213 protein-coding genes, 2 tRNA genes and 2 pseudogenes (1 of these 217 running past the window's edge) are annotated in these 223,701 nt (G+C 66.2%); 125 read left to right on the top strand and 92 right to left on the bottom strand.

Annotated elements, in window-relative coordinates:
- Positions 1–79: 79 nt before the first annotated feature.
- From ilvB to V0Z78_RS11150, 15 genes are all read left to right on the top strand, one after another.
- Complete coding sequence (gene ilvB, locus V0Z78_RS11220; protein ID WP_336344722.1) at positions 80–1,816, top strand: biosynthetic-type acetolactate synthase large subunit; 1,737 nt, start codon at positions 80–82, stop codon at positions 1,814–1,816.
- Positions 1,813–2,508 carry an acetolactate synthase small subunit gene (gene ilvN, locus V0Z78_RS11215; RefSeq protein ID WP_336344721.1) on the top strand — a complete coding sequence of 232 codons (696 nt, stop codon included), beginning with the start codon at positions 1,813–1,815 and terminating at the stop codon, positions 2,506–2,508. Before ilvB ends, ilvN begins: the two co-directional genes overlap by 4 nt.
- Positions 2,501–3,547 carry a ketol-acid reductoisomerase gene (gene ilvC, locus V0Z78_RS11210; RefSeq protein WP_336344720.1) on the top strand — a complete coding sequence of 349 codons (1,047 nt, stop codon included), beginning with the start codon at positions 2,501–2,503 and terminating at the stop codon, positions 3,545–3,547. Before ilvN ends, ilvC begins: the two co-directional genes overlap by 8 nt.
- Complete coding sequence (locus V0Z78_RS11205; protein WP_336344719.1) at positions 3,540–3,821, top strand: hypothetical protein; 282 nt, start codon at positions 3,540–3,542, stop codon at positions 3,819–3,821. Before ilvC ends, V0Z78_RS11205 begins: the two co-directional genes overlap by 8 nt.
- Positions 3,818–5,239: a 3-isopropylmalate dehydratase large subunit gene (gene leuC, locus V0Z78_RS11200; protein ID WP_336344718.1), complete on the top strand. Its 1,422-nt coding sequence runs from the start codon at positions 3,818–3,820 to the stop codon at positions 5,237–5,239. The genes V0Z78_RS11205 and leuC overlap by 4 nt, the downstream gene beginning before the upstream one ends.
- Positions 5,236–5,892, top strand: a complete 657-nt coding sequence (gene leuD, locus V0Z78_RS11195) for a 3-isopropylmalate dehydratase small subunit (protein ID WP_336344717.1) — start codon at positions 5,236–5,238, stop codon at positions 5,890–5,892. The genes leuC and leuD overlap by 4 nt, the downstream gene beginning before the upstream one ends.
- The gene (locus V0Z78_RS11190) at positions 5,885–6,862 is read left to right on the top strand and encodes an isocitrate/isopropylmalate dehydrogenase family protein (protein ID WP_336344716.1); all 978 of its coding nucleotides are present in this window, start codon (positions 5,885–5,887) and stop codon (positions 6,860–6,862) included. Before leuD ends, V0Z78_RS11190 begins: the two co-directional genes overlap by 8 nt.
- 220 nt (positions 6,863–7,082) lie before the next feature.
- Positions 7,083–7,838, top strand: coding sequence for an HTH-type transcriptional regulator GlpR (gene glpR, locus V0Z78_RS11185; protein ID WP_336344715.1), 756 nt, complete (start codon positions 7,083–7,085; stop codon positions 7,836–7,838).
- Positions 7,835–8,743, top strand: coding sequence for a 1-phosphofructokinase (gene pfkB, locus V0Z78_RS11180; RefSeq protein WP_336344714.1), 909 nt, complete (start codon positions 7,835–7,837; stop codon positions 8,741–8,743). Before glpR ends, pfkB begins: the two co-directional genes overlap by 4 nt.
- Before the next feature lie 93 nt (positions 8,744–8,836).
- Positions 8,837–9,958, top strand: coding sequence for a PTS fructose transporter subunit IIC (locus tag V0Z78_RS11175; protein ID WP_336344713.1), 1,122 nt, complete (start codon positions 8,837–8,839; stop codon positions 9,956–9,958).
- A 23-nt stretch (positions 9,959–9,981) separates the two neighbouring features.
- Entirely contained in the window at positions 9,982–10,446 is a 465-nt protein-coding gene (locus V0Z78_RS11170; RefSeq protein WP_336344712.1) for a PTS sugar transporter subunit IIA, read from the top strand.
- A complete protein-coding gene (ptsH1, locus tag V0Z78_RS11165; RefSeq protein ID WP_336344711.1) occupies positions 10,446–10,727 on the top strand; it encodes a phosphocarrier protein HPr in 282 nt (93 codons plus the stop codon). The genes V0Z78_RS11170 and ptsH1 overlap by 1 nt, the downstream gene beginning before the upstream one ends.
- Before the next feature lies 1 nt (position 10,728).
- Positions 10,729–12,408 carry a phosphoenolpyruvate--protein phosphotransferase gene (gene ptsP, locus V0Z78_RS11160; protein WP_336344710.1) on the top strand — a complete coding sequence of 560 codons (1,680 nt, stop codon included), beginning with the start codon at positions 10,729–10,731 and terminating at the stop codon, positions 12,406–12,408.
- Entirely contained in the window at positions 12,405–12,854 is a 450-nt protein-coding gene (locus V0Z78_RS11155; RefSeq protein WP_336344709.1) for a PTS fructose transporter subunit IIB, read from the top strand. The genes ptsP and V0Z78_RS11155 overlap by 4 nt, the downstream gene beginning before the upstream one ends.
- A gap of 276 nt (positions 12,855–13,130) precedes the next feature.
- Positions 13,131–13,316: a hypothetical protein gene (locus V0Z78_RS11150; RefSeq protein ID WP_336344708.1), complete on the top strand. Its 186-nt coding sequence runs from the start codon at positions 13,131–13,133 to the stop codon at positions 13,314–13,316.
- A gap of 16 nt (positions 13,317–13,332) precedes the next feature.
- On the opposite strand, the gene V0Z78_RS11145 is transcribed toward V0Z78_RS11150, so the two are convergent.
- Positions 13,333–14,121, bottom strand: a complete 789-nt coding sequence (locus V0Z78_RS11145; RefSeq protein WP_336344707.1) for an iron-sulfur cluster assembly protein — start codon at positions 14,119–14,121, stop codon at positions 13,333–13,335.
- Between the two features lie 2 nt (positions 14,122–14,123).
- Positions 14,124–15,179, bottom strand: coding sequence for an amidohydrolase family protein (locus V0Z78_RS11140; protein ID WP_336344706.1), 1,056 nt, complete (start codon positions 15,177–15,179; stop codon positions 14,124–14,126).
- Positions 15,180–15,293: 114 nt separating this feature from the next.
- Here V0Z78_RS11140 and V0Z78_RS11135 point away from each other — a divergent pair, with 114 nt between their 5' ends.
- The 5 genes from V0Z78_RS11135 to V0Z78_RS11115 all read left to right on the top strand — a co-directional run bounded on the left by V0Z78_RS11135 (position 15,294) and on the right by V0Z78_RS11115 (position 21,545).
- On the top strand, positions 15,294–16,331 hold the full coding sequence (locus tag V0Z78_RS11135; RefSeq protein ID WP_336344705.1) for an NAD(P)-dependent alcohol dehydrogenase: 1,038 nt from the start codon (positions 15,294–15,296) through the stop codon (positions 16,329–16,331).
- 173 nt (positions 16,332–16,504) lie between these two features.
- A complete protein-coding gene (locus tag V0Z78_RS11130; protein WP_336344704.1) occupies positions 16,505–18,262 on the top strand; it encodes a MutS-related protein in 1,758 nt (585 codons plus the stop codon).
- A 110-nt stretch (positions 18,263–18,372) separates the two neighbouring features.
- Positions 18,373–19,641 carry a Zn-dependent hydrolase gene (locus V0Z78_RS11125; protein WP_336344703.1) on the top strand — a complete coding sequence of 423 codons (1,269 nt, stop codon included), beginning with the start codon at positions 18,373–18,375 and terminating at the stop codon, positions 19,639–19,641.
- Positions 19,642–19,664: 23 nt separating this feature from the next.
- Positions 19,665–20,333: an O-methyltransferase gene (locus tag V0Z78_RS11120; RefSeq protein WP_336344702.1), complete on the top strand. Its 669-nt coding sequence runs from the start codon at positions 19,665–19,667 to the stop codon at positions 20,331–20,333.
- A 66-nt stretch (positions 20,334–20,399) separates the two neighbouring features.
- A complete protein-coding gene (locus V0Z78_RS11115) occupies positions 20,400–21,545 on the top strand; it encodes an acyl-CoA dehydrogenase family protein (protein WP_336344701.1) in 1,146 nt (381 codons plus the stop codon).
- A 39-nt stretch (positions 21,546–21,584) separates the two neighbouring features.
- Here V0Z78_RS11115 and V0Z78_RS11110 read toward each other — a convergent pair whose 3' ends face one another.
- The 3 genes from V0Z78_RS11110 to V0Z78_RS11100 form a co-directional block, all read right to left on the bottom strand.
- Positions 21,585–22,178 (bottom strand): HalX domain-containing protein, encoded by a 594-nt coding sequence (locus tag V0Z78_RS11110; protein ID WP_336344700.1) that lies wholly within the window; start codon positions 22,176–22,178, stop codon positions 21,585–21,587.
- Positions 22,179–22,241: 63 nt separating this feature from the next.
- Positions 22,242–22,682 (bottom strand): hypothetical protein, encoded by a 441-nt coding sequence (locus V0Z78_RS11105; RefSeq protein WP_336344699.1) that lies wholly within the window; start codon positions 22,680–22,682, stop codon positions 22,242–22,244.
- 43 nt (positions 22,683–22,725) lie between these two features.
- Entirely contained in the window at positions 22,726–23,997 is a 1,272-nt protein-coding gene (locus V0Z78_RS11100; RefSeq protein WP_336344698.1) for an MFS transporter, read from the bottom strand.
- 126 nt (positions 23,998–24,123) lie between these two features.
- Between V0Z78_RS11100 and V0Z78_RS11095 the strand changes: the two genes are divergently transcribed.
- Positions 24,124–25,158, top strand: coding sequence for a tyrosine--tRNA ligase (locus tag V0Z78_RS11095; protein WP_336344697.1), 1,035 nt, complete (start codon positions 24,124–24,126; stop codon positions 25,156–25,158).
- Positions 25,159–25,176: 18 nt separating this feature from the next.
- Here V0Z78_RS11095 and V0Z78_RS11090 read toward each other — a convergent pair whose 3' ends face one another.
- Both V0Z78_RS11090 and V0Z78_RS11085 read right to left on the bottom strand, forming a co-directional pair.
- Positions 25,177–25,671 (bottom strand): HTH domain-containing protein, encoded by a 495-nt coding sequence (locus tag V0Z78_RS11090; RefSeq protein WP_336344696.1) that lies wholly within the window; start codon positions 25,669–25,671, stop codon positions 25,177–25,179.
- 84 nt (positions 25,672–25,755) lie between these two features.
- Positions 25,756–26,076, bottom strand: a complete 321-nt coding sequence (locus tag V0Z78_RS11085) for a winged helix-turn-helix transcriptional regulator (RefSeq protein WP_336344695.1) — start codon at positions 26,074–26,076, stop codon at positions 25,756–25,758.
- Positions 26,077–26,264: 188 nt separating this feature from the next.
- Between V0Z78_RS11085 and V0Z78_RS11080 the strand changes: the two genes are divergently transcribed.
- From V0Z78_RS11080 to V0Z78_RS11060, 5 genes are all read left to right on the top strand, one after another.
- Entirely contained in the window at positions 26,265–26,891 is a 627-nt protein-coding gene (locus V0Z78_RS11080; protein WP_336344694.1) for a VOC family protein, read from the top strand.
- A 30-nt stretch (positions 26,892–26,921) separates the two neighbouring features.
- Entirely contained in the window at positions 26,922–27,395 is a 474-nt protein-coding gene (locus tag V0Z78_RS11075; protein WP_336344693.1) for a VOC family protein, read from the top strand.
- 1 nt (position 27,396) lies between these two features.
- Positions 27,397–27,975 (top strand): flavin reductase family protein, encoded by a 579-nt coding sequence (locus V0Z78_RS11070; protein ID WP_336344692.1) that lies wholly within the window; start codon positions 27,397–27,399, stop codon positions 27,973–27,975.
- 35 nt (positions 27,976–28,010) lie between these two features.
- Positions 28,011–29,054 carry an enolase-like domain-containing protein gene (locus V0Z78_RS11065; protein WP_336344691.1) on the top strand — a complete coding sequence of 348 codons (1,044 nt, stop codon included), beginning with the start codon at positions 28,011–28,013 and terminating at the stop codon, positions 29,052–29,054.
- Positions 29,055–29,547: 493 nt separating this feature from the next.
- Positions 29,548–30,834: an LVIVD repeat-containing protein gene (locus V0Z78_RS11060; RefSeq protein ID WP_336344690.1), complete on the top strand. Its 1,287-nt coding sequence runs from the start codon at positions 29,548–29,550 to the stop codon at positions 30,832–30,834.
- A gap of 344 nt (positions 30,835–31,178) precedes the next feature.
- Here V0Z78_RS11060 and V0Z78_RS11055 read toward each other — a convergent pair whose 3' ends face one another.
- A complete protein-coding gene (locus V0Z78_RS11055; RefSeq protein WP_336344689.1) occupies positions 31,179–31,709 on the bottom strand; it encodes a DUF1097 domain-containing protein in 531 nt (176 codons plus the stop codon).
- 633 nt (positions 31,710–32,342) lie between these two features.
- Here V0Z78_RS11055 and V0Z78_RS11050 point away from each other — a divergent pair.
- From V0Z78_RS11050 to V0Z78_RS11040, 3 genes are all read left to right on the top strand, one after another.
- A complete protein-coding gene (locus V0Z78_RS11050) occupies positions 32,343–33,200 on the top strand; it encodes an alpha/beta fold hydrolase (RefSeq protein ID WP_336344688.1) in 858 nt (285 codons plus the stop codon).
- Between the two features lie 857 nt (positions 33,201–34,057).
- The gene (locus V0Z78_RS11045) at positions 34,058–34,489 is read left to right on the top strand and encodes a hypothetical protein (protein WP_336344687.1); all 432 of its coding nucleotides are present in this window, start codon (positions 34,058–34,060) and stop codon (positions 34,487–34,489) included.
- Positions 34,489–35,424, top strand: coding sequence for an alpha/beta fold hydrolase (locus V0Z78_RS11040; RefSeq protein WP_336344686.1), 936 nt, complete (start codon positions 34,489–34,491; stop codon positions 35,422–35,424). Before V0Z78_RS11045 ends, V0Z78_RS11040 begins: the two co-directional genes overlap by 1 nt.
- A gap of 391 nt (positions 35,425–35,815) precedes the next feature.
- Here the strand turns inward: V0Z78_RS11040 and V0Z78_RS11035 are convergent, their stop codons facing one another.
- Positions 35,816–36,877 carry a mechanosensitive ion channel family protein gene (locus V0Z78_RS11035; protein WP_336344685.1) on the bottom strand — a complete coding sequence of 354 codons (1,062 nt, stop codon included), beginning with the start codon at positions 36,875–36,877 and terminating at the stop codon, positions 35,816–35,818.
- 302 nt (positions 36,878–37,179) lie between these two features.
- Positions 37,180–37,581 carry a hypothetical protein gene (locus V0Z78_RS11030; RefSeq protein WP_336344684.1) on the bottom strand — a complete coding sequence of 134 codons (402 nt, stop codon included), beginning with the start codon at positions 37,579–37,581 and terminating at the stop codon, positions 37,180–37,182.
- Between the two features lie 285 nt (positions 37,582–37,866).
- Between V0Z78_RS11030 and V0Z78_RS11025 the strand changes: the two genes are divergently transcribed.
- Positions 37,867–39,738, top strand: a complete 1,872-nt coding sequence (locus V0Z78_RS11025; RefSeq protein ID WP_336344683.1) for a hypothetical protein — start codon at positions 37,867–37,869, stop codon at positions 39,736–39,738.
- Between the two features lie 72 nt (positions 39,739–39,810).
- A complete protein-coding gene (locus V0Z78_RS11020) occupies positions 39,811–39,978 on the top strand; it encodes a hypothetical protein (RefSeq protein ID WP_336344682.1) in 168 nt (55 codons plus the stop codon).
- Positions 39,979–40,076: 98 nt separating this feature from the next.
- Here V0Z78_RS11020 and V0Z78_RS11015 read toward each other — a convergent pair whose 3' ends face one another.
- Both V0Z78_RS11015 and V0Z78_RS11010 read right to left on the bottom strand, forming a co-directional pair.
- The gene (locus V0Z78_RS11015) at positions 40,077–40,895 is read right to left on the bottom strand and encodes a succinylglutamate desuccinylase/aspartoacylase family protein (protein ID WP_336344681.1); all 819 of its coding nucleotides are present in this window, start codon (positions 40,893–40,895) and stop codon (positions 40,077–40,079) included.
- Positions 40,896–40,998: 103 nt separating this feature from the next.
- Complete coding sequence (locus tag V0Z78_RS11010; protein ID WP_336344680.1) at positions 40,999–41,133, bottom strand: hypothetical protein; 135 nt, start codon at positions 41,131–41,133, stop codon at positions 40,999–41,001.
- Between the two features lie 488 nt (positions 41,134–41,621).
- Here V0Z78_RS11010 and V0Z78_RS11005 point away from each other — a divergent pair, with 488 nt between their 5' ends.
- Positions 41,622–41,999 carry a hypothetical protein gene (locus tag V0Z78_RS11005; protein WP_336344679.1) on the top strand — a complete coding sequence of 126 codons (378 nt, stop codon included), beginning with the start codon at positions 41,622–41,624 and terminating at the stop codon, positions 41,997–41,999.
- A 573-nt stretch (positions 42,000–42,572) separates the two neighbouring features.
- On the opposite strand, the gene V0Z78_RS11000 is transcribed toward V0Z78_RS11005, so the two are convergent.
- Positions 42,573–43,049, bottom strand: coding sequence for an NUDIX hydrolase (locus V0Z78_RS11000; protein WP_336344678.1), 477 nt, complete (start codon positions 43,047–43,049; stop codon positions 42,573–42,575).
- A 1,222-nt stretch (positions 43,050–44,271) separates the two neighbouring features.
- On the opposite strand from V0Z78_RS11000, the gene V0Z78_RS10995 reads away from it, so the two are divergent.
- Entirely contained in the window at positions 44,272–46,584 is a 2,313-nt protein-coding gene (locus V0Z78_RS10995) for an ATP-dependent DNA helicase (protein ID WP_336344677.1), read from the top strand.
- A gap of 28 nt (positions 46,585–46,612) precedes the next feature.
- On the top strand, positions 46,613–46,978 hold the full coding sequence (locus V0Z78_RS10990; RefSeq protein WP_336344676.1) for a hypothetical protein: 366 nt from the start codon (positions 46,613–46,615) through the stop codon (positions 46,976–46,978).
- Positions 46,979–47,067: 89 nt separating this feature from the next.
- Here the strand turns inward: V0Z78_RS10990 and V0Z78_RS10985 are convergent, their stop codons facing one another.
- Positions 47,068–47,517 (bottom strand): peroxiredoxin, encoded by a 450-nt coding sequence (locus V0Z78_RS10985; RefSeq protein ID WP_336344675.1) that lies wholly within the window; start codon positions 47,515–47,517, stop codon positions 47,068–47,070.
- Between the two features lie 212 nt (positions 47,518–47,729).
- Between V0Z78_RS10985 and V0Z78_RS10980 the strand changes: the two genes are divergently transcribed.
- Positions 47,730–48,173 (top strand): SPW repeat protein, encoded by a 444-nt coding sequence (locus V0Z78_RS10980; RefSeq protein ID WP_336344674.1) that lies wholly within the window; start codon positions 47,730–47,732, stop codon positions 48,171–48,173.
- Positions 48,174–48,316: 143 nt separating this feature from the next.
- On the opposite strand, the gene V0Z78_RS10975 is transcribed toward V0Z78_RS10980, so the two are convergent.
- Complete coding sequence (locus V0Z78_RS10975) at positions 48,317–48,868, bottom strand: DUF6663 family protein (RefSeq protein ID WP_336344673.1); 552 nt, start codon at positions 48,866–48,868, stop codon at positions 48,317–48,319.
- A gap of 71 nt (positions 48,869–48,939) precedes the next feature.
- On the opposite strand from V0Z78_RS10975, the gene V0Z78_RS10970 reads away from it, so the two are divergent.
- Together V0Z78_RS10970 and V0Z78_RS10965 are read left to right on the top strand one after the other, a co-directional pair.
- The gene (locus V0Z78_RS10970) at positions 48,940–49,167 is read left to right on the top strand and encodes a hypothetical protein (RefSeq protein ID WP_336344672.1); all 228 of its coding nucleotides are present in this window, start codon (positions 48,940–48,942) and stop codon (positions 49,165–49,167) included.
- A gap of 24 nt (positions 49,168–49,191) precedes the next feature.
- The gene (locus V0Z78_RS10965; RefSeq protein WP_336344671.1) at positions 49,192–49,401 is read left to right on the top strand and encodes a hypothetical protein; all 210 of its coding nucleotides are present in this window, start codon (positions 49,192–49,194) and stop codon (positions 49,399–49,401) included.
- Here V0Z78_RS10965 and V0Z78_RS10960 read toward each other — a convergent pair.
- On the bottom strand, positions 49,398–49,766 hold the full coding sequence (locus tag V0Z78_RS10960) for a hypothetical protein (protein ID WP_336344670.1): 369 nt from the start codon (positions 49,764–49,766) through the stop codon (positions 49,398–49,400). The two genes, V0Z78_RS10965 and V0Z78_RS10960, sit on opposite strands and share 4 nt — an antisense overlap.
- 116 nt (positions 49,767–49,882) lie before the next feature.
- On the opposite strand from V0Z78_RS10960, the gene ggt reads away from it, so the two are divergent.
- The 5 genes from ggt (at position 49,883) to V0Z78_RS10935 (ending at position 56,649) form a co-directional block, all read left to right on the top strand.
- Positions 49,883–51,667, top strand: coding sequence for a gamma-glutamyltransferase (gene ggt / locus V0Z78_RS10955; protein ID WP_336344669.1), 1,785 nt, complete (start codon positions 49,883–49,885; stop codon positions 51,665–51,667).
- A gap of 114 nt (positions 51,668–51,781) precedes the next feature.
- On the top strand, positions 51,782–52,846 hold the full coding sequence (locus V0Z78_RS10950) for a TAXI family TRAP transporter solute-binding subunit (RefSeq protein WP_336344668.1): 1,065 nt from the start codon (positions 51,782–51,784) through the stop codon (positions 52,844–52,846).
- 99 nt (positions 52,847–52,945) lie between these two features.
- A complete protein-coding gene (locus V0Z78_RS10945) occupies positions 52,946–53,410 on the top strand; it encodes a DUF1850 domain-containing protein (RefSeq protein ID WP_336344667.1) in 465 nt (154 codons plus the stop codon).
- The gene (locus V0Z78_RS10940) at positions 53,400–56,102 is read left to right on the top strand and encodes a TRAP transporter permease (protein WP_336344666.1); all 2,703 of its coding nucleotides are present in this window, start codon (positions 53,400–53,402) and stop codon (positions 56,100–56,102) included. Before V0Z78_RS10945 ends, V0Z78_RS10940 begins: the two co-directional genes overlap by 11 nt.
- 82 nt (positions 56,103–56,184) lie before the next feature.
- Positions 56,185–56,649 (top strand): CopD family protein, encoded by a 465-nt coding sequence (locus V0Z78_RS10935; RefSeq protein WP_336344665.1) that lies wholly within the window; start codon positions 56,185–56,187, stop codon positions 56,647–56,649.
- Here the strand turns inward: V0Z78_RS10935 and V0Z78_RS10930 are convergent.
- Positions 56,646–56,891: a hypothetical protein gene (locus V0Z78_RS10930; RefSeq protein ID WP_336344664.1), complete on the bottom strand. Its 246-nt coding sequence runs from the start codon at positions 56,889–56,891 to the stop codon at positions 56,646–56,648. The two genes, V0Z78_RS10935 and V0Z78_RS10930, sit on opposite strands and share 4 nt — an antisense overlap.
- Before the next feature lie 130 nt (positions 56,892–57,021).
- Between V0Z78_RS10930 and V0Z78_RS10925 the strand changes: the two genes are divergently transcribed.
- On the top strand, positions 57,022–57,999 hold the full coding sequence (locus V0Z78_RS10925) for an aldo/keto reductase (protein ID WP_336344663.1): 978 nt from the start codon (positions 57,022–57,024) through the stop codon (positions 57,997–57,999).
- An 80-nt stretch (positions 58,000–58,079) separates the two neighbouring features.
- On the opposite strand, the gene V0Z78_RS10920 is transcribed toward V0Z78_RS10925, so the two are convergent.
- Positions 58,080–59,534 carry a TAXI family TRAP transporter solute-binding subunit gene (locus V0Z78_RS10920; RefSeq protein ID WP_336344662.1) on the bottom strand — a complete coding sequence of 485 codons (1,455 nt, stop codon included), beginning with the start codon at positions 59,532–59,534 and terminating at the stop codon, positions 58,080–58,082.
- Between the two features lie 242 nt (positions 59,535–59,776).
- On the opposite strand from V0Z78_RS10920, the gene V0Z78_RS10915 reads away from it, so the two are divergent.
- From V0Z78_RS10915 to V0Z78_RS10895, 5 genes are all read left to right on the top strand, one after another.
- A complete protein-coding gene (locus V0Z78_RS10915) occupies positions 59,777–60,064 on the top strand; it encodes a hypothetical protein (protein WP_336344661.1) in 288 nt (95 codons plus the stop codon).
- Between the two features lie 77 nt (positions 60,065–60,141).
- On the top strand, positions 60,142–60,375 hold the full coding sequence (locus V0Z78_RS10910) for a hypothetical protein (protein WP_336344660.1): 234 nt from the start codon (positions 60,142–60,144) through the stop codon (positions 60,373–60,375).
- Positions 60,376–60,644: 269 nt separating this feature from the next.
- The gene (locus V0Z78_RS10905) at positions 60,645–61,409 is read left to right on the top strand and encodes an MBL fold metallo-hydrolase (protein WP_336344659.1); all 765 of its coding nucleotides are present in this window, start codon (positions 60,645–60,647) and stop codon (positions 61,407–61,409) included.
- Positions 61,410–61,448: 39 nt separating this feature from the next.
- On the top strand, positions 61,449–61,910 hold the full coding sequence (locus V0Z78_RS10900; RefSeq protein WP_336344658.1) for a PH domain-containing protein: 462 nt from the start codon (positions 61,449–61,451) through the stop codon (positions 61,908–61,910).
- Positions 61,907–63,424: a PH domain-containing protein gene (locus tag V0Z78_RS10895; protein WP_336344657.1), complete on the top strand. Its 1,518-nt coding sequence runs from the start codon at positions 61,907–61,909 to the stop codon at positions 63,422–63,424. Before V0Z78_RS10900 ends, V0Z78_RS10895 begins: the two co-directional genes overlap by 4 nt.
- Positions 63,425–63,690: 266 nt before the next feature.
- On the opposite strand, the gene V0Z78_RS10890 is transcribed toward V0Z78_RS10895, so the two are convergent.
- Together V0Z78_RS10890 and V0Z78_RS10885 are read right to left on the bottom strand one after the other, a co-directional pair.
- Complete coding sequence (locus V0Z78_RS10890) at positions 63,691–64,179, bottom strand: hypothetical protein (RefSeq protein WP_336344656.1); 489 nt, start codon at positions 64,177–64,179, stop codon at positions 63,691–63,693.
- A 185-nt stretch (positions 64,180–64,364) separates the two neighbouring features.
- Entirely contained in the window at positions 64,365–64,763 is a 399-nt protein-coding gene (locus V0Z78_RS10885; RefSeq protein WP_336344655.1) for a DUF7522 family protein, read from the bottom strand.
- A gap of 133 nt (positions 64,764–64,896) precedes the next feature.
- Here V0Z78_RS10885 and V0Z78_RS10880 point away from each other — a divergent pair, with 133 nt between their 5' ends.
- Together V0Z78_RS10880 and V0Z78_RS10875 are read left to right on the top strand one after the other, a co-directional pair.
- Positions 64,897–65,715 carry an aldo/keto reductase gene (locus V0Z78_RS10880; RefSeq protein ID WP_336344654.1) on the top strand — a complete coding sequence of 273 codons (819 nt, stop codon included), beginning with the start codon at positions 64,897–64,899 and terminating at the stop codon, positions 65,713–65,715.
- Positions 65,716–65,801: 86 nt separating this feature from the next.
- Positions 65,802–66,584, top strand: coding sequence for an HAD-IIA family hydrolase (locus V0Z78_RS10875; protein ID WP_336344653.1), 783 nt, complete (start codon positions 65,802–65,804; stop codon positions 66,582–66,584).
- Here the strand turns inward: V0Z78_RS10875 and V0Z78_RS10870 are convergent.
- Positions 66,581–67,072, bottom strand: a complete 492-nt coding sequence (locus tag V0Z78_RS10870) for a metal-dependent hydrolase (RefSeq protein WP_336344652.1) — start codon at positions 67,070–67,072, stop codon at positions 66,581–66,583. The genes V0Z78_RS10875 and V0Z78_RS10870 overlap by 4 nt on opposite strands.
- Before the next feature lie 299 nt (positions 67,073–67,371).
- On the opposite strand from V0Z78_RS10870, the gene V0Z78_RS10865 reads away from it, so the two are divergent.
- Positions 67,372–68,043, top strand: coding sequence for a hypothetical protein (locus tag V0Z78_RS10865; RefSeq protein ID WP_336344651.1), 672 nt, complete (start codon positions 67,372–67,374; stop codon positions 68,041–68,043).
- 3 nt (positions 68,044–68,046) lie between these two features.
- Positions 68,047–69,261 carry a hypothetical protein gene (locus V0Z78_RS10860; RefSeq protein ID WP_336344650.1) on the top strand — a complete coding sequence of 405 codons (1,215 nt, stop codon included), beginning with the start codon at positions 68,047–68,049 and terminating at the stop codon, positions 69,259–69,261.
- A 181-nt stretch (positions 69,262–69,442) separates the two neighbouring features.
- On the opposite strand, the gene V0Z78_RS10855 is transcribed toward V0Z78_RS10860, so the two are convergent.
- On the bottom strand, positions 69,443–70,870 hold the full coding sequence (locus V0Z78_RS10855) for an SHOCT domain-containing protein (protein WP_336344649.1): 1,428 nt from the start codon (positions 70,868–70,870) through the stop codon (positions 69,443–69,445).
- 116 nt (positions 70,871–70,986) lie between these two features.
- The gene (locus V0Z78_RS10850) at positions 70,987–71,190 is read right to left on the bottom strand and encodes a heavy-metal-associated domain-containing protein (RefSeq protein ID WP_336344648.1); all 204 of its coding nucleotides are present in this window, start codon (positions 71,188–71,190) and stop codon (positions 70,987–70,989) included.
- Positions 71,191–71,318: 128 nt separating this feature from the next.
- On the opposite strand from V0Z78_RS10850, the gene V0Z78_RS10845 reads away from it, so the two are divergent.
- The 6 genes and pseudogenes from V0Z78_RS10845 to V0Z78_RS10820 all read left to right on the top strand — a co-directional run bounded on the left by V0Z78_RS10845 (position 71,319) and on the right by V0Z78_RS10820 (position 76,994).
- Entirely contained in the window at positions 71,319–71,909 is a 591-nt protein-coding gene (locus V0Z78_RS10845; protein ID WP_336344647.1) for an AsnC family transcriptional regulator, read from the top strand.
- Between the two features lie 84 nt (positions 71,910–71,993).
- A complete protein-coding gene (locus V0Z78_RS10840; protein ID WP_336344646.1) occupies positions 71,994–74,642 on the top strand; it encodes a heavy metal translocating P-type ATPase in 2,649 nt (882 codons plus the stop codon).
- A gap of 273 nt (positions 74,643–74,915) precedes the next feature.
- On the top strand, positions 74,916–75,143 hold the full coding sequence (locus tag V0Z78_RS10835) for a hypothetical protein (RefSeq protein ID WP_336344645.1): 228 nt from the start codon (positions 74,916–74,918) through the stop codon (positions 75,141–75,143).
- 179 nt (positions 75,144–75,322) lie between these two features.
- Positions 75,323–75,566 (top strand): annotated as a pseudogene (locus tag V0Z78_RS10830) (cupin domain-containing protein).
- Between the two features lie 171 nt (positions 75,567–75,737).
- A complete protein-coding gene (locus V0Z78_RS10825; protein ID WP_336344644.1) occupies positions 75,738–76,244 on the top strand; it encodes a halocyanin domain-containing protein in 507 nt (168 codons plus the stop codon).
- Between the two features lie 90 nt (positions 76,245–76,334).
- A complete protein-coding gene (locus V0Z78_RS10820; protein WP_336344643.1) occupies positions 76,335–76,994 on the top strand; it encodes a uracil-DNA glycosylase family protein in 660 nt (219 codons plus the stop codon).
- Between the two features lie 62 nt (positions 76,995–77,056).
- Here the strand turns inward: V0Z78_RS10820 and V0Z78_RS10815 are convergent, their stop codons facing one another.
- Positions 77,057–77,773, bottom strand: a complete 717-nt coding sequence (locus V0Z78_RS10815) for a sugar phosphate isomerase/epimerase family protein (RefSeq protein ID WP_336344642.1) — start codon at positions 77,771–77,773, stop codon at positions 77,057–77,059.
- A gap of 71 nt (positions 77,774–77,844) precedes the next feature.
- Between V0Z78_RS10815 and V0Z78_RS10810 the strand changes: the two genes are divergently transcribed.
- Positions 77,845–78,558 carry a ThuA domain-containing protein gene (locus V0Z78_RS10810; RefSeq protein WP_336344641.1) on the top strand — a complete coding sequence of 238 codons (714 nt, stop codon included), beginning with the start codon at positions 77,845–77,847 and terminating at the stop codon, positions 78,556–78,558.
- Between the two features lie 51 nt (positions 78,559–78,609).
- Here the strand turns inward: V0Z78_RS10810 and V0Z78_RS10805 are convergent, their stop codons facing one another.
- Positions 78,610–78,879 carry a DUF7550 family protein gene (locus V0Z78_RS10805; RefSeq protein ID WP_336344640.1) on the bottom strand — a complete coding sequence of 90 codons (270 nt, stop codon included), beginning with the start codon at positions 78,877–78,879 and terminating at the stop codon, positions 78,610–78,612.
- An 801-nt stretch (positions 78,880–79,680) separates the two neighbouring features.
- On the opposite strand from V0Z78_RS10805, the gene hisF reads away from it, so the two are divergent.
- The gene (gene hisF, locus V0Z78_RS10800; RefSeq protein ID WP_409338737.1) at positions 79,681–80,493 is read left to right on the top strand and encodes an imidazole glycerol phosphate synthase subunit HisF; all 813 of its coding nucleotides are present in this window, start codon (positions 79,681–79,683) and stop codon (positions 80,491–80,493) included.
- Between the two features lie 58 nt (positions 80,494–80,551).
- Here the strand turns inward: hisF and V0Z78_RS10795 are convergent, their stop codons facing one another.
- Entirely contained in the window at positions 80,552–80,845 is a 294-nt protein-coding gene (locus tag V0Z78_RS10795) for a DNA-directed RNA polymerase subunit L (RefSeq protein WP_336344638.1), read from the bottom strand.
- A gap of 254 nt (positions 80,846–81,099) precedes the next feature.
- On the opposite strand from V0Z78_RS10795, the gene V0Z78_RS10790 reads away from it, so the two are divergent.
- Positions 81,100–82,758, top strand: coding sequence for a rhomboid family intramembrane serine protease (locus tag V0Z78_RS10790; protein ID WP_336344637.1), 1,659 nt, complete (start codon positions 81,100–81,102; stop codon positions 82,756–82,758).
- Here the strand turns inward: V0Z78_RS10790 and V0Z78_RS10785 are convergent.
- The 4 genes from V0Z78_RS10785 to V0Z78_RS10770 form a co-directional block, all read right to left on the bottom strand.
- Positions 82,731–83,354 carry an METTL5 family protein gene (locus tag V0Z78_RS10785; protein WP_336344636.1) on the bottom strand — a complete coding sequence of 208 codons (624 nt, stop codon included), beginning with the start codon at positions 83,352–83,354 and terminating at the stop codon, positions 82,731–82,733. The genes V0Z78_RS10790 and V0Z78_RS10785 overlap by 28 nt on opposite strands.
- 21 nt (positions 83,355–83,375) lie before the next feature.
- Positions 83,376–83,765, bottom strand: a complete 390-nt coding sequence (locus tag V0Z78_RS10780) for a hypothetical protein (RefSeq protein ID WP_336344635.1) — start codon at positions 83,763–83,765, stop codon at positions 83,376–83,378.
- Positions 83,766–83,939: 174 nt separating this feature from the next.
- Positions 83,940–84,998: a cell division protein FtsA gene (locus tag V0Z78_RS10775; protein WP_336344634.1), complete on the bottom strand. Its 1,059-nt coding sequence runs from the start codon at positions 84,996–84,998 to the stop codon at positions 83,940–83,942.
- Positions 84,999–85,049: 51 nt separating this feature from the next.
- Positions 85,050–85,946: a DUF7139 domain-containing protein gene (locus V0Z78_RS10770; protein WP_336344633.1), complete on the bottom strand. Its 897-nt coding sequence runs from the start codon at positions 85,944–85,946 to the stop codon at positions 85,050–85,052.
- A gap of 97 nt (positions 85,947–86,043) precedes the next feature.
- Between V0Z78_RS10770 and V0Z78_RS10765 the strand changes: the two genes are divergently transcribed.
- Positions 86,044–86,973, top strand: coding sequence for an alpha/beta hydrolase (locus V0Z78_RS10765; protein WP_336344632.1), 930 nt, complete (start codon positions 86,044–86,046; stop codon positions 86,971–86,973).
- A gap of 86 nt (positions 86,974–87,059) precedes the next feature.
- On the opposite strand, the gene V0Z78_RS10760 is transcribed toward V0Z78_RS10765, so the two are convergent.
- The 3 genes from V0Z78_RS10760 to dph2 all read right to left on the bottom strand — a co-directional run bounded on the left by V0Z78_RS10760 (position 87,060) and on the right by dph2 (position 89,569).
- Complete coding sequence (locus V0Z78_RS10760) at positions 87,060–87,767, bottom strand: SDR family NAD(P)-dependent oxidoreductase (protein WP_336344631.1); 708 nt, start codon at positions 87,765–87,767, stop codon at positions 87,060–87,062.
- Positions 87,768–87,887: 120 nt separating this feature from the next.
- The gene (locus V0Z78_RS10755) at positions 87,888–88,187 is read right to left on the bottom strand and encodes a HalOD1 output domain-containing protein (protein ID WP_336344630.1); all 300 of its coding nucleotides are present in this window, start codon (positions 88,185–88,187) and stop codon (positions 87,888–87,890) included.
- Positions 88,188–88,513: 326 nt separating this feature from the next.
- Positions 88,514–89,569: a diphthamide biosynthesis enzyme Dph2 gene (dph2, locus tag V0Z78_RS10750; protein WP_336344629.1), complete on the bottom strand. Its 1,056-nt coding sequence runs from the start codon at positions 89,567–89,569 to the stop codon at positions 88,514–88,516.
- A 309-nt stretch (positions 89,570–89,878) separates the two neighbouring features.
- Here dph2 and V0Z78_RS10745 point away from each other — a divergent pair, with 309 nt between their 5' ends.
- From V0Z78_RS10745 to V0Z78_RS10735, 3 genes are all read left to right on the top strand, one after another.
- Positions 89,879–90,280, top strand: a complete 402-nt coding sequence (locus V0Z78_RS10745) for a YlbF family regulator (protein WP_336344628.1) — start codon at positions 89,879–89,881, stop codon at positions 90,278–90,280.
- 139 nt (positions 90,281–90,419) lie between these two features.
- The gene (locus tag V0Z78_RS10740) at positions 90,420–91,250 is read left to right on the top strand and encodes an MBL fold metallo-hydrolase (RefSeq protein WP_336344627.1); all 831 of its coding nucleotides are present in this window, start codon (positions 90,420–90,422) and stop codon (positions 91,248–91,250) included.
- Positions 91,251–91,308: 58 nt separating this feature from the next.
- Positions 91,309–92,202, top strand: coding sequence for a hypothetical protein (locus tag V0Z78_RS10735; protein WP_336344626.1), 894 nt, complete (start codon positions 91,309–91,311; stop codon positions 92,200–92,202).
- A gap of 184 nt (positions 92,203–92,386) precedes the next feature.
- On the opposite strand, the gene V0Z78_RS10730 is transcribed toward V0Z78_RS10735, so the two are convergent.
- The 7 genes from V0Z78_RS10730 to V0Z78_RS10700 form a co-directional block, all read right to left on the bottom strand.
- Positions 92,387–92,752 (bottom strand): tautomerase family protein, encoded by a 366-nt coding sequence (locus tag V0Z78_RS10730; protein ID WP_336344625.1) that lies wholly within the window; start codon positions 92,750–92,752, stop codon positions 92,387–92,389.
- Positions 92,752–95,748, bottom strand: coding sequence for an FAD-binding and (Fe-S)-binding domain-containing protein (locus tag V0Z78_RS10725; RefSeq protein ID WP_336344624.1), 2,997 nt, complete (start codon positions 95,746–95,748; stop codon positions 92,752–92,754). Before V0Z78_RS10725 ends, V0Z78_RS10730 begins: the two co-directional genes overlap by 1 nt.
- 50 nt (positions 95,749–95,798) lie before the next feature.
- On the bottom strand, positions 95,799–96,206 hold the full coding sequence (locus tag V0Z78_RS10720) for a cupin domain-containing protein (protein ID WP_336344623.1): 408 nt from the start codon (positions 96,204–96,206) through the stop codon (positions 95,799–95,801).
- A gap of 131 nt (positions 96,207–96,337) precedes the next feature.
- Positions 96,338–97,837 (bottom strand): tripartite tricarboxylate transporter permease, encoded by a 1,500-nt coding sequence (locus tag V0Z78_RS10715; protein ID WP_336344622.1) that lies wholly within the window; start codon positions 97,835–97,837, stop codon positions 96,338–96,340.
- Positions 97,838–98,464, bottom strand: coding sequence for a hypothetical protein (locus tag V0Z78_RS10710; protein WP_336344621.1), 627 nt, complete (start codon positions 98,462–98,464; stop codon positions 97,838–97,840).
- A gap of 38 nt (positions 98,465–98,502) precedes the next feature.
- On the bottom strand, positions 98,503–99,612 hold the full coding sequence (locus tag V0Z78_RS10705) for a Bug family tripartite tricarboxylate transporter substrate binding protein (RefSeq protein WP_336344620.1): 1,110 nt from the start codon (positions 99,610–99,612) through the stop codon (positions 98,503–98,505).
- 223 nt (positions 99,613–99,835) lie between these two features.
- Complete coding sequence (locus V0Z78_RS10700; protein WP_336344619.1) at positions 99,836–100,975, bottom strand: mandelate racemase/muconate lactonizing enzyme family protein; 1,140 nt, start codon at positions 100,973–100,975, stop codon at positions 99,836–99,838.
- A gap of 75 nt (positions 100,976–101,050) precedes the next feature.
- On the opposite strand from V0Z78_RS10700, the gene V0Z78_RS10695 reads away from it, so the two are divergent.
- Positions 101,051–101,485 carry a universal stress protein gene (locus V0Z78_RS10695; RefSeq protein ID WP_336344618.1) on the top strand — a complete coding sequence of 145 codons (435 nt, stop codon included), beginning with the start codon at positions 101,051–101,053 and terminating at the stop codon, positions 101,483–101,485.
- A gap of 10 nt (positions 101,486–101,495) precedes the next feature.
- On the opposite strand, the gene V0Z78_RS10690 is transcribed toward V0Z78_RS10695, so the two are convergent.
- Positions 101,496–102,551 carry an isocitrate/isopropylmalate dehydrogenase family protein gene (locus tag V0Z78_RS10690; protein ID WP_336344617.1) on the bottom strand — a complete coding sequence of 352 codons (1,056 nt, stop codon included), beginning with the start codon at positions 102,549–102,551 and terminating at the stop codon, positions 101,496–101,498.
- A gap of 100 nt (positions 102,552–102,651) precedes the next feature.
- Between V0Z78_RS10690 and V0Z78_RS10685 the strand changes: the two genes are divergently transcribed.
- Genes V0Z78_RS10685 through V0Z78_RS10675 form a run of 3 tightly spaced genes read left to right on the top strand, consistent with a single transcriptional unit; the run spans position 102,652 to position 105,734 of the window.
- Complete coding sequence (locus V0Z78_RS10685) at positions 102,652–103,434, top strand: enoyl-CoA hydratase/isomerase family protein (protein ID WP_336344616.1); 783 nt, start codon at positions 102,652–102,654, stop codon at positions 103,432–103,434.
- Positions 103,435–103,436: 2 nt separating this feature from the next.
- Positions 103,437–104,642 (top strand): CaiB/BaiF CoA transferase family protein, encoded by a 1,206-nt coding sequence (locus V0Z78_RS10680; RefSeq protein WP_336344615.1) that lies wholly within the window; start codon positions 103,437–103,439, stop codon positions 104,640–104,642.
- A gap of 45 nt (positions 104,643–104,687) precedes the next feature.
- Positions 104,688–105,734 (top strand): TatD family hydrolase, encoded by a 1,047-nt coding sequence (locus V0Z78_RS10675; protein ID WP_336344614.1) that lies wholly within the window; start codon positions 104,688–104,690, stop codon positions 105,732–105,734.
- Positions 105,735–105,763: 29 nt separating this feature from the next.
- Here the strand turns inward: V0Z78_RS10675 and V0Z78_RS10670 are convergent, their stop codons facing one another.
- Genes V0Z78_RS10670 through V0Z78_RS10660 form a run of 3 tightly spaced genes read right to left on the bottom strand, consistent with a single transcriptional unit; the run spans position 105,764 to position 111,737 of the window.
- Complete coding sequence (locus V0Z78_RS10670) at positions 105,764–108,745, bottom strand: FAD-binding and (Fe-S)-binding domain-containing protein (protein WP_336344613.1); 2,982 nt, start codon at positions 108,743–108,745, stop codon at positions 105,764–105,766.
- 59 nt (positions 108,746–108,804) lie between these two features.
- On the bottom strand, positions 108,805–110,064 hold the full coding sequence (locus V0Z78_RS10665; RefSeq protein WP_336344612.1) for a CaiB/BaiF CoA transferase family protein: 1,260 nt from the start codon (positions 110,062–110,064) through the stop codon (positions 108,805–108,807).
- A 56-nt stretch (positions 110,065–110,120) separates the two neighbouring features.
- Complete coding sequence (locus tag V0Z78_RS10660; protein ID WP_336344611.1) at positions 110,121–111,737, bottom strand: thiamine pyrophosphate-requiring protein; 1,617 nt, start codon at positions 111,735–111,737, stop codon at positions 110,121–110,123.
- 164 nt (positions 111,738–111,901) lie between these two features.
- Between V0Z78_RS10660 and ddh the strand changes: the two genes are divergently transcribed.
- Positions 111,902–112,840 carry a D-2-hydroxyacid dehydrogenase gene (ddh, locus tag V0Z78_RS10655; RefSeq protein ID WP_336344610.1) on the top strand — a complete coding sequence of 313 codons (939 nt, stop codon included), beginning with the start codon at positions 111,902–111,904 and terminating at the stop codon, positions 112,838–112,840.
- Positions 112,841–112,863: 23 nt separating this feature from the next.
- On the opposite strand, the gene V0Z78_RS10650 is transcribed toward ddh, so the two are convergent.
- The 3 genes from V0Z78_RS10650 to V0Z78_RS10640 all read right to left on the bottom strand — a co-directional run bounded on the left by V0Z78_RS10650 (position 112,864) and on the right by V0Z78_RS10640 (position 119,275).
- Positions 112,864–114,108, bottom strand: coding sequence for an MFS transporter (locus tag V0Z78_RS10650; protein ID WP_336344609.1), 1,245 nt, complete (start codon positions 114,106–114,108; stop codon positions 112,864–112,866).
- A gap of 319 nt (positions 114,109–114,427) precedes the next feature.
- On the bottom strand, positions 114,428–116,677 hold the full coding sequence (locus tag V0Z78_RS10645) for an NADP-dependent malic enzyme (protein WP_336344608.1): 2,250 nt from the start codon (positions 116,675–116,677) through the stop codon (positions 114,428–114,430).
- 348 nt (positions 116,678–117,025) lie between these two features.
- Positions 117,026–119,275: an NADP-dependent malic enzyme gene (locus V0Z78_RS10640; protein WP_336344607.1), complete on the bottom strand. Its 2,250-nt coding sequence runs from the start codon at positions 119,273–119,275 to the stop codon at positions 117,026–117,028.
- Between the two features lie 116 nt (positions 119,276–119,391).
- On the opposite strand from V0Z78_RS10640, the gene V0Z78_RS10635 reads away from it, so the two are divergent.
- Positions 119,392–119,892, top strand: a complete 501-nt coding sequence (locus tag V0Z78_RS10635) for an LUD domain-containing protein (protein ID WP_336344606.1) — start codon at positions 119,392–119,394, stop codon at positions 119,890–119,892.
- On the top strand, positions 119,889–122,090 hold the full coding sequence (locus V0Z78_RS10630) for an LUD domain-containing protein (RefSeq protein WP_336344605.1): 2,202 nt from the start codon (positions 119,889–119,891) through the stop codon (positions 122,088–122,090). The genes V0Z78_RS10635 and V0Z78_RS10630 overlap by 4 nt, the downstream gene beginning before the upstream one ends.
- A gap of 9 nt (positions 122,091–122,099) precedes the next feature.
- On the opposite strand, the gene V0Z78_RS10625 is transcribed toward V0Z78_RS10630, so the two are convergent.
- Together V0Z78_RS10625 and V0Z78_RS10620 are read right to left on the bottom strand one after the other, a co-directional pair.
- The gene (locus V0Z78_RS10625) at positions 122,100–123,845 is read right to left on the bottom strand and encodes an L-lactate permease (protein ID WP_336344604.1); all 1,746 of its coding nucleotides are present in this window, start codon (positions 123,843–123,845) and stop codon (positions 122,100–122,102) included.
- A 162-nt stretch (positions 123,846–124,007) separates the two neighbouring features.
- Positions 124,008–126,983 carry an FAD-binding and (Fe-S)-binding domain-containing protein gene (locus V0Z78_RS10620; RefSeq protein WP_336345180.1) on the bottom strand — a complete coding sequence of 992 codons (2,976 nt, stop codon included), beginning with the start codon at positions 126,981–126,983 and terminating at the stop codon, positions 124,008–124,010.
- Between the two features lie 249 nt (positions 126,984–127,232).
- On the opposite strand from V0Z78_RS10620, the gene V0Z78_RS10615 reads away from it, so the two are divergent.
- Positions 127,233–127,601, top strand: coding sequence for a VOC family protein (locus V0Z78_RS10615; RefSeq protein WP_336344603.1), 369 nt, complete (start codon positions 127,233–127,235; stop codon positions 127,599–127,601).
- A 23-nt stretch (positions 127,602–127,624) separates the two neighbouring features.
- On the opposite strand, the gene V0Z78_RS10610 is transcribed toward V0Z78_RS10615, so the two are convergent.
- Entirely contained in the window at positions 127,625–128,536 is a 912-nt protein-coding gene (locus V0Z78_RS10610; protein ID WP_336344602.1) for an HpcH/HpaI aldolase/citrate lyase family protein, read from the bottom strand.
- Positions 128,537–128,994: 458 nt separating this feature from the next.
- Between V0Z78_RS10610 and V0Z78_RS10605 the strand changes: the two genes are divergently transcribed.
- Positions 128,995–129,756 carry an IclR family transcriptional regulator gene (locus V0Z78_RS10605; RefSeq protein WP_336344601.1) on the top strand — a complete coding sequence of 254 codons (762 nt, stop codon included), beginning with the start codon at positions 128,995–128,997 and terminating at the stop codon, positions 129,754–129,756.
- A 142-nt stretch (positions 129,757–129,898) separates the two neighbouring features.
- Here V0Z78_RS10605 and V0Z78_RS10600 read toward each other — a convergent pair whose 3' ends face one another.
- The 6 genes from V0Z78_RS10600 to V0Z78_RS10575 form a co-directional block, all read right to left on the bottom strand.
- Positions 129,899–130,561, bottom strand: coding sequence for a DUF5828 family protein (locus V0Z78_RS10600; RefSeq protein WP_336344600.1), 663 nt, complete (start codon positions 130,559–130,561; stop codon positions 129,899–129,901).
- A gap of 461 nt (positions 130,562–131,022) precedes the next feature.
- Entirely contained in the window at positions 131,023–132,054 is a 1,032-nt protein-coding gene (locus V0Z78_RS10595; protein WP_336344599.1) for a tyrosine-type recombinase/integrase, read from the bottom strand.
- Complete coding sequence (locus V0Z78_RS10590; RefSeq protein WP_336344598.1) at positions 132,051–132,455, bottom strand: DUF5805 domain-containing protein; 405 nt, start codon at positions 132,453–132,455, stop codon at positions 132,051–132,053. The genes V0Z78_RS10595 and V0Z78_RS10590 overlap by 4 nt, the downstream gene beginning before the upstream one ends.
- A gap of 1,739 nt (positions 132,456–134,194) precedes the next feature.
- Positions 134,195–135,004, bottom strand: a complete 810-nt coding sequence (locus V0Z78_RS10585) for an SDR family NAD(P)-dependent oxidoreductase (protein ID WP_336344597.1) — start codon at positions 135,002–135,004, stop codon at positions 134,195–134,197.
- A gap of 103 nt (positions 135,005–135,107) precedes the next feature.
- The gene (locus V0Z78_RS10580; protein WP_336344596.1) at positions 135,108–135,482 is read right to left on the bottom strand and encodes a hypothetical protein; all 375 of its coding nucleotides are present in this window, start codon (positions 135,480–135,482) and stop codon (positions 135,108–135,110) included.
- A 3-nt stretch (positions 135,483–135,485) separates the two neighbouring features.
- A complete protein-coding gene (locus V0Z78_RS10575) occupies positions 135,486–136,622 on the bottom strand; it encodes an aromatic ring-hydroxylating oxygenase subunit alpha (protein WP_336344595.1) in 1,137 nt (378 codons plus the stop codon).
- A gap of 404 nt (positions 136,623–137,026) precedes the next feature.
- On the opposite strand from V0Z78_RS10575, the gene V0Z78_RS10570 reads away from it, so the two are divergent.
- From V0Z78_RS10570 to V0Z78_RS10555, 4 genes are all read left to right on the top strand, one after another.
- The gene (locus V0Z78_RS10570) at positions 137,027–137,842 is read left to right on the top strand and encodes an IclR family transcriptional regulator (RefSeq protein WP_336344594.1); all 816 of its coding nucleotides are present in this window, start codon (positions 137,027–137,029) and stop codon (positions 137,840–137,842) included.
- A 54-nt stretch (positions 137,843–137,896) separates the two neighbouring features.
- Positions 137,897–140,398 (top strand): GcvT family protein, encoded by a 2,502-nt coding sequence (locus V0Z78_RS10565; protein ID WP_336344593.1) that lies wholly within the window; start codon positions 137,897–137,899, stop codon positions 140,396–140,398.
- Between the two features lie 2 nt (positions 140,399–140,400).
- Positions 140,401–141,624: a threonine ammonia-lyase gene (ilvA, locus tag V0Z78_RS10560; protein ID WP_336344592.1), complete on the top strand. Its 1,224-nt coding sequence runs from the start codon at positions 140,401–140,403 to the stop codon at positions 141,622–141,624.
- A gap of 188 nt (positions 141,625–141,812) precedes the next feature.
- Positions 141,813–143,423: a BCCT family transporter gene (locus tag V0Z78_RS10555; RefSeq protein WP_336344591.1), complete on the top strand. Its 1,611-nt coding sequence runs from the start codon at positions 141,813–141,815 to the stop codon at positions 143,421–143,423.
- Between the two features lie 120 nt (positions 143,424–143,543).
- Here the strand turns inward: V0Z78_RS10555 and V0Z78_RS10550 are convergent, their stop codons facing one another.
- Positions 143,544–144,794 carry a serine hydroxymethyltransferase gene (locus V0Z78_RS10550; protein WP_336344590.1) on the bottom strand — a complete coding sequence of 417 codons (1,251 nt, stop codon included), beginning with the start codon at positions 144,792–144,794 and terminating at the stop codon, positions 143,544–143,546.
- A gap of 119 nt (positions 144,795–144,913) precedes the next feature.
- On the opposite strand from V0Z78_RS10550, the gene V0Z78_RS10545 reads away from it, so the two are divergent.
- The 3 genes from V0Z78_RS10545 to V0Z78_RS10535 all read left to right on the top strand — a co-directional run bounded on the left by V0Z78_RS10545 (position 144,914) and on the right by V0Z78_RS10535 (position 147,631).
- Positions 144,914–145,294 (top strand): Rid family detoxifying hydrolase, encoded by a 381-nt coding sequence (locus V0Z78_RS10545; RefSeq protein ID WP_336344589.1) that lies wholly within the window; start codon positions 144,914–144,916, stop codon positions 145,292–145,294.
- 69 nt (positions 145,295–145,363) lie between these two features.
- Positions 145,364–146,497, top strand: coding sequence for an N-methyl-L-tryptophan oxidase (solA, locus tag V0Z78_RS10540; RefSeq protein ID WP_336344588.1), 1,134 nt, complete (start codon positions 145,364–145,366; stop codon positions 146,495–146,497).
- 75 nt (positions 146,498–146,572) lie between these two features.
- The gene (locus V0Z78_RS10535) at positions 146,573–147,631 is read left to right on the top strand and encodes a Gfo/Idh/MocA family protein (protein WP_336344587.1); all 1,059 of its coding nucleotides are present in this window, start codon (positions 146,573–146,575) and stop codon (positions 147,629–147,631) included.
- Positions 147,632–147,647: 16 nt separating this feature from the next.
- On the opposite strand, the gene V0Z78_RS10530 is transcribed toward V0Z78_RS10535, so the two are convergent.
- The 6 genes from V0Z78_RS10530 to V0Z78_RS10505 form a co-directional block, all read right to left on the bottom strand.
- A complete protein-coding gene (locus V0Z78_RS10530; RefSeq protein ID WP_336344586.1) occupies positions 147,648–148,103 on the bottom strand; it encodes a hypothetical protein in 456 nt (151 codons plus the stop codon).
- The gene (locus V0Z78_RS10525) at positions 148,100–148,750 is read right to left on the bottom strand and encodes a hypothetical protein (RefSeq protein WP_336344585.1); all 651 of its coding nucleotides are present in this window, start codon (positions 148,748–148,750) and stop codon (positions 148,100–148,102) included. The genes V0Z78_RS10530 and V0Z78_RS10525 overlap by 4 nt, the downstream gene beginning before the upstream one ends.
- A gap of 3 nt (positions 148,751–148,753) precedes the next feature.
- Complete coding sequence (locus V0Z78_RS10520; RefSeq protein ID WP_336344584.1) at positions 148,754–149,614, bottom strand: carbohydrate ABC transporter permease; 861 nt, start codon at positions 149,612–149,614, stop codon at positions 148,754–148,756.
- Positions 149,614–150,588, bottom strand: a complete 975-nt coding sequence (locus V0Z78_RS10515; RefSeq protein WP_336344583.1) for a carbohydrate ABC transporter permease — start codon at positions 150,586–150,588, stop codon at positions 149,614–149,616. Before V0Z78_RS10515 ends, V0Z78_RS10520 begins: the two co-directional genes overlap by 1 nt.
- 21 nt (positions 150,589–150,609) lie before the next feature.
- On the bottom strand, positions 150,610–151,917 hold the full coding sequence (locus V0Z78_RS10510; protein WP_336344582.1) for an extracellular solute-binding protein: 1,308 nt from the start codon (positions 151,915–151,917) through the stop codon (positions 150,610–150,612).
- A 147-nt stretch (positions 151,918–152,064) separates the two neighbouring features.
- Positions 152,065–153,195 (bottom strand): ABC transporter ATP-binding protein, encoded by a 1,131-nt coding sequence (locus V0Z78_RS10505; RefSeq protein WP_336344581.1) that lies wholly within the window; start codon positions 153,193–153,195, stop codon positions 152,065–152,067.
- Positions 153,196–153,577: 382 nt separating this feature from the next.
- Here V0Z78_RS10505 and melA point away from each other — a divergent pair, with 382 nt between their 5' ends.
- Positions 153,578–154,885, top strand: coding sequence for an alpha-glucosidase/alpha-galactosidase (melA, locus tag V0Z78_RS10500; protein WP_336344580.1), 1,308 nt, complete (start codon positions 153,578–153,580; stop codon positions 154,883–154,885).
- 57 nt (positions 154,886–154,942) lie between these two features.
- Here melA and dgoD read toward each other — a convergent pair whose 3' ends face one another.
- Positions 154,943–156,094 carry a galactonate dehydratase gene (gene dgoD, locus V0Z78_RS10495; RefSeq protein WP_336344579.1) on the bottom strand — a complete coding sequence of 384 codons (1,152 nt, stop codon included), beginning with the start codon at positions 156,092–156,094 and terminating at the stop codon, positions 154,943–154,945.
- 300 nt (positions 156,095–156,394) lie between these two features.
- On the opposite strand from dgoD, the gene rdfA reads away from it, so the two are divergent.
- Together rdfA and V0Z78_RS10485 are read left to right on the top strand one after the other, a co-directional pair.
- Entirely contained in the window at positions 156,395–157,036 is a 642-nt protein-coding gene (gene rdfA / locus V0Z78_RS10490; RefSeq protein ID WP_336344578.1) for a rod-determining factor RdfA, read from the top strand.
- Between the two features lie 73 nt (positions 157,037–157,109).
- On the top strand, positions 157,110–159,008 hold the full coding sequence (locus V0Z78_RS10485) for an archaea-specific SMC-related protein (protein WP_336344577.1): 1,899 nt from the start codon (positions 157,110–157,112) through the stop codon (positions 159,006–159,008).
- 9 nt (positions 159,009–159,017) lie between these two features.
- Here V0Z78_RS10485 and V0Z78_RS10480 read toward each other — a convergent pair whose 3' ends face one another.
- From V0Z78_RS10480 to V0Z78_RS10460, 5 genes are all read right to left on the bottom strand, one after another.
- Positions 159,018–159,446: a helix-turn-helix domain-containing protein gene (locus tag V0Z78_RS10480; protein ID WP_336344576.1), complete on the bottom strand. Its 429-nt coding sequence runs from the start codon at positions 159,444–159,446 to the stop codon at positions 159,018–159,020.
- A 53-nt stretch (positions 159,447–159,499) separates the two neighbouring features.
- Positions 159,500–160,384, bottom strand: coding sequence for a 3-hydroxyacyl-CoA dehydrogenase family protein (locus tag V0Z78_RS10475; protein ID WP_336344575.1), 885 nt, complete (start codon positions 160,382–160,384; stop codon positions 159,500–159,502).
- A 339-nt stretch (positions 160,385–160,723) separates the two neighbouring features.
- On the bottom strand, positions 160,724–161,407 hold the full coding sequence (locus tag V0Z78_RS10470) for a haloacid dehalogenase type II (protein ID WP_336344574.1): 684 nt from the start codon (positions 161,405–161,407) through the stop codon (positions 160,724–160,726).
- Between the two features lie 211 nt (positions 161,408–161,618).
- Positions 161,619–161,834 (bottom strand): hypothetical protein, encoded by a 216-nt coding sequence (locus V0Z78_RS10465; protein WP_336344573.1) that lies wholly within the window; start codon positions 161,832–161,834, stop codon positions 161,619–161,621.
- 70 nt (positions 161,835–161,904) lie between these two features.
- Positions 161,905–162,957, bottom strand: a complete 1,053-nt coding sequence (locus tag V0Z78_RS10460; RefSeq protein ID WP_336344572.1) for a zinc-dependent alcohol dehydrogenase family protein — start codon at positions 162,955–162,957, stop codon at positions 161,905–161,907.
- A 379-nt stretch (positions 162,958–163,336) separates the two neighbouring features.
- Here V0Z78_RS10460 and V0Z78_RS10455 point away from each other — a divergent pair, with 379 nt between their 5' ends.
- Positions 163,337–164,608: an MFS transporter gene (locus V0Z78_RS10455; protein WP_336344571.1), complete on the top strand. Its 1,272-nt coding sequence runs from the start codon at positions 163,337–163,339 to the stop codon at positions 164,606–164,608.
- 229 nt (positions 164,609–164,837) lie between these two features.
- Complete coding sequence (locus V0Z78_RS10450; protein WP_336344570.1) at positions 164,838–165,254, top strand: hypothetical protein; 417 nt, start codon at positions 164,838–164,840, stop codon at positions 165,252–165,254.
- Positions 165,255–165,322: 68 nt separating this feature from the next.
- Here the strand turns inward: V0Z78_RS10450 and V0Z78_RS10445 are convergent, their stop codons facing one another.
- A complete protein-coding gene (locus V0Z78_RS10445; protein ID WP_336344569.1) occupies positions 165,323–165,745 on the bottom strand; it encodes a universal stress protein in 423 nt (140 codons plus the stop codon).
- Positions 165,746–165,867: 122 nt separating this feature from the next.
- Between V0Z78_RS10445 and V0Z78_RS10440 the strand changes: the two genes are divergently transcribed.
- A complete protein-coding gene (locus tag V0Z78_RS10440) occupies positions 165,868–166,191 on the top strand; it encodes a 2Fe-2S iron-sulfur cluster-binding protein (RefSeq protein WP_336344568.1) in 324 nt (107 codons plus the stop codon).
- A gap of 13 nt (positions 166,192–166,204) precedes the next feature.
- On the opposite strand, the gene V0Z78_RS10435 is transcribed toward V0Z78_RS10440, so the two are convergent.
- The gene (locus V0Z78_RS10435; RefSeq protein WP_409338697.1) at positions 166,205–167,353 is read right to left on the bottom strand and encodes an ABC transporter ATP-binding protein; all 1,149 of its coding nucleotides are present in this window, start codon (positions 167,351–167,353) and stop codon (positions 166,205–166,207) included.
- 280 nt (positions 167,354–167,633) lie between these two features.
- Here V0Z78_RS10435 and V0Z78_RS10430 point away from each other — a divergent pair, with 280 nt between their 5' ends.
- The 4 genes from V0Z78_RS10430 (at position 167,634) to V0Z78_RS10415 (ending at position 173,371) form a co-directional block, all read left to right on the top strand.
- Positions 167,634–168,728 carry a lysylphosphatidylglycerol synthase transmembrane domain-containing protein gene (locus tag V0Z78_RS10430; RefSeq protein ID WP_336344566.1) on the top strand — a complete coding sequence of 365 codons (1,095 nt, stop codon included), beginning with the start codon at positions 167,634–167,636 and terminating at the stop codon, positions 168,726–168,728.
- 78 nt (positions 168,729–168,806) lie between these two features.
- A complete protein-coding gene (locus tag V0Z78_RS10425) occupies positions 168,807–170,009 on the top strand; it encodes an alpha-1 4-glucan-protein synthase (RefSeq protein WP_336344565.1) in 1,203 nt (400 codons plus the stop codon).
- Positions 170,010–170,048: 39 nt separating this feature from the next.
- A complete protein-coding gene (locus V0Z78_RS10420; RefSeq protein WP_336344564.1) occupies positions 170,049–171,197 on the top strand; it encodes an extracellular solute-binding protein in 1,149 nt (382 codons plus the stop codon).
- A gap of 11 nt (positions 171,198–171,208) precedes the next feature.
- Entirely contained in the window at positions 171,209–173,371 is a 2,163-nt protein-coding gene (locus V0Z78_RS10415) for a DUF7846 domain-containing protein (protein ID WP_336344563.1), read from the top strand.
- A gap of 78 nt (positions 173,372–173,449) precedes the next feature.
- On the opposite strand, the gene V0Z78_RS10410 is transcribed toward V0Z78_RS10415, so the two are convergent.
- The 3 genes from V0Z78_RS10410 to V0Z78_RS10400 are packed head-to-tail and all read right to left on the bottom strand — an operon-like array spanning position 173,450 to position 176,358.
- Positions 173,450–174,181: a dolichyl-phosphate hexose transferase gene (locus V0Z78_RS10410; RefSeq protein WP_336344562.1), complete on the bottom strand. Its 732-nt coding sequence runs from the start codon at positions 174,179–174,181 to the stop codon at positions 173,450–173,452.
- A 57-nt stretch (positions 174,182–174,238) separates the two neighbouring features.
- Positions 174,239–175,822, bottom strand: a complete 1,584-nt coding sequence (locus V0Z78_RS10405) for a GMC family oxidoreductase (RefSeq protein WP_336344561.1) — start codon at positions 175,820–175,822, stop codon at positions 174,239–174,241.
- Positions 175,819–176,358, bottom strand: a complete 540-nt coding sequence (locus V0Z78_RS10400) for a gluconate 2-dehydrogenase subunit 3 family protein (RefSeq protein WP_336344560.1) — start codon at positions 176,356–176,358, stop codon at positions 175,819–175,821. The genes V0Z78_RS10405 and V0Z78_RS10400 overlap by 4 nt, the downstream gene beginning before the upstream one ends.
- A gap of 125 nt (positions 176,359–176,483) precedes the next feature.
- Here V0Z78_RS10400 and V0Z78_RS10395 point away from each other — a divergent pair, with 125 nt between their 5' ends.
- From V0Z78_RS10395 to fabG, 6 genes are all read left to right on the top strand, one after another.
- Positions 176,484–178,085 carry an ABC transporter permease gene (locus V0Z78_RS10395; RefSeq protein ID WP_336344559.1) on the top strand — a complete coding sequence of 534 codons (1,602 nt, stop codon included), beginning with the start codon at positions 176,484–176,486 and terminating at the stop codon, positions 178,083–178,085.
- 102 nt (positions 178,086–178,187) lie between these two features.
- Positions 178,188–178,529 (top strand): AbrB/MazE/SpoVT family DNA-binding domain-containing protein, encoded by a 342-nt coding sequence (locus tag V0Z78_RS10390; protein ID WP_336344558.1) that lies wholly within the window; start codon positions 178,188–178,190, stop codon positions 178,527–178,529.
- Positions 178,522–178,968, top strand: coding sequence for a hypothetical protein (locus V0Z78_RS10385; protein WP_336344557.1), 447 nt, complete (start codon positions 178,522–178,524; stop codon positions 178,966–178,968). The genes V0Z78_RS10390 and V0Z78_RS10385 overlap by 8 nt, the downstream gene beginning before the upstream one ends.
- A gap of 61 nt (positions 178,969–179,029) precedes the next feature.
- Positions 179,030–179,566, top strand: a complete 537-nt coding sequence (locus tag V0Z78_RS10380; RefSeq protein ID WP_336344556.1) for a poly(R)-hydroxyalkanoic acid synthase subunit PhaE — start codon at positions 179,030–179,032, stop codon at positions 179,564–179,566.
- Positions 179,563–181,254: a class III poly(R)-hydroxyalkanoic acid synthase subunit PhaC gene (gene phaC / locus V0Z78_RS10375; protein WP_409338695.1), complete on the top strand. Its 1,692-nt coding sequence runs from the start codon at positions 179,563–179,565 to the stop codon at positions 181,252–181,254. Before V0Z78_RS10380 ends, phaC begins: the two co-directional genes overlap by 4 nt.
- Before the next feature lie 90 nt (positions 181,255–181,344).
- Positions 181,345–182,088 (top strand): 3-oxoacyl-ACP reductase FabG, encoded by a 744-nt coding sequence (gene fabG / locus V0Z78_RS10365; RefSeq protein ID WP_336344555.1) that lies wholly within the window; start codon positions 181,345–181,347, stop codon positions 182,086–182,088.
- Between the two features lie 12 nt (positions 182,089–182,100).
- Here the strand turns inward: fabG and V0Z78_RS10360 are convergent, their stop codons facing one another.
- Positions 182,101–182,346: a DUF2071 domain-containing protein gene (locus V0Z78_RS10360; protein ID WP_336344554.1), complete on the bottom strand. Its 246-nt coding sequence runs from the start codon at positions 182,344–182,346 to the stop codon at positions 182,101–182,103.
- A gap of 80 nt (positions 182,347–182,426) precedes the next feature.
- Between V0Z78_RS10360 and V0Z78_RS10355 the strand changes: the two genes are divergently transcribed.
- Both V0Z78_RS10355 and V0Z78_RS10350 read left to right on the top strand, forming a co-directional pair.
- A complete protein-coding gene (locus tag V0Z78_RS10355; protein WP_336344553.1) occupies positions 182,427–183,581 on the top strand; it encodes a thiolase family protein in 1,155 nt (384 codons plus the stop codon).
- Complete coding sequence (locus tag V0Z78_RS10350) at positions 183,578–183,937, top strand: OB-fold domain-containing protein (RefSeq protein ID WP_336344552.1); 360 nt, start codon at positions 183,578–183,580, stop codon at positions 183,935–183,937. Before V0Z78_RS10355 ends, V0Z78_RS10350 begins: the two co-directional genes overlap by 4 nt.
- A gap of 78 nt (positions 183,938–184,015) precedes the next feature.
- Here V0Z78_RS10350 and V0Z78_RS10345 read toward each other — a convergent pair whose 3' ends face one another.
- Genes V0Z78_RS10345 through V0Z78_RS10335 form a run of 3 tightly spaced genes read right to left on the bottom strand, consistent with a single transcriptional unit; the run spans position 184,016 to position 187,002 of the window.
- A complete protein-coding gene (locus tag V0Z78_RS10345; protein ID WP_336344551.1) occupies positions 184,016–184,663 on the bottom strand; it encodes a DUF7547 family protein in 648 nt (215 codons plus the stop codon).
- 37 nt (positions 184,664–184,700) lie between these two features.
- Positions 184,701–185,867 carry a GNAT family N-acetyltransferase gene (locus tag V0Z78_RS10340; protein WP_336344550.1) on the bottom strand — a complete coding sequence of 389 codons (1,167 nt, stop codon included), beginning with the start codon at positions 185,865–185,867 and terminating at the stop codon, positions 184,701–184,703.
- Positions 185,868–185,904: 37 nt separating this feature from the next.
- The gene (locus V0Z78_RS10335) at positions 185,905–187,002 is read right to left on the bottom strand and encodes an NADH:flavin oxidoreductase/NADH oxidase (RefSeq protein ID WP_336344549.1); all 1,098 of its coding nucleotides are present in this window, start codon (positions 187,000–187,002) and stop codon (positions 185,905–185,907) included.
- A 116-nt stretch (positions 187,003–187,118) separates the two neighbouring features.
- On the opposite strand from V0Z78_RS10335, the gene V0Z78_RS10330 reads away from it, so the two are divergent.
- The 4 genes from V0Z78_RS10330 to V0Z78_RS10315 all read left to right on the top strand — a co-directional run bounded on the left by V0Z78_RS10330 (position 187,119) and on the right by V0Z78_RS10315 (position 189,660).
- Positions 187,119–187,754 carry a DUF502 domain-containing protein gene (locus V0Z78_RS10330; RefSeq protein WP_336344548.1) on the top strand — a complete coding sequence of 212 codons (636 nt, stop codon included), beginning with the start codon at positions 187,119–187,121 and terminating at the stop codon, positions 187,752–187,754.
- A gap of 85 nt (positions 187,755–187,839) precedes the next feature.
- Entirely contained in the window at positions 187,840–188,508 is a 669-nt protein-coding gene (locus V0Z78_RS10325; RefSeq protein ID WP_336344547.1) for a helix-turn-helix domain-containing protein, read from the top strand.
- Between the two features lie 106 nt (positions 188,509–188,614).
- On the top strand, positions 188,615–189,451 hold the full coding sequence (locus tag V0Z78_RS10320) for a hypothetical protein (protein WP_336344546.1): 837 nt from the start codon (positions 188,615–188,617) through the stop codon (positions 189,449–189,451).
- Between the two features lie 44 nt (positions 189,452–189,495).
- Positions 189,496–189,660, top strand: a complete 165-nt coding sequence (locus V0Z78_RS10315) for a hypothetical protein (protein ID WP_336344545.1) — start codon at positions 189,496–189,498, stop codon at positions 189,658–189,660.
- Between the two features lie 4 nt (positions 189,661–189,664).
- Here V0Z78_RS10315 and V0Z78_RS10310 read toward each other — a convergent pair whose 3' ends face one another.
- The 3 genes from V0Z78_RS10310 to V0Z78_RS10300 form a co-directional block, all read right to left on the bottom strand.
- The gene (locus V0Z78_RS10310) at positions 189,665–190,351 is read right to left on the bottom strand and encodes a haloacid dehalogenase type II (protein ID WP_336344544.1); all 687 of its coding nucleotides are present in this window, start codon (positions 190,349–190,351) and stop codon (positions 189,665–189,667) included.
- 92 nt (positions 190,352–190,443) lie between these two features.
- The gene (gene dpsA, locus V0Z78_RS10305) at positions 190,444–190,992 is read right to left on the bottom strand and encodes a DNA starvation/stationary phase protection protein DpsA (RefSeq protein WP_336344543.1); all 549 of its coding nucleotides are present in this window, start codon (positions 190,990–190,992) and stop codon (positions 190,444–190,446) included.
- Between the two features lie 83 nt (positions 190,993–191,075).
- Positions 191,076–191,855 (bottom strand): carbon-nitrogen hydrolase family protein, encoded by a 780-nt coding sequence (locus V0Z78_RS10300; RefSeq protein WP_336344542.1) that lies wholly within the window; start codon positions 191,853–191,855, stop codon positions 191,076–191,078.
- A gap of 78 nt (positions 191,856–191,933) precedes the next feature.
- Between V0Z78_RS10300 and V0Z78_RS10295 the strand changes: the two genes are divergently transcribed.
- The 7 genes from V0Z78_RS10295 to V0Z78_RS10265 all read left to right on the top strand — a co-directional run bounded on the left by V0Z78_RS10295 (position 191,934) and on the right by V0Z78_RS10265 (position 198,098).
- On the top strand, positions 191,934–192,914 hold the full coding sequence (locus V0Z78_RS10295; RefSeq protein WP_336344541.1) for a carbohydrate kinase family protein: 981 nt from the start codon (positions 191,934–191,936) through the stop codon (positions 192,912–192,914).
- A gap of 30 nt (positions 192,915–192,944) precedes the next feature.
- Positions 192,945–193,520, top strand: coding sequence for a YbaK/EbsC family protein (locus V0Z78_RS10290; RefSeq protein WP_336344540.1), 576 nt, complete (start codon positions 192,945–192,947; stop codon positions 193,518–193,520).
- Between the two features lie 85 nt (positions 193,521–193,605).
- Positions 193,606–194,688 carry a metal ABC transporter substrate-binding protein gene (locus V0Z78_RS10285; protein WP_336344539.1) on the top strand — a complete coding sequence of 361 codons (1,083 nt, stop codon included), beginning with the start codon at positions 193,606–193,608 and terminating at the stop codon, positions 194,686–194,688.
- A complete protein-coding gene (locus tag V0Z78_RS10280) occupies positions 194,688–195,431 on the top strand; it encodes a metal ABC transporter ATP-binding protein (protein ID WP_336344538.1) in 744 nt (247 codons plus the stop codon). Before V0Z78_RS10285 ends, V0Z78_RS10280 begins: the two co-directional genes overlap by 1 nt.
- Positions 195,431–196,408 carry a metal ABC transporter permease gene (locus tag V0Z78_RS10275; protein ID WP_336344537.1) on the top strand — a complete coding sequence of 326 codons (978 nt, stop codon included), beginning with the start codon at positions 195,431–195,433 and terminating at the stop codon, positions 196,406–196,408. Before V0Z78_RS10280 ends, V0Z78_RS10275 begins: the two co-directional genes overlap by 1 nt.
- 40 nt (positions 196,409–196,448) lie before the next feature.
- Positions 196,449–197,381 (top strand): DUF7544 domain-containing protein, encoded by a 933-nt coding sequence (locus tag V0Z78_RS10270; RefSeq protein ID WP_336344536.1) that lies wholly within the window; start codon positions 196,449–196,451, stop codon positions 197,379–197,381.
- Positions 197,382–197,798: 417 nt separating this feature from the next.
- The gene (locus tag V0Z78_RS10265) at positions 197,799–198,098 is read left to right on the top strand and encodes a PRC-barrel domain-containing protein (RefSeq protein ID WP_336344535.1); all 300 of its coding nucleotides are present in this window, start codon (positions 197,799–197,801) and stop codon (positions 198,096–198,098) included.
- A 1-nt stretch (position 198,099) separates the two neighbouring features.
- On the opposite strand, the gene V0Z78_RS10260 is transcribed toward V0Z78_RS10265, so the two are convergent.
- Together V0Z78_RS10260 and V0Z78_RS10255 are read right to left on the bottom strand one after the other, a co-directional pair.
- On the bottom strand, positions 198,100–199,566 hold the full coding sequence (locus tag V0Z78_RS10260) for a DHH family phosphoesterase (protein ID WP_336344534.1): 1,467 nt from the start codon (positions 199,564–199,566) through the stop codon (positions 198,100–198,102).
- A 104-nt stretch (positions 199,567–199,670) separates the two neighbouring features.
- Positions 199,671–199,937: a hypothetical protein gene (locus tag V0Z78_RS10255; protein ID WP_336344533.1), complete on the bottom strand. Its 267-nt coding sequence runs from the start codon at positions 199,935–199,937 to the stop codon at positions 199,671–199,673.
- Between the two features lie 114 nt (positions 199,938–200,051).
- Here V0Z78_RS10255 and V0Z78_RS10250 point away from each other — a divergent pair.
- Positions 200,052–200,125: transfer RNA gene (locus V0Z78_RS10250), tRNA-Lys, on the top strand.
- A 237-nt stretch (positions 200,126–200,362) separates the two neighbouring features.
- On the opposite strand, the gene V0Z78_RS10245 is transcribed toward V0Z78_RS10250, so the two are convergent.
- Positions 200,363–200,746 carry a pyridoxamine 5'-phosphate oxidase family protein gene (locus V0Z78_RS10245; RefSeq protein WP_336344532.1) on the bottom strand — a complete coding sequence of 128 codons (384 nt, stop codon included), beginning with the start codon at positions 200,744–200,746 and terminating at the stop codon, positions 200,363–200,365.
- 101 nt (positions 200,747–200,847) lie between these two features.
- On the opposite strand from V0Z78_RS10245, the gene V0Z78_RS10240 reads away from it, so the two are divergent.
- Positions 200,848–202,002: a hypothetical protein gene (locus tag V0Z78_RS10240; protein ID WP_336344531.1), complete on the top strand. Its 1,155-nt coding sequence runs from the start codon at positions 200,848–200,850 to the stop codon at positions 202,000–202,002.
- A 28-nt stretch (positions 202,003–202,030) separates the two neighbouring features.
- Here V0Z78_RS10240 and guaB read toward each other — a convergent pair whose 3' ends face one another.
- Positions 202,031–203,530 (bottom strand): IMP dehydrogenase, encoded by a 1,500-nt coding sequence (guaB, locus tag V0Z78_RS10235; protein ID WP_336344530.1) that lies wholly within the window; start codon positions 203,528–203,530, stop codon positions 202,031–202,033.
- A 379-nt stretch (positions 203,531–203,909) separates the two neighbouring features.
- On the opposite strand from guaB, the gene V0Z78_RS10230 reads away from it, so the two are divergent.
- The 5 genes from V0Z78_RS10230 (at position 203,910) to V0Z78_RS19050 (ending at position 206,359) form a co-directional block, all read left to right on the top strand.
- Positions 203,910–204,788, top strand: coding sequence for a DUF5794 domain-containing protein (locus V0Z78_RS10230; protein WP_336344529.1), 879 nt, complete (start codon positions 203,910–203,912; stop codon positions 204,786–204,788).
- Positions 204,789–204,824: 36 nt separating this feature from the next.
- Complete coding sequence (locus V0Z78_RS10225; RefSeq protein WP_336344528.1) at positions 204,825–205,070, top strand: DUF5795 family protein; 246 nt, start codon at positions 204,825–204,827, stop codon at positions 205,068–205,070.
- A 46-nt stretch (positions 205,071–205,116) separates the two neighbouring features.
- Positions 205,117–205,371: transfer RNA gene (locus tag V0Z78_RS10220), tRNA-Trp, on the top strand.
- 129 nt (positions 205,372–205,500) lie between these two features.
- Positions 205,501–205,836, top strand: a complete 336-nt coding sequence (locus tag V0Z78_RS10215) for a hypothetical protein (protein ID WP_336344527.1) — start codon at positions 205,501–205,503, stop codon at positions 205,834–205,836.
- A 133-nt stretch (positions 205,837–205,969) separates the two neighbouring features.
- On the top strand, positions 205,970–206,359 hold the full coding sequence (locus V0Z78_RS19050) for a DUF6326 family protein (RefSeq protein ID WP_409338694.1): 390 nt from the start codon (positions 205,970–205,972) through the stop codon (positions 206,357–206,359).
- 345 nt (positions 206,360–206,704) lie between these two features.
- On the opposite strand, the gene V0Z78_RS10210 is transcribed toward V0Z78_RS19050, so the two are convergent.
- Both V0Z78_RS10210 and V0Z78_RS10205 read right to left on the bottom strand, forming a co-directional pair.
- A complete protein-coding gene (locus V0Z78_RS10210) occupies positions 206,705–207,496 on the bottom strand; it encodes an alpha/beta fold hydrolase (RefSeq protein ID WP_409338693.1) in 792 nt (263 codons plus the stop codon).
- Positions 207,497–207,585: 89 nt separating this feature from the next.
- A complete protein-coding gene (locus V0Z78_RS10205) occupies positions 207,586–208,419 on the bottom strand; it encodes an alpha/beta fold hydrolase (protein ID WP_336344525.1) in 834 nt (277 codons plus the stop codon).
- A 1,090-nt stretch (positions 208,420–209,509) separates the two neighbouring features.
- Between V0Z78_RS10205 and V0Z78_RS19045 the strand changes: the two are divergent.
- A pseudogene (locus tag V0Z78_RS19045) lies at positions 209,510–209,926 on the top strand (ADP-ribosylglycohydrolase family protein); the annotation flags it as partial.
- A 73-nt stretch (positions 209,927–209,999) separates the two neighbouring features.
- On the opposite strand, the gene V0Z78_RS10195 reads toward V0Z78_RS19045, so the two are convergent.
- Positions 210,000–210,824 (bottom strand): M14 family metallopeptidase, encoded by an 825-nt coding sequence (locus V0Z78_RS10195; RefSeq protein WP_336344523.1) that lies wholly within the window; start codon positions 210,822–210,824, stop codon positions 210,000–210,002.
- Positions 210,825–211,285: 461 nt separating this feature from the next.
- On the opposite strand from V0Z78_RS10195, the gene V0Z78_RS10190 reads away from it, so the two are divergent.
- Positions 211,286–212,020 carry a competence/damage-inducible protein A gene (locus tag V0Z78_RS10190; RefSeq protein ID WP_336344522.1) on the top strand — a complete coding sequence of 245 codons (735 nt, stop codon included), beginning with the start codon at positions 211,286–211,288 and terminating at the stop codon, positions 212,018–212,020.
- 444 nt (positions 212,021–212,464) lie between these two features.
- On the opposite strand, the gene V0Z78_RS10185 is transcribed toward V0Z78_RS10190, so the two are convergent.
- Positions 212,465–212,656, bottom strand: a complete 192-nt coding sequence (locus V0Z78_RS10185; protein WP_336344521.1) for a hypothetical protein — start codon at positions 212,654–212,656, stop codon at positions 212,465–212,467.
- A 177-nt stretch (positions 212,657–212,833) separates the two neighbouring features.
- On the opposite strand from V0Z78_RS10185, the gene V0Z78_RS10180 reads away from it, so the two are divergent.
- Positions 212,834–213,073 (top strand): hypothetical protein, encoded by a 240-nt coding sequence (locus tag V0Z78_RS10180; RefSeq protein WP_336344520.1) that lies wholly within the window; start codon positions 212,834–212,836, stop codon positions 213,071–213,073.
- Positions 213,074–213,148: 75 nt separating this feature from the next.
- On the opposite strand, the gene V0Z78_RS10175 is transcribed toward V0Z78_RS10180, so the two are convergent.
- On the bottom strand, positions 213,149–213,811 hold the full coding sequence (locus V0Z78_RS10175) for a 2,5-diamino-6-(ribosylamino)-4(3H)-pyrimidinone 5'-phosphate reductase (protein ID WP_336344519.1): 663 nt from the start codon (positions 213,809–213,811) through the stop codon (positions 213,149–213,151).
- An 81-nt stretch (positions 213,812–213,892) separates the two neighbouring features.
- Here V0Z78_RS10175 and V0Z78_RS10170 point away from each other — a divergent pair, with 81 nt between their 5' ends.
- Genes V0Z78_RS10170 through V0Z78_RS10160 form a run of 3 tightly spaced genes read left to right on the top strand, consistent with a single transcriptional unit; the run spans position 213,893 to position 217,534 of the window.
- A complete protein-coding gene (locus V0Z78_RS10170) occupies positions 213,893–215,164 on the top strand; it encodes a Single-stranded DNA binding protein (protein WP_336344518.1) in 1,272 nt (423 codons plus the stop codon).
- Positions 215,161–216,756 carry a hypothetical protein gene (locus V0Z78_RS10165; protein ID WP_336344517.1) on the top strand — a complete coding sequence of 532 codons (1,596 nt, stop codon included), beginning with the start codon at positions 215,161–215,163 and terminating at the stop codon, positions 216,754–216,756. Before V0Z78_RS10170 ends, V0Z78_RS10165 begins: the two co-directional genes overlap by 4 nt.
- A gap of 4 nt (positions 216,757–216,760) precedes the next feature.
- Entirely contained in the window at positions 216,761–217,534 is a 774-nt protein-coding gene (locus V0Z78_RS10160; protein WP_336344516.1) for a metallophosphoesterase, read from the top strand.
- 33 nt (positions 217,535–217,567) lie between these two features.
- Here V0Z78_RS10160 and V0Z78_RS10155 read toward each other — a convergent pair whose 3' ends face one another.
- Positions 217,568–219,100, bottom strand: a complete 1,533-nt coding sequence (locus V0Z78_RS10155; RefSeq protein WP_336344515.1) for a TrkH family potassium uptake protein — start codon at positions 219,098–219,100, stop codon at positions 217,568–217,570.
- Between the two features lie 283 nt (positions 219,101–219,383).
- Between V0Z78_RS10155 and V0Z78_RS10150 the strand changes: the two genes are divergently transcribed.
- Entirely contained in the window at positions 219,384–222,227 is a 2,844-nt protein-coding gene (locus V0Z78_RS10150; protein WP_336344514.1) for a DEAD/DEAH box helicase, read from the top strand.
- A 107-nt stretch (positions 222,228–222,334) separates the two neighbouring features.
- Here the strand turns inward: V0Z78_RS10150 and V0Z78_RS10145 are convergent, their stop codons facing one another.
- Positions 222,335–223,591 (bottom strand): cation:proton antiporter, encoded by a 1,257-nt coding sequence (locus V0Z78_RS10145; RefSeq protein ID WP_336344513.1) that lies wholly within the window; start codon positions 223,589–223,591, stop codon positions 222,335–222,337.
- Between the two features lie 106 nt (positions 223,592–223,697).
- On the opposite strand from V0Z78_RS10145, the gene V0Z78_RS10140 reads away from it, so the two are divergent.
- Positions 223,698–223,701, top strand: partial view of a protein sorting system archaetidylserine decarboxylase gene (locus V0Z78_RS10140; protein WP_336344512.1) — the start only. Its footprint extends 617 nt past the window's final position; only the first 4 of its 621 coding nucleotides appear in the window; its start codon is at positions 223,698–223,700; its stop codon lies beyond the right edge, outside the window.

The following is a 223,701-nucleotide window of genomic DNA, read 5'->3' as shown; positions in this document are numbered from 1 at the left end:
CGCTACCCATGTACGTTCCCGATTACACCCCGAACCGACCGCAGCATCGCACGCAAACCAACCACGGAGCGACCCAACGATGAGCGAGAGAGTCACCGCCCCGGTCGAGGAGACCGACGACGCGGAGCGAACCGTCGAGACCGGCGCCGAGTCGGTCATCGCCGCGCTCGAGGGCGCCGGCGTCGAGACGTGTTTCGGCGTCCAGGGCGGGGCGATCATGCCCGTCTACGACGCGCTCTACGACTCCGACATCCACCACGTGACGATGGCCCACGAACAGGGCGCGGCCCACGCGGCCGACGCCTACGGGATCGTCAGCGGCGAGCCGGGCGTCTGCTTTGCGACCTCCGGACCGGGCGCGACGAACCTCGTTACCGGCATCGCCGACGCCTCGATGGACTCCGATCCGATGATCGCGCTCACTGGCCAGGTGCCGACGGCGTTCGTCGGCAACGACGCGTTCCAGGAGACCGATACGACGGGGATCACCGCGCCGATCACGAAGACGAACTACTTCGCGACCGACTCCGACACCGTCGGCGACACCGTCGGCGAGGCGTTCGCGCTCTCAGGAACCGGTCGGCCGGGACCGACGGTCGTGGACCTGCCGAAGGACGTCACCAACGGCGCAACCGACCGCGCCCCGGGTGAAGCACGAACGCCCGACACGTACGACCCGCAGATGGAGGCCGACGACGAGGCGATCGAGGCCGCCGCGCGAACGCTCGAGGCCGCGGAGAAGCCCGTCATCCTCGCCGGCGGCGGCGTGATCAAGGGCGATGCAACCGAGCAGCTTCGGGCGTTCGCGACCGAGTACGAGATCCCCGTCGTGACGACGATGCCCGCGCTCGGGTCGTTCCCCGAGGACCACGAGCTGGCGATGGAGATGGCCGGCATGCACGGTACCGGCTACGCCAACATGGCGATCACGCACTGCGATACGATGCTCGCGGTGGGCTGTCGGTTCGACGACCGCCTGACCGGCGGCGTCGAGACGTTCGCGCCCGACGCACAGATCCTCCACGTCGACATCGACCCCGCGGAGATCTCGAAGAACATCACCGCGGACGTCGCCGCGATCGGCGACGCCGCGACGGTGCTCGAGCAGCTCGACGCGGAGCTGCAGCACGCGCCCGACGCACGCGAGTGGCGCGAGCAGTGTCAGACGTGGAAGGAGGAGTACCCGATGGACTACGCCGCGCCCGAGGACGAACTGCTGCGTCCGGAGTTCGTCGTCGAGACGATGGACGAGGCGACGCCCGACGAGACGATCGTCACGACGGGCGTCGGCCAGCACCAGATGTGGGCGTGTCAGTACTGGACCTACCGCCACCCCCGGACGTGGGTCTCCTCCCACGGGCTGGGGACGATGGGCTACGGCCTGCCGTCGGCGATCGGCGCGAAGCTCGCGGCGCCCGACCGCGACGTCGTCTGCTTCGAGGGCGACGGCTCCTTCCTGATGACGTGTCAGGAGCTGGCCGTCGCGGTCCACGAGAACCTCGACATCACGGTCGCCGTGTTGAACAACTCCTCGGTCGGGATGGTGCGCCAGTGGCAGGACGCCTTCTTCGAGGGCCGTCACTCCGCCTCGCAGTACCCGTGGGTGCCGGCGTTCGACAAGCTGGCCGAGGCGTTCGGCGCATGCGGTTTCTCGGTGACCGAGTACAACGAGGTCGCGGAGACGGTCGAGGCCGCCCTCGAGTACGACGGACCCTCGGTGATCGACTTCCACATCGACCCCGAGTCGAACGTCTACCCGATGGTGCCGAGCGGCGGGGACAACGGCCAGTTCGCCCTCTCGGAGGACCAGCTATGAGCCAGGAGACCGAGACCGAGATCGAGGGCGAGTACGAGCGAACCAACGGACTTCGAGGACCGCCGCCGGAGGCGCGTCCCCGTCCGAGCGGGCGTCGAAACAGCCAGGGGACGCGGATCGACCCCGAGGTCGAGGCCGAACGACACCCGCGGCGAACGGTGATCTCGGCGCTGGTGAAGAACGAGCCCGGGGTGCTCGCGCGGGCCTCCGGGCTGGTGAGCCGACGCCAGTTCAACATCGAGAGCCTGACGGTCGGAGAGACGACCAACCCCGAGACCTCGCGCATCACGCTGGTGATCGAGGAGCCCGAGCCGGGCATCCGACAGGTCGAGAAACAGCTCGAGAAGCTGGTGCCCGTCATCTCGGTCCAGGAGCTCGGACGCGACGCCGTCCGACGCGAGCTGGTGATCGTGAAGGTCCACGGCAGCGACCCCGACAAGGTCCACGCCGTCACGGAGATGTACGACGGCACGACCCTCGACGCCGGCCCGCAGACCATCACCGTCGAGATCACGGGCGACGAGCAGAAGATCGACGACGCGATCGACGCGTTCCAGCAGTTCGGCATCCGCGAGCTCTCGCGCACCGGCCAGACCGCGATGGCCCGGGGCGACGAGTGGACGACCGATGTCGAGGAGGAACGCTACGAACGAATGCACGAACGCTGGCAGACCCCGACGAACAATGACTGAAGACGCATCCATCTACTACGACGAAGACGCACAGCGAAGCCAGATCGAGGACAAGACCGTAGCCGTGCTCGGCTACGGCAGCCAGGGCCACGCCCACGCACAGAACCTCGCCGACAGCGGGATCGACGTCGTGGTCGGGCTGCGCGAGGACTCCTCCTCGCGCGAGGCCGTCCGGGAGGACGGTCTCGAGGTGACCACGCCGAAGGAGGCCGCCGCCCGCGCGCAGATCGTGAGCGTGCTGGTGCCAGACACCGTCCAGCCCGCAGTCTACGAGGAGATCGAAGAGGAGCTCGAACCCGGCAACACGCTCCAGTTCGCCCACGGGTTCAACATCCACTACAACCAGATCCAGCCCTCCGAGGACGTCGACGTGACGATGATCGCGCCGAAGACGCCGGGCCATCTCCTCAGGAGGAACTACGAGAACGACGAGGGGACGCCCGCGCTGCTCGCGGTGTATCAGGACGCGACCGGCGAGGCGAAAGAGGAGGCGCTCGCGTACGCCCAAGCCATCGGCTGTACGCGCGCGGGTGTAGTCGAGACCACCTTCCGTGAGGAGACCGAGACCGACCTCTTCGGCGAACAGGCGGTGCTGTGTGGCGGGATCGCGAGCCTGATCAAACAGGGTTACGAGACGCTCGTGGACGCGGGCTACAGCCCGCAGATGGCGTACTTCGAGTGTCTCAACGAGATGAAGCTGATCGTCGACCTGATGTACGAGGGCGGGCTCGGCGAGATGTGGGACTCGGTGTCCGATACGGCGGAGTACGGCGGGCTCACCAAGGGCGACGTGATCGTCGACGAGCACGCCCGCGAGAACATGGAGGAGGTCCTCCAGGGCGTACAGGACGGCACGTTCGCCCGCGAGTGGATCGCGGAGAACCAGGCCGGCCGACCGAGCTACACCCAGCTCCGCCAGGCCGAGAAGGACCACGAGATCGAGGAGGTCGGCGCCGAACTGCGCGCGCTGTTCGCGTGGGCCGAGGAGGAAGGAGAGACCGCTGAGGACGAACAGGAGCGAGTGAGAGCCGATGACTGACGCCAACGAGAGACGAACGATGAGGGAGATCGATCACACCCACCCCTACGACGACCGCAGCGCGGGCGATCTGTTCCTGCGCGGGCCCGTCGTGGTCGCCGACGGCGGTGAGCGAAACGCGGTCGACGCGGGTGGGGAGGAGAACGGGGTCGAACCGGCCTCGGGAACGATGAAGGACGTGGATCACACCCCGCCGGAGAGCGAGGAGGGTGCGAACCGCGTCTTCGAACGGGGCGAGGAACACGGAACCGAACCGGTAGTAGGTGAGGAATGAGTCGAGGAACCCTCTACGACAAGGTGTGGGACCGACACGCCGTCGCGGAACTGCCGACGGGACAGACCCAGCTGTTCGTCGGGCTCCACCTCATCCACGAGGTGACCAGCCCGCAGGCGTTCGGGATGCTGCGCGAGCGCGACATCGAGGTCGCCTACCCCGAGCTGACCCACGCGACGGTGGACCACATCGTTCCGACAGCGGATCAGTCCCGTCCCTACGGCGACGACGCGGCCGAGGAGATGATGCGCGAGCTCGAGGAGAACGTCCGCGAGGCGGGCATCGAGTTCGACCACCCCGACACCGGCGATCAGGGGATCGTCCACGTGATCGGCCCCGAGCAGGGGCTCACCCAGCCGGGGATGACGATCGTCTGTGGCGACTCCCATACGAGCACCCACGGCGCGTTCGGCGCGCTCGCGTTCGGCATCGGCACCTCCCAGATCCGTGACGTCCTCGCCACCGGTACCGTGGCGATGGAGAAGCAGAAAGTGCGAAAGATCGAGGTCACCGGCGAGCTCGGCGACGGCGTCGAGGCGAAGGACGTGATCCTCGAGATAATCCGAAGATTGGGTACGGAGGGCGGCGTCGGCTACGTCTACGAGTACGCCGGCGAGGCGATCGAGAGCCTCGGCATGGAGGGTCGCATGAGCATCTGCAACATGTCGATCGAGGGCGGTGCCCGCGCGGGCTACGTCAACCCCGACGAGACCACCTACGAGTGGCTCGAGGGGACCGACGAGTTCCGCGATAATAAGGAAAAATTCGAGGAGCTGAAACCCTACTGGGAGTCGGTTCGGTCCGACGAGGACGCCGAGTACGACGACGTCGTCACGATCGACGGCAGCTCGCTGGAGCCCGTCGTCACCTGGGGGACCACGCCCGGCCAGGGCGTCGGAATCACCCAGCCGATCCCCCGTCCCGAGGAGCTACCCGAGGACAAACAGGACACCGCGCGGCGCGCCCAGGAGCACATGCGCGTCGAGCCCGGCGACACGATGGAGGGCTACCCGATCGACGTCGCCTTCCTCGGCTCGTGTACGAACGCTCGACTGGCGGACCTGCGCCACGGAGCCCGGCTCGTCGAGGGCCGAAAAGTCCACCCCGACGTGCGCGCGCTCGTCGTCCCCGGCAGCCAGCGCGTCCAGCGCGCCGCCGAGGAGGAGGGGCTCGCCGACGTCTTCCGCGAGGCCGGCTTCGAGTGGCGAAACGCCGGCTGTTCGATGTGTCTCGGCATGAACGAGGACCAACTGGAGGGCGACCAGGCGTGTGCGTCCTCGTCGAACCGCAACTTCGTCGGCCGCCAGGGGTCGAAGGACGGCCGAACGGTCCTGATGAACCCCCGTATGGTCGTCGCAGCCGCCGTCACCGGCGAGGTGACCGACGTGCGGAAGCTGGAGGAGGTGGCGCGAGCATGAGCTCCGAGAACCAGCGCGAGAACCGGAGCGACGGCCCCGCGGAGATCGTCGATCGGGTCTCGGGCACCGGCATCCCGATCCGGGGCAACGACATCGACACCGACCAGATCATCCCCGCCCGGTTCATGAAGGTCGTCACCTTCGACGGGCTGGGCGAGTTCGCCTTCTTCGATCAGCGCTTCGACGACGAGGACGACCCGAAGGACCACCCGTTCAACGAGGAGCGCTTCCAGGACGCAAACGTCATGGTGGTCAACGCGAACTTCGGCTGCGGCTCCTCGCGCGAGCACGCCCCCCAGGCGCTCCAGCGCTGGGGAATCGACGCGATCGTCGGCGAGTCGTTCGCGTCGATCTTCGCGGGCAACTGCCTGGCACTCGGCATTCCGACGGTCACGGCGAGCCCCGAGGAGATCGGCGCGCTCCAGGCGTACGTCGAGGAGAACCCCGACGCCGAGATCACCGTCGACGTCGAGCGCGAACTCGTCGTCTACGGCGACGGCGACGAAGAGAAGGCGGTCAACGTCGACGTCGCCGACGCCCAGCACAAGGCGCTGGTCGAGGGCGTCTGGGACACGACGGCGCTGATGAAGGCCAACGAGAGCGCGGTCCGCGAGACCGCGGAGTCGCTGCCGTACGTCCGAAGCGATGACTGACGAGATCGCCGTGATCCCGGGCGACGGGATCGGCCAGGAGGTCGTCCCCGCGGCCGTCGAGGTGCTCGATTCCGTCGGGAGGTTCGAGTTCACCGAGGCGGAGGCGGGCGACCGCGTGAAGAGAGAGACCGGCGACCCCCTCCCGGAGGAGACGTACGACCTCGCCGCCTCGGCGGACGCGACGCTGTTCGGCGCCGCGGGCGAGAGCGCGGCGGACGTGATCATCCCGCTCCGGCGTGCGGTCGGCTCGTTCGTCAACGTCCGTCCCGCTCGCGCCTACCCCGGCGTCGACGCGCTTCGTCCGGAGACTGACGTCGTCTTCCTCCGCGAGAACACCGAGGGCGTCTACGCGGGCCACGAGAGCCGGCTGAGCGACGACCTCTCGACGCTCACTCGAGTGGTGACGACGTCGGCCTCCGAACGGCTCGCCGGGTTCGCCTGCGACTACGTCGAGGAACGGGGCTACGAGGGTTTCACCGTCGCGCACAAGGCGAACGTGATGCGCGAGACCGACGGCCGGTTCCGCGAGACCGTCCTCGGGGTGGCCGACGACCGCGGCATCGAAGCCGACGAGGTGCTGATGGACGCGTTCGCGACCCACGTCTGTCTCGATCCCGGGCAGTTCGACGTCGTCGTCTGTCCGAACCTCGCGGGCGACGTGCTCTCGGATCTCGCCGCGGGGCTGGTCGGCGGACTCGGTCTGCTGCCGAGCGCGAACGTCGGTGCGGAGAACGCGCTGTTCGAACCCGTCCACGGCACCGCCCCCGACATCGCCGGCGAAGGCGTCGCCAACCCCGGCGCGGCGATCCTCTCGGCGGCGATGCTGCTCGAACACCTCGGCTACGACGAGGAGGCAGACCGGGTCGAGCGAGCGATGACCGAGACGCTCGCCGACGGGCCACGGACCGCCGATCTCGGCGGCGACGCCACCACCGAGGACGTGACGACGGCCGTCGTCGATCGACTGTAGCACCTAACGACCGCCGTCTGCCGGGATCCCGTCGCGGCGAACGTCCCCCGCTCGTTTGTCAGGCATTTCCTCCGAAACCGCCTCCGCTCCGCGTACGCTCGTCCTCATTGGAACGACCGATCCGCGAGTCTCCCGTTCGATCCGGTGGCCGCCCTGATCGATCCCGCCTGTCCCGACACAAACAGTTACAAACGTGCACAAACAATCGCCGCCACGGCCGATGTTACCCGAACAGCGAAAACGACGGATCGTGGCGCTCGTCACCGAACACGACGGCCGTTCGGTGGCGGAGCTCGCCGCGGAGCTCGACGTATCGAAGGCGACGATCCGGCGCGATCTCCAGGAGCTCGAGGACCAGTCGCTGCTCGAACGCTCCCACGGCGGTGCGGTTCCCGTCACGACCGTCGGCGACGAACAACCCTACGGCCAGCGCGAGGTCCAGCGACTCGACGCGAAGGTGGCGATCGCGGAACGCGCCGCGGAGGAGATCCGGGAGGGCACGGTGGTCTTCTTCGACTCGGGGACGACCACCCTCGAGGTAGCCAAGCGGGCACCCGAGTCGATCGTGGCGGTCACCAACTCGCCGGTGATCGCGCTCGAGCTCGACGAGGTCGGCTGTGAGGTCAAGCTCACCGGCGGAACGCTCAGACACCGCTCGCGGGCGCTGGTCGGGCCGAGCGCGGAGTCGTTCATGGAACGGATGAGCTTCGACCTGCTCTTTCTCGGCACGAACGCGATCGACGACGACGGGTTGATGACGCCCGACGAGGACGAGGCCCGGATGAAGTCGCTGATGGTCGAGAAGTCCCAGCGCGTGGTCGTCGTGGCGGACGCGTCGAAGTTCGGCGAGCGGAGCTTCGTCCGGTTCGCGGAGCTCGACGAGATCGACCGACTGATCACGGAGGACGGATCGTCGTCGACCGTCCGTGACGCCTCGGAGAACGCCGACGTCTCGATCGTGGAGGCCGGCTCGTGATCGTCACCGTCACTCCGAACCCCGCGGTCGACTACACCGTCACCCTGGCCGCGGAGCCGGCGCCCGGGGAGGTGCTTAGAACCGACCGGACGCGCTACGACGCCGGCGGCAAGGGGATCAACGTCTCGAAGTACCTCGACGCGCTCGGGCGGGAGACGCTCGCGACGGGCTTTCTCGGCGGGTTCGTCGGCGAGCACCTCGAGACGCAACTGGCGTCGGCGGGGCTCCCCGCGAGCTTCGTCGACATCGACGAGACGACACGACTGAACACGACGCTGCTCGCGCCCGACGCCGAGTACAAGATCAACCAGACCGGGCCGACGATCGACGCGGCCGCGATCGAGTCGCTCCTCGGGACGCTGTGCGAACGCGACCCGGAGACGGTCCTCGTCGCCGGGAGCCTCCCGCCGGGGATCGACACGGCGACGGTCGACCGGATCGCGACCGCGGGCGAGTGGAAGACCGTCGTGGACCTCGGCGGCGACGTCCTCGGCGAGCTCTCGGCGGGCTACGCGCTCTGTAAGCCGAACCGCGTCGAGCTCGAGGAAGCGACGGGTCGGTCCGTCGACTCGGTCGACTCGGCGATCGCGGCCGCCCGGTCGCTCCGCGATCGGGGGTTCGAACGGGTCGTCGCCTCGCTGGGATCCGAGGGGGCGATACTGGTGAGCGACGATCGAGCGGTCCACGCGCCGGCGCTCGACGTCGAGGTCGTCGACACGGTGGGCGCGGGCGACGCGCTCCTCTCGGGCGTGCTCGGCGGGTTCGCCCGTGGGGAGACGGACGAGGAGGCGCTCCGGACCGGCGTCGCCGTCGCGACGCGCGTCGTCGGCGTGTCCGGAACGCGCGTCCCGTCGCTCGGCGACGTCCGCGAGACGCGTGAGCGGGTCTCCGTCGTTCCTCGGTGACGGGTCCGGGCTCGAATCGATACTGAACGATCAAAAACGATCAAAATCGAAAAGCCTTTCGTGTAGGTACAGAAACTATCGTGACAGAGATCCATGGCAACCCAAGACAGGGCCGAAGAACGAATGCGATCGTACATGACCTCGGTCAAGGAGGACCTGATGACCGGGGTCTCGTTCATGATTCCGTTCGTGACGATCGGCGGGATCTTCCTCGCGATCGGGTTCGCGATCGGCGACACGGAGGCGGTGTTCGAACAGACGGGGACTCTCGGGTGGTACTTCGCCGAGATCGGCGTGCTCGGGCTGACGATCATGATTCCCATCCTCGGGGGGTATATCGCGTACGCGATCGCCGACCGACCGGGGCTCGCACCGGGATTCATCCTCTCGTACGCCGTCCAGCAGGAGCCGCTCATCGCGGCCGCCGGCGATCTCGTCGGATTCAACGCTGATGGCGCGGTCGCGGGCTTCCTAGGCGCGATCGTCGCCGGGCTGCTCGCGGGCTACGTCGCACGCTGGCTGAAGGGGCTCGACGTCCCCGGGATGATCGAACCGATGATGCCCGTGCTCGTCATTCCCGTCGTGACCACGCTGGTGCTCGCGCCGATCGTGATCGTCGGGCTCGGCGTGCCGATCGCCATCGTCGACAGTGCGCTGACCGACTTCCTCTCGGGGCTCGAGGGGACGAACGCCCTCCTGTTGGGTGCGATCCTCGGCGCGATGATGGCCACCGATATGGGCGGCCCGATCAACAAGGTCGCCTACGTCTTCGGCACCGTGCTGGTCGCCGACCAGATCTACGCGCCGATGGCCGCGGTGATGATCGCCGGCATGGTCCCGCCGCTGGGACTCGCGCTGTCGAACTTCATCGCGCCCGAGAAGTACGCCGCCGAGATGTACGAGAACGCGAAGGCCGCGGTGCCGCTCGGACTCGCGTTCATCACCGAGGGCGCGATCCCCTACGCGGCGGCCGATCCGCTGCGGGTGATCCCGAGCGCCATCGCCGGCAGCGCCGTCGCCGGAGCGACCGCGATGGCGCTCGGGGTGACGATGCCCGCCCCCCACGGCGGGATCTTCGTCGTCCTCCTTTCGAACAGTGCGCTGTTGTTCCTCGGCTGTATCGCCCTCGGAACGGTCGTCACCGCGACCGTGGCAACGTTGATCAAGCCGGACTTCGAGGATCGAATCGCGAACGAACCGCAGAGCGCGGACTGACGACCGCGGACCCACTACTACTCATGGACCCACAGGACATCGACACGCTGCTACCCCGAGAACTCGTATCGCTCGAGGAACCGCCCGCCGAGAAGGACGCCTGCATCGAACACCTGCTCGACATGGCCGTCGAGGCGGGTCGCGTCGAGGACCGAGAGACCGCCCTCGAGGCGCTGTTCGCCCGCGAGGAGGAGACGACCACCGGCGTCGGGATGGGCATCGGCATCCCCCACGCCCAGACCGACGCGGTGACCCGGCCGACGGTGGTGTTCGCCCGCTCGGATCGCGGCGTGGACTTCGACGCGATGGACGACGAACCCGCGACGCTGATCTTCATGCTGCTGGTCCCCGAGGGAGGAAGCGAGGAGCACCTCGGGATGCTCAGTTCGCTCTCTCGTGCACTCATGCACGAGGAGGTGCGTGACTCGCTTCACGAGGCGGAATCGCCCGAGGCCGTCCGCGAGACGCTCAGGGAGGCGGTCGCCTGATGGAGCGAGTCGTGGAGATCGTCCCCGAGGCGGGGCTGCACGCCCGTCCGGCGGCGAAGTTCGTCGAGACCGCAAACGAGTTCGACGCCGACGTCACCGTCGCGCCGGTCGCCGAGGGCGAGGACGCGGAGGCGGTGGCCGCAAGCAGCATGATCGCGGTGACCAGTCTCGGCGTGAAACACGGCGAGGAGGTCCGACTGAGTGCCGAGGGCGAGGACGCGGAGGCGGCCCTCGACGCGCTCGAGGAGGTCCTTTCGACGCCCGAGGAGGGTGAGGAGTGAGATGAGAACGCTCACCGGTACCGGCGTGACGCCGCTCTCGGGGCTCGGTCGGGTCGTCTGGTACGCCGAGGAGATCGAGCTACGCGACCCGCCGGAGCCCTCGACGGTCGACGCCGACGCCGAGCGCGAGCGGTTCGAATCGGCCCGCGAGACGGCCGAGGCCGACCTCGAGTCCGAGCGCGAGCGCGCCGAGGAGCGCGTCGGCGAGGAGGAGGCAGAGGTGTTCGGCGCGCACGTCCAGTTCCTCAACGATCCCCAGATCGCCGAGGGCGTCGAGGACGCGATCGCCGACGGCCTGCCCGCCGAGCACGCCGTCAGGGAGGGCTTCTCGGGACCCATCGAACAGTTCGAGGGGATGGAGGGACGGATGGCCGAGCGTGCCGACGATCTGCGGGACGTCCGTGACCGACTCCTTCGAGTGCTCACCGATGCCGGGGGGACGGACCTCGCGGACCTGCCCGAAGGGTCGATCCTGCTCGCCGAGCGGCTCACTCCCAGCGACACGGCGAAGCTCGACCCCGATCGGGTCGCGGGCTTCGCGACCGCCCTCGGCGGGCGGACCTCGCACGCCGCGATCTTCGCCAGGTCGCTCGGACTGCCCGCGGTCGTCGGCCTCGGCGACGCGCTCCAGGAGATCGAGGACGGGAGCGAGATAGTCGTCGACGGCGAGTCGGGCGAGGTGATCGTCGAACCCGACGATGCCGTCCGGAAACGGGCCGCGGCGGTTCGAGACGTCGAGGTCAGAAGGGAGCCGGTCGCCACCGCGGACGGCCGAGAGATCGAGGTCGCCGCGAACCTCGGGACGCTCGCCGAACTGGACGGCGCGCTCGAGCAGGGGGCCGACGGGATCGGCCTCTTTCGCACCGAGTTCCTCTTTCTCGACCGCGAGTCGCCGCCCGACGAGGACGAACAGTACGAGACCTACCGCGAGGCGCTCTCTGCGTTCCCCGAGGGACGGGTCGTCGTCCGCACGCTCGACGTGGGTGGCGACAAGCCGATTCCCTACCTGGAGCTGCCCGACAGCCAGAACCCGTTCCTCGGCGAGCGGGGTATCCGCCGGTCGCTGGGGCCCGACGCGGGCCTGTTCGAGAGCCAACTGCGCGCGCTGTTGCGCGCCGCGGCGGGCGAGGGGCGCCTCGCGGTGATGTTCCCGCTGGTCTCGACGGTCGAGGAACTCGAGTCCGCGCTCGAGACCGTCGAGCGGGTCGCCGACGACCTCACGAGCGAGGGGATCGAGCACGCCGGTCCGGAACTCGGCGTAATGATCGAGACGCCCGGTGCCGTCCTCGTCGCCGAGGAGCTCGCTGCGCGGGTCGACTTCCTCAGCATCGGCACGAACGACCTCGCGCAGTACGTGATGGCCGCGGCGCGCGACGACGACCGCGTCGCCGACCTGCACGACCCGCTCCACCCGCCGGTGTTGCGCGCGATCGCCCGGAGCGTCGAGGCCGCCCACGCGAACGACGCCTGGATCGGCATGTGCGGGGAGATGGCGGGCGATCCCGACCTCACCGAACTGCTCGTAGGGATGGAACTCGACGAACTGAGCATGAGCGCCGTGACGATCCCCGACGTCAAAGCCCGGATCGTGGAGACCGACGCCGACGCGGCCGCGGCGCTCGCAGGGGACGCACTCGAATCGCCGACCAGACACGCGGTTACGAACCTACTACACCAATGAAACTCGTCGCAGTCACGTCATGTCCGACCGGAATCGCACACAGCCAGATGGCCGCGGAGAACCTCGAGCAGACCGCCGAGAAGCTCGGCCACGAGATCCGCGTCGAGGTCCAGGGGGCGATGGGCGCGGAGGACGAGCTCACCGCCGCCGAGATCGAGGAGGCCGACGCCGTGATCATCGCCGCCGACACGTCGGTGAACCGCGATCGGTTCGAGAACACCACGCTGGTGAAGGGAACCGTCAAGGACGCCGTCAACGACGCCGAGGGGCTCGTGAACCAGGCGGTCGAGCGCGCGGGCGGCGACGGCGCCGCAACGACGACCGAGCCGACCGAGACGACGGCCGACGCCGAGGGCGCGAGCGGGGACGGCTCGCAGGGAGAGGAACCCCGGGGCGGTGACCCCGAGAAGGGGTTGTTCAGACGCCTCAAGCGGTTCCTCAGCTGACCTCCTCGAGCGGCTCGAGGTCGGTCCGTGCGACGTTCTCCTCGATCCACTCGGTCTCGAGAAGCCGGTCGAACCATCGCTCGGAGGTCGACTCGTCGATCTCGCCAGTAACGTACCGGTGAGGGAGCTGCGCGATCGGGGACTCGTCGTCCGCTTCGTGGCTTTCGTTTTCGTTCTCGTTCCCGCCAGCGCCGATCGTCCATAGTAGCGGTAGAAGTCCAGCGCTCGCCCGTTCGATCCCACCATTTACTACCGACCCCTGCTAACGGGACACGCATGTCCGACGAGAGCATGTCAGGCGAGGACGAGCCGAAGCTAGCCCACGGAACCGAACCGCACACCGCGCTCTGCCAACGGTGTGGCGAGGAGTTCGAGTGGCAGGAAGACACGTGCCCCGAGTGTGGCTGGGAGAAATCGGAGTGGGTGAGCGGCGGCCGTTACGGGCTCGCGGGCTCGTCGTAACCGTCACGGCCGATGTTCAGTCGTCGGCCGCGGACGGCCCGCCGATCCGCGCCTCGCCGAGGTTCTCACAGACGTGACCCTGGCCGCTCATGTTGGTCCCGGCCAGCCGTCCCCGTTTGTGGACCGTCTCGAACTCGTCGGCGGGGATCGGATCGCCCGCCGGCGTCGCGAACAGCGCGTCCGTCGAGGCGCTCACGACGTCCAGCGCCGTCGCCTTCTCGACGTAGCGGCGGATCGGCTCCGCCTCGACGCAAATGGAGAGCGCGTCGTCGACGCGGACGACCGCGCGGTCCTCGTCCTCGTCCCTCGACGTGCCGGAGTCGGTCTCGACGTCCACGTCCTCGAGGGTGAGTCGGACGATCTGTTCGGGCTTCAGTCCCGCCTCGAGCAGGGCGTCGACCGCACGATACTGCCGGGCGAGTCGCGCCTTCTCGTCGAGCGTTCTGCGGGTCTCCTCGACGTCGCCGTCGGCCTCGTCGAAGACGTCCTCGAACGCCAATCGGTCGTTCACGCCCTCGTTGATCTCCGCCTCGTGCATGTGATCGTGGAGCCGTATCGTCGCCTCCGAGACCGCGGGGTGGGTCTCGAGCACGTCTCGGGCGTCGACGGCCATCATCCACGCGAACGCCGGCGAGCACCACGCGGTCGGCAGCGTGAACTCGACCTCGACGCTTTCGTCGTCGATCCGGAGCTCGTCGACGTAGTCGAGCTCGACGATCGATCGATCGAGCTCCGGATCGGTGACCCTCCGAAGTCGATCCCGAACGGTCCCGGCGTCGATCGGTTGGCGCTGGTGTCGGCTCATCGTCAGTCGGCCGTCGCCTCCTCGCCGTACTGGTCGGCCAGGTCGAACCGTTCGCTGATCCCGTCGTCCTGGAGGATCTCCTTCTGGCGCTCGATGTCGATGTCGTAGAGCCTGGCGGCGTTCTCGCCCATGATCTTCCTCTTCGTCTCGAGGTCGAGTTCGACGCCGTACTCCTCGCGCTGTTCGGGCGTCAGCTCCGCTTCCATCATCGCCTCGACGAGCCATTCGGGTTCCCAAAGGGCGTAGTCGCTCCCGTACAGGATCCGGTCCTCGCCGAGCCAGTAGAGCAGCTCGCCCATGATCTCGCCGAACTTTCTCGGGCGCGTCTCGGCGAACGGCGCGGCGACCGCCAGCCCGCCGTAGACGTTCGGCTCCTGGGCGGCGATCCAGCAGAAGTCGTCCAGCCGGGGGAGCCCGACGTGCTCGACGATGAAGTTGAGCTCGGGAAACGAGGTGGCCGCGGCGTCGACGTCGGCGACGTCGAACGCGTCGCGGTTCAGCGGCCTGATGGTGGGGCCTTTGTGGGCGTGGATGTTCCTGATGCCGAGGTCGGCACATTTCTCAAGGTACTCGAACGCCTCGTCCGAGTCGAGGCGCCATCCCTTCGAGTCGCCGCGCCACTCGGCGGTGTAGAGCTTCACCCCCTTTACGTCGTACTCCTCCTTCTGGCGCTCGAGCTCCCGCAGGCCGGCCTCGCCCTCCCGCGGGTCGAACCGGCCGTTGACGACGAACCGCGACGGGTGTTCGTCCCCGAGCTCGGCACACCGGTCGATCGTGTTGAATCCCTCCTTGTAGAACTCGTTGAGGTACGTCGGCTGGAAGATCCCCATGTCGGTATGACCGCTACCGAACATGTCCTGAAGCATCCGGTCGGCGTCGTACTTGCGGTACTCCTCGAGACTCCACTCGCGCTCGTCGGGCGTGAACCCGGTGTGGTAGTCGTAGAAACAGCGGATGAACTGCTCGCCACCCTCGTGTTTGATGTTCTCCTTGCTCGCGTCCCACCAGTGGACGTGACCGTCGATCACGAACACGTCCTCGCCTTCGTGTTGATACACGGCACCGGATGTCAGGAACGGACGATAATGACAGTTTCGACGAGCTGATCGTCCCATCTCGCGGTATACTGCATAATCTTTTTGCCTGTCACCGATGTCTCGTCACGTGGTATCATGGAAGCCGCACGACTCCACGAGTATACAGAGGACATGAGCGAGGGGCTGACGATTGACGAGGTAGACCGGCCGGAGGCGGGCCGGTCGGACCACGTCGTCGTTGAGATCGAAGGGGCGGGATGGTGTCAGACGGACAATCACATCATCGAGGGGATGTGGACGGACTACGTCGAGCAGGACCTCCCGATGACGCTCGGTCACGAGAACGCCGGCGAGGTGGTCGAGGTCGGCGAGGAGGTCTCGACCGTTGAGGTCGGCGACAAGGTGATCTGTCATCCGCTGATGACGTGCGGCGAGTGTCGGCCCTGTCGACTCGGCGACGACATGCACTGCGAGAACGGCGAGTTCCCCGGGCTGACCACCGATGGCGGGTTCGCGGACTACCTGCTGACCTCCGAGCGCGCGACGATCAAGCTCGACTCCGTCGATCCCGTCGAGATCGCACCGCACGCCGACGCGGGGATCACCGCCTATCACGCCGTCAAGAAGGCCGTTCCGCACCTGTATCCGGGCAGCTACTCGATCGTGATCGGGATCGGCGGGCTCGGCCACATCGGGCTGCAGGCGCTCGAGGCGATGAGCGCGACGACCACGATCGCCGTCGACCTCAAGGACGAAGCGCTCTCGCTCGCGGATCGCCTGGGCGCGGATCACACGATCAACTCGAGCGATGAGGACGTCGCCGAGGCGGTCGAGGGGATCACCGACGGCGAGGGCGCCCAGCAGGTGCTCGACTTCGTCGGCGCGGACCAGACGACGGCGCTCGCGCCCGACATCGTCGCCGGCGGCGGCGATCACCACATCATCGGCTACGGCGGCCACGTCCACGAACCCTCACAGGCGCTGGTCGACGGCGAGTTCTCCTTCGTCGGCAACATCGTCGGCAAGTACACCGAGCTCCAGGAACTGGTCTCGCTCGTCGAGCAGGGCGAGATGCACCTCGAGACCAGCGAGTACGACCTCTCGGAGATCAACGAGGTCGCGGAGGCACTCGAGCACAACGAGATCGAGGGCCGGGCCGTCATCGTCCCGTAGCCGACCGCTTCACTCGAACGGAGCGCTCTGCGAACGTTCGTCGCCGACGTCGCAACCTGCATCGGCGACGGAAGTCACGGCCGACGGAACGCCGGGACGTCGTGTCGATACCGGTCACGTCCGACCGTGACTGGCATGGAAACCTCAAAGGGTCCCCCTGGCCACGTGTGGGCATGCGCCTGGAGGATTACTGGGGGATCGGACCCAAGACCAGCGAACTGCTGGCCGAGGAGCTCGGCGTCGAACGCGCGATCCGGGCGATCGAGTCGGGCGACGTCCGGACGCTCGTCGACGCCGGCGTTCCGCGCGGGCGGACCACGCGGATCCTTAGACGGGCCCACGGCGGGGCGGGGATGGACGCCCTCGCGACCGCCGACGCGCGATCCGTCTACGACGACCTGCTGTCGCTCGCCGCAGGGTACGCCGTCACCGGCGGGGCCGCCGACCGCATCCGCGTTCTGACGCCGCTGACCGACCGAGCGACGGCCGCGGATCGACTCGAGGAGGTACTCGCCGCGCGCGAGGCCTGGGAGTCGCTCGATGGGGCGGCCCGTGAACGCGTACTGGAGGCGTTCGTGGCCTACGACGAGGCCGGCGGTACCGATCGCGCGGCGGTCGAGACGGCACTCGCGTTGCGCGAGGTGGGCCTGGAGGGCGGGACGTTCGACGTGCTCGCGGAGATGGATCCGACCGCCCTCCGTGAGGCCGCCGGCGCGCTGGGCTATCTGGCCGAGACCGACGACGGCATCGAGGTGCTGGAGGGCGCCGACGAGGAGCTCGATCGCACGCGAGACCGGCTCGACGCCGCCGGACAACTCGAGGCGGCGGCGCTGGACGTCATGGAGTCGGTACGGGCGGCCGGGACACGCGACACGGAGGAGTTCCGGGGTGCCGTGGTGGAACACGTCGCGGCGGAGACCGGGATCGATCGCGGGACGGTCAGGAGCGCGACCGCCGAGGGCGCGGTCGACACCGCCGATTTCGTCTCGGGGACGCTCCGGAACCTGGTCGACGACCTCGAGACGAGGGTCGGAGAGCGCGAGGAGACCGTGGCGGCCGCGCTCCGATCCGAGGTCGGCGACGCGGAGGGCGACGTGGAGCGGGCGGTCGAGACGGTGACGGACGTCGCGTTCGAACTCTCGTTGGGGCGGTTCGCGGCCGAACACGACCTCCGACGGCCCGACCTCGTGGCCGACGGGTTGGCAGTACAGGGCGCCCGGAACCTCTTCCTGTCTGGTGACGTGCAGCCGGTGACGTACGCGGTCGGGCCCCACGACCTTCCGGGAACCGGATCGGTCCGCCCGCCCGCCGACGACCGGGTCGCGGTGCTGACGGGAGCCAACTCCGGGGGGAAGACCACCCTGCTGGAGACGCTCTGTGCGGTCGCGATCCTCGCGTCGATGGGGCTGCCGGTCCCGGCCGAGGAAGCCCGAGTGGGCTCGTTCGACCGCGTCGTCTTCCACCGCCGTCACGCCTCGTTCAACGCGGGTGTCCTCGAGTCGACGCTCCGATCGGTGGTGCCGCCGCTGGTCGAGGGCGATCGAACGCTGATGCTCGTCGACGAGTTCGAGGCGATCACCGAACCCGGACGCGCGGCCGACCTGCTGAACGGCCTCGTCGGCCTGACGGTCGACCGGGAGGCGCTCGGCGTCTACGTCACGCACCTCGCGGCTGACCTCGCGCCGCTGCCGGCGGCCGCGCGGATCGACGGCATCTTCGCGGAGGGGTTGACGCCGGAGCTGGAGCTCGAGGTGGACTACCAGCCGCGGTTCGGGACCGTCGGGCGGTCGACCCCGGAGTTCATCGTCTCGCGGCTGGTGGCCAACGCGGAGGATCGAACCGTCCGCCAGGGGTTCGAGGAGCTCGCGTCGGCGGTCGGCCAGGAGGCGGTACAGCGAACCCTCTCCGACGCCCGCTGGGTCCCGGAGTGAACCCCTCTGTCCCGTCGTTCCGACGGCCCGTCCGAGTCGCCGTGGTCGGCCGAACCGCTCGTACGGTCTTGAGACGCAACCGTGATCACCCCGCCGTCCGATCCGGAGGCATGGAGGTCGATCGGGAACGACTACGCGAGGACGTCGAACGAAACGGCGAGTTCGGCCGCGTCGAGACCCAGGAGGGACGCGGCCGGACGAACCGTTCGGGCACCGAGGCCAACCGGCGAGCCCGCCAGTACTTCGTCGAGCGCCTGGAGGACGCCGGCCTCGAGGTGCGGGTCGACGCGGTCGGGAACGTCGTCGGACGGTGGACGCCCGAGAGCGCCGATCCCGACGCGAAGCCCGTCGCGGCGGGCAGCCACCTCGACTCGGTGCCCGAGGGCGGGATCTTCGACGGCCCGCTCGGCACCTACGGCGCCCTCGAGGCCGTCCGTACGATGCGCGAACTGGGTATCGAGCCCGAGCGACCCCTGGTGGTCGTCTCGTTCACCGAGGAGGAGGGCGGGCGGTTCGGGTCGGGAATGCTCGGCTCCTCCGTAGCGACGGGCCGGCGAAGCGTCGAGGAGGCGCTCGCGCTCGAGGACGCCGAGGGCGTGACGCTCGAGGACGCTCTGGAGGAGATCGGCTTTCGCGGCGAGGGCCGGCTCAACGCCGCCGGCTGGGACGCCTGGCTCGAGCTCCACGTCGAGCAGGGGACGCGACTCGAGAGCGTGGACGTCCCGGTGGGGATCGTCTCCGACATCACGGGGATCACCCACTGTTCGGTGACGATCGAGGGCGAGGCGAACCACGCGGGCGCGACGCCGATGGGCGAGCGGACCGACGCGCTCGCCGCCGCGAGCGAGTTCGTCCGTGACGTCGAGCGCGCGGCCGAGGAGGCCGTCGCGAGCGAGAGCGAGGGCGCCGTCGCCACCGTCGGGAGCCTCTCGGTGGCGCCCAACGCCACCAACGTCGTCCCCGGCCGGGTCGACTGCGGCGTCGACGTGCGCGACGTCGATCACGGCCTCATGGACGCGCTGGTCGACCGGGCGCGAACGAGCCTCGCCCGCCTCGAGCGCGTCCGGGGCGTCGACTGCACGCTGGCTCGCGAGTTCGACGTCGAGCCCGCGGCGATGGCTCCCCGATGCCGGACGGCGGCGCGCGAGGCCGCCGAGGCCGACGGGATCACGACGATGGAGCTGTACTCGGGGGCGGCCCACGACTCGATGCGGATCGCGCGGGTGACCGACGCCGGACTGCTGTTCGCTCCCTCGCGGGAGGGGATCTCGCACAACCCCCGCGAGTGGACCGACTGGAACGACTGTGCGACGGCGACGAGCGTGCTCTGTGGCACATTGGCGCGGCTTGCGGGGGCGACGTTCGAGGGAGATTCTTAGGCCTCGCTCGCGTGGGTGGGCCCATGGCATACCTGTCCGACGACGTGCTCCGGTTCGTTCGCGCGGTCGGCCCCCAGCCCGACGAGGTCCTGCGGGAGATGGACGCGTACGCCGAACGCGAGGGCTTCCCCCACGTCGGCCCCGAGGTCGGCGGCTTCCTCCGCTTTCTGGCCGGGGTCGCGGGCGCAAAACGCGTCCTCGAGTTCGGCTCGGGCTACGGCTACTCCGCCTACTGGTTCGCCGACGCCCTCCCCGACGACGGCGAGATCGTCCTCACCGAGGTCAACAGGGAGCTGCTCGACATGGCCCGCGAGTACCTCGAACGTGGTGGCTACGGCACGATCGCGACGTACGAGCACGGCGACGCCATCGAGACCGTCGAACGCTACGACGGCCCGTTCGACGTCGTACTGATCGACCACCAGAAACACCGGTACGTCGAGGCGCTCGAGGCCGTCCGCGGGAAGCTCGCGTCCGGTGCCGTCGTGGTCGCGGACAACGCGATGAGCGCCGCCGACGTCGTCGTCTTCGAGGACCTGCTCGACCACGTCGAGGGCGGCTCCCCCGACCTGAACGAGGGGACCCGCGGGATCGCCGCGTATCTCGATCACGTCCGGGCCGATCCAGCCTTCGAGACGACCGTTCTCCCGCTGGGCGAGGGGATCGCGCTCAGCCGTTTCCGGCCGGAGTGAGGGGAACTTCACGGGCGTTCACCCGAGTTCCACGAACTATTTCCCGGTTCGTTTCGATGGCCCTGTATGGAACTGCTCGACGAGGAGATCGTCCCGGAGTACGCCCGTCCGATCAAACGGGAGGCCCGCGAGTTCGCCCAGGAACACATCGCGCCCAACGCCGAGGAGTGCTTCCGCGAGGGCGAGTACCCATGGGAGATCCTCGAGGCCGGCCGGGAGGCAGGACTGGTGGCCCAGGACATCCCCGAGGAGTACGGCGGCCGCGGACTCGACGTCGTCCAGATGCTCGCGCTCGCCGAGGAGTTCTACCGGGCGGACGCTGGCATCGCGCTGACGCTCCAGCTCGCGAGCTTCGGCGGCGAGATGATCTACAAGTACGGCAGCGAGGAGCAGAAGGAGGAGTACCTCCGGCCGGTCGCCGAGGGCGAACAGATCACCGGGCTCGCGGTCTCCGAACCGGACACCGGGAGCGATCTGGCGGGGATGACCACGACCGCCGAGAAGGACGGCGACGAATACGTCATCAACGGCGAGAAGTACTGGATCGGGAACGGCGTCGAGGCCGACTGGATCAGCGTCTTCGTCAAAACGAGCGAGGAGAACGACCGCTACTCGAACCAGTCGCTGATCATCGTTCCCACCGACGCCGCGGGCTACGAGGCCGAGCACATCCCCGAGAAGATGGGGATGCGCGCCTCCAAGCAGGCACACATCGTTTTCGACGACGTCCGCGTCCCCGAGGAGAACCTCGTCGGTGAGGAGAACGCCGGCTTCTACATGCTCGCCGACTTCTTCAACCATGGCCGGATCGTCGTCGGCGGCCACGGGCTGGGGCTGGCTGCCGCGGCGATCGAGGAGGCATGGGAGTTCGTCCACGATCGGGAGGCGTTCGGCCGCTCGATCAACGAGTTCCAGGCGGTCCAGCACGGCCTCGCGGAGATGCGCATGGAGTTCGAGGCCGCCCGCGCACTCAACCATCGTGCGGCCAGGAAGGTCCGCGACGAGGAGAACGCGGGGCTGTGGGCGGCGCTGGCGAAGACCAAATCCACGGAGATGGCCGTCGACTGCGCACAGCAAGGCATGCAGTTCCACGGCGGGCGCTCGGTCCTCACCGACCGGCGGATCGCCCGCGTCTATCGCGACGTGCGGATCCCCGTCATCTACGAGGGAACCAACGAGGTCCAGCGCAACCTGATCTACCGCCAGTCGTAGCGTCGCGGCTGCGCGGCCGCGAAGTCGTGGTCCGCCGGACTAGCTACAGCGGCCGTTGCCCAGGTCGCGGAAGGCGGCGGCGAAGTCCTCGTGACCCCGGAGTCCCTCGATCGTCTCGTCGACCGACTTTCGGAGCTTCGTGAGGCGGGACTCGAGGCGCCGGTACTCCTCGTTCTCCTCGAGTTCGGAGCGGGACTTCTCGGTCCGGAGCACCGCTCGTTTCGACGCGAGACTGTAGTACTCGCGCATGATCTCGTCGTACTCGGTCCGACGGTGGACCCGCGTGACCGTCCGCCGTAGCTCGTCGCCCGTGACGGGTTTGACGAGGTAGTCGTCGAAGCCCATCTCGATGATTTCGAAATCCGGGTCGATCGCCGTGACCATCACCACCCGACAGTCGTAGCCCTCCCCGCGAATCGCGTCCAACACCTCGTCGCCCGACCGTCCGGGCATCCGGCGGTCGAGCAACACGACGGCGACCTCCTCGTCCATCCGCTCGAGCGCCTCATCACCGTCGTGAGCGACCCTGACCGTCCACTCGTCGTCGAGCCAGGCGGCGAACAGGCTCGCCAGTTCCGGCTCGTCGTCGACGACGAGAACCACGGGGTCGGCCGACGCTTCGTCGGTTGACATCCTCTTAATACGTGATGATCACCGAGCGATATAAGTTCGATGGCCTCGAACGGGGACGATCGCTCACTCGGGGACCGAACGCTCCGGTTCGTCCTCGAGGACGAACCCGACGATCCGTGCCTCCACCCGGTCGCGGAGTTCGTGCTCGTCGGGACTCGAGAGGACCGTCTCGCTCCTCTCGCGCATGCGCCGCTCGATCGGCGCGTGATCGGGCCCCTCGCGGGTCGCGTTGAGCAGCGCCTCGAAGTCCTCGCGCAGGTCGAAGGAGGCGTACGCGACGTTGCACCTCGAGAGCGGGTTCAACCCCATCTCGAGGACCAGCTCCCGGACGAGCGCCCAGTCGTCCGCACAGAAGTGGATCGACACCTCGCCGACGACGTCCTGCCAGGCGATCGCCCCGGCGTGTCTCATGTGGGTGATCGCCCGCGGCGGAAGGTCGATTCGAGACCCGGTCTCGGGGTTTCGGCAGAGACAGCAGGGCCGTTCGGTCTTCCCGGTGTACACGTCCGATCGTCGGGCTCGGACCGACAAAAGCGCTCGTCCCCGATCAGTCGTCGGTTCCGGCGCCCGCGGCGTGCTCGCGCGAGGGGTCGAGACGGTCCTGGAAGACGAGCAGGCCGGCCGACAGCGCCGCGGCGATCAGCGCGAACGCCGCGAGCATCGCGAAGAACGCCGACAGGGCGAACGAGTCGAGCACGAACCCGCCGATCGCGATCGACGCCGAGCCCAGGCCGAACTCCCCGAGGTAGGTGTAGCCGTAGGAGAGCCCGCGGGTGTCGGTCGGGGTGTGGACCGCGACCGCGTTCTGGTAGAACGGCTGGATCGCGAACAGGAAGAAGCCGAGCACGCCACACAGCGCCAGCAACGCGCCCAGTCCCATCCCCGTCACGGGGATAAAGGCGAGCGCCAGCAGCGCGAGCACGCCGAAGATCGCGAGCAGCCCGCGTTCTGCCGGTACCCGGTCGGTCAGCTTCCCGCCGGCGTACTGGCCCGCCATCCCCACGACGAGGAAGCCGACGTAGATGTAGTCCGCCGGCTCGATCCCCCGAAGATCGGCCGAGAGCTCGAACGCCTCCATCGCCGGCAGCCCGTGGAGGATCTCGGGCAGGTAGGTCAACATGCCGCGGTAGAACAGTCCCTCGAACGTGACGATGACGAAGACGAGGCCGAACGCGCTCGCGAGCAGCGCCCGCGACTGGCCGAACAGCTCGGAGAGCGAGAGCGCCTCCTCGGTGGTCTCCTCGACGTCGTCGACCGCGTTCATCGGATCGAAGTCCGCCGACAGCCCGTAGGCGACGGCGACCAGCCCCGGGATCGCGAGCAGGGCAGCGACGAGCTGCCAGTCGAGGAAGATCAGCAGCGTCGCGGCGACGAACGGCCCCAGCGCGATGCCGACGTTGCCCGCGATGCCGTGCCACGCGAACACCGTTCCGCGCTCCTCGACGCCGGTCGAGATCAGCGAGAGCCCCGCGGGATGATAGACGCTCGCGGCGACTCCCCAGAGCACCAACCCCACGGTGATCGCGTAGATGTTCGGCGCGATCGAGAGGACGAGAAACGAGAGGCTCATCCCGCCGAGACACAGGAGCACCAGGCGTTTGGTCCCGTATATGTCCGCGAGGATGCCGCCGGGAAGCGCGCCGAGCCCGAACGGCGCGTAACCGAGCGCGACGACGATCCCCAGGAGCGCGACGCTCACGTCGAACTCCGCGAGCCAGACCACGAGGAAGATGGGGATCGACGTCTCGAACCAGTGGACCAGCGAGTGACCCGTCATCGTGAAGCCGGCGATCGCCCGGTCGTTCGTATCGAGGGCCATTGCGTGTGGGTAGTCGTCTAGTCCGTGCCGGAGTACTTATCCCCGGTGTTTTCGGAGCGGACGCGCGACGGCCTCCTCACCGGTCGAATCAAACGACTTAACCCGGGCGATTGGCTCCCCGTCTACATGGACACCGCCGAGCGAACGGAACGCGTTCTCCGCCACACCGAGGAGGTGGTCACCGAGGAGGAGCTCGTCGACCTCCTCGAGCGGCCCAACCCCAGCGTCTACATCGGCTACGCCCCCACCGGCGAGATGCACATCGGTCACTTCACCACGATCCGGAAGCTCGCGGACTTCCTCCGGGCCGACATGGAGGTAACGGTCCTCATCGCCGACCTCCACGCCCACCTCGACGACGAGAAGAGCCCCTTCGAACTGCTCGAGGCCCGCTCCGAGTACTACCGGGCGGCGATCGAGGCGATGGTCGAGGCCGCCGGCGCGAACCCCGACGACATCGAGTTCGTCCGCGGCACCGAGTTCGAGCTCGAGGAGCCCTACACGCTCGAACTCTACCGGCTGCTGGCCGACACCACGATCAGCCGCGCCCAGCGCGCCGGCAGCGAGGTCGTCCGCCAGTCGGAGAACCCCAAGTTGGGGGGGCTGGTCTACACGCTGATGCAGAGCCTCGACGTCGCCGCCCTCGACGCGGACGTCGCCTACGGCGGGATCGATCAGCGCGGGATCTACATGCTCGCTCGCGAACTGCTGCCCGAGCATGGCCACGCCAAACCGCTCTGTCTGTTCGCGCCGCTGCTCTCGGGACTCTCGGGCGGGAAGATGAGCGCGAGCGAGGCGGGCTCGAAGGTCAACCTCACCGACGATCCCGAGGCCGTCTCCGAGAAGATCAACGGCGCCTACTGCCCCCAGGGCGAGGTCGAGGACAACGGCGTCCTCGAGTACCTGAACCACCTCGTCTTTCCCGTTCTCGGGGAGCGAAACGAACCGTTCGTCATCGAACGACCGGAGGAGTACGGCGGGAACGTGGTCTACGAGGAGTACGCCGACCTCGAGGAGGACTTCGTCTCAGGCGAGCTTCACCCGCAGGACCTGAAGAACGCGACCGGTGAGTACGTCTCGGAGGTCATCGCGCCGATCCGCGAGCGCTTCGAGGCCGAACCCGAGCTGCTCGAGGCCGCCTACCCCGACCGGTACGATTGATTCGGAGCTGGAGCGGTCCTACGGCGGGACGATCGCATCGGAGCCTCGCAACGACCGTCGCTTCTCCCCGGTGAGGCGTTCCTCGAGGTCGTCGATACAGTCGTAAACGGTGTACGATCGATCGCCGTCCACGTGTGGCGCGACGCGCTGGAGCCGTCCGTTCCGGTAGACGGCCAGGCACATGATCGGGAGGGAGATCCGTTCGTATCGTCCGCCGCCGAACCGCGATTCGACCTCACGGCGATCGAAGCAGGGAGCGAGCGCCAGATCTCGATCCGCGGCCCACGCCTCGAACTCGCCTATCACGTCGCCGAGTTCGCTCCGTTCGTTCGCAGGGATACGGTCCGGCCACCGACGCAGTTCCGTGCGCTCGATCCGGGAACGCGCTTCGAGACGGCGTACCCGTTCGAACAGCCGCTGCTGTTGCGTTCGCGCGCCGAAGGTGTTGTGGCGCACGTACAGTTGCACCCGCAGCGGTTCACCGACGTCTCGATCGTCCCGTGATCCTTCCATGATATCTATACTAATCTCAATTTAATTAAAGTATATTGAGAATAGATGATAGGACGGGCAGCTCGTCGCGTCCCGTTATCCGGGCTAGAGCCACTCGTCCGCCCAGCACTCGATCTCCCCGAAGACGGGACGGAGCGACTCGCCCTTCGGAGTGAGGCTGTAGTAGGTGGCGATCGGCGAGTCGGCCTCGACGCGACGTTCGACGAACCCCAGTTCCTGGAGGTCCTCGAGCACCCGCGAGAGCGTTCGTGAGGAGGCATCGGTCGACCGTTTGAGTTCGTTGAACCGCTTCTCCTCCTCCTGCAGGTCGTGGAGCACGATCAGTCGCCACTGGGAGCCGATCTGTTCGAGCGAGTCGATGACCGAACAGGTCGACCCGTCGTACGCAGTGGATTCCGATGACATCGATGTTACCTGGTGTCCCGTACGTACGCGAAGCGATATATGAGTTCACATCGTATAGCAAGTTACAGGATGTTACCGGAGTCCCCGCGAGAGCCGTCGTCCACCCTCCCGCCGGGAACCGTCCGATCAGCCGGTCCTCGTCCCTTCACGACCGGAACGAGCGGACCTAGCTCTACGACTCATACCCCATGACCGACGAAGCTACGGAACCCACGCCCGTTGTCGCCGAACCGCCAGACAGTCCGATCCGTCTCTCCGGGACCGATCACGTCACGCTGATCGGCAGCAACGAGGCCGACACCGTGGAGTTCTACCGTGATCTCCTCGGAATGTCGCTCGTGTTGCGCCAGCCCAACCTCGACCAACCCGAGGTGACTCACCTCTTCTTCGACACGGGCGACGGTCGGATCCTCACCTTCTTCGTGAACGACGACCGCGAGTCGGATCCGCGCCCCCAGCGAACCGGTATCGGCGCCGTCCACCACCTCGCGTTCAGCGTCGAGCCCGAACGGTTCGTCGAGACCAAGGAGGCCTTCGACGAGGCCGATCATCCCTACAACGAGTTCGATCGCGGCGCGTTCCACTCGATCTACACGCGCGATCACAACGGCCTGGTGCTCGAGATCGCGACCGACAAGTACCACATCCCCGACGATCGGCACGGCGAGGTGCTCGCGACCGCCCAGCGAATTCGGGAAAAAGCGGGCGCCGACTACGTCGACGACGAGCACGTCGGGCGAGCGCTCGAGGAACTCGGCCTCGAGGCCGACCCCTACGAACTGCCCGACGCCCCGACCGGCGCGGGCTACGACTGAACCGACACGCGACCGATCAGGAGACATCACATGACCGACGCACCACCCACCACCGGACTGCATCACGTGACGAACATCTGCACGGACATGGAGGAGACGGTGGAGTTCTACGAGGACGTCCTCGACTGGCACACGGTGAAGAGAACCCGGAACTACGACGACCCGGGGACGCTCCACTACTACTTCTCCTCGACGCCCGAGGGCGAGCCCGGAACCAACGTCACCTACTTCGAGTACCCCGGCTCCCAGGGACGGCCCGGACCGGGAGCGAGCCACCACTTCGCCTTCGGCGTCGAGGACGACGAGACTCTAGAGGAGTGGCGCGAGCACCTAATGGACCACGGGGTCCGGGTCTCGCGGGTGAAGGACCGGACCTACTTCAGGAGCATCTACTTCAGCGACCCCGACGGACTCGTCTTCGAGTTCGCGACCGCGGGGCCGGGCTTCGGCGTCGACGAGGAGGACCCCGGAACCGAGGAGATCGACCCGTTCGAGGGGGAGTGAGATGGAGGTCGACATCGACGAACTGGACTCCGCCTACCGGCTTCTGGCGGGTTCGGTCGTTCCCCGGCCGATCGCCTGGGTGAGCAGCCGGAGTCCCGAGGGCCGTGACAACCTCGCGCCCTACAGCTTCTTCAACGTCGTGGCGGTCGACCCGCCGGTCGTGATGTTCGCACCCGTCGGGACCGGCGACGATCTCAAGGACACGCCACGGAACGTCCTCGAGACCGAGGAGTTCGTGGTCAACGTCGTGACGATGGAGCTCGCCGAAGCGATGAACGCCACGAGCGCCACCGTCGAGGAGAACGAGTTCGACCACGCCGAACTCGACCGTGCCGAGAGCGTCCGGATCGCGCCTCCACGCGTCGCCGACGCGGCGGTCGCCTTCGAGTGTAAGCTGTACGACTTCGTCGAGATCGGCGGCTCCTCGATGGTGCTCGGGGAGGTGGTGTACGCCCACGTCGCGGACGACGTCACCACCGGCGGGAAGGTCGACGTAACGAAGCTCGACGCGGTCGGCCGGCTCTCGGGGAGCTACTACGCGAGCACGCGCGACCGCTTCTCGATGGAGCGGCCGCCCTGACGGAGGGTTAAGGCGGTCGCGAGCGTACGGCGGGTATGGCGCTGTACGATGCCGTCTCCGATCTCCCGGTCCGGATCGACGAGATCTCGCTTTCCCGACGCGAACGCGACACCTCCAGCGGCTTCACCCGCGTTACCACGGTGATCTCGCTCTCGGGCGAGGGCGAGATCGGGAAGGGGGAGGACGTCACCTACGAGACCGCGGACCACGACGCGCTGCTCGAGGCCGGCGCGCCCGATCTGGAGGGCGAGTACACCCTCGACGAGTTCTCCGCGCGCCTCGCGGACCTCGAGCTCTTTCCCGACGGCCCCTCCCGAGAGGACTTCCGCCACTACCGCCGCTGGGCCTTCGAGAGCGCGGCGCTCGATCTGGCGCTTCGGCAGGCGGATACGGATCTCGCGAGCGCGCTCGACCGGCAGTACGATCCGGTCCGCTTCATCGCTAGCACCCGACTGGGCGACCCGCCGACGTTCGACCGGATCGAGCGTTTTCTGGAGAACGATCCCGATCTGGAGTTCAAGCTCGACCCCACGAGCAAGTGGGACGACGAGCTGATCGATCGCCTCGCCGATACGGGCGCGGTCCGAGTGGTCGATCTGAAGGGTCAGTACGAGGGGACGGAGGTCGATCAGGCCCCCGACCCCGACCTCTACGAGCGAGTCATCAACGGACTTTCCGAGTCCGTTATCGAGGATCCCGCGCTCACGGAGGGGACCCGCCCCGTACTGGAGGGCCACGAGGATCGGGTTTCGTGGGATGCGACGATCCACGGGATCGCCGACGTCGAGGAACTCCCATGGGAGCCCGACTGGCTCAACATCAAGCCCTCGCGCTTCGGCTCGGTCGAATCGCTGTTCGAGACGATCGAGTTCTGTATCGAGCGGGAGATCGCGATGTACGGTGGCGGCCAGTTCGAACTCGACGTCGGACGCGGCCAGATCCAGGCGATCGCCTCGCTGTTCTACGCCGACTCGGCGAACGACGTCGCACCCGGCGGCTACAACGATCCCGAGGTCGTCGAGGGTCTGGCGCAGAGCCCGCTCGATCCGCCCGCGGAGCCCGCCGGCTTCCGGTGGTGACCGGGACTCACTCGACCAGTTCGGCGATCCGAGAGAGCGCAAGCAGATAGACGGGGACGTAGCTCGCGGCGAGCACGGGGAGTTCGAAGACGCGACAACCTTGGTCGGGTCGTTCGACTCGGTATCCCCTTGCCGAAACGCCGGCCACCTCCCAGTCCCAGTGATTCACCCTCGGTTTACCGATCCGAGTGAAGATGTCCTCACGTCGAGCAACGACGGCAAAACGAACGACGAATATCCATCTGATACGGTAGTTCGGGAGTCACTGAGATAGTATTAATATATTATATACACTTCCTATTGTAAATACTACTCTCATATTTAGAAAATTATTTAATGATATATTATGAACCGTACGGCGTGGTGCCTTACCAATGGTAGGCACGACAGGGAAGAGACCGGACCGGAAGTATCGAAAGAGCATCACGGTGCAGCACAGACCAGCGAACAAACCAGTAGCAAACGGGTCAAAAGACGCGTATCGAGGACAATAATGACACACAGGGATATAGTTTCGAACAGAAGAACAGTACTGAAAACGGTCGGCGTACTCGGCACGATCGGAGGTGTGAGCGGCGTTGGATCGGCGAACAGTAACGGTGACCAGAACCCGCGGCTGGACCTCGTTGGCCATACGACGCTCGGTGCGCGTGACGGCGCAAATACCCACGGTGCCGTTAGTGAGGAGCACGACCTCGCGGCAGTGGGGTCGTTCGTCTTCGGCGATAACGAACTGCGTCTCGTCGACATTTCGGACCGCACTGATCCAGAGCTGGTTTCGACGATTTTCACGGATCCTGATGGCCACTCAAGCGACATCCGCAACTCGGACGTCCACCCCACGGAACCATGGGTGTTTACTGCCAACGAGGGCGGAGAGGATACTGGTTGGGCCATCGTCGATGCGAGCGATAGGGAGAATCCCGAACTCATCGGCCCATTCACCGTTGAGGACGCTTCCAGCGGCGTTCACAACGTCCAAGCCTTCGGCGACGATTACCTCATCACGGTGGGCCATGGACGTGGTGCCGTCGTCTACGACATCAGTGACCGCGAAGATCCCATCGAGGTGTCGTCGTTCCAAATGCCGAAACCGGACGAAGACCACGACGACGGTCATGAGCACGAAGCTGACGGCGAGACTATTCACGCCGCACACGTCCGCGGCGACTACGCGTTCCTCGCTCACTGGAATCGGGGCCTGTACGTCCTCGACATGAGCGATCCCGAACGTCTCGAGGTGGTTGTGTCGTTCGACTACTCAGAAGAGGAGGCAGACGTCCCGCTACGTGCGTGCCATCATGCGGTCCCCCATCCCTCGAACGACATTTGTCTGCTCGGCGAGGAGATCGGCACCGGTGAGCCGGGATACAAGCATATCGTCAGCTTTGACCTCGAGAACGGCGAGACCGAGCTCCAGTCGTCGTTCCAGTTCCCACAACACGCCAACCAGCCCACCGGTAACCAGGGATATTGGTGGACGGGCCACTTCTCAGACTGGGGTGTTAGTGATCAGCAAGACGTTGTGTTCAGCGGCGACTACAAGGCCGGCGTCCAGGCGTTCGACGTTTCGGATCCCGGAGACCCCGTGCGCATTGACCAGTATCTGCCGGCGGAGGGCGTCGATGAGGTTCGTCGAGAGGATCCCGTCCGGCACGATCTGGTGGACAACGTTCCGTTCACGTGGGGTGCGGAAAGCTCACTCGCGGGAGACAGCGGGCACGTCTACGCGTCTGACGCCACCACCGGGTTCTACATCTTCACACTCGAAGGATACTGACGGCACTCCGCTATCATCTGTTCGTTTTTTGCTGACCCGCTGACCGGCTCCCTCAGTGCACGAAACGACCTCGTCGTCATCGATCCCACGCGGAGTCAGATCACCTCACACTTCCGAGGGATTCGTCGTCCTCGACGGCACTATCCACCGTCGCGGACCTTGTTCGTTGTGAACGTATCGCGGTTGGTTCTCCCACCGAGTCGTTGTCGGCTTCACCCCCCTTGACCCCGACGTATACCATCGCTCACCGGTGACACAGGGTTTTTATGAAACGTCTTGTAGTTATTGTAATAATTAGGCAACGGTGATTGTAAGGAGATATGTGAATACAGGGCGCGTATCCGTCACTCCCCAAGGAGCGAACTCAGCTCATCGGTGGAGAGTCCGATAACGGCCCCGATGAACATCGATACGATGGCAGCAAGCGTCTCCCCGGGAAGTCCAGCGATGCCGAAGGCGGTCGCGTCGGTTGCGGCCACACTAAACATGGTGGCATAGCCGAAGAACCCTCCTGGAGTGAACGACAGTAATGGAATGAACTCGTGAAGACTGGCGAGGAACATGAAGACACCGACGACGATGCTGAGTGCAACGACTCCACCACCGAGATAAGTGTTCACTACGGCGAGCGTCGTGGCGGCGTAGAGAATGCCAGCGAGATTACTTGCGTATCCTCGAGCAAGCCCATCCACTCCGGCCCCCGCCGCATAGAACGTCCCTGAAGCGATAAACGATGGCCACAATGGGATGTTCAAGCCAGCAACGAATCCATACGTCCACGGGATCGAAGCGATCCCGAACACGATCGCGAGCGACCATGTGTCGTTCCAGCCGGCGATACGCGTTCCAAGCGATGAGGGTGGTTGACGGTTCATGACGGTATTCTCATGCAGAGGGGACTAACCAGCTCCCTCCTGATAGAGATGTCCTCTGTATTTAGCACGCCGATTTCAATAGAGATATCATCTGATGACGAGAGAGCACGAGTTGACGATCTCCAACGGCAGTTGGTCGCAACGAATCAGCGGATTGAGCTCCACTCCTCGCCGAGTTCCGTCCGGTTGAAGATGAGGAACGATCCTCGATTGAACCGCGTTACGCGGCCCGTCTCCTCGCTAAGGGTCAGCGTCGAGACGACGTCCTCGCGCTTCGAGGTGTCGAGCGCGTTCAGGTGTTGTGCCTCCTTCCAGTCCTCGTAACCTACCGCTCGCGAAATTCGCCGTCTTGATCTTCTTCGAGATTCCCGGGAGTATCTCGCCAGTCAGGTACGTCAGTGAGCGCAGAAATCACAGCGACATTCCTGAACGAGGAGGGGATCATCCCAACGCCGATCAGGAATTCACGGTCGAATCGATAGGGTGATAGCATCCCACCGGCTTCCCTGATCGACATCGTTTTTGGCCAGGCAGTCCCACCCGAAGTGGTATGTCCCAACAGTCCACACCGATCAGTCGATTACACGATGCGACTTCTCGACGGGGGAGCACTCGTCAGGGAGGTAACCGAACGTGAACCATGAGGAGTGGTCGGCCGAGCAGACCGCAACGACCCTCAGAGTGGACGGTCACGACCTAGAAATCGCGTACTACGAGGACGGGACGGGAAATCCAGGGCCGCCGGTCGTGTTCTTGCATGGGATTCCGACGTGGTCGTTTCTCTGGCGTGAGGTAGCGCCGGCACTCGCGGCCGACCGTCATGTCGTCGCTCCGGACCTACTAGGCTACGGTAACTCAGCCCAGCACGACGGCTTCGACCGCTCGATTCGCACCCAGGAGGCGATGGTCGATGCGTTGCTGGACCACTTGGGTGCCGATAGTACCGCCATCGTCGCTCACGACATCGGCGGCGGAATCGCTCTGCGACTGGCGGCTCACCGGCCCGACCTCGTTGAACGGCTCGTCCTCTCGAACGTCGCGTGTTACGACTCTTGGCCCGTTGAGTTCATCCACGGTCTCGGCCTACCAGGCATGGCTGACGAGCTGGCGGACGACGAGACCCTAGAGGAGAAGATGGCGTTCGTCTTCGATAAAGGACTCCACGACGACGCCGCGGAGCACGGTGAGTTCTGCAGAGGTATGCGCGCCCCTTGGCAGTCGGAGATGGGACGGACCTCACTCGTCCGGAACGCCATCGCTACGAACACGAACCATACGGCGGAACTCGACTACGGCGAGGTCACCGCCGCGACGCTCCTGCTGTGGGGTGCTGACGACGTCCTCCAGTCGATAGATTACGCCGAACGGCTCGAAGACGACATCGCAGGCGAGACCGAACTCGTTCCTATAGACGAGGCGTACCACTGGGTAATCGAGGACCGCTCCGACGCGTACCGCGAGGAAGTCGAGCGGTTCCTCGGAAAGACGTGACGTAATTCGGGTTTGAGGCCGGGACGAAAGCCTCCGCTCGGCCCGGACTACAGCGGTCACTCATTGTCGTTTGCAGGTCCCATCTGACGGCCCACATCTTCACTTTCACCATGGTTGGCGCGTGCTTTTGACGGTAGGGGGACTCTAGTCGAGTGGAGCCTGTCACACGCTCCATATCCTTCGATACCAGCGCTAGATCCACCCTCAGAGCGATAGAAAGACCCAGTCTGTGAACGGAAATCCGGAGACGAATCCACCGTTCACTCAGTTGAAAGAATGATGCTCCTCGTTCCGGCACGGAAGGGGAGAGAAACGGATTTGGAGTGATGTCGCTGGCGCATTACGGGCGATCCAACGATGAGTACGAACGCAAATCCAACACCACCCAGGGACCAGCCGCCTGATAACGATCACGGGATCTGCCGTGCCCCTAACTGCCTTAGTTGCAAAGATGTGCAGCTCGTTCAGAAATTTGGTGGAACGATATCGCTCTGCCGCTCCTGCTGGCGGTTCTATTTAGAGGTGAGCTCATAGTTCAGAAAAGTTGCCGTCTGAACGAACGCCGGTGGAGCAATCACCACGGTGGGAGCAGCAAACGGATCAACGCCCAGCAGACTGTAAGTGTCTCCCGACGTTCGACGATCTCCCCTGTTGGCCCTGCTACCGAGACGGCTTCAGGACGCCGAATCCTGATGCCAAATCAGATACGGCGGCGAACCCCTCGCATCCGGAGTAGTCGTTTTATCGGAGCTCTTGAAACTACGGTAATAAAGAGGTCGTCTTTCCCGTGGGTGGTTTTTACAAGCCTGTGAAGCTATCACTAGACTCGTACTGGTTTCCAGTACTGGAAGTCCACAATGACAGAAACAGAACTTGGCTCACAAGCGTGGTGGGAACACTACAAAGAAACGGTCAACAGCGACCCGGAGATGAAGGTCCGCGGCCACGATAAATTCGACGAAAATTTTTATATTGAAATCGGTGACGATCGGTTTCTCCTCCAGATCGATCGCGGGGAAATCGATGCGATCGTTCCGAACCCGGCGATGAATCATCAGTGGTCCTTCGGGGTCGAAGGTGACACCGAAGCGTGGGAGGAGTTCGTTCAAGAAATCCCTCCAGCATTCAATCACGAGATTATCGCCTCCCACTATCGAAGTGCAGTGAAAGGCGATGATGGTCATCTCCAACTAACCGGTAACAACAAGGCCATTTTCCAGAATTTGCGTGCGTTTCAGCGGATGCTCGACTTGCTGCGCAAAGCCCACAACAACGGAGGGAACCTCTAATGAGCACTGAACCAGGTACGGTCGAGCCGATCACCGGCAAGTACGTTCACGTCGATGTCGATGGAACCGATTACCGAATTTACTTCGAGGAAAACGGCCCAGACGATGGAATTCCACTCCTCTGCCAGCATACTGCTGGGTGTAACAACCAGGAATGGCGGCATCTCCTCGCAGATGACGATATCACCGACGAGTTTCGGGTGATCGCATACGATCTGCCCTTCCACGGGAAATCCGTTCCACCAACCAGTGACGACTGGTGGGAGGAAGACTACGAATTGGATGCCGAACAGTTTGCCGCGACGATCGTCGGTATCGCGGATGCGCTCGACCTTCAGGATCCGATCTATATGGGCTCGAGTATGGGCGGCAATATCACGTTGGAGCTAGCCGACTGGTATCCGGATCGGTTCCGAGCGCTGATCGGACTCGAATGTGGCGCGTATAGTCCTGGCTTCCATATCGATTGGCTTGATCACCCCCACGTCAATACGACGGAGGTCAACGCGTACTCCTGCTGGGGATTGATGGCTAAACAAAGCCCAGAACAGACCCGTCGAGAGACCATGTATCTGTACGAGCAAGGCGCGACAGGCGTGTTCAAAGGGGATCTCTACTACTATTCGGTCGATCACGACTACCGCGATAAACTCGATCAGATCGATGCCAGTGAATGTCCACTCTATGCAGTCAACGGCGAGTACGATTACCTGACTGACCCAGCGGATGGGCGTGCGGTAGCGGATGGTATCGGGGAAGGAGCAATAGCAGTCGAGATGAGTGATATCGGTCATTTCCCGATGAGTGAACATCCAGCACTGTTCAACGGATATCTCTCCGAAATCCTGGCCGACATTACCGGTGATCGAGAAGGGGATCTGCCCGAGACGTTACGTCCTGATGATGTGGACGTCGAACTCTCTCCGTCATCATAGCTGCCCTTCGTTTTCGTCGACTTTCTGAGTTGGACCGCCACTCATACAACGGGAGTCTGGTCAGAGAAACCGATCGGGGTCTTGGAGCCGCTGAGATCCACTCGGTGGTAGCCGCAAGCTCCTCCGGCGGAATACGACTAAGTAGTCTATTTGGACGGACGGATAACGGCGTTCACGGTCTGATCATCGACGCCACCTCGAGAGAAGACCGTTGCGACGCCATCTGGGTCGATCCGCGTATCCCCGTACAGTGTAAGAATCTCCCCGTCGCGCTCGATAAGAACGATGAGCGGAACCCGTTGCGGATGTCTCGTTCTACCGCCTCCGCTTCGGGAACGAGGCGATGCTCCTTCTTTCGGTCGGCGCGCGTCTGTCCCCGCGAGTTTCCCACTTACTCGGGGTAACGGGGCTGTCCGCCATCCTTGAGCGAGTCATCGTCATCTCGCAGCGAGATCTCGCGTTGCGGGAACGGAATCTCAATGTCGTTCTCGGCAAACTGCTGCTGGACTTCACGGTTGATGTCGTCGACGACACGCGGCTCTCGAAGCGGGTGTGAGATGAAGACCTGAAGCTCGTACCGTAGCGCAGAATCACCGAATCCTCGAAACAGAACGATCGGTTGGGGCGAGGGCAGAACTCCAGTGACGTCTGCCGCGATCGATAGGAGGATCTCCTCAACCGTCTCAGTACTCGTCCCATATGCGACCTCGATCGGGATCTGGATCCGTTTCTGGCGCTGTGGAGCCGACTCGTTGCGGACCTGCGCGGAGTTCAGTACCGAATTCGGGACCGTGATCAGCACCCGATCGGGTGTGAGCAGTGTCGTGCTCCTGATCCCGATATCGCTGACGGAGCCCTTCTCACCCGACTCCAGAACAACGAAATCACCGATCTTGTACGTATCATCAAAGTAGAGAGCGATTCCACCGACGAAGTTCGCGATCGCCTCCTGGGCTGCAAATCCAAGAACGATCCCGAATACGCCAGCCGAAGCGAGCAGCGGGGTGATGTCGATGTTCCAGACGAGTAACAACGCGATGGCGGCGATGACAACAACTGCAGCCGACCAGAGGTTCTTGAATACGGGAGCGAATTCGTAGTGGGTATCGTGTTCTTTGATTTCCTCTAGTGAGTTACTGCCGGCACGGATCCCTGCACGCGTCCACAGAACGACGATTGCGGACAGGATAACCGACTCGAAGAGTCTGAGAATTGGAGCGCCGATGAGTTCGAGACTGAGAAACAACCCGTAGAGAAATACCGAGAGGTAGAGTGGGACGTAGATCTCGCGGAGAATGACACGACGGACCGATCCAGTTGTTGATTCGATTGAGGGTGCGATCCATCGACCCGTGAGCTCGATCACCTTTGCAGAACCTACCGATCCGAGTAGGACGATCAGTATCTGCATCGGAAGAGTGAACGGAGCGAGTAGCTCAGCAAGCTGTTCCATTTAGCCTCGATACGTCCTTCGATACTCGAAACGCTTCTGATCAGCTCTCAGGACTCTTCTCCTAAACGATAAGACTCCCCTCATTTGATGGAAGCTGGTAGATCGATCAGAGAGGACATCATCATCGACATCTAGGTCGCGCTGTGTTGGTCATGAGTCGAATCGAAGTCCGTTCACAACATCGGAAATAGGGGCATCGTTGCAGTCTGCTCCCCCAGTTCCTTTTCGACACGTCTGGTGCAACGCTCGGCCGTTCCGATACGGCCTGTCGTTGTAGAAGGATCGAAACGCCTACTGGTCCTTCAGTCGGCGTGAACTGTGACGGAGGATGCTGTATCGGCCGAGACGTACGACTCGAGCGAAACGGTGTCCTGGCGACGCTTTCGCTCAACCCAGTACCGAGCATCGTTGCAGAAGAGTTCGAATCGCTCACGGAGATCACCAACCGCATGTGACCGGTTGTAGGGCGATCGTGGCGCGCGAAAGAAGCCGATTAGCGTCCACATGAGACAGGCGGCGAACGCCCCGACGGCGGAAAACGTCATGCCGAGCGTCGCGAACGTAAACGCATAGACGCCACCGATCATCATTGAGGGAGCACTCGTCGCAAGCGGGACCTGGGCGTCTGTGTCGCGAAGCGTCGGGGCAAGAAATACGATCGAAAGACTACTGCCGATCATGAAGATCAGATCTTGCCACATCATGGTCGTACCTCTCCGGGGGTAGTGGAGTATTCTCGAACGGCCATCAGAGATTACTCTGATAGTAGTAAATAAGTGCCTTTGGATTCAGTAGTTCATTAATCTCCACACAGAGACGCTGAAACGTTGGATCAGAACTGCTATCACAGCACATGGACGACTTATTGTAGCGAGTTCACCGAAATAGGGAATAGCGATTAACGATTGATGGTAACTCGATCCGTCGAGAGACCGTTCTTCGAGTAGCATCAACGGACACATGGCACCGGGGGACGATGCGCTACGTAGATGGGCCGTCTCGATGTTCGCGACGTCGCACTTCTCCTCGCACTCGGCAGCACGCTCTTCGCCCTATCGATCGTCCTCACGAGTCGATCGGCTGCTCCCGTCTATCTGCTCACCCTTCCACCGGTCGTCGCGGGAGGCGCACTCACGTTCGCAGTCGTCACGAGACGTGATCCCGTCGACTACGAGCGCCCGACGGTTCCACGGTCGGTGGCGATGGCGCTACCCAGCGTCGTGCTCATCGGGGCGCTGGTGCTCTCGTGGTACGCTACGATCGCCGGCAGCAGAACGGTCCCCTTCTATCTCGGAGCGGGAACGCTGGGAACCGGAGTCCTCCTGCAGATCGCCCTCGTTGACGAGAACGACTTCTCGCCGACGGTACTGTTGGGACAGGTCCTCGTGATCGCGCTCGTCGTCCGGTTCGCCGCGCTGGCGACGACCGCAGGCTACATCGGCCTCGATACCTGGTCGCACGTCCCGACGTACGTCGCCGGGATCGCGGCCGATGGCTCGCTCGAGGCACTGAGCGACAGCAAGTACTACTACGCACCGCTCTATCACCTCTCCGTCGTCGCCACCGTCCTCATAGCCGACGTCTCCCCGCGAATCGCGCTCTGGCTCTCGATCGGCCTCGTCGTTCCGATCGCGACGACGTTACTCCTCTACGTTCTGGGCGCCTCGCTGCTCCCGCCCCGGTGGGCGGCGTTCGCGGCCGCGATGTACGCCTTCAGCGATCACGCGATCCTCTGGGGGATCTACCTCGTTCCGACGAGTCTCGGACTGGTCTTCACCCTCGGACTGCTGGTCCCCCTCCTCCGGATCGTCCGCGAGGGTTACTCCGTCCGTTCGATCGTGCTGTTCGTCGTCTTCTCGCTTGCGCTCGTGTTCACCCACCAGGTATCGTCGGTGATCGCGGCGACGATCGTCGGAATGGCGGTTCTCGCGCAGGCCGGCCCGTCGCTCGTTCGCGCCATGCCCCGCGCCGGATCGGTGAACCTCGTGTGGTTGTTCGTCCCGTTCGTCTGCGTGCTCGCCGCGCTTCTAATAATCACGCCGTACAGCGGCTCTAGCCTCGGTTTCGCCGAACGAACCCTCCTGTTCCTGCGCGAGACCTACCTCGCTGAGTTCGGGTGGCTCAACCTTGCGATCGAACTCGGCGCGCCCGAGGCGGACTACGGACTTCGACCGCTGACGTCGCTGACGTACCTCCTCGAGGCGGGCGGGCTCCTGTTGTTCGCTGCCGGTGGGACGGTCGGAGCGTTAGTCGCGCTTCGACGGGCGACACACACCTGGCTCACCCTCGTTTGCGTCGCCTGCGCGCTCTCCGTGGTGGCGATCGGAACGCCGGCGGTCGGCCTGCGGAACTTCCTCCCGAGCCGGTGGTTCGCGTTCCTGTACGTCCCGGTCGCCCTGCTCTGTGCGCTCGGGTTTCGGTGGAGCGTCCGCCGTATCGACCCCACGACCGCCACAGCCGCGCCCGTCGCGTTCTGCGTTCTCTTCCCCGGCGTGATGGCCCTCGCCGGTCCCGCGACGATCGACTCTCCGGCCTTCCCCGAGGAACGAGTGACGTACTCGTACTCCGGGGCCGAGCTCGCCGCGCTGGAGACGGTCAGCCAGCAGACGACGACGCCGATCGGCACCGACGTCCTGACGGTCGAGGTACTGACGCGTACTGGGACGGCGCCCGCCGAGATCGCCGCGCCCGAGGACGCCGATCAGGAGGTGCTCCTCTATCGCCAGTCGTACGCCGAACGACCGGCCCTGTTCGACGACGTCGGGGCGGACGTCTACGAGACGACGACCACCGAACGTCGCTACTGTGCGACCCGATCGATCACGTACGATAACGGTGTGGCACACGCCTGCGTTGCCTGATTTGCCGTGTTCCGTGCGCAGCCGTGAGCAAGCAGGGAGGATGGTTCACACGTCGAATCGCTGACGGAACGTATGGTAACTGATCCCGACGGCAACCGAGATGCCATAACAGATGACGACGAAGGGTGCCCAATAAAGTCGGAAGCTAAAGTTCCGAACCCATGGCAGAACGTTGCCGACGATGGTCATGAGGACGAAGAGGACGTATCCCGGAACGGCAAGCGGGGAGAACAACCGTGAATCGATCTTACTAATCGCGAGCGGAAAGACCAGCAATGCGAAACTCACCCAGACGATGGGTGCAAAAACGAGGTCTCTGAGCGGAGGGTGACTACCGATCATACCGCTCGCTGGATCCCATACTGTTCGAGCAGTCGTTCGGTTAACGCCGTAGTCCAGCGGAGTTGCGTATTGAGATCGAGCAGGAAGTCCGTCAGTTCAACGAGAAATCCTGGGACGCCCATATCGTGGTGAACCTTCTGCACAAGCAACCCCGAGCCCCGGTCAATGTCGTGGATGCTCGTCGTCGTGAATCGGTGGAATCGCATCGATCGAGGGACGTAGCGATCGTTCATATACTCGACAACGTCGTTCGCCGTATCGGCTGTTCCGTCCGTCTCCGTCCGGAGGATTACCTGTCCTATCCACCGCTGATGCGTGTTGAACAGTCCGCGAGAACGATGGAGATCTATTACCACATCCGGAGCAGCATCTTCGATCACGCGCCAGATCGCACGAGCGAGAGTACTTTCAGGCGTCCGTTCGCTGGGAAACAGTCGATTGAGATCGCCGTTCGGTCCGCGGCGACTGTTTCGTTCGATGGCGACGCTATTGGCCAGTGGGATCACGATCAATCGACCCGCGTCGATCCCCCAGTTCGTGATGTCGGCCGCAGCCTGATAGCCGTTGATCTCGTTGCCATGCATTCCGCCGAGAATCACCGCTGTCGGCCCCTCCTTGGATCCGGTGACTTCGTAGGCAGCGGTTTCGTGATCCGTCCCCTCCATAAGGGTCTCGATGATTCGGTCCTGGTTGAGTGCGTCCTGAGCACGTTTGAATGAACGCTCTGGGGAGTGGTGGAGTGATCGAATCGCCGCCCCACCGGCGATCAGGACTCCAGCAAGGGCGGTGGCTCCTGGAAGGAGGGATCGTCTCATTAGGGGGAGTCCCGTCCGAGAGACCAGACTCGGGTCCACCCTGTCCGACTCGCAGCGATCGTGAGTCGGGCACGATGCATATTCAGTGCGGTTCGGTGACTGATCACGTGGCGACGCCGAGCCGTACGAGTTCTTCACCGGAGTACTCGGTGCGCACCTCTTCGGGCGTCTGTACCTCACGCGTCTCGGCGCGCCCCTCCTCGCCCAGTTCATCGACGGATCGGAAGCAGTGATACATTGTATACCAACCAGGACTCGAGGGGTAAAAAACGTTGTTAGCACGCGAGCGTTCTCGATACGCCGCCAACGAGCGACGAGTACCAGTATGGTTCGGAAGGATGATAGCCTCCACCAGGTTCGAATTCTGATAGCGAGTCTCTCCTCTGGACTAGCCGTCGGTTCGAGCTACCATACTTCATCCGTCCGAAGAGAGTAGTTCTAGGGAGCCGACATAGCCGTAGATCCCGATAGGACACGATCGGCTCAGAAATCGGATTTCTGATGGCCAGTTCCCTGGTCGAACTCGACACATCTATGGAGATCTCCCGGACTGTACTCAAGAGTATACGGTTGCGGAACCGACCATCCGTCGTAGATGAGGGTCAGGCGGCGGCGCGTCACGTGGATCGTCGTCGGACTCGCCGGCTGTATCGGACGCGACGAGAACGGGACCATCGGTTCGAACGACCCCCCGAGAACGAGTCGACAGAGGAGGACGAACGAAACGTGAACGAAGACGAGGAGGACACGACAGACGGGACGTTGCCTGAGTGCGTCGAGGAGGTCTCGTTCGAGGTGTTCGAGGTCGAAAACGGAACCGGCGAGGAGTCGGCGTCGGTGAGTTTCGAGAACGACCGCGTGCTCGTCAGGGGAACGATCGGGGGCGAGAACGGATGTTACACCGCACGGATCGCGGACGTCTCGCTTTCGGACGACGAGCACACTATCGCCGTCGAGAGCTACGAGGACGCAGATGAGGGCCAGATGTGTGCCCAGATGCTGGTCGGGATCGAGTACGAGGCCCGCGTTGAGTTCATCGATGCCGAACCGGGAACGGTCGTCGTCGAACACGACGGCACCTCGGTGACGACCAGGACGCGGTGAGCGACGCCGCGAATCCGCCGATCCGGCCCCGAGACCTGGGAACGATGCAACGGCGGTCGGCCGTCCAAACGGCTGACCGTTGCGGTGATCCTGACTCGACCGCCGAGGAATCCGGATCGTTGGGGAGCACGCAGGTGACGAACGAGGGCTGCGGACTCGATGACTAACTCGGAGAACCAGTCGAAACGTGATCGAGTAGCCGAACGCGTGTAGCGAGAGATCGTCCGAATCGACCTGTTCGAGGACGGTTCGACGATCGACAGGTCTCCGGCCGGGGGTATAGAGAGACCTACGGTGCCTCTCTCTTCTGTCGACTCAAGCGGATCGGGAGCAAGCGGGACCGGGCTGCTCCGTAGCGTGAGTCCCTCGCTTGGACTACACACGCACTCCGAGTGTCAGAAGAGCGTTACAGCGGGCCAATTCGTCCCGGAGACGGTGTCGAGTCGCTTGGACGATCGTAGATCTTCTGGAGACTACGTTTCCACCGGCTACACCGTCTAGCCGGGAGTACGATCCACACGACTCGATAACAGGTTCGTCCGAGTGGCGTTCTCGAGTGACGAACGGTTCACGCTACAGCGAGGGGGCGCCGCCCAAGTCGTGGTTTCGAATGAGTTGGCGGACTTGCGGAAGGGTGGATGACGGAAGGTTCGACGGCGACATCCACTTGTACTCATGAATGCCTTCGTCGCCGTTCGGTCGTGGTGTAGATACGAGTGAACACTCGAAAACGGTGTAGGCCGAGAGTGTGCGTTGAGAGCTCGAATGCGCATACCAGATGGTTGCTACTGGTTCACCGATGAGAGCGCGACACCACAGTTCCTCGAACAGTTCTCGGGTGAGGCACTCGACCAACGATTCATCCGGGTCCACACCACCGCCGGGAAGCGTCCAGAACGGAAACCCATTTGCGTGCTGTTCCTTGACGAGAAGAACCCGTTCAGGCGTTGATACGAGTGCTTTCGTCCCCCGTCGGACATACGAATGGGCACCGTAATCAGCGCGTTCCTCGTCCGTTAAAGCCGATTCGACCTGTTCCATCTCATGCATTAGCCGTTGTTTTGCATACATTAATCATAAATATTTGGTACGTATACAGCACGGAGAGGAGGTATATGACGTTCTCATCGGCCTCATTAGCCCGTTTCTCCGCGAGCATTCGACCACAATCGCCATCGCGGACCAGTGAGGTCTCGAGTGATCCGGCGAGTTAGGCGTAGTAACGGGAGTTTGAGAACGGCGTTGAATTCCGCTAAGAGACGAATCAGGGAGGAGAGGACGTCTACAGGAGATGTCCTTCGAAATGTGGTGTTACCGCGGGGCTGGAGGATTCGCTTCGGAATAGAAGATCGATCTTGGATCGGTTTATAAATCAGACGTATTCCGAGATGGCGACGAACTCAACCTCTCTTTAACTCCTCGTCTTGGGGGGTTCGTACTACTACTTTACTGTTACAGTACTATATAATAGCACGAATGAAGGGACGAATCGACTCGAAGCGTAAGTAGAGCAAAACGCCTGAGTGGTTCTTCCTCCGCTTTCCGTCTAGACTGATCCAGTGTTGTCCCTTTCACCTGGAACGGAGTTCTCTCGAACTCCCGTTCGAGACCGCAGACCGTCCACAGGCGTCCGATCGATCCGGCCCGGATCCGACAGTCGCCCTCCGGGGCGCGACTTCGACGGCAACCGGACTCACAGCACCTACACGCGCATCGAAACGAACATTCGAACGGACCTCGTCTGTGTTTCTACCTCTCGTCTGGATACGAGATCCGGGGACGACCGCTGCGGCGCGATCCGAAACCGAGAACGACGTCTCGTTTCCGTCTATCCACCACAGTTGAGACACGGCCGTAGACGTAACGGCTCTCCACACTGACGACAGCTTCCGTCCGGGTATCGGTAGTTGGGCGTTCGATCATCCATAACGATAGATAGCCATCTATGTGCATAAACTTTCTTTATTAATTTATAACACATTAAATATGATTGCGCCCTAATATATCACCAACTCATTCTTGGGTCCGTAGACAGAGGACGTATCGATACCGTCTCCCTCTCGATCCGCCGTCCGAATCGTGTGGGGGTCGAACGGACCGCACTCGATCGAGTCGATCGGTTGGTATCCCGACGTTCGGTGTATAGGCGTCCACTCCGACGACGGACGTCGAGTTTGACGCCGTCACTACGGGAGACCCGGACTTCGAGTTGAAGTACGAACGTGGTCCATCCTCCGACAGGCCTATGCGTCGGACGCTGCGAGGGAGATCCATGGACTCCACCTGGCGGACGATCTTCGGACACGACGATCCGTACGAGAGCCAGGTGGACGGCGTCAAGACCGCGATCGAGACCGCCGAGGAGGGGGGGTTCGCCGTCATCGAGGGAGCCTGCGGCACGGGGAAGACGATGCTCGCGCTGGCCGCCGGAATCGACCGAGTGCGCGACCCCGACAGCGGGTTCGAACGGGTGATGGTCCTCACGAGCGTCAAACAACAGCTCCGCCAGTTCGAGACCGACCTCCGGACGATCAACGCCGGCCTGCCCGACGACTGGCACCCCGTCTCGGGACTCACGCTGGTGGGAAAGGCGGACGTCTGTCCGTACAGCCGCGAGGGTGCAGCAGGAATCGACGGCGCGAACGTCTACGATCGCTGCGAGTCGCTTCGGGACCGGACGCGCTCGCTGGTCGGTGATGGCGGGTCGACGAGCGCGAGCGCGCTGACCGCAGAGGCGCGGGGCCAGCAGACCGGGCTGGCCGACAGCGGAGCCACGGCCGCGCGCTATCTCGAGACCGCGGGCGAGCCCGCACCCTACCCCCCGTCGATGCCGGAGCACGGAGACGTCGAGTTCTGTCCGTTCTACGCCCAGTACCTCGACGATCTGCCCGAGGACGGGGACGCGATCGAGGCCGTCCCGTTCGACCTCACCGAGGAGGGGCTGCTCACGAGCGAGGACCTGGTCTCGCTCGCCGTCTCCCACGGGACCTGCCCCCACTCGACGATGGGCGCGCTCGTCCCCGAGGTCGAGGTCGTCATCGGCAACTACTACCACGCGTTCGACCCGACGACGACCGAGTCGTTCACCGGTGCGGTGCTCGACGACTCGACGTTCGTGATCTGCGACGAGGCACACATGCTCGAGCCGCGCGTTCGCGATCTGGTCAGCGACGGCGTCGGAGACGAGACGCTGCGAAACGCCGAGAGCGAGCTCGCGCGGGTGATCCAGGCGGTCGAGCTCGACGGGGATACGGACGACGCCGCCCTCGTTCGCGGCGAACTCGAGGAGAGCGACGTCACCCTCGAGGAGTGCAAGGAGCTCCGGCGGTTCGTCGGCGATCTGCGAGAGGAACTCGACCGACGAGTCGAGAGCCACCTCGACCGCGAGCAGCCGGGTTGGCGGGCCGACCCCACGTCGCTACCGGACGAGGAGATCCCGCTTCGCGACCCCGAATCGCCGGAGCCCGACGCCGTCTCCGAGTGGGCCGCCGAGGCCGGCTACGACGGCGGGACGTGGGTCCGCGCCCGATCGGTCGGGGCGGTCGTCGAGCGGATCCTCGACGAGGCGGAGGACGAGGATCGCTCCCGAGCGACCTCGTCGGTCGGACGGCTGCTGGGTTCGTGGTACCGGGTGGATCACGAGCGCTACTTCCGGGAGATCGAGCTCGAACGGACGTGGAACGAGACCGAGCCCGAGGACTCCTGGCGGCGGGCCTACTCGGCGCGGCTCGCGCTGCACAACTGCGTGCCGGGCGACGCGATCGCCGAACGGCTCGCGGCGTTCGGCGGCGGCGTGCTGATGAGCGCGACGCTCGAACCGCTCGACGTCCTCCGGGAGGTGACGGGGCTCGACCGGCTCGCGGAGAGCGGCAGGCCGGTCGTCGAGCGGACCTATCCGCTCGCCTTCCCCGAGACGAACCGTGCGAGCTTCGCGGTCGACGCGCCGAAGTTCACCTACGAGAACCGCGGCGCGCCGGGCGAGGAGACCCGGACTCGTCAGCTCTACGGCGACCTGCTGCGCGACGTCGCCGAGAGCCCGGGGAACGTCCTCGTCGGAATGCCCAACTACGCCGAGGCGGAGTGGGCCGCCGCTCACCTCCGCGAACGGGTCGCGAAGCCGGTTCTGCTCGACGAGTCCTCGGGCGACGACGCGACCGAGGCGCTCAAACGCGAGTTCTTCGCGGGCGAGGGGAAGGTGCTGGTGACGAGCCTCCGGGGCACGCTGACCGAGGGCGTCGACTACAGCGGCGACCGCCTCTCGGCGGCCGTCGTCTGTGGCGTGCCGATCATCAACACCGCGAGTCCGCGCACGCGCGCGGTTCGGACGGCCTACGACCGTGAGTTCGGCGACGGGTTCGAGTACGCGCTCACCGTTCCCGCGGTGCGCAAGGCCCGCCAGGCGATCGGTCGCGTGATCCGCGGGCCCGAGGAGGTCGGCGTCCGCGTGTTGCTCGACGCGCGCTACGCCCGCGAATCGTGGGACGGGGTCCGCGAACACCTCCCCGAGAACGAGCGCGAGGAGTTCCGGCCGGTGAGTTCGGACATGCTCTCGCTAGGTCTCGATCGGTTCTGGGACCGCCACTGACTATACGCAGCCGTCCCAACTCCCGGGCATGGCCTTCGAACCCGACGACCCCGTCCTCGAGCGGGTCAGCAACCGACTCATGAGCCAGGGCGTCTACTTCGAGGCGGCCGACCAGGGAGACGACCGCCTCGAGATCGAGTACCGAACGATCTCGCCCGGCGAGGGCGTCCCCCACCAGCAGATCGGACAGGTGATAAACACGTTCCGCGACGTCATCGACGAGGGCTGGGAGCCGACGACCATCGAGGCGACGGTGATCGACGTCGAGGAGGACCACCGGCGGGGACGGTGGCGGATGGAGGAGGGGTGGCTCCGCGCGCTCGAGGAGGGCGAGCTCTCGGAGGTCGAGTTCTCCGAGCAGGTACTAGACACGCTCGAGGAGCCACGCGTCTGATCGCGAGCGTCGATCACGGCCCGCCCGTACACCGCGAGCCGCTATACCATCGACCGGGAGTCGGGCCGCGACGCGGAGCGCTCCGATCGCTACTCGAGGTCGGCGAGGATCTCCTCGGCGTGGCCTTCGGGCGAGACGCCCTCGTAGGCCGCCGCGATCCTGCCGTCCTCGACGACGTAGGTGTTTCGAAAGGTGCCGTCGAAGGTGTTCCCGCCGATGGTCTTCTCGCCGTAGGAGTCGTACGCGGCTGCGACCTCGCCGTCGGGGTCGCTCAGCAGTTCGAACGGGAGGTCGTACTCCGAGGCGAAGTCGGCGAGGTCCTCGACGGAATCGTCGCTGATGCCCAGAACGGCGACGTCGCGCTCCTCGAAGGCGTCCCAGGCGTCGCGAAACCCGCGGGCCTCGGTCGTACAGCCGGGCGTGTCCGCCCGCGGGTAGAAGTAGACGACGACGCGTCCCTCGAACTCGTCGAGGGAGACGGCCTCGCCGTTCTGGTTTGCGAGTTCGAACGCGGGGGCGTCGGCTCCGACGTCGAGCATGCCGGAGACAACGGCTCGCGGGTCAAACCCGTTTCGATGACCCTGCCGGAACCATCGCAATCCGACGAAAATGACGTGCTGAACACGGAGGATGGATTCAGCAGACCGGTACGAAGAGGAAGCGAACCGAACCGTGAGCAGAGACAGCCAATACCCGAGATGTCCGGCAACTGCAAGCACGGCACTTTCGCCGAACGCGGCCAGTATCCATCGTGAGCAACACGCCAACGTCCAACCAGACGAACCAGGCTGCCGAAACCGACCAAAGTCAGGACACCCTTGACACGGACGTAATGCAGTGGTTGAGCGCCATCGTCGCGCTGGTTGGGCTGTACCTCGTCGCCTCGCCGTTCATCTTCGAAGCCACCGAGACGGCGATCTGGAACGACAGGCTCGTCGGGACAGCGATCTTCCTGCTCGGCGGATACAACTTCTACCGACTGTCGAAGGATCAGTTGGGGAGGAGTAGCATCGCATCGCTGGCCGCCCTGCTCGGACTCTGGGCGCTCATCTCACCCTATGTCATCGAGATGGGAAGCACCGAACTCGCGAGGAGCACCGTTATCTCCGGTCTGATCATCGCGGTCCTCTCGGCCTACAGCGCCTACGCCAACGACGAAGCCGACATGCCTGAGCCGCCTCTTAGCGCATCATGAGCGTGCTTTGCGGGATCTAACCGTCTTTCGACATGCGGTTGTGGAGTCCGCTTCTCCGTCGTGTATCGGAACGGATCCGATACACGTCAGACCGATGAATAGTCGTTGATCTAGGCTTTTCCGATATCGTTGCGGTCCGATCCTCAGAGGTAGGTGTCGCGTACCGTCTCCGCGAGCATCGAGTCGGGATCCGGGACCAGGTAGACGACGACGAACGGCTCGTCGACCGGATCGAGGACGAATATCTCGTACGGCTCTGGCGAGTGATCGGAGAGCCGTTCGACGAGCGGTTCGAGCGGCATCGCGCCCGTCCGGAACTCCTCCCAAAGGTCGCGCGCACCGGACTGCTCGGCGAAGACGTAGACCGCGCCGTTGGGTTCGTTGTCGGTGCTTCGGGTGGTCTTCCCGAGGACCGCCTCGCCCTGCAGTCGGGCGTCCTCACAGAGGTCGCGGGCGACTTCGAAGAGGTTCGTCACGCTTCCGACGAAGTGGATCCGCGTCTCGGCGACCGCCTTCCACTCGGCGAGGGTCGCATCGCCGTCGTCCCACTCGACGGTCGCCTCGATCAGGTAGCCGGGTTCGAGCCCCTCGCCGCCGGAGACGGCGATCGGATCGGTCGTCTCGCGGTCGACGAGCAGCCACTCCCCGTGGGGGTCCCCCAGGACGCGGAACCGCCCGCTCGTCGTCGGGTTCATGGTCGAAGTAGCGCGTTCCGCGGGATAAGCGGACCGAAAGACGGAGGCTCGCTCGGACGCGAGAGCCCACCGTGAAGCAGTCGACGTTCGTCCGGCTCGGCCTGCTCTCGTTCGGTCTCGTCCTCGCGACGTTCGTCGTTCGGGGCACGACGCGGCTGTTCCTCGGCGAGCGGACCGCGACGCTGCTCTCCGCGCCGGTCGGGCTGTTCACGCTCGCCCTGCTCGTCTGGCTGTTCCTGGCCGCCCTGCTGGCGGTGACGGGCGTTCGGCCGATGGAGTCGGATCTCGACGGGGGTTAACGTCCCGAGGACGTCGGCGTACGTATGGAACGCCTCGGTGCCGCCCTCGGCGGACTGGCCTTCGCGATACTGATCCTCGGCGGGTTCGTCGCCGTTCGCGTGCTCACGCGACTGTTCTATTCGGTCGTCCTCCTCGTCGAGACGCTCGCGCTGGTGGCCCTCGCCGCGCTGCTGGGCTATCTCGTCTACCGGATCCTGCTCGGCCCCTCTGACGACCCGCGCCGGTCGCGCTAGTCGTCGTTCGTCTCGCACTCGACCGACCACGAGACGTCGCCGACGGCGCCGAGACGGTCGTAGAAGGCACGCAACACGCCCGAATCGGTGGTCGCCATGACGTGGACGTCGACCCGGTCGTCGTGTCGAACGACGCGAAAGACGCCGTTGCGCTCGGCGTCGCGTACCAGATACACGGGTGCGGGCAGGTCGAACCAGTCGCCGACGGTGTAGCGCTCGTCGGCGAGGGCGCGTTCGACCCGGTCCTCGACGGCGCCGTCGTCGGGCGTGAGGGTGAACACCGATCCCCTCGTGCGCTCGACCCCGCCCTCCCGGTACTCGCGTTCGGGGCGGGCGGGGATCCGGAACGACGGCTCGTCGCTCATGCCGGCTGGAGGGCGCCGACGGGCTTCAGTTTGCCGGCCGACGGACTTTTTCCGATATGCTATTCTAAGAATTAAACAGATACTGATAACATCTAAACGAACGGATCCATTTGTGCATGTCTGACAATACCAATCAGGAACGAAGATCGAGCCTGAGCCGACGTACGTTCCTCGCCGGGGCGGCTGCGGGGACGGCGCTTTCGCTGTCGTCGGTGCCAGCAATCGCACAGCAGGACGGTGACCTCTGTTCGCAGGAGGGCGTCGACTGTGGCGTGGTGGCGACCGGCGCCGACGGGATGGTCGTCTCGGTCAGCCCCGAGGCGAGCGAGGTCGGCGCGCGCGTCCTCAGGGAGGGCGGCAACGCCGTCGACGCCGCGATCGCGGTACAGTTCGCGCTCAACGTCGCCCAGCCACACACGTCGGGCATCGGCGGCGGCGGGTTCATGCTCTACTACGACAACGCGACCAACGAGGTAGACGTCGTCAACAGCCGCGAGCGCGCGCCGGCTGGCGCTACCCCCGACATGTTCCTCGACGGCGGCGAGCCGATCCCGTTCGACGAGCGCCACACCCACGGCGACGCGGTCGGCGTCCCCGGCACGGCGAGCGGTCTCCGACGGGCGGCCGCCTGCTACGGATCGATGCCCATCGAGGAGCTGATCGATCCCGCGATCGACCTCGCGGCCGATGGCGTTCCGGTCAGCAGCTATCTCGCCGAACAGCTCGTCGAGAGGGAGTGGAAGCTCAACGACGCCGCACGCGAGGTGTTCGTGCCGGGCGGCGAACTGCTCGAGGAGGGCGACTCGCTCGTCCAGCCGGATCTCGCACGCACCCTCGAACTGCTGCGCGATCGGGGGATCCGCGAGTTCTACGAGGGCGAGATCGCCGACGCGATCGCCGAGACCGTCCAGGACGCCGGCGGCAGCATGACCGTCGACGACCTCGCCCGGTACGAGGCGACCCTCGACGAACCGGTCCAGGGGAGCTACCGGGGCTACGACGTCTACTCGATGTCGCCGCCGAGCTCCGGGGGGCTGACGGTGATCCAGATCCTCAACCTCCTCGAGCCGTTCGAGTTGGGCGAGAACTACGACGTGCGCGAGGGTACGAAGTACCACCTGCTCGCCGAGGCGATGCGACTCGCGTACGCCGACCGCGGCGAGTACATGGGCGATCCGGAGTTCGTCGAGGTGCCCAGCGAGGGGCTGCTCGATCCGTCGTACGTCGCGGGGCGACGCGAACTCATCAGTCCCGACGCGCTCAACGAGGACCCTCAGCCGGGCAACCCGTGGCCCTACCAGCGCGGCGAGGCGCCGTCGGCGAGCCGACCGACCGAGCGCGCAGTCGGCCAGACGACCCACTTCACGGTCGCCGACGGCGAGGGCAACCTCGTCTCCTACACCACGACGATCGAACAGCCGTTCGGCTCCGGAGTGATGGTCCCCGACTACGGCATCATGCTCAACAACGAGCTCACCGACTTCGACGCCGAACCCGGCGGCGCGAACCAGGTCCAGCCGAACAAGCGGCCGCTCTCGAGCATGAGCCCCACGATCGTGGCCGAGGGGGACGAACCGTTCCTCACGGTGGGCTCGCCCGGCGGACCGACGATCATCACGTCGGTCGTCCAGGCGATCCTCCACCACGTCGAGTACGGCCTCGAACTGATCGAGGCGATCGACGAGCCGAGCATCTACGCGCCCGAGTCGCCGGAGATCACCCGCTGGGAGGAGGGGATCCCGGAGGACGCGCGCGATGAGGCGGCCGACCTCGGCAACGAGTGGGTCGAGAACGTGCCGATCGGCAACGTCAACATGCTCCGCGCCAACGACGTCTACGAGGGCGCAGCCGATCAGGTCCGCGAGGGGATGGCGGTCGGGATCGACGAGACCGCCGACTGAAACCACAGCCGTTTCATAACTTATTTCTTAGACGTTCAGTTCTTCTGCGGCCGAGCCGAACGAAACGGATATCTCCCGATACATATATGTTTCGTCAGATTCGAATAGGTGGATATGGCGAATGACGTCACGGACGGTTACGATCGACGCAGAGTACTGAAAGCGGTCGGCATCGCCGGGGCGTTCGGCCTCGCCGGCTGTGTCGGCGAGGAGCCCGAGGGTGGCGACAACGAGAGCGGGGGCGATCAGGAACCCGAGGAGGGCGGCCAGAACGTCGTTTGGGACGCCGGCGGCACCGGCGGGACCTACTACCCGCTCTCGGGCGAGTTCAAGACGATCGTCGAGGAGAACACGCCCCACGTGTTACAGGTCCGCTCGACGGGTGCGAGCGTCGAGAACGTGGGGAACCTCGAGAACGAGGAGGCTGACTTCGCGCTGATCCAGAACGACGTCGGTTACTTCGCGTTCAACGGCACCGGCCTCGATGAGTTCGAGGGCAATCCGGTGGAGACCCTCCGCGGGGTCGCGACGCTCTATCCGGAGACGATTCACATCATCACTCGCCCCGACGCGGGCATCGAGTCGCTCGAGGACCTCGAGGGTACGACGGTCAACACCGGCGACCTCGGGTCGGGTACCCAGGTCAACGCCCTCCAGATCCTCGACAGCGTCGGCCTCTCGCAGGACGACTTCGAGGAGCAGAACACCGGCTTCTCGCAGGCCGGCGACCAGCTCCAGGACGGCGACATCGACGCGGCGTTCATCGTCGGCGGCTGGCCCGTCGGCGCGGTCGAGGAGCTCGCGACCACCGCGGAGATCGACATCCTCAACATCGAGCAGGAGGACCGTCAGACGATCCTCGAGGGCGCCGAGTGGTTCGCCGAGGACACGATCCCGGCCGGCACCTACGACGGCATCGAGGAGGACGTCGACACGGTCTCGGTCCAGGCGATGATCGCCACTCACGAGGCCGTCGACGACGCCCTCGTCGAGGACGTCACCGCCGCGATCTTCGACAACACCGACTCGATCAGCACCAAGGCGGACTTCATCTCGGCCGACACCGCCCTCGACGGCATGTCGTTCGAGATGCACCCCGCCGCCGCGGCGTACTTCGACGAACAGGGCTCCGGAAACGAGAGCAGCGGGAACGAGAGCGAGAACGAGACGGAGCAGTGATCACGAGCCAATGACACGGTAGACCGCTCCGACTCCCCGCGTTCCTTCAGGACGAGCGTGAACCCCATTCCATCGAGATCGACAGTTCGCCCGCTGGTAGTGCTGGCTCTCGTGCTCGTCCTCTCGATCACCGCCGTCGCGACCGTCCCCACGACGGAGCGGGTGCTCGTCGTGGCGAGCGATGACGGTAAGGTACTGCTTAGCGAACCCGTCACTGATGACACCACGGTTCGGCTCGAGTACACGCACAGCGTCGAGAAAACGCCCGTCGCGGACGTCTACACCGTCGACGGGACGACTCTCCGAATGACTCACATGGAATTCAACTCCTACGGCGCGGGCCTGCCCTCGGACGCCCCGGTCGAACGGGCGGCCGACGGCGAGGGCTACGTCTACGAACTGGATCGAACGTACGACCGACTCACGGTGTCGCCGGGCGATCGGGCCGGTCACCGACTCGTGATCGACGAGGTGCACTACGACCTCGTCGAGCGGTCGGGTGGGGAGCCGGTCTCCATCTACGTCACCGAACGCGAGACACGAGTGATGGACGATGTCAACTGATACCGCTCCAGCCGACGAGGACATCGAGGGGGAGAACCCCGACGAGATCCTCCAGGAGATCGAACGAAAGCGGTCGCTCCGCGGATGGGGGGCGATCGTCGTCGCGGCCATCGGCATCGTCTTCTCGATCTTCCAGGTCTGGATCGCGGCCCGCGGCTTTACGTTCTACCTCGCGATCCCGTTCACGGGGATCCGGTTCGATATCGCCGCGCTCCAGCAGCTCCAGATCAACTCGGTTCACGTCGCGTTCGCGCTCGTGCTCGCGTTCCTGATGTTTCCGGTGAGCTCCAGGGACGGGTTCGTCTTTCGCGGCCTGTCGCGCGTCTTCCCCGCCGCTCGCGACCGATTCGGCGAGAGTCACGGGGTCACGAACGGGCTGCGACGGGTTCGCGGGGCGGTCCGCTGGGCCGCTGCGGATCCCGACCGCGACCGCATCACCCCCGTCGACTACGCGCTCATCCTCCTGGCGCTGCTCTCGCCGCTCTACATGGTCCGGTCGTTCGACGAGATCCGCCAGGCGCGCGTGCGGGGTCTCGGGATCGGTCGCTCGATCGACGAGGTGTACCCGATCCTCGAGGCGCCCGTCTCGGCGGTCTCCGCGCTGGGGATCCCGCTCGACCAGACCTCCTACATGTTCATCGTCGGCGTCCTCGGAATCCTGCTCGTCCTCGAGGCGACCCGGCGGGCGCTCGGGTTCTTCCTCATGTCGCTGGTCGGGGCGTTCATCGTCTACGCGCGCTGGGGTTACTTGATCCCCGGCGACGCACCGCTGATCGGGACGCTCTCGATCGGTGGGGTCGCCTGGGAGACGATCGTGCGCTATCTCTGGTTCACCACCGAGGGGATCTTCGGCATCCCGGTCATCGTGAGCGTTCGCTTCATCTACATCTTCATCCTCTTCGGCGCGTTCCTGGAGATGAGCGGGGCGGGCAAGTGGTTCATCGACCTCGCCTACGGGTTGACCGGCACTCGCCAGGGCGGTCCCGCGAAGGCGAGTACCGTCGCCAGCGGATTCATGGGCATGCTCAGCGGCTCGTCGGTCGCGAACACCGTCACGACCGGCGCGTTCACGATCCCGTTGATGAAGCGTTCGGGCTACTCCCCCGAGTTCGCCGGCGCCGTCGAGTCCTCGGCGTCCTCGGGCGGGCAGGTCCTCCCCCCGGTGATGGGTGCTGCCGCCTTCCTGATCATCGAGTTCACCGGTACGCCGTACGCGGAGGTCATCATCGCCGCGACGCTGCCCGCCATCGCCTTCTTCTTCGGCATGTGGGTGATGGTCCACTTCGAGGCCGTCCGCCAGGGTATCGGCGGGATCGACCGCTCGGAACTGGTCGACCTCGGAGGGCACCTGAAGGGAGGGTGGTTCTACATCCTGCCGCTGGCATTACTGCTGTACTTCATCATCGGGGCGCGCCTCTCGATCGCGCGTGCCGGCTGGTACACCATCATCGTGATCGTCGCGCTCGTCGCGCTGCTCTCTGCGTACGACGACCGAACCCGCATCCCGCTGCTCGGATCGATCCTGGCGCTCTTCGGCGCACAGACCGCCGCGTACGCCGCGCTCGGCGGCGGCCTCCACCAGGTCGTCACCGGAACCACCGGCGCCGCCGTCGGGATCACCGGCGCGCTGCGGGCCGCCGTCGGCGATCTGGGCGTGATCATCATTCTCGTGAGTCTGGTAGTCATCCTCGCACGCCCGGCCATGCGCTCGGAACTGCTCGATCTCGACCCCTCGGTCGACGAGAAGGCCGAACGGATCGACGACTCGCTGGGCCGTCAGGGGTTCGCGACCTCCCAGCCGGGTCGGTTCGTCACGTTCATCCTCCAGTCGCTCGACTCGGGTGCGCGCACCGCGACGACCGTCGTCATCGCGGTCGCGGCCGCGGGCGTGATCCCCGGCGTCATCGGTGCGACTGGGCTGGGACCGAACCTGAACGCGCTGATCATCTCGGTCAGCGGCGGGTCGCTGCTCGTCCTGATGCTGCTGGCGGGACTCTCGGCGATCATTCTGGGGATGGGAATGCCGACGACCGTCATGTACGTGATCCTCGTCTCGATGCTCGGACCCGCCCTCGAGGACTTCGGCGTCGCCATCCTCGCGGCGCACCTGTTCATCCTCTACTTCGGGTTGATGGCCGACGTCACGCCGCCGGTCGCGGTCGCGGCCTACGCCGCCGCCGGCGTCGCCAAGGCCGACGAGTTCTCGACGGGCGTGATCGCGTTCACGCTCTCGCTCAACAAGATCCTCGTCCCATTCGCGTTCGTCCTCTCACCAGGTATCCTGCTCTTGCGCACCGGCGAGGGCGGCGAGACCTCGGTGATCGGTCTCGCCGACGTCCTGGACCTCGGCTTCTTCGTCCCCCAGGTCGCGATCCCCATCGTCGGCATGTTCGCCGGGGTCTACGCGCTCGGCATCGCGATCATCGGCTACTACACCGAGGAGGTCTCCGATCTCGACCGTGGGCTGTTCGCGCTGAGTTCGATCGCGATGATGGCACCGGGGCTGCTGTTGCTGACGGTACAGGGGCTCGGCCGCGCGATGGGCGTCTGGTTGGTCCTCAACACGCCGACCCTCGACTTCGCGCTGCGGGGCGTCGGCGTCGTCCTGCTGTTGGCGCTGATGCTTCGCAACCGCGGCGGCGTCGGGACGGACGAACAGCCCGCGCCGGGCGCGACCGCCGAGTCGCCGTAACTCGCCGCCGGCCTTCTCCGCCGATCCGGCCTCCTCCACCGCGGATCGAAACCACTGAGATCCCCTCGGCCGAACTCCGGTCGTGTCCATCATCGACGCACTCATGAACGGCCTCCACCTCGGGTTCGCCGGCCTCTGGGTCGGGAGCGTGATCTTCCTCACGGTCGCAATCCTTCCGGTCGCCCGCGAGGGAGCGTTCGACGCCGCACCACTCGAGACCGTCACAGCCCGGCTGACGTGGATCTCGCGGACGAGCGTGCTGCTGTTGTTCGTGAGCGGCGGCCACCTCGCGGGTACGCGCTACACCGCCGGCTCGCTGTTCGGAACCGGGCAGGGATGGCTGGTGCTCGCGATGGTCGGCCTGTGGTTCGTCCTCGCGGCGCTCGTCGAGATCGGCGCGAAACGACTTTCGACGGGTCTCGCGGAGCGAAAGGTGCGCGCCCCGGCTCGCGAGGCGCGTCCGTACTTCCTCGCGGGATCGGCCGTCGGCGTCCTGCTGTTCGCCGTCGCCGCCCTGTTGTCGGTTCCCTCGGCGATTCCCTTCTAGCGCTCGAACTCTCGTTCGAACTCGCCGATCGTCTCGTCGATCTCCCCGGCGTCGAACTCCTCGCCGCCGTCGAACGAACGATGGAGCCTGTAGGCGAGGTAGACGATTCCGGCAACGACCGCGATCGTGACGACTGCGCTTAGGAGCGACAGCACGACGCTCGCCAGCGCGCTGAGGATCACCAGCGCGACCAGGCCGAGAACGACCAGTCCGGCGGTCTTCAGGAATCGAAGCGTGTCCATGGTCCGCCTTCGCTCCGGGTCCACGTCAACCTTACGCGGGCCACGATCCCGTCGAACCGACGCCGGAGAAGCGGGCTGTCGGCGTTTCCGGGAGCCGTAGCCTTTTGTCCACACCCGACACAGTCGGGCCATGGAGTACACGACCCTCGGCTCGACGGGTATGCGCGTCAGCCGAATCTGTCTGGGCTGTATGAGCTTCGGCGATCCCGACTGGCGCGAGTGGGTGCTGGAGGAGGAGGAGAGCCGGGAGATCATCGAGCGCGCGATTGACCTGGGAATCAACTTCTTCGACACCGCGAACATGTACTCCCGGGGCGAGAGCGAACGCATCCTTGGGAACGCCCTCGAGGGCTACGATCCGGACTGGAGCGTCGTCGCCACGAAGGTCTACAACCCGATGGACGACGACAATCCCAACGCGCGCGGGCTCTCGCGCAAGGCCGTTGAACAGGAGCTCGAGAACAGCCTCGATCGACTCGGAAGGGAGACGATCGATCTCTACCAGACGCATCGCTGGGACGACGAGACGCCAGTCGAGGAGACGCTACGGGCGCTCGACGACGCCGTTCGCCGAAACCAGGTCCGATATCTCGGCGGCTCGTCGATGTGGGCCCACCAGTTCGCCGAGGCGCTCCACACCAGCGACTCGATGGGCCTGGATCGGTTCGTCACGATGCAGAACCACTACAACCTCGTTTACCGCGAGGAGGAGCGAGAGATGCTGCCGCTCTGTGCGAAGGAGGGGGTCGGCGTGATGCCGTGGAGCCCGCTCGCGCGTGGCTACCTCGCCCGGCCGGCCGAGGAGATCGACGCCACGAGCCGCGGGGAGTCGGAGGAGCACATGTACCGCCACCCCTATCGCGAGGGCGGCGGCCGCGAGGTCAACGCCCGCGTCGAGGAACTCGCCGAGGAACGGGGCGTCACGATGGCCCAGATCGCGCTCGCGTGGCTGCTCCACCAGGACGCCGTCGACGCTCCGATCGTCGGCACGACGAGCGTCGAACACCTCGAACAGGCCGTCGAGGCGCTCGAGATCTCGCTGTCTGAGAGCGACCTCGACTACCTGGAGGAGCCGTACGAGCCGGTTCGGGTGTCGGGCCACACCTGATCCGTCCGTCGAGCGCCGCCGGGCCGGCTCCACGGGTCGAAGCGCCCCGAGCCGAACGGGCCTTCGACCTCTCCGCTACCTCAGGCGCTTTCGTTCCCGCCGGTGGCCTCAGCGTCCTCTCCCCCTCCATCGGAGGCGGCGTCCGTCTCCTCCGTCCCGGTGTCACCGGCGTCGGCTCCATCACCGTTCCCCGAGTCGTCCGAATCTCCGGAGTCCTCGGCGTCGCCACCTCCCGCATCGCCATCGGTTCCTCCACTTCCCGTATCGTCGGTTTCTCCCGATTCGGTTCCGTCGGTCCCGTCAGTTCCGTCCTCGCTTCCGTCGTCGGTGCCGCCGTCCCCACCGCTCTCGGTTCCGCCGTCACCGGCGTCTCCGGTGCTCTCGTTGCCGTCCTCGGCGTCCCCGGAGCCCTCCGACCCGTCTCCGGTCTCGTTCGCCTCCTCGGCCTCGCCGTCGGTCTCCTGGAGGGAGCGTTCTGCGGCGGCGTCCATCTCCAGCGACATGCCCTCCATCGCCGTCTCGCTCGAGATGAAGCTCCCCTTGGTCTCGATCCGATCGGCGTTCTCGAAGATCGTCGTCGTGACGTTTCCGACGACCTCGTCGTCGGTCCCCTGATGGGTGGCGATCATCGCCCGGACGGAGACGACGTCGACGTCCTCCTCGAGGCCGTCGTAGGCGTCGGCCGGGATGACGTCCGGCGTGAGCCACTCGGTCCCGTCGGTGATGGCGCCGCGAGACTCCTCGTCGAGACTCAGGAGGTTGACGTCGCCAGCCACCAGGCGTTCCTCGACCGCCTCGATCGGCCAGTCGCCGATGACGAACGCCGCGTCGACGTCGGCGAGGGGATCGCCGTCCGTCTGTGCGAACCCGATGCCTCGAGCGGCGTCCCCTCGAACGACGCCGTTCGGTCGGGCAGTCCGCGTGAACCCCTCGTTTCGTTCGCTGAAGTCGCCCTCCGAGAGGCCGACGTTCTCGAGGATCCGGAGCGCGTTGACTCGCGTCGCGGAGTCGACGGCGCCGGTGTCGATCGTCCTGCCCTCGAGGTCCTCGAGCGACTCGATGCCGGCGTCCGCCCGCGTGAGGACGTGGATCCCCTCCGGATAGAGCGTCGCGACCCCGCGGAGGTTCTCCGCTGGCTCTTCCTCGAACGCCTCGAGACCCGTTCCCGTCCGGCCGAAGTACGCGAGGTCGTTTCGCACCGTCGCGAAGTCGAGGTCGGCGCCGTCGAGACTCCGGAGGAGGTCGACGCTGGCGGCCTCGTCGGTCTCGCCGTCGACCGTCCGGAGGTCCAACGAGTAGTCGGTCCCCTCCTCGATCAGTTCCTCGAACTCCTGGCTGAGTTCGTAGTACGTCTCCGCCGTCGCCGTGGTCGCCCAGATGAGGTTCTGACTCCTCGATCCCGATTCTCCCGACTCGCCTCCCGGAATGCTGTCGGTACAGCCGGCGAGACCCGCCAGACCCGCCGCGCCGAGCGTCCGCAGAACCGCCCGCCGATCGGAGCGTACCCTCCCTCCATGACTTCGTTCGTCGTCCATGCGGTCACTATCGCCGCGACGGTGGAAAAAGGGTCTCTTCCCTCCGGCATAATACATAATATTATTATTAAACTGATCGTTAGTAGCTGATCGATCCGGAACTTCGAGTCGGCGTCGTGAACGCTCACGCTCGTTCGGGCGGTTCGTCTCTCGGGGGCCCGAGTGACGCCTTCGAACCGCGTTCCACCCTCCTCGGTCGAACCACCGGATGATCTATGGTCGTGTCATCCCATATCACGGTAATGCCGAACCCCATCAACGCACGCTGCACCGACTGTGGAGCGACCTTCCCGCGGGAGGAAGCCACCACGGAGACGGAGAACGCGCTGGCGTGTCCGGCCTGTGGCTGCTCCGTCGTTCGAGGGATCCCCGCACAGCACACCACGCTCGTCCGCCAGGAGAACGCGTGGTGTGGCTCTTGTGGCGCGACGTTCTCACGGACCGAGGCCGTCACCGAGACGAAGGGCAAACTCGCGTGTCCGGCCTGCGGAGCCAACGACGTCCGTACCGACGAGAACGACCCTTCGTAGCGCGTTCGCACCGCCGGTTTCGCGATCAGCGGCCGGAACGAACAGGACGTAAGTAGCTGGCGTCGGAACCGGCGGGCGTGCACCGAGACCACTCGACGACGGACCGACGACGCTTTCTCCTGCTCGCCGGTGCGACGACCGCGGGCACCGTCGGGCTCGCGGGGTGTAGCGACGGAGAGGGCGAGGACGGGAACGGCGGGGTAGACGATCCGGAGGACCACGACGAAGCCGAGGGTGACGACCCCGACACGACCGACCGGGACGACGAGGCCGGCAACACCACGGACGGGGAGAACGAGACGGACGGGTAACGCCTCGAAACGCTGAGCCCGGATGCGGCCGTGTTCACCCTCTTCGATCCTCGATCGAGTGGGTTCGGAGCCACCCATGCCGACCTCGGGATCGGATTCGATGCGACCTGCCTCACAGTCGTGGGGCGATAGACGTGCGGAGCGATCCGAGACCCCGACGTGTGCGTCGCTGTGGGTTCCTGGATTCCTCGTTTCGTATCGCAGCCGATCGTTCATCGCTGGGTCTCGGTTCTGGTGGCTTTTTCGTCCTCCTCGACGTATCGTCGGTCATGGCTGTCACCCACGAGAACCTCACGATCGACTGGCTGGGCTACGCGACCTCGCGGATCACCGACGGGGAGAGCGAGGTGCATCGCACCTCGGAAACGAGCGGTGACGCACCGCGAGAGCGCGTCGTCTACGTCGACCCCGGACGATACGGCGTTCTCGACGCCTACGACGCGCGAGACGGCGATCTCGTGCTCGTAACCCACGACGACCACTACGACCCCGACGGGATCGAACGCGTCGCCGCGCCCGACGCCGTCGTCGGCGTGTTCGAGGGGATCGACGCGGCGGAGATCGATCGCGACTCGCGGCCGGTCGAGGAGTTGGAGTACGACGTCCGCCGGATCGGGATCGGCGACTCCTTCGAGGTCGACGGGATCGCCGTCGAGGCGATCAGCGCCTACAACACGGCCGACGGCCACACGCGCGAGGACGGAACCCCCTACCATCCCGAGGGCGAGGGCGTAGGCTACCGGCTCGGGATCGACGGGACCACCGTGTTCTACCCCGGCGACAGCGACGTCGTCCCCGAGTACGAGGGGCTGACCGCCGACGTCTTCCTCGCGCCGATCGACGACGCCTACACGATGTCGCCCGACGCCACCGCCGACCTCGCCGAGCGCCTCGGCGCGGAGCTGGTCGTCCCGGTCCACTACGACACGTTCGAGGCGCTCGAGGCCGACGAGGAGGCGTTCGCCGAGGACGTCCGCTCGCGCGGGCTCCGCGTCGAGGTGCTCGATCCCGACGTCGCTACCGCGCGACCGTAATCCCGGCCGTTCATTTCGATCGAGGTCCAACGGGGCCCAATGCGCTCGCTCCACTCCCGGATTCGGATCGTCTGGCTGTTCCAGGCCGTGCTCACCTCGGCCGTTCTCGCGGCGATCGTCGCCGCCGCCGACCGGTTCCTCCTCGGGATCGGGACGTGGCTCCCCGCAGCGGTCTTCCTCGGGCTGTTCTCGCTGACCGGCGTCCATAGCCTGCTTCGATACCGGGTATGGCGCTACGAGATCCGCGACGACGAGCTCTATCTCGAACGCGGCGTGCTCACGCGCGTGAAGACGGTGGTTCCGTTCGTCCGGATCCAACACGTCGACTCGCGGCGAAGCCCACTCGAGCGGCTCACGGGGCTCGCGAGCACCGTCGTCTACACCGCCGGCTCGCGCGGCGCGGACGTGACGGTCCCCGGTCTCACGCCCGACGGCGCCGACGACCTCCAGCGCCGACTGAAGGCGCTCGCGACCGCCGCCGAGGGTGACGACGCCGTATGAGCCAGGCCCTCCACCCGCTCTCGGTGCCCTACCGGATCGTCCAGTCCGGGCTGGGCTACGTCCCCCTGCTGATCTTCCTCGCGGTCGCCTCCGGGCCCGTCGTCGGCGACCTCACGCCGGTCCTCTGGTTCCTGGCGATCGTCCTCGGCGTCGTCGCCGTCGGGGGTTGGCAGCTCGCCTACTACAGACGCTTCGCCTACGAGACCACCCCCGACACCTTCGACATCCGTTCGGGCGTGATCTCGCGGCGAAATCGGGAGATCCCCTACTGGCGCGTTCAGAACGTCGACATCTCGCGGAACGTCGCCCAGCGCGCGCTCGGCATCGCCCAGCTCAGCATCGAGACCGCCGGCGGCGGCGAGACCGAGGCCGTCCTCCGGTACGTCGGCTACGAGGAGGCCAAACGCCTCCAGAACGAGCTCCGCAGGCGAAAGCGCCGCGAGGAGAGCGAGGGCGAGACGGCGACTCACGAGGAGTCCGAGCGCCTCCTCTACGAGATCACGCCCGAGGACCTCGCGGTGCTCGCGATCGCCTCGTTCGACCTTCGGCTGGTCTCGTTCGTCTCGGTGCTGCTGTCGGTCGTCGCCCCGCCCGTGCTCGTGGAGATCATCACCGATCTGCCGGTCGACCCGCTGTTGGTGGTCGCGGCGGTGATCGTGCTCGTCGTGATCGGCTCGGCGATCCTCAGTGGGGCCAACGCCGTGATCAACACCTACGGCTTCCGGCTGACCCGATCAGGCGAGGAGTTGCGCTACGAGCGTGGCCTGCTCCAGCGCTACGACGGCTCGATCCCGCTCGATAAGGTCCAGCTGCTCGCGTTCCGCGAGAACCTCCTCAAACGCGTCTTCGACTACTCCTCGCTGGTAGTCGAGACCGCGGGCTACGCCCCCGGACAGGGCGGCGGCGTCGGCTCCGAGTCGGCGGTCCCGATCGCCGACCGGGAGACGACCTGGCGGATCGCCCGGGAGATCGAGCCCTTCGAGGGGCTCGAGATGACCCGCCCGCCGAGACGCGCTCGCAGGCGCTACGCGTTTCGCTACCTGATCGCCCTCGGGGTGCTCGCGGGCGTCGTCTACGCGGTGACGCTCGCACTGGGCATGGAGATGTACTGGTACGTGGTGTTGCTCGGCGTTCCGCTCGCGCCGGTCGCCGCCCACTACAAGTGGAAGTCCCGGGGCTATCACGTCGGCGAGGGGTACGTCGCCACCCGCAGCGGGTTCTGGAACCGGACCACCCGGGTGGTTCCCTACTACCGCATCCAGAACGTCATCGAGAGCCGGACGGTGTTCCAGCGCCGCTGGCGCCTGGCGAGCGTCCTGATCGACACGGCCGGGTCGAGCGGCCTCGTCGGTGGCGGTTCGCGCGCGTTCGACCTCGACGCCCGCGAGGCGAGCGACCTCCGCGAGACGGTCGCCGCTCGGCTGCAGGGCGCGCTCGCCGAGCGAAGACGGCTCGCCGCCCGCGAGCGGGCGATCGAACGCGCGCTTCCCTCCTTCGAGCAACCCGGGGAGTAGCGCCCTATAACCAGTCTGCGGCGGCCTCGAGAGTCCCCAATGGCGCACCGGACTCGGCGTTCGACGCGAGCTCCGCCGGCTCGCTCCCTGCTCTGGCCGCTCTGCAGAGGGCCTGCGCTGGTGGCCACTTCATGACCGGGAAGGCTCTGCATCCCGACGGCGGGTGGCTCGCGTTCGGATTGGGAACTGACGCCCGACCTGACTCTCTTTTCTCCCTCGTGGAGTCGGTCCTCACACGCTGGAGCCGTGCTTCACGGCCACGACGGTCATCCGTTCGCCTCGCTCCCCTCGTCGGACTGGGTCAACAGCACCGCCATCATGTTCTGTACGTAGCGCATCGCCGTCGCGACGGCAAGCACCCCCTCCATCAGGCTCTGTCGGCTGACGCCCTCCGGATAGATCCGGTGTTCGAGCTGGATCGTGTGGACGGAGTCGAACTCGCATCGGTTCCCCTCCTCGTCGAGGAAGGTGTAGAAGCCCGGCGTCGCGGCCAACACTGGCCCGATGCGCGTGAGGAGATCCCGTCGCGCCTCGGGATCCTCGACGAGCGTCGCGGTCCGTTCGGTGTCGAACGCGGTCCGCCCGACGATCCGCAGCGGACCCGTCGGCTCCTCCTTGATGATGTGAAGCGGGAGCAACGACAGCTCGATCTGGAGGTTGTACTCCGCGTCGCCCTCGGTGTCCTCCTGGACGTCGCTGACGACCTGCTCGTCGAGCCACGCTCGGACCTGTTCCGCGGTGATGCGTTCGACCATGGCAAGGGGTCGGACGCTTCGCGGAAGAACCTTTACCCGGCGACGGCACGCACTGGCGTTCGCCTCGAGGCGCCGTTCGTTCGCGCTCGCGCTCGCGCTCGATCGAGATCGGGTCTCGGACGGATGACGGGAGAACGACGGACCGAAAGGGCTCGGCTAGTCGCGGGACGGTGGGGCGGCCCCTCTCAGGCCGCTTCGATCGAGTCCACCACGTCGCCGAGAACGGACTTGAGCGCGGTCGAGAGCTCCTCGAAGCGATCGATCGAGATGTCGTCGGTCGTCACCCAGACGCCGTGCTCGCCCTCGATGACCCGGGTGAGGAAGCCGCGTTCGAACATCCTGACGGTGGCCTGATACTCCCCCAACTGGGTGTTCCGGTAGGCCGACTGAGATCTGAATCCTGCCCGTTCCTGTTCGGCGAAGCCGACGAGGTCGGCCGTGCGGTCGAGGTCCGACCGCCGGTAGAGCTGTTCGACGCGCTCCTCGTCGAAGTAAGTGATGCTCCGGAGTTCGTCGCCGACGACGGTGCGACAGACGCTGATCAGTTCGTCCGCGAGTTCGGTGTCAATGATGCGATCATCCATGTACACTATTGATCATCCGAGATCAATACCCCTTCGGTCGGCCGAGCGGTCAGCGAACGATCGTCGACTGGACGACGGCCGGCCGATGACCGATACCGGAGTCGATTTGTCGGTGGGTCTCTCAGACGGGGACATGTCGCGATCATTTCCCGAGATCGGGTTCGGCACGTACAAGCTCGACGATCCCGAGGACTGCGTCGAGAACGTCACGCGGGCGCTCGACGTCGGCTATCGACACGTGGACACGGCGCAGGTCTACGACAACGAGGCGTACGTCGGCGACGCGATCGCGGAGAGCGACGTTCCCCGCGACGACGTGTTCCTCGCGACGAAGGTCGGTACGGAGAACCTCGCCTACGAGGACGTGCTCGGCTCCGTCGAGGAGAGCTGCGAGAAGCTCGGCGTCGAGACGCTGGATCTGCTCTACGTCCACTGGCCGACGAACACCTACGATCCCGAGGAGACCCTCGAGGCGCTCGATGACCTCGTGGAGAACGGCACCGTCGAACACGTCGGACTGAGCAACTTCCGGGTCGACCAGCTGGAGGAGGCCAGCGAGATCCTCCGGACGCCGATCTTCGCCCACCAGGTCGAGTGCCACCCACTGTTGGCCCAGGAGGAGCTCCGGGCGTACGCGGAGGAGGCGGGCCACCACCTCGTCGCCTACTCGCCGATCGCTCGGGGCGACGTCGGGGACGTTCCGGCGATCAACGACGTCGCGGGCAACCACGGCGCGACGGCCGCCCAGGTCGCGCTCGCGTGGCTGATCCGGAAGGGCGTCCACCCGATCCCGAAGGCCAGCGGCGACCACGTAGCGGAGAACTACCGCGCGCTCGAGCTGGCCGATCAGCTCTCGGAGGGCGAGATCGAGAAGATCGACGCGATCGACGAGCGCGAACGACTGATCGATCCCGACGACGCCCCCTGGAACGAGCGACCGGCGGCCGAGTGAGCCGCGGTCGCCGACCACGTGGGGATCCGAGTCGCACCTCGGGCTCCGAACCCACACTATAACTCCTCGCACCGAGACACGGGCCTATGAGCGGCTTTTCGGGCGTGGTGCTCGACGTCGACGGCACGTTGATCCGCGGCAGCGAACCGATCCCCGGCGCGATCGAGGCGGTCGAGCGGCTTCGATCGGCCGGGCTCGCGATCGCGTTCGTCTCGAACAACCCGATCCGCACCCGCGAGGCCTACCGCGATCGGCTGGCCTCCCACGGCTTCTCGCTCGACGCGAAGGAGCTGATCACCGCCGGAACGGTCACCGCCGAACACCTCGCACGCGAACGCGGGGACGACGCCCTCTACGTCATCGGCGAGACCGGACTGCGCGAGCAGCTCCGCGAGGCCGGACTCGAGTTGACCGACGATCACGACCGGGCGGACGTGCTCGTGGCCTCGATCGACCGCGGGTTCGACTACGACGAACTGACCAACGCGCTGTGGGCGCTCTCGGATCCCGGGGTTCGGTTCGTCGGCACCGACCCCGACCGGACGATCCCCACCGAGGACCGGGAGGTCCCGGGGTCTGGCGCGATCATCAACGCCGTCTCGGGCGTGACTGGCCGCGAACCCGACGCCATCATGGGCAAGCCCGCGCCGACGGCGGTCGAGGCGCTCGAACGTACGCTCGGGGTCGACGCCGCCGAGTGTCTCGTCGTCGGTGACCGCCTCGACACCGACATCGTCATGGGCGAACGCGCCGGGATGACGACCGCGCTCGTCCGCACGGGCGTCACCGACGAGCGGACGCTCGACGCCACGGGTATCACGCCGGACCACGTACTGGAGTCGATCGCCGAGATCGGCCGGCTGCTCTAGACGAGTTCGACGGCGAGGAGCAGCGCCGCCGTGACCGAGACGATACCGACCGCGAGCAGCAGATAGTTCGCGACCGGACTCTTCGCGGGGACGACGTTCGCCGAGTAGTGCCACCGCGAGAACGGCCAGAACGGACGGATCCCCATCGGCGTGATCGAGTCGGCGGCGAGATGCGAGAGCACCGCGAGCACGCCGATCAGGGAGGCGAACGCACCCATCGCGACTGCGGAAACGGCCACCACGTACCCGCCCAGGGCGAACCCGAGCGCGCCGAGCGCCGCTCCGAGCGCCACCGCGAACGTCAGCGAGTGAGTGGGGCCGCGATGCGAGACGAGCGGTAGCCGGTGGTCGCAGTCGGGCAGCGTCGCGAGCACGACCATGCCGACGCCGCCCAGCACCGCGAGTTCGTCCAGCCCCATGAGCAGCAACAGGAGGCCGACCGGCGAGTACACCAGCAACGCCGCGCCGATGTGACCCGTCTTGTACATGTCGTTCCGTTCGAACCGGGTCCATATCACTGTATCACTCCGTCGTCGGTTCGGCGGGATCCGTACCGTTAGGATGGTGGCTACAGAAGGGAGATACATGCTCGTCGAGTCGGCGGTCGGCCTACTGGGTGCGTTCCTCGTCCCCGTCGTCCTGTTCGTCCTCGGGGCGATCGGCTACGTGCTGCTTCGTGCGGTCCTCTGATGAGCTCGCGCCGCTTACCGGCCAGTAACCGAATCCGAGAACTAAAATGTAATCCTAGACTTATATAATTAGTTCTATTTTTGCCAGTTGCGGAAACATGACCAACGGACACACAACGGACGAAGCGGAACCGAACGCCAACTGGACGCGGCGGTCGTTCATGACCGCCCTCGGTGCGACGGGACTCGCCGCCTCGACGTCGACGGCGAGCGCGGAGGAAGGGTACTGCTGCTGCTGCTGCTGCCAGGAGGCCAGAACTAGCGGCGACGTCGACAGCGAGGCGCTCGACGCGGTGATCGCTCGCCTCAACGCGGCTGCAGACATGCTCGAGTTCCCGGCACGACGCGTCGGTGCGGCGCCACGCGGCGAACAGCACGGAGCGAGCCACTGGGGGATCCACTTCCGGACCGACCGGCCGATCCACCTCGGCGAGGCAACGGTCGACGCGGACGAGTCGGGCTCGTTCACCGCGGTCGTCGGTACGTACGACGGCGACGCCGCCTTCGAGCCCGTTCACCGGCGGGAGATCGACGTCGACGCGGGGCTCAACGAGATCGACCTCGACATGCCGCTCGAACCCGGCGAGTACCTGCTGACCCGCGACGGCGGCTTCCCGCTCCGACGCGGCGAGTGGAGCGGGTGGGAGAGCCAGAGCCGCGACGGTCTCGAGCTGCTCGGCGGGTCCAAGCCCGGCGACTTCTCCGACAATCGGTTCTGGTACTACTTCTTCGACCTGCACGTCGCCGCGAACGCCGACGCTCACCTCTGAATCATGCAGGACCACTTCACCAACGAACGCATCCTCGAGTGTCTCCGGGGCTCCGAGGTCGGCGGCGGCGAGGGCCATCGAAGCGACGTAACGGCCGCCGATGCCGACGTCGTCGCCACCTCCCGCTCGGAGCTGCTGGACCACATCGGGAGCCGAGGGACCGTCGTCTGGATCCCCGGCCACGAGCGGATCGACCTGAGCGGCTGGTCGGGTACCGTTCGGGCGACCGTCGCCTCCGAGCGCGGCGTCGACGGCTTGCCCGGCGCGCTGCTCTACACGACCGACCACGGGAGCAGTTCCCAGGCGTGGGACGGCGGCAGCGGCCGCGGCGTCATGCAGATGGCGGGCGGCTCCCGGCTGACGGGCGTGCGCTACCGCGGCCCCTACCACGACCACTACGACGACCCCCGTTACCCGGGCTACATCCCGCTCGACAGCGGCAGCGCCTCCGAACGCCGACGAAAGCGCCAGGCGCGTTACGCCCGCGGCATCAACGTCGTCTCCGGCGACGTCGAGATCGACAACTGCGAGATCTACGGCTGGCCGGTCCAGGCGATCAACGTCGGCTCGGCCTCGAGTTCGCACTCGCCGTACATCCACCACGTCTACGGACACGACTGCATGATGGCCGGGGCCGGCTACGTCGTCGACATCATCCGCGGTCACCCGCGGATCGAGTACTGCTACTTCGACGCGACGCGCCACGCGATCTGTGGGTTCGGCCACGAGGACTGCGGGTTCACCGTCGAGGACTCGGTGTTCGGCCCGTCGACCCTCTCGCACGCGGTCGACATGCACTGTCTCTCGGAGAACGGCTACAGCGGCGACCTGACCGCCGGCGGCCGCATCGACGTGCGCCGGTGTACGTTCGCCTTCACCCACAACATCAACGGACGGTGGGCACAGGCCATCGCCTTCCGGGGCTACCCGGCCCACGGGTACGTCACCGAGAACAACCGGTTCCTCCACTCCGCGGACGGCGACGGCACGATCGAGAACGTCGCGAACTCCAGCTACGAGCCGGTCCCGTACCGACAGGTCAACGTCGGCAGCGGCTGGCACGACTGGGAGTTCTCGGACAACCAGTACGGCGCCGGCGAGGCGAAGCGGTCGCACGTCGGTGCGCCGGTCGACCTCGACGACCCCTACGACGGCAGACCCCTCATCGGAGAGGACCGCCGACGGGGGCTCCTCCACGGCATCGAGTCGCTCCAGTAGTGCGGTTTCCGCGTCGTTCGAGGGGAACGAACGACCTGGTGGCGTGATTTCCAGTACTCGAACCGAACGATCCCCGCGACCCTCGGCCCTCCGCCGTCCTCGCGTTCGTCCGCCACCCGGTCCCGACCGGGCCCACGGACGAGCCGCTCGCGATCGCACCTCGGACCCGTTTTTCGTCGGTTCACAGCTCCTCGAGGAGGTCGTGTCGCTTCTCGGCGTACTCCTCCTCGGTGAGCAGACCCCGGTCGTAGAGCCCCCGCAGCGTCTCGAAACGCTCGGCGAGGTCGGATCCGGAACCGCCGGGGACCCCTTCGGACCCGTGATCGGGCCCGAGTTCCCGCCGTTTCTCCCCGTACTCCCGCTCCGTGAGGACGTCCTGTCCGTAGAGCTGTCGGAGCATCGCGAACCGCTCGAGGCGGTCCGAGGCGTCCTCCTCGGCCGTCCCCGATCCGCCCACCGGTCCGGCTCCTCGACCGGTTTCGGTCCCCTCGACGTCCGTCGTTCGGTCCTTCGAGGTCGTCGAGCGCTCGCTTCCGAGGTCGTCCCCGAGGTCGGTCCGCCCCGCCGAAGCGGCGATCTCCCGGCGTTTCTCCTCGTACTCCTCCCGGGTGAACATCCCCCGGCCGTGGAGCGTCCGCAGCGCTTCGAGCTGTTCCGCCGCGTCGGGGTCGGGAGATCGGGCTGCCGCCTCGAACCGTCCCCGGATCGTGGCGGCGTCCTCCGCCGAGAGGACCCCGTGATCCCGCAGGTCGCCGGTGGCGATCCCGCTCCTCGGCATCGGGTCACCGGCGGTCGCGTCGATCGAGTCGACAGACGGCTCCTCCGAGCCGACGACGCTCCAGGTCCGTCCGATCACGTAGTGTTGTGCGACGAAGAGATAGAACGTGCCTGCACCCACGATCACCAGGCTGATCAGGCTCGTATCGGCCAGCTCGATCCCCGCGCTGATGACGTAGATGAGCCCTCCCAGCAGGCCGGCGGTCACCGCACCTACCGCGTAGGTCCGCGACCAGAGCAGGGACTGGAGACGCTGTGGAAGCGCCGACCGGAGCCGTCCCCTCTCGGCGAAGCTCCCCGCGGCCGCGGGATAGAGATAGAGGAACACCAGAAACACCAGCACGAACTCGGGGACGGTCCGCTCTATGATCGGCAGGGCCTCCCCGAACACGCCGAGGAACCGTCGCATGACGTCCAGCGGGAAGAAGAGATAGAAGAAGTAGATCGCCAGCACGTTCGCTCCGTCCACGGCGACGCTCCGCCAGTTCGCTATCGTCGGGAGCGCCGCGTCCTCGACGGCCGTCCGTTGGACGACGCGCAGGAGGTATCCGAGCGGGCCGACCGCCGACGCGAGCACGAACGCGAGGATCACCACGAGGAACGCTGTGAGGGCGGAGCCCTGTTCCGCGGCCGCTCGCCACACCTCGCTCAACTCCCCCCTCGAGACGCCGTACAGGAAGACGACGAACGGAACGATCAGCACCCCACCGAGGAGGAACGACTTCAACAGACGCAGTGGATCGCCGGCGCGTATCGGGTACAGGAGCGACTGTGCGAGTAGTCTCGGTACGAAGTTCCACTCCCACTCGGCACGGTCGTTCGTTCCCCCCATGGGTAGAACGGTCCTCCTCGACGGAGATAGCCCTTCGCTTCTGAAGTCGTGACGTCAAACGGAGCACACTCACTGAGCAGCCGATCCACGCCCGATCGTCCTCCGGGATCGGCTGCTCAGGCCGACTCCTCGAACGTGTAGCCGGCTTCCTCGACCGCCGCTCGGACGTCGGCGTCGTCGGCTCCGCCCTCGATCGTGACGCGTCCGGTCTCGTGGTCGGCCTCCGCGCGTTCGACGCCGTCCACGTCACGAAGCGCGTCGACGACGGCCGTCTCACAGCCTCCACAGCTCATGTCGCCCACGTGCAGGTTTCGGGTCACGTTCCTCACTACACCCTCCGTGCCTTTCACCGTTGTTCTTCGGATTCAACGGCTAGATCCGAGTCTAACCTTCGAACCGAAGCCGAGTCCGGCGAAACGGCTTTTCCAGTACAACCCCAACCGGAACCATGCTCGACGAGATCGACCTCCGGATCCTGCAGTTGCTGACCGAGGACGCCCGCCGTCCGTACAGCGAGGTCGCCGACCGAGTCGACCTCTCGCCGCCCGCCGTCTCCGAGCGCGTGCGGAAACTCCAGGAACACGGGATCATCCGACGGTTCACCGTCGATCTCGATCGGTCCCAACTCCGGGAGGGCACGCCCGTGCTCGTGACGCTGACGGTCGATCCGGGGGTCGGCGACGACCTCCGTGACGCGCTGCTCGGGATCGAGGGCGTCGAACACGTCTACGTCACCGCCGACGCACGCGTCGTCGTCCACGCGCATGCGCCCACCGAGGACGTCCGCTCGTGGCTCTTCGCCGAGATCGACGCCGACGCCGTGCGCGACGTCGACGTGCGACTGCTCGTCGACGCGGACTGGGCCGTCGGCATCGGCGGCGAGGCGGCGTTCGCGCTCACCTGCATCGAGTGTGGCAACGACGTCGGCCCCGGCGGCGTCACCCGCCGGATCGACGGCGAACTGAAACCGTTCTGCTGTTCCTCGTGCGAGACCCTCTACGTCGATCGCTACGAGGAGATCGCTGACGGCGCCGACTGACCTTCGAAACTGAAGTGAACGTCGGTTTTCGCCTTCGAATTCGAACGATAAAGGGGATCAACGTACCGCTCCTACGGAAACACAATGAGCGTTCGAAGGGCCCATCTGGAGATATCGGGGATGTCGTGTGCGACCTGTTCGGGCACCATCGAGGAGGCCGTCGGGTCGCTCCCCGGCGTCCACGAGGTGGACGCGAACTTCGCGACCGACGAGGGGAGCGTCGAGTACGACTCCGATACGACGTCGCTCGCCGAGATCTACGACGCGATCGAGGACGCCGGCTACGAGCCCACACGCGAGAGCGCCACGGTCGAGATCGCGGGGATGTCGTGCTCGACGTGCGCCGAGACCAACGAGCGCGCGATCGAGTCGGTCCCCGGCGTGATCGAGGTGACCGTCAACTACGCGTCCGACGAGGCCCGCGTCGCGTACAACCCCGCGGACGCCGACTTCGAGGCGGTCTACGACGCGATCGAGGACGCCGGCTACGAGCCCGTCCGCCAGGGAGACGACGGCGACGACGACTGGCAGGGGGAGGCCCGCGAGTCCGCGGCCGAGCGCGAGATGCACAAGCAGTGGCGTCTCACCGTGCTCGGAGGCGTGCTGACCGCGCCGTTCGTCGTCGTGATGATCGGCATGCTCGGGCCGTTCTCGGTTCCCGAGACGGTCCTCGGCCTCCCGCTGGGCTGGCTCGAGTTCGGCCTCGCGACGCTGCTGATGGCGACGCTCGGGCGGGAGTTCCTCCGAGGGGCCTATCGTGCCGCCGTCAACGCCGGCCGGGCGAACATGGACACGCTGGTCGCGATGGGGACCTCGGTTGGATACCTCTACAGCAGTGCCGTGCTCCTCGACGTCGTCACGGGCGGGCTCTACTTCGAGGCGGTCGCGTTCGTCCTCTGGTTCATCACGCTGGGCAACTGGCTCGAGGCGCGGTCGAAGACCCGCGCGAGCGACGCGCTCCGCAAACTGCTCGAGATGGAGGCCGAGGAGGCGACCGTCGTCCGAGACGTCTCCGAGCCCGGCTCGGAGGGCAGCGAGACCGAGTCTCGCCAGCGCGAGGAGCACGTCGTCCCGCTGAAGGAGGTCGAGGTCGGCGACGTGATGAAGGTCCGACCCGGCGAGCGGATCCCGACCGACGGGATCGTGCGCGAGGGCGAAAGTGCGGTCGACGAGTCGATGGTCACCGGCGAGAGCGTCCCCGTCGAGAAGGGTGCGGGCGACGAGGTGATCGGCTCGACCATCAACGAGAACGGCGTGCTCCTGGTCGAGGCCACCCGCGTCGGCGAGGACACCGCGATCCAGGGGATCGTCGAGCGCGTCAGGGAGGCCCAGTCGCGCCAGCCCGACGTCCAGCGGCTGGTCGACCGGGTCAGCGCCTACTTCGTCCCCGCGGTGATGGCGAACGCCGTCCTCTGGGCGATCGCGTGGTACGCGTTCCCCGACGCGCTGTTCGGGTTCGTCGAGTGGCTGCCGCTGTGGGCGCCGGTCGGCGGCGGTCCCGTCGCGGGCGGCGTGCCGGTCCTCGAGTTCTCGATGATCGTGCTCGCGAGCGCAATCCTGATCGCGTGTCCCTGCGCGCTGGGACTCGCGACGCCCGCCGCGACGATGGTCGGTTCGACCATCTCCGCGACCAACGGCGTCCTGTTCAAGGGCGGGGACGTCCTCGAACGCTCGCGCGGCGTCGAAGCGGTGGTCTTCGACAAGACGGGGACGCTGACCCACGGCGAGATGGCGCTCACCGACGTCGTGGCGACCGACGAGATCCGCTCGGACGGCGGCGACGTCGCCGCGGACGGCGGGGCCGCGGTTCGGTCCCGGGCCGTCGACGAGACGACCGTCCTCGCCGCGGCGGCGAGCGCCGAGTCGGGCTCAGAACACCCCCTGGCGCGTGCGGTCGTCGAGGGCGCGGCCGAGCGCGGGATCGACACCGTCGAGCCCGAGGCGTTCGAGAACGTCCCCGGTCACGGGATCCGCGCGACCGTCGAGGGAAGCGAGGTCCTCGTCGGAAACCGAACGCTCCTGCGCGAGGCGGGGATCGACCCCGCGCCCGCCGAGGCGACGATGGAACGGCTCGAACGCGAGGGCAAGACCGCGATGCTCGTCGCACGCGCGCCCGACGACACGACCGACGGCGACCTCCTGGGCGTGATCGCCGCGGCCGACACGGTTCGCGAGAGCGCGAAGCGAACGGTGGCCGCGCTTCGCGAGCGCGGTCTCGATGTGGTGATGCTCACCGGCGACAACGAGCGAACCGCCCGCGCGGTCGCAGCGGAGGTCGGCATCCCCGAGGGGAACGTCCGTGCGGAAGTGCTGCCCGAGGACAAGGCGGACGCGATAGACGACGTCCAGCGGGGAGGCCGCCGGGCGATGATGGTCGGCGACGGCGTCAACGACGCGCCCGCGCTCACGGCCGCCCACGTCGGCGTCGCGATCGGTTCGGGCACGGACGTCGCGATCGAGTCGGCGGACGTCATGCTGATGCGCGACGACCCGGCGGACGTGCTCAAGGCGATCCGCATCTCCGAGGCCACGATCTCGAAGGTCCACCAGAACCTGTTCTGGGCGTTCGTCTACAACGCGACGCTGATCCCGGTCGCCTCGCTCGGCCTGCTCGATCCCGCCCTCGCCGGACTGGCGATGGCCGGCTCGAGCGTCTCGGTCATGACCAACAGCCTCGCCTTCCGGGGGTACGATCCCCACGAGGAGTACAGACTGCTCGGATTTCTGCGCTGAGCGACGTTTTCGCCCCGTTCGCCGACGTGACGGTCGGTCTACAGCAATCACAAAACTTACCAGAGCGCCTCGTGTCGCTACGGACGCTGGGATCGGACGCAGTCAGAGGCCATAGTACACCTGCGTCGGACGGACACCACGATCGACTCCCAGCATCCGCGGACGGACGGACGGCGTACGAACGCCGTTCGCTTTCTCTCTTCGACGCCCTGCCACCGCCAGGCGTGAGCTCATGCCAGTCAGTGACGTACTAAACCGTGAGAACGGCTAACGATGACACGGATCACTCGATGGCGAACCGACGATCGGCTTCACGAGCTCGAGCGGCGGATCGCAGCACAGCAGCGTCGACTCGAGGAGCTCGAACGGCTCGAGCGCCAGCTCGTCGTCGGGCCGGACGCCGAGTACGAGTGGGAGTGTGATCACTGCGACCGGGGCTGGATCGTCAGGACCGGCGATACGCTCCAGTGTACCGACTGCGGGTACCGCCAGTACCTCTGAACGCCCACCGGTCTCGAGGGCCGACTCCCGATTCCGCTTCGAGACCGATCGGGTCTATCTCCGAACCAGGTTCGAATCGGGATCGCGATCGCCGGCGTCGGCTACGTGACGGTGACGACGCGACGGGCGGACGTGACCCTGAGGTCGCGTACACCGACGTCGAACCGATGAGAGAGGGGATGCACTTCCTGCGCGACGCGCTCGATTGCGAAACGCCTCGGCGTGACGATTCTCGACTGCGAGGCCGGCTGGACGGGGAAGGAACACGACCACGCCGACGGCCAGGAGGAGAGCTACCTGCTCATCGAGGGCGAGAAGGTGGCGATGGAGAGCGGCGACGCGCTCCGGGTAGCCCTCGAGGCGACCCGACGAATCCGAAACGGCGGGAGCGAGAGCACGTTCGTCCTCGTCGACGCGGAGTGACCGCTCGGTCGGCGTAACCGACCGTCGGTGCGGCCGGTCCGTCTCGTCTCGCCGTGATCGCCTCCCGAGCGAGCGTGGTCGGTTCCCGGGCGGCTCGGGACGACCGGTTTCCGTTCGCTTTTGCCCGTTCGCCACCGAGCAACACTCGAGCGGATCGAGGCCCAACTGATCATGAACCGGAAACCAGCGGCGTACGACCGTCGGACCGTCCTCAGAACGACCGGTACGCTCCTCGCCACTGGCGCCCTCGCGGGCTGTCTGGGCGGCGACGGCGAGGAGGGTGACGACGCCGGTTCCGGCGACGAGTACGAGCGCGTCCCCGAGGAGGAGGAGCCCGACTACGAGGGCTGGTTCGACACCACGGGGAACTACGAGGGCACCGCGGACGGCCGCGGCGAGAGCGAGGTCGGGGTGGCGGTCGGCGCCGGCGACCGGGGCTATGCCTTCGAGCCGGCCGCGGTGATGGTCGAGCTCGGGACGACCGTCGTCTGGGAGTGGACCGGCAGCGGCGGCGGCCACAACGTCGTCGAGGAGGACGAGACGTTCGGCGACGACGAGATCCACACCGAGGAGGGCCACACCTACGAACACACCCTCGAGGAGCCCGGGACCTACCGCTACGTCTGTACGCCTCACGACACCCAGGGCATGCGCGGCGCGATCGTCGTCGAGGAGTGAACGCATCGCCGCATCGGCGCGCCCTACGCACGCTGACGCGGGCCTCCGGCGAACCGCGACGGTTTTGATCCCCAGCCGAGTAGACGGGCCGTGGAGAACGTAACCGATCGAACGAGCAACCCCTTCGGGATGCGCCCGCCCTGTGAAGCGCCCTGCTCCGCGGACGTCCCTGCCGTCTTCGGCTACGGCGACGCCAACGCCGACTTCCACGTCGTCGGCGACCACCCGGGCGTCCACGGCGGTCGCGAGACCGGCGTCCCCTTCGCCGGCACCGAGGCGGGGACGGCGATCCGGCGGACGCTCCATGGAGCGGACTTCCTCGACGACCCGAACGCCGACGAGCCGACACTGGAGAACTGTTTCCTGAGCTACCTCCACATGTGTTGTCCGCCGAAGAGCCGCGATCCCGACCCCGAGCGTTACGCCGACCTGGAGCCCTTCTTCGACGCGGAGCTCCGGGCGATCGCCGCACACGTGCTCGTTCCCGTCGGCGAGCGCGCGACGAGACACGTGATCGAGACCTACACCGCCCGCGCGTCGAAGCTCGAGATCGAGATGACGACGCTTCACGCGACCGAGATCCGCGGCAGCGGCTTCCTCATCGTCCCCGTTCGCGACCCCCTCGGGTGGGACGAGGACGACGCCGACGCGCTGGTCGAGCGCCTCCTGTCGATCCGCGGTCGCGACTACCGCGAGACGGCCGACCTGAGCCGGTTTCTCGGCACCGACGAGCTCTACTACGTCCGGTAGGGCGAGGATACTCGCCGAGGACACGGCGACGGCGGAGCGCCGGTTCTACCAGCGAAATCCGTTCAGAGCCGTCCGCGGAGCGTCTCCACGCCGCGTTCGAGCGACTCGACCGGATCGTCGGGCGCGTCGTGTTCGTAGACCAGCCACTCGACGTCCGCCTCGCGGGCGGCGTCGAGACACGTCCCGAGATCGAGGTCGCCCTCGCCGAGTTCGACCGGGGCTCCGGAGCGGGTGTCCTTGCAGTGGAGCAGCGAGACGCGATCGGCGTAGCGTTCGAGCAGCCTGGCGGGGTTCGCGCCCGCGGCCTCGATCCAGCCTAGATCGAGTTCGAGGCCGACCGCGGAATGCTCGACGAACGCCTCGAAGCCGGTCGTCTCCCCGACGTCGACGAACTCGTGGTCGTGGTTGTGGTAGTTGAGGTCGAACCCCTGCTCCGCCACCCGCCCCCCGAGCGCGTCGAGACGTCGGGCGGTCTGCTCGCTCGAGGAGAGCGAGGCGAACGCCCCCTCGTCGAGATAGGGAACGACGACGCGCTCACAGTCGAGCGCTCGGTAGCGGTCGGCCGTCGCCTCGAACCCCTCCTCGAGTTCCTCGATCGGGACGTGTGCGCCCGCAACGGCCAACCCGAGGCCGTCGAGCCGTTCGCGAACGTCCTCGGGGTCGGCCTCGACGCCGGCGAACTCGACGCCGTCGTAGCCCGCGCGGGCGACGCGGTCCAGGACGTCGAGGAGCGGTTCGTCGAGATCTCGGACGGTGTAGAGGTTGATCGCAACGTTCACGCCGGGGTTTCAACCGGTGATCCCTTAACCCCCATCGGTAGTTCCTTTCCCCTCCGGCGCGAGGTCCGACCATGACCAGGGTCACCGTCTGGAACGAGTTTCGCCACGAGCGCGAGGACGAGGCCGCCCGGGAACAGTACCCCGACGGCATCCACGAGACGATCGCGGGCTTTCTCGAGGAGCGGGGTTTCGACACACGAACGGCGACTCTCGACGAGCCGGAACACGGGCTCACTGAGGAGGTGCTCGAGGAGACGGACGTGCTGACCTGGTGGGGCCACATCGCCCACGACGAGGTCGAGGAGGCGATCGTCGACCGGGTCCAGGAGCGCGTTCTGGAGGGGATGGGGCTGCTCGTACTCCACTCGGGCCACTACTCGAAGCCGTTCAAGCGGCTGATGGGCACCTCCTGTTCGTTGAAGTGGCGCGAGGCCGAGGAGCGAGAACGCCTCTGGGTCGTCGAGCCCGGTCACCCGATCACCGAGGGGATCGACGAGTGTATCGAGCTCTCGGAGGCGGAGATGTACGGCGAGCGCTTCGACGTCCCCGCGCCCGACACGCTCGTCTTCACCTCGTGGTTCGAGGGTGGCGAGGTGTTCCGATCGGGCTGTTGCTATCGGCGCGGCGCGGGGAAGGTGTTCTACTTCCGACCGGGCCACGAGACCTACCCCGTCTACCACCAGTCCGAGATCCAGCGGGTGCTCGAGAACGCCGTCGAGTGGGCCGCGCCGGCCGGCGGTCCCGACCCCGAGTTCGGCGAACGAGAGCCCCTCGAATCGATCTGATCGTCGCGGTCTCGGAACGGGAGCGCGGCGGATCGCCGTCGGACTCGCCGACTACGCGAACAACAGCGGCACGCCGAAGATGACCAGCAGACCGACGAGGAGCACCGCGAAGCCGATGCCGGCCTGTCGCATCGTGTAGGGGCTCTGGGGGGCGGTCGTACGCTCGGCCGCGGGCACCTTCACGTTCGGTCGTTCCTTGTCCGGCGCGCCGACGACGTCCTGCTGGGTACCCGGTTCGTCGTCGACCATCGTGCCGCCGTCCTCGCCGGGGGCGTCGGCCCCTCCTCGCTCCTCGTCTGGGCGGTTCTCGCGTTCGCTCATGTCCCGTACTGTTCGCGCGCGGGACTTAAACGCACCCATCGGATTCCACCCGTTGAAATACGCGTTCCCCGTACCCCCGGCCATGACCGCCGCCAGCGTCGAGCGCGCGTGGTGGAAGGAGGCCGTCGTCTATCAGGGCCGTCGAAAGAACGGGGGAGAGCTCATCCAATCTCCCCGGTACGTCGTACAGGAACGGGACTCGCGTTCGAGCGCCCCTCCGTCCCCCTTGCCGGAGGCGGAACGTGGACGAAGCCGACAACGGTACACGCCATTAGTTCGGCTTCGTGTTCCCGTTTCATGGATCCCCGCCCAGGCACTTATAATAGCTAGATGATATTACCCGCTCCTCATGACGTATCGAAATCCCGGAGACGAGTGGATTCCAGCGAAGCCAACGGCCCGATCTCCGGGTCGTTCTCCTGATCCGGTGTACCAAGCGAGTCCAGAGAGTCGGCGACTACCACCCGTAGCGTATCACTCGCCCATACGAGATTCCCTCTCGACGGAAGCCCCGTCTGCTCCTCGAGTCGGCCTACCGGAACGGCGTTCCGATCGGGTCGGTCTCGACGTGGGTCTACCGGAACGAGGACGGCCCCGGCCGGGAGGTCGTGATCACTCGACCGGCGACCGATGAGGAGATCGAACGAGGGGGAGGAACGGACGACTGATCACCCCTTGACGAACTCAGCGGTCGGGAGGGCCAGCGGTCGACCGGAGAGGGTCGGCGACGCCGCGTGGAGCGGCCCGTACGGGCCGGATCCGAAGGCTGATTGCGCGGTGGGGTGAACCATCAGCCAGATGGTGTTGACCAAGCGGATCATCCCGTGTATCGACGTCGACGTGAACGAGAACGGCGAGGCGGCGGTCTACACCGGAGTCAACTTCGAGGACCTGGAGTACACCGGCGATCCCGTCGAGATGGCGAAGCGGTACAACGAGGCCGGCGCCGACGAGTTCGTCTTCCTCGACATCACCGCGAGCGCCGAAGGAAGAGAGACGATGCTCGATACGGTCTCTGCGGTCGCCGACGAGGTGTTCATCCCACTGACGGTGGGAGGCGGCATCCGCACCACCGGCGACATCAAGGAGACCCTGCGGGCGGGCGCGGACAAGGTCTCGATCAACACCGCCGCGCTCGAACGACCGGAGTTCATCACCGAGGGAGCGCGCGCGTTCGGCAGCCAGTGTATCGTCATCAGCGTCGACTCGAAGCGGCGGTTCGACGAACGGGGCGAGCACTACGCCGAGATCGACGGCGAGTCCTGCTGGTTCGAGTGTACGGTCAAGGGCGGGCGCGAGGGCACCGGGGTCGACGTGATCGAGTGGGCCGCGGAGGCCGAATCGCGCGGCGCGGGCGAGCTGTTCGTCAACTCGATCGACACCGACGGCACCAAGGAGGGCTACGACATCCCCGTCACGCGTGCGGTCTGCGAGACGGTTTCGACGCCAGTGATCGCCTCCTCGGGCTGTGGCGGACCCGAAGACATGCACGAGGCGTTCGAGGAGGCCGGCGCCGACGCCGCGCTCGCGGCCTCCATCTTCCACTTCGGCGAGTACTCGATCGAGGAGAGCAAGGAGTATCTCGCGGAACGCGGGCTTCCGATCCGCTTCTGAGGACGCGTCGATCGTCGTCTCGGGTTCGCGGGATCGGTCCGGAGGAGTCGGAGGTGATTCAGGCCGCGGCGGAGGCGTCGGCGAACGCGTCGCGGAAGGAGTCGGTCGTTTCGCGGATGGACGCCGCGGCCTCCCCGATCGCGTCGAGCGGGTCGACCCCCTGCTCGGTGGTGACCGTCAGGACGGGGTCGGTCTGGCCGCCCGACTGCTCGGGATTGACGTCGTAGGTCGCGGCGACCACGCCGTCGGTCTCCAGCAACGCTCCCTTCAGTACGTTCATGAACGTGTGATCCTCGCCCCCGATCTCGATCGAGAGCTCCTGATCCTCGCGAGTGATGACGCGTAGTTCCATGGCGAGGGCTTCGCTCGTGGCGTGTTTGAAGCTTTCGAACGCGCGAAAACGGGGCGGTTCCCGGCGGGCAACCGGGTGTCAGAGGCACGATCCCCGTGCTGGCGGTACGTGCCAGCGTTCACCACCTACGGCGGCAGCAGTCAAACCGTTGACTGTTATTTACTCCTTATACGACGATATCCATAACGTTCGTGACTTCGAAATCGAAGGTGAGGGGACACAACCCTCAATTCGATCGGCCCCCGACTGACCACATGCTCGACTCGCGGTACACCCTCCTCTGGCGGACGCTCCTCCTGCTCGCGCTTCTGGGGTCGGTCCTCGTGCTCCGGCGACTCGACCCCGAGACGAGGTGGCTCGAGAGGCTTCGTTCGCGGTTCTACCTCGGCGTCCCGTGGGGATCGATCCTCTCGCTGGGCTTCGTACTGTTCGTCTACCTCGTCGTTCAGGAGGGGGCGGTCCGCTGGACGGAGCCGCTGGCGATCCCCTTCTCCGCGTGGTCGTACTTCTACCTGGCAGGCTGGCTGTTCGCCAGTTTCGCCCACGTGGGTCCGGGCCACCTCCTCGGCAACCTCACCTCCGCGGCGATCCTCGCCCCGCTCGCCGAGTACGTCTGGGGTCACTACCCCGGCACGAAGGACGGGGCGTGGCACGCCGACCCCCGACTCCGCGCGTTCGTGCTCTTTCCGTCGTCCGTATTGGGCCTCGGCGTGTTCACCAGCTTATTCACCTGGGGGCCGGTGATCGGCTTCTCGGGGGTCGTCTTCGCGTTCGCGGGCTTCGTGCTCGTCCGCTACCCGCTGCTCGTGGTGGTCGCGCTCGCGGCGAGGAGCGCGCTCCGCACCGTCGCCGCCGCGCTCGACGAACCGATCGCCGTCGTCGAGACGACCGCGAGCGTCTCCCCGCCGTGGTGGTACGGCATCGCCGTCCAGGGCCACGCGCTCGGCTTCCTGCTCGGCGTGCTCGTCGGGGCCGCGCTGCTGCATCGCCGGGGGACCCGCCCGGACCCCCTTCGGCTATGGCTCGGATCCCTGCTCGTGGGTCTGAGTCTCTCGCTGTGGGTGGTTTGGTGGGTGAGGGGGGCCGAGACGTTCGTTCTCTACCGGGCGCTCGGTATCGCCCTCGTCATCGCGCTCGCCACGCTCGTCACGGCGGCACTGGCCGCGAGCGATCGCCAGTTCGTCGGGACCCTGAGCTACCGTCGAACGGCCGTCCTGCTGTTGATGCTCCCGCTCGTGAGCATGTGTCTCGTCGCGGTCCCGCTCAACCTCACCGCGGTCGACGGCGCCTCGCCCGACGAGGCCGTCACCGTGGGCGACTACACCGTCTTCTACGACGAGGAGATCACCAACCGGACGTTCTCGGTCGTCGACGTCGAGGCGTTCGGCGAGGCGACGGACGTCACCGCGAGCGGGGTGATCGTCGTCAGCGAGGAGCGAACCGTCTGGAGTCAGGAGGTGACGAGGGCCGAACTCCGAACCCACGGCGAGGGGAGCGTCAGGATCGGCGGCCTGACCTGGAGCGAGAGGATCGAGGCCGAACGCGAGGGCTGGGTCGTCGACGACGACCGCGTCTACCGGATCTGGCTCGAACACGACGGCGAGCGCACCCTCGCCTACGCCTCCGAACCCGTCGTCGCCCCGGGATCGATCGACGGCCACGAGGTCGCCGTCCTCGCCGGAAACGACGGGTTCCGAATCGCCGTCGACGGGGAGGACCGCGCTCACATGCCCGATCTCGGCGAGAGCGTGACCGTCGAGGGGATCGAGTTCGTCCGCGAGGAGGCGGCCGAGGACGGGAACGAGAACGGCGACGAACGCGATGACGGGGACGTCCTCTACGCCGTCTACGGCGACACCGCGATACCGATCGCGGAGGAGGAGCGCTACACGTCGCGCCAGGCCGATCGGTAACACTCCGCGCGGATCGTCCGGCGCTCCTCCTCGTGGAACTCGAACTGCCGCTCGAGATCGAAAGCGAGTTCGTAGGCGTGGGTGACCTCGCCGCCGTTGTCCGCGGCGAACGACTCGACGAACTCGCGACTCCCCTCGTTGTGGATCGAGTAGATCACGTCGGCGAACCCGCGAGCACCCTCCAGAAATCGTCGATCAGCGTGTCGTTGGCCCCGTTGGGCGCCGAACGGCGGGTTCGTGAGCACGGTCGTACCTAGGGGACACAGCGGCGGTCGGCCGCCGTCGCCGAGGAGCCACTCCACCCCCCGGGGAGGATCGATCCGGCGTTCGTTCTCCCGTGCCCGCGCGAGCGCGGCCGGATCGCGATCGAGGCCGATCACGCGTTCGGGGGCGCGTAGCGCGGCGCCGAGCGCGAGCACGCCGGTTCCGGTACCGAGGTCGACGACACAGCCCTCGAGGTCGCCCTGGAGGTCCGCGAGGTGGACGAGCTGGGCGGCGATCCCCGCCGGGGTGGGATACTGTTCGAGTTCGACGCGCGGGTGTTCGAACCCGCGGACCCGCGAGAGCTCCCGTTCCAGCGCCCGCTTCGATCCCATTCGCGGATCCGAGTCGATCGGCTAGGGTTCGATCGAGAGCGGTCCGTCGACCTCGAGCACGACGCCGTCGCGCCGGGCCCGTTCGGCGCAGGCCGCGAGCGCGGGACGGACCTTGTGCTCGTTCGCGACGTCGTCGAGCGACACGGTGAGGGTGCCGGCCCCGAGGAACGCCGCCGCGCGGATGTGATCGCGAACGCGTTGGGCCTCCTCCTGGGTCGAGAGCGAACAGTCCTCGTCGAAGCAGACCTCGACGACCAGTCTGGCGGGAACGAGACGCTCGTCGGTCAGTTCCTCCTTCAGTTCGCGCAGGTAGTCCGGTGCGGTCGAATGGAGCGCCTCGGCCTCGAGCCTGACGGGGGTGGCCTCCTCCGGCCGGCAGCCTTCGACGGCGGGTCGCTGTGACGTACTCATCTTGGGAGTCGATACACGGCGGATATACAAAAACCTTTGCGGATGCGTAGTGGTTATACAGGCGGTCCGGAAGCGGAGGTGGCTTCGTCGAAGAGACGAGTCACGATTCGTTCGAAGCGTGCCTCGAGAGAACGTTACGGGGGGACGGTCACGCGCCGGTCGCCGCGCGGACGGTCAGTTCTCGGCCGGTTTCGAGTCGCCGTCGGCCCGTTCGCCGCCGTCGGGGGCCGCGGCCCGCCGGTCGGCGTCGGCCTCGTGTTCGTCCGAGCGGGCGGCGACGAGCGCGCCGCGGGCGACGCTGTAGAGCGGTTCGTTGGCCTGCTGGACGCCGCTGATCGAGAAGGGGATGTTCGCACCCTCGAGGTGCTCCTCGAACAGCGCCTCGAACCCGCGCGGGCTCGAGGTGCCGCCGGTGACGACGACGGGAACGTCGAGGCCCTCCTCGACGTCCTCCTCGTTGACCTCGCGGGAGATCTGTTCGATGACGTAGTCGAGGAGGTTCTCGTAGTAGATCGCGAGCGCGCCCTCGACGCCGCCGATGTCGGTGCGGAAGTCGAGCTTGAAGTCGTCCTCCTTGATCGAGGTGACCTTGTCGACAGGCGTTCCGGTGGCCTGGGCGGCCTGCTCGTCGATCCAGTCGCCGCCGCGAGCCACCGAGAACGTCATCACCGGCACCGCGTAGTAGGCGAGACAGACGTTCGTCATGCCCGCGCCGAAGCTGATGCCAAGGCCCGTGAAGTTCCGCTCGGCGAGCTCCGAGTAGATCACGGCCATTCCCTCGTTGATCGGCTCGACGTCGTAGCCCATGTCCGTGAGGAACGACTCGACCGTCTTCTCGTGATACAGCGTCGAGAGCTCCGAGTCGATCGGATCCGCCGGACTCGAGAAGAACAGCCGCTCGCCCTGATGGCTGGGCTCGCCGACGACCTGCTCGGTGATGAGCTTGATCATCGGGATGGCCGACTGCTCCTTGCTCGAGAGGATGCCGTGCTGCATCGGGCGGCGCGTCTCCCTGTTGAACACGTTCGCGAACGTGAGCGCGTCGTCGCCCACGACGTACACCGTGTCGCCCTTGCGGATGTGGAGGACGTCGCTCCGCGAGAGCATCTGTTCGGCCATGTCGCTGTATTCGATCTCCACGAAGCTGTTTCGCTGCTGTACGAAGACGGTGTCCGAGCCGTCCTGTCGGCCCGAGAGGATGTTCATCGTTCCGACGTCGAGTCCTTTAGCCATACGTGTACGATAGGCTAATAGGTAATAAATCTATCTGGTAAAGGAATGAAATTATCTGCCCTGTCGGTCGAGCAGTTCCGAGACCCGCGACCGAAGCCGTTTCAGGGGAGGATCGCGAGTCGCGATCGCCTCCGCGTGCTTACGCTCCCGGAGTTCGACGAGCGCCGCGGCCTGATCGTCGGTGCCGGTGCCGGTCGCCTGTTTCTCGTTTCCGCCCCGAAGTCCCCGAATGCTCGCGACCGCGCTCTCGACGTCCGTCCCGGCCGCTCGCGTGCTCGTAGCCTCGACGCGGTCGAACGACGAGCGATCGATCTCCTCGGTACCGACGTCGACGGCGAGCTTCCGCGTCTCCTTTCGGCGGACGCCGCCCCACGTGAGCGTCACGTCCTCCATCGCGTGCTCGATGTCGCGTGCGACCCGTTCGTCGGTGATCTCCTCGCGCGGGTCGTCTCCCGATTCGCTCGGAGCGGGTCGGGACCGTTCGAGCTGGTAGGCGACGAGCGCGGCGGCGGTCGAGGCGAGCACGACCACCAGACCGATCGCGTAGAGCGCGATCCCCAGAGCGCTGTGGTCGGCGGCCGACTGGACGTTCCAGTTGGCGGGGTAGACCGCGACGAAGAACACCATCGCGAGCCCACAGACCGCCAGACCACCGCCGGCCGCGTAGAGCGCCCGCCGGTCGACGGGCAGGAGGACGACGATCCCGACCATCCCTGCTGGGAGACCGAGCGAGGCCAGCACGATCGCGACCTGCCGCAGGTTCCAGTAGAACGCCGAACCCGCCTCGAGACCCGCGCTCCAGAGGAACAGCGCCAGGCCGACGACCGCGAGCGCGATCCCGACGAAGAACAGACCGAATCCGAGGTAGACGTCGGTCTCAGCGTCGGGTTCGCCGATGTAGCGTTCGTACCACTCCAGGAGGGTGGCTGCGTGGGCGTCCGGAGTCATGCGCCGAATACGACGCAGTAGTATCAATATCTTCTGGCGGACGACGTTGAAACAATGTCGGCACGGGCGTTAAGTCGGGACCGTCCGAACGAGGCGTATGCCCGAACTCGACCCGCAGGCCGAGGCGCTGCTCGAGACCATCGACGCGATGGGGATGCCACCCACGTACGGACTCTCGGTCGAGAGCGCACGCGCTCGCTTGGAGGAACTGTTCGCCGGCGGAGGCGAGGACGTCGACCGCGTCAAGGAGTTCGCCATCGGCGGGCCGGCAGAGCCGATCCCAGTCCGGCTCTACGGCCCGGCCGGAGACGGCCACCCGCTGGTCGTCTTCCTCCACGGCGGCGGTTGGGTGCTCGGCGGGCTGGAGAGCTACGACGGGGTCTGCCGGGCGCTCTCGAACGCCGCCGACTGTGCCGTGCTCTCGGTGGACTATCGCCTCGCGCCCGAACACCCGTTTCCGGCGGCCGTCGAGGACGCCTACGCCGCGACGGAGTGGGCCGCCAGACACGCGGATCGGATCAACTGCGATCCCGATCGGATCGCGCTCGCCGGCGACAGCGCCGGGGGCAACCTCGCGGCCGCCGTGACCCTGATGAGTCGCGACCACGATGGCCCGGAGATCGCCCACCAGTCGCTACTCTATCCCGCCGTCGCCTCGCCCGCGGTCCACGACTTCCCGAGCCACGAGGAAAACGCCGAGGGCTACCTGCTCGAGGGCGCGAGCGTCGAGTGGTTCCTCGAGCGCTACGTCCCGAACCCGGTCGATCACCGGAACGTCTACTTCGCGCCGCTGCTCGCACGCGATCTCTCGGAACTGCCGTCGGCGACCGTCCTGACGGCGGGCTTCGACCCGCTTCGCGACGAGGGACGCGAGTACGCCGATCGGCTCGAGTCGGCGGGCGTCCCGGTCGAACACCACGAGTACGAGGGGATGATCCATGGGTTCGTGAGCCTGCTCGATCAGTTGGACGCCGCCCGGGACGGCCTCGAGACGGTCGGCGAGGAGCTCCGAACCACGCTCCAGTGAGCCGGCCGCCGCCCGGTTGGTTCGTCGACTCGGCGGAGTTCGTCGATCGGACGGCGAGTCGTCCCCGATCCCACCGCCGTGGCGACTTAGAACTCCTCGGTGTGCGGTCGGAGATCGAGTTCGAACGTCCAGGCGCTCCTGTCCTGCTCGACGAGGTGCCAGTAGCTGTCCGCGATCGCCTCCGGGTGTAACGTCTCCACGTCCCCGCGATCCGGGGCGTCCGGCGGCGATCGACGCTGGACGTGTCCGTCGATCACGACGTGTGCGACGTGGATCCCCTCGGGACCGAGCTCGCGGGCCATCGACTCGGCCATCCCTCGAACGGCGAACTTCGCGCTGCTGAAGCCGAGCGCTCCCTCGCGACCGCGGATCGACGACGTGGCTCCGGTGAACACGATCGTTCCGCCGTCGGCGGCGAGCATGTCCTCGATCGCCTCCTTCGAACAGAGCAGTCCGCCGAGGGCGCCGATGCGCCACGCGTCCTCGAACGACTTCGCCGAGATCGATCGGATCCCCTGCCAGCTGCCGCCGCCGGCGTGGTTGATCAGAACGTCCACCGGCCCGAACGCCTCGCGAACGCGTTCGAAGCCGCGTTCGACCGCCTCGGGGTCGGTGATGTCGGTCGGTACCGCGAGCGCGTCGGCACCCCCGGTGCGTAGCTCCGATTCGAGCTCTTCGATGTGGGATTCGGAACGCGCGAACAGCCCGACGGCACACCCCTCGTCCGCGAGCTTTCGTGCGAGCGTGGCGCCCAGATTTGGACCGACACCGGCGACGACGGCGGTTCGTGACATTGGGTTCCGTTGGGTACGAACCGGACGTCCATAGACGCTCGTGCGTCGACCGACGAAACGACGGAACTCCCGGAGATCCGAAGCAGAGACGATTCCTTCAGCGATACGTAGCGGTACGTCCTACGCCTCTAACGGGTAGACTTTGATGGTCTGCCCGTTCACGGATACGAGCTTCTCGTTGTAGGTGAATTCCACTGTCACATCGGTACGCGAGGTTTCGTGTATCCGTGGAGCGACTAACTGGTCGAGGGCATCCGTTTCAACCGCTTCGTAGAGAGGGGACAGTTCCTCTGCGCTGGTGTCAGAAACCGTGGCCACGGCATCCACCACGGCCTCGGTAGCGGGCTGGCTCGAGTTCATCGTGTATTCGATGAGACATCCGGTTCCTGAGTCATCGATCGTGTTCCTCGGTGAGTTCATGAAGTGGAGTAGATAAAACATCGTTATAGTTGTTAGGATAATAGACACATATGTGATACGAACAATGACGGACATCCCGTGACTCCCTATCTATGATCGCTACAAAACGGATATCGATTGCGCTCAGTCCGTGCTCGTATCGGTCCGTGGTGTCCAGTGCACTCGTCGACGTCACGCCGGATCGTTCCGGTGACGATCGGCGAGAGCGAGACGCGATGCCGATGGACGAGTGGCGGGCTAACGCAGTGAATCCGTACCGAACTTTTCGCTCCGGGTCTTTGCGGTGAGTGGTACGCTCCGCGTACCCGAACCGTAAGAACGTAGGTTTACCAGGTTCCGTGGAACGTATCGAACGAGAGCGAGTCGAGGGGCTCGTTACCGACCGCGATCTCGTACTCGCCGGGCGTCAGCATGGGTTTGTGAAAACGCGGGCCGTCGTCGGTGGTGATCCGCGGACAGCCCGTGTTGACGAACGCGTCCATGTCGAAGTTCCGCAGCCTGTCGGGCGTCACCTCGTCCATCGTGATCAGGTAGGCGTTCTCGTTCTCCTCGACGATCCTCTCGGCCGTCTCCCAGCGACCCTGCCCGATCTTCGTACAGAAGATGACGCCCCACTTCTCGGCGTCCATCGCCTTGTGGACCGAGGCGTAGCGCTGTCTCATGAACTGCTCGGTGTCCGCGACCGTGACGACGTTGTTGACGGGGTCGGCGATCACGACGTTCTTCTCGGGGTGCTCCATCGCCAGGCCGAGGGGGTGGAACTTCCCGCCGCCGACGTAGAGCACCTGATCGGCGTCGATGTCAGCCGAGGCGTAGTTGCAGCCGAGCACCTGACCCTCGTGGGTGAGTCGGTCGTCGCCACGACGGGTGTGGACCTCGTAGCCCCGCTCCTCGAGAAGTGCGCGCATCTCCTCGAAACGGTTCATGTGCTGGGCGGTGGTGACCAGACCGACCGCGGGGTTCTCTTCGGGATCCGAGAGCTCCGCGAGCGACTCCTCGATGATCGGCGCGACCTCGACGTTCGAGAACAACGGAACGTAGATGATCTTCTCGGACTCCTTCATCGGCGAGTGGCCGAAGTGGACGAACACGTCCGTTCGCTTCATCAGGAACGTATCGAGGTCGCAGGCGCCGTAGCAGGGCTGACCCGAGATCATCACCGTCACGTTCTCGGGTAACAGCTCCCGGAGGTCGTCGGCGACCTTCGGCCCGCGCCGTTTCAGCCCCTCGGGAAACTGCAGTCCAACCTTCTCTGCGTCGCGCTCGTCGACGGCCTCGACGATTCGTTCGAGTTCGTAGTCCCACTCACGGTCGTGTTTCAGGGCCATCCCCGTGTTCCTGAGATCGCCCTCGGAGTAGTTCGACGTCGATTCCTGGCTCATTACCGGACGTACTCGCCGAGGGCGTTTAACGACGGCGTTTCAGCCGGACCCGCTCGATGCCGGATGGCGCGTCGATGGCCTCGGCATCTCCATCCGATGGCGAGCGATCCCGCGTCCGGCCCACTCGTAGCGCAACGCCTCGACCGTTTCGTGCGAGCACGGGGCGTCGGTCGGGAACGATCCCCACTGGCGAGACCGCTGGCCCGCGTCCTGCGTCCCGACGCCCGTCGAACCGTGGACGAGGGCCTCTGCGATCCCGAATCCACCGCTTCCGGCACACCTAAACGGCCACACCCCTAACGACCGGCGATGAGTATCGAATCCACCGACGCCGTCGAGAACGCCGAGGCCCCCGCCGTCACCGATCTCGCCCGCGATCTCGGCGAGGCAATCACCGATCTGCCGGAGTACGAGGCCTACGAGGACTCGAGGACCCGCGTGGAGAACGACCCGGAGGCCCAGCGGAGGATCGACGAGTTCGAGGAGCTCCGCCAGGAGTTCATGCTCGCGCGCCAGACGGGCGAGGCCACCCAGGAGGACCTCAGAGAGCTCCAGCAGGCCCAGCAGGAGCTCCACGAGATCCCCTCGATGGCCGACTACCTCGAGGCCCAGGCCGAACTCGACGCTCGGCTGGAGGCGATCAACGAGGCGATCTCCGAGCCGCTCTCGATGGACTTCGGCGAGCAGGCCGGCGGCTGCTGTCAGGACTGAGCGCCGCACCGTACCCGTCCGTTTCGTCGTGGTCACGTGAGTCCGGGGAACGAGAGCGGACGATCGAGCGTCTGGAAGCTCGCTCCGACGCGTCTCCGACAGCGCAACACTTACGCCGGCGGTGGGTGCATCGGGGAACGTGACACACAGCGACTGGGGCGACTGGCTCGTACGCGAGATCGAGAGGACCGCTCCCGAGGGCGTCTCGATCTGGTATCTCGGCTGCAACGGGTTCGTCCTCAAGGCGAGCGACGGGACGACGCTGTTCATCGACCCGTACCTCGGGACCGGCGATCCGCCGCGGACCGTCCGGATGGTTCCGATCCCGTTCGATCCCGAGGACGTGAACGAGGCGACGGCGCTGCTCGCCACCCACGAACACACCGATCACGTCCACGGGCCGAGCCAGGCGCCGATCCTCGAGAACACCGGCGCGACCATGTACGCCCCCGAGGACAGCCTCGCGGTCGCTCGCGAGGAGGAGGCATGGGGCGAGGCCTGGAACGTCGCTGACGACCAGTTCGTCGCTATCGACGAGGACGAAGTCCACGAGATCGGCTCCTTCACGGTGAACGTCGAGCCCGCGAACGACCCCGACGCGACCCAACCCGTAAGCTACGTGATCGAACACGAGGCGGGTACGTTCTTCCACGGCGGCGACGCCCGCCCCGGCGAGTTCGAGTCGGTCGGAGAGGACTACGACATCGACCTCGGGGTGCTCGCGTTCGGCACCGTCGGCATGATACCCGACTCCGAGACGGGCGAACCCACGCGAACGAAGTGGTACAACGACGAGAACCAGATCATCGAGGCGACGAACCACCTCCGGCTCGATCGACTCCTGCCCAGTCACTGGGACATGTGGCGCGGGCTCACGGCGGACCCGACGGTGCTCCACCGACACGCCGCGAGTTTCGAGTACCCCCGACGGCTGGAGATCACGGAGATCGGCGGTCGCGTGGACCTGTAGGGAGGCGTCACAGGGCGCAAACACAACCCGTTTAGGCGACCCACTCCTCGATACGGTGATGACAGCGACGATCCCGGTGGCCGTTCCGCGAAAGGGTCGACCGCTGGAGGCGGTGCTGGACCGGCTCGCGACCCTGACCGGCACGGCCGAGGTGGCCGACGAGATCTGTTCGACGCTCCGATACGAGAAGGCGATCACGAAGGGACGGGCGGAGGAGGAGACGACCGTCTACGATCGCCTCGCCGAGTACAGCGATCTCTCGGACCCGACCCGACCGGAGTACACGCTGGTCCGCGACGACCGTACGGGCAAACCCCGACGGATCGTCTTCGACAGCCTCACCCTCGAACACGAGGGTCTCGAACTCGAACTCGTCGGGCGGGAGGAGCCGTTCCGCGCGCTGCGCAAACACGAGTTCGCGGTGGGGTTCGACAGCGCCGACCTCGTCCTCGAGGAGGTCGTCTCGCTCCGCCCGGAGCCGCTGTCCTCGATCGACGACCTCAACGAGCGGATCGATCCCCACGACACGGACGTCAGGGTCGTTACCGGCCTCGGCGACACCGTCCACCACACGCTCATGGGCCGTCCCGACCTCGCGGAGGCGTTCTCCCGGGAGTTCCTCCGGGACTACGAGGGCCCACTGTGCATCTCGCCGCGGTACGAACGGCTCGTCGAGGCGGTGCTCGGGACCGAGATCGCCGACGGCATCGAGTTCCGGTATCCCGGTCCCGACGTGGCCGAGGAGGAGGCGGCCATCGCCGAGACCGGCGTCGGCATCTACCTCACCGTCACCGGCGGGACGGCCCGTGATCACGGACTGATCGTCGGCGAACGGCTCTTCCCCAGCGAGACGGTCCTGATGGAGAACGCGCCGGAGGCCGACTGCGAGGCGGTCCAGCGGGTGAAGGCGCTGTTCAACGGTGCGGCGATCGACACCGACCTCGCGATCTAGTAACGGACGGAAGTCGTTGAATCCGTCCCATCTCGAGACGACGGACCGAACGGACGCAGATAGACGAGCGGCTATTTATCGACACAGATGAAAACGTACGTCGAATCAGATCGTCAATACGGTTCTATCGAGAAGCCACAAACGAGAGCTACCGTTCGACAGTTCAATCACTTTCGTCCGCCGGTCACTCCGATCCGACGCGGTCGACGCCCATCAGCTCCTCGCCTGCGTGTTCGGTGAAGACTACCTTCATGTTCGGATCGCGGAGCCCCCACGTGTCGGCGGCGAGTCCCATGACCGCGAGCGCGAACGAGCGTTTCTGCTCGAACTCGCGGCCCCGTCGGACGTCGGCGTCGAGCACGAGACAGGGCTCGTCGAAACCGGTGCGTCCGATGGCGAGTTCGGCGGTCGAGCGCTCGCGGATCGCGACCGCGACGTGGTTCGTTTCGGCGTCCATGTGCTCGGCGTACTGGTCGGTCACCTGCCGAACGAACGCCTGCTTCTCCCCCTCGGTCATGACCGCGCTACAGTCGAACTGGAGAAACGGCATCAGAGCCCCTCCGCGAGCACCTCGATCGGGTGGGGCGGCTCCTCACCCGCGAGGTCGTCGAGCTGGCTGCGACAGGACGCCCCCGGCGCGACCACCCTGTCCGCGGGGCTCTCCTCGACCTGGTCGACGAGGATCGAGCCGATCGCCCGGCTCATCGCGTAGTGATCGGCCTCGTAGCCGAACGAACCGGCCATCCCGCAGCAGCCCGAGTCGAGCGCGTCCACCTCGTAGCCGGCGCGTTCGAGCACCGCGGCGGCGTGGAGGTCCTTCTTCGTGGCCTTCTGGTGGCAGTGGCCGTGGTAGGTGAGCAATCCCCTCCCCTCGGGTACGTCAAGTCCGAAGGCGTTCAGGTACTCCATGACCCCGAAGGTGTTCATCGCGACCGACTGCACGGCGTCTCCGGACAGGAGATCGAGGTAGTCGAGCTGGAACATCACCGCGTCGGAGGGCTCGGCCACCACGACGTCCCAGCCCGCCTCGATCCGAGGGGCGAGCGCCGCGACGTTCTCCTCGGCGCGCTCGCGGGCGACGTCGAGAAAGCCCTTCGAGAACGGCGGACGGCCGCTGTCGACGACGCCCTCCGCCAGCTGGACGTGGACGCCCGCCGCCTCGAGCACCCGCACCGCCGCTCGCCCGACGTCGGGGTGGTTGTAGTTGGTATAGGTGTCCGGAAAGAGCAGGACCTTTCGCTCGGCATCGGCCTCGCTCACCTGCGGGCCCCGATCCTCGAACCAGTCGACCAGCGTCTCGCGGTGAAACGCGGGCAGCGTCCGCTCGCGGGCGATCCCCAGCGTCTTCTCCATCGCTAGACGGGCGCCAGGCAGCTCCGGAAGCCAGTTCGAGACCGGCGCCGTCGCGCTGCCGAGCTTCGAGAGCGTATCGACGTTCGCGAACACGCGCGAGCGGAGGTTCGCCCCCTCCCGCTGGTGGTGTTCGTGGGTGAGTTCGACCTTCAGCTTCGCCATGTCCACCTCGCTGGGACAGTCCTTCGCACAGCCCTTACAGCCGATACAGAGGTCCATCACCTCCGAGAGGAATTCCTCCGAGAGCTCCTCGCCGTCGGGGAGGTCGCCGCTCATCGCCTGTCTGAGCGAGTTCGCGCGTCCCCTCGTACTCGTGATCTCCTCCTCGCTCGCGCGGAACGTCGGGCACATCACGCCGCCGGTGGTCTCCTGGGGGCCGCGACAGCCGCCACACCCATGGCAAAGTTCGGCCATGCCCTGAAAGCCGTTCTCGTTCTCCCAGTTCAACGTCGGCTCGAACCCCATCTCGAACTCGTAGTCGGGACCGTGACGGAGGTTCTCGCTCATGTCGAAGTCGCCACAGACCGAGCCCGGATTCAGGAGCCAGTCGGGATCGAACGCAGTCTTGAGGTCGCGAAAGACCTCCCAGAGGTGCTCGCCGTAGAGCTTCTTGTTCCACTGGGTGCGTGCGCGGCCGTCGCCGTGCTCGCCCGAGACCGAGCCGCCAAGCCGTGCGACGACGTCGGTCACCCGGTCGGCGACGTCGACCATCGCGTCGACGCCCTCGATCTCCTTTGTGTTGATCAGCGGGCGGACGTGCAGTACCCCGGGGCCGGCGTGGGCGTAGATGCTCGCGAACGTGCCGTTGTCCTCGAGGATCTCCTGAAACTCGCGGGCGTACTCCGGGAGGTGTTCAGGCGGGACCGCACAGTCCTCGATGAAGGAGATGTGCTTCTCGTCCGTCGTCCGGGAGAGCAGGATCGGAAGCCCGCTCTTTCGCATCTTCCAGAACGTCGCGCGTTCCTCGTGGTCGTGAGCCTCCATCGCGGCGGTCGCGTTGATCGGGGCCTCGGTCCGGACGGGATCGTCGCCCGGCTCGACCTCGCTTTCGGCGTCGGGGACCCGATCCGCGAGCAGGCCCGCAACCTTCGTCATCCCTTCGGCGTCGCCCTCGGCGTAGAACTCCACGAGCAGCACGGAGGAGGCCTCGGGGGGCAGCATCGAGACGACGTCCGCGAACTCCTCGGTCTCGCGAGCCAGGTCCAGCAGGACGTCGTCCATCACCTCGACGGCCGAGGGATCGTGTTCGAGGATCGGCGCGACGTCCTCCATCGCGTCGATGAGGTCGTCGTAGGTCAGAAGCGCCATCGCCTTGGTCTCCGGAACGGGTTCCAGCGAGACCTCCGCCTCGGTGACGATCGCGAGCGTCCCCTCGCTACCGGCGAGCAGCCGTGCGAGGTTGACGCTGCCCTCGCTTGCCTCCTCGATCAGCATATCGAGGTTGTAGCCCGAGACGTTGCGCTTGAGGTTCGGATACGCCTCCTCGACGGCGTCGGCCTCCTCCTCGACGATCCGGAGGACCTCGGCGTGGATCCGTGCCTCGAGGTCGCCGTCGGAATCGGCCCGCTCGCGGAGTTCCTCGAGGGTGAGTTCGCCAAAGGTCGTGAGCGTGCCGTCGGCCAGCACGACCTCGCACTCCTCGACGTAGGCGTCGGTCTTGCCGTACTTCAGCGAGTGCGAGCCGGTCGAGTTGTTGCCGATCGCGCCGCCCAGCGCGCTCTTATCGCCCCACGCGGGGTCGGGAGCGAACTTCAGGTCGTGAGGGGCAAGCGCCTGGTTGAGATCGCCGAGGTAGACGCCGGCCTCCGCTCGGGCACGCTCGGTCTCGGGATCGATCTCCAGGACGCCGTCCATGTGGCGGGTGAAGTCGAGCACGACAGCCTCGTTGACCGCCTGGCCCGCGAGGCTGGTGCCGCCCCCCCGTGGGAGGACGGGAATCTCCCGCTCCGCACAGTGGCGCATCACCGTCTGGACGTCGCGGGTCGAGGTGGGGAACACGACGCCGATCGGCGTGGTCTCGTAGGCGCTCGCGTCGGTCGCGTAGAGCTCCCGCGAGTACTCGTCGAAGCGCACCTGACCGCCCACGAGCCGCGGCAGCGCCTCGAGTCCTGCCGGTATCTCCGTCTCGCCGCCGGCGTAGTCGTACGGCGAGCGTCCGTCACGTGCAGCCGGGGTATCCGGATCCGTCGCCATCGTCTATTGTTCACACGGGGCGATTCATTACTCTATGGATCGTTCGCCGTTCACTCGCCGTCGTAGACGTCCACCGTCTCCTCGAGCTGGTGGACGGGGTAGCGGCCCTCCGGCGGCCAGCCGATCGCGACGAGCTTACACGGTTCGTCGAACGGGTTGTGGATCACGTGTGCGCCCGCCTCGCCCTTCTCGAAGGCCACCGCTTCGTCGACGCCCATCTCGAACCCGCTCTCGGGGGTTTCGACGCGACAGCGCCCCGAGACGACGTAGAAGAGCTCCTGCTGGTTCTCGTGGTAGTGGAAGTGGTTCTGCGAGAGGCGGTCCTCGGGGTCGAGTATCGCGACGTTGAGGTTGAACGCGTCGACGCCGAGCGCGGATGAGAGCTCCCAGCGCTCGCCGGGCTTCTCCGGGTTGGTCTCCGCGCCGTCCAGCGAGACGTGCCGCCAGCCGTCGGTCATGGGTCGGAATGGGTTCGGGACGAGTAATTTCTTCTCCTTCGGGACGAGCGGGCCAGGAGCGCCCGTAGGACGGGACGTCGTCGAAACGGGGCGACGCGGATTCGAGCGACGATGCGAACGGCCTCCGGGGTTCAGGCGCGACCGAGCGCCCGGTCGATGCGGGGTTTGAGGAACGGTCCGGTGATGATCAGGATCGTGGCGAGCGCGAGCACGAACGACAGCGGTCGGTTGATCGGATCGAAGAAGATCGAGTACGACCCACCGGAGATCTGGAGCGATCTGAAGAAGTTCTCCTCCGCGATCGGCCCCAGCACGATCCCGAGGACGAACGCGATCACCGAGTAGTTGTACCGCACCATGTAGAAGCCGAGCACCCCCAACGCGAGGACGGCGCCGACGTCGTACCAGTTCTGGTTCAGCGTGTACGCGCCGATGAACGAGAGGACCACCACGACCGGGATGATGATGTCCGTGTCGAGTTCGGTGATCCGGCTCGCATAGGGGATGACCGAGAGGCCGACGAGGACGATGACGATGTTACCGAGGAACAACGAGATGAACAGCGCGTAGGTGATCTGAAGTTGATCGCCGAACAGCGTCGGGCCGGGCTGGAGGCCGTGCATGAGCAGGCCGCCGAGCAGGACGGCGGTCGAGCCGCTACCGGGGATCCCGAACGAGAGCGTGGGGACGAGCGAGCCGCTCACCGTCGGGTTGTTCGCCCCCTCCGGAGCGATCACCCCGCGTGGATCGCCCTCGCCGAAGAACCCGTCCTCAGCCGACGATCGCGCCTCCTCCGCATAGGCGACGAACGTCGAGGTCGTCGCCCCCGATCCGGGGATCATCCCGATCAGCATCCCGATCACGCCGGCCTTGAACGTGGTCTTCGGGTACTTGAACACGGTCATGACGCCATCCTTGATGCTCCCGGTCATCTCGACGTCGCTCTCCGCGATCATGTCCTGGGCGGCGAGCTTCATCATCTCCGCGAACGCGAACATCCCGATCAGTGCGGCGACGAACGAGATGCCGTCGTAGAGGCCGAACTGCCCGAACGTGAATCGCGGCGTCGGGCTCAGGATCCCGGTCCCGATCGTCGAGATCATGAACCCGAGCGCGCCCGCGACGAGCCCCTTGACGATCGACCCTTGCGTGACGATCGTGATCAGCGAGATGCCGAGGATCGCGAGCAGGAAGTACTCGGGCGAGCCGAACGCGAGGACGACCCCGATCAGGATCGGCGAGATGAGTACGAGCGTGATCGCGGCCAGAAAGCCGTTGAGCGCCGACGCGGTCGTCGCGATCGCGAGGGCGTTCTTCGCGAGCCCGTTCTTCGCCATCGGGTAACCGTCGAGCGTGGTCGCCGCCGCCGACTCCGTGCCGGGCGCGTTGATCAGGATGGCGGCGATCGATCCGCCGAACATCGCTCCGCTGTAGATCGCCGCGAGCAGGACGATCGCCGAGGTCGCATCGAGCGGAAGCGTGAGCGGGAGGACGATCGCCATCCCCACCGGCGAGCCGATGCCGGGCAACGCGCCGAGGATGATCCCCAGGAGGAGCCCGACGACCATCCATCCGATGACGGGCCAGCTGACGGCGATCCCGATCCCCTCGACGAAGGCGTCGACGGCCATCTAGATCACCCCGGCGACGAGGACGGTCGAGTCGAACGCGGTCGGGAGGAACGGGCTGAAGTCGAAGATCGCACCGCGATCCAGCGGCAGGATCAGAAACTCGATGAAGAGGTAGACGACGATCGTCGACGCCACCGCGAGTCCGATTCCGATGAGGGGCCGAACCCGAAACCAGGTCGTATAGCCGAACACGAAGAACGGCGTGACGAACAGGAAACCGGCCGCCCAGCCCACGAAGAAGTACAGCGTCGCGGCTACCATCATGAACACGGTGTCGTTCACCTCGTAGCCGTACTTCCGTCCGAGCGTCCGTTTCGGCCCCGTCTCGCGCTCTATCTCCTTCTCGCGCTCGGTGAGTTCCTCCTCGTGTTCCGAGGCGCTTTCGCTGGTCGTGATGTTGATGCTCTCGCCGACGAAGGTATACAGCGGATCGGGAAGGTAGTTTCGAACGAGCAACAACAGCGATCCTACGAAGACGACCGACGCGGTCATCTGGGGGAACACCCGGGCGTCATCCGGGTAGTCCGATACGATCGGTTCGATCAGAAACACCGCGCTGAGAGCGAGGAGAACGACGAGCATCACGTGCTCTGCCGTCACCTGATTGCGTTTGTCTTTTATTGACATAATTTAGGGGGGCGAGAGGTCGGTTCGGCCGCGATCGATCAGCCGGAGTGTTCCTGGACGAGGTCGATAACGTTGTTCTCCTCGTAAGCCGCGAAGGCGTCGTCGAGGAGCTGATCCGCTGCGTCGGGGCCCTCGTGGAACACCGGGTTGCCGGTCTCCTCGGTCCAGCTCTGGGTGCTCTCGTGCTCGACGGCCTCCGCGAACAGGTCCGAGAGCCCCTGGGTAATGTTGTCATCCGTGTCCGGCGGCGCGAACACGCCCCGGCTCAGTCCGCCGACGAAGTCGATCTCCGGGTAGCCCGCGTCGGTTACCGACTCCACGTCGGGGTAGACCTCCGACCCCTCGCTGACGAACGTGACGACCGGGTAGATCGAGCCGTTGTCGACGACCGACTGCGTACCCGCGTCGGTTCCGATGCCGGCGGGCACCTCGTTGCTGGCGACCGCCTGCGAGACGGGTCCGGTTCCCGTATACTGGACGCGTTCCGTCCAGTTCCAGCCCCACTCCTCCTCGTACTGGTACTTCGCGAGGAGGACGATGACGTCCTGGGAGCTGCCGGGCTCCTGGACGCCGATCGACTCCCACTCGCCGGAGTTGTACTTCTCCATGACGTCGTCGAACGTCTCGACCTCGTCCTGGTACTGCTCGTTGACGACGAGCGTCCACACCGACTGGCCGAAGATGCAGACGCCCGACGCGTCGCGCTGGTCGAACCCGGGGTCCTCGAGCAGCTGCGGTGCGACCTCCAGTGGCGTCGCGCTCCCGAGGATCGTGTGGCCGTCGGGCTGGGCCTGCATGAGCTGTCCGAACCCGTTCAGCCCGCCCGCGCCGGGGACGTTGTCGATCTGGATGTTCTGACCGGTCGCGTCGGACAGTCCCTCCTGGATGCCCCGGGCGTAGACGTCGGTGCCGCCACCCTGGTCGTACGGGACGATGTACTGGATCGCCTGCTCGGGTTGCCAGTCGCTCTCGCCGTCACTGCCGTTGCCGCCGTCGCCACCGTCGCCACCGTCGCCGCCGTTGCCGGCGAGACAGCCGGCGAGCGCCGCGACGGAGCCCGCACCGGCGAGCTGCAGGAACCGCCGTCTTCCCGGCCGTACGGTGTTCGAACGTTCGTGCGATTGTGGTTGGTTCTCTCGTTCACTCATGTGTTTTCTCGTTTCCGACCCCGACTGACGTCCGGTCGCTCCGACCGGCGACGGCGGACGAGCGATGGCCCCCGCCATCACTTATCCACGTCCGCGTGCGCGGAGCTTCATTGTGCTCCGATACCGCACGTCAGGGTCATAGTATCACGATAATAGAGTATCAGTATAAATCTTTCTACGTCATCCCGGCGTCGTCGGCGAGGTCCGGCTCCTCCGCGGCCGATCAGCGATCGGCGCGGAACCGATCGAGGGTGTCGGGGTCGATCTCGATACCGATCCCCGGACCGTCGGGGACCGGGACCACCATGCCGTCGTTCTCGATCGGCTCGCTCGGAAGCTCCTCGCGAAGGGGGTTCGGCGTACGGTCGAACTCGAACATCGGATCGCCCGGGATCGTCGCGAGCACCTGAAGGCTGGCCGCGAGCGCGATCGCGCTGCCGAAGACGTGCGGGAGGACCTGGAGGTTCCTCGCGTCGGCGGCCGAGACGACCCGTTTCGTCGAGGTGATCCCGCCCGCGCTGGTGAGGTCCGGCTGGAGGTAGCTCGCCGCCCCGCGATCGAGCACCTCGTCGAACTCCTCGCGAAAGGCCCACGACTCGCCGCCCGCGATCGCCACCGGCCCCCGGCGTTCGAGCATCGCGTATCCCTCGAGGTCCTCGGGCGGCAGCGGCTCCTCGAAGAAGTGGACGTCGAGCGCCTCGAGTTCTCGCGCGACCCGGAGCGCCTCGGCCCGCCCGTAGCCGTGGTTGGCATCGGTCATCAGTCGGACGTCGTCGCCGACCGCCTCCCGAATCGCGCGGACCAGTTCGACGTCCTCCTCGACGCCGTAGGGGAAGTGCCGCGAGAGACCGATCTTGTTCTTCAGCGCCGTGAAGCCGGCGTCGACGTGGCCCCGAGCCTCCTCGACGACCGACTCGCGGATCGCGTCGAACGAGTCGACGTCCGGGAAGAAGTGGCCGGTGGCGTACGCCCGGACCTCGTCGCGGCGGTGGCCGCCGAGCAGCCGCGAGATCGGCTCGCCGAGCACCCTCCCTCTGAGGTCCCACAGCGCGATGTCGACCCCGCTGACGACGCTCGCGGGGACGTAGGAGTGGAACGACGACCGGAGTTCGAAGACGAGGTCGTCGTGGATCCGCTCGACGTCTCGCGGGTCCCTCCCCCGGAGCCGCGGCGCGACGTACTCCTCGATCAGTTCGCGGTTGCCCGCGATCGGCCCCCAACACTCGCCCCAGCCGACGGTGCCGTCGTCGGCGGTCAGGCGTACCAGGCAGTACTCCCGACTGTCGATCCACTTCTGTGCGTTCGCGAACCGCTCGTCGAGATCGCGCCGTAGCGGTATCGCCTCGACCGATTCGATCTCCATGAACCGTGATATACCACCCCGTGACAAGTAGCTTCGGACATGGCGATTTATAGGGGTCGGGCGTCAACACAGTGCATGCCGATCGTCGCAGCCGTCGACAGGAACGAGCGAGCAACCGCCATCGTCCGCGAGGCCGCCCGTCTGGGGGAGGCGTTCGGCGAGGCCGTCGAGGTCGTCCACGTTCTCGCCCGCGACGAGTTCGTCTCGCTCGAACGCACGCAGGTCTCCGAGACGGGCGAGTCCGTCCCGATCGAGAGGGTGGTCGAGATGGCCGAGGAGATCGCCGCCGAGGCCGTCGAGGAGGCGGGCGTCGAGGCCGAGACCGTCGGCCTCATGGGTGATCCCGCCGAGGAGATCGTGTCGTACGCGGCCGACCGCGACGCGAGCTACGTCGTCATCGGGGGCCGGAACCGTTCGCCGGTCGGGAAGGCACTGTTCGGGAGCGTCGTCCAGTCGGTCCTCCTCACCGCCGAGTGTCCGGTCGTCTCGTTGCGCGTCGAGACCGAGTAGCGCCTCGCGATCAGACGCGTTCCTCGAACGCCTCGACCATCTCCTCGGTCGACGCCGACCCGCCGAGGTCCGGTGGGGTCGGTGCCGACTCGTCGGCGAGGACGTCTCGAACGGCGTTCCAGAGCGCCTCGGAGGCCTGATTCTCGCCGAGTTCCTCGAACAGCATCGCTCCCGAGAGCACCGTCGCCGTCGGGTTGGCCACGCCCTGCCCCGTGATGTCCGGCGCGCTCCCGTGGACGGGTTCGAACATCGAGGGGTAGGTGCCGGAACGGTTGATGTTGCCCGACGGCGCGAGCCCCATGCTCCCGGTCACGATGGCGCCGATGTCGGTGAGGACGTCCCCGAAGAGGTTCGAGGCGACGATCACGTCGAACTCCTCGGGGCGGCGGATGAGGTCCATCGAGGCGGCGTCGACCAGCAGGCTCTCGACCTCGACGTCGGGGTAGTCCTCGCGGACCTCCTCGACGACGTCGTCCCAGAACACCATGCTGTAGGCCTGAGCATTCGACTTCGTGATGCTCGTGAGATGGCCCTCGCGCTCCTGGGCGGCCTCGAACGCCGCCCGGAGGATCGCCTCTGTCCCCTGGCGGGTGAACACCGCGCTCTGGACCGCCACCTCGTGGTCGAAGCCGACGTGCTCGCGCCCGCCGACGTCGGCGTACTCGCCCTCGGTGTTCTCGCGGTAGACGACGAACTCGACGTCGCCGCCCTCGTAGCCCCGCAGCGGGCTCTCGACGCCCTCGAAGAGGATCGACGGCCGCTTGCAGACCTGCTGGTTGAACTGCTTTCGGATGGGAAGGAGCAGCCCGTGGAGCGTGACGTGATCCGGCACGTCCGGGTGGCCGACCGCCCCGAGCAGGATGGCGTCGCTGTCCTCGATGCGCTCGAGGCCGTCGTCGGGCATCATCGCCCCTTCCTCGAGGTAGCGTTCGCTTCCCCAGCCGTAGCGGGTGAACTCGACGTCGATGTTCTGGGCCTCAGCGACGCGTTCGAACAGGGGGAGGGTCGCCTCGACGACCTCGGGGCCGATTCCGTCGCCGGGGATCGTCGCGATCTCGTATGACATACTGGCCCAAGCGCGGGAGAGCGGCTAAAATCCATCGACTGGCGAGCGCTCGGGTGCGGTGGATGGGAATCTTTTTACCGTCCCCCTGGCGTGAGGCCACATGGCACGCTACTCGGCCTACGAGAGCATCAGCGTCGACGTGAACGAGGGCGTCGCGACGCTCGAGTTCCACCGACCCGACGTGTACAACGCGCTGAACGACGACGTCATGCTCGACGTCAGCCGCGCCTTCGACGAGATCCAGCTGGATCGCGACGTCGACGCCGTCGTTCTCACCGGCGAGGGTGAGGACGCCTTCTCCGCGGGGGCGGACATCTCGGAGTACGCGGGCCCCCCCGAGGAGCACGCCCACCAGGAGGACCGCCAGGAGCTGTTCTACGAGATGTACCGCAAACCCCTCGAGTGTCACGCCCCCGTCATCGCGAAGATCAACGGCTACTGCGTCGGCGGCGGGCTGATCCTCGCGATGTTCTGTGACATGCGCGTCGCCGTCGAGGACGCGAAGTTCGGCGTCCCGACCGCGAACATCGGCCAGATCCCGACGGGCGGGTCGAACCACCGGGCGATCGAGCTCGTCGGCGAGGCGAAGGCGAAGGAGCTCGTGCTCACCGCGGGGTTCGTCGACGCGGCGGAGGCCGAACGCATCGGCCTGGTCAATCACGCCGTCCCGCGCGAGGAGCTCGATTCGGTAGTGCAAGAGATCGTCGACGGCATCCAGGACACCGGCCGGCAGGCGGTGAAGAACTCGAAGCGGGCGCTCAACTACGCCGCCGAGACCTCCGACGTCGAGAGCGCCCGGGAGTTCGAGGCCGACCTCTGGTGGGAGCAGTTCGCGAGCGACGAGCGCCAGCGACTGGTCGACGAGTTCAACGAGGGCGAGTGAGCGTGAGCGAAACGGACAACGACGGACCGCTCGCCGGCGTCTCGGTCGTCGAGATGACTGCCCACCGCGCGGGCCCCTTCTGTGGAGCCCTGCTCGCGGACATGGGCGCGGAGGTCGTGAAGATCGAGCGTCCCGGCGCGGGCGACCCCGCCCGCTCGCAGGGCGTCGGTCCCGACGGGAAGTCGGGCTACTTCATGGCGAACAACCGGAACAAGAAGTCGGTGACGCTCGACCTGAAGAGCGAGGCGGGCGTCGAGGCGGCGCGCTCGCTGCTCGCGGAGGCGGACGTCTTCGTCGAGAACTTCGGCTACGGCGTCACCAGTAGGTTAGGAATCGGCTACGACGACCTCCGCGAGGAGAACCCGGGAATCGTCTACGCGAGCATCAAGGGCTACGGCGAGACCGGCCCCCTGAAGGAGAAGCCCGGCCTCGACCTCATCCTGCAGGCCGAGGGCGGGATCATGAGCGTCACCGGGCCCGAAGGGGGCGAACCGGTGAAGGTCGGCCAGGCGATCGGCGACCTTACCACAGGTATGTTCACGGCCATGGGTATCCTCGCGCGTCTCTACGAGCGCGATCGCACGGAAGCGGAGGAGTTCACCGGCAAGTTCGACGTCGGACTGTTCGACTCGATCGTCGTTCTGATGAACGAGTACCTGACGAACTACTCGATGGACGGCGAGGTGCCGGGTCCCCAGGGGACGACCCACCAGACGCTCGTCCCCTACCAGGTGTTCGAGACGGCGGACGGCTACGTCGTCACGGGCGTCCCGAGCGACGATCGCTGGGACGCGTTCGTCGACCTGATCGGCCGCGAGGAGATCCGCGAGTACCGAACCAACGACGACCGCCAGGAGAACCAGGAGCGGGTCATCGGCGCGATCCAGGAGGAGTTCGCGAAACGACCGACCGACCACTGGCTCGAGGTCCTCACCGAGGCCGGCTTCCCCAACGGCCCGATCAACGACGTCGCCGACGTCGCGGACCACGAACAGAGCCGCGCCCGGGACCTGGTCGTCGAGCACGAGGACCCCGACTGGGGGTCGTGTCTGCTCCCGGGCCATCCGATCCGCTTTCCGGAGTACGACGCGACGGTCCGATCGCCCGCGCCGCGTCTCGGCGAGCACACCGAGGAGGTCTTCGCCGACGTCGCGGACGACCAGACCACCCTCGAGGAGTGGACCGAGGGTGGCGCGTTCGGCGACTGACCCGACCGCAAACCGTTATATCGCCCCCGTCCGTCTCCCGTTCCCATGAACGAGCGAAAGCGGGAGCGTGACTACCCGACGAAACGTCCGACGGCCGCCATCGACGACGAGGCCGCCGGCTACGAGCGGCCCTACCCGCCGGAGGCGGCGGAGATCCCCTGGATCGACGTTCACCAGCACACCGGGACGCTGAGCTGGGAGCATCACGAGAAGATGGACGTGAGCGGCGCGCGTGCGGTGGTGATGATCGCGTCGTCGTACTTCCAGATACCGTACCGGCCGATCGAACCGGACGACTGGCGATTCCTGTGGGACGAGGCGCTGCGCCGTGCCGGCGAGATCTCGCGAAACCACTTCTTCGACGTCTACCTCGCGACCGCGATCCACTTCGGCGCCCGGATCGAGGGCGTCGACGAGCTGCTCGAGGTCCTCCCCGAGTACTGCGCGCTCGAGGAGGTCGTCGCCGTCGGGGAGACGGGGGTCGACCCGGTCCAGTCGGTCTCGTCGTGGCCGATCGACGAACAGCGGGCCGTGCTCGCCGAGCAGATGCGGATCGCAGACGAGCAGGGACTGCCGGTGATCCTACACACGCCCGGCGATCGAGACGAGTCGCCGCCCGAGGGATCCGTCCCGGCGCAGTTCGGTCGTACGTTCGATCACAAGTTCGCCTACGAAGGGGCCCCCAAGACCGACCCCGACCCGGGGTTCGACGTGGCGAACGCGAAACGGGAGGCTGCACGGATCGACGTCGAGGTCGCCGACGAGGTGGGGCTGGCGCACGATCGGCTGGTGATCGACCACGGCCACCCCGACATCGCCGGCTACGTCCTCGAGGAGACCGGCTGCTATCTGAGCTTCTCGCTGGTCCGCCAGACGGAGGCGGTCGGCCCCGAGGACGTTGCGGGGGTGATCGAGGAGTACGGCTCCGAGCGGGTCATGGTCGATTCGGACCTGCTGGCCGGCCTCTACGCCGACGACGCGGCGCTCACGATGCGGCGGATGACGCTCGATCTCCTCCGACTGGGCGTCGAGCCCGAGGACGTCAGGAACGTCGTCTACGAGAACCCGAAGCGGGTGCTGGGACTCCCGTAAGACGGGAGCCGAGGTACGGCGGCCGACGGCTATGCCAGCGCGTCGGCCAGCTTCCTGACCGGGTGTGGCGGCTTCTCGTCGTACTCGTCGCCGATCTGGCTGCGACACGACGAGCCCGGAGCGACGACGCGCTCGCCGTCGCTCGAGTCGATCTGGTCGAACAACACCGAGCCGATCGCCTGGCTCATCGAGTAGTGTTCGGCCTCGTAGCCGAACGATCCCGCCATCCCACAGCAGCCCGAATCGAGCGGGTCGACCTCGTAGCCCGCCCGGCGAAGGACGCCCACCGCGTGGTGCTCCTTCTTGATCGCCTTCTGGTGACAGTGACCGTGGTAGGTGAGCGACTCGCCCACGTCGGCGAACGCCATCCCCTCGTCGAGGCGGAACCGGTCGACGTACTCCATGACGCCATAGGTGTTCTGTGCGAGGCGTTCGACCGCGTCTCCGGACAGGAGGTCGAGGTAGTCGAGCTGGAACATCACCGCGTCCGAGGGTTCGACGACGACGACGTCCCAGCCGTCGTTGACGTAGTGGGCGAGCGCGGTGACGTTCCGGTCGGCCTGGGTGCGCGCCTTCTCGATCATCCCCTTCGAGTAGGCGGGCCGGCCGCTGCCGGTCACGCCGTCGGGGATCTTCACGTGGACGCCCGCCGCCTCGAGCACCCGGATCGCGGCCTTGCCCGCGTCGGGGCTGTTGTGGTCGGTGAAGGCGTCCGGGAACAGGAGCGCCTTCCGGTCGGCGTCCTCTTCGCTCACGCGGGGCCCGCGCTCCTCGAACCACTCCGTGAGCGTCTCGGCGTGGAACTCCGGCAAGGATCGCTCGCGGGCGATCCCCAGCGTCTTCTCCGTCAGAATTCCCGACCCCGGCAGTCGCTGGAGCCAGTTCGAGACCGGCGCCGTCGCGCTGCCGAGATCCGAGAGCGCGTCGATGTTCGCGAACACGCGCGAACGCAGGTCGACGCCGTGGCGTTCGTGGTGTTCGTGGGTGAGTTCGACCTTCAGCTTCGCCATGTCCACCTCGCTGGGACAGTCCCTCGCACAGCCCTTACAGCCGATGCAGAGCTCCATCACCTCCTGCATGAACTCCGAGGCGAACTGCTCCTCGGGGAGGTCGCCGCTCATCGCCTGCCGGAGCATGTTCGCGCGACCCCGCGTCGAGGTGATCTCCTCGCGGGAGGCGCGGTACGTCGGGCACATCACGCCGCCGGCGCCCTCCTGGCTCGTCCGACAGCCGCCACACCCATGGCAAAGCTCGGCCATCCCCTGAAAGCCGTTCTCGTTCTCCCAGTTGAGACGGGGCTCGAACCCCGCCTCGAACTCGTAGTCGGGGTCGTGACGGAGGTTCTCGCTCATGTCGAAGTCGCCACACACGGAACCAGGGTTCAACAACCAGTCGGGATCGAACGCGGTCTTGAGGTCACGAAAGACCTCCCAGAGGCGCTCGCCGTAGAGCTTCTTGTTCCACTGGGTCCGTGCGCGGCCGTCGCCGTGCTCGCCCGAGACGCTACCCCCGTACTTCACGGCGAGGTCCGTCGCCGCGTCCGAGATCGAGACCATCGTCTCGACGCCCTCGGTGGTCTTGGTGTTGACCAGCGGGCGGACGTGCATGCAGCCCGGTCCCGCGTGGGCGTAGAAGCTGCCGAACGTGTCATGGTCCTCGAACACCTGCTGGAAGTCGGCGGTGTACTCCGGGAGGTGCTCGGGCGGGATGGCGATGTCCTCGATGAACGCAATGTGCTTCTCGTCCGTCGTCCGGGAGAGCAGGATCGGCGTCGACGCCTTTCGCATCTTCCAGAAGGCCTTCTGCTCGTCGGGATCGAACGCGGAGAGCCCGTCGAAGGCGACGTCGCCGACGCGATCGGCGAGCAACGTCTCGACGCTCTCCCGGCGTTCCTCGTCGCCGTCGGCGTAGAACTCGACGAGGAGGAACGTGTCCGTCTCGTCGGGCAGGATTCCGACGACGTCCTTGAACTCCTCGAGATCGCGCGCGAGTTCGAGCAACACGCCGTCGAGCACCTCGACGGCGGCGGGGTCGTGTTCGAGGATCGCGCCGACGTCCTCCATCGCGTCGAGCAGGCTGTGGTAGGTGAGCAGACCGAGCGCCTTCGTCTCGGGGATCGGCTCAAGCGAGACCTCCGCCTCGGTGACGATCGCGAGCGTGCCCTCGCTGCCGACGAGCAGCCGCGCGAGGTTGACCGTCCCCTCCTCGGTGGCACCCTTCCCCCGAGCTTCCTCGATCAGCACGTCGAGGTTGTAGCCCGAGACGTTGCGCTTGATGCTCGGATACGCCTCCTCGACGGCGTCGCCCTCCTCGTCGATGATCCGAACCACCTCGGCGTGGATGCGTTCGACGAGGTCGCCGTCCGGATCGGCTCGTTCGCGGAGTTCCTCGATCTCGATCTCGCCGAACGTGTGAACGCTCCCGTCCGAGAGCACCGCTTCGACCTCCTCGACGTAGGCGTCGGTCTTGCCGTACTTCAGCGAGTGGGCGCCGGTGGTGTTGTTGCCGATGGCACCTCCGAGGGCGCTCCGATCGGCGGTCGAGGGGTCGGGCGCGAACTTCAGCCCGTGGGGCTCGAGCGTGCGGTTGAGTTCTCCCAGCGTTATCCCCGCCCGTGCGCGAGCGCGTCGACCCTCGGGATCCACGTCGACGATCCCGTTCATGAACCGACTGAAGTCGAGAACGACAGCCTCGTTGACCGCCTGGCCCGCGAGGCTGGTGCCGCCCCCCCGTGGGAGGACGGGGATCTCCCGCTCCGCACAGTAGGAGACGACCGCCGAGACGTCCTCGGTCGAGGTGGGGAACACGACGCCGATGGGCAATACCTCGTAGGCGCTCGCGTCGGTCGCGTAGAGCTCCCGCGAGTACTCGTCGAACCGGACGTCGCCGTCGACGATCCCCTCGAGGTCGTCGACCATGTCGGGTCGCTCGACCTCGTCACCCTGGTAGTCGTAGTCCGCTCGTCCGTCGGTCGCCGGCTCTCCCGCCTGGTTCTGGTTAGTGCTAGCCATTCTCGATGATGTCCGTTCGGTGGTCCGTGCTCATAAACTCGTGGCTGTGCTCGTGGCGGTCACTCCTCGGGCACCGCGCCGGCCGCACGCAGCTCCTCGATCCGCTCGCGCGAGTAGCCGAGTTCGCCGAGGACCGCGTCGGTGTCCTCGCCGAGCAGCGGCGGCGCCGCCTCGAACCCGCTGTCGGCGTGCTCGAAGTTGAGCGGATGCTCGATGCTCGGAATCTCGCCGGCGGCCGGGTGCTCGAGCGTTCGAACGACGTCGCGGGCCTCGACCTGCTCGTTTCCGAGCGCCTCGCTCACCTCGAACACCGGTCCGACCGGCAGGCCGGCGTTCTCGGCCAACCGCTCGACCCACTCGTCGGTCGTCCGCTCCGAGAGCGTCTCCGACAGCTCTGCCTCGAGTTCGTCCATGTGTTCGACGCGGTCGGCGTTGGACTCGAAGCGCGGATCGTCCGCGAGTTCCGCTCGGCCGATCTCCTCACAGAAGCCCTCCCAGAGCTTCTGGTTGCCACAGGCGACGTTCAGGTAGCCGTCGGCGGTCGGGTAGCTCTGGTAGGGCGCCAACACGGGGTCCTTCGTCCCCATCCGCCCCGGTTTCTCGCCGACGAACGACTTCGCGGCCTGCTTCGTGAGCCACGGCAGCGCCGCATCGAGCATCCCCAGCTCGACGCGCTCGCCCTCGCCCGTCCGTTCGCGCCGATACAGTGCGCCGACGATTCCGAAGGCGGCCCACATCGCCGTGATGAGGTCGGTCTGGGGGAGTCCCACCTTCACGGGGTCGCCGTCCTCCTCGCCGGTGACGCTCATGATCCCGCTCATGCCCTGGACGAGCAGGTCGTAACCGGGACGGTCGCTCCACGGCCCCGTCTCGCCGAACGCTGAGATCGAACAGTAGATCGCCTGCTCGTTGACCGCGCGGACGTCCTCGTAGGCGATGCCGAGGCGTTCGGCGGTTCCCGGTCGGAAGTTCTCGACGACGACGTCGGCCTCCTCGATCAGGTCGAACAGCACCTCGAGCGCCTCGTCGGACTTGAGGTTGAGCTCGACGCTCCGCTTGTCGTAGTTGACCGTCCAGAAGTACGGCGACTCGCCGTGGGGCGAGGCGGGTCGCCCGGGCCCCTCGTACCCCTCGACGTCGACGAACGGCGGCCCCGAGTGGCGGCTGTCGTCGCCGAGCTCGGGCCGTTCGACCTTGATCACCTCCGCACCCTGGTTCGCCAGCATCATCGTCGCGAACCCACCGGTGACGAACGTCGAGAGGTCGACCACCGTGATACCGTCGAGTATCCGTTCGCCGTGCGTGCCATCCGTACCCATGTGACGGAAGAACTCGGTCGCGATAATAAACGTTCCCGTCGGCGCCGACGAGGCAGCTACTCGAGGTCGGGTCGCGAGATCTCGGTCTCCTTCGAGGTGATCACCTCGATCAACGCCGGCGTCCCCTCCTCGGTCTTCTCGATGCCGCGCTCGATCGCCGCGCCGAGTTCGTCGGGGTCCTCGACGCGCTCGCCGTAGCAGTTCAGCCCCTCAGCGACGTCGGCCCAGTCGCCGTAGAACGGCGTGTCGTACGAGGCCATCTCGTAGTTGTTCAGGTAGACCGAGAGGATCGGAATGTCCTCGCGTGCGGCCGTCTCGAGGTCGAGAGCGGTCATCCCGATCGCGCCGTCGCCCCAGAGGTTGATGCAGAGCTTCTCGGGGTTGACGAGCTTCGCGCCCATCGTGAGTCCCAGGCCGTAGCCCAGCTGGGTGGTCTTGCTCCAGCCGATGTACGAGAGGGGTTCGGTCACCTCGAAGAAGGGTGCGAGGAAGTCCCGCGGGTTGCCCGCGTCGTGGGTGATGACCACCTCGTCCTTGTCGACGATCTCGTCGAGCTCACGAACGACGCGGTAGGGGTTGATCGGCGTGTCCTCCGACGTGAGTTTCGGCTCCCACTCGGAGAGCCACTCCTCGCGGACCTCCTCGATCTCGCTCGCCACGTCGTCGGCCCGCCCGCGGTCGTCCTCGACGCGACCGTCGAGTTCGTCGACCAGCACCTCGAGCGTCAGTTTGGCGTCGCCGATCAGCGAGTGGTCCGAGACGACGTCCTTGTCGATGTCGGTCGGATCGAGCGTCGAGTGGATCACCGTCTTATCGCTCGTGTCGGGAACCGTCAGCCCGTAGGCCGTGTCGGTGAACGAGCAACCGATCCCGAAGATCGTGTCCGCCTCGCGCATGAAGTGCGAGAGCTGGCCGGGCTCGCTCTTGCTGGCCGCCCCCAGCGAGAGCGGGTGGTCCTCGGGGAACGCGCTCTTTCCGTTGAGGCTCGTCGCCACGGGCGCCTCGAGCGTCTCGGCGAGTTCCAGGAGTTCGTCCCAACCCTCCGCGTAGTGGACGCCCTGTCCTGCGAAGATCACGGGGCGTTCGGCCTCGACCAGGCTCTCGGCGGCCGTCTCGACGTCCGCCGGATCCGGTCCCGACCGGCGCGACTTCGAAGGGGTGTACTCGAACTCCTCGGAGAGATCGGTGTAGAAGACGTCCTTGGGCACCTCGACCACGGAGGGCCGGGGTCGACCGTTTCGCGCCGAGCTGAACGCCCGGCGCATCGTCTCGCCGACCGCGTCGGGGTCAGCGAGCTGCTCGCAGGACTTGCTGATGTGCTGGCAGTTGACCACCGTGTTGAACTTGGGATCGACGTCCGTCTTCGCCAGGTCGTAGCCCGCGGGGATGGCGACGATCGGCGACGATTCCCCGTACGCCTGAGCGATGCCGCCGAGCGAGTTCTCGATGCCGGGACCATGCTGGCAGGCGAACGCGCCGACCTGCTCGCCCGACGTCAGCCGGCCGACCGCGTCGGCCATGTGGACGGCGGTCCGCTCCTGGCGGGTGATGATCGATCGGACCCCCGCCTCCTCCGCCGAGTCCGTGTCGAACAGCGGGTTGCTCGGGAAGCCGAACAGGTACTCTACGCCCTCCTCACTCAGTGTTGTCGCGATTGCTTCGTTGACGTCCATGTTGTCCTCACCGGTACGGTGACTGCCTCATATGCTATTCGGGGGTACGATAAGAGTTACCACTCGCGTCGGCTCCCGACGCCGGTTCTAAACGGACGATGATGAATACGGGGGCGTGGTTTCGTTCCGAAACCTTCAATCCCGGCTGCTCCACACTCGCGCGTATGTCAGAACGTCCCGACCTCGAACGGCTGTACGTCCACGAGTCGGTCGAGAACGTCATCCCGAAGCGCGCGTTCGTCGAGGCCTTCGACGACCTCGCCGTCCCCGCGGAGCTCGTCGGCGACGGCGAACGCTACGACGAGAACGACGCCGTCGTCACCTACGTACCTCGATCCGAGTTCCTCGACGCCGGCTGGATCCACTGCGCGCGGGCCGGCTACGACGAGTTCGACACCGACGCCTACGCCGAAGCGAGCGTCCCGCTGACCAACAGCTCGGGGATCCACGGCGCCACCGTCGGCGAGCTCGCCGTCGGCTACATGCTCTCGTTCGCCCGGCTGCTGCATCACTACCGGGACCACCAGAACGAGAACGAGTGGTACGCGCCCGACTACGAGCGCCCGTTTACCGTCGAGAACGAGTCGCTCTGCGTCGTCGGCCTCGGGACCCTCGGCGAGGGGATCGCCCGACGGGGCGACGCCCTCGGGATGGACGTCGTCGGGGTTCGCCGCTCGGACGAGCCTGTCCCCGGCGTCTCCGCGCTCTACGATCCCGACGAGCTCCACGACGCCATCGGCGACGCGCGGTTCGTCGCGATCGCTCTCCCGCACAACCCCTCGACGGACGGGCTGTTCTCCCGCGAGGAGTTCGAGGCGATGCACGAGGACGCCTACCTGATCAACGTCGCGCGCGGCCCGATCGTCGACGAGTACGCGCTCGTCGACGCCATCGACTCCGGCGCCATCGCGGGCGCGGCGCTCGACGTCTTCGAGACCGAGCCCCTCCCCGAGGAGTCGCCGCTGTGGGAGTTCGAGGAGGTGATCATCTCGCCACACAAGGGCTCGGCGACGAACCGCTACCACCTCGACATCGCCGACTTAGTGAAGGAGAACGTCGAGCGGTATCGATCGGGCGAGGAGCTCAGAAACCGCGTCGCCTGAGTCGGATTCCGTTTGTTCGTCGGCTATAGCGCCCTGAGGACGACCACCACGAGGCCAGCCGCGACCAACGCGATGGCACCGAGGGTCGCGAGCAACACGGGCGCGCTGAAGTACGTCAGCAGCGTGCCGGCCAGCGCCGCCCCGCCCGCGCCGACGCCGAACATGCCGAGGTACGTATACCCGTACGAGAGGCCGTGGACGTCCTCGGCGGCGTACTCGGCGATCACGACCTGGTAGATCGGGGCGGTCGCATAGAGACAGAACCCCAGGACCGCACAGACCGCGAGGAAGGGAAGGACGCCCACGCTGGCGGCGGGGAGGAAGATGACCGCGAGCACCGCGAGGGCGACGAGCGTCGACAGCAACGCGTACTCGGTTTTGACGTGGTCGGTGATCCGACCGCCGGCGTACTGACCGAGAATGCCGACCATCAGCAGGCCGGTGTAGACGTACTGTGCGGGTTCGGCCGACCGGCCCAGAACCGTATAGGTGCCGAACTGTGGGAGGTTCGCGATCATGTCGGGCATGAACGTCAACAGTCCCCGGTAGTAGGTGCCGTAGAGCATGACGATCACGAACGTGAGGGTGAAACCCGTCGTGAAGAGCAGGCGGGAATCGGCGACGATCGACCGGAGGTCGAATCCGCCGTTCTCCTCGTCGGAAGCGGTCCGTTCGTCGCCGTCGGTCCGCTCGCCGCCGTCCGTCGCGGTGGCGGCCGTCTCGTCGAACTCGATCGACGAGCCGAGTATCACGACGACGATCGCGGGTATCGCGAGCGCAACGATGACGAACCGCCAATCCAGAAAGACCAGGAGCAGAGCCGCCAACAGCGGGCCGAACGCGGTGCCGACGTTACCGCCGACGCCGTGGTACGCGAAGACCGTCCCTCGCTCCTCCGCGCCACGGCTGATCAGCGAGAGTCCGGCGGGATGGTAGATGCTCGCCGCCGCGCCCCAGACGACGATTGCCACGCCGAGCGTGTAGACGTTTGGGGCGAGCGCGAGCAGGAAGAACCCCCCGCCCATCCCGATGACCGCGGCGACGATCAGCCGCCGCGAGCCGTAGTTGTCGGCCAGTATGCCGCTGGGAAGCGCACCGACCCCGATCAGCCCGTAGCCGATGCTGACGACGATCCCGAGCACGGCCGCGGAGACGTCGAAGACGTCGAGCCAGATCACGATGAACAGCGGAATCGACAGCTCGTAGGTGTGAAAGATGCCGTGTGCGAGCATCGTGAACCCCGCGATCGACCGGTCGTTACCCTCCATCACCACCGCCTCTCTGGCACGTGTCGTGTAGACATCTCATGATGACGGAGGAACTGTCGCGAGTCCTCTTAAGCGGTAGGCTTCGGGCGGAAAACGGATCCTCTCGTACTGTCGAGACCGCTGCGGCCGTCTCGACGGCGGCCGGACCGTGGCCTGGATCGGAAGGTCGCCCTCGCGACGGGGTCCCGTCCGGGATTCGGCGTATAGTGCTGTTGGGCGTCGACGACCGCGACCGCCGCCAGGTTCACGATGCCGCGTGGACCTTTTGCGCTCGGGACGATGAACGACCCTCGCGCAAAACCTCCGCCAAAAACCGCTACTACTGTTGGGCGTCGACGACCGCGACGGCCGCCAGGTTCACGATGTCCTTGACCTCGTCGCCGCGTTGAAGGACGTGCACCGGTTCGTCCATTCCGGTCAACATCGGCCCGACGGCCTCGGCGCCGCCGAGTCGCTGGAGGAGTTTGTAGCCGATGTTGCCCGCCTCGAGGTTCGGGAACACCAGCACGTTCGCGGGCTCCTCCAGCTCCGCGAACCCGTACGTCCCGGTCAGCATCTCCTCGACGACGGCGGTGTCGGCCTGCATCTCGCCGTCGACCGGGAAGTCCACGTCCGGATCACGTCGGAGGATGCGGGCGGCCTCGCGGGGCTTTCTGGTGCCCTCGTTGTCGACGCTTCCGAAGTTCGAGTACGACAGCATCGCCGCCCGCGGCTCGACGTCGAAGCGGCGCGCGACCTCGGCGGCTCGCCGGGCGGCCTCCGCCAGCGCCCGGTGGTCGGGGTCCCGGTTCACGGTGGCGTCCGCACAGAAGACGACCCGATCGTCGAAGGTGAGCATGTAGACCCCCGCCACGTACTCGACGTTCGGGGCGGTGCCGATGACCTGCAGCGGCGGACGCACTCCCGTCGGGTAGTGACGAGTCAACCCGGTGAGCATCGCGTCGGCGTCGCCCGTCTCGACCATCACGCTGCCGAGGTAGTTCGAGTTCTGCTCGACGAGGTCAGCAGCCTCGTTTCTGGTGATTCCCTTCCGTTTCCGAAGTTCGTAGAGCCGCTCGGCGTACTCGTCGAGTTCGGCCTCCGAGGGATCGACCACGTCGGGTTCGAACTCGAGGTCGTACTCCTCGACCGTGGCCTGGATCTCGTCGCGATCGCCGATCAACAGCGGTTCGGCGATCCCCTCCTCGCGCATCCGGAACGCCGCACGGATGGTCTTCTCGTCGTCCCCTTCGGCCAACGCCACCCGTTTGGGATCGCTCTTGGCCTTGTTGAGCACGACGCGCATCATCTCGCGGGACTTGCCCAGCCGCGCCTCCAGGCGTTCGTGGTAGGTGTCGAGTTCGATCTCCTCACGTGCCGCATCGCTGGAGATCGCCGCCTGTGCAACCGCGGACGACACCTCGAACAGCACCCGTGAATCGAGCGGTTTGGGTAGGATGTACTCCGGACCGAACCGCAACGTTTCGTCCGAGTACGCCTTTCGTACCGCGTCCGGTGCGTCCTGTTTGGCGAGGTCGGCGAGCGCCTCGGCACAGGCGACCTTCATCTCCTCGTTGATCTCCGTGGCGCGAACGTCGAGCGCCCCCCGGAAGATGAAGGGAAAACACAGCACGTTGTTGACCTGGTTGGGGTAGTCCGAACGGCCCGTCGCCATGATAACGGTATCCTCCCTCGCGGTCTTGGCCTCCTCGTAGTCGATCTCGGGATCGGGGTTTGCCATCGCGAAGACGATCGGATTCTCGGCCATCGAGCGGACCATCTCCCGGGAGACGATCCCGCCGGCCGCCAGCCCAACGAAGACGTCGGCGCCCGCCATCGCGTCCGCCAGATCGCCACCCTCGTCGCTCGCGAACGGCTCGATGTACGGGTGGGGATCGCCCCGAGCCGCCCGCTCCTCGGTGATGATTCCGTCGACGTCGGACATCGTGACGTTCTCCGCTTCGACGCCCAACGAGACGAAGAAGCGGGCGGTCGCGGTCGCGGCCGCGCCCGCACCGGCGAAGGCGACCTCGAGTTCGGAGAGCTCCTTGTCGGCGATCTCGGCGGCGTTCAACAGCGCCGCTCCCGTGATGATGGCGGTGCCGTGCTGGTCGTCGTGGAAGACGGGAATCGACATCTCTTCCCTGAGTGTCTCCTCGATCTCGAAACACTCCGGGGCACGGATGTCCTCTATGTTGATCCCGCCGAACGTCGGCTCCATCGCCGCGACCGCCGAGGCGAACGCCCTCGGATCCTCGAAGTCGAGTTCGATGTCGAAGACGTCGATGTCGGCGAAGCGCTTGAACAGCACGCCTTTCCCCTCCATGACGGGCTTCGAGGCCTGCGGACCGATGTCGCCGAGCCCCAGTACGGCCGACCCGTTCGAGATCACCCCGACGAGGTTAGCCTTCGCGGTGTAGGAGTAGGCGTCGTCGGGGTTCTCGTCGATCGCCCGGCAGGGACCGGCGACGCCGGGCGAGTACGCGAGCGAGAGATCGCGCTGGGTGTTGGTCGGCTTCGTGGTAGCGATCTCGATCTTCCCCGGCGGATCGGTCCTGTGATACTCCAGTGACTCCTCCTCGAATCCCATGTTCGGCTCCTCGGTACGCGAATTGAAAAGTCATCCGACACGACCTTCCGGGATGGGACGGTCCGGACCGAATCGGTGACCATTCACGCAAAAATCCCGAAGAACTCTCGTCGTCGACCGTACTGACGTTGGGGATCGAGGACTGCGACCGTTACCAGGTTCACGATGTCGCTTGGACCCCTTTTCGCGCGAACCGACGAGCGCGTCCTCGCGAGAAGACCTCCGCCGAAAACCGCTACTGTTGCTGGGCGTCGACGACCGCGACCGCCGCCAGGTTCACGATGCCGCGTGGACCTTTTGCGCTCGGGACGATGAACGACCCTCGCGCAAAACCTCCGCCGAAAACCGCTACTGTTGCTGGGCGTCGACGACCGCGACCGCTGCCAGATTCACGATGTCCTTGACCTCGTCGCCGCGCTGGAGGACGTGGACCGGCTTGTCCAGCCCCACCAGCATCGGCCCGACGGCCTCGGCGCCGCCGAGTCGTTGGAGGAGTTTGTAGCCGATGTTGCCCGCCTCGAGGTTGGGGAACGCCAGCACGTTCGCGGGCTCCTCGAGGTCGGCGAAGTCGTAGGTGCCGTTGAGGATCTCCTCGACGACGGCGGTGTCGGCCTGCATCTCGCCGTCGACCGGGAAGTCCACGTCCGGATCACGTCGGAGGATGCGGGCGGCCTCGCGGGGCTTTCTGGTGCCCTCGTTGTCGACGCTTCCGAAGTTCGAGTACGACAGCATCGCCGCCCGCGGCTCGATGTTGAACCAGCGGACGAGGTCCGCGGTGTGGCGGGTCGCCTCGGCGAGGATCTCGGCGCTCGGGTCCTGGTTCACGGTAACGTCGACGCAGAAGACGATCCGGTTCTTGAACGTGAGCAGGTAGACGCCCGCGGCGTAGTTCGCGTCCTCGGCGGTGCCGATCACCTGCAGCGGCGGGCGCAGCGCCGAGGGGTAGTGGTGGGTCAATCCGGTGAGCATCGCGTCGGCATCGCCCATCTCGACCATCACGCTGCCGAGGTAGTTCGAGTCGCGGCGGACCATGTCCGCCGCCTCGCTCTGGGTGAAGCCTTTGCGCTGGCGGAGTTCGTAGAGGCGGTCGGCGTAGTCGTCGAGTTCGGCTTCCGTGAGGTCGACCACGTCGGGTTCGAACTCGAGGCCGAGATCGTCGATCGTCTCCTCGATCGGTCCGCGGTCACCGATCAGCAGCGGCTCTGCGATCCCCTCCTCGCGCATCTGGAAGGCCGCCCGGATCATCTTCTCGTCCTCGCCCTCCGCGAGCGCCACGCGCTTGGGGTCGCTCTTGGCCTTGTTGAGCACGACGCGCATCATCTCGCGGGACTTCCCGAGACGGGCCTCGAGCCGTTCGCGATACTGGTCGAGTTTGACCTCCTCGCGGGCGGCGCCGCTCGAGATCGCCGCCTGCGCGACCGCCGGCGCAACCTCGAACAACACCCGCGGGTCGACGGGTTTCGGGAGGATGTACTCGGGGCCGAACTGGAGCGGTTGGTCGCCGTACGCCTTGACCACGGCGTCGGGGACGTCCTGTTTGGCGAGGTCGGCGAGCGCCTCGGCACAGGCGACCTTCATCTTCTCGTTGATCTCCGTCGCGCGAACGTCGAGCGCCCCCCGAAAGATGAACGGGAAGCCAAGCACGTTGTTGACCTGGTTGGGGTAGTCCGAACGGCCCGTCGCCATGATCACCGTGTCGTCGCGTGCACTCTTGGCGGTCTCGTAGTCGATCTCGGGATCGGGGTTTGCCATCGCGAAGATGATCGGGTCGCTCGCCATCGAACGGACCATCTCCTGGTCGACGATCCCGCCGATCGACAGCCCGACGAGTACGTCCGCACCCTCCATCGCGTCCGCGAGGTCGCCCTCGGGGACGTCCCGGGCGAACTCGCGTTTGAACTCGTTCACCTCCTGGGAGCGCGATTCGGTGATGATACCCGAGGAGTCACACATCGTGATGTTCTCGCGCTGGACCCCCAGCGAGACGTAGAACCGGGCGCTGGCGATCGCGCTCGCGCCCGCACCGGAGAAGACGACCTCGAGTTCGGAGAGCTCCTTGTCGGCGATCTCGGCGGCGTTGAGCAGTCCGGCGCCGGAGATGATGGCGGTGCCGTGCTGGTCGTCGTGGAAGACGGGGATCGACATCTCTTCCCTGAGTGTCTCCTCGATCTCGAAACACTCGGGCGCCTTGATGTCCTCGAGGTTGATCCCGCCGAACGTCGGCTCCATCGCCCGCGTCGCCGCGATCATCGACTCCGGGTCCTCGAGGTCGAGTTCGATGTCGAAGACGTCGATGTCGGCGAAGCGCTTGAACAGCACGCCTTTCCCCTCCATGACTGGCTTCGAGGCCTGCGGGCCGATGTCGCCCAACCCGAGGACGGCCGACCCGTTCGAGATCACTCCCACGAGGTTGCCCTTCGCGGTGTACTGGTAGGCGTCGTCGGGGTTCTCGTCGATCGCCCGGCAGGGACCGGCGACGCCGGGCGAGTACGCGAGCGAGAGGTCGCGCTGGGTGTTGGTCGACTTGGTCGTCGCGATCTCGATCTTGCCGGGAGGGTCCTCTCGATGGTATTCGAGGGAGTCGTCTTCGAGTGACATACCGGACCGTCTACCGATGTCCGTAAAAAGGTATCGTCGGAGGCGAAAGGCGCGTTCGACGATCGTCGATGTCCACGATGAAAACACCCATGACATCGGGACCCAAATCGGGGAGCATGTCCACCGTCGAAACGTTCGAACACTCCCTCGAGGGGCTGGCCGTCGAGACCACCCGTCTCGCGCCCGAGTCGTTCGAGGAGGTCCTCGAGGAGATCGTCACCGAACCCGCCGTCGGCGCGCGCCCGGGCGTCGAGGGCGTCTCGCTCGAGGACACCGCCGTCGCCCTGGACCCGACCCCCCACCAGCTGGAGGAGGCGGTCACCGGCGTCACCGGTGCCGTTCTCGGCATCGCGGACTACGGCTCGGTCGTGCTGCGCTCGACGTCCGACGGGACGGAGCCGGTGAGCCTGTTCTGTGACGATCACGTCGTCGTCCTCGACGCCGACGACGTCGTCGCCGACATGCCGACCGCGATCGGCTGGATGGCCGCGAACGTCGGCGACGCCCGCGAGAGCGCGATCATCGCGACCGGGCCGAGCGCCACGGCCGACATGGGTGCGCTGGTTCGGGGTGCCCACGGCCCGAAACGAGTCCACGTCCTCATCGTCGAGTCATGAGCGCCGACAGGGAGGAGAAGGCGGCCCACATCCGCCGACTGCTCGATACGGAGGGCGACAGCGTCCAGGAGAACACCCGCGTGTTCAATCAGGGACGCTACACCGCCGTCGAGGACCTGGAGGAGTACGAGGAGCTCAAGACTCGCGCACGCGCGATCAAGGAGGACGCGATCGAGCGTCTGCCGGAGCTGATCGATCAGCTCACGGAGACCGTCGAGGAGAACGGCGGGAACGTCTACTTGGCGAGCGACGCGGCGGACGCGAACCGTTACATCGAGGAGGTCGCCGGCGACGCCGGAACGCTGGTGAAGAGCAAGTCGATGACCAGCGAGGAGATCGACGTGAACGAGCATCTCGAACGAGCGGGCGTCGACGTCTACGAGACCGACCTCGGCGAGTTCGTCATCCAGCTCGCCGAGGAGTCGCCCTCACACATCGTCGGCCCGGCGATCCACAAGTCCCGCGAGGAGATCGCCGACCTGTTCAACCACGAGTTCGAGCCCGAGGAGCCCCTCGAGACCGCGGAGGAGCTCACCATGTTCGCCCGGGAGTACCTCGGCGAGCGGGTGAAGGAGGCGGACGTCGGCATGACGGGCGCGAACTTCGTCGTCGCCGAGAGCGGGACGCTAGCGCTGGTCACGAGCGAGGGCAACGCCCGCAAGTGTGCGGTCGCGCCCGACACCCACGTCGCGGTCGCGGGCGTCGAGAAGATCGTCCCCGCCTTCGAGGAGCTCCAGCCGTTCATCGAGCTGATCGGTCGCTCGGGAACCGGCCAGGACATCACGTCCTATCTCTCGTTGTTCACGCCGCCGGTCTCCACGCCGGCGATCGACTTCGAGAGTGAGGCCCCGATCACCGAGAACGACGCCGAACGCGAGTTCCACCTGGTGTTGCTCGACAACGGCCGGATGGCGATGCGCGAGGACCCCGAACTGAAGGAGACGCTCTACTGCATCCGCTGTGGCGCGTGTGCGAACGTCTGTGCGAACTTCCAGCACGTCGGCGGCCACGCCTTCGGCGGCGAGACCTACTCCGGCGGCATCGCCACCGGTTGGGAGGCGGGCGTCCATAGCCAGGAGAGCGCCGGGGAGTTCAACGACCTCTGTACGGGCTGTACGCGCTGTGTCAACCAGTGTCCGGTGAAGATCGACATTCCCTGGATCAACGAGGTCGTCAGGGACAGAATCAACCACGGCGAGGAGCCAAGCGAGTTCGAGTTCCTCGTCGAGGGCCTCACGCCGGATGCGGAGCCGAGCGGGCTCGACGTCCAGAAGCGGTTCTTCGGCAACTTCGGGACGGTCGCGAGGCTCGGCAGCGCGACGGCGCCGGTCTCGAACTGGCTGGCCGAGCTGCCGCCGACACGCTGGGCGATGGAGCGAACGCTGGGGATCGACCGGCGGCGCGAGCTCCCGACGTTCGCGAACGAGACCCTTCGAGACTGGTTCGTCGCCCGCGAGGGCCTCCCCGCCGCTGAGGCCGATCGTGAGGTCGTCCTCTATCCCGACACCTACACCGACTACGTCTCCCCCGAGCGGGGGAAGGCAGCGGTGCGGACGCTCGAGGCGCTCGGCGTCTCGGTGATCGTACCCGACGTACCCGAGAGCGGGCGTGCGCCGCTCAGCCAGGGGATGCTCTCGACGGCGAGCGTCCAGGCCCACGAGGTCTACGCGGAGCTCGCCGAGCACCTCGACGCCGGCCGCGACGTGGTCGCCATCGAGCCGAGCGACCTGGCGATGTTCCTCGGCGAGTACGAGAAGTTCCTCCCCGAACGCTCGTTCGAGCGGCTCTCGGAGAACAGCTACGAGGTCCTCGAGTACGTCTACGGGCTGGTCTCGAACGACCCCGAGAAGGCGGACGTCCTCTCGGACGGGCCCGGTCGGGTCGCCTACCACAGTCACTGCCAGCAACGGACGCTGGGCCTCGAGGGCTACACCACGACGCTGCTCGAGGAGCTGGACTACGACGTCCTCACCTCGACGGTCGAGTGCTGTGGGATGGCGGGTTCCTTCGGCTACAAGGAGCAGTACTACGAGCTCGCGATGGACGTCGGCTACGAGCTCCAGGACGAGTTCGAGGAGCGCGGCGAGCGCGATCGAACGGTGCTCGCGAGCGGCACCTCGTGTACCGATCAGCTCGACGCGTTGCTGGATCGGAAGCCGCGACACCCGATCGAGTCGATCGCGCCCGGCCCCGAGTAGGGGCGGGGCTCAGAAGAGGTTCGGGAACAGCACGTACGAGAACAGCATCGCCCAGAACCCGACGAAGACGGCGTAGTAGATCAGCGGGATCAGGTTCAGGCGCATGACGCGCCCCTCCTGGCCGACGAGACCGACCGTCGCCAGCGCCGCGACCAGGTTGTGAATGGCGACGAGGTTACCGATCGCGCCGCCGACGGCCTGCGCACCGACGATGATCTGCGTCGGCAGTTCGAGCTGTTGGGCGGCCTCGAACTGGAAGCCGCCGAAGGTGATGTTGGAGACGGTGTTCGAGCCGGCCATCGCCGCACCGAGCGCGCCGATGAGCGCCGCGATCGCCGGATAGGCGGGACCGAACAGGTTCGCGGTCGCCGTCGCGAGCACGACGATCATGCTTCCCTCGGCCGGGGCACCGGGGTGGGCGCCGGAGTTGATCATCACCTGCACCATCGCGATGACGAAGACCAGCGCGATGAAGGGTGAGACGAGCTTCTCTGCGGCCTCGCGCCACGCCGCGGAGACCTGTCCACCGTTCATGCCGAAGATCGGGATCGCAAGCAGCGCGCTCACGATCAGCCAGAAGCCGGGGACGTTCATCCACGCGATGCTACTGGCGAGTCCGGTGCCGAGGATCTCCTGCCACTCGATGATGAACGTCGGCCGGTTGATGAACTCGGAGATCGGGTCGATCGCGCGGGTGATCACGAGCAACACGACCAGTATGAGGTACGGCGACCACGCGCGAGCGAGCGACATCTCCGAGTTGCGAGCGACGCCACCGTCGGCGGCGACCGCCTCGTCGGGTCCGCCCGTCGTCGCGCCGTTCTCGCCGGGTTCGATCGTGCCGACCCAGTGGTCGGGCCACTCGTCACGCGGCGGGAAGTCCCAGCGGGTGTCCGGAAGGAAGTAGCCCGCCTTCAGCGCGCTGACGACGATCGCCCCGCCGACCATCGAACCGATGAGGCTGGGGAACTCCGCGGTGAAGAACCACGCCGACAGCCAGTACGGAACCGCGAAGGCGATCCCCGAGAACAGACACAGCGGCGCGACCTCCCAGGCGGGCGCGAGCGATCGCTCGTCGCGGTCGCCGAAGAAGTACACCACCATCCCCACCGCGAACAGCGGCATCGCGAAGCCGACGAGCGTGTGGTACGTCGCCGCCCAGGCGGCGACCTGTTGTGAGTACTCGGGAACGGAGTAGCCGCCCTGGGCGATCGCGTCCTGGAAGCCCGTCGCGGCCAGCGGGTCCTGGATCCCGATGATGATCGGCGTCCCGACGGCGCCGTAGGTCACCGCGATGATGTGGCCGATGATGGCCGCGACGACCGCGGCCAGCGCCGGAAAGCCGAGCCCCAGAAGCAGCGGCGCGACGACCGCGGCGGGCGTACCGAAGCCCGCCGCCCCCTCGATGAACGTCGCGAGGAAGAACGCGAGCAGGACGATCTGGACGCGCCGGTCGTCGCTGATCGTGGCGAAACCTCGGTTGATCCGGTCGAACGCGCCCGCCTGCATCAGCGTATAGAGCAGGACGAGCGCGCCGAAGACGATCCAGAGGATCGAGAGCGCCGTCATCACGCCGACGATCGACGCCGCCGCCAGCCAGTCGGGCGGCATGTTCCAGACGAAGAAGCCGACCAGAAGCGCCGTTATCCAGGCGATCGGCATCGCTCGGGTCGCCGGCCAGAGGAACCCGACGAGCAACACCGCACCGATGAGCAGCGGCAGTGCCGCGGCTCCGAGCTCGACTACGCTTACCATGTCGGTTCTACGCCTCTCGTTCCAAGAACGGTTTCCTCATCTATCACGTACACTGTGAACACCTCACGCCTACCTCTCATTGCATCTCTAATAACTATGATGGTTTCTACTACTAGTACGCGGTAGCAAATATCGTCAGACGGAACGGCCCCGCGGCCCAACTCAGGGAGCGAGCGCGGCCTCGACCTTCTCGATCGGGTGGGGCGGGTTCTCCGAACGCTCGTCGCGGTCGCCGATCTGGCTGCGACAGGACGCGCCGGGCGCGACGACCTCCTCGCCGTCACTCCGGTCGATCTTCTCGAAGAGCAGCGAGGCGATCGACTTCGAGAGGTCGTAGTGTTCGGCCTCGTAGCCGAACGAACCCGCCATCCCACAGCAGCCCGAATCGAGCGGATCGACCTCGTAGCCCGCCCGGCGAAGGACGCCCACCGCGTGGTGGTCCTTCGCCGTCGCCTTCTGGTGACAGTGACCGTGGTAGGTGAGCGATCCGCCGGCGTCGATCAGCCGGCCGTCGTCGTTCAGCCCGTCGATCAGTCGATGGGTGTCGAGATACTCCATGACGCCGTAGGCGTGCTCAGCCAGCCGATCGGTCGCCTCGCCGGGCACGATGTCGCGGTACTCGTCCTGGAAGACGACGGCGTCGGAGGGCTCGATCGCGACGACCTCCCAGCCGTCGTCGAGGTAGCTCGAGAACGCCTCGACGTTCGCCCGTGCGCGCTTCTCCGCGAGATCGAGCATCCCGGTCGAGTAGGCCGCCCGGCCGCTGGGCGCACAGTCGTCGGGGATTCGTACGTGGACGCCCGCCGCCTCGAGCACCCGGATCGCGGCCTTCCCCGGTTCGGGGTAGCTGTAGTTGGTGAACGTATCCGGGAAGAGCAGGACCTTCCGGTCGGCCTCGGCCTCGCTGATGCGCGGTCCGCGCGCTTCGTACCACTCCTCGAGCGACTCGCTCTCGAAGTACGGCAGCTTCCGGTCGCTCGCGACGCCGACGGCCTTCTCCATGAGTTTGCGCGAGCCGGGGAGCTTCGGACCGACGTTCGAGATCGGCGCGAGCTTGCTCCCGAGCCACGAGAGCCGGTCGATGTTCGCGAACACCCGCGTCCGGAGGCTCGGGTCCTCGCGCTGGTGGTACTGGTGTTTGACCTCCGTCTTGAGCTTCGCCATGTCGACGCCCGTCGGGCAGTCGTTCTTACAGCCCTTACAGCCCACACAGAGGTCGAGCACCTCCTCCTGGAACTGCTTGGTGAACATCTCCTCCTCGTCGATCTCGCCGGAGATCGCCGCACGAAGCATGTTCGCCCGGCCGCGGGTGGTCTCGATCTCGTCCTTCGAGCCCCGGTAGGTCGGACACATCACGTCGTCGGTCTGCCGGCAGGTGCCACAGCCGTTACAGAGCTCGACGAGCTGTGAGAAGCCCCCCTCCTTCGAGAAGTCGAGCTTGGTCTGGGGTTCGACCGAGCTGTACTCCGCGCCGTATCGGAGGTTCTCGCGCATGTCGGTCGGGTCGTCCTCGGTGTGAACGACCTTCCCCGGGTTCATCCGCCAGTCGGGGTCGAACGCCTCCTTGATCTCGAGGAACGCCTCCCAGAGGTCGTCGCCGTACATCTTGCGGTTGAACTGGGTTCGTGCCAGTCCGTCGCCGTGCTCGCCCGAGAAGGAGCCGTGGCGCTCCTTCACGAGGTCGGTGACGTCGTCGGCGATCGAGAGCATCTTCTGGATGTCACCGTCCTCCTTGAGGTTGAGGATCGGCCGGATGTGCAGGGTGCCGCTTCCCGCGTGCGCGAAGTAGGCTGCGGAGGTGTCGTGGTTCTCGAGGATCTCCATGAACTCCTGGACGTACTCCGCGAGCTCCTCGGGGGGGACCGTCGCGTCCTCGATGAACGGGTAGGGTTTCGGATCGCCCTCCAGGCTCATCAGCAGCGGGATCGCGGCCTTCCGCAGCTTCCACATCTGGGCCTGGTCGTCCTCGGTGTAGGCCTCGAGCACGTCGAAGGCGTCGCCCTCCTCGACGAAGTGGGCGTTCGTCTCCCGGATGGGCTCCTCTAAGTCCTCGTGGAGCTCCGAGTCGAACTCGAGCATGATCGAGGCCTCCGTACCGTCCGGGATCGGCTCCTCGTACTGGGCGAACTCCTCGTTGTCACGCGCGAGTCGGAACACCTCGCTGTCCATCAGTTCGACCGCGCTGGGCTCGAACTCCAGGGCCTCGGGTACGGCTCTAAGCGCGTCGATCAGGTCGTCGAAGCAGTAGAGCGCGAGCGAGGTCTCCTCGGGGAGCGTCACCAGCGAGATCTCCGCCTCGACGATCACGCCCAGCGAGGACTCCGAGCCGACCAGCAGCTTCGAGAGGTTGATCACGCGCTCGCCCGCCTCGTTCTCGTAGATCACGCGATCGAGGTTGTAGCCCGAGACGTTGCGCTTGAGTTCGGGATAGCGCGCCTCGATCTCCTCCTCGTGCTCCTCGACGAGCCCTCGAACGGTCTCGTAGATCGCCGCCTCGCGGTCGTCCTTCGAGACGATCTCCTCGTACTCCGGGGAGTCGAGGACGACCTCGCGGGTGTGGATCAGCGAACCGTCGGAGAGGACGACCTTCAGCTCCTCGGTGTAGGCGTCGGTGATGCCGTAGCGCACCGAGTGCGCTCCCGTACTGTTGTTGCCCATGCCGCCGCCGATCGTCGCGCGGTTCGAGGAGGCGGGGTCGGGCGCGAACTTCAGGCCCCACTGGCCGGCGTACTCGTCGAAGTGGTCCTGGACGACGCCGGGCTGGACGCGCGCTCGCTTCTCGTCGGGCCGGAGGTCGAGGATCTCGTCCATGTAGACGGTCATGTCGAGCACCACGCAGCCCGGCCCGACCGCCTGGCCGGCGAGCGACGACCCCGCGCCGCGGGCGATGATCGGGACGTCGTGCTTCTCGGCGACCCGCACCGCCGCCCGGACGTCCTCGACGTTACGGGGGAAGACCGCGCCCGCGGGCCGGGCCTGGTAGATGCTGCCGTCGGTCGCGTACAGCACCTGACTGTACTCGTCGAAGCGCACCTCGCCCGCGACGGCGCCACGGAGGTCCTCCGCGAGCGCGACGTACTCCTCTGCGTCGGGGTGGTCGTGTCCGCGTTCCTCGCGGTAGGTCTCGAACTGGCTCATGTCCCCGTGGGGCTTGCGGAGCGTCGAGGGCTCGATGATCTCCTCGACCGAGGCCGCCTCCATCATCTCCTGGGAGTGGTCCGCGTCACCGGCGGGCTCTATCGGGGTTTCGTCCACTGGAGTTTTGGCCATACTCGAAGCGTGTGTGATCGACCGGCATAAACGCTACGTCCGTCGTTCCCACGCGACGAGGGGGCACGTTTTGCCCCGACCACGCCGATTAACCCACGGGCGGGCGAGGCGGGAGGCATGGATCTCATCCATGTGAACGTCAACGTCGCGGACGCCGAGGAGACGATCGAGTTCTACGAGCAGTTCGGCTTCGAGGAGTCCTGGGAGTTCGAGACGCCCGACGGCGAGACCCAGAACCGCTACATCGCAGCGGACAACGGCGTCGAACTCCAGCTCTCCGATACGGAGGGCGAGAACGAGTTCGAGGCCGGATCGGCGTGGGATCACCTCGCGATCGGCGTCGACGACATCGACAGCGTGTTCGAGGAGATCGATCACTACGGCGTCGACAAGGAACCCGCCGACCAACCCGAGGCCGGCGCTCGGACCGCGTTCGTCCGCGACCCGGACGGTCGGCGGGTCGAACTCGTCGAGTCGCTCGAATAAAAAAACCGTCGTCGGGGTCCCGATTACAGGATGTCGGCGGCTTCCGCCTTGTCGACGATGTCTTGGGCCATCTTGTTGGTCGCCTCGTCGACCATCTGGCCGTCGACCTTCACTGCACCCTTGCCCTCCTCCATCGCCTGAGCGTACTCCTCGACGATCCGCTGGGCGCGCTCGGCGGTCTCCGGGTCGGGCGCGAAGATCTCGTTCGCGATCTCGATCTGGCTGGGGTGGATCGCCCACTTGCCGTCACAGCCGATCATGTTGGCGTTGTTACACGAATCCCGGAAGCCCTGCTCGTCCTCGATGTCGGCGTAGGGGCCGTCGAGACACGGAAGGCCCGCGCTCTTCGCCGCGGCGTTGCACTCCGAGAGCGCGTGGTGCCAGTAGTGGCCCGGGTAGTCGGGGAACTGGCCGATGTCGAGTCCGGGAGTCCCCATCGCGGCGGAGTAGTCGCCCGGTCCGAAGATGATGCTCGAGAGGCGATCGCTCGCGTGGGCGATCTCGTGGACCCGGTGCATCCCCTCGCCGTCCTCGATCTGGGGCTCGAGGCCGATCGCGCCGACCTCGAGGCCGGCGTTCTCCTCGACCTGCGTGAGGAGGTTCTCCACGGTGTGGATGTCGCTCGCGCCCTTGACCTTCGGAATGATGATGTCGTCGATGTGCTCGCCCGCCGCGCTCACGACGTCGATGACGTCGTCGTACCACCACTCGGTGTCGATCCCGTTCATCCGGAAGGAGAGCACCTTTCCGCTCCAGTCGTGTTCCTGGGCGGCGTTGATGAGGGGCTCTCTGGCATCCGGCTTCGCGTTCGGTGCGACCGAGTCCTCCAGGTCGAGGAACACCTCGTCCGCCGCGCTGTTCGAGGCGCTCTTCATGAAGTTCTCGTCGCTCGCCGGTGTCGCTAACTGCGTTCGTCGAAGTGTGACATCGCTCATAGTTGGGTTCCGTCCACTGCACACTCGCTTCGGATGTGGCATAAAGATATCCCAATACGGAACGTCGCCGTCGGTTGATCGTCGGTTCCTGCTCTCCGAACGGGGTCGTTCCGGCCATCGATGTAATGATTCATCGTATCGTACAACGTTCGTTAACCGCTTGGAGGAAAAAGGAACGGTCCGATAGTACCGTCCTATGAACGGTTGACGGGCGCAGGAACGATTGCGTTCGTCATAAATGAACGGATTCGCGGATGAGCCGAAATCAGTCCTTCCAGACGGAACGGTCGTTGTCACGCGTCGTCCGCCCGTTCCGAGGGACGCCGATCCGGACGTCGCGTTTCGTCTCGATACGCGTTCGTCATCGGGTGTGCGGTCCAAACGGACGGACGTTCAACCGTACTGAACGCACCGTTCCACCAGTGGAACTTATTACCGGTCGGCTGGTACGGGCCGTCATGGAATCCGCCAAGCCGGTCACCGTGGGGGCGACGGAGACCAGCCTCCGGATCATCGACGCCCTCCGAATGCTCGACGGGGCGGGTGTGACCGATCTCGCGGAGCATCTCGAGCTGCCGAAGAGCACGGTCCACAACCACCTCCAGACGCTTCGGCGCAACGAGTACGTGACCAAACAGGGTAGCGAGTACGCCGTCGGGCTCCGTTTCCTCCAGCTCGGCGAGCACGCCCGCGACCGTCGTCCGATCGCGACGATCGCCCCGCCCGAGATCGACAAGCTCGCCGAGGAGACCCGGGAGATGGCGAACCTCCTCGTCGAGGAACACGGCCGAGGCGTCTTTCTCTACCGTGCGAAGGGCGCGGATGCCGTCCACATGGACACTCATGCCGGAAAGCGCGTCCCGCTCCACACTACCGGCTTCGGAAAGGCGATCCTCGCCCACCTTCCCGACGAACGCGTCGAACGGATCCTCGATCGACACGGGCTGCCCGCCGTCACCCCGAGCACCATCACCGACCGTGGCCGACTACTCGAGGAACTCGAGACGATTCGCGAACGCGGGTACGCTTACGACGACGAGGAGCGCCTCGAGGGACTACGCTGTGTCGCCGCACCCGTCATCGTCGACGACGACGTGCTCGGCGCGGTCAGCGTCTCGGGACCGAGAAGCCGGATCCGCGACGACTGGTACCGTGAGGAGCTCCCCTCGCTCGTGATGAGCACCGCGAACGTCATCGAGATCAACAGCACGTACGCGTGAATTATATTACAGCGGTACGGATGTAATACGATCGAGAACTCGACGTCCATACATCTGGATAGCGGGCGCTCGATCGGGCGGATCGCGTTCTCGGAGGCATCCGTAGCGGGTACGCCTCGATATGTCGAGTTCCGCGGACGTCCTACATCGGACTGGTCCGGGGATCGACGCCCTCGGCGGCCTCGGAACCCCTCGTCTCCGGGTCCGTCTCGATGTGCCAGCGCCCGATCTCCTCGTCGTACTCGGCGAGCAGCTCGCTGATCTCCTCCTTGAGGTCGTCGTCGTTGATGTCGACTTCGAGGACGAACCCCTCGCTGTCCCCGAACTGACTCTTCCCGTTGATGTTCGCGCTGACGACGTCGCCGTCGAAGTAGTACGGCGCGACCCGCGTCATCGGTCCCTGATAGACCGTGTCCTCGACCGCCCGGAGGACCTTCCGGCCGGCCGTGTCCGCGGCCCGCGTCGCGTAGTCGAACGATTCGTGGGCAGTACTACGGGCGTTTTCCTCGTCGTCGCCTATCTGCTCGTACGACTCGCCCAGTTTCTCGCCGGCCGTCCGGAGGTCCTCCTCGGCGGACTGGTCGGCCCGTTCGCCGCTTCCCTCGTCGACGCTCGCCTGCTTCGACGTCTTTCGGCTCATCTCCTCGTCGAGCCGTTCGTCGGCCTTCGGACGCCACTGCTCCCACGCCTCGAACTCCTCGGGATCGACGTCGGCCTCCTCGAGTGCTTCCGTGACTCGTTCGCCGTGCTCGACGATCTCGGCCCAGGTTCCGGTGACCTTGAATCCCGAAACGCTTTCCTCCATGTCGGCTCACCTCGATTCTATCGTGCGGTTTCGTTCGAACGTAGGGACGGAATCCAAATGAACGTTTCTGTCAAGTACGATATCGTTCGCGTCGAACTGGCGTGGACGTCTGAGCGCGGACTACTGCGACCGCGGACGTCCTATTACGATGCGACCTCACACCGATTGTGTCGGGTCTACCGCCCGCTTCTGCTCGGACCGTTCGCGATCCGGCTCTTCCGGCCGGCGGCCTACAGCGGGGACGATCCGTGGATGAGGAAGCCTTCCAGAGCGCTCCCGGGACCAGGACCGTCGTCCCCGGAGCCGTTCACTGCTATACGTCGGCTGATCGCGATCGTACTCTGACCGTCGTCCAAGAGCTTCAGGGAGGAGGACGCTAGCGCCGTGGATTGTGGCGATCCGACTCGATCGGGCTGAACCGAAGTCGCTCTCATTTGATATAGCGGTATAAGATTTATAGACTATAGAAGCCGATAGATGTTCTCCTCGTAGGTCTCGCGCACCCTGTCACCCCAGTTGTGGGTGTAGGTGTCGAGAACGTCGTCAGCGACGTCACCGCGGAGGTACTTGACGATTCCTCGCTCTCCGGTCTGCCCACGGAGGTGGGTAGTGAAGAAATGACGGAAGTAGTGGGGGGTGACGTTCTCGCTCGCGCCGCCGCCCGTCCGGTACCAGCCCCGATCGCGGGCGTGGTGTTCGACCGTGGCGTGTACTGCGTCCGCCGAAATTCGGCTACCCCAGGCGCCGCTAGTGCTCGTGAACAGCGGATCGGCCGGCGAGTGTGTGTCCGGTCTGATCGCGAGCCAGCGGACCAGCGTTTCGTGAAGTTCCGCGTCTACGGGAATAACCGTCGGCCGCTTTCGTTTGTTCGACGCCGTTCGTTCCTCGCCGTTCACCACGGTTCCACGCGCGGGCTCCGGGGAGACGTAGATCGACTCCGGCTTGCCGTGGAGCTGCGGACGCGGTTCGACGTTGAACTCGATCGCATCCGTCATGAGGTTGAGATCTCGACAGTCGAGGTTACAGAGCTCGCCAGCGCGCATTCCCGTCTTCAGCAGCGTGACGACCAGCGCTCGCGAGAGCGGATGGCGAATACCGATGACGAACTGCCGCATCTCATCGACGCTGATCTCGCGGCGCGTCGGGTCGACGTCGATGGACTCGTCCATCTGCTCGACTACCAGTGCCATGGGGTTCTCCTCGAACTCACCGATCTGGGTCATGTAGGCGTAGAACCGGTGGAGGTACGAGGCGTACGTCGCGAGCGTGCTCTCGGCGACCTCGCCGCGTTGATCGTGGATCCACGCCATACAGGCGCGGTGAGTGACGTCGTGAAGGGTATCGACGTGGGGGTACTCCTGGATGAACCGTTCGAAGTCACGAAGGACTCGTTCATAAGCCCTCCACGTTCGCTCGGTCTTTCCCTGGTACTCGATGTCCTGAAGGAAGTAAGCAATCGGATCGTTCGTGGATCCCGGATCGGCCGCGCTCACGGCCGATCACTCTCGAGCGTGTAGCCCCCGGATCGGCCGCTGTAGCTCACCCGGTTCTCGGACTGGAGGTCCTGAAGCGTGTCCTCGAGGCGATCCTCGATGTCGTCGGTCAGCGCGGCCACGAGCTCCTCCCAGGCGAGCGGACCGGCGTCGGCGAGGATCGCCACGACCCGCTCTTCGAGCTCGCCAGTCGACGAGTCAGTCGTAGCCGGAGCGGGTTCGGATTCGGATTCCTTCTCGTCGGGCTCGAACCCGCGTCGGCCCGCCTGTACCATCGTGCTCAGGAACTCGCTCTGGCTCATGCCCAGTTCGTCGGCGTGTTCGGCCCAGATCCGTTTCTGGTACGCGGGGACGTAGGTCTTGACGGCCGTTCGAGCCGTGTCGGATCCGTCGTTCGTCATGGACTCCCTATCTCATCCAGAGACCTTCAGTATGCCTATTCAGCCATCTAAACTATCTTATTTGGGTTTTTTAGTCCTGGAATTACGTGCAGCATCTCAACTTATTCTGTTTTCTATCCCCGTCAACTAAACCTTATAGGGATACAAAAACAAATAATATATCGGCTGATGCTGACCGCTCGAAACACCCACGTCCTCCCGAAGCCGGAGAAAGGGTGTGTCTTCGGACTACTACCCCTAGGGGTTGCGGGCCGAACGAGGGGTCGCGAGGGAGGGATCGAAACCTCTCGTCAGTTCGACCGTTCGAGATCGAGTGTCACAGCTCATGGCTCGATGACCGGCCCTGTCTTACAGACGACCGATAGGGTACAGTCTTGTTTAGACAGAGCACGAGAATCGGTTCTCCTCACACTCGGGTAATCCCGATACGAATCAAATAGTGAGTCAAACCGCGGACTGATCAGTAGGTGCACTCAAAACCCGTCCGTCCTATCGACCATAGATATAGAACCAGAGAGAATGACGGTTGCAGTCTTCGAGACGATAAGTCGAACCGGACGGCAAGTCATCCAGCAGTCACTCGATAACGACCATCACATCATGGTGATCGCACAGACGCCCCTTGAACGGTCAAGGGCAGTTGCATCGAAACCTGCACCTCCCCGGTGTCGTGAGGGTTAGCAGAGGAGCGGAGAAGGGTGCACTAAGCCGCTATCTTGGGCTGCTGTCTCCTACGCACACAGTCGCAAACTCTGGAACTTCGCTGATTTCGAGACCCATTCTGGACGAGAACCCAGTCAGCATAACCACTATCATCCGTTTGGCTGGCTGCGCGGGATCGTTCGAGATACGGTGTTTCGCCGACGTCACGAGACGATCCGCGAAGCTTGAGAAGGATTAGTTCACCGGAGCGATCAGTTCCTTCTACGTCTAAACAAAGCCCCCACCAGATCGGGCAGCCAAACTCAGAGAGAACCATCGTATCGGTGCGCTCTATTCCCGGACACGCCGTGACCACCGACCGAAGTACCTCTCCTCGAGAATCGCGGCGCGTCGGTGGGTGAAATAGTCGATCCCGGTACCGGCCTAACACGGAATTCAACGCTGAGTTTCCGGATCGGGCCACCACTTACTTGACTGGTTCCTTCGGTACGGATTACCGCATTTCGAACCTTGGTTCGGCTTCCGAACGTGTTGTCTCTACGCTCCCATCGTGGGATCCAATCCTCTCCTCACCGGGAGTCGTTGGATCGGTTCCGTTCGCCGGTCTCGTTCCTGAGCGATACCGCCGTATTCGAGATAATCCATGCGGCGTCGTTCTTCGGATCGTAGATCGTCGTCGTGCCGTCCGAGAGGACGCGTTCACCGTACTCGTCGTTGGGTCGATCGTTCTGTATTCGGCGAGGTGTGACAGTCGATGACAGGATATGAGCCTTTCTCGCGACGAACCGAAGGGCTATGACCGAACCAGGCTCGTCGACCGCTCCTCATGATCATTGACGGCGGTCGATCGAATCGGACACCCAGCTCGAAATCGATCGGTGATCGACCCTGCCAGCACTCATAAATCATATACTGCTATATCGAATCCACAGTGCGGCCGGATTATTCGGGGAGCGTCCCCCGTCGAGAATCACTCCGGGATGGTTCACTCGGATCGAACGCGCTCGCCCGATTCCGCCGACTCGTAGACGGCCTCGAGCAGTTCGAGGTCGGCGATGCCGAGGACGGTTCCTCGATCAGACCTCGGGCGGCGAGAAGACGTGGGGCGGGCCGGTCGGCGCGATCGTCTGTCCGGTGACGAACGAGGCGGCGTCGCTCGCGAGAAACCGGACGGTGTCGGCCACCTCGTGAGGCGTCCCGACCTCGCGATCGACCGGTTCGCGATCGGGGATCCCCTCGAGTCCGAGCATCTCGATGACGGGTGGCGACGCGATGAACCCAGGGTTGACGGCGTTGACGCGTACGCCGCTGTCGGCCCACTCGCTCGCGAGCGTGCGCGTGAGGTTGGCGACGCTGGCCTTCGCGGCGCTGTACGGTCCCATGCCTGCGACGCCGTAGCGGCCGGCCATGCTCGCGGTGTTGACGACCGCGCCGCCGCCGTCCCGGAGCGCGTCGGCGAACGCGCGCGTGACGTTGAAGGTCCCAGTGAGGTTCACCTCGAGGACGCCATCCCAGTCCTCGGGGTCGACCTCGTGGAGGGGTCCACCCTCGCCGGTGCCGCCGGCGTTGTTCACGAGGACGTCGACGTCGCCGAACTCCTCGACCGTGGCCCGTGCGAGCACCTCGACCGACTCGCGGTCGGTGACGTCACACTCGACCGCCAGGACCTCGCCCGGTAGGTCCGATTCGTTCAGTTCCTCGGCGACCGCGTCGACGTCGGCCTGCGTTCGCGAGCAGATCACGACGTCCGCACCGTCGGCGACGAACGTCTCGGCGACGGCACGCCCGATGCCGCTCGAGGCGCCCGTCACTACGGCCGTCGTGCCGGCGAGGCTCGTTCGATCGCGGACCGACTCCGTCGTGGGTGGCTCGTCTCTGACTGGCATCGTCGGCCGTAGCGGCGCCCGACGGAAAAGGGCCGAGACCCCGGCGGGTTGGCCGGTTCGAGAACTCACTTGCGGGTTCGGCGGTGGTCCGCTCTCGCCCGGATCACGTCACCTGAAGGCGGTCGTCCCGCGGCTCGTACAGTTCACCCGCCATCCGTAGCTCGCGTATCGCCGATAGCGTCTCGCCGATCGTGCGACCGCGTTCGCTCGTCACGGCAGTGACGACGCCGATCGGCACGCCGTTCTCGAACCGTCCCTCTAGGCCGGCGATCACCTCCTTGAGATCGCCCTCCGGGGCGACTTTCGGAACCCCGTCGGCGCGCACCCACTCGACGTCGTGGCCGGTGATCGAACGATGCCGGCGGTAGAACGCCACCGCCTCGTTGGCGTCCCCGACCTCCTTGTGGACCTCACAGTCGGTACAGACCACGGAGAGCGGTGCCCGTTCACCCCGACTCTTGCTGGTGTCGGTCGTCATCGACTACGCGTTATACGCCTCCTGGGCGAGTCGGTGGAGCCGGTGGACGGTGTGTTCGTTCGGACCGAGTTGACCCTGCGCAAGCGCGCCCGACTGTAGCCCCTCGTACTGGCGTTCGACCAGTTCGAAGTCCTCCTCCTGGAGCTTGCGGCTCAGTTGGACGAACCGCTCTTCCTCCTCGCTCAGCTCCGGACTCTCGAAGTAGTAGTCGGCGATCAGCTGGAACCGTCCCTCGTCGATCGGATCGATGATGTACGTGCCGTAGCCATCGGCGTTACCGTACATGTTGAGCGTGAAGTTCGGCCAGAAGTAGTAAAAGCGCGCCTCGCCCTCGATCAGCGACTCCTCGGCCTCGACGCTCTCGTCGTGGGTGTAGTGGAGCACCCAGTAGTAGTCGTCGACCTCGAGTTCGGACTCCGCGAGCGAGATGCCCTTGATCCAGTCCTGATGGTTGGCCTGGCAGTGATCGCACTCGGAGTAGTTACCGCTGAACGTCTTCCAGTTGCACTCGACCTCGGAGACGTAGCGACGGGCGTGTTCGTACCGTTCGAGGGGGAACGACTCGAGCTCCGTCTTCAGATCGCCCGCCTGTTCCTCGAGCGACATCGGATCGGTGTCGAAGTTGACGAACAGCAGCGGCCCGATCGTGTCGAGTTCGACCTCCATGAGACCGTTCTTCTCACGGTCGAGTTCGCGGACGTCGTCGTCCTCAAGGTCAGGGTTCATGCCGGCCTCCTCGAAGCTCTGGGGGGTGCTCCGGAGGTCGCCGTCGAGGTCGTACGTCCAGAGGTGGTACGGACACCGGATGCTCGAGGCGTTCCCGGGCTCCGTCATCGGGGTGTCCTCGACCATCTTCGAGCCTCGGTGAGCACAGACGTTGTAGAACGCCCGCACCTCGGTGTCGTGATCGCGGACGACGATGATCTGTTTCCCTCCGATCGTTCGAGTGAAGTACTCGCCCGGCTCCCTGATCGCGTTTGCGTGGCCGGCGTATACCCAGTACCGCGAGAACACCTTCTCCTGCTCCATCTCGTGAACCGCTGGATCGGTGAAGTAGCTCGCGGGTAAGGCGTTCGTTTCCTCCGTTATGTCAGGACTGACAGACGCAGTCGCGTCTGTCCCGTCGTTCCACCGCGTCATACAGTACCTCTTATTCCGTCGACACACATAAAAGTTGATGATACGATACCGTCTCCCACAGCCCGTCGAACACGTCCCGGAGGACGGTGGGTGACGCCGATCTCCGGTCGGTTCGAACATTCCGAACTGAAATTCGCCCGCAGTCGAGCACCGCCTTCGGCCGGTCGGGCACGGTTCGGATTGGGTTTACAGACGTACGGCTGTCACGGAACGGTCGACGCGCGATCGACGACGCACCGCGAGGCGTTCGAACGGCGGTGTCGTTCGCGTATTTCGAACCGACCGAGCACGACCGAGGAGCCGGACGCAACTCGCCGATGATCGCCCGGAGAGCGTGGTTCGGGTCGTTGCGGTCGGTTCGACGCACCCGAACTCTTTTGCATCCGTTCCGTGCAGACGGTACCATGGTGACCGATCACGACCGGGACGGGGTCAAGACGACCGAGCGATCGCTCGCATTGGTCGAGCGCATTCAGCGCCAGGACGGGGCGACCCTGTCGGCGCTCGTCTCCGAACTCGGCCTCGCGAAAAGCACCGTCTACAAGCACCTCCGAACGCTCGAATCCCATGGTTACCTCGTCAAGGAGGGTGAACGATACCACCTCGGCCTGAAGTTCCACCACCACGGTGAGTACGCCCGCCTCAGGAAGCGCGGCTACCGGCTCGCGGGCCGGACGGTCAGCGACCTCGCCGAGCGAACCAACGAGGAGGTCGACTTCGTGGTGGAGAACGATGGACGGACGATCACGATCTACGAGTCCTACCACCCCCAGAACAGCTACCGCGACGATCTCTTCGCCACGACGAGCGACCTCTCGCACTCGGGGACGTACTACCACATGCACTGTACGGCGGGCGGGAAAGCCCTACTCGCGGTGCTGCCCGACGAGTGCGTCGAGAGGATCGTCGATCGGTGGGGACTGCCGAAGCGGACCGAGAACACGATCACCGACCGGGCGGCCCTCCTTGAGGACCTTTCGCGCGCCCGCGAGCGAGGGTACGCCGTCGCCGACGAGGAGTACGTCGACGGGCTGTGTGCGGTCGGCGTCGCCGTCTCGAACCCGGACGGCTCGCCGCTCGGCGCGCTGGCGATGTCGGTGCCGACCTATCGCCGCGAGAGCGAGGGGTTCCAGGCGGAGGCCCCGCAGGTGGTCATCGAGGCCGCCCGCGAACTCGAGGAGGCGCTCGAGGAGGGGCCCGATTCCGAACCGGAGCCGTGACGTGTGTGACCGTGACACTTAATGCGCTGGTCCGACGACCCCAGTACGAACCACATGAGTGCAGAGACACAGCTTCCGGACAGCGCGGAGACCGTCATCATCGGGGCCGGTTGCGTCGGCTGTAGCGCCGCCTACCACCTCGCCGAGCAGGGACGGGACGGGATCGTCGTCGTCGACCAGGGTCCGCTCTTCGAGACGGGAGGGTCGACCTCTCACGCTCCGGGACTCGTCTTCCAGACGACCGAGAACGAACTGATGAGTCGGCTCGCCCAGTATACCGTCGACCTCTACGGCGATCTCGATAGCTTCGCCGACTGTGGCGGCATCGAGGTCGCCTACACCGAGGAACGCTGGGACTACCTCAAGCGAAAACGCGAGTACGGCCGCTCGTGGGGTGTCGAGGGCGGCGAGCTGCTCTCACCCGCGGAGGTCGCCGCGGAGATCCCCCAGATCAACGAGTCGGTCATCCACGGCGGCTACTACGTTCCCGGCGACGGCAAGGCCCACGCAGTCGACGCCTCCCGGGCGATGGCCCGTGAAGCCGAGGACCGGGGGGCTGCCGATTTCCATGGCCACACCACCGTCACCGACATCGAGACCGGGGACGACGAGGTCGAAGCGGTCGTCACCGACCGGGGCCGGATCGACTGCGAGGAGGTCCTCGTAGCGACCAACATCTGGGGACCGCTGTTCGGCGAGATGGTCGGCGTCGACGTGCCGCTGGTCCCCTGCGCCCACCAGTACCTCGTGAGCGAACCGTTGGAGGAGCTCGCGGGCGCGAGCGAGGAACTCGAACAGCCGATCCTGCGCCATCAGGACTATTCGCTCTATTTCCGCCAGCACGGGGAGTCGTACGGAATCGGCTCGTACGACCACGAACCCCTACTCGTCGATCCCGAGGACATCCGTGCGCCCGAGGAGGCCGAGGAGATGCCCTCGATCCGGGAGTTCACCGAGGAACACTTCTACGAGCAGACCCATCCGGACATCGACAAGTCCGCTTACGACGCCGCCCGCGAGCTCGTCCCCGCGTTCGAGGACAACGGGTTCGAGCGCGCGTTCAACGGAATGTTCTCGTTTACGCCGGACGGAATGCCGATCCTCGGCGAAACGGAAGACATCGACGGTCTGTGGTGGGCGCTCGCTGTCTGGGTCACTCAGTCGGGCGGCGTCGGCAGCGTCGTCGCCGAGTGGATGGACGAGGGGGTCCCCCGACTCGGCGAGGAGAAAGTCGACGTCAGTGGGGCCCACGTCGAGCGGTTCCAGCCCCACTCGGGCAGCCGGGCGTTTTCCTATGCCCGCGGCGGTCAGCAGTACCAGGAGGTCTACCAGCTGATCCACCCGAACGAACAGCCCCAGAACCAACGCGGGCTCCGTCGCAGCCCCTTCTACGAGCGCCAGAAGGAGTTGGGCGCCGAGTTCTACGAGTCGGGCGGCTGGGAGGTCCCCCAGTGGTACGGCGCGAACGAGTCCCTGCTCGAGGAGTACGACGTCCCCGAGCGATCGGGCTGGCTGGCGCAGGGCTGGTCGCCGATCCAGGGCGCGGAACACCAGGCGGTCCGGGAGAACGTCGGGATCTACGACCTCTCACGGTACACCGGAATCGAGATCACGGGCGAGCGCGCCCTCGAGTTCGTCCAGCGGCTGTTCGCGAACGACCTCGACTGTGACGTCGGCCAGGTGCGCTACACCCCGATGCTCGATCACGACGGCGGGATCCTCGCGGACATGGCGGTCACCCGTCTCGGGGACGAACGCTTCGTCGCCACCACCGGCGGCGGCGCGTCGGCGACCGAACACACCCGCTGGATCCGCGAGCATGCGCCCGAGAAGGGCGTGACGATCGACGCCCACGTCTCCGATCAGTGCGGGCTCGGCGTCTGGGGGCCGAAGGCGAGAGAGGTGCTCCAACCTCTCACGGACGAGGACCTCTCAAACGACGCCTTCGGCTACTTCCGCGCGAAGGAGTTCTACCTCGATTCGATACCCGTCCTCGCGCTCCGGGTCTCGTACGTCGGCGAGCTCGGCTGGGAGCTGTACGCACCGACCGAGTACGGCGGCCGGCTCTGGGACCTGATCTGGGAACAGGGCCAGGACCACGACATGATCGCGTTAGGCAACGGCGCCTTCCTCGGTTCGATGCGGTTGGAGAAGGGCTACCGCCTCTGGGGCACCGACGTCACGCCCGAGCACGACCCCTACGAGGCGGGGATCGGCTTCGCAGTCGACACCGACACCGATTTCATCGGCCGGGAGGCGCTCCTGGAGGCGAAGGAGGCGGGCCTCGAGCGGGAGATCGTCCCCCTGACGCTCGACGATGCTGGCGAGGTGGTCGACGGCGGCAAGCCGATCCTCGACGACGAGGAGGTCGTCGGCCACGTGAAGGCCGCCGACTACGGCTACAGCATCGACGCGGGCATCGCCTACGGCTACCTCCCGTCCGACCTCGCCGAGCCCGGCGTCTCGCTCGCGGTCGAGTACGAGGGCGAACGCTACCCCCTTACGGTCGCCGAGGAACCGCTGTTCGACCCCGGCCGGGAGAAGATCATCCGCTGACCATGTCCGTCACCTTTGCCGATATCGAGGCCGCCGAGGAACGTCTCGACGACGAGAGCGTCGTCAAGCGCACGCCCGTCGAACGAAGCACGTCGCTGGGAGGGATGGTCGGCGGGGACGTCTACCTGAAGATGGAACACCTCCAGTGGACGGGGTCGTTCAAGACGCGGGGGGCGTACAACAAGCTCTCGCAGGCGGTCGCCGAGGGGAGGATCGAACACGCGGTGGCCGCGAGCGCGGGCAACCACGCCCAGGGGGTCGCGCTCGCGGCGACGACGCTCGGCGTCGAGTCGACGATCGTCATGCCGAGGACCGCCCCCCAGACGAAGATCGATGCGACCCGCGAGTATGGCGCGACCGTCGAACTCCACGGACAGGACTTCCGGGCGGCGATGACCCGCGCACAGGAACTCGCCGCCACGGGGGACACGACGTTCGTCCACGCCTACGACGACCCGGACATCGTCGCCGGGCAGGGGACGCTGGGCGTGGAGATGGTCGAGGACTGCCCCGAGGTCGACACCGTGATCGTCCCGATCGGCGGCGGCGGGCTCATCAGCGGGATAGCGCTCGCCTACGCCGAACTCGCGCCCGAGGTTCGGATCGTCGGCGTCCAGGCCGAGGCGGCCGCGACGGTCCCCGAGAGCCTCGACAAGGGCATCCCCCAGACCCTGGAGTCGGTCGACACGATCGCCGACGGGATCGCCACGGGTGGGGTATCCGAACTCACGCTAGGGATCATCGAGGACCACGTCGACAGGATCGTCACCGTCTCGGACGACGACATCGCCTCCGCGATCCTCCTGCTGCTCGAACGGGCGAAACAGCTCGTCGAGGGTGCGGGCGCGGCGTCGGTCGCCGCGTTGCTGAGCGATGACCTCGACGTGAGCGGCGAGACCGTCATGCCCCTACTCGGCGGAGGGAACCTCGACATGCCGATGTTACAGACCGTCCTGGTTCACGCCATGACCGACCGCCAACAGCTGTTGCACATGCGGGTGCACATCGACGACCAGCCGGGCCGGATGGCCGAGATCTCACGGGTCATCGCCGATCACGACGCCAACATCCGGAACGTACGCCACGAGCGGGCGGTCGAGGACCTCAACGTCGGCGACGCCTACCTCGTCTTCCGAGTGATCACCAGCGGGTCGGGCCATTCGCGCGCGATCACCGAGGCCATCGAGGACCGAGGATACGCCGTCGAGATCGTCAATGCGCGGTGAGTTACCGTCGTTCACGTAGCGAAACATTTATAATAGTTTTCAACAAGACTGTCAATAGATGTCATGATAATGGATATCGCGGAAAGCGTCGATGGATCCGATACGTGGGGGCGGAGACGAGTGGATGAATCGACGGGGCGACTAACGTCGGGAACGGACCGGGCCCGACGTGTCGCAGGGTGGGAACGATGAGCGAACGTTCGGCGTTCGGGAAGTTCCGCGAGGAACTCGACACCCTCGTGTTCGTCGTGGGGACGGGCGTCGCCGGCCTCGCCGTGATCGCGTTCGCGCTGTTCGAGGAGGCGGCCACCGAGGCGATGAACGGCGTCAACGAGTTCCTCTGGACGAACCTGGGGTGGGCGTACCTGCTCGTGATGTTCACTCTCGTGATGTTCGTCCTGTTCCTGATCTTCGGACCGTGGGGAAACATCAAACTCGGCGGTTCCGACGAGGAACCGGAGTTCACCTTCCTCGCGTACTTCGCGATGCTGTACTCGGCGGGGATCGCCGCCGGCATCGTCTTCTGGGGGCCCGCGGAGGCGATCTTCCATTACGACGCCGTCTCGCCGTTCGTCGGCGCCGAATCCCAGTCGCCCGCCGCCGCGGTCGGCGCCATCCAGTACACCTTCTTCCACTGGGGCCTCTCGGCGTGGACCGCCTACGTCGTGATGGGGCTGCCGATCGCCTACTACGCCTACCGCCACGACGCGCCGCTTCGCATCTCGACGGTGATCGCCCCGTGGGTCGGCCTCGACAACCTCGACGGAGCGGCCGCGAAGACGATCGACATCCTCGCGGTCTTCGCGACCATCGGCGGCGTCGCAACCACGCTGGGACTGGTCGGTAGTCAGTTCCTCGTCGGCATCGAGTGGATGACCGGTGCCTCGGTCGGCGACTTCGGGACGATCGCCGTCATCACCGGGCTGACCGTCGTCTTCACCGTCTCGGTCGCGCTCGGCGTCGAGAAGGGGATCCGTCGGATCTCGTACTTCAACATGGGGCTGTTCGCGGTCGTCACCGCCGCGACGTTCGTCCTCGGGCCGACGGGCTATATCATGGCGGTCGGCACCCAGGCACTGGGCGGGTACATCAACCAGTTCGTCACGATGAGCTTCTACACCGGCGCGGCGGCCTCCGGTGGCACGGGCGTCGCCGAGTGGGTCGGCGGCTGGACGATCTTCTACTGGGCGTGGTGGTTCTCCTGGACGCCGTTCGTCGGCCTCTTCATCGCCCGCATCTCCCGGGGTCGCACCGTCCGGCAGGTCGCCGTCACGGGCGTGATCGCCTCGACCGGGATCACGATCCCGTGGTTCGCCACGATGGGCGGGACCGCGATCTTCCTCCAGGAGAACGGGCGGGCGGACATCCTCTCGGTCGTCAGCGAGCTCGGCGAGGCCGCCTCGGGCTACCCGCTGTTCGAGGCGCTTCCCCTCGGCGGGCTGTTGACCGTGCTGTTTCTCGTCCTCGTGACGACGTTCCTCGTCACGTCCGCCGATTCCTCGACGCTGGCACTCGGGATGCTCACTACCGGCGGCGCGGAGCGTCCCTCGACGATCAATCGCGTCATCTGGGGCTTTCTCATCGGCGCGCTCGCGTCGTTGTTGATGGTGACCGGCGGCGTCGACGCGCTGCAGGCCGCCGCCATCATCACCGGCGGCCCGTTCGCGGTCGTCACCCTCCTCGCGGTGGCGTCGATGATCCTCACCTTCGGCCGGCAGCGGGCACTGTTCCTCCGCGAGGAGGACGAGGTCGACGTCCCCGCCTCGACGGAGGTCATCGAGGGGACCCAGGACGACTGAGCTCGCCGGCGCGCGATCCGTTCTCTCCTTCCCGCTTCCGTCGCTCGGGATCGGATTCCGACGGACACGGCGCTATGTGTCGATACCCGCACGATCCGGAGAAGTAGCGTCCACCCGCGTTCAGCGGTAGACCGGATGGTCCGCGCAGAGACGGGCGACGTCATCGGCGACGTCGTCGAGGACCGCCCCGTCGTCGGGCGCATCGAGCACCCGGACGATTCCTTCGCCGACGGCTTCCATCTCCTCGCGCTCGAACCCACGCGTGGTCACGCAGGGCGTCCCGATGCGGATCCCGCTGGTGACGAACGGCGAGCGGCTCTCGCCGGGGACGGTGTTCTTGTTCACGATGACGTCGACGGTCTCAAGGGCCGCCTCGGCGTCCTCGCCCGTCAGGTCGGGGTGGGAGTCGCGGAGGTCGACGAGCAGGAGGTGTTTGTCCGTGCCGCCCGAGACGAGCGAGAGGCCGTGATCACGCAGCACGTCCGCGAGCGTCTTCGCGTTCTCGACGACCTGCTCGGCGTATGCCTCGAACTCGTCGGTGAGCGCCTCGCCGAAGCCGGCGGCCTTGCCGGCGACGTTGTGCATCAGCGGACCGCCCTGCCCGCCGGGGAAGACGGCCTTGTCGACCGCCTCGGCGTGTTCCTCGGTACACATGATGATCCCGCCGCGGCCCGCTCGGATCGTCTTGTGCGTCGAGCCGGTGACGAAATCGGCGTGCTCGACGGGGGAGGCGTGGACGCCGGCGGCGACGAGTCCGGTGATGTGGGCGATATCGGCGAGGTGGTAAGCCCCCACCGCGTCGGCGATCTCCCCGATGCGCTCCCAGTCGAACTCGCGAGGGTACGCCGACGAGCCGCTGACGACGATGTCGGGATCGAACGCCGCCGCCCGATCCGCGAGGTCGTCGTAGTCGATGTAGCCCGTCTCCGGGTCGACCTCGTACTGTTCGACCTCGTAGAGCTGGCCCGAGAAGTTGACGTGGTGGCCGTGTGAGAGGTGACCGCCGTGGGTGAGATCGAGCGAGAGGATCCTATCGCCCGGATCCAGCACGGCGAAGTAGACGCCCTGGTTGGCCTGAGTCCCCGAGTGGGGCTGGACGTTGACGTGCTCGGCGCCGAACAGCTCCTCGGCGCGCTCGATCGCGAGCTCCTCGACGGTGTCGACGTGCTCGCAGCCGCCGTAGTAACGCTTTCCCGGATACCCCTCCGCGTACTTGTTCGTGAGACAGCTTCCCTGTGCGTCGAGGACCGCCTTCGAGACGTGGTTCTCCGAGGCGATCATCCCGAGTGTCGATTCCTGCCGGTCGCGCTCGGCGTCGATCGCGTCGGCGACCGCCGGCGCTCGCTCTACGAGTGGGTCTGCGTCCGACATGGCACCCGTAGTTCGTCGAAGGGGGACATGAATCTTGGGATGTCCTCACACGCCACACTGAAGGAGAGAAAACGGCCGGTATCACACGGTTTATTGTAGTCTCCGGAATCGATACGCGTATGCAACGCACGGTTAGCACGGACGATGCCCCGGCAGCCGTCGGCGCGTACAGCCAGGCGACGACGAACGGCGACCTCGTCTTCACGGCAGGGCAACTGCCGATGACGCCCGACGGGGAGCTGCTCGACGATCGGTCGGTCGCCGAACAGACCGACCGATGTCTCGAGAACGTCGCGGCCATCCTCGAGAGCGAGGGACTCTCGCTTTCGGATGTGCTCAAGGTGAGCGTCTTCCTCGACGACGTCGACGACTTCGAGGAGATGAACGATGTGTACTCGGATTACTTCGGCGAGGAACCGCCGGCGAGAAGCGCCCTCGAGGTCGGGAAGGTCCCCAAGGGCGCAGCCCTCGAGATCGAGGCGATCGCCGCCGCGAAGTGAGTCTACCCGGTTCATGTTCCGAGTTCGGCTCACCATCGGCGCGACGAGAAACGGGGGACGATCAGAATAATGCACCACTACGACGACATCGTCATCGGCGTCGGCGGCATGGGCAGTGCGACCACCTACCGGCTCGCGAAGCGGGGTCGGGACGTCCTCGGGCTCGAACGCTACGACGTTCCCCACGCGATGGGCTCCTCACACGGCATCTCGCGGATCATCCGGCTCGCCTACTACGAACACCCCTCGTACGTGCCGCTAATTCGCCGGGCCTACGAGCTCTGGGAGGAGGTCCAGACCGCCCACGGCGAACAGCTGTTGTTCGAGACCGGCTCGATCGACGCCGCGCCCGAGGACGACCCGCTCTTTCGGGGATCGCTTCGCTCCTGTGAGGAGTACGACATCGACCACGAGGTGCTGTCCGGAACGGAGGTCAACGAGCGCTATCCCGGCTACGACCTCCCCGACGAGCACATGGCGGTCTACCAGCCCAACGGCGGCTACGTCCTCTCCGAGCGTGCGATCGTCGCACACGCGATGCAGGCCCAGGCCGAGGGAGCCAGGATCCAGGCGCGCGAGCGCGTGACCGACTGGGAGCCAGAGGGCGACGGCGTCCGCGTCCGAACCGACCGGGGGGAGTACACCGCCGATAACCTCGTCGTCGCCTCGGGCGCGTGGGCGTACAAGCACATCGACGCCCTCCAGGGACTCGCAGTCCCTCAGCGGCAGGTACTCGCCTGGCTCCAGCCCGAGACGCCCGAGCGGTTTCGCCCCGAGCGCTTCCCCGTCTGGAACCTCCAGGTCGAGGAAGGGCGCTTCTACGGCCTGCCGATCGCCCGCGTGCCGGGGTTCAAGTTCGGCCGCTACATGCATCGCGAGGAGGACGTCGACCCGGACGCGATGAACCGCGATCCCGAACCCGAGGACGAACGCCTGTTGCGGGAGTTCGCCGAGAGGTACTTCCCGGAGGGGACCGGACCGACGATGCGACTCGCGACCTGCATGTTCACCAACTCCCCCGACGACCACTTCATCATCGATCGCCACCCCGATCACCCGCAGGTGGTCTTCGGTACCGGCTTCTCGGGTCACGGCTACAAGTTCGCGAGCGTCATCGGCGAGGTGCTCGCGGATCTGGCCGTGGACGGACACACCGACCACCCGATCGACCTGTTCGCGCTCGATCGGTTCGACGGCGTCTGAGCGACCCTCCTCGGACCCGACCGTTCGCGGGCGGATCGGTACCCTTTCGTGAACGCTGCTGGTCGGTTAGCAGTGATGACCAGCGAGACGTGGACTGACGACGAATCGAACCGGATCGAGGCCCCGATGCGGATCGGCATCGTCGGTGGCGGGTTCATCGGACGAACCGTGGGAGACCGGTTCCGCGAGCACGACGCGGCCCGCATCGCCGCGTTGGTCGACGTCGACGACCGGACGCTCGAGGAGACCGGCGACGACCTCGGCGTCCCCGAGGACGACCGTTACGGGCGGTACGAGGCGATGTTGGACGCAGCGGAGATCGACGCCGTGTTGATCGGGACGCCCCACACCCTCCACTACGACCAAGTGACCGCGGCGATGGACCGGGACCTGCACGTGCTCTGTGACAAGCCTCTGACGACGGACATCGACGAGGCCCGCGACCTCGTCGCCCGCGACGAGACACGTGGGGAGGTGTTGATGGTCGGCTATCAGCGCCATCTCTACGGGGCGTTCGCCGAGACCCGCGACCTATGGCTGGGCGAGGGACGGACTCCCCGATGGATCACGGCCGAGATAAGCCAGGACTGGGTCGAGCGGTTCGCGGGCACGTGGCGGATGGACCCCGACCTCTCCGGCGGCGGCTATCTCTACGATACGGGAAGCCACCTCCTCGACTCGATCCTCTGGAGTACGGGCCTCACCCCGACGGCGGTCGCCGCCGAGATGTCGTTCGTCGACGACGAACGACGCGTGGACGGGCGAGCGCACGTCACGATCCGGTTCGAGGAGGGCACCACGGCGTCGGTCACCTGCTCGGGCGAGACGCCCTGCATGCGCGAACACATCCACCTGTGGGACGAAGAGGGCGCGACGTACCTCGACAGCCACGACTGGGAGGCGAACGAGCTCACGACGATCGACGCCGAGAGCGGGGAGCATCGCCCCCGACTCGATCGGGACCTGCCGAACAAGGCCGAGGCGTTCGTCGCGTCGGTTCGGAACGAGAAGGAACCACCGGCGACCGCGCTCGACGGGTTGCGCGTGACGGCGGTCACCGAGGCCGCCTACGAGTCCGCGAAGGGCGACGGCGGGTTCGTCGACGTCGATCCCGAGGACGTCGCGCTCGACTGACGGGACGTACGATCGGTCACCGTCCCACCGGGATGCCGAACAGCCAGGGGAGGAACGCGGTCGAGAGGTAGAGGAACCACTGGGCGAACCAGGAGAGACCGAGCCACATCAGCCCCCAGGGAGCCGACCAGATCGACGGCCGAACGGGCCACTCCGCACCGGGATGGCTCTGGGTCTTCGGGTAGACGAAGTCGAACAGGAGGTGCAGTCCCATCCCGACCGTCACGAAGTGGATGGCGGTGTAGACGGCCTCGGTCTCGACGCCGAGGGTTAGCGCGGCCTGAAACGCGATCGCCGGGGGAAGGAACGTGTGGAAGATCCACGAGCGATGGAACGTTCGACTGATCGTGTCGATCTCCGGGAGGAGGACGCCCGCGACGAGGGCGATCAGGAACGCCGGGTGGTGACCGACGACGAGCGCGAGCAGCGCGGTCGGGATCGTCGAGAGGAGGTGAACCTTGCGCGTCGTCATCGTATCGTCCGTAGGTATCGCCGAACTGGTGACTCTTCCGCATGCGAGGCCTCCTCGTAGAACACGATCTCTAGAACGGCAACGAACCCCGGAAACAGCAGCACGACGAACGGCGGGAGCACGATCGTGAGCGATGCCGCGGCGACGATCAGGCAGACGTGTAGCACCGTGAAGTGCGGATGATCGCGGGAGACGTCGAGCGCCCGCCGGAACGCCGCCCTCGTCTCCCGTTTCTCGAGCGAGCGGACGTTCGCGGTCCTGAAGACCAGGAAGAACGCGACGAGCGTGACGTAGGCGCTCAGGAGGCCGGCGACGAGGAGGTAACCGGAGGTCTCCGTGAGCGCCAGCTCGAGATAGAGGAGCGTCGCGATCGGCGGGACGACCAGGGGAACGGAGAGCGCCAGGCCCGGAACGAGGTTCCGCCCCACCGATCGGACGTACTCCTTCAGCAGGGAGACGTCGGAGCGGTGTTCCTCCGGAACGACGCGGATCGTCTCGAACAGCGCGATGACGGCGGCTCCGGCCGGAACGAGGAGGGCGACGCCGAGCCAGAACGCGATGCTGAGCAGCACGAGGAGAACGATCTGTCGGTAGGTGAACTTCACGGCGACGACGAGCGAGCCGGTGAGGTCCGGAACCCGCTCCACGGATCAGCCCTTCATGCCGCTCAGTGTCATCCCGCGGATGAAGTACTGCTGTGCCGAGAGGAAAGCGACGATTATCGGAACGACCATGATCGCCGCCGTCGCCATCACCAGCCCCCAGTTCTGCGTGTACTGGCCCTGGACGAGGAACAGCGCGACCGGGAGCGTATACAGCTCGTGGTCAGTCGCGATGATCAGCGGCCACTCGAAGTTGTTCCACGCGCCCATGAACGCGAAGATCCCGAGCGTCGCCACCGCCGGCTTCGCCAGCGGGAGGTAGATGTGGTAGAACGCCTGGAACTTGTTGCAGCCGTCGATCCGGGCGGCCTCGCCGAGCGAGTCGGGCAGCCCGAGGAAGTACTGACGCAGCAGGAAGATCCCGAACGGGCTCGCGATGAGCGGCGCGATCAGCCCGCGGTAGGTGTTCACCCAACCGAGCTCCGCGAGGATGATGTAGACCGGGATGAGCGTCACCATCCCGGGGATCATCATCGTCCCGATGAACAGGAGGAACACCTTCTCACGGGCGAAGAAGTCCAGCTTCGCGAAGGCGTACCCCGCCAGCGTGTCGAACGTGACGTTGAACAGCGTTACCGCGCCCGCGAAGATGAAGGCGTTGAGGAACCACCGGCCGACCGGCTGTTCGGTGAACAGGTCGATGAAGTGTTCGAACGTGATCGTCTCGGGGATGACCGTCACGACGCCGGCGCCCGGGTTCGCCGAGAGCGCCGTCGTGACCGTCCAGTAGAACGGCGCGACCATCAACAGCGCGCCGAACACGACGCCCGCGTAGAGCAGGAGCTTCTTCGCCCAGTAGACCGGCCCCGAGCGCTCGTAGCCCGGATAGTCGTAGTTCGAGCGCACCATCAGTAGGTCACCTCGTCGTTGCCGCGAGCTCGGTACTGGTAGTAGCTGAACACGAAGATGACGACAAAGAGCAGCATCGCCATCGCGGCGGCGAGCCCCATGCTGTCGTGCTGGAACGCCTCCTGATAGATGAGGACGACGATTGTCGTCGTGGCGTAGTACGGACCGCCGCTCGTCAGCGCGTAGGCGATCGCGAACACCTGGAACGAGGAGATGATCGCGAGCACGATCACGAAGAAGTACGTGTTCTGGAGGTTCGGCCACGTGACGTGTCTGAACCGCTGCCAGCCGTTCGTCCCGTCGATGCGGGCCGCCTCGTAGAGCTCGTCGGGGATGTTCTGGAGTCCGGCGAGGAAGATGATCATGTTGAACCCGATCCCCGCCCAGACGGCGATGAGCATGATCGCACCCAGCGCGGTCGACGGATCGCCGACCCAGTTGTGTGCCAGTCCGATCGGCGCGAGGACGTTGTTGGCGATCCCGTTGAGGTTCAGGATCCAGCCCCAGATGATCGCGCTGATCGCACCGGAGAGCATCACGGGCAGGAAGTACGCGGCCCGAAACGCCTTCTTGAACCGGATCTGCCTGTCGAGCACGAGCGCCACGGCGAGACCGCCCGCGATCGCGACGGGGACGACGCCGACGGTGTAGATCATCGTCCGCGAGACGGCCCACCACCACAGGTTGACCGTCGGCGTGCTCAGAACGGCCCAGTCGTTCTCCCAGGGCAGCGGATAGACGAGGCTGCGGTAGTTGTCCAGACCGATGAACTGGAGCTCGCCGGTGAGCACCTGCCACTCCGAGAACGAGAGGTAGACGGCGAACACCACCGGGATGAACAGGAAGGCGGTGAAGACGATGAGGTTCGGCAGGATGAACAGCAGCGCCGCGAGGTTGTCCCGCCGATCGAACGCCTCGATCGAGACGAACTCGGTCAGGCCACCCTCGGTCGATCGTGAGTCTTTGGTTGCCATGGTCTGTGTCGGTCTCGATCCTCAGTTGAGGACGTTGTTGTTGACTTCCTCTTCGATCGTCGCGACGGCGTCGGCGGGTTCGACCTCGCCCTGGTAGATCCCCTGGATCTGTGGGTTGATGTTGCTGAGGATCTCCTGTGTCTGCGGGCCGTACTCCTGGGCCGTGTGTCGGGGGTACTCGCTCATCTCGAACCACCGCTGGTAGCGCTCGTCCTCCTGGTAGAGCTCCACCTCTTCGCGGAGGGACTCCCGGACCGAGAGGGCGATGCCGGTCTCGAGCCACGGTACCATACCGTCGCCCATCAGGTACTGGACCATGTCGATCGACTCGTCGATGTGGTCGCCGTTCTGGGAAACCGCGTAGCCCGCGGTGAGGATGAGCGTCCCGGGCTCCTCGCCCTCCTGATACGGCGGGACCGCGATGTCCATGATCTCGTCCATCTCCTCGTAGTCGCCCCCGATCTCGGCGATGATCCAGCCGCCGCCGAAGATCATCGCGGTCTGTTGCTCGCCGAGGATGGCGTGCTCGGCGTCGGCCCCGACCTCGGTGCCGATTCCCAGCAACTCGTCCTCCCGCAGCCCCTGGAGGAACTCGAGCGCCTCGACGTTCTCCTCGGAGTCGATCACGCACTCGGTATGATCGTCGTTCATGACCTGGCCGCCGTTCGCGGACATGAACGCGTACACCATGAAGTAGGGGTCCCAGTCGACGATCGGGTAGTCGACCTCGCCGCCCTCGTCGATGGCCTCGAGCATGGAGCGGAACTCGTTCCAGTTCTCGGGGAACTCGTCGTAGCCGGCGTTCGAGAGCACCTCGGTGTTGTGGATCAGCGCGCCGTACTGGAAGTCCTTCGGGATGAACGGCAGCCCCTCGCGCGGGTAGACCGCGTCCAGAACCGCGTCGTCCATGTCGTCGAGGAGCTCCTGGTCCAGCTCCGGTTCGAGGTTGACGAGAACGTCCTCGAACTCGCCGACGTTCTCGAGGCCGATGTAGAAGGCGTCGGGCTCCTCGCCGGCGCCGAACTGCGTCCGGAGCCGGTCGGCGTAGTCCTGCGGGACGTGCTGGAACTCCACCCCGACCTGGTCGTTCTGTTCGGCGTACGACGCCAGCATGTCCTCGACGGTCTGTCGTTCGACGCCCTCGCCCCAGGCGGAGAACTCGAGGGTGACGTCCCCCTCGCCGAGCTCGACCTCCTCGACGTCGTCCTCCTCGCTGCCGCCGTCCCCGCCGTCGCCACCGTCCCCGCCGAGACAGCCCGCCAGCGCGACGACCGAACCGCCCGCCGTCACCTTGATCAGGGTCCTTCGAGATAGTCCATTATTATCCATGGACCTACTCTCGATCAACTACTCATAAAGTTACTGGATTTTTTCGACACCGTGTAAACGAGGGGAGACGTACGGTTCGTGGTACGCTTCGTACGATATCCAAGCCCGGGCGGTTGGTGGGAGTGAGCTCGATTCGTCGACTACCGTTCAGCTCGGTACGCTCAGTAGCTCTCGGTCGCTGTTCTTGATCGCCTCCTCGGTGGCTCCATCGAAGACGTGGATGCGTTCCTCGGGGAAGACGACGTCGAGAGCCTCTCCCACCTGGACGTGAACATCGCCACTTATCGTCGCCGTAACGTCCACGTCACCGACGTCGAAGTGGACGTAGGTCACGTCTCCGACCGGCTCGACCACCTTCGGTTCGACCGTGATCCGGTTTCGCTCGGTGGCCTCCGAGGCGACCCGGATGTCCTCCGGACGAACGCCGAGGACGAGGTCCGTACCCGCCCCCGCCTCCTCGAGTTCGGTGGCGGTCTCCTCCGAGAGTTCGTACTCGAAGGCCTCGTGGACCAGCCGGCCGTTCTCGTTGCGCACGTCGAGGAAGTTCATCCCCGGCGAACCGATAAACCCCGCGACGAACACGTTGTTCGGCTTCTGATAGCACTCGAGCGGCGTGCCGACCTGCTGGAGCCGCCCCTCGTCGAGCACCACGATCCGGTCACCCATCGTCATCGCCTCGGTCTGATCGTGGGTCACGTAGACGGCGGTCGTGTTGAGGCGCCGTTGGAGGTCCTGGAGCTCGGTCCGCATCGTCGTTCTGAGTTTCGCGTCGAGGTTCGACAGCGGCTCGTCCATCAGAAACACCTTGGGCTCCCTGACGATCGATCGACCGAGAGCGACCCGTTGTTGCTGACCGCCCGAGAGCTCCCCGGGTTTGCTCTCGAGCAGGTCCTCGATCCCCATCATCTGGGCGGCCTCCCGCACCCGTTGGTCGATCTCCTCCTCGGAGAGGTCAGTCGTCATCTTCAGCCCGAACGCCATGTTCTCCCGGGCGGTCATGTGCGGGTAGAGGGCGTAGTTCTGGAACACCATCGCGATGTCCCGGTCCTTCGGTTTCTCGTGGGTGATGTCCTCGCCGTCGATGCTGATCGTCCCCTCGGTCACCTCCTCGAGCCCGGCGATTGTGCGTAGCGTGGTCGATTTGCCACAGCCCGAGGGCCCGACGAGCACCAGGAACTCGCCGTCCTCGATCGTGAGATCGAAGTCATCGACGGCGAGGACCTGCTGTCCCGCGTCACCGAATACTTTGGTGACATTCCGCATGTCGATTCGTCCCATACTTCCCACCTACTGGTTTCGTTATATAACAATTGTGTTCTCCTAGCACGGCGAACGTGCTCCGACGTCTCGGGCCCGACGACTCGATCGAGTACGATTACGCCGGTCTCCAGCACTCCGAGATCGACGGAAGGTGGAGCCGATCGGAGAGGTCCCCACCGTCTCTCGGTGTTCGCAGTGCGCGCGCTGCTGCTGACTCCCAGACGTTCGTTTACCGATCCACTTATCCTTTTCTCCCGGTCGGCCGTCCTCGAAGCGGGCGATCGGATCGGCTTCGAACGACCGTCGTCCGCGAGTTCGGCTCTCTCGTTCGTCGCGATGCCGTCGCTCGCTCGGCCTTTGTCCCGCTAGGGTTATGTCACTCAGTCCGGACCGTGAGGGTATGCCAACGATCACCTTCGTCGGAGCGGGTAGCATGGTCTTCGCCAGGAAGCTGGTCGGCGACATGCTCTCGTTTCCCGAACTCGAGGACAGCACGATCCGACTGATGGACGTCGATGAGGCCCGACTGGCGAAGGCCACGGAGGCCGCGGAGGCGATGGTGGAGAACGGCGGCGTCGGCGCGACGATCGAGTCGACGACCGACCGCTGGGCGGCGCTCGATGGCGCGGACTACGTGTTCAACATGATCAACGTCGGCGGCACCGAACCGTTCGAGAACGAGATCCGCATCCCCGAGCGATACGGCGTCGAACAGGCGATCGGCGACACGCTGGGACCCGGTGGCGTCTTTCGCGGGCTGCGGACGATCCCGACGATGCTCGAGATCGCCCGCGACATGGAGGAGCTCTGTCCCGACGCGCTTCTGTTGAACTACACCAACCCCATGGCGATCGTCTGCTGGGTGATGGCGGAGGCGACCGACGTCGAGACCGTCGGTCTCTGTCACAGCGTCCCCCATACGGCCGAGGCGATCGCCGAGTACGTCGGCGTTTCGCAGGAGGAGCTCGAGTACTGGGTCGCCGGCGTCAACCACATGGCGTGGTTTCTCGAGTGCGAACACGACGGCGAGGACGTCTATCCCCTACTCGAGGAGGCGATGGCCGATCCCGACACCTACCGGAGGGACACCGTTCGCTTCGAGATGCTGCGCCACTTCGGCGCGTTCCCCACCGAGTCGAGCCACCACGTGAGTGAGTACGTCCCCTACTTCCGGACCGAGCAGGAGACGATCGAGGAGATGGCCGGCGACGGGTACGCCGAACGCATGGCGACGGCGACCTACCTCGAGGGCTGGAAGGCCAGGTCGAACGAGCGCGACGATCCCGAACACGACGTCGACCTCGCGGACCTCGAAATCGAGCGCTCGGAGGAGTACGCCTCGCGGCTGATCCACTCGCTCGAGACCGGCGAGCCTCGCCGGCTCAACCTCAACGTCCCCAACGACGGAGGACTGATCGCGAACCTCCCCGGCGATGCCTGCGTCGAGGTGCCCTGTCTGATCGACGGAACCGGCGTCCGACCCTGTTCCGTGGGAGAGCTCCCGCCGCAGTTGGCCGCGCTGGACCGAACCCAGATCGCCGTCCAGGAGCGGACGGTGACTGGCGCGCTCGAGAACGACTGCGAGGCGATCCATCAGGCGATCAAGCTCGACCCGCTGACGTCGGCGGCTCTCACGCTGGATGAGGCCCACGAGATGACCGAGGAGCTGATCGAGGCCAACGAGGAGTATCTCCCTGAACTCGCGTGATCGAGAGGCGGACCTGGAGTCCGAACGTCGAAGCCACCTGGTGCAGTCCTCGACGACTCACCACTCCGCGACGCTGCCGTCGTCGTGGCGCCAGATCGGATTGTGCCAGTCGACCGTCTTCTCGGCCTGCTTCTCGATGTACGCCTCGTTCGGTTCGATCCCCAGCCCCGGCTCGGAGGGGACGTCGACGTAGCCGTCGTCGTACTCGAAGACGCCCGGGTCGGCGAGGTAGTCGAGGACGTCGCCGCCCCGGTTGTAGTGGATGTCGAGGCTCTGTTCCTGGATCAGGGCGTTCGGCGAGCAGACGTCGACCTGGATGCACGACGCCAGCGCGATCGGCCCGAGCGGGCAGTGGGGCGCGAGCGCGACGTCGTACGCCTCGGCCATACTCGCGATCTTGTTCACCTCGGTGATGCCACCGGCGTGCGAGAGGTCGGGCTGGATCAGGTCGACCCCGCCGTTCTCGAACACCTGCTTGAAGTCCCACCGGGAGAACATCCGCTCGCCCGTGGCGATCGGGATCGTCGTGTGAGCCGCGATCGCCGGCAGGGCGTCGTTGTGCTCGGGCAACACGGGCTCCTCGATGAACATCGGCTCGTAGGGTTCGAGCGCCTTCGCCAGACGCTTCGCCATCGGCTTGGTCACCCGGCCATGGAAGTCCACGCCGATGTCGACCTCGGGGCCGACCGCCTCGCGGACCTCCGAGAGTCGATCCCGTGCCGACTGGACGGCAGCGGGCGTGTCGACGCGGCGCATCTCGCTCGTGGCGTTCATCTTCAGCCCGGTGAACCCCTCGCTCACCTTCTCTGCGGCCGCCTCGCCGACTTCGCTCGGGCGGTCCCCGCCGATCCACTGGTAGACACGGATCCGATCGCGCGCCCGCCCGCCGAGTAGTTCGTAGACCGGCGCGCCGAACCGCTTGCCCTTGATGTCCCAGAGCGCCTGGTCGACGCCCGCGATCGCGCTCATGAGGACCGGACCGCCCCGATAGAACCCGCCGCGGTACATCCGCTGCCAGTGGTCCTCGATCCGTGAGGGGTCCTCGCCGAGCAGGTAGTTCTCCATCAGCTCCTCGACGGCGGCGCGGACGGTCTTTGCGCGACCCTCGACGACGGGTTCGCCCCAGCCGACGAGCCCGTCGCTCGTCTCGAGCCGGAGGAAGAGCCAGCGTGGCGGTACCTCGTACAGTTCGTAGTCGGTGATCTTCATGAGTCGTTCTCCCGTGGACGGCGTTCGAGCACGGTGTTCAGTGGTTCGGTTCCGATGAGACGGTCGTCCGTTCCGACTGGCAGTACGTCGCCGTCCCCGTGCTCGCGGACGACCGGCCGATCGGTGCGATCACGGTCTCCGAATCGACCGTACGAGCGGCAAGACACCCGAGGAGGACGTCGTCGGACTGGTCGTCAGCGCGAGCAACGCGGTCGAGATGACGTACCGTACCGAGGGATCCGTTCGCTGACGGGAAACGGTCCGCGGATTTAAGACGGCGGAGGGCGGAAGGACGGACGGATGTCCGACGACCAGACGGAACCGAGCGCGTCCGAGCGGGGCGGAAAGGTCGGACGGATCATCGGGAAGTACGGGCTCGACGGGACGGGTGCGGAGCTCGAGGCTCGGTGGACCGGCGACGGAGACGACCGGTACAGCTTGCGGGCGCTCGCGGACCTGTTCAACCGGCGGGTACTCGAGGCCGCACTCGAGGACGCGGACGCTCGATCGCTCGAGGGCGACGTGGAGACGCGGTATCGGCTGCTCACCGACGACGACGTGAGCGCCGGAATGCGCCAGCAGGCCCGCCGGGAGCTCGAACGAACGGGCATCGGGGTCGAGAGCCTCGAGTCGGATTTCGTCTCCCACCAGTCGATCTACACGTATCTCACCGACCACCGGGGAGCCTCGCACCCCTCGAACGCCGAGCCGAAGCCCGAGGAACGCATCGAGCGCGAGATCGACAAGATCAACGCGCTCGCGAACCGAACGCGGGCGGTCACGGCCGACTCGATCGACCGGCTGACGGCTGCGGGACTCCTCGCAGGGGAGGAGTCGAGCGTGTTCGTCGACGTCAGGGTGACCTGCGAGACCTGCGGGAGCGTCAGCTCCGCGGCGTCGTTTCTCGAGTCGGGCGGCTGTTCGTGTAGCGAGGGCGATTGATTACACCGGTACTGCCGTAAGGGACCGCGAGAACACCTGAACCTTTATACGCCGAACGGCCGATTCGGATTTCATGTCCCCGCAGGAGCACCCGGAGGCGACGATACACGCCGAGAACGTCGGCGGGATCACGTCTACGACCGTCGAGTTCGGACCCGGAGTCACCGCGCTCGCCGGACGAAACGCGACCAACCGGACGTCGCTCCTCCAGGCCATCATGGCGGCGCTGGGGAGCGAGCGGGCCTCGCTGAAGGGTGACGCGGCGAGCGGACGTGCCGAACTCGAACTCGGAGAGCGGATCTACACGCGCGAGCTCACACGGACCAACGGGACGCTCCACTTCGAGGGCGATCCCTACCTCGAGGACCCCCAGATCGCGGACCTGTTCGCGTTCCTCCTCGAGTCGAACGCGGCACGGCGGGCGGTCGTTCGCGGCGACGACCTCCGCGAACTCATCCTCCGGCCGGTCGACGTCGAGTCGATCGAGACGACGATCGAACGTCTCCAGGCCGAGAAGCGCGACGTCAGCGAGGAGCTGGCCGAGCTCTCGGCCGCCGGCCGGGAGCTGCGGTCGCTGGAGGAGGACCGGACGCGCGTCCGGTCCGAACTCGAGGAGGCCGAGGCCGACCTCGAGAGGGCGCGCGAGACGCTGGAGGGCACCCGACGATCGGAGGACGGAGGGACCTCCGAGCGATTCGACGCGCTCCAGGAGGCGCGGACGACCCTCGAAGACGTCACCTACGACCTCGAGACCGAGCGGGCGAGCGTCGACTCGCTCGAGGCGGAGCGGACGGAGCTTCGCGAGTCGCTCGGTGACCGATCGGTCGCCGAGGAGGAGACGCTCGACGAGCTGGCCTCGCGCATCGAGCGGCTCCGGGGTCGCAAGGGGGAGCTCGACGAGATCGTCTCACAGCTCCAGACGGTCATCCAGTTCAACGAGAACCTCGCCGACGCGGAGTATCCCGAGCTGATCGCAGACGGGGACGAGGAGGACGGGGTCGTGACCGACCGCCTCCTGTCGGACCGATCGACGGAGGTCACGTGCTGGACCTGCGGCAGCACGGTCGAGACCGACCGTATCGAGTCCACCCTCTCGGAGCTGCGCGAACTCAGGCGCGAGAAACTCGAGCAACGAAACGAGATCGACGCGGAGCTCGACTCGCTCAAACGCGAGCGGGCGGACTACCGCGAGACACGGGAGGAGCGCGACCGGCTCGAACGAAAGCTCGAGACCGTCGAGTCGGAGCTCGAGGACCGGAACGAACGCATCGAGGAGCTGGAGACGCGCCGCGGGGAGCTGCTCGACGAGATCGAGGCGCTCGAGCGTGAGGTCGAGGACGACGGCGACGACGCGGAGCTGCTCTCGACACAGAAGGCGGTCACTCGCCACGAACTCGAGCGCGACCGACTCGAACGGGAGTTCGACGCCATCGAGGGGGAGATCGACGAGATCGAGTCGCGCCTCGAGAAGCGCGAGGAGCTCGAGACCCGCCGCGAGGAGATCCGCGAGGAGCTCGAGGAGCAGCGAACGCGGATCGAACGCATCGAACGCGAGGCGATCGGGGCGTTCAACGAGCACATGAACACCGTACTGGGCCTGCTCGAGTACGCGAACCTCGAGCGGATCTGGCTCGAGCGACTCGAGCCCACGACCGGCGAGGAGGCGACGTTCGACCTCCACATCACCCGGATCACCGACGAGGGGACGACGTACGAGGACTCGGTCGACCACCTCAGCGAGAGCGAACGGGAGGTGACCGGGCTGATCGTCGCACTCGCGGGCTATCTCGTCCACGACGTCCACGAACGCGTTCCGTTCATGCTGCTCGACTCGCTCGAGGCGCTCGACTCCGAACGTATCGCGGCCCTGATCGACTACCTCGACCAGTACGCCCCCTACGTCGTCGTCGCGCTTCTGCCCGAGGACGCCGCTGCTCTCGACGACTCCTACACGCGGATCACTGAGATCTGACGGACAGAACTATTTGTACGAATCGAGCGCCTCGCCGAACAGCCGGCGCACGTGTCTGGTCGAGTACTCGACGCCGTACGCCGAGGCGACGTATCGCCGGACGAGTTCGGACGTCCACCGGTCGGCGTCGTAGCCGTGGTCCGACGGCGGGTCCGCGAGCGTCCCCTCGAGTTCGCGACGCTGTCGTGCCGTCAGTTCGCTTGGACGGCCCGGCCTCGAGCCGTCGGCGAGCGCCGATTCGAGCGATCGGGACTCGAACCGGTCGAGCCAGTAGTAGATCGTCGACGTCGGGAACCCGTACCGCCGACTCAGCGTCCGAACCGACTCGCCGTCGTCGTAGGCGAGCGCGATCACCAGCCGCCGAATCGCCTTCGGGTCGTCGGCGTCCGCGAGCCGCGCCCGCAGTTCGTCCGCGTCGACCCCGTCTAACCGTCCCATGAACCTGCTTCTTGTTACAAATAACTATGTCTTCCGGCGTGGCCGATTCGGGCTCACCGCTCGTCCCAGTCGCCGCTCATGGCGACGCGCTCGCCGTCCTCCCAGACGTAGAACCCCTCGCCGCTCTTCCTGCCGAGCTTGCCCGCACGGACCTTCCGCCGCAGGAGCTGTGGCGGGCGAAACCGTTCGCCGAGCTCCTCGCGTAGCCCCTCGAGGATGTCGAGGCGAACGTCGAGACCGACGACGTCTCCGAGTTCGAGCGGGCCCATCGGGTGGTTGTAGCCGAGCTCCATCGCCCGGTCGATGGCTGCGGGGCTGGCGACGCCCCGTTCGACCATCCGGATCGCCTCGACCCCGATCGCGACGCCCAGCCGTGAGGTCGCGAAGCCGGGTGTGTCGCGGATCACGACGGGTTCCTTCTCGATCCCCTCGACGAACTCCTCGGCGAACTCGACGGTCTCCGCCGCGGTCTGCTCGGCGGCGACGACCTCGACGAGGTCCATCAGGTGGACCGGGTTGAAGAAGTGGAGGCCGATCGCCCGCTCGGGTCGTTCGAGCGTGCTCGCGATCTCCGTCAGCGGAAGCGACGAGGTGTTCGACGCGATCACGGTACCAGGGTTGGCGGCGTCCTCGACCGCCGTGACCGTCTCCCGCTTCAGCTCCATCTCCTCGGGGACGGCCTCCACGACGAGATCGGCGCCCACGACCGCCTCCGCGAGCTCCGTCGTGCCCGAGATCCGCTCGAGGGCGGCTTCTCGATCCCCGGGGTCCACCTTTCCACGGTCGACCCCCTCCTCGAGGGTAGAAGCGATCGACTCGATCCCTCGATCGACGAGTTCGGGATCGAGATCGCGAACCGTTACCCGATGGCCGGCGGTCGCACAGACCTGCGCGATGCCGCGGCCCATCGTTCCCGCGCCGAGCACGCCGACATTCATATGTCTCCGAGTGCGAAGAGCGGCCCGTTAATCGTTTTGACGACGAGAGCGGCCGAGACGGTTCACCGTCCGAACCCGCCGTTCGCGCGTTTCTCGGCCGCTCTCGCCGTGAAACGGGACCGGAACCCCCACTCGATCGGAAGCGTTGATCCGTAGCGACCGGGCTCGTTCGTCGACGATGAACGGAATGGTGCGATACGAAATCACTCGGCAGACCCGCGAACTCCGATCGAACGGGCGGGACGGCGAACGTCGGTTCGCAGAAACGAGCGAACGGAGTCCGCCGAACCGACACGGGGCCGGGAAGCCGGTCGACGACCCGGTGTGGGTCGAGGGGACTCAGACGCCGAGTTCGTCGGCCAGGTCGTAGAACGAGTCGATCGTGAGCGCCGGTTCGCCGTCGAAGGGCTCCCACGACGATCCCTTGCGGTCGATCCAGACGCCCTGCATCCCCGCGTGCTGGGCGCCCATCACGTCGAACCAGCCGGCGGTGACGTGGGCGATCTCGTCGATGGGCGTACCCGTCCGGGCGGCGGCGTGGCGGTAGATCTCGGCGTCGGGCTTGAACGTCTCGATCTCGTCGGCACTGATGGTGTCCTCGAGGAGGTCGCCGATGTCAGCGTGCTCCACCATCGATTCGAGCATCTCGGGGTTGCCGTTCGAGACGACGTACGGGTCGTAGCCGCCGTCCCGAAGCCGCTCGATGCCGTCCCGAACGTCGTCGAAGACGTCGAGTTCGTGGTAGACCGCGAGGATCTCGTCGCGCTCGTCCTCGGAGACGTCCGCCCCGTGGGCGTCGAGCGCGTACTGGAGCGCGTCGCGGTTCATCTCGTAGAACGGCTGGTAGGCGTCGATCTGGTTCGCGACGAACGTGTACTCGAGCGACCGGGCGCGCCAGAGCTTCGAGACCGGCTGGGGGTCCTCGACGCGCTCTGCGAGCGCCTCCTCCGCCGCGTCGACGTCGACGAGGGTGCTGTATGAGTCGAACGTGACCGTCGTCACCCGCTCGGGATCGAACGACATACGCCGGCCTTCGACCGCCGCGGGGAAAACGCTGGTGCGTTCGTCTCCTCCTCGCTCACGCCCGTCGACGGTCCGTGAGCGAGTCGGGGTCTCCGTCCTCGTCTCCGAGACTACGGAGGATGACGACGGCGTCCGCCCCGTTCCGTCCCGTAGTCGGCACGGCGTCCGTGGATCACGTCCCGCCGGACGCAGGTCGGTCGCGGGAGGACGACTACTCGTGGCTGTAACCGTTGGTCCGGAGTTCGTCCATCACGACCTGAGGGACGTCATCCAGGTCGATCCGGTCGGTTCGTTCCGAGCCTCCGGGACGGTCCTCGCGGGCGAAACGATAGCGGACCGTCGTGTCGTCGACCTTCTCGAACTCGTACTCGAGGTTCTCGTGCGAGACGACCACCGCCTGCGGGTCGTCCGAGAGCTGTGGCGACATACGGGAGGGCCTTCACGGCGAACGATCATTAATCTCGTCCCCACAGTCGACTCCGGCCGACGGGCCACGCTTACGGCTCGCAGACCTCGATGCCGACGGCGTCGAACTCGCCCATCGCGGCGATTCGGTCGGGAACCGCCTCGAGGGAGACGACGTTCGTGACCAGCGCGCCGGGATCGATCGCCCCGCTCTCGACGAACCGCAGCAGCTCGTCGTACCTCGTCGACGGCATCCCGCGCGCGCCGAGGAAGTCGATCTCGCGGCCGACCATCGCGTCGGTGGGAAGCGGGATCTCGCCGCGTTCGTCGTCCGTCGTCAGTCCGAGTTGGAGGTGTTGGCCGCGACGAGCGAGACACGCTACGGAGTTTCGACAGGTCTGGGCGATGCCGAGCGCGTCGATCGAGATCGACGCGCCGCCGCCGGTCAGTTCACGGATCTCCTCGACCACCCTCCCCTCGCCGTTCACGGTCTCGTGAGCCCCGAGTTCGCGTGCCTTCTCGAGGGCCTCCTCGCGAACGTCGACCGCGATGACGGTCGCACCCAGCGCGCGGGCGATCTGGATCGCCGAGAGGCCGACGCCGCCACAGCCGTGGACCGCGACCGCGTCGCCGGGCGTGAGGTCGGCGCGGTGGGCGAGCGCGTGGTAGGCGGTCATGTACCGACAGCCGAGCGCCGCCATCGCCCGTGCGGAGACGTCCTCGGGGAGGACGGTGAGGTTGTAGTCGGCGTACGGGACGGCGACCTGGTCGGCGAACGCGCCCTGACCCGCGGGCTCGAACCCCAGCGCGATCCCGTCCTCGCAGACGTTGCCGTGGCCGTTTCGACACTGCGGACAGCGGCCCTCGCCGAGGCTGAACGGGACGGCGACCCGGTCGCCTCGCTCGATGCGGTCGACGCTCTCGCCGACCTCGACGACCCGGCCGGCGGGCTCGTGGCCGAGGATCTGGCCCGCCGGCGGCACGTCGTCCACCCACTCGCCGTGGCCCCGCCAGGCGTGCCAGTCCGATCGACAGATGCCACACGCCTCGACGTCGACGACGACGCCGTGGTCGGGTGCCGTCGGCTTCTCGACCTCCCGAACCCGCAGGGGGGCTCCGTGTTCCTCGAGAACGATCGCCTCCATACCTCCGGAAGGGGATCGAACCATACCAACGCTCCGCCTCCGGAACGAGTAGTCGATCCCGGAGTTCGATACGGACCCTCGGACCCCGGCCGCCGATTCGCCGGGCCCAACGGTCCGAAAACCGTCGGGCCGTTCTCCCGATCGTACGTCCTAGTTCGGATTCACCCAACGCTCATCGCACGGCTTCGTCGAGTTCATTTAAATACTCATTCAGCGAGAGTTCGAAGGGAAAATATGGCACTTAGAAGGCTCGTGAATTCCGTTTAGAGGGGTTTCGCCACTACTAACACGGGCGAGTATTTATAAGCAAGCGATGGCAGAGAACGACGAGTACAGAGAGGAGTACGGCATATCAGGAAGCCCCCGTAGGGGCCTGGTAATGGCCACGCTCGCGTTCTTCGCGGGCCTCACCACCATCGTCTTCTACGGCGTCGCGGGACCGACGTTCCAGGAGGCACTCGGCATCTCGGGCGCGTTGCTCGGGATTCTGCTGTCGTCGCCCCACATCAGCAAGGTAGCCCTCCGGGTGCCGTTCGGCGCGTGGGTCGACGAGATCGGCGCGAAGAAGCCGCTGTTGATCCTGTTCGGAATCACCATCGTGGGGATGGCCGGACTGGTCGCCATCCTCGCGCTGTTCTATCCCGACGACTTCGGGTCGCATCTCTACGTACCGCTGCTGATCTGTGGAATTCTGGCGGGCGCCGGCGGGGCAACGTTCTCCGTGGGGATCGCCCAGACCTCCTACTGGTATCCCGAGGACCAACAGGGGTTCGCGATGGGCGCCTTCGGCGGCGCCGGCAACGTCGGGCCGGGCGTGATGAACTACGCCATTCCCGTGGCGATCGGCGTTGGCGGGCTGACGCTCGCGTACGCGGGCTGGCTCGCGTTCATGGTCGTCGCGGCGGTTCTCTACGCCCTTTACGGCGCGAACCCGTACTACTTCCAGTTCCTCAAGCGGGGGTTCGACGTCGACGAAGCGAAGGGCCGCGCCGAGGAGATGGGACAGGAGGTCTTCCCCTCCGGCGGGGCTAAGGAGTCGCTGAAGAAGTCCTCGACGAGCAAGTGGACCTGGGTGCTCGTCTTCCTCTATACCGTCTCCTACGGCGGCGGGTTCACCGCCCTCTCGACGTGGTATCCCACCTACTGGAGCGCCTTCCACGGATTGACGCTCTCGACGGCCGGCCTGTTCGCCGGGATCTTCGTCGTCTACGGCTCGTTGATTCGGATCCCGGGAGGCAGCCTCAGCGATCGATTCGGCGGCGAGGACGTCGCCATCGTGAGCTACGGCATCATGGTGCTCGGCGCGGGGATCGTCACGTTCTCCGAGGCCGTGATCCCCTCGTTCGTCGGGATGATGGTGCTCGGAACCGGGATGGGCGTGGTCAACGCGGCGGTCTTCGAGCTCGTCCCGAAGTACGTCCCCGAGGCCGTCGGCGGGGCCTCCGGCTGGATCGGCGGAATCGGGGGCGCCGGGACGCTCACCGTGCTCCCGATCCTGGGCGTGTTCGTCGACGTCTACGGCGAGATCGGCTACGCCCGCGGGTTCGCCGTCATCGCCGTCCTGAGCGCGATCTGCGTCGCGATATCGATCGCGCTGAAGTTCGGCGGCCCCGACGCCTCGGAGGCCGCCGACGAGTCGGCGATGCACTGACCGCCCGACGTGCGGACCGTCACTCGGGGAACTCGTTTATGATTCTATCTCGGACGGTGACTCACTCATGACGTCGGATACTCCCCCTCACGATACGCCGGACCGTGAGGGGCGACTGGACCGCGTTCGGGGCAGTAACCGCGTTCCCGGTCGGAAGACCCGCCCGGCGTACACCCGTCGTCGGCGGATGTGGTTCGGATGGGGGCATACCGGATCCGCCGAGAAGAACGTGTACGGGCGGTTTCTGCACGACCTTCCGTACGTCTTTCTCGACGTCTTCGGTCTGAGCCTCCCCGCCAGCTATTATATCCTCAGTACCGTCGTCGACGGCGGGTTCGGGGTTACGGGAGCGGCATTCGTCGCCGTAACGACGATGACGATCGTCGCGACCGTGCTCCACATGGGGCTGATCCGCCCGCTGGCTACCGACACGCTCGGGTGGGTCTCGACGACACCGTTGCTCGTCGGAGTGCGCCTGGTCTACTACAATCTCGTCCTCCTCGTGGCGGCCTACGGCAGCGTCGCTCTCGCCACGCTCGTGGCGTCTCCACCGGTCTCACTCGCCGTGGCGGTGGCCGTCGGATGTGTCGCGATGATGGCGTTTCCCCGGCTCGCCGAGGGAATCGCTCGTCGACGGGCTCAGTGAAACCAAGGTCCCGCGGTTCGAGCACCGAATCCCGGACTGACCGTCGATGAGACTGGCGGGTCGGAGCCTCAGCGGGCGATCGTCACCGTCACGGAGGAGTTCTTGACGACCGTCGCCGCGACGCTTCCGACGAGGATGCGCGAGAGACCCGATCGGCCGTGACTCCCCATGATGATGTGATCGATATCGTTCTCCTCGGCGTACGAGACGATGACGTCTCCGGGCTGGCCCACTTCGATCACCGTCGTCAGCGTCGCCCCGTAGGCCTCCGCCCGGTCCCGCACCTCGTCGAAGAGCTCCTCGGCCTCCTCCCTGCGCGCGTCGGTGAGGCTCTCGGCCGCACCCGCCCCGGCTCCGCCGTACGACAGCTCGCTCGAATCGATCACGTGTAGCGCCGTTATCTCCGCGTCGGGATTCTCCTCGAGCGCCCGATCGAGTGCGGTGCGCGAGGGTTCCGACCCGTCGAACGGAACGAGGACTCGTTGATCCATATTACGACTACGGACGCGGACCACGTCATAGCTGTGGTGGGGGCTGTCACGTTCGGTCCGGTCGACGCCACGTCGTGCGAACCGGAGCCAACCGTTTTGACGACCGAGATCGAAGCTCCGGTATGCCCACCGTGACGTTCGAGAACGAGCGAATCGAGTGCGAGACGGGTTCCGAGCTACGCGAGACGCTGCTGGAGGCGGATCTGTCGCCGCACAACGGCGCGTCGAACTACGCCAACTGCGGGGGTCGGGCGATCTGTGGTACCTGTGCGGTCGAGATCGATGGACCGACGAGCGAGATGACCGACCGCGAGCGCGAACGCCTCTCGAAGTGGCCCCACGACCTCGATTCGGGGCTTCGGCTGGCCTGCCAGACGCGCGTCGAGGGCGACCTCGAGGTGCGAAAACACGGCGGGTTCTGGGGACAGAAGGTCGACGAGCGGTAAGCGAAACCGGGGGTCAATGCTCTTCGAGGGGAAACCACGCCAGGTCATGCGTGGCGGCGAGCTCGACGGTCACGGGCGTGTCGAGCGAGATCTGCTCCGCGTGGTTGTGCATCGCCTCGACCACGTCGCCGTCCTCGAGCTCGACCCGGTAGAGCACCGTCGGCCCGAGATACCGGCGGTAGGTCACGCGTCCGTCGGCGCCCTCCTCGCTTTCGGCCGGCCGGACGAGCACGTCGTCGGGCCGGACGAGCACGTCGATCCGGGTGTGGTCGTACTCGGTCGCCAACCCGTAGATCCGGTCGCGACCCACCGGCCCCAGCGAGGTCTCGACGAGGTCGCCCGAGACGTAGCCCGAGAGGAAGCTCGCGTGGCCGAGGAATCCCGCGACGAACCGGGATCTGGGGTGCTGGAACACCTCCTCGGGCCGGCCGATCTGCTCGATCGAACCCTGGTTCATCACCGCGACCCGATCCGAGATCGACATCGCCTCCTCCTGGTCGTGGGTGACCGAGATCCCGGTGACGCCGGCCTCCTTGAGGATCCGGCGGACCTCCTCGCGCATCTCCACCCGGAGGTCGACGTCGAGGTTACTGAACGGCTCGTCGAGCAGCAGTATCTCGGGCTCGGGCGCGAGCGAACGTGCGAGCGCGATGCGCTGTTGTTGGCCGCCCGAGAGCTCGCTCGGCTCGCTGTCGGCGTGGTCTGCGAGCCCCACCAGATCGAGCAGTTCCTCGACGCGGGCCTCGCGCTCGTCCTCGGGACGGTCGTCCAGCCCGAACCCGACGTTCTCGGCCGCGCTGAGGTGGGGAAACAGCGCGAAGTTCTGGAAGACGATTCCGATGTCCCGGCTTTCGGGGCCGACGAACGCGTTCCCGTCCGCGACGGTCGAGTCACCGACTCGAACCCGCCCGTCGTCGGGCCGTTCGAGGCCGGCGATCATCCGAAGCGTCGTGGTCTTCCCGCAGCCCGACGGACCCAGAAGCGTCAGCAGTTCTCCCTCGCGGACCGAGACCGATAGATCGGAGACGGCCGTCTCGGGACCGTAGCGTTTCGTGACGCCGTCGAGTTCGAGGGCCGTGGTCTCCGGTTCGGTCTCCCGCTTCTCACGCGTTCGTTCGACACGTACTGATTCAGACACTGTCGTATCCCTCCCTGCGGCCATTCAGTCGACGTTCTGCCCCGAGGCGGCGCGAACATCGACGGAGCATTCCGTTCCATCGCCGGCTCGATCGGGAGACGGCGGCTGACGCCCGGAACGGCATCGGTCGACTCATGGATCGTTTCGCTTTCCGCGTACCACATCTACGCGTTTAGGTCTTCCTAAACCGGCGAGCGGTCCCGTCGGACGGCGCGACGCTCCGAGACACGGCGTCGGCGTGTCGACCGCGTTCGAGGTCAGCGGAGGTAGATGGAGTTAACTGTCCGTTCGGGCCAGAGAGGGTATGGACGGGAACGAGGGGGAGGCGCGTTCGAACGCGAAACGGGTGACGACGCGCCGACTGACGCTCGCGGGAACCGCGCTGCTCGCGGTCGCGCTCGTCGCCGCGGTCCTGACGGTCGACGTCGACCCCGTCGTCGAGAGCGTCCTCCGCGCGGACCCGCGGGTTCTCGGGGTCGCGACGGTCGTCTACGCCGCCTCCTGGCCGCTCCGTGGACGACGATACGACGACGTGCTGGGAACGATGGGACAGCAGGGTGGGACGGGCTTTCTCACCATGGCCACCTTCGCGAGCCAGACGGCCAACCTCGTCGTTCCCGCACGGGCCGGCGATGCGGTCCGGGCGTACCTCGTGAAACGCCACCGCGCGGTCCCCTATCCCTCGGGCTTTGCCTCGCTCGCGGTCGAGCGTGCCTTCGACCTGCTGGCGTTGGTCGTGCTGTCGGTGGGCGCCCTCGTCGTGGTCGTCGCGACGGGCGGGCCGAACGCGCTCGGACTCGCGGCCGTCGACGGGGGCGGGTCCGCCGTCGGAGCCGCACTCTCGGTCGGTCTCGCAGCCCTCGTCCTGACCGTCGTGGTCGTCGCCGCGACACGGAGCGACTCGTCGATGGGATCGACGCTTCGGGCGCAGGTCGCCGGACGTCCGAGGATTCGGCGGGTCGTCGAGTGGGCGCTCCGGTTCGCCGACGACGTCGGGGTCGTCGCTCGGGATCGCCGCGGTCTCGCGGCGATCGGGGTGGGGAGCCTCCTCGTCTGGGCGCTCGACGCGCTGACGGCCGTGCTGGTCCTGGCGGCGTTCGGGACCGACCTCGACGTCGGAACGCTGCTGGTCGCGGGTACGCTCGCGGTCAGCGTTGGTAACCTCGCGAAGGTGGTTCCGCTCTCGCAGGGCGGGATAGGACTGTACGAGGCGGCGTTCACCGGACTGATCGTCGGAATCACGCCGGTCGGCGCCGGAACGGCGCTCGGCGCGGCCATCGTCGATCACGCGCTGAAGAACGCCGTCACGCTCGCCGGAGGCGGCCTCTCCCTCGCGGCGTTCGACGTCTCGCTCTCGGAGGCGCGCGAGCGATCGGCCGGTCCGGAGCCGGAGCCGTGAACCGACGAGGCGTGGATCCCGGTCGCCGATTCGCATCGGCAAATTTTTTAGGGAGGCCTAAAGAGTGCTCGTAGGGAAATGAGCCGCGACATCTGCGTCATCGTTCCGACCATCCGGGAGTACGACTGTCTGCGCGAGTACTTCGGGAACGCACGCGACCACGGGTTCGACCTCTCGCGGCTCCACGTCCTGCTGGTGACGGAGGACTTCTGCGAGACCGACGCGATGGAGGCGATGCTCGAGGAGGAGGGCGTCTCCGGGGAGGTCTTCGACGGCTCCCGGCGCCGGGAGTGGTACGAGGAGAAGGGGATCGCGGAGTACGACCACCTCGTTCCGGCGGCGAGCCACGCGGAGACGAGCTTCGGGTTACTGTACATGTGGGCCGGCGAGTTCGAGTACGGGATCTTCATCGACGACGACACTCTCCCGCACGCCGAGGACGACTTCTTCGGCCGACACATGGCGAACCTCGCGTTCGAGGGCGAGGTCGAATCGGTCTCCTCCGACGAGCAGTGGGTGAACGTCCTCTATCAGAACGCCGACGAACACGGGCTCTACCCCCGCGGATACCCCTACTCGGCGATGGACGAGACCGTCGAGACCGACACTCGGGAGATCGAGGACGTCGTCGCCTCGCAGGGGCTCTGGACGAACGTTCCGGACCTCGACGCCGTGCGCATCCTGATGGACGGCGACCTGGAGGGACAGGCCCAGACCCGGACGGCTCGCGAGGAGTTCGAGCGCGACTTCGTCGCCGAACGCGGGAACTACCTCACCGTCTGTTCGATGAACCTCGCGTTCGAGCGGGAGGTGATCCCGGCGTTCTACCAGCTACCGATGGACGACAACGCGTGGGACGTCGGGCGGTTCGACGACATCTGGAGCGGCGTCTTCCTCAAGCGCGCCTGCGACGTGCTCGGAACGCGGATCTACAACGGTCGTCCGCTCTGTGAGCACAACAAGGCGAAGCGCTCGACGTTCGACGACCTCCACAACGAGGTCGCTGGCCTGGAGCTCAACGAACACCTCTGGGAACTGATCGACAGCGTGGAACCTCCGGTTCCACGGGCCGCTCGGACGGACGGATCGTCCGAGGACGGGGTGGGAAGGGACGCCGACGACTACGCCGCGGTCTACGAGGCGATGGGCCGGCGGCTCGCCGAGGGCGAGTTCGACGAGTACCGAAACGGGGCCTTTCTCAACCACGTCGGCGAGTCCATGCTCGACTGGCTCGAGTGTCTCGACGCGCTCTCCCGGGTCCCCGCGGTCGCCGACGACTGAAACAATAGGTATAAGTTCGTTTAGGGGAGCCTAAAACACATGACGCGACGAAACCTCGACTCGAGCACTCGCCGGCGGTTCCTACTGGGGACGACGGCTCTCGGAACCGCGGGCGTGGCGGGATGTACGGGATTGTTCGGCGACGACGGGGACGAGGGTAACGGAAACGAGAGCGGGAACGAGTCCGAGATCGGCCAGATCGGTTCGGGCCGCGAGGGGCGAGACGCGCCCGGCGGGACGCCGATGGACGAGATGCCGCCGCTCGAGGGCGAACTCACGGTCTACTCCGGTCGCGGTGAGTTCCTCGTCGGCGACCTCCTCCAGTACATCGAGGAGCAGTACGACGACTTCTCGGTGGACGTGCGCTACGGCGACTCGACCGACCTCGTCAACCAGATCATCACCGAGGGCGAGGGGACGCCCGCCGACGTGTTCTACTCGGTCAACGCCGGGTCGCTCGGCGCGCTCGCCGACGAGGGCCGCACCCGATCGCTTCCCGACGACCTGCTCGAACTGGTTCGCGAGGAGTTCCGCGCCGAGAGTTGGATCGGCACCTCGGGTCGTGCTCGGACGGTCCCGTTCAACACCGAGGCGCTCTCGGCCGACGACATGTCGAACAGCATCGACGATTACTCCGGCGGCTTCGAGGGATCGCTCGGCTGGGCGCCCTCCTACGGCTCGTGTCAGGCGTTCGTCACCGCGATGCGGCTGCTCAGAGGCGAGGAGGAGACCCGCCAGTGGCTGGAGGGCGTCGTCGAGAGCGGGATCACCGACTACCCCGACGAGTTCGCGACGTGTCAGGCGATCGCCGACGGCGAGATCGACGCCGGCTTCACGAACCACTACTACATCCAGCGCGTGCTCGACGGCTCGCCGGACGCGCCCATCGAGACGTCGTTCACCCAGGGCGACGCCGGGGCGATCTTCAACGTCGCGGGGGGAGCCGTCACCGACGCCGCCGCTGACGTCGACCTCGGCGCGAACTTCATCCGACACCTGCTCTCCGCGGAGGCCCAGGACTACTTCGCCCGGACCACCTTCGAGTACCCGCTGATCCCCGACGTCGAGCCCGTCGGCGACCTCCCGACGATCGACGAGCTCAACCCGCCCTCGGAGCTGGATCTGACCCAGCTGTCGGATCTCGAGCCGACGATCAACCTGATGCGTGACGTCGGGATCGACGTCTGACGCGGCGCGTCATGGTCCCCGTTTGGCGATCGAACCGTGAACGTCTCGCCGCCGCGTTCGTCGCGGCGGTCGCCGCCGTCGCCGTTTTCGTCGTCGCTCGCGAGGTCTTTCCCTACCACTCGAACAACCACGACGAGGCGGTATACCTCCAGCAGGCGGCGATGCTTCTAGAGGGGCAGCTCCAGCTGTACGCCGGCGAGCTCGCGGGCGCGTTTCGCCCCTGGTTCTTCGTCGAGGACGGCGGCCGGCTCTACCCGAAGTACGCGCCCGTGCCGGCCGCGATGTACGCCGTCTCGATCGCGCTGTTCGGCGAGCCGCGGGTGACGCTCGCCGCCGTCGCGGCAGGCAACGCCGCGCTGGTCTATCTGTTGGGATCGATGGCGTTCGACCGACGGGTCGGCATCGTCGCCGCCGCGCTGTTCGCGGCCGCGCCGCTCTCGCTCGTCACGGGGTCGGTCTTCCTGCCGTACGCACCGACCACGCTGTTGAACCTGCTGTTCGCCGTCTGTTACCTCCGGGGCGTCCGTCGACGCGATCCCCGGTACGCCGTCGGCGCCGGCATCGCGGTCGGCCTCGCCTTCTTCGCGCGACCCTACACGGCCGTGCTCTTCGCCGTGCCGTTCATCGCCCACGCGCTGTGGTCGGTCGGTCGAGCGCTCCGCGAGCGGGGTCTCAGACCGCCTCCCGAACCCGTTCGAAGGCAGGCACTGACGGCGGCCGGCGGACTGGCGTTCGTCGGCCTGACGCTCGCGTACAACGCCCACCTGACGGGCTCGCCACTCGTGTTCCCTTTCGAAGCGTTCGCGCCGATGGACGGCCCCGGGTTCGGCCGGCGCCGGCTCCTCGATCACTCGATCGAGTACACGCCAGAACTGGGGCTGCGCGCGAACGGGTACGTGCTGTGGTACCTCGCGACGCGCTGGTTCACCGCCGGCCTCCTCGGGACCACGTGTGCGCTCTGCGGGCTCGCGATCGCGATACGTCGCCGACTGAACGGAGGGGCGACCTCGGCGCTGTACGAGGCCGACGCGGTCGCCGTCTCGGCGCTCGCGGGCCTGTTCGTGACGGTCACGGCCGGGAACGTCGCCTTCTGGGGGAACCGCAACGTGCTCGCGACGATGGGAGATCCCACCGACGGCCTGATCGCGCTGATCGGCCCGGTCTATCACTTCGATCTGCTCGTCCCCCTGTCGGTCTTCGCCGCGGTCGCGGTCGTCGCCGGCTGGCGCCGGCTGCGTGAACTGCTCTTCGATCGACTCTCCCGGCGCGGCACCCGCCTCGTGCTGGCGATCGTGCTCGTCGCGGGCCTCGCGCTCGGAGGCGTCGCGAACGCCGCCCTCGTCGGCGCTCCGCTCGAGCGAAACGCCGCCCACACCGAGAAGTTCGAGCGGGCTTACGAGCCGTTCGAGACGGCCGAGTTCGACGACGCGGTGGTGTTCCTTCCGACGCCGTACGGCGAGTGGCAGAACCACCCCTTCCAGTACCTCCGCAACGAGCCGGGGTTCGACGGGGAGGTCGTCTACGCGCTCGATCGCGAGCCGGCCGAGGACTTCGCCGTCGTCGACGCCTACCCCGACCGGGAGTACCACCGCTACGCCTACCGCGGCGAGTGGACGCCGGAGCCGGATCGCCACGTCGTCCCGAAGCTCGAATCCCTCACGGTGCGGGAGGGCGAGCGCCTCGCGGGCGAGACCGCTATCGGCGTGCCCGACTCCGCGAACGTCGATCGGGTGACCGTACAGGTGGAGAACCGAGCCGGCGACCGTGCGACGTACGCGATCGACGATCCCGGCGAGAGGATCGCCGTCGAGTGGACGCTGGATTCCGACGCCGCGCGGCTCGTCGCCGTCGAGGGCGGGACGCCGGCGACCGGCGGGATCGAGGCGAACGACGAGCCGTCGGTCGCAGTCGGCGCCACCGACGAAATCGTCGTCCTCGTTCGGCTCGTCGGGCACGACGGCTCGACGCTCACCTATCGACAGGCGACGACGGTACGCACGACCAATGGAAGCGTCGAGGCGCTCTGGCCGCCCGAACGGACGGTCTGTCCGCTGGTTGACGACTGTGGCAACGAGGGAACGTACCTGCCGGATCGGCCCGACGCACATCGGGAGGGCGTCGTCTTCGAGACGAACGTCGAGGAGAGCGACGAGACGGAATCGGGATCGCGCTGACGTATTTGCGTCCGGCATCTTCGGTGCGTTCACCGCCGATCTCGAGAAGGACGGGATCGATCACCCGCGTCCGTCCCGTCAGCGAAACCGTTCTTCGAGACAGACCTTCACGATCGACGCGGCGATCTCGGCGCCGCCCCGAACGGGATCGAGTTTGGTCTCGCCTGCGCGTTCGCGGTACTCGATCGGACGCTCGCGGACGTCGTACCCGCGCAGCACCGGACGGATGAGGAGTTCGGCCGAGAGCCCGGTGTTCTCGGTCCACTCGATCGACTCGACGACCTCGCGGCGATACGCGCGCATCCCAGTGGTGGTGTCGTGGACGCGGTTCCCCGAGAGGACGCTCGTGAGCAGCGCGAACGCCTCGTTTCCTAGCCTGTTTGCCGCCGGCATCGCGTCGGCGCCGTAGTAGAGCCGATCGCCGCTCACGACGTCGTAGCCCTCGTTGATCAACTCGAGGAAGTCGGGGAGCGCCTCCATCGGATAGGTGTCGTCGCAGTCGGTCGTCACCACGACGGGCCGATCGGGCGCGAGGATCGCCTCGCGCACGGCGACGCCGTAACCCTGGGGCTCCTGTTCGATCACGCGCGCGCCATGCTCGCGCGCGATCTCGGGCGTGCGGTCCGAGGAACCGTCGACGCAGACGACCTCGGCCTTCCCGTCGGTAACGCGCTCGATATCGGAGAGCACCGTCCCGATCGCCTCTTCTTCATCGTACGTTCCCATCACGACGCTCACGTCCTCGAAGGTGAACTCTCCGGGCTCGTCGGTCGTCGCGGATCGCCGGATCGATCGCAGGAGATCGCTCATGACCGCCCCTTCCGAGCGCTCGTACTTGTCTTTTTAGGTTTGCCTAAATCACCTGAGTCAGAGCGCTTCGTCGACCGCCTCCGCGGCCCGGAGCGCGAGCGCGGCGATGGTGAGCGTCGGGTTGACCGCGCCGCCGGTGGGGAAGACGCTGCTTCCGACGATCCAGCAGTTCGAGAGGTCGTGGGTTCGCAGCCGAGGGTTTACGACGCTCTCGTCGGGGTCCTCGCCCATCCTGGTCGTCCCCATGTGATGGAAGGCCGGACCGGCGTTCTCGGGGCTGACGGTCCAGGTTATCTCGGCGCCCATCTCCTCGAGGATCGAGCGTTGCACCTCGTTCGCGCGTTCGAGGGTGCGCAGCGCGCGGTCGTCGAGGTCCCAGTGGATCTCGGGGACGGGGTTGCCGTGATCGTCGGTCCGGTCGGGATCCAGCCCGACGTAGCTCTCCTCGCGGGGGAGCTGTTCGACCAGCGCGCCCAACCCGACGTGGGTGCCGTACTCGGACCGCAGTCGATCGAGCAGGGCGTCGCCCCACTCGTCTCCCCCGAGAGCCGTCTCGACGGGCGAGGGACCGGCGTAGTTGAAGAACTCCAGTTTGAACGGGCCGACCTCGCTATCGGCGTCGTCGTAGAACTGGTGGCTCTCGCTGGTGAGGAAGCCGACGTGGTTCTGGCGGGTCGGCTCGTCGATCGTGCCGCCCATCCCCGCGAAGGGGTGATCCATGAAGCATCGCCCGACGAGGCCGCTCGAGTTGGCGAGGCCGTCGGGATAGCGTTCCGAGTCCGAGAGCAGTAGTAGTCGAGGCGTCTCGACGCCGCCGCAGGCCAGCACGAACGCGTCGGCCTCCTGTCTGTGGGTCTCGCCGTCGGGCGTCGCGTAGGTCGCGGCCTCGATGCTCTCGGCGCCGTGTTCGAGGCGCTGGACGGGGGCGCGATCGATCACGGTCGCGCCCCGCTGCTCGGCGGCCCGGACGTGGACCGAGGCGTCGTACTTCGCTCCCGACGGACAGACGGGCTGGCAGGTGCCGTAGCCGACACAGGCACCTCGATCGCCGTAGGGTTCGGAGTTGCGGGCGTTCGGGACCGAGTGCATCGCGATTTCGAGTTCCTCGCAGGCCTCGGCGAACAGCCCGTCGCTGTAGGAGGGCGCGAACGCGGGCATGGGAAACGGCTCCTCGCGGGGCGGGCCGAACGGGTTGTCGTCGGCGCCAGCGACGCCGAGTTCCCGCTCGGCTGTGGCGTAGTACGGCCGGAGGTCGTCGTAGGAGAGCGGCCAGTCGACGCCGACGCCGTACCGGCTCCGGGTCTCGAAGTCCGCCTCGTGAAGCCGCATCACCATCCCCTGCCAGTGGAGCGTCGAGCCGCCGATCCCCTTGACGCGGGCGTGGTTCAGCGGGTAGGATCGCTCGCCGGAGTTCGAGTGGGCGTCGCGCTCGCCGTCCATCTCCCAGACGTCCGGCCGGTCGTACGCCGGGCGAATCGCTCGTTCCATGCGCTCGATCCGGTCGGCGTCGTCGAACCGGGGACCGGCGTCGAGGATCACGACGCCGTGGCCCGCGCCGGCGAGCCGATCGGCCACCAGCGCGCCGGCCGGCCCGGCCCCGATCACGCAGACGTCGGCCTCGACGGGGGTTCGGGCGCTCACGCGCTCGGCCCCCGCCGGTAGGAGTCGATCCCGCCCGGGTGACCCTGTGGGTTCTCGAGGCCGGCCAGCTCGCCGCCGGTCGGCGAGGAGTACAGCGCCAACAGCAGCTCGTTGACCACGTAGTAGCGAACCCGCTGGGCGGTCGTGCCGTCGGGATTCTCCTCGGCCGTGTGTGCTCCGACCTCCCGGAGGAGGCGGTCGCGGTCCTCCCGAGAGAGCGTGGCGAACCGGCCGTCGTACCACTCGGCGGCCAGATCGTCGAGCTCCTCGACGGCGTCGTGCAGACCGGCGGCGTGGTCCTCCCGATCGAGACGGCCATCGAGGAACGTCCCGACGAACGTCTCGATGCCGGAGAGTTCGCTCGGATAGACGACCTCGGCGGCGGCGACCAGCGTCTCCCGAATCCGCTCGCCGTTCTCGTCGGACTCGCCGTCGTCGAGGTCGCGGACCCCGACCGCGGCCGTGCCGGCACCGATGGCACCGATGGCACCGACGGCGCCGAGCGCGACGAGCGCGTCCCGCCTGGTCAGCTCCATGCGAGGCGATTAGGCTAACCTAAACCTTATATCCGTTGAACCACGATCCCTTCCGAGAGAGGGGCTGCGGCGCGATCGGAACGCGACGGGGCCGCGTCCGTCCGGACTCCTCGAATTCACCACCGATGAGATCAGTCGTTCCCACCTCGCTGCGCTCGCGAATCCACGGTCTCCCGTTCGGACTGGCGCTTCTATGCGGCGCGATCGCCGCGATCGTCGTGTTCCCGCTGACGTGGCTCGTCCTCCAGGCGGCGACCGTCGATCCCGAGCGCGCGCTGTCGATGCTGGCCCGTCCCGCGACCGTCGAGGTGGTCGTCAACAGCCTGCTGCTCATGGCCGCCGTCACCGTTCTATCCGTTCTCATCGGCGTTCCGCTGGCGTTCCTCACCGTTCGGACGGACCTGCCGTTCCGGCGGTTCTGGTCGATCGTCGTCTCGCTGCCGCTCGTGATCCCCAGCTACATCGGCGCGTTCGCGTTCGTCTCGGCGTTCGGTCCACGAGGCGAGTTCCACTCGCTGCTCGCCCCGCTGGGGATCGAGCGCCTGCCCGAGATCTACGGCTTCCCGGGCACGGTCGCCGTCATCACGCTCTACACGTATCCCTACGTCTACCTCACGGCTCGGGCCGCGCTGCTCTCGTTCGACACGACGCTCGTCGACGCCGCGCGGACGCTGAACCACGGGCGGTGGTCGGCGTTCCGGCGGGTGACGCTCCCCCACATCCGCCCCGCGATCGCCGCGGGGGCGCTGCTGGCCGCGCTGTACGCCGTCTCCGACTTCGGGACGCCGACGATCATGCGCCTGCCCGTGTTCACCCGGCAGATCTACGTCGAGTACAACGCCTTCGGACAGGACTACGCGGCGCTGCTCTCGTTGCAGCTGCTCGTGATCGTGATCGCCGTGCTGGCGCTCGAACGGTGGGTCCGGTCGGAGCGAACGATCCACGGCGACCTCGGCGAGACCCCCGGCGAGGCCGTCGTCCCGCTCGGGAGGCTTCGCTGGCCCGCGACGCTGTTGCCGGCGTCGATCGCCGTGTTCGCGCTGGTCGTACCGATCTGGATCCTCGGTCTGTGGCTGGTCACCGCCGAGACCGGAGGACGGCCGTCGCTCGCCTTCGAGTGGGCGTTCGCGTTCAACTCCGTCTGGGTCGCGGGAGTCGCGGCGCTCGTCGCCACGCTCGCGGCGCTGCCGGTGGCGTACTTCGCCGCCACCGACGACGGCCCGCTTTCGACGGTGTTCGAGCGCGCGACGTACGTCGGCTTCGCGGTTCCGGGGGTCGTCCTGGCGCTCGCGCTGGTCTACTTCGGCGCGGGCTACCTGCCGGGGCTCTACCAGACGATCCCGCTTCTGGTGTTCGCCTACACCGTCCGGTTCATGCCCCAGGCCGTCGGCGCGATCCGGACCACCACCCGACAGGTAGATCCACGCCTCGTCGAGGCAGCACGCACGCTCGGCGAGACCCCCCACCGGGCCTTCCGCCGGGTCACCCTCCCACTGATCGCCCCCGGCGTGGTCGCCGGAGCGGCGCTGGTCTTCCTGACGACGATGAAGGAACTGCCGGCGACGCTGATCCTCCGACCGACGGATTTCGAGTCGCTCGTCACCCACATCTGGCGCGCACAGGAGGCGGCGTACTTCCAGTACGCCGCGGTTCCCGCGCTGTTGCTCGTGGTCGTCTCGGGGCTGTCGATGGTCGTGCTCCTCTCGCAGGGCGAGGCGGGTCGGTAACCCCGAGCGAGGCCCCCGAATTCGACATTGAACACCACTTGAGGGTATCTCGTGGCATCTCTAGGTAACGCTTATCCCGGTGGCGTCCCTTCTCACGAATAGATGACGAACGAGGGTGACAATCCGTGGTGGCCGCCTGCGATGTTCGCGAACCAGATGCAGGAGGCGAGCGAGGAGGCCGTCGGACAGCAACAGAAGCTGTTCGCGGAGTGGATGTCGAAGATGAACGACGGCGCGGCCCCGTCCGTACCGACGGGCGGTCTGGGCGGGCTCTCCGGGCTCTCGGCGATGAGCATGGAGGCGGCGACGTTCAAGACGCGCGTCCAGAGCGGCGGGCGCATCAGCATCCCCGACGCGGAGCGCGAGGCGCTCGACATCGACGAGGGCGACATCGTTCAGACGATAGTCATTCCCCTCGATACGGGAGGCGACGACGATGACTGAGACGCCCATGGAACGAGCGTTCGACGCACAGTCGACGATGCTGCGGCGGAGCACTTGGGCGTTCGGGCGCGGACTCGCGACTCAGCGCGAGGCCGTCGAGGCGTTTCGCGACGTCCTCGACGCGCAGGAGGAGACTCAGCGCCGGAACGTCGAGGCGACCCAGCGTGCGGTCGACGCCTACTTCGAGGCGCTCCCCGGCGCGGGCGCCGCGGCAGGCCAGGAGGCCGTCGACGAGGGGTTCACGACGCTGCTCGAGTTCCACGCGCAGTCGTGGGACGCCGTCGACCGGCTCGCGGCGGAGAACGCCGCAGCCTACGACGAACTCGTCGAACAGTACGCCTCGATGGTCGACGCTCGCCCGAGGGGAGACGCCGCGGATCGGACGCGAGCGCGAACCGAGGTCGTCGTCGAGCCAGCCGAGGACGCGAACGAGCGATGAACCTTTAGCCTTTTCAATGCGGCCGACCATACTACAAACGATGAGCGAAACGGAGCTACCCATGTCAGAACCAAACCAGTGGAACGAGTTCATGCAAGCCATGAACCAGCAGTTCGCACAGAGTCTAGAACAGAACGTCGAGGCCCAGACCCAGTTCGTCGAGTCCTGGTTCGAGACGCTCGAGCAGACGAGCGATCCCGAACAGATGGGTGAGGCCTTCGAGGGAACCGCCAACGCGTACACGACGTGGATGGAGGCGTCCCAGCAGGCCTACGAGCGCTCGATGGACGCGATGAGCGGCGAGGACGTCGAGCCCGAGGAGTTCCGCGACATCTGGCTCAACGCAGCCAACGAGGCGTTCAAGGAGGTCGCCGATACGACGGCGTTCGCGGCGACGACGGGCCAGACCGTCGAGGAGGCACTCGAGTATCAGCAGCAGATCGACGATCTCGCCGACGAGACGCTCCACACCCTCGGCTTCGCCACCAAGCGCGACGTCCAAGAGGTCGGCGAGCGACTGATCGAACTCGAGCGCCGCCAGCACGCCGTCGAGCGGAAACTCGACACGGTCATCGACCACCTCGAAGACGAAGAATGACGGCCTCCAACCCGAACCCCTTCACCGCCGGGCTCGACCTCTACCGGAAGAGCTGGGAGAAGACCGCCGACGCGCTCGAGAAGGGCGCCGACGCGCCCGAACAGCTCGAACGGCTGGCCGATGTCGACGTCGGCCAGACGCCGAGCGAGGTCGTCTACGAGGAGAACAAGCTCGAACTGCTCCACTACGAGTCCCAGACCGAGGAGCAACACGACGTCCCGATCCTCATCGTCTACGCGCTGATCAACAAGCCGTACATCCTCGACCTGCAGCCCGACCGCAGCGTCATCCGCACGCTGCTCGAGAACGGCTTCGACGTCTACATGATCGACTGGAACGAGCCCTCGGCGATGGACGCAGGGCTCACCCTCGAGGACTACGTCCAGCGCTACACCGACAACTGCGTCGACGTGGTCCGCGAGCGTTCGGGCCAGGACTCGATCAACATCCTCGGCTACTGCATGGGCGGAACGATGAGCGTGATGTACGCCGCACTCCACCCCGAGAAGGTCAGAAACCTCGGGCTGATGGCCGCCGGGCTCTGCTTTACGGGCACGGGCGGCGTCCTCGAGCAGTGGGGTGACGAGGAGTACTACTCGCCCTCGACGGTGACCGACACCTTCGGGAACGTCCCCGCCGACTTCCTCGACATCGGGTTCGCGATCATGGACCCGGTGCAGAACTTCGTCACGAAGTACGTCCAGCTCTACGACAACATCGAGGACGAGGAGTTCGTCGAGAACTTCGGTCGCATGGAACAGTGGATCAACGACGGGATCGACGTCGCCGGCGAGACCTACAAGCAGTTCCTGATCGACATCTACCAGAACAACAAGCTCGCGAAGAACGAGCTCTACGTCGGCGACGAGCACGTCGACCTCTCGAACCTGGAGATGCCGATCGTCCAGATCGTCGGCGAGTACGACCACCTGATCCCGCCGGAGGCCTCGACGCCGTTCAACGAGCTCGCCGCGAGCGAGGACACCGAGGTCATGGAGTTCCCGACGGGCCACATCGGGCTGTCGGTCTCCTCGAAGTCCCACGCCAAGCTCTGGCCGCAGGTGTGTGAGTGGTACGCCGAGCGCTCGGGCGCCGAGGAACCCGAGGCCGAGTCGATCGAGAAGGGCGAGGAGCCCGACGCCGCTCTCGCGGAGGACGTCGAGGTCGACGCGGCCGATCTCGAGGAGGAGCCCGAGATCAAGAACGAGGAGGACATCGATCTCGAGGCCGACGAACTCGACGACGTCGAGACCGACGCGGACTCGGACGAAGACACGAACGCCGGCGTCGACGTCGACGCTCCGACCGAGAACGGGACCGACGGAGGCGTCGACGTCGCGGCCGAAACCGACGAGGACGAGGCGGCACCCGACATCGGGGCGGGAGACGCCGACGCGGGACTCGAGAGCGAACCCGACTCCGAGGAAGGGGCCGACCTCGAGACCGAGGTAGCGGAACGAGCCGACCGCGACGGCGACGAGGAGCCGGTCGTCGAGAGCGCGGCGCGGACCGATCTCCGAACGATCCCGGGCATCGGCGACTCCTACGCCGAGCGTCTCCAGGAGGCCGGCGTCTCGAGCGCCGAGGAGCTCGTCAACGCCGACGCCGAGGAGCTCGCCGAACACATCGAGGTCTCGACCATGCAGATCGAGACGTGGGCCGAGAACGCGCGACGCGACGAGGACTGAACGGCCGCGTTCCGGTCGTTTCTAGGCAACACTTACGGGGAAGACGGTAGCATATCCCATCCGGAGCGGGGAGTCCGACTCCGTACAACAATGGGATTCGAAGATCGTACCTGTTTGATAACAGGATCGTCGAGGGGTATCGGTAGCGGCATCGCTGAGGAGCTCGCCGACAAGGGCGCGAACGTCGTCATCAACTACCGCGCCTCGGCGGGCGCGGCCGAGAAGGTCGCCGACGGGATCCGCGAACAAGGGGGCGAGGCGATGATCGCGCAGGCGGACGTCACCGACGAGGAGGAGGTGGCGGCGATGCACAAGGAGGTCGACGACGCGTACGGCTCGGTCGACGTCCTCATCAACAACGCCGGCATCAACGTCGACACGATGTTCTCGGAGATGACCCGCGCCGAGTGGGACCGTGTCATCGAGGTCGACCTCACCGGCGCGTTCGTCTGTACGAAGGAGTTCTTCGACGACATCGCGGAGGCGCCGGAGGGACGGCTGATCAACATCTCCTCGGTCGTCGGCAAGCAGGGCAACCTCGGGCAGGCGAACTACGCCGCGGCGAAGAGCGGGATGTTCGGGCTCACGCGGACGCTCGCGATCGAACTCGCCGAGAGTGGCTCGACGTCGAACTGCGTCGCGCCGGGCTTCACCGAGACGGCGATGATCGAGGGAATACCGGAACGGGTCCGCGACCGGATCCGTTCGGAGATCCCGCTCGGGCGGTTCGCGACCATCGAGGAGGTCGCCTCGACGGTCCGGTTCATCGCCAGTCCCGAGGCGTCCTACATCACCGGCGAGGTGCTCGACGTCAACGGCGGGATGGATCTCTGAGCGGCCGATCGATCACGTGGTGTCCGTTCGATCCCACCGCCTGCTTCGAGTCGTGACCACGTCCACGCCGGGACCGTAGTAGTACGCCGGTTCGTCCATGGGGCGACCGAACCCGTTCGCCTCGAACAGCGTGTTCCCCGCGACCGGGACCGTCGCCGGATGGAGCGTCCACGGTTCGTGTTCGACGTCCGTGAGGCGGATACCGACGGAGCGATCCTCGAGCCGTCCGCTCAGTCGAACCCACGGCCGACGGATCACGCGATCGGCGGACGTCCCGGAGCTACCCGCATCCCATGGGAGAACATAGCAAATAAATCCCTCCTCCGTGAGTGGGGTGTATGGACCGCGTAGCGATCATCGGCGCGTCGATGACCCAGTTCGGACAACGGGAGGGGTGGCTCAGCGACCTCCTCGCCGAGGCCGCGATCGACTGTCTCGACGATGCGAACGTGGAACCGAGCGAGCTAGACCACCTGTACACCTCGAACATGGCGAGCGGGGAGTTCGAGGGACAGACGGGCATCATGAACATGCTAGCCCACGATCTTGGGGCGATGCCCGCCTACACACAGCGGATCGACCAGACGAGCTCCTCAGGTGCCGCGGGCGCGTACGCCGCCTGGCAGTCGGTCGCGAGCGGAGCGAGCGACCTCACGCTGCTGGTCGGCGGCGAGAAGATGACTCACCGATCGACCGGCGAGTCGACCGACGTGATCGCCTCGATCACCCACCCCGTCGAGTACAAACACGGCGTCACGCTGCCCTCCTTCGCGGGGCTCACGGCACGCCACTACCTCGATAAGTACGACGCCCCCCGCGAGAGCCTCGGGAAGGTCGCCGTGAAGAACCACAAGAACGGCGTCGACAACCCCCACGCGCAGTTCCAGAAGGAGGTCTCGCTGGAGGAGGTGCTCGAGTCGCCGATCGTGGCCGACCCGCTTCGGCTCTATGACTTCTGCCCGATCACTGATGGCTCGGGGGCGCTGCTGATGTGTCCCGAATCCGTCGCCGAGGAGTACACCGACGACTACGTGTTGCTCACGGGCATCGCGGGCGCGACCGACACCCAGGTCGTCCACGAGCGCGACGATCCGACCGTGATGGGCGGGGTCGTCGAGAGCAGCCGCGAGGCCTACGAGATGAGCGGTCGAGGACCCGACGACATCGACGTGGCGGAGCTCCACGACATGTTCACGATCCTCGAGTTCCTCCAGAGCGAGGACCTCGGCTTCTTCGAGAAGGGCGAGGGCTGGAAGGCCGTCGAGGAGGGCGTCACCGACAGGGACGGGGACCTCCCGATAAACACCTCCGGCGGGCTGAAGTCGAAGGGCCATCCCCTGGGGGCGAGCGGCGTGGCACAGATCTACGAGATATACCAGCAGATCCGCGGCGAGGCGGGCCCCCGACAGGTCGAGGCCGACGTCGGCCTGGCGTGTAACGTCGGCGGCTTTGGCAACTGCGTTCTCACCGCGATTCTGGAGGGTCCACAATGACACTGAAGGCAACCAAGTACGACGACGGTACGATCACGTACCCCGGCCACCCCGTGGGGCCGGAGGGCGGCGAACCGGTAGAGGAGATCGATCTGAGCGAGCACACCGCGACCGTGATCACGTGGACGACCTCGCAGGCGACCCCGCCGGGGGTGCGCCAGCCCAACCACCTCGCGATCGTCGAATTCGAGGTCGAGGACCAGTCGGTGCGCGCGCTCGGCCAGTTGACGACCGGCGAGGTCGAGGTCGGCGACGAGGTCCGACCGGTCTACGAGGAGGAACTCAGAGAGCCCGGCGCGGGCATCCGCGAACCCGAGAGCCAGGAGTGGGACGGCTACCGGTTCGAGCCGGTCTGAGAACGCGGCCGATCGAATCGGCCGCATCGGTCGCGTGTCCGTAACTGCGATTGGAGAGAAGACGACGGTCCGGACCGGTCACGTCGCGTCTTTCTCGTTCCCGTCGTCCTCCGCCTCGTCCTCGTCTTCGTCGTCCCCATCCCCGTCTAGCTCTGCACGGATGGAGTCGAGTTCGTCCTCGACGTCGATCTCGACGCCCTCGTCCTCCGGCTCCGCGTTGGCGTCCCGATCGCGGTCCCGTTCCCGGCTTCGTGTACGGTTTCGCTCTCGTTCCCGCTCCGCATCGCCGATCCCCTCGGCGATCTCCTCGCGCAGTCGGCGAGCCTCCTCGAGGATCTCGCGGGCGTCGCCGTCCCGCGGGAGCGTATCGCCCCGTGTGGCCTCCTGGAGGTCGCGCAGTACGTCGTCGAGCCGGTCGAGGCTCCGCCGGCTCAGGTCCTCGGCCCGCACGCGGGTGTGGTCGGCCCCTTCGGCGGCCGCGCGCTCGGGATCCGCGAGCCGAAGTGCCGCCTGGAGCAGTTCGAGCGCGCGGACGTTCGCCTCGAGCACCGCTATCGCCGTGGGGATCGCCTGCCGATCGGCGAACCGGACGAGTTCGCGTGGCGTCGGCGGACGCGGCAGCCCGCCGGGACCGCGCGGCGGTCGGGGCTCGATCTCGCGGCGGAGCTCCTCGAGCGAGCGCTGAAGCTCGTCGACCCGTTCCTCGAGGTCGTCGTCGCGTGTCATGTTCGTTCCTCGGGTGCCGAGCACAAAAAGGGTCGAATCAGAAGTGCTCGCCGAGATACGTTCGACGGGCCGGGAACAGCGCCTCCATCGCGGGCCGGACGGACTCGTCGTGGATACGGAGGTCGCCGACCCGTTCGAGCGTTTCGAGCGGCCGGTAGCCGGCATACAGCTGCGAGAGCGTCTCGACGGTGGTTTCGACCGCCGCCGTCTCGGTCGGCTCGCGGGCCACCCCCTCGCCCGAGAGCGAGAACGTCCCGTCGTTCCACGGGGCGGACGGATCCGAGACCGAGATCGTCATCCGTCTCTCGAACCCGTCGGATGTCTCGAGCCGTTCCAGCGCACGAGCGACGTCGACCAGCCGGAGCATCGGCCCCGCATGGAGCGTACACTCGATCTCCCCCGGTGCATCGACCATCTCGAACAGCGGGAAGTCCGGCGGCGCGCGAAGGCTGATACGGTCGATCTGGCTCCGGTGGACCGAGAGAAAGCGCAGGAGCTGGCGTAGTGCCGCGTGGTCGGTGTAGGCCATATCGGTGACGCGGAGCGTTCTCTCGCCGTCGTCGTCGACCGCGTAGGCGAGGTACGCCCTGGGTTCGCCCTCCTCGTCCCACCGATGGACGTAGGGTGTCTCCGACCAGCGTTCGAAGACGCGTCTTCGCCACCACTCCTCGGTCCGCCGAATCGAGAGATCGGCGCGATCGCCGTGTGCGCGGTGGATCGCGTCGAGCGACGCCCACTCGTCGGCTTCGATCCGCTGGAACCGCCCCCGGTCGGGCCCCGCCGCGGACGCGAGCGTTTCGGGAGCCGTCGCGTAACGGGCGTACTCGTTGACCGTTCCCCAGCCGTAGCGCCGGTAGAACGCGTGTTCGAACGGCCACAGCAGTGAGAGGTCGATTCCGCGCTCGCGGTAGTCGGCGAGGCTCTCTTTGAGGAGTTCGGCGACGTAGCCTCGCTGGCGGTGTTCCGGCGGCGAGGCGACCGCCGAGAGACCGGCGACCCGCCGGTCCTCGCCACGGACGCGGACGGTGAGGTCGTAGTGGCGACAGACACACAGCAGCGTCTCGCCCTCGAAGAGACCGTACCGTTCGCCGGGATGGGGCCGTTCCTCGTCGTCGATCTCTGGACCGGACTCCGGCGAGAAGGCGTACGAGACGAGCCGGCGGAACTCGTCGCTTCGATCGGCGGGGATCGGGCGGTACTCCATACCCGTTCGACGGCGAGGGCGGTCAAATAGCTTCAGTTCAGAAGCCGCGCTGGTACTGCGTCGGCGGCGCGACGCGGTCCTCGGCGTCGAGTTCGCTCGCGGCGTGGAGCGTGAAGTACGGATCGCGGAGGTGCTCGCGGCCGATGATCGTGAGATCGGCCGTCCCCTCGCGGACCAGCTCGTCGGCCTGCTCGGCGTCGGTGATCCCGCCGACCGCGCCGACGGCGATCCCCGACTCGCGCTCCTCGCTGACCTGCTCGGCGAGGGGAAGCTGGGCACTCGATCCCTCCTCGGGGAGCTGCTGATCGGGGTGGAGCATCCCGCTCGAGACGTCGATCAGGTCCGCGCCCAGTTCGTGAAGCTCGTCGGCCAGCTCGACCGACTGCTCGATCGTCCACGACTCCCTGTCGGGGAGCCAGTCGGTGCCCGAGATCCTGACGAACACGGGCTTCTCGTTGGGCCACACCTGGCGGACGGCCTCGGTGACCTGCCGAACCAGCCGGGTGCGGTTCTCGAAACTCCCGCCGTACTCGTCGTCGCGGTCGTTGGTCACGGGCGAAAGGAACTCGTGGAGCAGGTAGCCGTGGGCGGCGTGGACCTCCGCGACCTCGAAGCCAGCATCGAGCGCGCGCTCGGCCGCTCGGCGGTAGTCCTCGACGAGCCCCTCGATCTCCCCCTGCTCCATCGCGTGCTGTTCGGGCGGCTCGTCGTCGTAGGGCCACGGCTCCTCGCTCGGCGCGAGTACCTCCCAGCCCCCCTCGTCGGGCTGGAGAGGTTCGCTCCCCTCCCAGGGTCGGGTCTTGCTCGCCTTGCGACCGGCGTGGGCGAGCTGGATCGCGGGCACGCTCCCCTGCTCGCGGACGAACTCGGCGATCGGCGCGAGCGCCTCGGCGTGCTCGTCGCTCCAGATTCCCAGGTCCTCGGGGGTGATTCGACCCTCGGGGGAGACCGCGGTCGCCTCGGCCATCACGACGCCCGCCCCGCCCACCGCGCGGGAGCCGAGGTGGACGTGGTGCCACTCGGTGGCGATCCCGTCCCGGTCCTCACAGGAGTACTGACACATCGGCGAGACCATTACCCGGTTGGGTAGCTCCGTCTTGCGGAGTTCGAGCGGGCTGAAGAGGTCTTCGGTCATGGAGTCCGTTACGGCGGGACGGGGAAAAGCCGTGACGACCGACGACGGCCTTGCCGGGGTCGCGCCGTCGGCGAAAACGAAAAAGGACTTCGAGACGGTGGATCGTATCGTCGGCTATGGCCGACGACTCGCGGTCGACGCTGTGGAGGTGGCTCATCGAGGGCATCGCGATCACGATTCCGCTGGTCATCACGCTGATGATACTGCTGTTCGTTCTGGACTTCATCCTCGGGATGCTCTCACCGGTGGTCGGGGCCGTCGAGTTCCTCTGGCCAGGGAGCTCACCACCCGCGGTGCTCATCCAGCTGTCGACGCTCGCCTCGCTGATCGGCCTCTTTCTGTTCGTGGGGTTCGTCGCCGACCGTACCTCCGGCTCCTCGATCGCGTCGGCGTTTCACAGCCGGATGGAGGCGCTTCCCGTGCTCGGCTCGCTCTACATGAGCGTGCGCCAGGCGAGCGACGTCCTCTTCGACGACGAGAACGAGCAGTTCCGGGACGTCAAGCTCGTCGAGTTTCCCCACCAGGACGCCTACATGCTCGGCTTCCTGACCGCCGAGACGCCGCCGGAGATCCGCGAGGGCGTCGGCGCGGACGAGATGCAGACGATCATGATCCCGCTGGGGCCGAACCCGACGTCCAACGGGTTCATCATGCACTTCCCGACCGACCGCGTCCACGACGTCGATCTGACGGTCGAGGACGCGTTCCACGCCATCGCCACGCTCGGCGTCGCCGCGGATCCCGACGAGTAACCCCCCGTTCGGGGGTCGGATCGAGAGCGTGCGACGGCCGCCTCCGACGGCGGTGTATATCCGGTGGAACGTCGTATGGAGAGGTGTGGCCACCATCGCCGAGGTTCGTATTCCGTCCGCCCAGTTCGCGCTCCATCACACTCTGACGACGCTCGAGGACACGCGTTTCGAGATCGAGCGGATCGTCGCCCACGAGGCGGAGCACGTGATGCCGTACGTCTGGGCGACCGGCGTCGATCCCGACGACCTCGAACGGGTGCTCGGGGACGACCCGAGCGTCGAGGTGGCCGAAACGCTCGCGCGTCCGGGGGACTCCGTCCTCTATCAGATGAAGTGGATCGCCTCGATCGAGGCGCTCATCCACATCCTGGTCGACGAGGAGGGGACCGTGCTCGCGGCGGAGGGGACCCCCGAAGGCTGGTTCCTCCGGGTGCTCTTTCCGGCCCGCGAGGCGCTCTCTGCCACCTACGACTTCTGTCGGGAGCACGACCTCGAGATCGACGTCCAGCGGATCTACAACGTCGACGACGGCAAGCAGGGCCGGTTCGGGCTGACCGAGAGCCAGGAGACCACCCTCACCGAGGCGTACAACCACGGCTACTACGCGGTTCCCCGAGAGGTCTCGCTCAGCGAACTGGCCGAAACGCTCGACGTCTCCCACCAGGCGCTCTCCGAGCGGCTCCGACGCAGCCACAGGGCGCTGATCGAGAACGCCGTGATCATCGGCGAGGGTATCGACGGCGACGACGGCTGAGCGGCGGAGTCGTCGATCGGCTCGCGGCCGGCGGAGCACGTCGACTCCCGACGAACGTCCTTGCCGGTTCCCGGGCATACACGCCTCCCGAGCGAGGGGACGAGGTATGGGACTCTCCACGCGCGAGATCATGGACGCCAGCCTCGACCTCGTCGGCTGGGAGGACGTGCCGGCCGACAGCACGATCTACGTCCCCGGCGACGGGATCGAGACCGCCCTCGTCGGGATCGACCTCGAGAGCCCGGAGCTCCGGCTCGCGGCGAGCGAGGGCTACGACCTGGCGCTCGCCCACCACCCCGTCGGCGGCCGTGCTCGTCTCGAGTTCCCAGCAGTGCTCGACCGACAGGTGACGTTCCTCACGGACCACGGCGTACCAGAGGACGAGGCCGAGGAGGCCGTGGCCGAACTCCGCGAACGGACCGAACTCTCGGCCCACGCGGCGAACTACCGCCACGACCCGAGCATCGCGGAACTGCTCGAACAGCCCTACATGAACGTCCACCTCGCGCCCGACGAGGTCGGTCGTCGGGCGTTCGTCGACGCCGCCGAATCGCTCGATGAGGAGGCGACGGTCGGCGATCTGGTCGAGCGCCTGTCGACGATTCCCGAACTCGCCACGGCACGGACCGACGTCGAGGTGCGGGTCGGTCGCACGGACAACGCCGCGGGCGAGGTCGCGATCCACCACGCCGCCGGCACCAACGGCGGCGCCCCGGTCGCCCGTACGTACTTCGAACACGGCGTCGACACCGTGATCTACATCCACGCCGGCGGGGACGATCCCCGGGAACTCCGCGAGGAGTTCGGCGACGCGAAGAACCTGGTCGTCACCGGTCATATCGCGAGCGATGCGATCGGGATGAACGCGCTGATCGACGCGCTCGAGGAGCGCGGCGTCGACTGCACCCCGGTCTCGGGCTGCGGGATCGGGCGCGAGAGTTAGGCGGACCAAAATCTATTTACCTTTAGGTCCACCTAACTCGAGACATGGCTGTCACGGACGCACACGATGCCGACCTGAACGACGAGAACGAGGAGCCCGAAGCCCTCGTCTCCGCCCTCCGGACGTCCCCCGAGAGAACCGTGTTCACGGAAGAAGACAACAGCGACGGATGGATCGCGACGGACTTCGTCGTCGAACCTCGGCGGTAGGGTTCTATCCCTCTTCGAGCTCGTCCGCCAGATCGTGGAACGTCTCGATGGTCAGGGCCGGCTCGGTCTCATAGGGTCCCCAGATCGTGTCCTGACGGTTGATCCAGACCCCCTGCATGCCGGCGTGAATCGCTCCCGGGACGTCCCACCATCCCGCGGCGACGAAGGTGATCTCCTCGATCGGCACGCCGATCTCGTCCGCAGCGTGTCGGTAGAGTGTGTCTACGGGTTTGAACGTCTCGACCTCGTCGGCGCTGATCGTTTCCTCGATCAGATCACCGATGCCGGCGTGCTCGACGAGGCCGTCGAGCATCTCGTAGCTCCCGTTCGAGACCACGTACAGGTCGTATCCCATGTCTCGAAGCCGTTCCATACCGGGAACGGCGTCCTCGAACACGGCCAGCTCGTCGTACGTCGAGAGGATCTCCTCGCGTTCGTCCTCGCTGACGTCGACGCCGGCGACGTTGAGTGCGTACCGGAGTGCGGTGCGGTTCATCTGGTAGAACGAATCGTACTCCTCGATGGCGTTAGCCACCATCGCGTAGCCGAGCGATCGGTTTCGCCAGAGCTGTGACACCAGCTCCGGCTCGTCGACGTACTCGGCGAGGGGTTCTTCGACGGCGGTGACGTCGACGATCGTACCGTACGAGTCGAACGCGATCGCCTCGACACGATTCGGATCGAATACCATACGTCGGATCGATTCGCTACCGATAAAACAGTGGAGATCACTCCGGTTCGCTTCGATGACGCGCTGAAAACTCGTTCCGGTCGGAAGCCGTCCTACCGCTCCATCGCTTCCTCGGTGACGAGGGTGTCGTCCTCGAGGTAGTGGTCGATGTGGTGGGCGTCGTCCTCGACCAGGGTGAGGGTGTGGCGCAGGATCTCCTCGCTGCCGTAGTCGCCGAGGTCGTTCGCGAGTCGAACGTGCTCGCGGACGGTCTCGACGGTCTCGGCGTACATCTCGAGGTCGTTCTCCATCATGGTTCGGATGTCGTAGACGTCCTCACCCTCGAACTCGACGGTCGCTCGCTCCTCGAGGTTCGAGGGACCCGAGACGGGAACGCCGCCGATCGCCTGGGCGCGTTCCGCGATCGCGTCGGCTTGCTCCTCGGCGTGCTCGTAGGCCTCCTCGAAGAACAGGTGGAGGTCGCGGAACTCCGCGCCCTCGACGTTCCAGTGGTGCTTCTTGAGCTGGTGGTACAGCACGTACAGGTTCGCGAGGTCGGTGTTCAGCGCGTCGATCACCTGTTCGGCCTTCTCCTGGTCGAGCCGGATGGGGTTCTCCTCTACCTGATCGGCCTGCTGACGGACGGTCTTCTGGGTACTCATCTCGTCCCGAGATACGACGGCCACCCTCTTAAAGCTTGGTTCGATGGAACGAATCTTTTCTTTTCGAAAAGAATTCTTCCCCGTTACGGGTTCGACGGGTCCGAGTCGGGAAAGACGGTCGATCGATGCTCCGCCAGCGTCGCCGAGTCGAGCGTCCGAACGCAGTCGTCTGACTCGCGGTCGAGTTCGGTCGCGACGCTCCCGTCCGGGGAGACGATGCAGGATCCTCCGGCGTACTCCGCCGTGGGTGCGCGCTCGACGTCCCGCCGGCCGGTACGTCCGGCGCCGACGACCCACCGGGCGCCGTCGAGCGCGCGGGCGCGAAGCAGCAGTCGCCAGTTCTCGGCGTGCGCCCTCGGCCACGCGCCGGCGACGAACAGCGCGTCGACGTTCCTTCGAACGAACGCCGCGCTCTCCTCGACGAAGTTGAGGTCGTAACAGGTGAGCAGCCCCGCGCGTCCGACGGGTGTCTCGACGACCACCCGTCGGGTCCCCGGCGACAGCAGCGCGCGCTCGGCGCCCCAGAGGTGGCGTTTCCGGTAGACGGCCGTCGACTCCGGGCCGACGTACGCGGTAGCGTTGTAGTAGGTCCCGTCGGCCCGTTCGACGAAGCCGACGACGATCGCACGGTCGACGTCGGCGGCGAGCGCTCGTACGTGATCGAGCGTGCCGTCCTCGCGGGCGATCGCGTGCTCGTGGAGCCGCTCGTCGGGGACGAACCCCGTCAGCGCGTGTTCAGGAAACGCCGCGACGTCGACGGCCGGGGAGAGGTCGAAGACGCGCCGTCGGATCCGCTCGAGGTTGGTTTCGACGTCGAGGTCGGCGACCGGCATCTGGCAGGCGGCGACGGTCGGCGCAGTCATGCGTCGCGTCGTCGTTCCGGGTGTAAAACGTCGCCGGTCATCCACCACGCCTTTGACGACGCCGCGTAGAGGTGGCGCATGGCCGATCCCGAGATCCTCGTCGCCGGCGAGACGCTGATCGACTTCCTTCCGGACCGACCGGGGGGCCTCGATGCGGTCGAGACGTTCACCCGCAGACCCGGCGGCGCGCCCGCGAACGTGGCCGTCGGCCTCGCCACCCTGGAGGCGACTCCCTGGTTCTGGACGCGCGTCGGGAGCGATCCGTTCGGCGACCTGCTCGCTCGTACCCTCGGTGAGCACGGCCTGCCCGACCGGTTCGTCGAGCGCGACCCCGAGGCGAAGACGACGCTCGCGTTCGTCAGCCACGACGAGGACGCGGACCGCGCCTTCACCTTCTACCGCGACGGCACCGCCGACACCCGCATGGAGCCCGGTCTCGTGGACGACGAGGCGCTCGAGACGGTCTCCTGGGTCCACCTCGGCGGGGTGACGCTCGCGAGCGAACCCGCCCGCGAGGCGACGATCGATCTCGCTGCGCGTGCGCGCGAGCACGGCTGTACGGTCTCGTTCGACCCGAACGCGCGCCCCGAGCTCTGGTCGGATCGCGAGGAGTTCGCGACGCTGATCGGGGAACTACTCCCCCGGGTGGACGTGCTGAAGGCGACCCCGGAGGACCTCGCCGAGGCCGACGTGGGAGACTCCGGGAACGAACCGGCGGCGCTCGTCCGCGCCGCCTGCGATCGGGGGCCACACACGACACTGCTCACGCTCGGCCGCGAGGGTGCCGCCGCGCTCGCCACCGAGGACTCCCCGTGGACCGGCGAGACGTCCCACCCGGGCTACGCGGTGGAGCCGGTCGACACGACGGGCGCGGGTGACGCGTTCACCGCGGGAGCGCTCGCCGCGCTCTCGGCGGGCGAGGACCTCGAGGAGACGCTGGGCTTCGCGAACGCGGTGGCGGCGACCACGACGACCGCCGAGGGGGCGATGACCGCGCTGCCCGACCGGGACGCGGTGGCGCGCTTCCGCGAGGCGACCCCGCTCGCCGGGGACGAGTGATACTTGGGGCTCGGCGACCGAACGGAGGCCATGCATCCGCGCGCAGCCGAGTTCCGCGAGCGAGCGGCGGAACGCTACGGCCTCGAGATCGAGGTCCACGAGTTCGACGAAGGGACGAAGACCGCGGCCGACGCCGCCGATGCCGTCGGCTGCGACGTCGCCCAGATCGCGAGCAGCATCGTCATGGTGGCCGACGGGACGGCTACTGCCGTCTCGGGATCGGAGGACGATCCTGATGAGTCAGAACTGGAGAGTTCTGACGACGCCAGTCCGAAGCGTGCCGGCGGGGACGCCGACGGGGAGCCGGTCGTGGTCGTCACGAGCGGGGCTAACCGCGTCGACGAGACGAGGGTCGCGGCGGAACTCGGCGTCGAGGAGGTCCGGATGGCCGACGCGGACGCGATCCGGGAGACGCTCGGCTGGTCGATCGGCGGGGTACCGCCGATCTGTCACGAGACCGACGTCCCGGTCCTGTTCGACGAGACCCTCACGGGGTTCGAAACCGTCTGGGCGGCCGCGGGCACGCCCGACGCCGTCTTCCCGATCGACCCCACGTCGCTCGTCGAACTGGCCGACGCGACCCCCTGTAGCGTCGCCGACCAGTGATCCGCAACACCCCGCTCGGCAGGAGTTGTTAACCTTACTTCCCTCGATAATAACTCTTTTACCCTGACGTCGGTTCGGGACGTGTATGAACGAGACCCGGCGGGAGCTTCTGCGGCTCGGCGCGGGAGCGATCGCGGCGGCCGGCGTGGCGGGCTGTACCGGTTCGCTCGGAAGCGGGGCGAGCGACGCCGGAGGCGAGGAGAGCGAGGGCACCTCGGCGACGGCGTCGTTCTTCACGCTCTACGACTTCGTGCGGAACGTCGGCGGCGACGCGTTCGCCGTCGAGAACGCGGTCCCCGCCGGCCAGCACGGCCACGGCTGGGAGCCCCAGTCGGACATCACCGCGGACGTCGTCGAGCGCGACGCCTTCGTCCACCTCGGCATCGAGGGGTTCCAGCGCTGGGCCGACGAGATCGTCGCCGAGATCGAGGCGAACCACGACGACGTTACGCTGATCCCCGTCGCCGAGGGGATCGAACTCTCGGAGTACGGCGACCGCGGCCACGAGTCGGACCACCACGACGGCGAGGAGGACGGGAATCATGACGGCGACGAAGAACACGGACACGACGACCACGAGCACGGCGGCGAGGGTGATCACCAGGAGGAGGACGGACGCGATCACGGCGACTACGATCCCCACCTCTGGGTCGATCCCGTGCGGGCCCGGCAGGCGGTCGAGAACGTCCGGGGCGGGCTCGTCGAGGCCGACGAGGAGAACGCCGAGACCTACGAGGAGAACGCGGCGGCGTACCTCGACGAGCTCGAGGCGCTCGACCGGCGCTTCGAGGAGGAACTCGCCGGACGCGAGCGTGACGTCGTCGTCGTCGCGGGCCACGACTCCTACGGCTATCTCGCCGAGCGCTACGATTTCGAGATCCACACGCCCCAGGGCGTCTCGCCTGACGCCGAGGCGAGCCCCGGCGATATCGCGGAGACCGTCGACCTCGTCGAACGCGAGGGGATCGAATACGTCCTCTACGACCACTTCGAAGGCGACACCCTCGCACGAACGATCGTCGAGGAGGCCGAAACCGCGACCGACGTCGCGAGGCTCTCGCCCGCCGAGAGCGTCACCGAGGAATGGGAGGCGGAAGGGCTCGACTACGTCGGACAGATGGAGGAGATCAACCTCCCGTCGCTCCGGCGGGCGCTGGGGGCAGAGTAGTGAGTGACGCCGCGATCACGGTCGAGGACGTCACCTACGCCTACGACGGTCGGCCGGCGGTCGAGGACGTCTCGTTGTCGGTCGAGGAGGGGGAGTTCCTCGGACTGGTCGGACCGAACGGCTCAGGCAAGACGACGCTGTTGAAGCTGATGCTCGGGCTCGTGAGCCCCGACGAGGGTCGGATCGAGCTGTTCGGCCGGCCTGTCGAGGCGTTCGACGAGGGCGAGCGCATCGGCTACGTCTCCCAGCATTCGACGGACAGGGATCGGACGATGCCGATCACGGTCCGGGAGGTCGTCACCATGGGCCGATATCCACACACCCGGTTCGGCTGGCTGCGGGATCGCGACCGCGAGATCGTCGACGAGGCGCTCGAGCGGGTCGACATCGCCGATCTCGCCGACCGGCGGGTCAACACGCTCTCGGGCGGCCAGAAACAGCGAGCGTTCATCGCGCGGGCGCTGGCCTCGGAGGCGGACCTGTTGGCGCTCGACGAGCCCACCGTGGGGGTGGATGCCGACTCGCGCGACGACTTCTATGACCTGCTCGACGGACTGAACGACCAGGGGATCACGATCGTCCTGATCGAACACGACATCGGCGTCGTCACCGAGCACGCCGACCGGATCACCTGCATCAACCGGACGATCTACCACCACGGCGACACGGAGACGTTCGTCGAGAGCGACGCGCTCGAGCGGGCGTACGGGTCGACCGGTCGGCTGATCGAACACGACCACTGATGCGACGGACCCCCCTCGCTCGGCGGCTCGCGCTCGGTGCGTTCGCGCTCTCGATCGTCGGGCTGTTCCTCCCGATCGCGTTCGGACTGATGCCCGCGCCGTTCTTCGAGGCGACGTGTGCGGTCGGACGGTCGTTCGGCACGCGGATGGCCTGTTACGGCTTCATGTGGAACGCGCTCACGACGTCGGTGTTCATCGGCGTCGTCGGCCCCGTGATCGGCACCTACCTCGTCCACCGCGAGATGGCGCTGATCGGCGAGACGCTCGCCCACGCCGCCTTCGCGGGTGTCGCCGTCGGAACCCTGCTGTTCGCGGGCTCGGGTTGGTCGCCGGCACTGCTGCTCAGCGCGCTCGTCGCTGGCGTCGTCGGCGCGCTCGGGGTGCAGTATCTCGCCGACCGAACCGGATCGTACGGCGACGTCCCGATCGCGATCATGCTCACCGGGAGCTTCGCGCTCGGCACGCTCGTGATCAGCCTCGGCGGTGGCCTCGCGACCGTCGACATCAACAGCATCCTCTTCGGCTCGATCGCCACCGTCAGCGGCGGGAACGTCCTGCTGATGGGGGTGTTGAGCCTCGTCGTCGTCGCGGCGGTCGCGCTGACGTACAAGCCGTTACTGTTCGTCACGTTCGACGAGGAGGCCGCCCGCGTCGCACGGCTCAACGTCTCGGGCTACAACGCGATGCTGATCGTCCTGACCGCGATGGTCGTCGTCGGCTCGATGCAGATCCTCGGCGTCATTCTGGTGGCGGCGATGCTCGTCGTCCCCGTCGCCGCGGCCTCGCAGGTGACGAACGGCTTTCGCGACTCGCTGTACGCCTCGGTCGTCGTCGGCGAGATCGCCGCCGTCTCCGGACTGGTCCTGTCGTGGCGCTACTCGCTCGCACCGGGGGCGACGATCGTCGTCGTCGCCATCGCCGTCTACCTGCTCGCGGTCGTCGCCTCGAGCCGCGGGATCGCCCCGAGAGGCGGGTAGTTTTCCGTGTCGATAAGTAGCCGCCACGGGTAGCGGACGCATGGCGTGGTACGCGCTTCGGGCGGCGAGCGAGTCGGCGGCGGCGACCCGGCGCCTGCTCGCGGGTTCGACCCTCGCTACCTGGGGCAGGCTCGCCGTTCTCGTCCTCTTCGTCGGGGGGCTCACGACGCCCTTTCTGATCGACTTCAACCGGGGGTCCGCCGTCCTCGACGCCGCCGGAGGGATCGAGTCGGTCCCGACGACCGCAGCGATCGCGGCGACCGGCGTGGCGATCGGTCTGGGTGTCCTGTTCGTCGGAAGCGTCCTCGAGTTCGTGTTTCTCGACGCCCTACGCGGCGAACCGGTTCGGTTCGCGGCTGACGGGAGACAGTGGTGGCGCGCCGGCGTACAGCTGTTCGGCTTCAGACTCGCCGTTCTGGTCTGTCTGAGTCTGATCGGGTCGGCGGCCCTCCGAACCGGGCGCCCTCGACCGCTCGTCCTCGTCCCGCTGGCGCTCGTCGCGGTCGTGCTCGCCGTCCTCGACCGGCTGACCGTCGCGTTCGTCGTTCCGATCATGTTCGTCGACGGTCGCTCGCTCTCGGCGGGCTGGCGTGCCTTTCTGCCGACGCTGCGAAACGAGTGGCATCAGTACGTCGCCTACCTGCTCGTCGCGGGAGCGCTGGGAGGGCTGATCGCGCTCGCCGGCGGACTGTTGGCCGCGTTGGTGGCCGTCGCGTTCGCGCTGCCGTTCTCGGCGTTCGGGGCGGCCGTCGGCACCGCACTGATCGAACGGGGACTGTCGACGACGACGGTGGGTCGGGTCGTCGCCGGCGTCCTCGCGGTGCCGTACCTCGCGTCCGTCCTCGGAACGGTCCTACTCGTCCACGTCGCGCCGGTCGCGTACCTGCGCTACATCGAGCTGTTCGTGCTGGGTGATACCGTCGGACGGTACGACCCGATCCCGCAGGTCAGGGCGGCGATCAGGCGACGATGAGCTCCCGGGTCGGTACCGAACGGAGACGGCTCGGGGTCGTCCGCGGTCGGGTCCGGTTCGGAACGTGAAGCGGTCTCCGGAGGTAGCATCCGCGGAGAACGGAAACCGACCGCCGGTCCGGGCAGGGCGGCGGTCGGCTCCTACCGGTTACGTCAGAGGCACCCGGCATCGGTCGTACGGCGGTTCACGACATCACGTCACCGCTTGAGGAACCGATCAGTCGGTGAACGACACTACATAAATGCCTCGTACGGATCGACGGTCCTCGGGGCGGGGGCGCCGAGTGGGCTCGCGAGCGTTCGAACCGGGACCCGATCGGGGTTCGAGACGTATCGGTGCCCGCGAGGATTCCGTGCGCAGCCGTGGCTAGAGTCCCGAGCCGCCAACGGTTAATACCCCTCCGTTCAAGTGAACGGTATGGATCAGGAACGCTCCCCACAGGAGATCACCTCACTCGTCGGACGCGAGGTCTACTCGAACAACGGCGTGTTCGTCGGTGAGGTCGAGGACATCAAGCTGGACCTGAGCACCGAGGTCGTCACCGGGCTCGCGATTCGCGACCCCAACCAGGAGCTGTTCGGCGAGGAGATCCGGGGCGCTCGCGGCGTCCTCATCCCCTATCGGTGGGTCCGGGCGGTCGGCGACGTCGTCCTCGTCAACGACGTGATCGAGCGACTCGAGACGCCGGACGAGGAGGGCGAGGAGGTCGTCGCGTAGCTCACGTCCCGTTCGATCCCTCCCCGCTCTCGACGCCCATCGCGTCGAACAGCTTCCTTCGAACCGCCTCCTCGGTGAGCTCGAGCAGCGTCGCGCGGTTGTCCTCGCTGGTCTCGATCCCGGTGAAGATGCCGAGCGGGATCTCGACGCGCGCCTGCGTCGAGTGGCCCATCGTCTCGCCGATCCCCTCGAACGCGTCGAGCAGCACGCGACCGATGTTCAGCCGGATGTCCTTCGAACGCGCCGCGAGATAGATCGTGTTGTTAGCGATGCCGAAGACCGCGGTGGTGGTGATCCCCTCGAGGTTGAGGAGGTGTTGGGCGGCCTGTTCGAGCGCCTCGCGGTCACGAATGAACCCCGCGTTGCTGACGAGGTGACTGCCCTGAACCTCGCGGTTCGTGATCGCCTCGGCGAGCACGTCCAGCGTCTCGGGGCTCATCGAGGGTGACTCGACCTGCTCGAGCGTGTCGTGGTTCGCGAAGGGGTAGAGGTAGGCCGCCGCGGTGAGGTCCGCGGGCGTAGTGTCGCGCTTGAAGTCGAGCGTCTCGGCGCGGATGCCGTAGAGCAGCGCGGTCGCGACCGACTCCTCGAGCGAGAGGTCGAACTCCTGGACGTACTTCGTGAGGATCGTCGACGTGGAGTTCATCTGCGGCCGGGTGTCGACGAACGGGATGTCCTGCTCCAGCTCGACGTCGTGGTGGTCGATGAGGACGTCGATCTCGTGGTCGAACTCGGCGCCGGTGTCGGTGAGCATCGCGTGATCGACCAGCGCGATCGTGTCGTGTTCGGAGAAGACGTCCCTGTCGTCGCGCGAAGCCGACGTCATCTCGACGTCTAGCAGGTTGACGAACGCCCGGTTCTCCTGGTGGCCCATGTCGCCGAAGTAGAAGATGTCCGCCTCGACGTCGAGGTACCGTGCGATCGCACGCAGCGCGACGGCGCTCGCGATCGAGTCGGGGTCGGGGTTCTCGTGGGTGACGATCGCGACCCGTTGCTGGGTTCGGGTGATGATCTCGGCGAGCTGTCGGGCCTTATGCTCCAGCTCGCCCGACTCGAGCAGACGGAGCGCCGACTCGGCGATCACCGTCGAGGGGTTGATGACGCTGTTGGCACCCAGATCCGCGAGCTCGTCGCCGGTGACGGGATCGCTCGCTCGGACGACGACGAACTGATCGTCGCCGATCTCGCGGAGGTTCGAGACGGCGGCCTTGTTCGCCTCGACGTCCGAGGAGAGTACCAGCACCACGTTGCGCTCGGCGATCGATTCGAGGGTCTCCCGCTCGCGGATGTCGCCGACCTGTGCGTTCATGTCGCGGTCGCGGAGCGTCTCGACGCGGTCGTCGTCCTGGTCGATGATCAGGACGTCCTTGCCCTGATCGATCAGCTCGTCGGCGACGGCGTGCCCGACGCTCCCGCAGCCCAGAATGGCGTATCGGGACATCGAAGAGATACTGACGCCGGTGCTCATGGCGTCTGCGTAGTCGCGGCCGACACTTAACCCCCTGCTTTTCGGAACGACGGCGGTGGCTTCGCCGTCGGGCGATCATCGACCGATTCCCGGTAGGGTCCCCGTTACCGGCGGCCGCCGCTCGGCTCCCACTCCCAGGACGCCAGCGCCTCCGTCCGAACGCCGAGCTTCCGACCGCCCTCCCGTCGGATCGTGACCGTCTCCGGGTCGAACCGGACGAGCGTTCCCTCGGCCACCCGACCGTCGCCGAACCCCTTCGGATCGAGGTGATACAGCGTGACCCGGTCGCCGGGATCCGGCTCCGCCGGGGTCCGTGATCCGCCGCTCCGTCGCCGTCCGTCGACGTGGTCCCTGATGCGGTCCTCGGACATGGCTCTCGTGTGGCCGTCGGGGCCCACGCCGATAACCCGGTCGGTCGTGGTTCGGCGCGTTCGGCCTGCAGAAAGGGGAAACCTCTTTTGTCCGCACCGTGGAGACGTGAGTGAGGGCCGGTAGCTCAGTTCGGCAGAGCGTCTGGCTTTTAACCAGACGGTCGCGTGTTCAAATCGCGCCCGGCCCGCTTACGTTCCGAGCACTATCGCGAGGAGCGAAGCGGCCATGAAGCGATTTGGATGCAGGGAGTGAAGCGAGCGAAGTGAGCGGAACGAGTGGGTGTTCAAATCGCGCCCGGCCCGTTCATTCCGTCGCGAGCACGTTCGCGAGCGACAGGTGACGAAACCGGCCGATTTGAATGCAGGTACCGAAACGAGAGGAGCGACTCGGCGTTCTCGTGCTCGGCCCGTTCGCTCCGTCCGCGTCAGTACCGTTGTACCGTCGTGGAGCCGATCTCGACCTCGATCATCGGACCGGCGGCGTCGCCGACGTCCTCGCCGCGATACTTGGCGTTGATCCGTCGGGAGACCTCTCGGACGTGATCGGGGTCCTCCACGATCCGGGCGGTACCGAGCAGCGTGACGCTCCACTCGACGGCGGGACCGTCGGCCTCCTCGATCGAAACCGCTACGCGCGGGTTTCGCTCGACGTTCTCGAGCTTTCTACCCCCGGTGAGCAGCCGTAGGCGCCCGTCGTGGTAGTCGTACCAGACGGGCGCGACGTGCGGACGGTCGTCGGCGGCGGTGGCGAGGTGCGCGGATAGCGGTGCGTCGGCGATCAGCGATTCGACGGCGTCGGGGACAGTCATACCGACACCGAGGTCAGGAGCCTGCATAACCGCTCCCGTGGAAACCGGAGGCATGTCAATCATGACTAAAGTAACTGGACGCCCTACCGAGCAACGAGTCGATGAGCAGCGACGACCCGGCAACGCCCGAGACGAAGCGCGTCCACGAGCGGCCGCTCTCGCGGATGGGGCGTCGGCGGTTCGTCAAGACGCTAGCGGCGGCGGGGTTCGGCGCGGCCAGCGCCAGCCACCTCTCCGCCGGGGACTTCGCTGGGATCGACGAGGATCGGGTGCCGATCGTCTACGCGATCGCCCGCGACGACCCCGACGACCCCACTCAGATCACGCCTCGGGTTCGAACAGTCGCTGCCGAGTGGTACGACGACCTCAGAGCGGCGCTGTCGGCCCGTGACACCCTCGATCTCACCGACACCGACGGCGTGCTCGACGTCTACGTGGTGCCGGGCGACCACGACGACGGGACGTCCGCATCGATCGCCGTCAACGTACGAAGCGATTCGGTCCTCGCGGAGCTCGACGGACTGACCGACGAGGTACCGATCGAGGGTTCGGTCGTGGAGGGCCTCGGGAAGGAGGACGACGAATCGGCCACCCCGAGACACCGGTACGACCCGACGGAGGGTCCCGCCGTCCCGGGTGGGGTCCCGGTCGGTGACGCCAACGGCATCGCGACGCTCACGCCGGCGCTCTACGATCCCGAGGTCGACGAGCGGTTCTTCGCCACCGCAGACCACCTGTACGCCGGCAGCGCCAGTGTCAGAAGCGAGCTCAGCGTACTGGTCGACGGCGGCCGGACGCCGATCGGGGAGGTCCATCGCCGGCATGGCGAGGAGGACGTCGTGCTGGTTCGGGCGACCGGCGAGTTCGAGCCGACCCACGCCCTCGAAGGTGCCCTGCCGAACCGCGTCGTCGGCCAGTTCTCACGGATCGGTCTCGCGGATCTCAAGGCCCGCGGCGTGGAGATCCACAAGATCGGCGCGACGACCGGCCACTCCTCGGGACGGATCCAGGCCGTCGACGGGATCTCCTGCGTCTACGGCGACCCGTGCAAGCGCGGTCAACTCAAGTGGGGTCGGGAGTCCGACTTCGCCGACGGCGACAGCGGTTCCGTCTCCTACCGTCCCGACCCGAAGAACCCGGACGAGGGAGTGCTGGTCTGTGGGATGAACACCGCCAGGACGTGGTGGCCCGGCGAGGACTACGTCTGGGGAACCGGCGCATACGTCCTCCACGAGCGGTACGGCTACACGTTCTGAACCGTCGGATCCGGCACGAACCGCGTGATCAGGTCTCGGGGCTGTAGTTCGGTGCCTCGTCGGTGATGACGACGTCGTGGGGGTGGCCCTCAGTCTGGCCCGCCGAGGAGACGCGAACGAACCGCGAGCGCTCCTTGAACTCGGGGATGGTCCCCGCGCCGACGTAACCCATCCCGCTTCTCATCCCGCCGACCAGCTGGTGGAGCTCGCTCTCGACGCTTCCTTTGTACGGCGTGGCGGCCTCGACGCCCTCGGGGACGTACTCCTCGTTGTCGGTCGGCTCGTCCTTCAGGTACCGATCGCCGCCGCCCGAGCGCATCGCGCCGACGCTCCCCATCCCGCGGTACTGCTTGTAGCGCTTGCCGTTCATCGTGATGACGCGTCCGGGCGCCTCGTCGGTGCCCGCGAAGTACGACCCGAGCATCACGGCGTCGGCGCCGGCCGCGATCGCCTTGATCGCGTCGCCCGAGTAGCGGATGCCGCCGTCGGCGATCACCGGAACGTCGTGCTCGCGGGCGGCGTCGGCCACCTCGGCGACGGCGGTGATCTGGGGCATGCCCGCCCCGCTGACGACGCGGGTGGTACAGATCGAGCCGGGGCCGATGCCCACCTTCAACCCGTCGGCGAACTCCGCGGCGTCCTCGGCGGCCGCGCGGGTGCCGACGTTGCCGACGACGACGTCCGCGCTGACCTCGGCCTTGATCTCGCGGGCGCTGTCGAGCACGTTCAGGTTGTGGGCGTGGGCGCAGTCGATGAACAGCACGTCCGCGCCGGCCTCGTCGGCGGCCGCGGCGCGTTCGGCCTCGAAGGGACCGACGGCGACGCCGAGTCGGAGCCGGCCCTCATCGTCGCGGACGGCGTCCTCGTACTCTCGGCGCTGGAGGATCCCCTGCATCGTCACCAGCCCCACGAGGAGGTTCTCGTCGTCGACGACGGGCACGCGCTCGATCTTGTGGTCGTACATCAGCTCGAACGCCTCGCGGGCGTCGGTGTCCTCGGGGGCGGTGATCACCTCGTCGGTCATCGCCTCGCGGACGGGGTCGTTCTCACCGACCTCGAGGTGCGGACGGATGTCCGTCGAGGAGATGATTCCGAGTACCTCGCCACGGGTGTTGACGACGGGCGCGCCGCCGACGCCGGCACGCTCCATCATCTCGTCGGCCTCGCGGACGGTCATCTCGGGATCGGCGGTGACGACCGACTCGAGGGGGATGACGAGCTCGTCGGCGGCCTTCACCTGCTCGATCTCCTCGACCATGTCGTCGACGTCCATGTTCCGATGCAGCACGCCCAGACCGCCCTGGCGCGCCATCTCGGTCGCGAGACTGGCCTCGGTGACGGTGTCCATCGCCGCCGAGAGCACGGGCGTGTTGATGCGGACGTTCGTCGAGATACGGGTGCTCAGGTCGGCGTCGTCGGGTTCGACACGGCTCTCTCTGGGTCGGAGCAGTACGTCGTCGAAGGTCAGCGCCTCCGGTACGTCGAGTTTCTCCAGGAAGGACGGTGGGTTCGATCCGTTTCTCGCCATATAAAGCGTCTGCGACCCCGACGCAAAAGGATTACGAGAAACCACTGCAGCGGGGGAGACGAGGTCCTGAGAGGTCTCACCGCCGGTCGCTCCCGGTCGTCCGCTCGATCTCTGGACGTTCGGTCGATTCAGTACGGATATTCCTGGTCGTACGTCCTGCAGAGTGCCGACAGTCCCCACACAACGCTTATCAGCATTCATCATGATCGTTTCAGTATGGACGCACCCGACTCCGAACCACGGTGGATCGCCGGCCGAACGAGCGAGGACTTCGGCAGCCGGTTCACTACGTTCGGAACGCAGAACGGGTGCCAGGGGGCGACGCGAGCGAGCGCCGCGCGCGTGGGCCGCCGACCGTCGCGTTCGTTACGCTCTCGGCATGAGTAGCTCCCAACACCCCGTCGCGCTCACGCTCGAGCGCGCGTTCGGTCTCCACCGCACCGTCTCGGGGCCGACGAAGCTCCTCGCGCTCGTGATGTTCCTGCCCCTGATCGACGGGATCTTCCCCGCGCTGATCCTCGCGGGCGGGATCGACACGGTCGCGGGCATCGTTCAGGTCGGACTGCTGGTGTTCGGCGGCAGCGCGACGCTCGCGGTGATCCTCGCCGAGATGGACGGCACCCCTCGAGAGCAGGCGAGGGTCGTTCTGCTGGTCGCCGCCGGGCTGCTGCCGCTGGCCGCGCTCGAGGCCGCGCTCGCGCCGACGATCGCGAGCGTGCTCGATCTGGTGATCTTCGAACGCTTCGCCGCCCTGGTGATCGCCGCCATCGCCGCGAAGACCGCGAGCGCGCGCATCGGCGAGTACCTCCCCTCGCCCGCCGTGATCGTCGGCCTCGGCTTCGTCGCGAGCGTCGACCCCGGGAGCGCGGAACTGGTGTTCCTGCCGGATCCGGCCCTGGTCGTCCGAGCGGTCGCGGCCGCCGGCGTCGGCGTCGCCTTCGCGCTCGGCATCGCCCTGCTGGGGCCGTGGCTTCGGGAGAACGTCGACATCGATCGGTTTCGCTTCGGCAGCGCGGTCGCACTGGGCGTACTCCCGCTGACGCTTCTCGGCGTGACGCCGGATCAAGCGCCGCTCGCGGTGCTCGTCGTCGCGGGCGTGCTCGCCTTCGATCCGGGCTCCGGCGTCGAGCGCGAGACGGGACGGGAGGCGCTCGCGAACGGGGGCGAGGACGTCGAGGAGGACCGATCCGATCGGTGGGACGACGGTGACGACGACGTCACCTACACGACCGACGACGAGCGCGAACCCTGGCTGTAACGCGGTCTTTTTGTGGTCGGCGGACCGTCACCGGACATGGATCAGAACCGCGTCGTCCAGGGACGAATGGTGAATCCGCAGGGACTCGCCGAGATCATCGAGGAGGCCGAAAAAGGAGGCGACGGCGAGGTGATGGAGACCGACGGAATCGAGGACGCCGACCGGGAGTGTCCCGACTGCGGCGGAGACGTCCTCGAGGTGGGCTACATGCCGAGCGTCACTGAGTTCGTAACCGGACGCAAGTGCCAGGAGTGCGATTGGTACGAGACCGACCGCGAGTAGCGCGGATCGAAACCCCTTTAGGGCGATTGGACCTACCGGAGGACGCGGGGTCGTGGCCAAGCCCGGAATGGCGACTGACTCCAGAGGTATACACCGTCGGCCGCGCCCGTCGAACGGGGTCGCTGACCGTACTGCGACCCGTCCGACGACGGTCGGCTGCCGGTGTACACGCTCGGTGACGATACTCCAGACTGATATACCGAGCGGCCGACTGATCATCGGCCGCGTTGACGACCCTCTGGAGTACCGAGGCGTGACCGGAGATATCAGTCGATCGGGGGTTCAAATCCCTCCGACCCCATTCGGAATTTAATTCTTTCCCATTATTACCTAGAGAGATATTTGAGAAAAAATACCTGTTATCGACGCAGCTCAACCGCTGGATAGCCCATTTCCACCGACTGGTGCAGTATAGCGGAGGTGGACTAGCGTGAGTATCGAGTCGACCCCGGTCGGCGAGACCACACCGGCAGACCTCTCTGCTGGAAACGGAACGACTCGAAAGTCACTGCCGACGCCAGTATCCCACGGCGCTGGCGTGTCGACCACACTTGATGACGACGTCGCCATCTATAACGCCTTCCGTGATCTCTGGCGTGAACGCGATCTTTCTCCGGGTGATAAAATTGCGCTCGTTGAGGGTTTTGAGGCCGATTACCTCGAAGGAGATCTCGCACTTCTCTGGACGTCGAGCAGGTGGAAGGCAGGAATGGACAAAGGGCATGGCTGGAAACAGTGGTATAGCCACCAGCTACAATTATGCTGAATACAGAGGGTGAATCCAGCAGCCCCGTTTCGCCTCAAAAGCATAGCGTTATCCCCTAGCGAGTAGTCTATCATGATAGAACGACTTGAAAACCGAAAACAAGACAAGGCTGTTAGAAGACGCGAAGATCGATGTGAAACTGAAGCTGGCCGCCTTGTGGACATCGTTTATGTTTTTATATGTATACGTAGATCTTTTGGGGTTTTATAAGCCAGGGACTATTGAGGATATACTAATCGGAAAAGTATTCACGTTCCAAATTACGCCAACATTTATATCGGTTGCACTAGTATCAGTGACAATTCCGGGTTTGATGATTTTCCTGTCTCTGGCATTGCCGGCAAGAGTGAATCGCTGGACGAATATCGTCGTGGCAATACTCTATATTCCATATTCTTTATTCAATTTAGCGGGTGCTGCAGGTTGGCCACATTATTACTTTGGTGCTGGTGTAGAAGTTGTTCTTCTTGCACTCGTTATCTGGCTCGCCTGGAAATGGCCTCGGACTACAGGGAGTGTTTAAACTATGGAGACTAGAAATGCAGAAACTGGTGTGGGGAGCACCGGCCTTGGAATATCGCCGAATAGGCTTGCCAGAATCGCTGGTTTCCTGCATCTGAGTCTGATTCCACTCGGAGTTTTCGGGATACTATATGTCCCTCCGACCCCATATTTCGCTCCGAGCGCTCACGCGAGGAGCGAGGGCTATGCGAGCACCTGATTTGATTTTCAACGTCCTGCTGAATACGGAGAGTGGATGAAGAACGATGGTCGGAATTTGTTCGGATCAAATCGTATGGAACGGCCGCTCGGTACGGGGAGCAGATCGAACAGTTGTCGGAGCTGGGGGTGAATGATCGTCGGTCCGTTAGCTCGATCCACGGATGAACGCGAGTACTTCGTCGATGAAGCGGTCGGGTGCGGTATTCATCGCGGCGTGCGCCTGCCCGTCGAGGACGGCGATCCGACCGTCCGGAAGGGCGTCGTCGAGCACGTCCGTCGCGTCCTTGAGAAACGGGGCGCTCTCGCTCCCGGACAATAGCAAAGTCGGGATGGTCACCTCTGCAAACCGTGTAGCATCGAACTCGTATCCCTTCCGCGCCCGTTCCTCCCGGATGGCCGTATGGACGGCATCCACGCGGGCCGGCCAGTTCGGTGCCACGCGAAGCGCGTCGAGTTCCGCCGGAGGAACCCCGACGATCCCGCTGAAGAACCGGACCAGTGCCTGCTCGTTCTCACCGTCGTCCACGAGAGCCGTCATCTCGTCGAGGACGTCCTCGGTATCGGGGTCGTGATCGCTGACCGGTAGTGGCGGTTCGTACAGGACGAGTTTGTGAAGATTGTCGGTTTGCAGGGCTGCCTCCAGTGAACAGAGCGCCCCGTAGGAATGGCCGAGCAAGATCACGGGTTCATCGATCGACTCGACGACTGCCGCCACGTCCTCGAACTCTCGCTCGAGATCGTACTCCTCGGTATCGCCGCTCTCGCCCCGTCCACGTCGGTCGATCGCGTAGACGGTGAAGTGTTCTTCGAGGGCGGGGAGAACTGGTGCCCACCGGGTGTGGTCCGCGGTCGTCCCATGGACGAGTACGAGTGGTGGCCCATTCCCTGATCGTTCGAATGCGATCGGCGTATCATCCGCTGAAGTCACTGTTCCCATCCTCTCTCACTCGATAACTACGCTTGCGGTCCATGTGACCCTTCCGCACAGTTGGGCGAACAGTTACAGCAGGGAAACATTCAGAAATACTACCGGATTTCCTGAACGAACGCGACCACTTCGTCGATGAAGAGGTCCGGTGCGGTGTTCATCGCCACGTGTTCTTGGCCCTCTAACGTCGATATCCGGCTGTTCGGGAGCGCGTCGTTGACTGCGTTCGTCGCGTCCTTGACCCATTGTGGGCTTTCACCACCGACTAACAACAAGGTCGGTGTGGTCATGTTCGCGAATCGCTCCGGTTCAAACTCGTAGGATATGGGCGCTCGATACTCACGGGGCAACGTATCGGCCTCGTCCACGCGGGCCGACCAATTCGGGGCTGTCTGAAGGTCATCGATCTGTGATTCTGGCAGTCTGACGACCTCGCGTAGGAATAACAGTAGCGCCCGTTCGTTCTCACCGTCTTCCACCAGCGCCACTAACTCCTCGTATGTCGCCTCGGAGTAGATATGCCCTTCCTCCCACGGCCCAGCGGGTTCGTATACGATGAGACTACGCAAATTGTCGGTTCGTAGCGCTGCCTCGAGCGCACAGAGGCCGCCGTGGGAATGCCCGAGGAGATGAACCGGACCGTCAATCGAATCTACGACTGCGGCCACGTCTTCGAATTCCCGCTCCAGCGTATATTCGTCGATGTCACCGCTTTCGCCGTGTCCACGTCGGTCGATGGCGTACACCGTTGTGTGTTCCGCGAGCGTAGGCCGTACGTCGAACAGTTCCCACCGCGCGTGATTGCTAGCCATCCCGTGGACGAGCACGAGCGGTGGTCCACTCCCTGATCGTTCGAACGCGATCGACGTGCCATCCGCTGAAGTGACTGGTTCCATTTCTTCGTCCGTATCTGGTTTCGTTACGTTTGTCATGGAAGACCTCTTTATCGCGAGAACTCATCGGCCCAGGACATGGTGTCTGTCCACCGGATCGGAGAACGCTCACCTCTCTTAAGTCGTGGTGAACGATAACACTTCGCATTTTACGGCGATTACTGCTGCTTCAATCACCAACGGAAGAGATAGGCTGCACTGGACGATCCGACCCCGATCTCTACGGATCCGATCTGAACAGGACCCCTGCAAGATACGCGCTCTGTATTCATCACGCCGTTTTCAATATGTCCGGTGATCGTAACGTAGAATCCAGGCAACTATCTGAACGAATCACCATCTATAGACGATCTGTACAGCCACTCCAGGTAGAGAAAGAGGGAACGTTCCGTGCAGGTTGTCCGAAAGAACGGAAACGGCGACGGATTCGTTTACACGGAGAGGGCGACCAGGTGAAGACATCGGCGAATGAGACCTCGATCGATGCCGTTAATGATCCAATCCCACACTCTCTTCCGTCACTTCCTCCACTTGTTCATCAGAACGGGTCTTATCGTGGTTAGAGTCTAGTGACTATTTCCTCAGGAAACCGGATGTCAATGGTAACGCAGGAAGCAGATCCTGGACATCCGGAGACTCCAGTGGATTGCCCTCGATCACGCTGATCTCATCGGGCCTTATAATCTCGTATCCTCTACCGGCGTATAGACCTTATGGATCTGTGAACCTCTTAACCCCTCTCGTGATCCTCCGAAGGAAATTCACCGGTAGATCAGCTCTGACCAGTACCTTGCAGACGGAGATTTAAACCAGTGTACATGGTTAGCGGGCCTCGTCTACTGACCATATTTAAGCCAGGGAGCGCCTACGAGGAGATCAATCGTGCTGATTTCAGAGGATATGAGAAAAGGGTCGTACTCATAAACGACGAGGGGTCACGATATGGGATATAGCTCTCACGACGACTCGAATTACATCGAACCTCGCTCAGGAGAGGAACCCCACTTCAACGAGCAAGATCTAACGGAAAAGACGAAGAAGAGCAGTAACGCTGGATCCCGATGACCACGTCGTATCAACGGTAGTTGTTGTAGCGAAAAGAACGAGAGGGATACCCGAAATCAGTCGTATGGTCCCAATGGATCACGGAGCAGGTGTTTTGTTGGGACTAGCCTGTGGTAATGCACTCGGCGAACCGGTCGAAGGGTGGTCGCCTGATCGTATCACCGCGGAACATGGAACACTCACCGAATTCGTCACCGGTCGCGTCCCGCCTGGCGGACTCACCGATGATACGGAGCAAGCACTCCGATTGGCCCGGAGTCTCGTCGAGTGTAACGAGTTCGACCCGGACGACGTCTCTCGACGGTTCGTCGAGTGGTTCGAAAGTGGGGCTGTCGGCATCGGTGGGTTGACGCGTCGCGTTCTCAGCCGGCTTGCTGACGGTGATCACTGGGATCAGGTGAGTGAAGACGTCTGGGAGGTAAGCCCCGAGGGGCGGAACGCAGGCAACGGGAGCGTAATGCGATGTGCCCCGCTCGCTGTAGCGTATACCCATGCACCCGACGAATTAGCGGCCGTGAGTTACCTCCTACTCCGAACGCTGACCGGGACGACGGCTACCCAGGGGTCTCCCGTCTTCGATCCTCGTCGAGCCACGTCTCTTTTACCTCCTCGAGCGATTCGCCGATCTTGCGTCCCTTGTAGCCGAAGACGTCTTCTGAGCCGTGCTCGGACATCATTATCGGCCAGAACGGCTCGTCGGCGATCAGATCTTCCCCGTCGACGTTCGCGTAGGTAGCCCCCGCGGGAACACGCTCGAAGTTCTCAACGTATAACTCGTAGCACGTTCCAGAAGGCTTCGGAACGGGCTCGTACATATGGAAGAAGTCCGGATCGGCGTCGGGTGGCTCGTTGGGGAGCGCGTCCACTCGCTTGAGGAACGCACGGGCCTGGTGTTCAGCGGCCGCAGCCGCTTCCTCGGAGTCCTCCGAAGCGAGCTCGATCTCGACGCTAAAGCCACAGGTAGTGATCGTCTGCTCGTTCACCCCCCAGTGATCGACGACGTGTGGCACGGGCAGCCGTGCGGCCAGGTCGAACTCTCGGGGTTGGGAGCTGTGTATGAGCGCGAACGGCGTGGGCTCGGCCTCGGTAGCGTGCAGTGAGAGCGTCGTCCGGCCCTCGACGAACTCGCAGAGGCGGGCGGCGATCCGTTCTTCTCGATCACCGTCCGGATCGCCGGGAAACACGCGGTTGAGATCCGAGTCGAGGTAGCGTTCGCCGGCCTCGATCGCGGCCGGATTGGCGAGCACGAACGCGACACTTCGCTGAAGGTCCAACTCGGCCTCACGCAGGCGGCGTACCGCACGGATGCCACTTCGCTCGTCGCCGTGGACGCCGCCGATAACTACGACCTCGGGCTCCCCTGGGCCCCGAACGGTCACGTCGAGTGGTCCGGAGTTAGTTTCCACGATACTACAATGATAGAGGGTGACGCTTCCTAAGACTTCGTGATCGTCTAGAGCAAGAGTCCGTCGCGGTCGGTACTGTAACGCCGGAAGTGATCGATGTACCCGGCGAGGCGGTCCGGCGATCGGATCGCCTCGAAAGGTGGTCGGCGAGCGGTACGTGATTGGCGAGCGGTGCGGCGGTCAGCGGGCGATACGGGCGCGGTGTGCGTGTCGTGTGCTGAATGTGGTGTCTCAGGTCAGATCTGATCTGGTCGTCTGACGGTGCAACGATCTCGTTCTTGCCCACCGATCCTGTGTCGGCGGACGCATGTGGTAGTATACCACGTATCACTATAAGTCTTTCTGACAGTCGAACGTCCGGCTCGGTGTCGAGTCGCACGGGTATCGGCGCTCGACCGCGCCTTTTTCCTCCTCGGCGGGCGTCGTATCCGTCGATGGAAGTCGCCATTCTCACCGTCGGCGACGAGGTGCTCGCGGGCGATACGGCGAACACGAACGCGACGTGGCTCGCAGGCCGACTCACCGAGGCCGGCGCGACGGTCGCCCGCATCCTCACGGTGCCGGACGACCGCCGGCTCATCACGGAGACGATTCGCAGGTGGGCCGAGACCTTCGACGCAGTGATCGTGACGGGCGGGCTGGGCGGTACCCACGACGACGTCACCGCGGACGCCATCGCCGACGCGTTCGATCGGGAGCTCGTCGTGGACGAGAGCGTCCGCGAGGACGTGATCGCGACCGTCGCCGCGTACCGGGACGAGAACCCCGACGTGATGGAGGCCCACGACGTGGAGATCGACGTCGACGCGTGGGCAGCGTTGCCGGCGGGGAGCCGAGCGCTGCTCAACCCGGAGGGACTCTGCCCGGGGTGCGTCCTCGAGAACGTCTACGCGTTTCCGGGGGTGCCTGACGAGATGAAGGCGCTGTTCGAACGGGTCGCCGCGGAGTTCGACGGCGACGTACTCTCGGCGACGCTCTATACCCCCCAGCCGGAGGGGTCGATGATCGACGCGCTCGCGGGCGTCCGGGATCGGTTCGACGTGTCGGTCGGGAGCTACCCCTCGACGGAGGAGCGAAACCGGCTGAAGCTGACCGCCACCGATCCCGACGACCTCGATCGGGCAGTCTCCTGGTTGCGCGGACGAATCGAGGTCGTCCCCCGGGAGTAGCCGTTCCCGTTAAACGAACCGTCCCGCCGGTCGGGTGGCCGAACGGCGTAGACCGAGGGGTCAGCGGGTAGCTCGCGGAGACGGATCGAAGGTGAGGGTTGTTTCGAACCCCAGGTGGATGAGAGTTAGACGGATCGCACGCCCCTTCGGTGGATGAGCTTTCCCGGTCCGCTCCGAGAGTCCGTCGTGCCTCCGACTGACAGCATTTTCCCTTCCACGGAACACGTCAAAAAGCCTGTTGAGAACGGGAATGAACGCGTATGAAGGGGTATGAATCACTCACGTTCACCCGAGCACGAACGCGGACGCAACCAGTTGCGCGATCACGGGTCGATCGACGTCGGACCGGATGGCAACGGTCCGTGTGGCTGGCGGCGATACGACCCTCGACGATCGCGCTCGACGAACGTTATTCGAGGTCGTAGATGAGGGCCCCTACCAGCGTCACTCGAACGCGTCGGCGTTCTCGCCCTGTTCGAGGACCTGGTACTCCGCGTCGTCACAGCACCGCCCCTCGTCCGCGCCGATCGGGTGGATGTGTCCGTCCTCCCAGACCCGAACCGGCGTGATCTCACCGCAACCGTCACAGATCGCTACCGCCTTGGTTTTCTCACCCTCCTCCGTCGTCTCGCTCATTATCGAATACGGTAGCGTTGCTGTTATATCAGGGTATTCATCTCCGGGCGAGCAGCACGTTCGAGACCCGATCCGGCGTGGGGTGTCGTACCCGTCCACGGACCGGGGAGGGTCGAGCGCTCAGATCCCGCGCGGCAGACCAGAAAGACTATTTTTAGCTGTCGACTGGAGAACGGTATGTACGAGGAGCTGATCGAGGTAGCCGTTCACGCAGTTCTGCTGGTATTCTACAGCGTTCTCACCGTCTCGCTTACTGCGGCGAGCGCGCTCGTCGAGTACAGAAGCTATACGATCGTGAGTTCGGGCGACGTCCTCCTCGCCGGCTGGATGGCGGTCATCGGACTCGTGGTGCTCGTCTTCGCCTACCTCGTGCTGAGCGACAAGGCCATGGCCGAGTACCGACACCTGACCGGGTAGTCCGGAACCACCTCGCGTTCGATCCTTCGCCGTTCTCCGACGACGTACGGCTCCGCCGACGAGCCGTCAGGTCGATCACCGGACGCGCCAACGAAGCAACACACCCCCGTCGATCCGCTCGACGGTCGCCAGTTCGAGGTCGGGAAATCCCTCGATGAACCCCTCGCCGTCCGCGAGCGTCGGCGCCTCCCGTCCGCCGACGACGGTCGGTCCGACGAACGTCGAGAGCTCGTCGACCAGCCCGGCCTCGAACAGCGAGAAGATCAGTTCGCCACCGCCCTCGACCATCAACCGGTCGATCCCTCGGGCCTCGAGCGCGGAGAGCGCCTCGAGAGGGTCGACGCGTTCCTCGCCCGCGACGACGACCGTCGCTCCCCGCTCCGCGAGCGTCTCGGTTCGTTCGGCGGGGGCGGCCTCGCTCACGAGCAGGTAGGTCGTCGCGCTCTCGTCGACGATCCGTGCGTCGGGCGGCGTCCGGGCCCGCGAGTCGGCGACCACCCGTGCGGGGTGGGGCGACTCGCCCCGCTGTTCGCGAGCGGCGATCCGCTCCTCGTCGTCGAGCGTGAGATGGGGGTCGTCCGCCAGTACGGTGCCGACGCCGACCATCACGGCGTCGTTCCCGGCTCGAAGCTCGTCGACCCGATCGAAGTCGGCGGGGCCGCTGATCGTGAGCTGTTCGCGCCGGCGAGTCGAGAGCTTCCCGTCGGCGCTGATCGCGGCGTTGACGACGACGTGCATGGCCCCACTACGAGAGCCGGCGATAACCACTTTCGGTGCGCCGTCCGACTCTTTTTAACCGGGCAGGATCAAGGAGGAGTGATGAGCGTAGAGGACCGCGCCGAGGAGCTCGCCTCCGACCTCGGTGTCGACAAAGAGGAGGTCAGACAGGATCTCGAAAACCTCGTCTCCTACAGCGTGCCGATGGACGAGGCCGTCCAGAGTCTCCGCCGGAAGTACGGCGGAGGCGGCGGTGGTGGCGGCGAGCCCGAATCGAAGGAGATCGGCCGAATCACGACCGAGGACTCGAACGTGACCGTCACCGCGCGGGTGCTCACGGCCGGCAAGCGCTCGATCCGCTATCAGGGCCAGGAACAGGTCATCACGGAGGGCGTACTCGCCGATGGGAGCGGGCGGATCGACTACACCGCCTGGGAGGAGTTCGGCCTCTCGCCGGGCGATACGATCACCGCGGGCAACGCGGGCGTCCGCGAGTGGGACGACCAGCCTGAGCTCAACCTCGGCGAGAGCACCACGCTCGTCTTCGAGGACAGCTCGTTAGAAGTGCCCTACGACGTCGGCGGCGAGATCGCCCTCGACGAGGCCGAGCCCGGTGACCGCGGACTCAGCGTCGAGGCCCGCGTGATCGAGGTCGAGACTCGAACGATCGACGGCCGCGACGGCGAGACGGAGATACTCAGCGGCGTGCTCGCCGACGAGAGCGCGCGCCTACCCTTTACCGACTGGGAGCCCCGCCCCGAGATCGAGGAGGGCGCGGACCTCCGGTTCGAGAACGTCTACGTCCGGGAGTTCCGCGGCGCCCCCTCGATCAACTGTTCGGAGTTCACGACGGTCTCGGCGCTCGACCGACCGGTCGAGGTGACAGAGGACGCCCCCCGCGCGCCGATCGGCGAGGCGATCGAAGGCGGCGGCGCCTTCGACGTCGAACTCGTCGGGACGGTCGTCGCGGTGCGCGACGGCTCCGGACTGATCCAGCGCTGTCCCGAGTGCGGCCGAATGGTCCAGAAGGGCCAGTGTCGCAGCCACGGCGAGGTCGACGGCGAGGACGACCTCCGGGTGAAGGCGATCCTCGACGACGGCACCGGTACCGTCACGGCGATCCTGGGCACCGATCTCACCCGCGAGATCTACGGCGGCGGCATCGAGGCCGCGCGCGAACAGGCCCGTGAGGCGATGGACCAGGAGGTCGTCGCCGACTCGATCCGCGAGACACTCGTCGGACGGGAGTACGCCATCCGCGGCTCGCTCAGCATCGACGACTACGGCGCGAACCTCAACGCGACCGAGTTCGCGGCCGTCTCGGAGACGCCCGCCGAACGCGCCGAGGCGCTCCTCGCGGAGGCGGGCGAATGAGCGGAAGCGACGCGCCGGGACGACGCGAGGTCGCCCACCGGCTGTTCGCCGCGGAGTTCGACGCCGCCGACCTCGAGTACGCCGACAGCGACGAGGAGCGCGCCCCGAAGTACGTGATCGTCCCCACGGGAGCGCGGGTCAACCGGCTGTTCGTCGTCGGCGTCCTCACCGAACTCGAACGCGTCAACGAGGAGGTGGTCCGCGCCCGGGTCGTCGATCCGACCGGCGCGTTCGTGGTCTACGCCGGCCAGTACCAGCCCGACGCGCTCGCCTTCCTCGAACGCACGGAGCCGCCGGCGTTCGTCGCGGTTACGGGGAAGGCCAACGCCTTCCAGCCCGAGGACTCCGATCGCGTGTTCACGTCGATCCGGCCCGAGAGCGTCGCGGAAGTCGACGCCGAGACCCGCGACCGCTGGACCGTCCAGGCCGCGGCCCACACCCTCGATCGGATCGCCGAGTTCGCCCAGTCGTTCGAGGTCGACGGGGGGGACCTGGAGGAGGCGCTGATCGAAGCCGGGCTCGATTCCGAACGGGCGAGCGGGATCGCGCTCGCTCGCGACCACTACGGGACAACGCCGGCCTACCTCGACGCGCTGCGCGAGAGCGCGCTCGACGCCGCGAGACAGGTCGCCGGCGAGGTCGACTCCGTCGACGCCCCCGGGATCGCTCCGGACGAGGACGACGGTCGCGAGACCTCGATCTCGGAGCTGCAGGGGTCCGTGGAGGCGGCACCGACCGCCGTCGACACCGAGGACGAACCCGTCACCGCGCACGAACCCGAGGAATCGGGAAGCGAACCGGCCACGGGCGGCTCCGAGCCGTCGGAGGCCGAGATCGAGGCCAAAGCCGAGACGACCGCCCCCGAACCCGAGGCAGTGGAGCCGGACGCGACGCACACATCGGAGACCGGCACCGGGCCGGGAGAGGGCGAACAGGGACCGTCCGGTTCGGCCGTCGGGAGGGACGTGGACGCCGAAGCGAGCGCGGAAACGGAAACGAAAGCGGAGTCGGAGCCGACGACCGAAGGAACGACCGACGATCTCGGCGACTTCGAGCCGTCGGGTTCGACGTCGACCGAGGAGTCCGAGCCGGAAACGGCGTCGGAGCCCGATGCGGAAGCGACGCCCGCGTCCGACGAGCCGACGGCAGCAGCCGACGAGGAGGCGTTCTACGAGCTCGACGACGAGGAACGCGCCGAGGTCGAGGAGGAGTTCGGCGTTGACTTCTCGACCGGCGGGGAGGTCGACGAGCCCGGCGAGGCGGGGATCGACGTCCCCGATGCGGACGAACTGGCCGACCTCGAAGCCCAGGCCGAGACCGAAACCGAGGAGGTATCGGCCGGCGCTCCCGAGGAGGACGCCGAGGCCGAATCGGAGGACGAGGAGGAAGGGTCGGACGTCAACGTCGAGGACGCCGCGATGGAGACGATGCGAGAGCTCGCCGGCGGCGACGGCGCCGATCGCTCGGAGGTCGTCTCCCGGGTCGCGGAGGAGCACGGGGTCGACGCCGACGCCGTCGACGACGCCATCGAGAGCGCGCTGATGAGCGGTCGGTGCTACGAGCCCCAGGACGGCGTGCTGAAGCCGATCTGACCGGATGGGGCGCGTCGATCCGATCCCCGACGAGCCGGCGGCGGTCGCCGACCTCGGCGACGAGCGCGCGCTCGTGATCGCCGACTACCACGCCGGGATCGAGCAGGCGCTCAGATACGAGAACGGCGTCGAGGTCTCGAGCCGGGCGGAACGACGCCGCGAGCACGTCCATCGACTGCTCCGCCGAGCGAAGGCGGATCGCCTGGTCGTGCTCGGCGACTTCATGCACTCGATCGGCGGGCCCGGCGGCGCCGAGCGCGGCGAGATCGAGGTCCTTCTCGAGTCGCTTTCTACCCCCGTGACGATCGTAAAGGGCAACCACGACGGCGACGTCGAGTCGGTGATCGAGCAGGCACGCTCGCCCCGAACCCCGGGATCGATCCCCGAGGTGACGGTCACGGACGGGAGCGGTCGCCGGCTCGGCGACGTGGGGTTCGTCCACGGGCATAGCTGGCCCGATGGCGAGGTGCTCGGCGCGCGGACCGTCTGTATGGGCCACGAACACCCCCGCGTCCGGCTGACCGACGAGGTGGGCGGGAGTCGCGTCGAACGCGCCTGGCTGCGAGGCCGGCTCGTTCGCGAGACCTTCGAGGGCCGTACCGGCGTGTCGTGGAACGACCCCGAACTCGTCGTCTTCCCGGCGTTCAACGACCTCGTGGGCGGGACCTGGATCAACGCCGACCAGGAGTTCCTCTGTCCGTTCCTCCCCGACGGCCTCGCCGACGGCGAGGCGTACCTGCTCGACGGAACGAGACTCGGCTCCTACGTCGATATCTGAGGGTCGAGTCGGGAGACGGCCCGGCGCAGGCGATCAGCTCCGCCAGTACGACGGCGTGAGGATCACCACTACCGAGAGGATCTCCAGTCGACCGATCCACATGAGAAACACCATGTAGAGCTTCGCCGTGTCGGAGAACGGCAGGTAGCTGTCCATCGGTCCGACGATACCGAACCCGGGTCCGATGTTCCCGAGCGTCGCCATGGCGACGCTCATCGCCTCGAGCGTCGTCAGCGAGATTCCGGTCCGAACCCCGTCGAGGAATATCAGTACCGTCGACAGGGCGAAGACGGCGAAGAACGCAAGCGTGAGGATGAAGATGCCACGGATCGCCTCCTCGTCGATGATCTCGTTGGCCATCCGGATCGGACGCACCGCCTCGGGATGGACCGTCGTGAACAGCTCTCGGCCGGCGGACCGGCCGATCACGTACCACCGAATGATCTTTATCGAGCCGGCCGCGGATCCGGCCGAACCCCCGAGGAACATGGCGAACATGAGGATCGACTGCGTCGGTGCGCTCCACGTGTTGAAGTCCATGCTGGCGTACCCGGTTGTCGTGACGATGGCGATCACCTGGAACAGCGCCTGGCGAGCGGAGTGTTCGGCGTCGCCCGGGATGGGGTCGATCTCGGCGGGGACCTCCGCGAGGCCGACGTCCACGAACAGGAGAATCGCGACGAGCGTGCCGAGGACGCCGATCGCGCCGAGATAGGTGCGGAACTCGGAGTTGCCGAACAGCCGGTCCGGATGGCCGTGAAACGCGTACCAGAGCAGGGCGAAGTTGGTGCCGGCGACGATCATGAACGGCATCACCGCCCACTGGATCGCGGGCGAGAACGCCTCGATGCTCCTGGCCTCGGGCGAGAACCCGCCGGTCGGCATCGTCGTGAACGCGTGGGCGACGGCGTTGTAGAGGTCCATATTGGGTGCCAGCCCGGCGAGATGGAGCCCGTAGTAGAGAAGGCAGGCGAGGAGGGTGAAGCCGATGTAGACCGTCCAGAGTGCGCGTGCGGTCTCCTTGATGTGTGGCGTGAGTTTGTCGATGCCGAAGCCGGGCGCTTCGTTCTTGACGAGCTGTGCCCCGCCCACGGAGAGTTCGGGAAGGATGGCGACCATGAGCACGACGATCCCCATGCCGCCGAGCCACTGGGTGAGCTGGCGCCACATCAGCAGCGAGCGCGAGTGCTGCTCGACGCTGATCTCGCCGAGCACCGTCGCGCCGGTGGTAGTGAAGCCACTCATGCTCTCGAACAGCGCGTTCACGGGGTGGGCCACCGTTCCCTGTCCCGCGATGAGATAGGGCAGGGTGCCGAGAAGCGGGACCGCGAGCCACGTCAGGCCGATGAACAGGAACCCCTCGCGGTGGCCGAGGTCCGGTTCGGGATCGAGCCGTTCGAGCGCGGTACCGAGGACGAACGCGACGAGGATCGTCGCGACGAACGGGAGGACGCTCTCGCGATAGACGAGCGCTATCGCGACCGGAACGAACAACGGGACGGACATGTATCTGAGCACGGTTCCGACGAGGCTCAGGCAGGCTTCGTGGTCGACGTGAGTTCTCATCGATGGGTAGGGTAGGTAAGGCCGAGCGACGTTCGTCCGGTGACGTCTCCCTCGATATCGTACTCTCCGCATCGGATCGGGCGGGGACGCCGATGTGGAAAGCGCTCGTTTACAGTCCCCTCGGGGAGTTCCTTGAGCGTTGCTATGTGGATTACGTCCCTCCCGTCTCCGAGGGGTGAACCCGTCGAACGCCGAGGAGGATTCGGGACGATCGGATCGAAATCCACACGGGGAAATCGGCGTGAACGGAGCCCTTATCCACCGCTGGACACTATTTCCCGTGATGACTGAGGCAGGGACCGCGACCGACCCTGCGGTCTTCGAGCGGCTGGGACCCGCGGTTCGATCGGCGCTCTCCGAGCGGGGGTTCGAGACGCCGACGGCACCCCAACGGGCCGCCATCCCGCCGCTCGCCGCGGGCGAGAACGCGCTCGTGATCGCCCCCACCGGGACTGGCAAGACCGAGACGGCGATGCTGCCGGTGTTCGATTACATCGCGCGATCCGAGGACCGGTTCGGCATCTCCGCGCTCTACGTCACCCCGCTGCGGGCGCTCAACCGCGACATGCGCGAGCGGCTGGACTGGTGGGGCGAGACGTTGGGGATCGACGTCGACGTCCGCCACGGCGACACCACGGACTACCAGCGACAGAAGCAGGCGAACGACCCGCCGGACGTGCTCGTGACCACTCCCGAGACGGTCCAGGCGATGCTCACCGGATCGAAGCTCAGGGAGGCGCTCTCGGACCTCGAACACGTCGTCGTCGACGAGGTCCACGAGCTCGCGAGCTCGAAACGCGGCGCCCAGCTCGCGGTGGCCCTCGAGCGCCTCGCTGATCTCGCCGGTCCGTTCCAGCGGATCGGCCTCTCCGCGACGGTGGGCGATCCGGAGGAGGTCGGCGCCTTTCTCACCGGCAACCGCCCGTGTGCCGTCTGCGAGGCCGACGCCGGCAGCCGACTCGATCTGCGCGTGCTCACCCCCAAGATCGAGGCTGGCGACGAGCGGTTGGCGAGCGAGCTCGTCACCGAGCCCGAGATGGCGAGCCACGTCCGGGCGATCAACGAGATCGTCGAGACGAACGAATCCACGCTGATCTTCGTCAACACGCGACAGACCGCGGAGGCGCTCGGCTCGCGGTTCAAGGCGATGGACGCGAACGTCGGCGTCCACCACGGCTCGCTCTCGCGTGACGCCCGCGTCGAGGTGGAGGACGCGTTCAAGGCCGGCGAGCTCGACGGGCTGCTCTGTACCTCCTCGATGGAGCTCGGTATCGACGTCGGCCGCGTGGATCACGTCGTCCAGTACGCGAGCCCACGCGAGGTCGCGCGCCTGCTCCAGCGGGTGGGCCGGGCGGGCCACCGGAGCGATCAGGTGTCGTCGGGAACGGTGATCGCCACCACCCCCGACGACGCGCTCGAGGCGATGGCGATCGTCGAGCGCGCCGAACGCGGCGACGTCGAGCCGGCCCGCATCCACGCGGGTAGCCTCGATACGCTCGCCAACCAGATCGCGGGGCTCGTGATGGGTCACGGCGAGATCTCGGCGTCGAAGGCCTACGAGATCTGTACGCGCGCCGCGCCCTTTGCCGACACCTCGCGCGAGACGTTCCGGGAGGTGGTCCGGGAGCTGAGTAGCAACAGGATCCTCTGGCTCGACGAGGAGGCCGACACGCTCGAGAAGTCGGGCGGGACGTGGCAGTACGTCTACGCCAATCTCTCGATGATCCCCGACGAGGCGACGTTCGAGGTCCACGACGTCGCGAGCGGCCGGCAGGTTGGGACGCTCGACGAGCGCTTCGTCACCACGTTCGTCGAGCCCGGCGCGACGTTCATCCAGCGTGGCGAGATGTGGCGGATCGTCGAGATCGACGACGAGGACGAGAAGGTGCGGGTGAGCCCCGTCGAGGACCCCGCGAGCGAGGTCCCCTCGTGGGTCGGCCAGGAGATCCCCGTCCCATACGCGATCGCACAGGGCGTCGGCGAGCTCCGGCGGATCGCGGCCTCGCAGTTCGAGAACGGCGCCTCTCGCGAGGCGGTCGCCCGCGAGTTCACCTCGCGTTACCCGACCGATGAGCACACCGCGAGCGAGGCGCTCTCGCCGATCGAGCGCCACGTCGAGACGGGCCACCCGCTTCCGGCGGACGACCGACTCCTCGTGGAGTTCTCCCGGGGGACCGTCGTCGTCGACGCGTGTCTCGGCCACAAGGTCAACGAGACGCTCGGGCGGCTGCTCTCGGCGCTGATCGGCCAGCGGACCGGATCGTCGGTCGGCCTCGAGACCGATCCCTACCGGATCGAGCTCACGATCCCCTCGGGCATCGCCGCTCGGGACGTCGTCGAGACGTTCGAGGGGACGGACCCCGACCACGTCGAGGCGCTGATCGAGCTCAGCCTGAAGAACTCGGATGCGCTCAAGTTCCGTCTTGCGCAGGTCGCGACGAAGTTCGGCGCGCTCAAGTCCTGGCAGCGCTCGAAAGGAGGGATCTCGATGGACCGGCTGCTGGGCGCGCTCGAGGACACCCCGATCTACGAGGAAGCGGTGAGAGAGGTGTTCCACGAGGACCTCGACGTGCCGGGCGCGGCGGACGTTCTCGAGCGGATCCAGTCGAGCGACCTCGCGGTCGAGCGCGTCGGCGAGCGAACGCCGCTCGGACTGAGCGGACGGTCCTCGAGTACCGAACTCTTGGCCCCCGAGAACGCCGACGCGAGCGTGATCGAGACCGTCAGGGAGCGCATTCGGGAGGACCGCGTCCTGCTCGCGTGTCTCCACTGTCGGGAGTGGGACCGTACCCAGCAGGTGAAACGCGTCCCCGAGCAGCCCGAGTGTCCCTCGTGTGGCTCGACGCGGATCGCCGCGCTCAACCCGTGGGCCGAGGAGGTCGTCGACGCCGTCCGAACCGACGAGAAGGACGGCGAGGAGGAGAAGGCCACTCAAAGAGCCTACCGGGCCGCGAGCCTCGTCCAGAGCCACGGCAAGCAGGCGGTGATCGCGCTCGCCGCCCGCGGCGTCGGCCCCCGGAACGCCGCGCTGATCATCAACAACCACCGCGAGAGCGAGGACGACTTCTACCGGGACGTCCTCGAGAAGGAGCGCGAGTACGCCAGAACGCAGGCGTTCTGGGACTGAGCGATCCACACGCGATCACGGTAGTCCCGGGTCACGACCTCTGCGTTCATCGGACGGGGCGATGCCGAACGGTCACGGGTCGGGACCTGGTCGAACGTCAGGGCGGACTACGGGCCGGCCCCCTCGGAACTCGCGTCGACGTCGATACCGTCCGTGTAGACGAGTTCGTCCGCCCGCTCGAGCCAGTCGACGCCCCATTTGACCGTGGGCGGAACGAGCGTCGTGGTGAAGATCGCCGTGAAGACGAGAACGGAGAAGAGTTCCTGGCCGATAACCCCCGCCGACAGGGCGATCGAGACGATGACGATCTCGACGGTCCCGCGGCCGTTCATCCCGAATCCGATGACGAGTCCCTCCCGCGGGGAGAGCTTCGTCGGGAGGGCGAACAGCCAGCTCCCGACGATCTTGCTGACGAAAGCCACCGCCAAAACGAGCACGAGGAGGTCCAATCCTCCTGTGAACACGTCGAGCGTGAGTTCGAACGCGACGGTGACGAAGAAGATCGGCGCGAAGAAGCCCATCGCCAGATCGTACATCACGTCGTACATGTGATCGTAGATGTCGGGGTCGAGCTGCGCCTGCCGAAGAAACAGGCCGGCTATGAACCCGCCGATGATCATGTGGAGATCGACGAGCGCCGCGAAGAACGCGAAGACCAGCGCGACGACGAGTGCGACGGTGAACGCCGAGGTCGGATCGACGAACTCGTGGCGTTCCATCCAGGTCTCCAGTTGTGTCCAGAGATACGGGAGGAATCGATCACCGAACACGAGCGCCGCCGCGAAGAACAGCAACGCCTTCCCCGCGACCAGACCGAGATCGAGCGGGGTCACGTCGCCGGTTTCGATGAAGCCCATGATGCCGGCGAACACGACCATCACGCCCACGTCGGACAGCAACGCCCCGCCGAGCAGGACGCCCGCGATGCGGGTATCGAGGATGTCGAGATCGACCAGGATTCGGGATTTCGTCGCCAGCGAGGTGGCGGCCATCGCGATACCGACGAACAGCGACTGCTCGATCGCCAGGCCGATGAGGTCGCCCACCAGATAACCGAGCCCGAACGGGACGACGAAGCCGCCGAACGCGACCATCAGCGCCTGCGGTCCGAGTTCGAACAGGTCGTGAAGATCGACCTCCATGCCGACGTAGATCATCAACAGGAAGACGCCGAGTTCGGCGAACACGTCGAGCGCCTCCGTCGGGTGTATCAGTCCCAGGACCGTCGGACCGAAGACGATGCCCGCGAGGAGTTCCCCCATCAGCGCCGGATAGCCGACGCGTTCGACGAGGAGGCCGAACGTCCACGCGAGCGTGAGTACTAACAGCAGGTTCAAAAGATCGAGACCAGCCGTTTCGACCATGTGTGTTGACATGGAGCACGTACCGGTAAAGACTCGGGGCTGGCTGGAAAGCCGAGAAAACCAGCAAGCGAAAGACCCGTATGACAGGGGGTTGAACCTCGAATCCATGG

It is taken from the genome of Halalkalicoccus sp. CG83 (genome assembly GCF_037081715.1).
Classification (GTDB): domain Archaea; phylum Halobacteriota; class Halobacteria; order Halobacteriales; family Halalkalicoccaceae; genus Halalkalicoccus; species Halalkalicoccus ordinarius.
The sequence above is the reverse complement of the archived record's forward strand: the minus strand, read 5'-3'. Positions and strand labels throughout refer to the sequence as shown.

Bases quoted from the DNA above. Each gene is read 5' to 3' on its own strand.
- V0Z78_RS11150 (WP_336344708.1), top strand. From the start codon at position 13,131: ATGTCCGACGAGAGCATGTCAGGCGAGGACGAGCCGAAGCTAGCCCAC.
- ilvN (WP_336344721.1), top strand. From the start codon at position 1,813: ATGAGCCAGGAGACCGAGACCGAGATCGAGGGCGAGTACGAGCGAACC.
- V0Z78_RS10650 (WP_336344609.1), bottom strand. From the start codon at position 114,108: ATGGAGGGTAACGACCGGTCGATCGCGGGGTTCACGATGCTCGCACAC.
- V0Z78_RS10520 (WP_336344584.1), bottom strand. From the start codon at position 149,614: ATGGTGCGCTCGAACTACGACTATCCGGGCTACGAGCGCTCGGGGCCG.
- V0Z78_RS10670 (WP_336344613.1), bottom strand. From the start codon at position 108,745: ATGGCTAGCACTAACCAGAACCAGGCGGGAGAGCCGGCGACCGACGGA.
- V0Z78_RS10620 (WP_336345180.1), bottom strand. From the start codon at position 126,983: ATGAGCCAGTTCGAGACCTACCGCGAGGAACGCGGACACGACCACCCC.
- V0Z78_RS10765 (WP_336344632.1), top strand. From the start codon at position 86,044: ATGCCCGAACTCGACCCGCAGGCCGAGGCGCTGCTCGAGACCATCGAC.
- V0Z78_RS10385 (WP_336344557.1), top strand. From the start codon at position 178,522: ATGACTGAGACGCCCATGGAACGAGCGTTCGACGCACAGTCGACGATG.
- V0Z78_RS10965 (WP_336344671.1), top strand. From the start codon at position 49,192: ATGGAACGCCTCGGTGCCGCCCTCGGCGGACTGGCCTTCGCGATACTG.
- V0Z78_RS11030 (WP_336344684.1), bottom strand. From the start codon at position 37,581: ATGATGTGGCAAGATCTGATCTTCATGATCGGCAGTAGTCTTTCGATC.
- V0Z78_RS10575 (WP_336344595.1), bottom strand. From the start codon at position 136,622: ATGACGCGGTGGAACGACGGGACAGACGCGACTGCGTCTGTCAGTCCT.
- V0Z78_RS10285 (WP_336344539.1), top strand. From the start codon at position 193,606: ATGAACGAGACCCGGCGGGAGCTTCTGCGGCTCGGCGCGGGAGCGATC.
- V0Z78_RS10260 (WP_336344534.1), bottom strand. From the start codon at position 199,566: ATGAGCACCGGCGTCAGTATCTCTTCGATGTCCCGATACGCCATTCTG.
- V0Z78_RS10665 (WP_336344612.1), bottom strand. From the start codon at position 110,064: ATGGGTACGGATGGCACGCACGGCGAACGGATACTCGACGGTATCACG.
- ilvA (WP_336344592.1), top strand. From the start codon at position 140,401: ATGTCCGTCACCTTTGCCGATATCGAGGCCGCCGAGGAACGTCTCGAC.
- V0Z78_RS11085 (WP_336344695.1), bottom strand. From the start codon at position 26,076: ATGTCATCGGAATCCACTGCGTACGACGGGTCGACCTGTTCGGTCATC.
- V0Z78_RS10890 (WP_336344656.1), bottom strand. From the start codon at position 64,179: ATGGTCGAACGCATCACCGCGGAACAGGTCCGAGCGTGGCTCGACGAG.
- V0Z78_RS10770 (WP_336344633.1), bottom strand. From the start codon at position 85,946: ATGACTCCGGACGCCCACGCAGCCACCCTCCTGGAGTGGTACGAACGC.
- V0Z78_RS11130 (WP_336344704.1), top strand. From the start codon at position 16,505: ATGCGCCTGGAGGATTACTGGGGGATCGGACCCAAGACCAGCGAACTG.
- V0Z78_RS10810 (WP_336344641.1), top strand. From the start codon at position 77,845: ATGACCAGGGTCACCGTCTGGAACGAGTTTCGCCACGAGCGCGAGGAC.
- V0Z78_RS10780 (WP_336344635.1), bottom strand. From the start codon at position 83,765: ATGAGTACGTCACAGCGACCCGCCGTCGAAGGCTGCCGGCCGGAGGAG.
- V0Z78_RS10160 (WP_336344516.1), top strand. From the start codon at position 216,761: ATGGGGCGCGTCGATCCGATCCCCGACGAGCCGGCGGCGGTCGCCGAC.
- V0Z78_RS11000 (WP_336344678.1), bottom strand. From the start codon at position 43,049: ATGCATGAGATGGAACAGGTCGAATCGGCTTTAACGGACGAGGAACGC.
- V0Z78_RS10975 (WP_336344673.1), bottom strand. From the start codon at position 48,868: ATGAACCCGACGACGAGCGGGCGGTTCCGCGTCCTGGGGGACCCCCAC.
- V0Z78_RS10705 (WP_336344620.1), bottom strand. From the start codon at position 99,612: ATGAGTGAACGAGAGAACCAACCACAATCGCACGAACGTTCGAACACC.
- V0Z78_RS10930 (WP_336344664.1), bottom strand. From the start codon at position 56,891: ATGGACACGCTTCGATTCCTGAAGACCGCCGGACTGGTCGTTCTCGGC.
- V0Z78_RS10530 (WP_336344586.1), bottom strand. From the start codon at position 148,103: ATGACGACGCGCAAGGTTCACCTCCTCTCGACGATCCCGACCGCGCTG.
- V0Z78_RS10835 (WP_336344645.1), top strand. From the start codon at position 74,916: ATGACACGGATCACTCGATGGCGAACCGACGATCGGCTTCACGAGCTC.
- V0Z78_RS10690 (WP_336344617.1), bottom strand. From the start codon at position 102,551: ATGTCATACGAGATCGCGACGATCCCCGGCGACGGAATCGGCCCCGAG.
- V0Z78_RS11115 (WP_336344701.1), top strand. From the start codon at position 20,400: ATGGAACTGCTCGACGAGGAGATCGTCCCGGAGTACGCCCGTCCGATC.
- V0Z78_RS11095 (WP_336344697.1), top strand. From the start codon at position 24,124: ATGGACACCGCCGAGCGAACGGAACGCGTTCTCCGCCACACCGAGGAG.
- ddh (WP_336344610.1), top strand. From the start codon at position 111,902: ATGTCAGAACGTCCCGACCTCGAACGGCTGTACGTCCACGAGTCGGTC.
- V0Z78_RS10275 (WP_336344537.1), top strand. From the start codon at position 195,431: ATGCGACGGACCCCCCTCGCTCGGCGGCTCGCGCTCGGTGCGTTCGCG.
- V0Z78_RS10615 (WP_336344603.1), top strand. From the start codon at position 127,233: ATGGATCTCATCCATGTGAACGTCAACGTCGCGGACGCCGAGGAGACG.
- V0Z78_RS10635 (WP_336344606.1), top strand. From the start codon at position 119,392: ATGTCCACCGTCGAAACGTTCGAACACTCCCTCGAGGGGCTGGCCGTC.
- V0Z78_RS10340 (WP_336344550.1), bottom strand. From the start codon at position 185,867: ATGGAGTACCGCCCGATCCCCGCCGATCGAAGCGACGAGTTCCGCCGG.
- V0Z78_RS10675 (WP_336344614.1), top strand. From the start codon at position 104,688: ATGAACGAGCGAAAGCGGGAGCGTGACTACCCGACGAAACGTCCGACG.
- V0Z78_RS10700 (WP_336344619.1), bottom strand. From the start codon at position 100,975: ATGGAGATCGAATCGGTCGAGGCGATACCGCTACGGCGCGATCTCGAC.
- V0Z78_RS10150 (WP_336344514.1), top strand. From the start codon at position 219,384: ATGACTGAGGCAGGGACCGCGACCGACCCTGCGGTCTTCGAGCGGCTG.
- V0Z78_RS10825 (WP_336344644.1), top strand. From the start codon at position 75,738: ATGAACCGGAAACCAGCGGCGTACGACCGTCGGACCGTCCTCAGAACG.
- V0Z78_RS11110 (WP_336344700.1), bottom strand. From the start codon at position 22,178: ATGTCAACCGACGAAGCGTCGGCCGACCCCGTGGTTCTCGTCGTCGAC.
- V0Z78_RS10590 (WP_336344598.1), bottom strand. From the start codon at position 132,455: ATGACGAACGACGGATCCGACACGGCTCGAACGGCCGTCAAGACCTAC.
- V0Z78_RS10210 (WP_409338693.1), bottom strand. From the start codon at position 207,496: ATGGGAACAGTGACTTCAGCGGATGATACGCCGATCGCATTCGAACGA.
- V0Z78_RS10470 (WP_336344574.1), bottom strand. From the start codon at position 161,407: ATGTCGTTCGATCCCGAGCGGGTGACGACGGTCACGTTCGACTCATAC.
- V0Z78_RS10610 (WP_336344602.1), bottom strand. From the start codon at position 128,536: ATGAGCGATGTCACACTTCGACGAACGCAGTTAGCGACACCGGCGAGC.
- V0Z78_RS10695 (WP_336344618.1), top strand. From the start codon at position 101,051: ATGCCGATCGTCGCAGCCGTCGACAGGAACGAGCGAGCAACCGCCATC.
- V0Z78_RS10745 (WP_336344628.1), top strand. From the start codon at position 89,879: ATGAGTATCGAATCCACCGACGCCGTCGAGAACGCCGAGGCCCCCGCC.
- V0Z78_RS10845 (WP_336344647.1), top strand. From the start codon at position 71,319: ATGCTCGACGAGATCGACCTCCGGATCCTGCAGTTGCTGACCGAGGAC.
- V0Z78_RS10245 (WP_336344532.1), bottom strand. From the start codon at position 200,746: ATGACTGTCCCCGACGCCGTCGAATCGCTGATCGCCGACGCACCGCTA.
- V0Z78_RS10870 (WP_336344652.1), bottom strand. From the start codon at position 67,072: ATGTACAAGACGGGTCACATCGGCGCGGCGTTGCTGGTGTACTCGCCG.
- V0Z78_RS10580 (WP_336344596.1), bottom strand. From the start codon at position 135,482: ATGACGACCGACACCAGCAAGAGTCGGGGTGAACGGGCACCGCTCTCC.
- V0Z78_RS10550 (WP_336344590.1), bottom strand. From the start codon at position 144,794: ATGTCGGACGCAGACCCACTCGTAGAGCGAGCGCCGGCGGTCGCCGAC.
- melA (WP_336344580.1), top strand. From the start codon at position 153,578: ATGCCAACGATCACCTTCGTCGGAGCGGGTAGCATGGTCTTCGCCAGG.
- V0Z78_RS10440 (WP_336344568.1), top strand. From the start codon at position 165,868: ATGCCCACCGTGACGTTCGAGAACGAGCGAATCGAGTGCGAGACGGGT.
- V0Z78_RS11060 (WP_336344690.1), top strand. From the start codon at position 29,548: ATGACACACAGGGATATAGTTTCGAACAGAAGAACAGTACTGAAAACG.
- ptsP (WP_336344710.1), top strand. From the start codon at position 10,729: ATGAGAACGCTCACCGGTACCGGCGTGACGCCGCTCTCGGGGCTCGGT.
- V0Z78_RS10795 (WP_336344638.1), bottom strand. From the start codon at position 80,845: ATGGAACTACGCGTCATCACTCGCGAGGATCAGGAGCTCTCGATCGAG.
- V0Z78_RS10335 (WP_336344549.1), bottom strand. From the start codon at position 187,002: ATGACCGAAGACCTCTTCAGCCCGCTCGAACTCCGCAAGACGGAGCTA.
- V0Z78_RS11070 (WP_336344692.1), top strand. From the start codon at position 27,397: ATGGAGGTCGACATCGACGAACTGGACTCCGCCTACCGGCTTCTGGCG.
- V0Z78_RS10940 (WP_336344666.1), top strand. From the start codon at position 53,400: ATGTCAACTGATACCGCTCCAGCCGACGAGGACATCGAGGGGGAGAAC.
- V0Z78_RS10855 (WP_336344649.1), bottom strand. From the start codon at position 70,870: ATGGGGGGAACGAACGACCGTGCCGAGTGGGAGTGGAACTTCGTACCG.
- V0Z78_RS10760 (WP_336344631.1), bottom strand. From the start codon at position 87,767: ATGTCACGAACCGCCGTCGTCGCCGGTGTCGGTCCAAATCTGGGCGCC.
- V0Z78_RS10860 (WP_336344650.1), top strand. From the start codon at position 68,047: ATGCAGGACCACTTCACCAACGAACGCATCCTCGAGTGTCTCCGGGGC.
- V0Z78_RS10420 (WP_336344564.1), top strand. From the start codon at position 170,049: ATGACGCGACGAAACCTCGACTCGAGCACTCGCCGGCGGTTCCTACTG.
- dgoD (WP_336344579.1), bottom strand. From the start codon at position 156,094: ATGAAGATCACCGACTACGAACTGTACGAGGTACCGCCACGCTGGCTC.
- V0Z78_RS10480 (WP_336344576.1), bottom strand. From the start codon at position 159,446: ATGGGACGGTTAGACGGGGTCGACGCGGACGAACTGCGGGCGCGGCTC.
- V0Z78_RS10315 (WP_336344545.1), top strand. From the start codon at position 189,496: ATGGCTGTCACGGACGCACACGATGCCGACCTGAACGACGAGAACGAG.
- V0Z78_RS10805 (WP_336344640.1), bottom strand. From the start codon at position 78,879: ATGAGCGAACGCGAGAACCGCCCAGACGAGGAGCGAGGAGGGGCCGAC.
- V0Z78_RS11175 (WP_336344713.1), top strand. From the start codon at position 8,837: ATGGCAACCCAAGACAGGGCCGAAGAACGAATGCGATCGTACATGACC.
- V0Z78_RS10880 (WP_336344654.1), top strand. From the start codon at position 64,897: ATGTCGCGATCATTTCCCGAGATCGGGTTCGGCACGTACAAGCTCGAC.
- V0Z78_RS10605 (WP_336344601.1), top strand. From the start codon at position 128,995: ATGGAATCCGCCAAGCCGGTCACCGTGGGGGCGACGGAGACCAGCCTC.
- V0Z78_RS10885 (WP_336344655.1), bottom strand. From the start codon at position 64,763: ATGGATGATCGCATCATTGACACCGAACTCGCGGACGAACTGATCAGC.
- dph2 (WP_336344629.1), bottom strand. From the start codon at position 89,569: ATGAGCCAGGAATCGACGTCGAACTACTCCGAGGGCGATCTCAGGAAC.
- V0Z78_RS10545 (WP_336344589.1), top strand. From the start codon at position 144,914: ATGCAACGCACGGTTAGCACGGACGATGCCCCGGCAGCCGTCGGCGCG.
- V0Z78_RS10295 (WP_336344541.1), top strand. From the start codon at position 191,934: ATGGCCGATCCCGAGATCCTCGTCGCCGGCGAGACGCTGATCGACTTC.
- V0Z78_RS10905 (WP_336344659.1), top strand. From the start codon at position 60,645: ATGGCTGTCACCCACGAGAACCTCACGATCGACTGGCTGGGCTACGCG.
- V0Z78_RS10265 (WP_336344535.1), top strand. From the start codon at position 197,799: ATGGATCAGGAACGCTCCCCACAGGAGATCACCTCACTCGTCGGACGC.
- V0Z78_RS11020 (WP_336344682.1), top strand. From the start codon at position 39,811: ATGGTAACTGATCCCGACGGCAACCGAGATGCCATAACAGATGACGAC.
- V0Z78_RS10255 (WP_336344533.1), bottom strand. From the start codon at position 199,937: ATGTCCGAGGACCGCATCAGGGACCACGTCGACGGACGGCGACGGAGC.
- V0Z78_RS10640 (WP_336344607.1), bottom strand. From the start codon at position 119,275: ATGTCACTCGAAGACGACTCCCTCGAATACCATCGAGAGGACCCTCCC.
- leuD (WP_336344717.1), top strand. From the start codon at position 5,236: ATGAGCTCCGAGAACCAGCGCGAGAACCGGAGCGACGGCCCCGCGGAG.
- fabG (WP_336344555.1), top strand. From the start codon at position 181,345: ATGGGATTCGAAGATCGTACCTGTTTGATAACAGGATCGTCGAGGGGT.
- V0Z78_RS10175 (WP_336344519.1), bottom strand. From the start codon at position 213,811: ATGCACGTCGTCGTCAACGCCGCGATCAGCGCCGACGGGAAGCTCTCG.
- V0Z78_RS10625 (WP_336344604.1), bottom strand. From the start codon at position 123,845: ATGGTAAGCGTAGTCGAGCTCGGAGCCGCGGCACTGCCGCTGCTCATC.
- V0Z78_RS11125 (WP_336344703.1), top strand. From the start codon at position 18,373: ATGGAGGTCGATCGGGAACGACTACGCGAGGACGTCGAACGAAACGGC.
- V0Z78_RS10790 (WP_336344637.1), top strand. From the start codon at position 81,100: ATGCTCGACTCGCGGTACACCCTCCTCTGGCGGACGCTCCTCCTGCTC.
- V0Z78_RS10350 (WP_336344552.1), top strand. From the start codon at position 183,578: ATGACACTGAAGGCAACCAAGTACGACGACGGTACGATCACGTACCCC.
- V0Z78_RS10345 (WP_336344551.1), bottom strand. From the start codon at position 184,663: ATGACACGCGACGACGACCTCGAGGAACGGGTCGACGAGCTTCAGCGC.
- leuC (WP_336344718.1), top strand. From the start codon at position 3,818: ATGAGTCGAGGAACCCTCTACGACAAGGTGTGGGACCGACACGCCGTC.
- V0Z78_RS10395 (WP_336344559.1), top strand. From the start codon at position 176,484: ATGAGATCAGTCGTTCCCACCTCGCTGCGCTCGCGAATCCACGGTCTC.
- solA (WP_336344588.1), top strand. From the start codon at position 145,364: ATGCACCACTACGACGACATCGTCATCGGCGTCGGCGGCATGGGCAGT.
- V0Z78_RS10445 (WP_336344569.1), bottom strand. From the start codon at position 165,745: ATGGATCAACGAGTCCTCGTTCCGTTCGACGGGTCGGAACCCTCGCGC.
- V0Z78_RS10485 (WP_336344577.1), top strand. From the start codon at position 157,110: ATGTCCCCGCAGGAGCACCCGGAGGCGACGATACACGCCGAGAACGTC.
- V0Z78_RS10460 (WP_336344572.1), bottom strand. From the start codon at position 162,957: ATGGAGGCGATCGTTCTCGAGGAACACGGAGCCCCCCTGCGGGTTCGG.
- V0Z78_RS11010 (WP_336344680.1), bottom strand. From the start codon at position 41,133: ATGTATCACTGCTTCCGATCCGTCGATGAACTGGGCGAGGAGGGGCGC.
- V0Z78_RS11135 (WP_336344705.1), top strand. From the start codon at position 15,294: ATGGAAGCCGCACGACTCCACGAGTATACAGAGGACATGAGCGAGGGG.
- V0Z78_RS11100 (WP_336344698.1), bottom strand. From the start codon at position 23,997: ATGGCCCTCGATACGAACGACCGGGCGATCGCCGGCTTCACGATGACG.
- V0Z78_RS10720 (WP_336344623.1), bottom strand. From the start codon at position 96,206: ATGACCGACGGCTGGCGGCACGTCTCGCTGGACGGCGCGGAGACCAAC.
- ggt (WP_336344669.1), top strand. From the start codon at position 49,883: ATGTCTGACAATACCAATCAGGAACGAAGATCGAGCCTGAGCCGACGT.
- V0Z78_RS11075 (WP_336344693.1), top strand. From the start codon at position 26,922: ATGACCGACGCACCACCCACCACCGGACTGCATCACGTGACGAACATC.
- V0Z78_RS10270 (WP_336344536.1), top strand. From the start codon at position 196,449: ATGGCGTGGTACGCGCTTCGGGCGGCGAGCGAGTCGGCGGCGGCGACC.
- V0Z78_RS10330 (WP_336344548.1), top strand. From the start codon at position 187,119: ATGGCCGACGACTCGCGGTCGACGCTGTGGAGGTGGCTCATCGAGGGC.
- V0Z78_RS10925 (WP_336344663.1), top strand. From the start codon at position 57,022: ATGGAGTACACGACCCTCGGCTCGACGGGTATGCGCGTCAGCCGAATC.
- V0Z78_RS10685 (WP_336344616.1), top strand. From the start codon at position 102,652: ATGGCACGCTACTCGGCCTACGAGAGCATCAGCGTCGACGTGAACGAG.
- V0Z78_RS10290 (WP_336344540.1), top strand. From the start codon at position 192,945: ATGCATCCGCGCGCAGCCGAGTTCCGCGAGCGAGCGGCGGAACGCTAC.
- V0Z78_RS10165 (WP_336344517.1), top strand. From the start codon at position 215,161: ATGAGCGGAAGCGACGCGCCGGGACGACGCGAGGTCGCCCACCGGCTG.
- V0Z78_RS10320 (WP_336344546.1), top strand. From the start codon at position 188,615: ATGGGACTCTCCACGCGCGAGATCATGGACGCCAGCCTCGACCTCGTC.
- V0Z78_RS11015 (WP_336344681.1), bottom strand. From the start codon at position 40,895: ATGAGACGATCCCTCCTTCCAGGAGCCACCGCCCTTGCTGGAGTCCTG.
- V0Z78_RS11065 (WP_336344691.1), top strand. From the start codon at position 28,011: ATGGCGCTGTACGATGCCGTCTCCGATCTCCCGGTCCGGATCGACGAG.
- V0Z78_RS10555 (WP_336344591.1), top strand. From the start codon at position 141,813: ATGAGCGAACGTTCGGCGTTCGGGAAGTTCCGCGAGGAACTCGACACC.
- V0Z78_RS10230 (WP_336344529.1), top strand. From the start codon at position 203,910: ATGAGTAGCTCCCAACACCCCGTCGCGCTCACGCTCGAGCGCGCGTTC.
- V0Z78_RS10875 (WP_336344653.1), top strand. From the start codon at position 65,802: ATGAGCGGCTTTTCGGGCGTGGTGCTCGACGTCGACGGCACGTTGATC.
- V0Z78_RS10180 (WP_336344520.1), top strand. From the start codon at position 212,834: ATGTACGAGGAGCTGATCGAGGTAGCCGTTCACGCAGTTCTGCTGGTA.
- V0Z78_RS10710 (WP_336344621.1), bottom strand. From the start codon at position 98,464: ATGTCAATAAAAGACAAACGCAATCAGGTGACGGCAGAGCACGTGATG.
- V0Z78_RS10755 (WP_336344630.1), bottom strand. From the start codon at position 88,187: ATGAACTCACCGAGGAACACGATCGATGACTCAGGAACCGGATGTCTC.
- V0Z78_RS10310 (WP_336344544.1), bottom strand. From the start codon at position 190,351: ATGGTATTCGATCCGAATCGTGTCGAGGCGATCGCGTTCGACTCGTAC.
- V0Z78_RS10155 (WP_336344515.1), bottom strand. From the start codon at position 219,100: ATGAGAACTCACGTCGACCACGAAGCCTGCCTGAGCCTCGTCGGAACC.
- V0Z78_RS10455 (WP_336344571.1), top strand. From the start codon at position 163,337: ATGGCCACGCTCGCGTTCTTCGCGGGCCTCACCACCATCGTCTTCTAC.
- V0Z78_RS10900 (WP_336344658.1), top strand. From the start codon at position 61,449: ATGCGCTCGCTCCACTCCCGGATTCGGATCGTCTGGCTGTTCCAGGCC.
- V0Z78_RS10390 (WP_336344558.1), top strand. From the start codon at position 178,188: ATGACGAACGAGGGTGACAATCCGTGGTGGCCGCCTGCGATGTTCGCG.
- V0Z78_RS10535 (WP_336344587.1), top strand. From the start codon at position 146,573: ATGACCAGCGAGACGTGGACTGACGACGAATCGAACCGGATCGAGGCC.
- V0Z78_RS10715 (WP_336344622.1), bottom strand. From the start codon at position 97,837: ATGGCCGTCGACGCCTTCGTCGAGGGGATCGGGATCGCCGTCAGCTGG.
- V0Z78_RS10515 (WP_336344583.1), bottom strand. From the start codon at position 150,588: ATGGCAACCAAAGACTCACGATCGACCGAGGGTGGCCTGACCGAGTTC.
- V0Z78_RS10985 (WP_336344675.1), bottom strand. From the start codon at position 47,517: ATGCTCGACGTCGGAGCCGACGCCCCCGCGTTCGAACTCGCAAACCAG.
- V0Z78_RS10990 (WP_336344676.1), top strand. From the start codon at position 46,613: ATGGCCTTCGAACCCGACGACCCCGTCCTCGAGCGGGTCAGCAACCGA.
- rdfA (WP_336344578.1), top strand. From the start codon at position 156,395: ATGTCCGACGACCAGACGGAACCGAGCGCGTCCGAGCGGGGCGGAAAG.
- V0Z78_RS10865 (WP_336344651.1), top strand. From the start codon at position 67,372: ATGACCAACGGACACACAACGGACGAAGCGGAACCGAACGCCAACTGG.
- V0Z78_RS10775 (WP_336344634.1), bottom strand. From the start codon at position 84,998: ATGGCTAAAGGACTCGACGTCGGAACGATGAACATCCTCTCGGGCCGA.
- phaC (WP_409338695.1), top strand. From the start codon at position 179,563: ATGACGGCCTCCAACCCGAACCCCTTCACCGCCGGGCTCGACCTCTAC.
- V0Z78_RS11055 (WP_336344689.1), bottom strand. From the start codon at position 31,709: ATGAACCGTCAACCACCCTCATCGCTTGGAACGCGTATCGCCGGCTGG.
- V0Z78_RS11040 (WP_336344686.1), top strand. From the start codon at position 34,489: ATGAGCACTGAACCAGGTACGGTCGAGCCGATCACCGGCAAGTACGTT.
- V0Z78_RS10400 (WP_336344560.1), bottom strand. From the start codon at position 176,358: ATGGAGCTGACCAGGCGGGACGCGCTCGTCGCGCTCGGCGCCGTCGGT.
- V0Z78_RS10355 (WP_336344553.1), top strand. From the start codon at position 182,427: ATGGACCGCGTAGCGATCATCGGCGCGTCGATGACCCAGTTCGGACAA.
- V0Z78_RS10240 (WP_336344531.1), top strand. From the start codon at position 200,848: ATGAGCAGCGACGACCCGGCAACGCCCGAGACGAAGCGCGTCCACGAG.
- V0Z78_RS11205 (WP_336344719.1), top strand. From the start codon at position 3,540: ATGACTGACGCCAACGAGAGACGAACGATGAGGGAGATCGATCACACC.
- V0Z78_RS11170 (WP_336344712.1), top strand. From the start codon at position 9,982: ATGGACCCACAGGACATCGACACGCTGCTACCCCGAGAACTCGTATCG.
- V0Z78_RS10205 (WP_336344525.1), bottom strand. From the start codon at position 208,419: ATGACAAACGTAACGAAACCAGATACGGACGAAGAAATGGAACCAGTC.
- guaB (WP_336344530.1), bottom strand. From the start codon at position 203,530: ATGGCGAGAAACGGATCGAACCCACCGTCCTTCCTGGAGAAACTCGAC.
- V0Z78_RS10660 (WP_336344611.1), bottom strand. From the start codon at position 111,737: ATGGACGTCAACGAAGCAATCGCGACAACACTGAGTGAGGAGGGCGTA.
- V0Z78_RS10435 (WP_409338697.1), bottom strand. From the start codon at position 167,353: ATGGCCGCAGGGAGGGATACGACAGTGTCTGAATCAGTACGTGTCGAA.
- ilvC (WP_336344720.1), top strand. From the start codon at position 2,501: ATGACTGAAGACGCATCCATCTACTACGACGAAGACGCACAGCGAAGC.
- V0Z78_RS10960 (WP_336344670.1), bottom strand. From the start codon at position 49,766: ATGAGCGACGAGCCGTCGTTCCGGATCCCCGCCCGCCCCGAACGCGAG.
- V0Z78_RS11120 (WP_336344702.1), top strand. From the start codon at position 19,665: ATGGCATACCTGTCCGACGACGTGCTCCGGTTCGTTCGCGCGGTCGGC.
- V0Z78_RS11025 (WP_336344683.1), top strand. From the start codon at position 37,867: ATGGGCCGTCTCGATGTTCGCGACGTCGCACTTCTCCTCGCACTCGGC.
- V0Z78_RS10225 (WP_336344528.1), top strand. From the start codon at position 204,825: ATGGATCAGAACCGCGTCGTCCAGGGACGAATGGTGAATCCGCAGGGA.
- V0Z78_RS10785 (WP_336344636.1), bottom strand. From the start codon at position 83,354: ATGGGATCGAAGCGGGCGCTGGAACGGGAGCTCTCGCGGGTCCGCGGG.
- V0Z78_RS10505 (WP_336344581.1), bottom strand. From the start codon at position 153,195: ATGGGACGAATCGACATGCGGAATGTCACCAAAGTATTCGGTGACGCG.
- V0Z78_RS11035 (WP_336344685.1), bottom strand. From the start codon at position 36,877: ATGGAACAGCTTGCTGAGCTACTCGCTCCGTTCACTCTTCCGATGCAG.
- V0Z78_RS10380 (WP_336344556.1), top strand. From the start codon at position 179,030: ATGTCAGAACCAAACCAGTGGAACGAGTTCATGCAAGCCATGAACCAG.
- V0Z78_RS10840 (WP_336344646.1), top strand. From the start codon at position 71,994: ATGAGCGTTCGAAGGGCCCATCTGGAGATATCGGGGATGTCGTGTGCG.
- V0Z78_RS10425 (WP_336344565.1), top strand. From the start codon at position 168,807: ATGAGCCGCGACATCTGCGTCATCGTTCCGACCATCCGGGAGTACGAC.
- V0Z78_RS10190 (WP_336344522.1), top strand. From the start codon at position 211,286: ATGGAAGTCGCCATTCTCACCGTCGGCGACGAGGTGCTCGCGGGCGAT.
- V0Z78_RS10915 (WP_336344661.1), top strand. From the start codon at position 59,777: ATGCCGAACCCCATCAACGCACGCTGCACCGACTGTGGAGCGACCTTC.
- V0Z78_RS10730 (WP_336344625.1), bottom strand. From the start codon at position 92,752: ATGCCGTTTCTCCAGTTCGACTGTAGCGCGGTCATGACCGAGGGGGAG.
- V0Z78_RS10950 (WP_336344668.1), top strand. From the start codon at position 51,782: ATGGCGAATGACGTCACGGACGGTTACGATCGACGCAGAGTACTGAAA.
- V0Z78_RS11145 (WP_336344707.1), bottom strand. From the start codon at position 14,121: ATGAGCCGACACCAGCGCCAACCGATCGACGCCGGGACCGTTCGGGAT.
- ptsH1 (WP_336344711.1), top strand. From the start codon at position 10,446: ATGGAGCGAGTCGTGGAGATCGTCCCCGAGGCGGGGCTGCACGCCCGT.
- V0Z78_RS10630 (WP_336344605.1), top strand. From the start codon at position 119,889: ATGAGCGCCGACAGGGAGGAGAAGGCGGCCCACATCCGCCGACTGCTC.
- V0Z78_RS10300 (WP_336344542.1), bottom strand. From the start codon at position 191,855: ATGACTGCGCCGACCGTCGCCGCCTGCCAGATGCCGGTCGCCGACCTC.
- glpR (WP_336344715.1), top strand. From the start codon at position 7,083: ATGTTACCCGAACAGCGAAAACGACGGATCGTGGCGCTCGTCACCGAA.
- V0Z78_RS10585 (WP_336344597.1), bottom strand. From the start codon at position 135,004: ATGCCAGTCAGAGACGAGCCACCCACGACGGAGTCGGTCCGCGATCGA.
- V0Z78_RS10170 (WP_336344518.1), top strand. From the start codon at position 213,893: ATGAGCGTAGAGGACCGCGCCGAGGAGCTCGCCTCCGACCTCGGTGTC.
- V0Z78_RS10565 (WP_336344593.1), top strand. From the start codon at position 137,897: ATGAGTGCAGAGACACAGCTTCCGGACAGCGCGGAGACCGTCATCATC.
- V0Z78_RS10185 (WP_336344521.1), bottom strand. From the start codon at position 212,656: ATGAGCGAGACGACGGAGGAGGGTGAGAAAACCAAGGCGGTAGCGATC.
- V0Z78_RS11155 (WP_336344709.1), top strand. From the start codon at position 12,405: ATGAAACTCGTCGCAGTCACGTCATGTCCGACCGGAATCGCACACAGC.
- V0Z78_RS10410 (WP_336344562.1), bottom strand. From the start codon at position 174,181: ATGAGCGATCTCCTGCGATCGATCCGGCGATCCGCGACGACCGACGAG.
- V0Z78_RS10465 (WP_336344573.1), bottom strand. From the start codon at position 161,834: ATGTCGCCACAGCTCTCGGACGACCCGCAGGCGGTGGTCGTCTCGCAC.
- V0Z78_RS11090 (WP_336344696.1), bottom strand. From the start codon at position 25,671: ATGGAAGGATCACGGGACGATCGAGACGTCGGTGAACCGCTGCGGGTG.
- V0Z78_RS11080 (WP_336344694.1), top strand. From the start codon at position 26,265: ATGACCGACGAAGCTACGGAACCCACGCCCGTTGTCGCCGAACCGCCA.
- V0Z78_RS10735 (WP_336344626.1), top strand. From the start codon at position 91,309: ATGACAGCGACGATCCCGGTGGCCGTTCCGCGAAAGGGTCGACCGCTG.
- V0Z78_RS10995 (WP_336344677.1), top strand. From the start codon at position 44,272: ATGGACTCCACCTGGCGGACGATCTTCGGACACGACGATCCGTACGAG.
- ilvB (WP_336344722.1), top strand. From the start codon at position 80: ATGAGCGAGAGAGTCACCGCCCCGGTCGAGGAGACCGACGACGCGGAG.
- V0Z78_RS10645 (WP_336344608.1), bottom strand. From the start codon at position 116,677: ATGGGATTCGAGGAGGAGTCACTGGAGTATCACAGGACCGATCCGCCG.
- V0Z78_RS10570 (WP_336344594.1), top strand. From the start codon at position 137,027: ATGGTGACCGATCACGACCGGGACGGGGTCAAGACGACCGAGCGATCG.
- V0Z78_RS10895 (WP_336344657.1), top strand. From the start codon at position 61,907: ATGAGCCAGGCCCTCCACCCGCTCTCGGTGCCCTACCGGATCGTCCAG.
- V0Z78_RS10430 (WP_336344566.1), top strand. From the start codon at position 167,634: ATGGACGGGAACGAGGGGGAGGCGCGTTCGAACGCGAAACGGGTGACG.
- V0Z78_RS10145 (WP_336344513.1), bottom strand. From the start codon at position 223,591: ATGGTCGAAACGGCTGGTCTCGATCTTTTGAACCTGCTGTTAGTACTC.
- V0Z78_RS10600 (WP_336344600.1), bottom strand. From the start codon at position 130,561: ATGGAGGAAAGCGTTTCGGGATTCAAGGTCACCGGAACCTGGGCCGAG.
- V0Z78_RS10510 (WP_336344582.1), bottom strand. From the start codon at position 151,917: ATGGATAATAATGGACTATCTCGAAGGACCCTGATCAAGGTGACGGCG.
- V0Z78_RS10725 (WP_336344624.1), bottom strand. From the start codon at position 95,748: ATGGCGACGGATCCGGATACCCCGGCTGCACGTGACGGACGCTCGCCG.
- V0Z78_RS10475 (WP_336344575.1), bottom strand. From the start codon at position 160,384: ATGAATGTCGGCGTGCTCGGCGCGGGAACGATGGGCCGCGGCATCGCG.
- dpsA (WP_336344543.1), bottom strand. From the start codon at position 190,992: ATGAGTACCCAGAAGACCGTCCGTCAGCAGGCCGATCAGGTAGAGGAG.
- V0Z78_RS11190 (WP_336344716.1), top strand. From the start codon at position 5,885: ATGACTGACGAGATCGCCGTGATCCCGGGCGACGGGATCGGCCAGGAG.
- V0Z78_RS11045 (WP_336344687.1), top strand. From the start codon at position 34,058: ATGACAGAAACAGAACTTGGCTCACAAGCGTGGTGGGAACACTACAAA.
- V0Z78_RS10415 (WP_336344563.1), top strand. From the start codon at position 171,209: ATGGTCCCCGTTTGGCGATCGAACCGTGAACGTCTCGCCGCCGCGTTC.
- V0Z78_RS10920 (WP_336344662.1), bottom strand. From the start codon at position 59,534: ATGGACGACGAACGAAGTCATGGAGGGAGGGTACGCTCCGATCGGCGG.